The sequence below is a fragment of the Massilia sp. Mn16-1_5 genome (assembly GCF_004798585.1).
In the GTDB taxonomy this organism is placed as follows: domain Bacteria; phylum Pseudomonadota; class Gammaproteobacteria; order Burkholderiales; family Burkholderiaceae_D; genus Telluria.
In genome coordinates this window covers 1-230,686 of sequence record NZ_PPXQ01000005.1, presented here as the reverse complement: position 1 = coordinate 230,686, position 230,686 = coordinate 1, and the positions used below count along the sequence as shown (strand labels likewise).

Genomic DNA, 230,686 nt, shown 5'->3' with positions numbered 1-230,686 from the left:
CGCGCCACGAGAACTACGGCGAGACCGGCATGGCCCACCTGCTGGAACACCTGATGTTCAAGGGCGCGAAGAAGAACCCGGACATCACGCGCCAGTTCGCCGACCGCGGCATGGACTTCAATGGCACCACTTCGCTCGACCGCACGAATTACTACGAGGTGTTCCAGGCCTCGCAGGCGAACCTGGACTGGGCGCTGCAGATGGAAGCGGATCGCATGACCGGCTCCTTCATCGCGCAGAAGGACCTCGACTCCGAGATGACGGTCGTGCGCAACGAGTTCGAGAGCGGCGAGAACTCACCCTCCGGCGTGCTGGTCAAGCGCATGCAGAGCATCGCCTACGACTGGCACAGCTACGGACGCTCGACCATCGGCAACCGCAGCGACATCGAGAACGTCCGCATCGCCAACCTGCAGGCCTTCTACCGCACCTATTACCAGCCCGACAATGCGGTGCTGCTGGTGGCCGGCAAGTTCGATCCGGATGCGACGCTCGCGAAGATCAGCCGCCTGTTCGGCGTGATCCCGAAACCGAAGCGCACGCTGCCCGCCTTCTGGACCGTCGAACCGACCCAGGACGGCGAACGCAGCTTCGCCGTGCGGCGCCAGGGCGACGTGCAGATCGTCATGCTCGGCTACAAAGTGCCTTCCAGCCTGCACGACGACAGCGACGTGATGGCCTTTGCCTCCGCCATCCTCGGCGACGTGCCGACCGGGCGCCTCCACAAGGGCCTGGTGGAGACGGGCAAGGCGAGCCAGGTGTTCAGCTTCGGCGAGACCGGCTACGCGCCGGGCATGCAATACGTCGGCGCGGTGGTGAAGAAGGGCGAAGCGATCGAGCCGGTACGCGCCGCACTCCTTGACGCGGTCGAGAACTTCGGCAACACGCCGCCGACGAAAGAGGAAATGGCGCGCATCCGCCGCATGTACGAGAACCAGATGGAGCGCAGCCTGAACGATCCGCAGCGGGTCGGCGTGGCGCTGTCGGAGACCATCGCGCTGGGCGACTGGCGCCTGTTCTTCACAGGCCGCGAGCGCATCAAGACCATCACGGCCGAGGAGGTGGCAGGCGTGGCGAAGCGCTACTTCAAGCGCGACAACCGCGTTACCGGCATTTTCATCCCCGAGGACGCACCGCAGCGCGCCGTGATTCCGCCGGCGCCCAGCGTCGAGAGCATCCTGAAGGACTTCAAGCCGCAGAATTCGACCCTCGTCTCGGAAGACTTCGAGCCGACCCAGGACAATATCCTGAAACGGACCCAATTGGTGACCAAGGGCGGCGTCAAGCTGGCGCTGCTGCCGAAGAAGAACCGCGGCGAAGCGGTCACCGTCGACCTGCGCCAGCACATGGGCGACGAGAAGAACCTGTTCGGCAAGGGCGCCGTGCCCGAGCTGACGGCCGCCATGCTGATGCGCGGTACCAGCCGCTATACGCGCGAACAGCTGGCCGACGAATTCGACCGCCTCAAGATTGCCGGCGGCCTGACCCATTTCCAGACCACGCGCGAACACTTACCCGAAGCCTTGCGCCTGGTCGCGCACGTGCTCAAGGAACCCGCCTTCCCGGCCGCCGAATTCGAGCAGCTGCGGCGCCAGTCGCTGGTCGCTCTCGAAGCCAGCCGCGCCGAGCCGCAGGCGGTGGCGGGACGTGCGCTGGCGCGCCATTTCGACCTGTATCCGCAGGGCGACGTGCGCCACGCGAACAGCATCGACGAAGACCTGGCCGAACTGAACGCGGCGCGCCTGGAAGACCTGCGCACCTACCACCGCGAATTCTACGGCAGCGTGCCGGCCGAGATGGCGATCGTGGGCGACTTCGATGCCCAGGCGGTCGCGCCGCTGGTGGACGAATTGTTCGGCGCCTGGAAGCCTCAGGCCAACGTGGCGCCGGTGCTGCGCCGCCATGCCGACATCGAACCATTGAGGACGACGCTCGACACCCCGGACAAGGAAAACGGCGTCTACACGGCGCGCCTGAACCTCGACCTGAACATCGACGACCCCGACTATCCGGCCCTGACGCTGGCCAACTACATCTTTGGCGAGGGCGGCCTGCGCTCGCGCCTGATGGACCGCATCCGCCAAAAGGACGGCCTGTCCTACGGCGGCGGCTCGCAGCTGGACGCCGGCGACCTCGACCGGGCTGGGGCCTTCGGCATCAGCGCCATCGCCGCGCCGCAGAACCTGCAGCGCCTGGACGCGGCGATCCGCGCCGAGCTGGCGCGTGCGGTCAAGGACGGCTTCACCGCCGCCGAGCTGGCCGGCGCCAAGTCCGGCCTGATGCAGCAGCGCCAGCAGACCCGCTCGGACGATGGCGCCGTCGCCGCCGGCTGGACGGCCTACCTCTACCGCGACCGCACCTACGAGTGGTCGCGCCAGTTCGAAGCCAAGCTGATGGCGGTCACGCTGCCCCAGCTGAATGCCGCTTTCCGCAAGGCGATCGATCCGTCGAAATTGTCGGTGGTGATGGCGGGGGACCAGTCCAAGATGAAGCCCGCGCCGTGAGGGTGCACCCTCTTGGTGAATCTGTGCGAAACCGGTAAAATGTTGCCTTTCAGCATCATTTAGCGGCAGGAGCAGTTTCATGAAGGGCAAGAAAGAGCAGGGACGGGAAGCGGCGCAGGCCGCCATTTCCTTTGCCGGCAAGGTCGTACTGGTAACGGGCGCGGCGGGCGGCATCGGCCGCGCGGTGGCGCTGGCCTTCGGGCGCGCGGGCGCCTGCGTGGTCGTCGCCGACCTTGCCATCGACGGCGGCCATTCGACGGCAGCCATGATCGTCGAGAACGGCGGCAAGGCGCTGTTCGTGGCGGCGAACGTCACGCGCGAGCAGGAAGTCGCGACGCTGGTCGACAAGACGGTACACCACTACGGCCGCCTCGACTGCGCCGTGAATTGCGCCGCCCTGCACGAGGAAAGCGCACGCCTGGCCGACCTCGACGAAGCCGTGTACGACCGCATCATGGACGTCAACGTCAAGGGCGTCTGGCTGTCGATGAAATACCAGCTGCGCCAGATGAGCAAGCAGGGCGGCGGTGCGATCGTCAACCTGTCGTCGAGCTTCGGCCAGGTCGGCGCGCCGGGGCAGGGCGCCTACGCCGCCAGCAAGCACGCGCTGAGCGGCCTCACCAAGAGTGCCGCGCTCGAGCATGCGAAAGAAGGCATCCGCGTGAATGCGCTGTGTCCGGGAGCGGTCCGTACGCCGATGCTGGCGCGCGCCCTGCAGCGCGAGCCGGCAATGGAAAAGAAGCTGCGCGCCGCGCATCCGATGGGCCGCTTCGCCGAGCCGTCCGAAATCGCCGACGCGGCGCTGTGGCTGTGTTCCGAGCAGGCCTCGTTCGTGACCGGCCACGAGCTGTCGGTGGACGGCGGCTTCACTGCGATCTGATCAGGCAATGGTGGGCACGGGGCGCCCACCCTACTTTAGACGCGGCGTCTCCGGTACGTAGGGTGGGCGCCCCGTGCCCACGCGGTACCGACCTACTTGGGCCGCGGCGCCTCCAGCTTCATCGCGGGCGGCACCACGCGCCCAGCCCGTAAATCCTGCACCGTCAGCGCCACCGCGCGCGCCACGTTGCGCACTTCTTCCTGCACATCCAGGTCGCGGTCGAGCGCCTGGTGGCTCTCGGCATACGATTCGTAATAGCCGATGAAGCGGTCGAGGGTGCCGAAGCTGCCCGAATCGACCAGCCCCATCCAGTTCAGCCAGTCCGTCAGCGAACGGCGCGTGCCTTCGATGCCGGCCACGTCGCCATGCACCACCAGGCCGAAGGCGCGCCCGGCCAGGTGCTTCGGATAGTCCCAGCCCGCCAGTTCCATTTCCTTGGCCTTGTGCGCGTCCTTGCCCTGGGTCGAACTCGGGTCGGGATTGCCGCCGTCGGCGCAGACCAGGCGGTCGATCATCAGTTTCAGCACGGAGGGAGTCTGGTACCAGTAGACCGGGGTCAGGATGATGACGCCGTGCGCGGCGACCCAGCGTTCGTAGATCTCGTTCATCCAGTCGCCGGTCTGGCGCTCGGCGTGGTTCGGGTAGCAGCTGCAGGGCCAGTGGCAGAGCGGCATGGCGGTGGCGACGCAGGCCTTGCAGGGGTGGATGTGGCGGTCGTAGTCCGAGGTCAGGCGCGACAGGTCGAGCAGGTCGGCCTCGATGCCGCATTCGGCCAGCGTGTCGCGTGCGATTTTCGTCAGGCGCCAGGTCTTCGACATCTCCCCCGGACAGCTGCCGTCGTTGCGCGCCGAACCGTTGATGAGCAGGATGCGGCTCGGTGTATCGGCTTTCTTCTGGTGGATCTCGGCGGCCAGCAGGCGGTCGCGCGTCGCCTTCCATTCGATCGAGAGGTCGTAGTCGGGATCGGCGAAGCCGACGCCGGCCTTTACCGTACGGGGCGCCTTGTGCTTGTCGGCGTAGGTGTGCCAGGCGACTTCCTCGACCTTCGCCAGTTCCGACGACACCGCGTCAAAGGCGGGATCGAAAAAACCATCGAAGAATTTGCGCCGGAACTCATCGCGCTCGAGCCGCGAAGGCGCCTGGCCTGTGCGAACGTCAGTCATTGCAGCCTCCTGTCAAGAAGGCTCGATTATCGGCAAACGCCGGCTGCGGCGATGTACGCTGACGAACGGTCGCGCCAATAAAAAAGCGGGCGGCGCCAGTGGCGTCCGCCCGCTTCGAACCCGTCAGGGCAGATTACTTCGTTGGTGCCGGTGCGACCGTGGTCTGCGACGCGGTGGCCGGAGCGGCCGATCCTGCCGGCTGCTTGAGCGTCATGACCCAGACACGGGCCACGTCCGACAGGCCGCCGCCGGCCTTCACGCTCTCGAAGGTCTTGATCGCTTCGTCCTTGCGGCCGGCCTTGGCCTGGGCCGCGCCCAGGCGCAGCTTGGCTTCGTCAGGCTGCTTCAGGCCGCCCTTGGCGATACCTTGCTGGATGAAACCGATGCCCTTGTCGTGCTGGCCCATGGTCGAGTAAGCCCAGCCCAGGTTGACCAGGCCGGCGCCGTTCTTCGACTTGGCAGCCGAGGCTTCGCCGCTGGCGATGTTCTTGGCGTCGTCGGCCGCGCCCTTGTCGGCCTTGGCGCGCAGCGCGTTGTGGGCCTTGGCGTTCGCGCCCTTGCCCAGCACGCCCGCGGCGTAGCCGGCGTCCAGCGCGTTCTTGGCTTCGGTCGGGAAGCCGTCGCGCAGGGCGCTTTCGGCCAGGTCGACGTAGTCTTCCTCGCGCAGGGTCTTCATCGCGGCGAATTCCAGGCGCAGCACCGGCAGGTAGTTGTTCTGGTCGAAGCCCGGCTTGCGGATCACCGCGGTGCGGATGACCTCGCCCCACATCTCGTCGCTCGGGTAATGGGCCACCATCTTCTGGACCGTGGCGTCATAGGTGGCGTTGTCCTTCGATTCGTAGGCCGAGCTCAGCATCAGCTTCAGGTCTTCCTGCGACGGTGCCTTGCCGGCCGCTTCGGCTTCGCTGATCAGCTGCTGCAGCTGGGTCTTGGCGCCGGCGTAGTCCTTGCTCAGGTACATCGAGCGGGCCATCAGCGGACGGGCCTGGGTCATGTTGCCGCCCAGCGATTCGTAGCGCTTGATCTGCTCGATGGCGGCAGGGTAGTTCTTGGCCTTGTACTGGACGTCGGCGATGGCCAGCACCAGCTGTGCCGACGATTCCTTCGGTTCGAAGCCCGACTTGACGACTTCATCGGCGTACTGGGCGATACCGGCGTCGTTGCCGCTGATCGAAGCGTGCACCATCTTGATGCGGTTCAGGACGTAGTTCTCGTACGGGGTCTTGTTCGGCATCGCATCGGCCTGGGCGATGCGGTTCTGCAGCTCGGCCGCGTTCTTGGACGTGACCAGCGGCTGGATCTGCGCCGGGTCGAGCAGCTTGTAGAGTTCAGGGCGCACGGTGTTCGCCGGCGCAGCCGCGGGCGCTTCGGCCTTCTTCTGGGCGTGGGCGCTCGTCATCAGGGCAGGCGCGGTGTTCAGGCCGACGGCGGCCAGCAGCAGGCACAGGCGAGCGAGGCGGAAATGGGACATGAATGATCCTTCTAAAAAGATGAGCGGTACAAAATCCGCGGCAAGATGGCGTTTTGCCAAGCTTGAGCAAACGCGCATTGTCCCATAAACCCGGGGGACCCTGCGGCGCAATTGTGCCGCAGGCGGGAAGCGGATGGGGCCGCCGTTACATTGCGTTACCCTGTTTTGCCAGGGAAACGCGTCGTACCTCAAAAACCGGGTACGGGGCAGTGGCCCGCGGCCTCGATCTCGCCGGCCAGCCAGGCATTCACGGCCGCCAGCGCCGGCGCCGCGAAGCCATAGGTCATCAGGGCCGGGGCATCGATGTCGAGCGCCTGGTAGGGATTCCACAGCGCCAGGTGCAGGTCGGGACGCCAGGTCGCGCGCACCTGCGCACCGTAGCGGCGGCGCGAGGTCGAGGCCAGGATGGTGAAGCGGCCGTCCTGGGGCAGGGCGCTCCAGTCGAAGGTGTCGGCGTCGGCGAAGGTCACCAGCTCGACCTCATACAGTTGGGCCAGCGAGGCGGCGATGCCGGCCGCCGGTACGCCCGCTTCCGAGACGCCGTCGCTGACCACGTCCTGGCGCGCGACGAGGCGCACGCGCGCTCCCGGCGACGGACGCCGTACCGCGCCGCGGCTGCTCAGGCCGCGCTGCCAGGCGCGCGCCATCAGGGCGCGGTCCTCAAGATCGGTGCTGTAGATCGGCGCCTCATCGGCGCCCGGCGCGTCGCTGCCCAGCACCGCCGGTGCGCTGGACGCCGTGACGGCGGCGGCAGGCTTGCCCGTGGCGCCGGCCGGATGTGTGGCCGCCAGCCTGCTCAAACGCGCGAGGCGTGCCTCGACCTCGTGCATCGGCAGTTCGCCCGAGGCGATCGCAGCGGCGATGGCGTCGATGGTCTCGATTTGCGTCTCGCGCGAGCCGATCGCCATCACCATGTCGGCACCCGCGACCAGCGCGCGCACCGCGGCCTGGCCGGCGCCGTAGCGGTGGGCGATGGCGTGCATGTCCATGCCGTCGGTGATGATCACGCCCTGGTAGTTCCAGCTCTCGCGCAGGATGCCGGTCAGGATGGGACGCGACATCGTGGCCGGATACTCGGCGTCCAGCGCCGGGTAGACGATGTGGGCGGTCATCATCGCGGGAGCGAAGGGAGCCGCCATCCGGAACGGCGCGAATTCGAAGCGTTCCAGTTCCGCCAGCGGCTTGTCCACGGTCGGCAGCGCGCGGTGCGAGTCGACGTGGGTGTCGCCATGGCCGGGGAAGTGCTTGACGCAGCAGGCCACGCCCTCCGATTCGCTGCCTTCCATCCAGGCCAGGGCGATGCGCGTGGCCGTTTCCGGATCGGCGCCGAAGGAACGCTCGGCGATCACGGGGTTGTGCGGGTTGTTGTTCAGGTCCAGCACCGGCGCGAAATTCCAGTTGAAGCCGAGCGAACGCACGGCGCGCGCCACGGCCGCGCCGACTTCGCGCGCGAGATCCGGATCGTTGGCTGCGCCCAGCGCCATCGCCGACGGCGGCGCCGGTACCCAGGTCGAACGCACCACGGCGCCGCCTTCCTGGTCGAGCGCGATCAGTGCGTCAAGACCCATCACGGCGCGCAGGGCGCCGGTAAAGCGCGTCAGCTGGGCGGCGTCGACCATGTTCTGGCGGAACAGGCAGGCGCCGCGCACCTTGTTCGCCGCCAGGAAGGCAGCCGTCTCGTCATCGAGCTCGGTGCCGAACAGGCGCACCATGATCAGCTGTCCGGCGATTTTTTTCAGGTCGTCCATGGCTTCATTCGCTTAGTTGGTCTTGGTGACTTTGCTGAGGTGGCGCGGGCGGTCCGGATCAAGCCCGCGCGCCTTCGACAGCTGCGCGGCCATCACGTAGAAGGCCTGGATCGCGACGATCGGATCGAGGTCCGGCGTGGCGGCCACCGGCAGCGTCAGGTCGCGCTCAGGCACGTCTTCCGGCGCGGCCAGCAGCACGCGCGCACCGCGCCCGCGCATCTCGCTTGCCAGCGCTACCAGGCCGGCCTGCGCCGGTCCGCGCGTGGCGAAGATCAGGAGCGGGTAGCCGTCTTCGATCAGCGCCATCGGGCCGTGCTTGATCTCGGCGCCGGAGAAGGCCTCGGCTTGCAGGGCCGAGGTCTCCTTGAATTTCAGGGCCGCTTCCAGCGCGATGGGGAAGCTGATGCCGCGTCCGACCACCATGATGTTGCGGGCCGGCGCCAGCACCTCGATCGCAGCCGACCAGTCCACCTGGCTTGCTGCGCGCAGGTCGCCGGGCAGGGCGGCGAGACCCGCGCGCAGTTCGGCGTCGTCCTGCCATTCGGCGACCAGGCGCGCACCGGCGACCAGGCTCGTGATAAAACTCTTGGTCGCGGCCACGCTCTGCTCCTTGCCGGCGTGCAGGGGCATGGTCCAGGCGGCGCTTTGCGCCAGCGGCGAGGTGTCGTCGTTCACCAGCGCCACGGTGGTGGCGCCGCCGTCGCGGAAGTAGCGGATCGGCTCGACCACGTCCGGGCTCTGGCCCGATTGCGAGATCGAGATCGCCAGCGTGTCGCGCGTGACGAGCGGCGATTTATACAGGGTGATGAGCGACATCGGCAGCGAGGTGACCAGGCGGCCCAGGCGCGACATGATCAGGTAGGCGACGTAGCTCGAGGCGTGGTCCGAGCTGCCGCGCGCGACGGTGACGGCGCTGTGGAAGTTCGTGGCGCGCAGCGTGCGTCCGAGTTCGGCGTAGCGTTCGGCGTCCTGGGACAGTTGCAGGGCGACGCAATCGCCGGCCGACATGGCCTCCTGCAGCATCAGCGAGGTGGCAGATGCGGTCATACGGCTTCTCCTTCGATATAAACGGCTTTGATGTTCAGGTCGCGGTCGAGCACGACGAAGTCGGCGTGGCAGCCGGGGGCGAGGCGTCCGCGCTCGCTTTCGCCGAGGTAGTCGGCGGCGTTGGTCGAGACGCGGCGCGAGGCTTCCCGCAGCGACAGCCCGATCTTGACCAGGTTGCGCAGCGCGCCGTCCATCGTCAAGGTCGAACCGGCCAGCGTGCCGTCGGCCAGGCGCACGCCGCCCATGCATTTGTGGACCACCTGCCGTCCCAGCATGTATTCGCCATCGGGCATGCCGGCGGCGGCGGTCGAATCGGTCACGCAAAAGAGATGCGGGATCGAGCGCAGCGCGACCTTGATCGCGCCCGGATGCACGTGCAGCAGGTCGGGAATGATCTCGGCGTACTGCGCATGCGCCAGCGCCGCGCCGACCATGCCCGGTTCGCGGTGGTGCAGGCCCGGCATCGCATTGAACAGGTGCGTAAAGCCGGCGGCGCCGTGTTCGAGCGCGTTGACGCCGTCCTCGTAGGAGCCGCTGGTGTGGCCGATCTGGACGCGCACGCCCTGGTCGGCGAGCAGGCGCACCAATTCGATGTGGCCGTGGATCTCGGGCGCGACCGTGATCACGCGCATCGGCGCCAGCGCCTCGTAGGCTTCGATCTCGGCCAGCGTGGCCTCTTTCGCGAAGGGCGGCTGGGCGCCCAGCTTGGCCGCGTTGATATACGGGCCTTCAAGGTGCACGCCGAGGATGCGCGCTTCGCCCTTGCCGCGTTCCTTGCAGGCCGCGCCAATGGCGTTCAAGGCGCGTTCGATGTCTTCCGGCGGCGCGGTCATGGTCGTGGCCAGCAGGCTGGTGGTGCCGTGCCTGGCATGCAGGGCGGCGATCACGTGCGGCGCGTCGCCGCCTTCCATCATGTCGCGTCCGGCGCCGCCATGCACGTGCACGTCGATGAAGCCGGGCAGGATGTAATCGTCGCCATTGGCGTCCGGATTGGCGGCCGTGCCGTCGATGGCCTCGATGCGGCCCTTGAAGCGCAGTTCGCCGTGGACCCAGCCTTCGGGCGTGAGGATGTTGCCTTTCATCGGACTTCCTTCTTCTTCAAATGGCCTTCGATCATGTAAAGGGCGCCGCGCGCCGAATCGCCCTGGGGCGGCAGGCAGCGTGCGCGCGTTGCGGACGGCAGCCAGTCGAGCAGCACTTCGCCCAGGCCGCCACACAGGGCCAGCGGCAGCGTGTGGGAAGGATCGAGGGCGTCGGCGATGCTGGCCACTTCGCGGCCCGCGTGTTCGAGGATGGCGCGCGCTGTCCGGTCGCTGGCGCCGTGCTGCACGACGAAGCGCGCCAGGCTGGCGTAGGCCGTCTGGTTGGCGCGGCCGAGCCAGATCTGCACCGCGTCGCGGTTGCCGCCGCAGGCTTCGATCACTTCGCGCGCAAAGGCGCCGCCTTCGACGCGGCCGTCGAGCACCTGCTCGATATGGTTCAGCGCGCGCAGGCCCATCCAGGCGCCGCTCGCCTCGTCGCCGGCGGGGAAGCCCCAGCCGCCGACTTCGACCTTGGTGCCGTCACGCAGCATCGCTTCGCCGACGCTGCCGGTGCCGATCGCCACGATCGCACCCGGCGCGCCGCCGTGAGCGCCCATCAGGGTGCTGAAGCCGTCGGTATCGAGCACGAGGGCGGCAAAGCCCGGATCGGCGGCGACGAATTGCGCGGCCCAGTCCTTGTTGTGCACGCCGGCGAGGCCGAGGCCGATCGCCATCGAGGACAGGGGAGGGGAGCCGATGTCGGCCACGGCGCAGGCTTCGCCGATGGCGGCCAGGATGGTGGTCCAGGCATTGGCGATGCCGTGGGACAGGCCGGAAGGACCGGCGCTGGCTTGCGCCAGTTCTTCGCCATTGGGATGGGCCAGGCGCACGCGGGTGCCGGTGCCGCCGCCATCGACGCCGATGAGGTATTCGATCATGGGAATATAAATGCCGGGGAGGTCGGGGCACTATAGGGAGACGGGTTGAGCTTGTCAACAGGTATTTAAGTGGTATTAGATGCAGGCGTGCGCGGGGAGCCGCCTTGTGTCTGTTCTCCTATGAAAAGGCGGCCTCCGCGCTGGTATGCAAACTGGTATGCTTGAGCAGGTCTATAAACGCCGCACGAAGCCGCAGTAAGCCGCGATCGCGCCTTCGGTGCGCAGGGCGTCGTTGTGGCCCGCCTGCTCCAGCAGCAGGTACTGCTTGTCCTGGCGTGGGATGGCCTCGAATACCTTCCTGCCGAGGCGCGGCGGCGTCGTCTTGTCCCGTCCGGCCGCGATCACCAGTGCCGCCGAGGAGAAATGCGCTGCGGCCTTGCGGTTATCGACCTGGCGCAGGGAGTCCGCCATGTCGATGCGGATGAAGGGCGCCGCATACCAGGGCACGTTTGCATGGACAAAGTCTTCGACACTGGTGGCGGTCGATTCCAGCACCGTCCCCAGTACCGGCCGCGCCTGGGCGACGTGGGCGGCCATGAAGCTCCCCAGCGACTGGCCGTGCACGATCACGCGGCCCGGGAAGCGCGCGTTCAGCGCATCGAACAAGGCGAGGGCGTCGGCCTGCATGGTGTCGATGGATGGTTTACCGCTGCTGCGCCCGTAGCCACGGTAATCGAACATGGCGACGTTGCTGCCGCAGGCGGCCAGCAGCGGCAGGGCATGTTGCGCGTGCTGGTCGAGGTGGAAACTGTTGCCGCCGAAGTAGAGCACGGTGCTGCGCGCACCCGGCTGTTCGAGCAGGATGCCGTTCAGCTGCGCGCCATCCTTGCCGGCGACGCTGAGTTCGCTTGCGGCCGCATTGGTGTAACGCTGTTTGACGACGGTGCCCGGCGCGTCGGGCCGGATGAAATGCCGCTCGCTCACGCTGATCTGCGTGCAACCTGCCAGTCCCACACTCACTGCCATGCATGCCGCCAGCAACCGGATTCGCATCTTGCCTCCTGTTATATAATGATTGTCATTGAATAAAAACTTATCGTAAAACGATAATAAAACAATGAATAACGATCAGTCAATGACGCGTCACGTCCGCGTCGTGCGGGCCATCGCGGGTGTGCTGGCGCTGCTGCAGCTGCTATATTTCATCCTGTCCTGGATCCTGCCCGAGGCCACGCAGCTCGGGCCAGTCGCCGTCACCTTTAGCCCACGCGGTATGGGCGAGGGCGCCGTCACAAGCCTCGCGCCCGGCCTGCGCTGGAGCGGCGCCTTGTGCGCGTTGCCTGCCTTGCTGCTGCTCGGCTATGCTTTTCTCCGCCTGGACCGCATGCTGCGGGCCTGCGCCGGCGGGCGGATGTTCGCGCTGGAGACAGTCAGCCACATGAAGGCCTTCGCCGCCTCGCTGCTGGGCGCCTTGACGCTGACCGTGCTCGAGCCAGCCTTGCGTGTTGTCGTCTGGCGCCTGGTCGCCGGCGGCCCGCCCCGGGCGGTGAACGTCGGCGTCTCCTCGGAAGAACTGATGCTGGTGCTGATCTGCGCCCTGTTCTTCGTGGTCGCCTCGATGATGCACGAGGCGCGCCGGCTTGCCGAAGACAACGAGGGCTTCGTGTAATGGCGATCGTGATCGAGCTCGATGTCCTGCTGGCCCAGCGCAAGCTGAAATCGAAGGAGCTGGCGCAGTACGTGGGCATCACCGAACAGAACCTCAGCCTGCTCAAGTCGGGGAAGGTGAAGGGGGTGCGTTTTTCGACGTTGGAGAAGATCTGCGAGCGGCTGGAATGCCAGCCCGGCGACATCATCCGTTATGTTCCCGGCAGTCCGCACGACGACGGTCCGGATATGGACTAGCCCTTTTGTTTCCAAATTGGAAAAAATAAGTGATACTCCGTCCATGACCCAGACACAGATCATCATGCTCGCCGCCACGCCCCTGATCGCCTGGCGCGTCTACAAGCGGGTGCAGCGCCTGACGGTGCGCCAGAAATCGCGAATGTGGCGCCACTGGTTCGGCGTGAGCTTCCTTCCCACGCTGCTGCTGGCGCTGATCGTCATGTTGGTCAAGCAGCCGATGTCGCTGGCGACGCTGCTCGGCGGGACGGCGGCCGGCGCCGCGCTCGGCTTCGCGGCCCTGCGCCGCGTGCGCTTCGAACGCGTGGGTGCCGATTACTTCTACACGCCGTATGCGCCGATCGGCATGCTCGTCGCCACGATCTTCATCGTGCGCGTGCTGTACCGCCTGTTCGAGATGGCGACCCTGGGCCCGCAGCAGTTGCCTGCGTTCGGCAGCAGCCCGCTGACGATGGGAATCCTGGGCGTGGTTGCGGGTTACTACCTGATGGGCGCGTCGGGGCTGTTGCGCTGGCGGCTGGCGGCGAAGCGCGAGGACATGCAAGGGCGGATTCAATGAAGATCCGCAAGAACAATCGCTACCATCGGTGATGCTGCGTCGTGCCGTAAGGAGCAGATCGAGCATCCAACAGGCACGCGGTTTTCCAGGCCACGTGCCGTGCTGATAACAAAGCTCAATCCGCCTGGCGCCGCCCGCCACGCGCGACCTGCACCAGCTCATCGCGTCCACCGCCGTCGCGCACCTGATTGACCGTCGCGCTACCCGGTCCACGCACGTTGATGTCGCTCTGGCGCACGGTCAGGCGGCGCGCCTGCAGCGTGCCCGATCCGGTCAGTTCGGCGCTGATGCGCTCGGCGCGGCCGTCGAGTTCGACGCTGCCAGGGCCGCGCATCTTGAGTTGCACGCGCTTGCCGTCGACCGAGGCGCGCAGGCCGCCCGAGCTGCGCAAGGAGGCGTCGAGGGTGTCGGTGACGCGGGCCAGCGCGACGTCGCCGGGGCCGTTGCTGTCAATCGTGGCGTTGCGCACGTTCAAGCCGTCGGCTTCGAGGTCGCCGGAACCGTTGAGGTCGGCGCGCAACTCGTCGACCGTGCCGCTCAGGCTCACGTTGCCGGGGCCGTTCATGCGCAGCACGGCGCGGCCAGCCTGCAGGCCCCGCGCCTCGAGGTCGCCCGAGCCATGTACTTCGGCCTCGAACTGGCGGATGGTGCCGGCCACGCAGGCATTGCCCGGTCCGCGCTGCACGCTGCTGAGTTTTTCGACCTGCATGTCGCAGGCGTCGAGGTCGCCCGAACCGCTGGCTTCCAGGCGCAGTTCGCGCGCACTGCCGCGCAGGGTCGCATTCCCGGGGCCGCTGATCTCGGCCAGGGCGCGCGTCAGCCGCAATTCTGTCGCTTCCAGGTCGCCCGAGCCGCTCAGGCGCGCCGCCAGTTCGTTGTCGACGGCACCCAGGCGCACGTCGCCGGGGCCGGACATGGTGAGCGCGGCATTGCCCGCTTTTACTTCGCGCAGGTCGAGGTCGCCGCTGCCGCTGCTCTTGACCTCGAAGGCGCGCGCCGCTCCGCGTGCGCGGATGTCGCCCGGACCGCTGGAGTTCAGGACGAAACGCTCGCCGCTTACCCCGTCGAGCTCGACGTCGCCGCTGCCGCTGTTGGCCAGCGACTTCAGGGCGGTGGCATTGATGCGCACCACGACCGGCGCCTCGTCGCGCTTGCCCCAATGGAAGCCGAAGTCGGAACGCGAGCGCTTGCGCACGACCAGCGTGCTGCCGCGCACCTCAGTTTCGATGTCGGCCAGCTGCTTCGGCTGGCCCGAGATTTCCAGGCGCGGCGCGCCTTCGGTCACGATGACGCGGAACGGGCCGCTCAGCTCGATGGCGTTGAAGGCGGTGACGGCGCGTTTCTCGACCGTCACGGGGGCACGGCGCTCGTCGGCGGAGACCGTGTGCATGCTGGTGAAGCCGGCACAGAGGAAGAGGGCGGCGAGGGCCGTGTGCTTGATGTTCATGATGTCCCTGTTGTTTTTGTGATCATAGGCGCCTACAGTAAGCGAAAGCGAAGCCGTGCGTGCAGTCCAGCCGATGGACGTGCAAAATAACGGTATCAATGCGCAAAAACGGGCGCTGAACGGCGCGAAAGGAAACGCATGTCCACCCTGACTGTCCGGAAACTCGACGTCGACCTTGCACAAGGCTTCGGGCGCCACTGGAATGGCGGCGATGCCTACCGCACCCAGCTGTTCAACGCGCTGTCGATGAGTTTTCCGCTCGGCGAGCAGATGTTCATCGACGCCGTGCGCGCCGTGCCGCAGGAATGCCTGCAGGACCCGGTCCTGCGCGAGGAGGTCAAGGATTTCGTCGGCCAGGAAGCGACACACCGCTACATCCACGTGCAGTACAACAAGGAACTGGAACGCCAGGGCCTGCCTTACACGCGCGAGGCCGCGACCAGGAAGCGGATTGCGCGGATCGACCGCATGGGGGTACTCAACCAGCTGGCGATCACCTGCGCGCTCGAACACTACACGGCGATGCTGGCCGACGGCGTGCTGCGCCATCCGCACTGGCTGGAAGGCGCCGAGCCGCACATGCATCGCGTCTGGACCTGGCATGCGGTCGAGGAAACCGAGCACAAGGGCGTAGCCTTCGACGCCTACCGCGCGGCCGGCGGCGGCTACTGGCGCCGCGTGCTCTGGTATGTGCACGTCAGCCTCATGTTCGCCTTCGAGACCTGGCTGCAGACCTGCTTCAACCTGCGGCGCGACGGGCTGCTGTTCAAGCCGCGCACCTGGGGCAGCGCCTTGACACTCTGGTTTGGCCGCAAGGGCCTGGCCGGACACCTGCTCAAGCCGGGACTGGACTACTTCTCGCCGCGCTTTCACCCCTGGCAGCACGACAACCGCCATCTCATCCAGGCGTGGCTCGAAGACAACAGTACGGCCTGGCGGCCGGTGCGTCCCACGGCGGCCTGAAGCGTCCGCGAGGACTGCGGCGGGCCGTACCTGTCATAATGGGCGGTCAAACAGGAGGATAGAGTGATTCGTTACATGGGCACGCGCAAGAACAGCGAAGGCGCCACCGTCTATGTGTTTATCGTGAACGGCCTCGAGAAAGAGGTCCGCGAACATGCGCTGAAGCAGCATCCCGGCTGCTACGAAGCCTTGCCGGCCTCGGCCAAGGCAAAGATCGCCGCGAACCGCGACTGGCTGTCGAAGCTGTGACGCGCCCCGTTCGCGCTGTCGGCATGGCCTTGCTGGCACTGGCCGGCAACGTGGCGCAAGCAGCGCCTTCGACCTTCGGCCCCGTGATCGGCAGCGCGCTGCTGTGCCGCAGCCAGCTCGACAACGCCTATTTCCATTCGTATCTGAGCACCGCCTTCGGTCCTTCCACCAAACACGAGGGCGGCGCCTTCTGGTTCAAGGGCGAGGCCACGCTGTGGGGCAAGCAGGTCAAGGAACTGATGGTCAGCGACGACACCAATGCCATGGTCTTCATCGCCGCGGTCGTCGATGCCAAGCCGGAAGAGCTCGAAGAAGCGATCCACGGCGCCGTCGGGATACGCCACAAGCCGGCTGACGCATCGCAAACTCCCTTGCGCGTATCGAGCGCCAGCAGCGTCATCGCTTATCACCAGGGCAAATCCAAAATATACTGCGCGAGGTATAAACCTCTTCCGCCAGGCCGCTAGCAGTATGTACACGAATTTCTTCAACCTGAAGCAGGCGCCGTTCTCGATCGCCCCCGACCCGCGCTACCTCTTCATGAGCGAGCGCCACCGCGAGGCGCTGGCGCACCTGCTGTACGGCATCGGCAGCGGCGGCGGCTTCGTCCTGCTCACCGGCGAGATCGGCGCCGGCAAGACCACGGTCTGCCGCTGTTTCATCGAACAGATTCCTGAGAATTGCCGGCTCGCCTATATCTTCAATCCGAAGCTGAGCGTGGCCGAACTGCTGCAATCGGTCTGCGAAGAGTTCCGCATCGCCACGCCAGGCGGCGCGGGCGTGAAGGGCTACGTCGATGCGATCAACGCCTATCTGCTGGCCTCGCATGCCGAGGGCCTGAACAACGTGCTCGTCATCGACGAGGCCCAGAACCTGGCGCCCGACGTGCTCGAACAATTGCGCCTGCTGACCAACCTGGAGACGAGCGAGCGCAAGCTGCTGCAGATCATCCTGATCGGCCAGCCGGAACTGCGCAGCATGCTGGCGCGTCCCGAGCTGGAGCAGCTGGCCCAGCGCGTGATCGCGCGCTACCACCTGGGGCCGCTGTCCGAGGCGGAGACGGGCGCCTACATCGCGCACCGGATGGCGGTGGCCGGCGCGCAGGGCGCACCCGTGTTCCCCCAAGCGATCGTGCCGGCCGTGCACCGCCTCACAGGCGGCGTGCCGCGCCGTATCAACCTGCTCTGTGATCGCGCGCTGCTGGGCGCCTATGTCGAAAACAGCGGGCAGGTGACGCGCACCATCCTGCGCAAGGCGGGCGAGGAAGTGTTCGCCGGCGAAACGCCGGCACCGGCGCGGACGGCGCGCTGGCCGCTGGTGGCAGGTGGCCTGTTGGCGGGCGCCGCGCTGAGCGCTGCTGCCGCTTGGCAGGTGCTGCCGCACAAGGAAATGAAGGCCCCGGCACCGCAGGCCGAGGCGAAAGGGGCGATCGTGCCGGCGGCTGCCGTCAGGTCCACGGCCGCCGGCTTGCCGCGCGCTCATGCCGACGAGGCCGCGGCGCTGCGTTCGCTGGCTTCGCTGTGGAACGCGAGCCTGCCGGCGGGCGAACCCTGCCAGGTCGCCTTCCGCCTGGACCTGCGCTGCCATGCGGGCCGCGGTGGCATCTACGAATTGCGCCAGCTCGACCGGCCGGCCGTGATCACCCTGCGCGACGGGCGCACGACGAGCTATGCCGTGCTGGCCGGCATGGACGAGCGCAGCGTGACCCTGCTGGCGAACGGCAAGCGCGAAACGGTCGAACTGGCCGCGCTGGTGCCGCGCTTTACCGGCGAATACACGACCTTCTGGAAGATGCCGCGCGCCTTCCGCGACAACCTGGCGCCGGGCGACCAGGGCCTCGATGTCGACTGGCTCGGCGCGCGCCTGGCGCAGTTGAACAAGTCCACCGCGCCCGCTGCCAACCAGCCTTTCGATGCGCGTACCCGCGACCTGCTGCGCGCGTTCCAGACCAAGAACAACCTGAAGGCGGACGGCGTTGCCGGACCGCGCACCTACATGCGCCTCAACCAGCTGAGCGGCGTCGCCGAGCCGCGCCTGCTCGCCGCCGCCGGGACGGGACACTGAATGTCGTACATCCTCGAAGCACTCAAGAAGGCGCAAGCCGAGCGCCAGCTGGGCAATGCGCCCGACATCCATACGCCGGCTCCCGTTCCCATTTCCGCCGCGCCGAACACGGTGAACCGCAAGCCGCTGCTGATCGGGCTGGGGGCGGGCGTACTCGTCGCCGGCATCGCAGCCGGGCTCGTGTGGCGGGCGAAGACGCCGGCAGGAGAGCCTGCCGTGCTGGCGCAAAATGGAACGACGCCGGTGCAGACGGCGCCGGCTGCGCCTGCGGTGAGCGTCGCGCCGCCTGCCGCCGTGGCACCAGCGGCCCCAGCACCGAGCGCGCCTGCGCCGGTTCCGGCAACGCCGGCCGCGCAGGCGGCGCCGGTCCAGGTACCGACCACGCAGGCGGCGCCGGTTCCGCCGCCCGTGGCCACGCCGGCACCTGCGCCCCGGCCGGCCCTGGCTCCGACGCCACGCAAGGCTGCGCCGGCACCCGCTGCTGATCCCGGGTCGGCTCCGGAAGCGGTCTACCTGCCCGCACCGGTGCGCGCACCCGAGCCAGCGCCTGCTCCGGTCCGTGCACCCGATCCGGTGCTTGAGGAAAACCTGCGCACGCTGCAGCAGCTGCCGGAGTCCATCCAGCGCGAGGTGCCGAAGGTGACGGTGGGCGGCTACATCTATTCGCCGAATCCGGCCGATCGCCTGCTGCTGGTCGACAAGACGCTGCGCCGCGAAGGCGAAGAGCTGGCGCCCGGCCTGGTGCTGGAGCGGCTGATGCCGAAGTATGCCGTCATGAATTACCGGGGCACCCGCTACCGTGTCGGCTACTGATCCGGGCGCGGGCCCGAAGGTCCTGGCGGTGGTCGGCTGGTCGGGCAGCGGCAAGACCACGCTGCTCGCTTACCTGATCGCCGAACTGGCCGCGCGCGGGCTGCGCGTGAACGTGGTCAAGCACAGCCACCACGACATCGAACTCGAGCCGCCGCACAAGGACAGCGCGCGCCTGCGCATGGCCGGGGCGGCCGAGGTGATGATCGCCTCTCCCTACCGTTATGCCATCCTGCGCGAACTGCGCGGCGCGGCCGAGCCGCCGCTGGCCGAGCAGCTGGCACGCCTGGCGCCGGCCGACCTGACCCTGGTCGAAGGTTACAAATGGGAGCCGCTGCCCAAGCTCGAGGTCTGGCGGCCCGCGCTCGGACGGGCGCCGCTGCACCCTGAGGATCCGCTGGTGGTCGCCGTCGCGTCGGACGCGCCGGCGCCTGCCGGATGCGAGCGTGCCTGGCTGGACCTGAACGCACCGGAAGACGTGTTGCGCTGGCTCGTCGAATGGATGGCGTGCGACGCTAAAGTTTCCAAAAAACAAGCCGTTAATGGAGGATAACCCTTATCAGGAGATCCCCATGGACGTCCTCGCCATCGCCAAGCTGTCAACCACTATCGCCGAAACCGGCACCAAGCAGGAGGTCGGGATGACCATGCTGAAGAAGCAGCAGGACATGCAGAAGCAGCACATGAGCCAGCTCCTGGAAGGCATCCAGCCGCCGCAGAACCTGCCAGCTCACCTGGGCAACAAGATCAACACCACCGCCTGATTTTTTCAAGACTCACCCGCGCGCCTGAAGCCGGCTAGTGCGCGACGGGTCTGCTTATGTAGGGTGCGCTCTTGAGCGCACGCGGTTAAAAGCGTGCCGCCCGGAAGAGCTTGAAAAGGAAAGAAGCGCGGCGCCATTGCGGCGCCGCGTCGGACTCAATGGAAAGCGCGCAGGATGCGTTCTTCGCCGCTCAGGCCCGGACAGCTTTCGGTGGCCTGGCGCGTCGCTTCCATCATGCGGGTCAGCTGTGCGTCTTCGAAGCGCGCGAGCTCTTCGTTGGCGGCGTTCAGTGCCATCGCCAGCTTGGCGCGCGCGTTCTGGTATAGCACGCTCGTGTATTGATCGGTGTTTTTCAGCAGTTCTTCTGCATTCTCTATGACGAGGCGCAGATCGCCGATCAGCCTTTCCTGCGTTTGCGGGTTTTCATCCGGGGTTTCCATCGCCGTCACCTTAGTCAACCGGTTGGTCACATCTGAAATATAAACATGGACCACCGGTCGCGTTTGTCTGCGCGCAAACGTGCGCCGCAGAGCCCGGCAGTCCTACTGTACTGCGATGCGCACGTCGCCCACGGTCACGATCTGGCCGGTACGAATCTTGGCGGTCTTGCGCAGTTCCTGCTTGCCATCGACCGACACCGCGCCGCTGGCCACCATGTTCTTGCCGGCGCCGCCGCTGTCCACCAGGCCAACCAGTTTCAACAGCTGGTTGAGTTCGACGAACTCGGATGTCAGTTCGAAAGTTGTTTTTTGCATAATATACTCGGGATAAATTGAACGGCGCACGCCTGGGCTCGCCTCTGCAAGCCTGGCGTGGCAAGGAGCGCGCTTATTCCGGATCGGGTCGCGTCATGTCGATCGGCACGATCCACTGATCGAACTGTTCCTCGGTGACGTGACCCGATTGCCGGGCCGCTTCGCGCAGCGTGATGCCTTCGTGCTGCGCGTGCTTGGCGATCTGCGCGGCGCGATCATACCCGATGTGAGGTGCCAGTGCGGTCACCAGCATCAGCGAGCGCTCCATCAGCTCGCTGATCCGGGCGTGGTTCGGCGCGATGCCCTGGGCGCAATGCTCGTCGAAGGAGCGCATGCCGTCGGCCAGCAGGCGCGCGCTTTGCAGGAAATTATGGGCGATCATCGGCTTGAACACGTTGAGCTCGAAATTGCCCTGAGAAGCGCCTACCGTCAGCGCGACGTCGTTGCCGAAGACCTGGCAGCACAGCATGGTCAGCGCTTCGCACTGGGTCGGATTCACCTTGCCCGGCATGATCGAGCTGCCCGGCTCGTTTTCCGGAATCGTGATCTCGCCCAGGCCCGAGCGCGGACCCGAAGCCATCCAGCGCACGTCGTTGGCGATCTTCATGAGGGCCGTGGCCAGGGTCTTGAAGGCGCCGTGCGCCGCGACCAGCGCGTCATGCCCCGCCAGGGCCATGAATTTGTTCGGCGCGGTCTTGAAGGAGAGGCCGGTGCGCGAGCCGAGTTCGGCGGCGATGCGCGGCGCGAATTCCGGATGCGCGTTCAGGCCGGTGCCGACCGCCGTGCCGCCGGCCGCCAGCAGCAGCAAGCCGGGCAGGGCGGACTTGATCGCGCCTTCGGCAAATTCGAGCTGGGCGACGTAGCCGGAAAACTCCTGGCCCAGGGTCAGCGGCGTGGCGTCCTGCAGGTGGGTGCGGCCGATCTTGACGATATCCTCGAAGTCGCGCGACTTGACCTGCAGCGTGCCGCGCAGGCGCGCCAGCGCCGGCAGCACCTCCTTCGAGACCGCCTGGGCCGCTGCCACGTGCATGGCGGTCGGGAAGATGTCGTTCGAGGACTGGCCCATGTTGACGTGGTCGTTCGGGTGCAGCAGGCGTGCTTCTCCCCGTTCGCCGCCCATGATTTCGGAGGCGCGGTTGGCCAGTACCTCGTTCATGTTCATGTTGCTCTGGGTGCCGGAACCGGTCTGCCAGACGGCCAGCGGGAATTCGTCCGGATAGCGTCCCTCGAGCACTTCGTCGGCGGCGGCGATGATGGCGTCGGCCTTGTCGCGCGGCAGCTTGCCGAGCGAGCGGTTGACGGCGGCCGCGGCGCGCTTGACCTGGGCCAGCGCGGCCACCAGTTCCGGCGCCATGCGCTCGGTCGAAATGTGGAAGTGGTGCAGCGAGCGCTGGGTCTGGGCACCCCACAGATGATCGGCCGGGACCTCGATCGGGCCGAAACTGTCCTTTTCTATCCGGTTTTCCATTTGCTGTCCTGTTATTTGCGGGCTGGAGCTAAAGAGTGTATCCGAACACCCGTTAATTACGCTTAGGCTACAAATTTAACTCGTCATGGCGCTGCGCTCTTCCACTCTCCTGTCCACTTTGCTGCTTGCCGCTGCTGTCGCCACAGGCCATGCCGCCGAACTGGGCGAGGCCCAGGTGCGTTCGTACATCGGCCAGGCGCTGGTGGCCGACGTGGAGCTGAACCTGATCGAAGAGCCGGGCACGCCGGTCAAAGTACGCCTGGCCAACCCCGATGTGTACCGCGGCGCGAACATCGCCATGCCGCCGGTACTCTCCAGCCTCAACATGACTGTGACGCGGCGCGACGGCCGCCAGTTCCTGCATCTGACCTCGCTCAAGCCGGTCGAGAGCCGGCACTTGCACGTCTACCTGGAACTCGTCGACGGCGGCCAGCGCAGCGTGCGCCTGGTGACCCTGTGGCTGACGCCGGACCCGCATCCGGCACCGCCGCCCGTACCTGAAGCGCCGAAGGTGCAGGCCGAGCCGGCACCGCTTCCCGTCCCCGTGCGCAAGCCGGTGCCCGTGCCGGCGGCGCGTCCGGCCGCCGCCCTGCAGGCCGGCGAGGAATATGTGGAAGCACCGGCGGTCGTGCGCAAGCCGCTGCCGAAAGCCGTGCCGGCCGTCAAGAAGGCGCCGCCGAACAAGCCGGCGCCTGTGCACGCCGCGCCTGCCGAAGCGCCGAGCTGCGCGCCGCAGCCGGCCAGTGAACACCTGAACGCCTGCGTCGCGCTCGGCGAAAAGAACGCCGCGCTGCGCCAGGACCTGGGCAAGCTCGAAGAAAAAGTGAAGGCGCTGCAAGGTGCGGCCAAGCCGGTGCCTGTCGTACCAAGCGTGCAGCCTGTCGCCCCTGTCGTGCCTGCTGCCGCCCACGAGGCCGCGCCTGCCAAGCCGCACGAGGCAGCACCTGCCCCGGCTGTGAAGGAAGCCCCGAAGAACGAACCGAAAGGCGCACCACGCATCCACCGCAAGCCGAAGAAGGCGGAACCGCCCGAACCGGAACTGCCATGGCTGCCGATCGGCGCCGCCAGCGCCGCCGTGCTCGCCATCGCAGGATTGGTGCTGGCCCTGCTGCGCCGGCGCAAGCGTGCCGGCATCGGCAAGATCCAGGCCGCGCACAAGCCGGCCAAGCTGCCGAAAGCAGGCAAAGATGCGACCGTGGAGGAGGGCGAGCCGAAGCCGAAATTCATGGAAGCGGTCAAGGCGCGCCTGATGCCGGGCCGCGCCAAGGGGCCGGTGCCGGAAGCGGTCACGCCGGCCGAACCGGTGCTGACCGACGTGATTTCTCATCCGGAATAAGGCCGAGCACAATTGGTCTACACAAGCGGGAAATTTGCGCTATACTGAACTCGTTGGTTATCAAAACCACAAAACGGAACAGCGTCCGGCGCAGCCACCACCGATAGCGTGGCGCGGTAACCGGAGTTAAGTCGCAAGATCCTGTTTCCGGAAGCGGTCAGGCTGCCAACAGCGGCAGCGGACGCCGGATGCAACCGGCAAAGAGGCGACACCGGGCTAACTGGTGTTGCTCTCCGAATTCATACGGGCCCTGTGCCCGTAGCAGCGAGGCGCCCCAGGGCGCCTTTTTGTTTGCCCGTCACTTTTAAGCGAGCAATAAAAAAGCGCCCGCAGGCGCTTTTTTCGTAAGAGGGAAGGGTTCAGTGAGCGCGCATCGCGCGGTCCAGCTGGCCCATCCATGGTTCGGTCACGTCGCGCACGGCGCGGTCGTTGGCCATGATTTGCTTCAGCAGGTCGATCTTGCGCAGGCGCTTGGCGCCTTCCAGGGCCGGCACGCCGCTTGCCGTGGCGCTCGCCTGGGCCGCGCATTGCGTCTGCAGGCTGTCGAACCCCGCCCAGTCACCCGATTGCGCCGCCACGGCCATCTTGCCCGTCAGGCCTGCAATATTTTCGTACATCGAGAGAACTTCGTTCTGGGTCATGTGAACACCGTGACAATTTTTTTTGCGGCCGGATCACCGCTTGTCCTCCTTTTACGGCAGAGCTCGCAAGAACTTTAGGGCTGTTTGCAAAAATAATTGAAAATTTTTCTCGGCATTCCGGCAAGGGCGAGGGAGTCGACGCCGTATGGCCGTGTTTTTGCATTCCAGCGCGTCTTTTCGCCGTCTGTCGCATTCCCGGACGGTGCGCCCGGCGCTTCGCTTAGAGTGCGTACTGGGTTGCTGCGCCAGGCGCGGCGCCACCACAATAAAAAAGCAGAGAGGAAATCATGAGACACCCACGCGCATCGCGCGGGGCCGCCGCTACCGCCAGCGCTGTCCTGGCGCTGGCGCTTGCCGCCCCGGCCCGCGCCGAAGCCCCGTTTTCGTTTGCCGACACGCCCGGCAAGCTGCCGAAAGACGTCATCCCGCTGCTCTACGACGCCCACCTCGTACCGGATGTCGCGGCCGATACCTTCCGCGGCGAGCAGCGCGTCGAGATCGAGGTGCTGCGCCCGACCAGCCGTATCGTCCTGAACGCCGCCAACCTCGACATCGACAGCGCCACACTGGCCGGCCAGGGCCTGGCCGAACGCAAGCTGGCACCCATCCTCGACGAGAAACAGGAAACCCTCAGCTTCGAGCTCGGCGCACCGCTGGACCCGGGCCGCTACGTCCTCGGCCTGGCCTTCCGCGGCCAGATCAACCGCGAAGGCCGCGGACTGTTCCAGGTGCGCTACAAGGCGAATGGCGCCGAGAAAAAGCTCGTCGCCACCACGATGGAGCCGTCCGACGCCCGGCGCATGCTGCCGACCTGGGATGAGCCCGCCTTCCGCGCGCGCTTCAGGCTGACGGTCGATGTGCCGGGCAGTTTCAAGGCTTATTCGAATACGCCGGTGGAAAAACAGGAAAAATTGAGTAACGGCCTGCAGCGCATCTCATTCGCCCCGACGCCGAAGATGCCGAGCTACCTGGTGGTGCTGGTGGCGGGCGAGATGGAACGGGTCTCCGCGCGCCAGGACGGCGTCGAGATCGGCGTCGTCACCACGGCAGGCAAGCTCGGTTCCACCGCCTTCCCGCTGCAGGCGACCAAGGACCTGCTGCGCTACTACAACAATTACTTCGGCGTCCCGTATCCGCTCGCCAAGCTCGACCAGATCGCAATTCCCGGCGGCTTCAACGGCGCGATGGAAAACTGGGGCGGTATCGTCTACAACGAATCGACCTTGCTCTACGACCCGAAGAAGAGCCCGGAAGACGTCAAGAAGCTGACCTTCGAGGTCAACGCCCACGAAGTGGCGCACCAGTGGTTCGGCAACCTCGTCACCATGGCCTGGTGGGACAACCTGTGGCTGAACGAAGGTTTTGCTTCCTGGATGGCGGCGAAAGCCACCGAACACTTTCACCCGGAATGGCGCCCCTACCTGGACGGCATCGCCGAGCGCGAAGGCGTGCTGAACCTGGACGCGCGCAAGACCACGCACCCGATCCAGACGCGCATCGACAACGAGGAGCAAGCCGCCGGTGCCTTCGACTCCATCACCTATGTCAAAGGGCAGGGCTTCCTGCGCATGCTGGAAGCCTGGGTGGGCGAAGACCCTTTCCGCAAGGGCATCCGCGCGTACATGGCGAAGCACCAGTATTCGAACACGACCACGGCCGACTTGTGGGCGGCGCTGGAAAAGGCCTCCGGCAAGCCGGTAGGTAAACTCGCCTCCGACTGGACCACCCAGCCGGGCTATCCGCTGATCTCGGTGAGCCAGGCCTGCGTCGACGGCAGGCGGCAAGTTACCCTGTCGCAGGAACAGTTCCGCCTCGACGAGCCGGCGCTTGAAAATCGCCTGTGGAACGTGCCGCTGCAGGTCGGCACCGTGAATGGCAAGGCCTGGTACACGCTCCTGGCCAACCGCAGCAGCACGATCACGACCGGCGGCTGCGAGGGCACGCTGGTAGTCGATCCCTACAGCGTCGGCTTCTTCCGCGTCCAGTACGACCGCGCCAGCTTCGATGCGCTGGCCGGAAATGCCGCGCGCCTGCCCGATCCGACGCGTTTGAAACTGCTGCTCGACGCCTGGAGCCTGGTCTCCAGCGGGCGCATGCCGCTCGACAGCTACACCCGCCTGGTGAGCAGCTACGCCGACGAGCCGCGCCTGGCGGTGTGGGAATCGATCCTGTCCAACCTCGGCTCGCTCGATAACCTGGCCCGCGGCGAGCCCGAGCAGGCGCTGATCCGCGGTTTCGTCCGCAGCCTGGTCGGGCCGAAGTTCGCGAAACTCGGCTGGGAGCCGAAGGCGGGCGAGTCGAGCGAGGACCGGCGCCTGCGCGCGCTGCTGGCGACCAGCCTGGCGCGTGCCGGCGACGAGCGGGCGATCCAGGAGGCGCGCCGCCGCTTCGCGCGCTACCAGGAGGACCCTTCCTCGATCAGCCCGGAGATGCTCGATTTCGTCGTCCTCACCGTCGGCCGCTACGCCGACGCCGCGACCTATACCGCACTGGGAAAACTGGTCGCGAACGCGGGCACCGACGAGGAGCGCAACCGTTTCGGCAGCGCCATGACCATCGTGCAAGATCCGGCCCTGGCTGCCAGCGCGCTGCGCATGGCGGTCTCGCCGCAGCTGCCGGCCAACCTCGCGGGCGTCATCGTCGCCGGCGTCGGGCGCCAGCATCCGGACCTGGCCTGGGACTTCGCCGTCGCCAACCGCGACACCCTGCTCAAGAGCGCGGATGCGGTGGGGCGCAACCGCGCGCTCGCCTCGGTGGTGGCGGGATCGTCTGACGCCCGTCATGCGGATATGATGGAGAAATACATCGGCCAGAACTTCGGCCCGGAGGCGCTGGTCGAAGCACGACGGGTCGGTAACGGCATTCGCGTGCGCGCCGCGCAGAAGGCGCGCCTGCTGCCGCAAGTCCAGGGCGCCCTGCAGGCAGTGCAGATTAAGTGATTCAAAAACGTAACTAACCAAAGCGCAATTAATCAAAGGAATAGCATGAAGACTCGTTGGACCGCCACCAAGACCGCCATCGTCCTCGCCCTGTGCGGCAGCACGCTGGCCTCCGGATTCGCCGCTGCCCAGGAGGCGAAGGCGCCGGCTGCCCCCGCCAAGAGCGCAAACATGACCGTGCTGCCCGGGGACGATTTCTTCACCTGGGCTAACGGCGACTGGCTGGCCAAGACCGAGATCCCGGCCGACCGCGGTTCCTGGAGCGCGATGGGCGCGCTGGCGGAAGACACGAACACCCGCATCGCCAAGATGATCGAGGAGCTGGGCGCCGCCAAGGACACCAGCGGCGAAGCGCGCAAGGTGGCCGACTTCTACGCGTCCTACATGGACGAGGCCGGCATCGAGAAGCGCGGCCTGGAACCGATCAAGCCGATGCTGGCCAGCATTGCCGGCATCAAGGACAAGGCCGCCCTCGTACGCGCCCTGGGCGGCTCGATCCGCGCCGACGTCGATCCGCTGAACGCCACCAACTTCTACACCGAAAACTTGTTCGGCCTGTGGGTCGCGCAAGGCCTGACCGAGCCGTCGCGCAACCTGCCTTACATCCTGCAGGGCGGCCTGGGCCTGCCGGACCGCGCTTACTACCTGGAAAACAATGCGCGCATGGCCGAGCTGCGCACCAAGTACCAGCAACACATCGCCGCCATGCTGAAACTGGCCGGCATGGACAAGAGCGAGGAGCGCGCCGCGCGCGTGTTCGAGCTCGAGCTGGCACTGGCCCAGACCCACGCCACGCGCGAGGAGTCTGCCGACATCCAGAAATCGAACAATGTCTGGACCATGAAGGACTTCGCCGCCAAGGCGCCGGGCGTCGACTGGAAGGCTTTCTTCAAGGCGGCGGGGCTGTCCGGCCAGGACCGCTTCCAGGTCTACCATCCGAGCGCCGTCACCGGCGCGGCGCGCCTGCTGGCCAATGCCGACGTCGCCACCTGGCGCGACTATCTCGCCTTCCACAAGCTGAACCAGTACGCCAGCCTGCTGCCGAAGTCTTTTGCCGACCAGCGTTTCGAATTCAACGGCAAGACCCTGAGCGGCACGCCGCAGCAGTCGGCGCGCTGGAAACGCGCGCTGGGCGCCACCAATGCCGCCATGGATGAAGCGGTCGGCAAGGTCTACGTCGCCAAGTACTTCCCGGCCGAGAACAAGGCGCGCGTGCAGGCCATGGTGGCGAAGATCATCGACGCCTTCAGCCACCGTATCGAAAAGCTCGACTGGATGGCGCCGGCCACCCGTGCCCAGGCCCAGGCCAAGGTCAAGTCGATGTATGTCGGCATCGGTTATCCGGAAAAATGGAAGTCGTATGACGGCCTGCGCGTGGTCGCCGGCGATGCCTTCGGCAACACGATCCGCGCCGAGGAATACCACTACCAGCAGGAACTGGCCAAGCTCAAGCGCAAGCCGGAACGCACCGAATGGGCGATGCCGCCGCAGCTGGTGAATGCCGTCAACCTGCCGCTGCAGAACGCCATGAACTTCCCGGCCGCGATTTTGCAGCCGCCGTTCTTCGATCCGAAGGGTTCGGACGCCGCCAACTACGGCGCGATCGGCTCGATCATCGGCCACGAGATCAGCCACAGCTTCGACGACCAGGGCGCCCAGTTCGATGCCCAGGGCCGCCTGCGCGACTGGTGGACCAAGGAAGACCTGGAACACTTCAAGGCCGCCTCCAGCAAGCTGGTTGCCCAATATGGTACCTATAAGCCCTTCCCGGACCTCGCTGTCAACGGCCAGTTGACGCTGAGCGAAAACCTGGCCGACCTGGCCGGCCTGGAAGCGGCCTATGACGCCTTCAAGACGACGCCGTCCGGCAAGAGTGCGGATGCCGACCGCGACTTCTTCAAGGGCTTCGCCCAGGGCTGGCGCAGCAAGATGCGCGAAGCCTCGCTGCGCCGTGCCGTGCTGACCGACGGCCACGCACCGGCCCAGTACCGCACCTATATCGTGCGTAACATGGATGCCTGGTACAAGGCCTTCGACGTCAAGCCGGGGCAGGAGCTGTATCTGGCGCCGCAGGAACGCGTGAAGATCTGGTAAGGTCGCGCGAGAGGCGGGCGGCCGGTGCCGTCCGCATTCCTTGAGACTCTTTTCCATGACCGACAGCCTCGACGATATTTCCCGCCGCACCCTGGCGCATTACGAGCGTAACGCTCAGCAGTTTTTCGCTGGCACGATCGACCACGACGTCAGCCAGAACGTGGCGGCGCTGCTGGACGCGATCGAGGCGCCCGCGCCCTGGACCCTGCTCGACCTGGGCTGCGGTCCGGGACGCGACCTGAAGACCTTCGCCCAACTTGGCCACCGCGCCATCGGGCTCGACGGTTCGGCGGAATTCGTGGCCATGGCGCGCGCCTACAGCGGCTGTGAAGTCTGGCAGCAGGACTTCCTGCACCTCGACCTGCCGCCGGGGCTGTTCGACGGCATCTTCGCCAACGCCTCGCTGTTCCACGTGCCGAGCGCCGCGCTGGACGATGTGCTGGCGGCCCTGTTCGCCAGTCTGAAGCCGGGCGGCGTGCTGTTCAGCTCGAATCCGCGCGGATACAACGAAGAAGGCTGGAACGGGCCGCGCTACGGCAGTTATTACGATTACCCGACCTGGGAAGCGCACCTGGTCGCGGCCGGGTTCATTCCCTTGCACCACTATTACCGTCCGCCAGGCTTGCCGCGCGAACAGCAGCCTTGGCTGGCCAGCGTCTGGCGCAAGCCCGCGGCGTAAGCCCAATGTTAATCAGCGAACAGAAATGCCTGGCGTTCAGGCCTAAGGTTGGGCTTCGCTGTCAACCGGAGGAGCGCATCATGAACGACGACCAGATCAAGGGCAAGGCCAAGGACATCGGCGGGAAGATTCAGCAAAAGGTCGGCGAAGCCGTCGGCAGCCGCCAGCAGCAGTCCGAAGGCTTGTCGAACCAGGCCGAAGGCAAGGTGCAGGAAAAAGTGGGCGATGTGAAGGATATCGTCAAAGGCAACCGCTGATTTTCCTGGCTTCGAAGCAAGGAGCCGCGACATTGTCGCGGCTTTTTTCGTTTACGTCGATTCCTCGACCTTGTCACCAAGAACATCCTCCACATACAGCATCTGCACCAGCACCTTCAAGGCCGCTGCCAGCGGCGTCGCCAGCGCCACCCCGGCAAAGCCGAACAGGGTGCCGAACACCAGCTGCATGACGATGGTCAGCGCAGGCGGAAGGTCGACCGCGCGCGACTCGATCAGGGGCTGCAGCAGATAGCCCTCGACCAGTTGCACGCCCGTGAACAGCAGCACCGTGTACAGCGCCAGGTCAGGACTGATGGAAAACGCGATCAGGACGGCCGGCACGCCCGCCATGATCGGCCCCAGGTAGGGCACGAAATCGAGCAGGCCGGCGATGATGCCGAGGATCAGCGCCAGCGGCACACCCAGCAGGCTGAGGCCGATCGAGGTCGCGGTCCCGACGATCAGCATCGAGACCGATTTGCCAAGCAGCCAGCTGGCCAGCGTCTGGCCGATCTTGTTCAGCACCTGGCGCGCGCGATGGCGCTTCGCTTGCGGGATCAGCTTGATCACGCCGTTCGTGTACAGATGGGGCGAGGCGGCGAAATAAATGCCGACAAACAGGATGATGACGACATTGCCGATCGCACCCAGCACGCCGCCGAAGAACAGGCCCGCATTTGGCACCAGCGAGGACATCTGCTTGACGATCTGTTCCGGTTCCGGCAGGCCGTCCGTCAGTTTCTTGAGCAGGGGATACTCCTCGACCACGCTTTTCAGCTGCTGGATCGATTTCGGTACCGTTTCGGCCAGCTTGCCCGCCTGTTCGGAGATCTGCGGCGCCATCGCCCAGCCGCCCAGGCCGATCGCCGCGAACAGCAGCACGACGACCAGGGCCAGCGACCACTGGCGCTTGAGCTTGATGCGGCGCGCCAGCATGTCGCTCAGTTTGTAGAGCAGCACCGCGCACAGGATGCAGGCAAAGATCAGGAGCAGGGCGTCGGCCGCGTACCAGACGGCGGCCAGGCCGAGGATGAACAGGACGGCAATGCCGTTGATGAGGGCGGTGCGTTTGGCCAGCTGGCGCTGCTGTGGGGCCTCGCGTGGCGCGTCGTGCGCGTCGTCGGGAGGCGGAGATGGGGAGCGGGTGGATCCGCGCATGATCGTCGTCCATTAACAAAAGATTAATGCAACATTAGCACTTGGCGCAGGACACAGGCGCATGGATGAGCCTGCAAACGTGCCCTCCGAATATTGCCGAGCTATGTGAAGGGACGCACGGAACGCGGCCGTATCGAGGCGTAATCTGTACCCATCGCGCCGTCATATGACCGCGCCTTATTTGACAACTAGCCGAAGGAGATCATCATGAACAAGGACCAAGTCGAAGGCAAACTGCAAGATATCGGTGGCAAGATTCAGGAAGAAGCCGGCAAACTGGTCGGCAACCAGGAACAGCAGGTCAAGGGCCTGAAGAACCAGGTCGAAGGCAAGACCCAGGAGAAGTTTGGCGACGTCAAGGAAAACCTGAAGGACGCCACCAATTAAGTAAGGCAAAACGAAAAAAACCCCGGCATGCCGGGGTTTTTCGTTTTCAGCTATAGAGAGGCAGCTTACTGGACTTCGTAGGCGCCGATGTCGACCTTGGTGCCCAGGGTCGAGCGGGCGGTGCTGGAAGCGGTGTGCTTGTAGCTCGCGCTGGCGCTCAGCGACACATTGCCGCTTGCGGTACCGGCCGCCGAACCGGCGTTCACGATCAGCGCGCTTGCGAGCGGACGCAGGTCGTACGCGGCGCGGTTCACGAAACCGACCGACAGTGCCTGGTAGTTCGTCGTCTTGATGGCGTTCGTCTGGTTGGTAATGGTGCCGTAGCCGCTGAACAGGTTGTTGGTCAGTTTGGCCGCGGTCGCGGCATTACGCACCGTCACGAAGGTACCGCGCGAGCTGTCGTCGTTCACGAAGGTATTGTTGATCACGTACAGGTCGGTGTTGCGGCCGGTCGTGCCTTCCTCGCCGTACGACACCATGGCCGGGTTGTTCGACGCCGTCGGCTGCATGATCACGTTGCCGATGATGAAGGTCGTGCCACCGTTCGGCACATTGATCTCGTAGCTCGGCTTGCCGGCTGCGGTGCTGCCGGTTTCACCCGAGCGCAGGCTCGAGAAGCGGTTGTACGCGATGGTGTTGTACAGGGCGCGCGTCTTCAGGTTGTGGCCGACGTTGGCGTCGTGCGAGTAGTTGAAACGGAAGGTCAGCTTGGCGACCTTGCCGATATAGATGTTGTGGCTGTAGCCGTCGCCGTAGCCGTTATGGCCGAACTCGTTGTTCTCCAGAATAACGGTGCTGGAAGTATTGACGCCGCTCAGAATACCGTTCTCGTTGTCGTGCAGGAACGAGTTGCGCAGGGTGAAGTTCGTGCCTTCCAGGCGCAAGGCTGCGCCGTTCTTGTCGACCACTTTGGCGCCATACATCTCGACGTTATCGATCACGATGTTGCTACCCTGGACAACCCAGGTGCCTTTGCTGAGCGCAGCTTTGCCGTTAGCGTTGATCTTTGGACGGCCATTAACGCCGCGGATGGTCAGGTTGCTCTTGGTGATGGCGCAGACGTCACCGGAGTAGGTGGCGGCTTGAATTTCGATGGTGTCGCCAGCGGCAGCCGCAGCGAACGCCTTGCATGGAGTTGCATAGGTCTTGCCTGCGCCGACGCTGCGGATAGCGGCCGAAGCCGGTGCGGCGACAGCGGCGCCGATGATCAGGGAAGCGACTGCGAAGGTGATGCGAGTTGCGTTGGTACGGATGGCTTGCATGTTCTAAATATCCTCTAGTGCGGGCTCGTTTTGAGCGGTGTCTCAAGATCAGGAACACGCAGAATACCGCGAGGAAAAATTCCGTGGGGACATAATTTGTTACAAGCATCCTGTACTGTTGAGTTCAGAGTTCACAATTCTCCTAGGAAAAGTATGCATTTGAGGGCAAATGTATCCTCAAAAAAAAATTTAAAAATGTCTCAAATGCGCAACAACATACGTTGACTTTTTATTGAGTTGTCAGAAATTTTGTGTCTCTCAGGACAACAGTTGAGATAAACAGGCGAAAAAAAACCGGAACACCGCAAGGTGTTCCGGCTTCTTGCCGGGTTCAGGCTGGCTTCCCGCTTATTTCGCCGCGGTACCGCCCAGGTTCTTCTTAAAGAAGGCTTCGATCAGGCCGTACACGTGGCGCTGGCTGGTGCGGCCCGAGATACCGTGCTTGGCGCCCGGATAGGTCATCAGCTCGAACTGTACGTTGCGCTTGACCAGTTCGTCGATCAGGCGCGTGGTATTGCTGAACAGGACGTTGTCGTCGGCCATGCCATGCACCAGCAGCAGCGGCGACTTCAGGCCGTCCAGGTGCGCGAACACGCCGCTGCGCGCATAGGCGTCCGGGTCCGACTTCGGCGTGGCGCCGACGAACTGCTCGGTGTAGTGGGTGTCGTACAGGGCCCAGTCGGTGACCGGCGCGACCGACACGCCCATCGCGATCTTGTCCGAGGCTGCCGCCAGCAGGCGCAGCGTCATGAAGCCGCCGTAGCTCCAGCCGAACACGCCGACGCGCTTCGGATCGACAAAGCTCTGCTGTGCCAGCCAGTCGATGCCGGTGACCTGGTCTTCGACTTCGTTCTTGCCCAGGTTGTTATAGATGACGTCGGTGAAGGCGCGTTCGCGGCGGCTCGAGCCGCGGTTGTCCAGGGTGAACACGACGAAGCCCTGCTGCGCCATGTATTGGTTGAAGTAATTGCCCCAGGTGCGGGTCACGCGCTGCGAGTGCGGGCCGCCGTAGGTGAACAGGAAGACCGGGTACTTCTTCGTCGCATCGAAACCGGCCGGCTTGATCATCGAGTAGTACAGGGTCTGGCCGTCCTTGGCCTGGATGGTGCCGTATTCGGTCGGCAGCAGGTCGGACACGTATTTCGCGAACGGGTGGCTGGCGTTCAGCTCGTTACGCTCGAGCCATTGCACCATCGCGCCGTCGGCCTTGCGGATCGACACTTGCGGTGGCGTCGTCGGGCTGGAATAAGTGTCCACGAAGATCTTGCCGTTGTTGGCAAAGCGGGTGTCGTGCCAGCCGTCGCCGGCCGTGATACGGGCTGGTTTGCCGGCGGTGCTGCCGTTCAGGTTCAGGGCGTAGGTCTGCTTGTCGATGACGGCATCCTTGTTCGAGGACACGTACACCTTGCCGGCCGCTTCGTCCACGGCCAGCACGTTGTCGATGCCCCATTCGCCGCTCGAGATCGGGTTCAGCAGCTTGCCGTTCAGGTCGTACAAATACAGGTGGTTGCGGCCGCTGCGCTCGGAGGCCCAGATGAAGGCCGAACGCTTTTTCAGGAAATGCAGGTCGTTGTGGATGCTGACCCAGGTCTTCGATGTTTCGCTCAGCAGCGGGCGCTGGGCCAGCGTAGCGGCGTCGACCGCGACCAGGTCGAGGCGCTTCTGGTCGCGCGTCTGGCGCTGGTAGACCAGGGTCTTGCTGTCTGCGCTCCAGTCGGCGCGCACCAGGTAGATGTCTTTCTCGGCGCCGAGGTCGACTTGGCGCGATACGCCAGTTTCCGGCGAGACGATAAACAGGTCCACCAGCACGTTCGGATCGCCGGCGGCAGGGTAATGCTGGTCGATCACTTCGGTGCGATCGGCGAAGATCTCGAAGCGGCGCGCGACCGGCACCGGTGCCTCGTCGTAGCGTTTATAGGCAATGGCGGAATCGTCCGGCGCCCAGTAGTAACCGGTCGTCTGGTCCATTTCTTCCTGGGCCACGAACTCGGCTTCGCCGTTGTGCACGGTGCCTTTGCCGTCAGTGGTCAGCTGGCGCTCGGCGCCGGTTTTAAGGTCCATCACGACCAGGTTCTGGTTGCGCACGAACGAGACGTAGCGGCCTTTCGGCGAAATCTTCGGATCGAGCACGTTGCCCGACGCGACCTTGCGCGCGGTGTCGGGATGCGCGACGTCGACCAGGTACAGGTCGCCGGCGATCGGCACCAGCAGTTGCTTGCCGCTTGGTGCCCAGCTGTAGTTGATGATGCCCGACAGGCCGGCGGTACGCGCGCGCTCGCGGCGCGCCTTTTCCTCGAGCGACAGGTTCTCCGTCGGCACCAGCTTCTTGGAGTCGACCAGCAGGCGCGTGGTCTTGTCCTTCATATTGTATTCCCACAGATCCTGCTGGAACTGGTTGTCGGCACGGCCGCGCAGGAAGGTCACGCGCTCGCCATCGGGCGACACCTTCAGGTTCTTGACGCCGGGGCCGGCGAGGGAGGTTTCGCCGTGGATGCGGTCGAGCGTGAGGCGTTCCGCGGATGCGGGCGCGGCCGCGAGCGCGGCCAGGAGGCAGAGGAGAAGGCGCATTGATTGTCTCGTTGAAAGTTAGCTTTGTGCAACGGACGAGACGATACCAGAGTTGACCGGCAAAAGCTGTACATACTCGGTCGAACAGATGGGTGCTACAACGCTCAGGCTGCCCGCAGCGCCTCGCGCAGCGCAGCCTGTGCCAACAGGCGGGTGGAATCGAGCACGGGCAGGGGCGAATTCTCCTTGTTCATGATGAGCGGAATCTCGGTGCACCCCAGGATGACGGCATCGCACTGCAGGGTGCACATGCGCTCGATCACCTGCTGGAAACTGCGCACCGCCTCGGGCTTGAACACGCCGCACACCAGTTCTTCCATGATGATGCGGCTGATTTCAATCCGCTCCCCGACCTCGGGACGCACGACAGCGATCCCATGCTGCGCCAGTTTGTCCGGATAAACCTCGCTCTCGACCAGCCACCTGGTGCCGGTGAGGCCGAGGCGCCGGTAGGCCTGCGCTTGCGCCTCCTGTGCCACGGCATCGGCAATGTGCAGCCAGGGCAGGGGCGACAAGGCCTCGATCGCGGGCAGCGCCTGATGAATGGTGTTGTCGGGGCAAATGATGAAATCGGCGCCGCTGCGTGCCAGCGCCTGGGCCGAAGACAGCATCAGCTGCCCGATCCCATCCAGATCGCCCCGCTCGAGGCAGGCGACATAGTCGGCGAGGGAATGCGTGTGCATCGACACTTGCGGATGCGCATGCGGGCCCATCAGGCGGGCGCCTTCGCTGCAGATCGTGCGATAGCAGAGCGCCGCGCCTTCCGCGGAGCAGCCGACGATACCTACGTGTTTGGGCATGCTTTCTCCTGAGGCTAGCCAGCCTGAGCTGCCGCGCGCACCTTCTGGCGCGACAGCTTTTCCATCGACCAGGTCAGCAGCACGGCGGCAATCGTCAGGCCCAGCACGAGGCCGATCCAGAAGCCCGTCGTTTCCATCGGCGCGGCGGGCGACCAGGCGAACCAGCCCGGCGCGATGCCGAGCACGTAGCCCAGCGGCAGACTAAAACCCCAGAAGGCGACCAGCTGGATGATCATCGGCGGGCGCGTCACCTGGTAGCCGCGGATGGCGGAGGCGGTAGCGACCTGGGTCGCATCCGACAGCTGGAACAGGGCCGCGAACAGCAGCAGGTGGACGCAGGCTTCCTGCACCGCCGGATCGGAGGTGTAGGCGCGCGCGATCTGCCAGCGGAAGAGCGCGATGCAGGCCGCCGACAGCACCCCGAAGGCGACCGACATGCCGACCCCGACGCGCGCCACGAACTGGGCCCGTACTGGATTACCTTCGCCCATTGCCTGGCCGACGCGGGTCAGCAGGCCGATGCCGAAGCTGAGCGGTACCATGAACACGAGCGAGGCGAAGTTCAGCGCGATCTGGTGTGCCGACACCTGGATCACGCCGAAGCGCGCCACCAGCAGGCTGATCAGGCCAAAGGCGCTGACCTCGGCAAAATAGGTCACCCCGATCGGCAGGCCCAGGCGCAACATCTCGCGAATCTCTTTCCAGTCCGGGCCTTCCCAGCCGGTGAACGGATAGGTCAGGCGGTACACCGGCGAAATCTTGACCCACACCAGCATCGCGCCCAGCATCAGCCACATGCCAAGTGCGGTCGACACCGCGCAGCCGACCGCGCCCAGTTGAGGAAACCCCCAGTTGCCGAACACCAGCAGCCAGTTGCTGGCGACGTTGAACAGCAGGCCCAGGATCGCGATCACCATGATCGGCTTCGTTTCGTTGATGCTGGTCGTGTAGCCGTACAGGGCGCGGTAGCAGGCAAACGCCGGCATGCCCAGGCTCGTCACGTGCAGGAACATCGCGGCGCGGTCGGCGACCGCTTTCTCCATGCCGATATGGTCGAACAGCAGCGTGCACAGGTTGGCAGCCAGGCAGGCGATCAGGCCGACGCCCGCGCCTTTCCACAGCGCCTGGCGCACCGAATGGGGAATCTTGTCGTAACGTCCGCCGCCGATCTCGTGCGCCACCACGGTGTTAATCGACATCATGATGCCCATGACGGTGACCAGCACGATCGACCAGACCGAGGCGCCCAGCGAGACGGCCGCCAGTTCCTCTGCGCTGACGTGGCCCGTCATCGCGACGTCGGCCACGCCCATGCCGACGGTTGCCAGTTGGCCCACCAGCATTGGCCAAGAGAGCTTCCAGAGAGTGGCGATTTCCTGGCGGACGGGCGAGGGCGAGGTGGTGGTGGCGGCGGTGGAAGTCATGGGCAAACCGGGTACGGAAACCCATGATTTTACTGTCTAATTGCTAAGCCTGCGATAGCGCTGCGCTGCTCAGTGCTGGCCTGCCGGACGCGGCGGCAGCGTTTGCAGATAGGCATGCAGGGCACGCGCATCGACGTCGTTCATCTGGCCGAACGAAGCGAAAGGCATGACCGGGCTGATGGTGCTGCCGTCGGGCCGCTTGCCGCTGCGCAGCATGGCAAGGAAGCTCTCGGCAGTCGGGTAACGCAGCATGGCGCTGCCGGGGCCGGGCGTCAGGTTGGCGGCCTGCGGCCAGGCCGGCGGTGCGCCCGGGATGGCGCCGCCGCTCAGTTGTGCGCCGTGGCAGCCAATGCAGGCTTGCGCGACGTAGGCCCCATGCGCGGCCGTCACGGCGGCGGGCTGGGCGCGCGGCGGCGGCAGGGAATGGTCGATCTTCTCGGCGGCGTCCTTGATCCCGCCCACTGCGTAGAGCAGCTTGACGGGCAATGGCAGGTCGATCCGGCGGCGTTCGCCGGGCAGTGGCGGCAGTTGCTGGAGGTAGGCGACCAGCGCGCCGGTGTCCTCGTCGGTAAGGCGGGCATAGTCCTCGCTCGGCATCACGATGACCGGCTGGCCGTTGGGCTTGACGCCATGGCGGATGGTGCGCACCCAGTCGACTACCTGGTAGGCAGTGGTGGCGCTGTTGGCGCCGCGGGTGATGTTCGGGGCGACCACCAGCATGCCGTCGGAGTCGATCACGGTCTTGCCGGTCCCGGTGGCGCCATGGCACTCGGTGCAGCCGCGTGTGCTGTACAGGTAGCGGCCATGGGCGATGCGGGCAGGGTCGTTTGGAACCGCAATGGCGGAGACATCGACGGGGACCGTCCGCTGCATCTTGCGCGTACTCAGCAGATGCGCGGTAACGCCAACCAGCAGGCCCAGCAACACCAGCGCACCTAGGATGCGAAGTGTCCACCTCATCCCTTTTCCCATGCATGCCTCCGTAGTGACAAGTGGTCGATCTGTTTAATTTATCATTTCTCGCCCCGGTGTAAATACTGCAAGCCAAGAACTTTTAATTGTGTTGGGAATCCCCATCTGAAGGGGTGTCGCAGCCTGTGCCGCGAGCGGCCTGGGCTGTCAAATCAAACATCCGGGAGCACACTGTGGAATACAAGGATTACTACGCGACCCTTGGCATCGACAGGGGCGCAACCGCGGACGACATCAAGAAGGCGTACCGGAAAATGGTGCGCAAGTACCACCCCGATGTCAGCAAGCACAAGGACGCGGACGCGAAGACCAAAGAGATCAACGAAGCCTACGACGTGCTGGGCGACGCCGAGAAGCGTGCCGCCTATGACGCGCTCGGACGCGGCCATCATGCCGGTGAGCAGTTCCATCCGCCGCCGGACTGGAGCGAGCACTTCGATTTCGGCGGCGCCGGTGCCGACGATTTCTTCGCCGACCTGTTCGCCCAGGCAGGACGTTCGCGCCGCGGTGGTTTCCAGATGCGCGGCGACGACATCCATGCCGCCATCACGATCGACCTGGCGGATGCGTATCGTGGCGCCACGCGCACGGTCAGCCTGCGCGTGCCGAAGGCCGAGGGACCGGGGCGCGCCACCATGCAGGAAAAGACGCTCAGCGTGAACATCCCGCGCGGCGTGACGCCGGGCCAGCAATTGCGCCTGGCGGGGCAGGGCCACGAGGGACATGGGGGCGCGGGGCCGGGCGACCTGTATCTCGAAATCCAGTTCGCGCCCGACCCGCGTTACCGGCTCGAGGGTGCGCACGTGTACGAGAACGTGCCGGTCACGCCCTGGGAAGCGGCGCTGGGCGGCAGCGTGGCCGTGCCCACGCCGTCGGGCACGGTCGAGGTGACGATCCCGGCCGGCTCGCAGAGCGGGCGCAAGCTGCGCCTGAAGGGCAAGGGCATCCCCAGCGCCACGCCGGGCGACCTGTACCTGATCCTGGACGTCGTCCTGCCGCCGGCCAACAGCGACAAGGCGCGCGCGATCTACCAGGCGATGGCGCGCGACCTGGCCTTCAATCCACGCACTGCCTGAGGAGGAGCGATCGATGTTTGCGAACCAGATTGTGACCGGGGTGCTGATCGACGACGTCGCCCTGGACATGGAAGAGCTGGCCCGTGCCTGCCAGGTCGAGCCCGACTGGGTGGTGCGCCACGTGCAGGCGGGCGTCCTTGGCGAGCTGACCTTGCAAACCGCTGCGCTGCGCTTTCGCAGCACCGACCTGGCGCGGGCGCGCCGGCTGCTCGAACTGGAGCGGCATTTCGATGCCAACGAAGAGCTGGCGGCCCTCGTGATCGACCTCGCCGACGAGGTGCGGCGCCTGCGCGCCCGCCTGCACGCGCTCGGCATCCGGGATACCTGAGAGGACACCTGAAGCGCGCGCCGTGCACTGAGGCCTGCTCCTAGAATTGGTGTCAGATGAATCACTGACAAACATCGAGGAGGTCACATGGATCAGGTAGAAGTACAGGCATCCGGGAACGACAAGGCGAATCGCCCGCCACTGGACGGCAAGCGCGTTGCCGTCCTGATGACGGACGGCGTCGAACAGGTCGAATACACGGGGCCGCGCAGCTTTCTCGAGCAGCAGGGCGCGCAAGTGGTCCTGATTTCGCCGAAGGGCGTGGGCGACGCCGTGCAGGGCATGAACCACGATGCCAAGGGCGACAGCTTCCGGGTCGAAATGAACGTGCGCGACGCAAAGCCGGCCGACTTCGACGCCCTCGTGCTGCCGGGCGGCGAACAGAATCCCCTGGAATTACGCAAGAGCCCGGAGTCGATCGCCTTCATCCGCGATTTCTACGAGACTGACAAGCCCCTCGCCGCCATCTGCCACGCGCCCTGGGTGCTGATCGACGCCGGGATCGCGGAATCGAAGAACCTGACGAGCTGGCCGGAGATCCAGGACGACATGAAAAAGGCGGGCGCCGAATGGGTCGACCAGGAAGTCGTGATCGACGAGAAGCTGATCACGAGCCGCAAGCCGGACGATATTCCGGCGTTTAACGATGCGCTGTTGAAGGCGATGATGATTTCGTCGGATATGGCGGATATGGGGGCGTCGTCTTAACTTGTCGAGAGACGCGCGACTGTTCGGTTGCGCGTCCGTAGGGCGGGTATGCCCGCGCGGATCATGCCCACCGATAACATCATACGCAACAGCGCCGCGAACGTCTGCCTTACGCCCCGCTGATTTCCCGCTGTAACTTCTTCGTCAACTTCCCAAACACCAGCTCGTACGACCTGCGCAGCAACTGCGCCGCCTCCTCGTCGCCGAGCGCATTCGCATGCTCCACATACACCCACTTCGCCCGCGCCAGATATGGAGCGGGAATGATGCCTGGCCGGTCCGTCAGCTCGAGGAAGCGCTCGTCGTCGACCTTGAAGCTCATGCCGGTGGCCTCGCCCAGGTTGGTGACGGCGAACATCTTGTCTCCGACGGAGAAGACCAGGTCGTTGTCCCATTTGGTGGATTCGGTGGTGCCGGGGAAAGTGCGGCAGAGGGATTTGGCGGATTCGAAGTTCATGGCAGTCGTAGGGGAGTGTTGGTTGTCGACAATTTTATAACGCAGCCAAGTCTTGAAGGTGTTTTCGTAAAGTACCAACAGTTATTGCGTTTTGGTAGGAGAGCGGCAGAGCTGCGGAAAGCAGAAAATCGCTGCGCGATTTTCTATAGTCGGGCGAATCGGAGAGCCGTTGCGCCCGGAGGCGCAACGTCGCTCGCGGGCTCGCTGCTGCGCAGCTCGAAACCCCCGCTCGCCCCGCGTCCGTTCCGTCCGCGGATTCGATTCCCGACGCGAACACCACGCACAAAAAAACACACCCCTGAGGGCTTTGGCCCTCAGGGGTGTGTTTTTTTGTGCGTTGGTGGAGGCGGCGGGAATCGAACCCGCGTCCGCAAGCACTCTACAGACAGTTCTACATACTTAGCACTATCATTTAATTTGACCGGCACGACGGGGATGTGCACCCTGCGTACCAGCGAGTTACCTTAAGTTTCGGAAGCAACCAAGTAACCCGGTTGAGTCCTAGCCTCTGTAAATGACTCTACTTGCCTTGCGGCCCACCCCAGAGGCGAGGTAGTGTAGAGCTAGCAGCAATTAAGCTGCGAGTGCGTACGAGTTATCGTTTGCAGTTATTGATTTCTGGATGTATTTACGAGGTAACCAGTCCTCGGTATGCCCTGCGCTGCTTTGCAACCCACGTCGAAACCAGGTCGCCCCCAACGAAATTACATTGTACTCCAATCGCGGGGCGTTTGCAGTGGCTTAGGATGCTGCGCCCCGTGGCGTTACGATCTGTTTCAAACTAGTGCGCGATTGGTGCGACAACCCCCAGCGTTCGGGTGTTCGGCGGCACGTAACGCGCGGGCATGCCCGCCCTACGTTACGCGACCGCCAACTCTGCGATTTACTGCCCGTTACGCTTGGCGACTTCGTTGCCGATGTAGCCGCCGCCGATGATGCCGGCCAGCGTGGCGAGCTTCTTGCCGTTGCCGCCGCCGACCTGGTTGCCGATCAGGCCGCCGATGACGGCGCCGGTGCCGATGCCGACGTAGTTCGGCTGGGCCGGGGCCGGGGCAGGGGCCTGGCGGTAGGTCGGCTCTTCGTAACGGACCGGCTGCGGGGCGGGGCGGTGCTCGACGACGCGGCGTTCGACCACGCGCTCCACGACCTTCGGCTTCTGGACCACGGTCTTCACCGGGGCGGCTTCCTGCTTGACGATCACGGTCGGGGCGTTCGGCGTCTGCACGTAGGTCGTGGTGCCGGGCGCGGCGCTGACGACCATCGGAGCGGCGGCGGCGGCAACCGGTGCGGCACCGTACTGGGCCTGGACTTGCGTCGCGGCTTGCAGCTGGTTCGCGGCGCTTGGCGCGGCCAGCGGCAGGGCGGCGGTCGGTGCCAGGGCGGCTTGCTGCGGCTCCGGAGCGCTGCGCGAGGAAGGCAGCAGGCCGGTGATGGCGGCGGCGCCGGTCAGGCTGACGATGACCACCGATACGGCTGCGGCGGCCATCAGGGGATGAATGCGGGAGGCGGTTGCGGTGGTGTTCATGTTCTGCTCCATCGTTGTTGCGTTGTCGATGGATGCAGATTACGGAAGTCGACAGTTACACGGTAGACAGAAACCCGTATCAGTCGTAATCAAATGTAAGATCAAACGCTTGCCGCAACGGGCGTGCGCGCCACGCTGCGCAACAACGCCAGCAGGTCGAGCGGCGTGTCGCACAGGTAGTCGGCGCCCCAGGTCTGCGGTTCGATCATGCCGCAATAGCCCCAGGCGCAGGCCACGGTCGGCATGCCCGCCGCGCGGCCGGCTTCGATGTCGCGCAGGTCGTCGCCGACGTACCAGCATTCCTCCGGCGCCAGGCCGAGGCGGCGCGCGCCTTCCAGCAGCGGTGCCGGATGGGGTTTCGCGTGCGGCATGGTGTCGCCCGAGACGATGCAGCCGGCGTGCGCCAGGCCGATCTGCGGGATCAGCGGATCGGTAAAGCGTGCCGGCTTGTTGGTGACGACGCCCCAGCTCATGCCGGCCTCCTCGATGCCCTGCAAGAGTGCGGCGATGCCCTCGAATAGCCCGCTCTCGACCGCCATGTTGTCCTGGTAGCGGTCGAACCAGGCGAGGCGCAATTCCTCGTAGCCGTCGTCGCCGGGCGCCAGGCCGAAGGCGGCGCCGATCATGCCGCGTGCGCCGGCCGAGGCGGTCGGGCGCAGCACGCTGTAGGGAGTGGGCGCCAGGCCGCGCTCGGTGCGCAGCCAGTTGACGGCGGCGGCGAGGTCGGGCGCGGTGTCGGCCAGCGTGCCGTCGAGGTCGAACAGGACGGCACGCGGTGCCTGGATCAGGGCAGGGGAGTTCATGGAATCGAAAACGCTTAGAGAGGCTTTGTGCACGCCACCATGTAGTTCACATCGGTGTCGTTGTTCAGCGAGTAGATCTTGGTCAGCGGGTTGTAGCTCAGGCCCTTCATGCCGTCGACCTGCAGGCCGGCCTGGCGCATGAATTGCGAGAGTTCGGCCGGCGTGAGGAACTTGCCGTAGTCGTGGGTGCCGCGCGGCAGCATGCGCAGCACGTATTCGGCGCCGATCACGGCCAGCAGGTAGGCCTTCGGGTTGCGGTTGATGGTCGAGAAGAACAGCTTGCCGCCCGGCTTCACCAGGGCGGCGGCCGCGCGCACGATCGAGGCCGGGTCCGGCACGTGCTCCAGCATTTCCATGCAGGTCACGACGTCGTACTGGCCGGCTTCCTCGGCCGCCATGTCTTCGGCCGCGATCAGTTTATAACGGACCTCGACGCCCGATTCCAGGCTGTGCAGGTCGGCGACCTTCAGGGCCTTCTTCGACAGGTCGATGCCGGTCACTTTCGCGCCCTTTTTCGCCATCGATTCGGACAGCACGCCGCCGCCGCAACCGATGTCGATGACCTTCTTGCCGGCCAGGGGCGCGCGGGCGTTGATCCATTCCAGGCGCAACGGATTGATTTCGTGCAGCGGGCGGAACTCGGAGGTGGGGTCCCACCAGCGGTGGGCCAGCTCGCTGAACTTGCTAATTTCTAAAGGATCGGCGTTCGTAGTCATAGGTCGGAATAATAGCGGGAAATATCAGGTAGCGACGGACAAAAAGAAGGGACGAAAAAAAACCCCGCCGCAGCGGGGTTCTTCCTTGCCGCTGGCAGATTACTGCTGGCGGGTACGGGTACCGACGACTTCGATCTCGACGCGGCGGTTCTTCGCGCGGCCAGCCGAGCTCTTGTTGTCAGCGACAGGCTGCTTCTCGCCCTTGCCTTCGGTGTAGACGCGGTTGGCGTCGATGCCCTTGCCCTGCAGGTAGGCCTTGACGGCTTCGGCGCGGCGGATCGACAGCTTGTCGTTGTAGGCATCGGTGCCGATCGAGTCGGTGTGGCCGACGGCGATGATGACTTCCAGGTTCATGTCGCCCAGCTTCGAGGTCAGCTCGTCGAGCGAAGCCTTGCCTTCAGGCTTGAGGACGGCCTTGTCGAAGTCGAAGAAGGCATCAGCCGAGTAGCTGACTTTCTCCGAGGTTGGGACTGGAGCCGGTGCAGGTGCCGGGGCTGGGGCAGGTGCCGGAGCGGCTTCGACCGGCGGCGGCGGCGGAGCGACGCACTTGCCATTTTCCAGTTTCTCAGGCGGAACGCACAGCGGCGCGTCGCAGCCTGGGACCGCGTCGGCCGGGGTCCAGTAGCCGGTACGCCAGCACAGACCGAAAGGATCGCGCGCGATCACGCCGCGGCTGTCCTGGACGTACGCGCTGTACGGCTTGTTCGCCTGGATGTCGGTCGTCAGCGGCGCGTACGGCGGCGCGCTCTGGGCGAACGCGCTGCCAGCCATCGCTGCGGAAGCTGCGAGCATGAGGGTTGCAATCTTCTTCATCTTATTTGTTCCTTTCGGTTTTATATCTTTTCGTTGCGAAACTTTTTCTATTCACGACAACGTAGGCAGAATATTAACACCATGTGCCGCCGTGTTCGTTTCACATTGCGAAACATGCAATTAACTTCTCGGCCATTTTGCCACATTCGCTACACATCCGCACGACAGCGTTCTGCGCAATGATGGTGCACGCTTTTTGTTGCGTTGTTTCTGCGCCACAACTCTTAGCCGAGGCCGCCAGCTTGACGAAGCTTTATGACAAGCATGTGTCAAATCTGCAATTCGACGAAAAGAGCGGGGAGATTGCTTCTTCGGCAAATGTCGCCCACTGTATAGGTGCATGGTAGAATCATCCGTTGGAACTCATAACCATTAGCCTGAAAGCAGTCGACCCGCCCAATGGATCAATTCGCAAAAGAAACAGTCCCTATTTCCCTCGAAGAAGAGATGCGCAAGAGCTACCTCGATTACGCGATGAGCGTGATCGTGGGCCGTGCGCTGCCGGATGTGCGCGATGGCCTGAAGCCGGTGCACCGCCGCGTGCTCTACTCGATGCATGAGAGTAATTACGCGCACAACCGCCCGTACGTGAAGTGCGCGCGCGTGGTTGGCGACACCATGGGTAAGTACCACCCGCACGGCGACTCGTCGATCTACGACACCCTGGTCCGCATGGCCCAGGATTTCTCGCTGCGCTATACCCTGGTCGACGGCCAGGGCAACTTCGGCTCGATCGACGGCGACAGCGCCGCGGCAATGCGTTACACCGAGTGCCGTCTGGACAAGATCGCCAGCGAACTGCTCGCCGACATCGACAAGGACACGGTCGATTACCAGCCGAACTATGATGGCAAGGAAAAAGAACCGACCGTCCTGCCGACCAAGATCCCGAACCTGCTGATCAACGGCTCGTCCGGCATCGCGGTCGGCATGGCGACCAACATCCCGCCGCACAACCTGGCCGAAGTCATCAACGGCGCCCAATACCTGCTGCGCAACCCGGAATGCAGCATCGACGAGCTGATCGAGCTGATCCCGGCGCCGGACTTCCCGACCGCCGGCATCATCTACGGCGTCTCGGGCGTGCGCGACGGTTATCGCACCGGCCGCGGCCGCGTCGTGATGCGCGCCAAGACCCACTTCGAAGAGTATGGCAAGGATGGCGGCCGCATCGCGATCATCATCGACGAGCTGCCGTACCAGGTGAACAAGAAGTCGCTGCTCGAGCGCATCGCCGAGAACGTGCGCGACAAGAAGCTCGAAGGCATCAGCGACATCCGCGACGAGTCCGATAAATCGGGCATGCGCGTCGTCATCGAACTGAAGCGCGGCGAAGTGCCGGAAGTGGTGCTGAACAACCTGTACAAGCAGACCCAGCTGCAAGACACCTTCGGCATGAACATGGTGGCGCTGGTCAACGGCCAGCCGAAGCTGCTGAACCTGAAGCAGATGCTGGAGTGCTTCCTGTCGCACCGCCGCGAAGTCGTCACCCGCCGTACCGTGTTCGAACTGCGCAAGGCGCGCGAACGCGGTCACATGCTGGAAGGCCTGGCCGTCGCACTGGCCAACATCGACGACTTCATCGCCATCATCAAGGCCGCGCCGACCCCGCCGGTCGCGAAGACCGAACTGATGCAGCGCGCCTGGGATTCGTCCCTGGTGCGCGAGATGCTGAACCGTACCGAAACGGCCGGCGCCGGCGGCATCGAGGCCTTCCGTCCGGAGCACCTGCCGAAGCACTACGGCATGCAGCTTGACGGCCTGTACAAGCTGTCGGACGAGCAGGCCCAGGAAATCCTGCAGATGCGCCTGCAGCGCCTGACCGGCCTGGAGCAGGACAAGATCGTCAACGAGTACAAGGAAGTGATGGCCCACATCGCCGACCTGCTCGACATCCTGGCCCGCCCGGAACGCGTCACGACCATCATCAGCGACGAGATGGTCCAGATCAAGAACGACTACACGGAAAACGGCAAGGACGCGCGCCGCTCGGCCATCGAGCACAACGCCAACGAGCTGGAAACCGAAGACCTGATCACGCCGCAGGACATGGTAGTCACGCTCTCGCACACCGGCTACATGAAGTCGCAGCCGATCGCCGAATACCGCGCCCAGAAGCGCGGCGGCCGCGGCAAGCAGGCGATGGCGACCAAGGACGAGGACTGGATCGACCAGCTGTTCATCGCCAACACCCACGACTACATGCTGTGCTTCTCGAACCGCGGCCGCATGTACTGGCTGAAGGTGTGGGAAGTGCCGCAGGGTTCGCGCAACTCGCGCGGCAAGCCGATCGTCAACATGTTCCCGCTGCAGGACAACGAGAAGATCACCGTCATCCTGCCGCTGTCGGGCGACAACCGCACCTTCCCGGAAGACCACTACGTCTTCATGTCGACTTCGCTCGGCACCGTGAAGAAGACGCCGCTGAAGGACTTCAGCAATCCACGCAAGGCCGGCATCATCGCGGTCGACCTGGACGAAGGCGACTTCCTGATCGGCGCCGCACTGACCGACGGCCAGCACGACGTGATGCTGTTCTCGGACGGCGGCAAGGCCGTGCGCTTCGACGAGAACGACGTGCGTCCGATGGGCCGTACCGCGCGCGGCGTGCGCGGCATGAACCTGGAAGAGGGCCAGAACGTGATCGCGCTGCTGGTGGCCGAGAACGAGCAGCAGTCGGTGCTCACGGCAACCGAGAACGGCTTCGGCAAGCGTACCCCGATCACGGAGTACACCCGTCATGGCCGCGGCACCAAGGGCATGATCGCGATCCAGCAGTCCGAACGCAACGGTAAAGTCGTGGCCGCGACCCTGGTCGACGCCAACGACGAGATCATGCTGATCACGACCGGCGGCGTGCTGATCCGCACCCGCGTGGCCGAGATCCGCGAGATGGGCCGCGCCACGCAAGGCGTCACGCTCATTGCGGTCGAAGACGGCACCAAGCTCTCGGGCCTGCAGCGTGTGGTCGAGACGGACCTCGAAGAGGTCGAACTCGAAGCGGCGCCGGAATAAGCCGAAAAAACGCCACTCCTGCGGGGGTGGCGTTTTTTTTCGTACAATGGAACACTTCCGCCTACTCTTCCTCGCATGACCCAGGTATTCAATTTTTCAGCAGGACCCGCCGTCCTCCCCAAGGAAGTGCTGCAGCAGGCCGCCAGCGAGATGCTGGACTGGCAGGGCAGCGGCATGTCGGTGATGGAGATGAGCCATCGCGGACCGGAATTCATCTCGATCTATAAACAGGCCGAAGCCGACCTGCGCGAGCTGCTGGCGGTCCCGCCGAACTACAAGATCCTGTTCATGCAGGGCGGCGGACTGGGCCAGAACGCCGTCATCCCGATGAATCTCGTCGGCCGTGTACGCGAGCCGGCCGTGATCGATTTCGTGCACACCGGTTCGTGGTCCGGTAAATCCATCAAGGAAGCGGCGCGCTATGCGCAGGTGAACGTCGCCGCCTCGAGCCAGCTTGATGGCTTTACCCGCGTGCCCGATCCGGAAAGCTGGAAGCTGACCGAAGGCGCGGCCTACCTGCACGTCTGCACCAACGAAACCATCGACGGCGTGGAGTACAACTTCGTTCCGCGCGCTTTGGGCGATGTCCCGGTGGTGGCGGACATGTCCTCGCACATTCTGTCCCGTGAAATCGACGTCTCGCAATACGGCGTGATCTTTGCCGGCGCCCAGAAGAACATCGGACCGGCCGGCCTGACCCTGGTGATCGTGCGCGACGACCTGCTGGACCACGCGCTGGCGATCTGCCCCTCGGCCTTCCACTGGAAGAACGTGGCCGAGCACGAATCGATGTTCAATACGCCGCCGACCTATGCGATCTACATCGCCGGGCTCGTGTTCGCCCACCTGAAACGGCAGGGTGGCGTGGCGGCGATGGAAGCGCGTAATATCGAAAAAGCGCGCCTGCTGTACGAGGCGCTCGACCGTGACGACTTCTACAGTAACCGTGTAGACGTGTCATGCCGTTCGCGCATGAACATTCCGTTTTACCTGCGCGACGAAAAGTTGAACGAATCTTTCCTGGCCGGCGCGAAGGCGCGCGGGCTGCTGCAGCTGAAGGGCCACAAGTCCGTCGGGGGCATGCGGGCATCGATCTACAATGCGATGCCGATCGAAGGGGTGCAGGCCCTGGTCGATTATTTGAACGAGTTTGCGGGGCGGTAAAGCTCTACCGTAGGGTGGGCATGCCCACGCGTACGAGCGTGGGCTTACCGTAACGTATCCGGCGCTACGACGGTGTGATCACCGTGGTCGGGCGTTGCCGGATGCGCCGCAACCGATCGAACGGTGAACGCGTGGGCATGCCCAGCTACGTTACGCCGCAGCCAACGAATAATATTTTGCAACCATGACAGACAAACTCCTCCCCCTGCGCCAGCAGATCGACGCCATCGACGCGCAAATCCTCGACTTGCTCAGCCAGCGCGGCCGCATCGCCCAGGAAGTGGGCCACGTGAAGGCCGAGACCGACGCCCCCGTGTTCCGCCCCGAGCGCGAAGCGCAGGTGCTGCGCGGCGTTGCCGACCGCAATCCCGGTCCGTTGAAGAATCAGGACGTGCAGACCATCTTCCGCGAAGTGATGTCCGCCTGCCGCGCGCTGGAAAAGCGCGTCACCGTCGCCTACCTGGGCCCGGCCGGCACCTTCAGCGAACAGGCCGTCTACCAGCACTTCGGCCACGCCGTCGAAGGCCTGCCCTGCGCCTCGATCGACGAAGTGTTCCGCGCCACCGAAGCCGGCACCGCCGACTTCGGCGTGGTCCCGGTCGAGAACTCGTCGGAAGGCGCGATCAACCGCACCCTCGATCTGATGCTGGCGACCACCACCGCGATCAGCGGCGAAGTCTCGATCCCCGTGCACCACAGCCTGATGAGCAAGACCGGCAGCATGGAGGGCGTGACCGTCGTCTGCGCCCATTCCCAGGCCCTGGCCCAGTGCCAGGTCTGGCTCAACCTGCACCATCCGAACGTCGAGCGCCGCGCCGTGGCCTCGAACGCGGAAGCGGCCGTCATGGCCAGCAAGGACCCGTCGGTGGCCGCGATTGCCAGCGAGATGGCGGGGCAGCAGTACGGGCTCGGCGTGGTCCAGGCCCACATCCAGGACGACCCGCACAACCGCACGCGCTTTGCCGTCATCGGCTCGCTGCAGACGAATCCCTCGGGCCGCGACCGCACCTCGCTGGTGCTGGCCGTGCCGAACCGCGCCGGCGCCGTGTATAAGCTGCTGGCGCCGCTGGCCACCCACGGCGTGTCGATGACGCGCTTCGAGTCGCGCCCGGCGCGCATCGGCACCTGGGAGTACTACTTCTATGTCGACGTTGAAGGCCATCGCCAGGATGCCGCCGTCGCCCGCGCCCTCGCCGAGCTGCAGGACAACGCCGCCTTTTTCAAGCTGCTGGGTTCCTACCCGGTCGGCCTTTAATCTTTTCCAATTTGTAGAGTCCAGTCATGTCGAAATTCGGTCCAGAATACGTCCGCGCCATCGCTCCTTACCAGGCCGGCAAACCCATCGCTGAAGTCGCCCGCGAGTTTGGTCTCGATGAGGCCAGCATCGTCAAGCTCGCCTCCAACGAAAACCCGTTCGGCGTACCCGAGTCGAGCAAGGCCGCGATGGCGCAAGCCGCCGCCGATCTTGGCCGCTACCCGGACGCCAACGGTTTTGAACTGAAGGCGGCGCTGGCCAAGCGCTACGACGTCCCGGCCGACTGGATCACGCTCGGCAACGGCAGCAACGACATCCTGGAAATCGCGGCCCACGCCTTCGTGCAGAAGGGCGAGTCGGTCGTCTTCGCGCAGTACTCGTTCGCGGTCTACGCGCTGGCCACGCAAGGCGTGGGCGGGCGCGCGATCGTGGTCCCGGCCGTGAACTACGGACACGACCTGCCTGCCATGGCGGCAGCGATCGAGCCGGATACCAAGCTGGTCTACGTCGCCAACCCGAACAACCCGACCGGCACCTTCATCGGCGCGGCCGAGATCGAAGCCTTCCTGCAGAAGGTGCCTTCGAACGTCGTCGTCGTGCTGGACGAGGCCTATAACGAATACCTGGCGCCTGAATTCCAGTTCGAGTCGGCGAACTGGGTGCGCAAGTACCCGAACCTGATCGTCTCGCGTACCTTCTCCAAGGCCTACGGCCTGGCCGGCCTGCGCGTCGGTTTCGCCATCGCGCAGCCGGAAGTGACGGACCTGATGAACCGCATCCGCCAGCCTTTCAATGTCAATTCGCTGGCCCAGGCGGCCGCGATCGCGGCGCTGAACGACAAGGAATTCCTGGAGAAGGGCGCACGCAACAATGCCGAGGGCTACAAGCAGATGACCGCGGCCTTCGAAGAACTGGGCCTGGAGTACGTTCCCTCGTTCGGCAACTTCGTGCTGGTGCGCGTGGGCGACGATGAAGGCGCGGGTGCCCGCGTCAACCTGGCGCTGCTCAAACTCGGCGTGATCGTGCGTCCGGTCGGCGCCTACGGCCTGCCGCAATGGCTGCGCGTCTCGATCGGCCTGCCGCAGGAGAATGCCGCCTTCATCGACGCGCTGAAGAAGGTACTCGCCTAATGCTGGGCAAGGTCGTCGTCATCGGCGTCGGGCTGATCGGCGGCTCGTTCGCGCTGGCCCTGAAAAAGGCCGGCGCGGCGCGCCAGGTCGTCGGCATGGGACGCTCGCAGGAAGTGATGGCGCGCGCGCTGGAACTCGGCATCGTCGATAGCGTCACGGAGTCGCCTGAAGAGGCGATGGCGGGCGCCGACCTGGTGCTGCTGGCCGCGCCGGTGGCGCAGACGGGGCCGATCCTGGCCGCGCTCGCCCCTTACCTGGACATCGGCACCGTGGTCACCGACGCCGGCAGCACCAAGTCGGACGTGGTCGCCTCGGCCCGCGCGGCCTTGGGTAGCAAGGTCAAACAGTTCGTGCCCGCGCACCCGATTGCCGGACGCGAGTCGAACGGGCCGGACGCCGCGCTGGCCGAGCTCTACCAGGGCAAGAAGACCGTCATCACGCCGCTGCCGGAAAACGACGCCGGCGACGTCGGCCTGGTGGCTGCCGCCTGGCGCCTGTGCGGTGCGATCATCCACACGCTCACGCCGGAAGAGCACGACCGCGTGTTCGCGGCGGTCAGCCACCTGCCGCACCTGCTGGCCTTCGGCCTGGTCGACGACATCGCCCGCAAGCCGCACGCCGACCTGCTGTTCCAGTACGCCGCCAGCGGCTTTCGCGACTTCACCCGGATTGCCGGCTCCTCGCCCGAAATGTGGCGCGACATCAGCCTGGCGAATCGCGATGCGCTGCTCACCGAGCTCGATGCGTATCTGGCACAATTGACCATATTGCGCGAGCACCTTGCCGCAGGCGATGGCGCCCAGCTGGAAGCCATCTATACGAATGCGCAGCGTGCCCGCCGGGCCTGGAGCGAAGCCATCGAAACGGCCGAGCCTCCACCGCCAAAAACTCAGGAACCCGAATGACGCAGTCCAAACACTACCCGCAGCACATCGACCTCGAGCCTGTCATGCACGCCGAGGGCACGGTGCGCCTGCCGGGTTCGAAAAGCATCTCCAATCGCACGCTGCTGCTTGCCGCGCTGAGCGAAGGCACGACCACGATCCACGACCTGCTCGCCTCCGACGACACCATGGTCATGCTGGGCGCGCTGCGCTCGCTGGGCATCGTCTGGGAAGAAATCGACGAACGCACCATTGTGGTGCATGGCCAGGCCGGCGTGCTGCCGAACCATGAGGCGGACCTCTTCATGGGCAACGCCGGCACGGCGATCCGCCCGCTGACGGCGGCCCTGGCCGTGATCGGCGGCGACTACACCCTGCACGGCGTCTCGCGCATGCACGAGCGTCCGATCGGCGACCTGGTCGATGCCCTCAACGAGATCGGCACCCAGATCGAGTACACCGGGGAGCAGGGCTTCCCGCCACTGCGCATTCGCCGTGGCCACATCCATGCGAATCGCATGTCGGTGCGCGGCAACGTGTCGAGCCAGTTCCTGACCGCGCTCCTGATGAGCGCACCGCTGATGGCGCGCGGCCATGCGGTGACGATCGACGTCGTCGGCGAGCTGATCTCGAAACCCTACATCGAGATCACGCTGAACCTGATGCGCCGTTTCGGCGTGACGGTCGAGCAGAACGGCTGGGCCTCCTTTACCGTGCAGCCGGGCCAGAAATACGTCTCGCCGGGCAGCATCCACGTCGAAGGCGACGCCTCTTCGGCCTCCTACTTCCTGGCGGCCGGCGCGATCGGCGGCGGGCCGGTGCGGGTCGAGGGCGTGGGCCAGGACAGCATCCAGGGCGACGTGCGTTTCGCCGACGCTTTGGCGCGCATGGGTGCGACCATCACCCGCGGCGAGAACTGGATCGAGGCGCGCGGCAATGGCGTGTTAAAGGCGATCGACGCCGACTTCAACCACATTCCCGATGCCGCGATGACGATTGCGGTCGCCGCGCTGTACGCGGACGGCACCAGCACGCTGCGCAACATCGCCAGCTGGCGCGTGAAGGAAACCGACCGCCTGGCGGCGATGGCGACGGAGCTGCGCAAGGTCGGCGCCACGGTGGAGGAGGGCGCCGACTACATCAGCATCACCCCGCCCGAAGAACTGCTGCCGGCCACGATCGACACCTACGACGACCACCGGATGGCGATGTGCTTCTCGCTGGCCGCCCTGGACGGCAAGGCGCGCCGCGGCAACGCGATGCGCATCAACGATCCGAAATGCGTCGCCAAGACCTTCCCCGACTACTTCGAAGCGTTCGCGAGCATCGCGCGCAACGAACTGTTCTAACTGCGTGTTTTAATACCCGTTTTCACCGTTTTCAAAGAAAAACAATGCCCAATTCCCACATTCCCGTGATCACGATCGACGGTCCGACTGCCTCCGGCAAGGGCACCGTCGCGGCACGCGTCGCCGACCGGCTCGGCTACCACCTGCTCGACTCGGGCGCCCTGTACCGCCTGACGGCCTTATCCGCCATGCGCGCCGGCGTGGCGCTGGACGACGAGCAGGCGGTGGCGCGGCTGGCGCAGGAACTGCCGGCCTCCTTTTCGAATGGTGACATTTTCCTCGCCGGCGAAGAGGTCGGGGCGCAGATCCGGGCCGAGGAAGTGGGCAACAATGCTTCCAGGATTGCGGCCTTTCCCGGCGTGCGCCAGGCCCTCTACGCCCTGCAACTGGGCTTTCGCAAGGCGCCCGGACTGGTGGCCGACGGCCGTGACATGGGCACCGTCATTTTCCCGAATGCACGCCTAAAAGTGTTTCTTACCGCCAGCGTCGAAGCCCGTGCCGAACGCCGATATAAGCAATTGATTGGCAAAGGAATTTCTGCTAATATGGAAGGTCTGCTGGCGGATTTGCAGGCGCGCGACGACCGCGATACCCATCGCACCGTCGCCCCGCTGGTCCCGGCAGAGGGCGCGTACATCCTCGATACGTCGGACATGACGGTCGATGAGGCGGTGGAGCAAGTGCTCCATTGGCATACGCTGCTCTAAGTAGTTCGTTTGGTGCCTGTGATGGCGTTTTGCCTCATAGGTGTTGTTTTAACCTGACCCAGTTCAGAACCGCACTATCGCCGGTCCTGCTGGCTAACTTGTAAATAACTCATGTCTACTGCAACCAATCAAGATTCCGGTATGGAAAGCTTCGCAGCCCTCTTCGAGGAATCGCTGTCGCGTCAAGATATGCGCTCGGGCGAAGTCATTTCCGCTGAAGTCGTGCGCCTGGATCACAACTTCGTGATCGTCAACGCCGGCCTGAAGTCGGAAGCCTTCATTCCGGTCGAAGAATTCAAGAATGACCAGGGCGAACTGGAAGTCCAGATCGGCGACTTCGTTTCCGTGGCCATCGAATCGCTCGAAAACGGTTTCGGCGATACCATCCTGTCGCGCGACAAGGCCAAGCGCCTGGCATCGTGGCTGGCTCTGGAAAAAGCAATGGAGTCGGGCGAGATCGTCACCGGCACCGTCAACGGCAAAGTCAAGGGCGGCCTGACCGTCCTGACCAACGGCATCCGCGCATTCCTGCCGGGTTCGCTGGTCGACACCCGTCCGGTCAAGGACACCACCCCGTTCGAAGGCAAGACCCTCGAATTCAAGGTCATCAAGCTGGACCGCAAGCGTAACAACGTCGTGCTGTCGCGCCGCGCCGTCATCGAAGCATCGATGGGCGAAGAGCGCCAGAAGCTGATGGAAACCCTGAAAGAAGGCACCGTGGTCACCGGCGTCGTCAAGAACATCACCGACTACGGCGCGTTCGTGGATCTGGGTGGCATCGACGGCCTGCTGCACATCACCGACCTGGCATGGCGTCGCGTGCGTCACCCGTCGGAAGTGCTGTCGGTTGGCCAGGAAATCACCGCCAAGGTCCTCAAGTACGATCAGGAAAAGAACCGCGTCTCGCTGGGCGTCAAGCAGCTGGGCGACGATCCATGGACCGGCCTGTCGCGTCGTTACCCGCAAGGCACCCGCCTGTTCGGTAAAGTCACGAACCTCACCGACTACGGCGCGTTCGTCGAAGTCGAGCAGGGCATCGAAGGCCTGGTGCACGTGTCGGAGATGGACTGGACCAACAAGAACGTGGCCCCGAACAAAGTCGTGCAGCTGGGCGACGAAGTCGAAGTCATGGTCCTGGAAATCGACGAAGAGCGTCGCCGTATCTCGCTGGGCATGAAGCAGTGCAAGGCGAACCCATGGGACGACTTCGGCATGACCCACAAGAAGGGCGACAAGGTCAAGGGTTCGATCAAGTCGATCACCGACTTCGGCGTCTTCATCGGCCTGCCAGGCAACATCGATGGCCTGGTCCACCTGTCGGACCTGTCGTGGACCGAAGCCGGCGAAGAGGCAGTGCGCCGCTTCAAGAAGGGCGACGAGCTGGAAGCCGTCGTGCTGGCGATCGACGTCGAGCGCGAGCGTGTCTCGCTGGGCGTCAAGCAGCTGGAAGGCGACCCGTTCAACAACTTCGCCGCACTGAACGACAAGGGTTCCCTGGTCACCGGTACGGTCAAGTCAGTTGAGCCGAAAGGCGCCGTCATCGCCCTGAACGAAGAAGTCGAAGGCTACCTGCGCGCTTCGGAAATCTCGCGTGACCGCGTGGAAGACGCCGGCACCCACCTGAAAGTGGGCGACAAGGTCGAAGCCCTGGTCATCAACATCGATCGCAAGGCTCGCAGCATCCAGCTGTCGATCAAGGCGAAAGACAGCGCTGACACCCAGGAAGCGATGAGCAAGCTGGCTTCGGACAGCAACGCCGCTTCGGGCACGACCAGCCTGGGCGCTCTGCTCAAGGCCAAGTTCGATAACAAAGGCTAATTCGTTAGCCACGCTTGAGGCGACCAGATGACCAAGTCCGAGCTGATTGCACGACTGGCTGAGCGTTATTCTCAGCTGGTCGCCAAGGATGCGGAGTACGCAGTCAAGACCATCCTCGATGCGATGACCAACGCCCTGGCGACCGGGCAGCGCATCGAGATCCGTGGTTTCGGCAGCTTTGCTCTGAACAGCCGTCCACCCCGTATCGGCCGCAATCCGAAGTCGGGCGACAAGGTGATGGTTCCCGAAAAACGGGTGCCGCACTTCAAGCCCGGCAAGCAGTTGCGCGAGCGGGTCGACGCGATGGTCGGGCAACCGATCATCGAAGACTGAAGTCGTCTGCCACGTGCAGGCACAGAGAACGGCGTCCTCGGACGCCGTTTTTTTATGTCGGTGTGCGTGGAATTGGTGGGCACGGGGCGCCCACCCTACGTAGGGTGGGCGCCCCGTGCCCACCATTCCCGACGCCCGCAAACGGACCTCAACTTTGAAATAAACGGGCAGATATGCGACACTGCGCCTTTGCGTTACCCACCGTCAGGCCCACCCGATGAAATTCGTCTCCACCCTCGCAGGATTCATCCTGTTCGTCCTGTTTTTCGGCTTCGCGCTGAAGAACACGCAGGAAGTCGATCTGAACTTTTTCCTCGGTTACGAACTGCGCGGTCCGCTGGTGCTGATGCTGCTGGCTTTCTTCATCGCCGGCGCCGCACTCGGGATCCTGGCCATGTCGCCGACCGTGTTCCGCCACCGCCGCGAAGCCTCGCAGCACAAGCACACCGTGCAGGCGCTGCAGAGCGCCGCCGGCACCGGCAGCGCCCAGCCGGCCGCGGATGCCGTGGTACCCCGGTAACTACCCGATCATCAATAAGCAACCAAGAATAACAATCCATGGAATTTGAAACCTGGTGGCTGCTCGCCGTCCCCGTCTTCTTTGGCCTCGGCTGGATCGCCGCCCGGGTCGACATCAAACAGATCCTGTCCGAATCGCGCACCCTGCCGCGGGCCTATTTCAAGGGCCTGAACCTGCTGCTGAACGACCAGCCCGATAAAGCCATCGACGCCTTCATCGAGATCGTCACGCTCGATCCGGAAACGGCCGACATGCACTTCGCACTCGGTAACCTGTTCCGCCGCCGCGGCGAGATCGAACGCGCCATCCGCGTCCACCAGAACCTGCTGGCGCGGCCCGACCTGCCCGCGGCGCAGCGTACCCAGGCCCAGTACGAACTCGGCATGGACTACCTGAAGGCCGGCCTGCTGGACCGCGCCGAAGAGACCTTCAACGGCCTGGTCGAAGGCAGCTACAGCGTGCAGGCCAGTAAAGCCCTGCTCGAGATCTACCAGCGCGAAAAGGAGTGGGGCCGCGCCATCGACGCCGCCACCGGCCTGCAGGCGTCCGGCGCCGGCGCGCGCCAGAAGGAAATCGCCCAGTTCTATTGCGAGCTGGCCCAGGACGCCCTGGTGCGCACCGACCTGCTCGATGCGACCGCGCTGCTGGACAAGGCCCTGCACGCCGACCGCAACAGCGTGCGCGCGACCATGCTGCTGGGCGACGTGCTGCTGGCCCAGGGCGACGTCGAAGGCGCGATCGCCACCTGGAAGCGCGTCGAACAGCAGAGCGTGCCGCACGTGGCGCTGGTCGCCGGCCGCCTGATGGACGGCTACCGCCGCGTCGGCCGCCCGCAGGAAGGCGTCAACCTGCTGCGTTCCTACCTGGCCGAAGCCTCGTCGATCGACCTGATCGACGTCGTCTTCAAGGCCGTCATTGAACTCGACGGCGTCGAGGCGGCCAAACAGCTGGTGGTCGACGAGTTGCGCCGCAACCCGACTCTGCTCGGCCTTGACAAACTGCTGGAAGCGCGCCTGATGGACGCCCCGGCCCATATCTGGGAAGAGCTGTCGATGGTGAAGAACCTGATTCACGGCTACACCACCAAACTGGCGCGCTACCAGTGCAGCCATTGCGGCTTCAAGGCGCGCCAGTATTATTGGCAGTGTCCGGGGTGCAGCCGCTGGGAGACTTATCCGCCGCGCCGTACCGAAGAATTGAACGTGATGAACTGATTCCGATGACGAACTCCATCCCCAGCCGCCTGCTCGACGGCGCAGATTACCTGCACACCGCCGCCCCGAAACTCGATACCGTGCGCATGCTCGTCGTCGGCGACGTCATGCTCGACCGCTATTGGTTCGGCGACGTCTCGCGCATTTCGCCGGAAGCGCCGGTGCCGGTGGTGCGCATCGAGCGCCGCGAAGAGCGCCTTGGCGGCGCCGCCAACGTGGCGCGCAACGCCGCCGCCCTCGGCGCCCACAGCGGCCTGCTGGGCGTGGTCGGCGCCGACGAGGCGGGCACGCAAGTGGACAGCCTGCTGCGCGACTCCGGCATCCACAGCTACCTGAAGCGCGACGAAGCCATCTCCACCATCATCAAGCTGCGCGTCATCGGCCGCCAGCAGCAGATGGTGCGCATCGACTTCGAGGACGCGCCCACCGAGACCGTGCTGCGCGACAAGCTCACCCAGTTCAAGGCGCTGCTGCCGGACTACGACGTGCTGATCTTCTCCGATTACAACAAGGGCAGCCTGGTGAACGTCGCCGAGATGATCCGCGCCGCCCGTGCGGCCGGCAAGATCGTGATGGTCGATCCGAAGGGCGACGATTTCTCGCCGTATGGGGGGGCCAGCATGCTCACGCCGAACAAGTCGGAACTGAAGCGCATCGTCGGCAGCTGGAAGGACGAGGAGCAGCTCACCGCCAAGGCCCAGGCCCTGCGTGCCGAGCTCGGGCTCGAAGCCCTGCTGCTGACGCGCTCGGAAGAGGGCATGAGCCTCTACACGGACAAGGAAGTGCTGCACGTGCATGCCGATGCGCGCGAGGTGTTCGATGTGTCGGGCGCCGGCGATACCGTGATTGCCACGATGGCCGCCATGCTCGGTGCAGGCGCGCCTTTGGATGTGGCTTTGGCCACGGCAAATCGCGCTGGTGGAATCGTTGTCGGCAAGCTCGGAACTGCAACCGTCACCCGCGAAGAACTCTTCCCAGGTTGATTTTGTAGGGGTGGGTCAGGCCAATGGCCTGGCTCACGGTTTCACCGGGCATTCATGCCCACGCGGTACGGCGCATCCATGTCGAAATGGCGTTTCGAACCGCAACGGTGCGATACCGCGTGGGCATGAATGCCCACCCTACTGACCTACATCAACCGTACCCGGTCAACGCTCTCCATCCCGCCACGTTAATGGCCACGGGCGGCACCCGCCGTCCGCTACCTGAACGGAGAGACACTGATGATCAAGAAACTGATGCTTGCCATTGCCGCGCTGGCCGCTTCGACCAGCTTCGCGTTTGCCCAGGTCGACGTCAACAAGGCCGATGCCGCCGCCCTCGACGGCGTGAAGGGCGTGGGTCCGAGCATGTCGAAGGCGATCCTGGAAGAGCGCAGCAAGGGCGAGTTCAAGGACTGGGCCGACTTCCAGAAGCGCGTAAAGGGCGTGGGCGACAAGAAGGCGGCCAAGCTGTCCGAGGCCGGCCTGCAGGTCAACGGCAAGGGCAAGGAAGGCGTGGCCGCCAAGCCGGCCGCGGCCAAGGAAGCGAAGGCCAAGCCGGCCGACACCAAGGCCAGCACCTGAACGCGCAAGCTGCGCGTGTAAATACTGCAACAAACAAGGAGGCATGAGAAGATAGGGAATCGACTGCAACGTTTCCAAGGAACCTCATGCCTCGCCTCAGCATTACCGCCGGCCTCGTCGCCGGCCTGTTCGCCGCCAGTTCCCACGCCGCACCGACCGCTCCCGACGTCACCCGCCACCAGGCCCAGATCGACAAGATCGTCGTCGAGATCTCGCCCAAGCGCATCGACGCCTACATCCGCAAGCTGGTCAGCTTCGAGACCCGTCACACGATGTCGGACACGACCTCGGACACCACGGGCATCGGCGCCGCGCGGCGCTGGATCCGCTCGGAACTGGAGCGCTGCGGCGCCGGGACAAGCCTGCAGGTGAGCTTCGACAGCCACATCGCTCCAGTCTCGGCGCGCATTTCGCGTCCCACCGAAATCGTCAACGTCGTCGCCACGCTGCCCGGCACCCAGGATGCCTCGAAGGACCGCCTCTACGTGGTCACCGGTCACTATGACTCGCGCAATACCGACGTGATGGATGCGAGCGGAAAAGCGCCGGGCGCCAACGACGACGCTTCGGGCACGGCCGCCGTGATGGAACTGGCCTGCGTGATGGCCAAGTACAAGTTCGACGCGACCCTGGTCTTCATGGCCGTTGCGGCCGAGGAGCAGGGCCTGCTCGGCGCCGGCCACTGGGCGAAGACGGCGCGCGAGAAGAACCTGAACGTGGCCGGCATGTTCACCAACGACATCATCGGCAGCTCGCGCGCCGACGACGGCCGCGTCGACAACAAGCAGGTACGCCTGTTCGCCCAGGGCGTGCCGGCGACGAAGGAAATGAGCGAGACCGTGCGCCAGCTGGTGGCAACCGGTGGCGAGAACGACTCGATCTCGCGCCAGCTCGCGCGCCACGTGAAGGAGCAGGGCGAGCGTTACGTGAAGGGCTTCAAGGTCAACGTCATTCAGCGCCACGACCGCTACCTGCGCGGCGGCGACCACATGCCTTTCCTCGAGCAGGGCTACGCCGCGCTGCGCTTTACCGAACCGAACGAGGACTTCTCGCACCAGCACCAGAACCTGCGCACCGAGAACGGCAAGGTGTATGGCGACCTGATCGAGTTCGTCGACGTCGACTACACGGCCAAGGTGGCCAAGGTGAACGCGGCGGCGCTGGCCTCGCTGGCCCTGGCGCCGAGCGCGCCGCAGGGCGTCAAGGTGCGCACCGACAAGCTGGTGAACGATTCGACGCTGGTGTGGCAGGCCAATCCGGAGCCGGACGTCGCCGGCTACCGCATCGTCTGGCGCGACACCACGGCAGCCGGCTGGCAGGGTGCGAAGTTCGTCGGCAATGTGACGGAAGCCACGATCAACATGTCGAAGGATAATTACTTCTTCGGCGTGCAGGCGGTCGACAAGGACGGCAACGTCAGCGTCGCTTCGTATCCCGCGCCGTTGCGCTGATGTTGTAGGGTGGGCACTCCGTGCCCACGCCGTATGGCACGGATGCGGGTCGAAACGTTTTTTCGACCCGGATGCGCTGCGCCGCGTGGGCACGGAGTGCCCACCCTACGCCCCTCAATTGGAGTACACGACAGCGATCCCGACCCCTCTCCATACGCGCTCTTGCGTCCCGGTTTAGAATGGCGTTTTGAAGACAAGCAAGAGAGCAAGCATGGCCTATAAAACCATCGAAGATACGATCGGCAATACCCCGCTGGTGCAGCTGGTGCGCATCGGCGGCGCGGATGCGGCGGCGCGCAATAACGTCATCCTGGGCAAGCTCGAAGGCAACAATCCAGCCGGTTCGGTGAAGGACCGCGCGGCGATGTCGATGCTGAAGAACGCCGAGGAACGCGGCCAGATCAAGCCGGGCGACACCATCATCGAGGCGACCTCCGGCAACACCGGCATCGCGCTGGCCATGGCGGCGGCGATCCGCGGCTACAAGATGATCCTGCTGATGCCGGACAACCTGTCGATCGAGCGGCGCCAGAGCATGGCCGCCTACGGCGCCCAGATCGTACTGACGCCGAAGACGGGTGGTATGGAATACGCGCGCGACATGGCGGACCAGATGCAGAAGGACGGCAAGGGCATCATCCTCGACCAGTTCGCCAACCAGGACAATCCGCGTGCGCACTACGAAACCACGGGGCCGGAAATCTGGCGCGATACCGAAGGCCGCATCACCCATTTCGTCAGCGCCATGGGCACGACCGGCACCATCATGGGCGTGTCGCGCTACCTGAAGGAGCAGAACGAGGCGGTGCGCATCATCGGCGCCCAGCCGGAAGAGGGTTCCTCGATCCCGGGCATCCGCAAGTGGCCGCAAGCTTACCTGCCGAAGATCTTCGACAAGTCGCGCGTGGACCAGGTGGAAAACGTCAGCCAGGCCGCTGCCGAGCAGATGGCGCGCCGGCTGGCGGCGGAAGAGGGGATTTTCTGCGGCATCTCGGCCGCCGGCGCCTGCGAGGTGGCGCTGCGCATTTCGCAGACCGTGGAGAACGCGACCATCGTGTTCATCGTCTGCGACCGCGGTGACCGCTATCTGTCCACCGGCGTGTTCCCGGCTTGATCAAACGGGCAGGCATGACAAAAGGGGCGATCGCATCGCCCCTTTTTTTCGCCCACTGTTTTCTTTCAAGGCCGCATGCAGCAGCGGCCCGGAAAGAATCTGTGGGAATTACTCGCCGCTCGACGCGCTTGGCGCTGCGCCTTCTTTTGGCTTGAACTGCTTGTCGCTGATGCGGAACTTGTTGCGGCGGTCGCCCATCAGGTAGCGCAGGTCACGGATCGACAGGTCGCTCACTTCGTGCATGCGGATCAGGAGCGATGCGCCGACCGGCAGGCGGTGGTGGCGGATCTTCGAGATGACCGGCGGCGCCACTTCCAGGGCGCGCGACAGGGCTGCGTCGTTTTTCAGGCGCAGATTCTCGATCAGGGTGTCCAGCAGACGGTTCGGGTTGTACTGCAACAGCTCATCCGACTCCGCGTCGCTGCTCATATCAATGCCGACTTGGTTTGTCATGATTTCAAATATTCCTATGTGGGTTACGGAAAGTCTTGCGGTTTCGTTTCCGGAAGTTCTTTCTCAAAAATCTACTCAATTGTACAACTAAATCAGGCTCTAGTACTTATGAGCAATAGAATTCGGTGCGAAGCCTCGGCTCTGTTGTCTAATCGCAACAATAGCCGCAATGCAATTCTCTCACAAACTCACGGAAAAAATAATTGTTTTTTGATTAAACTTAAGTGTAGAGGAAACAGAAGTTGCGCCGCGCACGTTTCAAAATGATATGCACGAATAACAACATCGGAGGGGGTATGCCGCGCCTGCGAATGTTTCCATAGAGTACAGAAACGGGCGGGAGGGGATACACCGGGGGAGTACCCGGTATATGGAAGAGCTGCGCCGGGGAAAGAAAGGGCGCAGCTTCCTTACAACTTGTTACAACTTTCCAACACTACAAGGCCTGTGCCATCCGTGCCTCGCGCACGGCCCGGCCCAGGTCGATCACCGACATGGCGTAGAAATAACTACGGTTGTACTTGGTGATGGCAAAGAAGTTATCGTTCGCTACCCAGTACTCGGTCGCCTCGGCGCCGTTCTGCAGGTCGACCAGTCCATACAGCCGGTGCGCCGGCAGCGAGGCCGGGGTGATGACGCCGGCCGCTTCCAGCTCGTCCGGACGCAGGGTGGCTTCCAGGCCGCGGCCGAGCAGCGGTTCCCAGGCGCGGTTGGCGGAGACGTCGACCGGCATCACGTTCGGGCCGGTGTCGCTCGGCTTCCAGCCATGCTCGATCAGGAAGTTGGCTACGCTGCCGATCGCATCCGAAGTCGAATTGCGCAGGTCGATGTGGCCGTCGCCGTCGAAGTCGACGCCGTATTTCAGGATATTCCCGGGCATGAATTGCGGCATGCCGACGGCGCCCGCGAAGGAGCCGAGCAGCGAGAACGGATCGATCTTTTCGTGGCGCGCCAGCAGCAGGGCGTTTTCGAGTTCGCTGCGGAAGAATTCGGCGCGCGCCTGCTTGTTCGGCGCGTCCGGGTAGGCGAAGGCGAGCGTGGTCAGCGTGTCCAGCACGCGGAAGCGTCCGGTGTCGCGGCCATAGATGGTTTCGACGCCGATGATGCCGACGATGATCTCGGCCGGCACGCCGTAGGTCGCTTCGGCACGCGCCAATGCCGCTTCGTTCTCGTTCCAGAAGCGCAGGCCGGCATTGATGCGGATCGGCTCGATGAAGCGCGCGCTATAGGCTTGCCAGTTTTTCGGCTTGCCCGGCGGCGCCGGCTTCACCAGCTGGACCGCCGAATCGACGAAGCGCACCTGGCGCATCTGCGCTTTCAGTTCGGTGCGGTCGAAGCCGTGCTTGGCGACCATCTCGTCGACGAAGGCGCTGACGGCCTGCCATTCGCCGAAGTTGATCGGCTCGCCGGTGTAGTCGATGGCGGACACGGCCGCAACGGCTGCCGCCACGGCCAGCGCTTTACGTGCTTTAGGCGCGGTCTTGGCGGCCTTGGCCTTGTTTTTCTCTACCTTGGCCTTGGTCTTCACGACCTTGGCCTTGGACGGAGGATGCTTCGCCGCGGCGTCGGCATCGATGTGGGGAGCTGCTGCAAAAACGAGTGCTGCCAGGGCTGATACGAAAGATTTCATCGAACTTGCGAAAGTAAGCGCTTCAGGGTCGCGGCCAGATGGGTGTCCTTGGCCGCAACGGGGCGCGGCGCATAGCGCCAGGCGCTGTACCGGCCGAGGAACTCGGCGGCCGCCGCTTCCGCGGGCGGTGCGAGCCGGGCTTCGGCGCGAATGCGCGCACTGTAGGCACTCGGGCTCTCATCTGCCGCTCGCGCCAGACCCAGGCGGGCCAGGCGCGAACACAAGGCCGAGTATAGCGCATCGACCGGGTCGATTTCCCGGCGGCGCAGGAAGATTCTCCATAGGAGCAACACAGTTATCAGGGTGGCTAGCAAGACTGGCATGCGCCAGTCGAACAGCGAAGCGCGCACGCTGTCGACCACGTTTTGCTGGCGCTGCGGCGTGTAGTTCAGCACCCACTGGTTCCAGCCGTTGTTGACGGCACCAAAGGCATAGCGCATCTGCGCCAGCCACGAGTTGCCGCCGCCCTGCGCCATGAAGCGGCCCAGGCCCTCGATGCCGAAGGGCGGACGCGGTGGGATCGCGCCCTCCAGGCCGCGCCGCACCCGTTCCGGCGCCACCGCGGCGGTCGGATCGACGCGCACCCAGCCTTGCCCGGCCAGCCAGACCTCGGCCCAGGCGTGGGCGTCGGACTGGCGTACGGTGACGTAGCCATCCAGGGGATTCAGCTCGCCGCCCTGGTAACCGGTGACCACCCGTGCCGGCACCCCGGCGGCGCGCATCAGGAAGACAAAGGCACCGGAATAATGTTCGCAGAAGCCGGCGCGGCTGCCGTAAAGGAAATCGTCGACGGCGTCGCGTCCCAGCAGGGGCGGGTTCAGCGTGTACACGTAGTTCTCGCGCCGGAAGCCGGCAAGCACGGCCTCCACGCGGCGGCGCGGATCGCGCTCGGCGCGCAGGCCCAGGCCGGCCAGCAGCGCGCGCGGATTGCTGTCGGCCGGCAGTTGCAGCCAGTGATCCGCATCCGGCGGCAGCGCCTCCTTCTGCAGCCGGTAGTCGAGGAAGGACAGCATCCGGTAGCGCAGGCGCGACTCGAGCGGCGAGGCGGCCATGAGTTCGAATTCGCCCGAGACGTCCACGCGCTTGCCGTCCAGCTCGGGCAGGCTTTGCGGCATCTCGAGCGCGAACAGCCAACGGGTCGAGGAGGGCTCGAGCGTGATTTCATACGTTACCGGCTTGCCGGCCACGGTCAGCGCCAGCGGCTCTTGCGCCGTGCGCTGGCGCGTGCGGGCGTCGAGGCGGGTCCAGGTGCGTCCGTCGTAGGCGCCCAGCACGGGGCCGCGCCAGTACAGCTGTTCCTGGCGCGGTACCGGGCCCTCGAAGCGCACGCGGAAGGCGGTCTCGCCCGACTGCGCCAGGTTCGCCATCGTCCCGGGCGCCATCGTTTCCGACAGCCCCGAGCGCGCGCCGATGGCGTCGCCCGGCACGCCCCACAGCGGCCCTTCGATACGCGGGAACAGGAAGAACAGCGCGAGCGCCAGCGGCGCCGCGAGGCCGAGCAGTTTCGCGCTCATCAGGAAGCGCTGGCGCAGCGGCGGCACCGCGCCCGTGAACTGGAAGCTCAACTGCGCCGTGAGCAGGGCCAGCACCGACAGGGCCATCAGCAGCGCCGTGCCGATGCCCTGCTCGTAGAAGAAGTTGGTCAGCACCAGGAACAGGCACAGGAACACGACCACGAACAGGTCGCGCCGCGCATGCATCTCGAGCATCTTGAAGGCGACCAGCAGCACCAGCATCGCGACTCCGGCATCGCGCCCGAGCAGGGTCTGGTAGCTGTGGGCGACGCCGAGCATGGCGCCGGCCGCCAGCGGCAGGAGCAGCAGGCTGGGCGGCATGCGCTTGCCCTGCAGCGTGATGACGCCGCGCCACAGCAGGGTGACCGCGCACAGCGCCGACACCCAGAGCGGCAGGTGGGCGACGTGGGGTGCCAGCACCAGCAGGGCGCTGAAGAGCAATAGCAGGGTGTCGGCCTTGTCGCGCGAGAGGCCCTGGAAGGATGTCAGCAAGGCCTTCACCGCGGCGCTCCCAGGCCGTGCAGCGCCAGCGCGCGCAGGCAGGCCGCCGCGTGAGCGGGACCGCTGGCCGCCTCGAAGGACGTGGCACCCAGGCGGAAGGCGTAGGGCAGGGCGCGGCTTTCCGCCTCCAGCACCCAGCGCGTCATGCGCGACAGGCGCAGTTCAAGGTCGAGCCGCGGCGGCAGCGCGGCCAGGTCGAGCACCAGTTGGTCGCGCGCGCCGCCCTCGAAATGCTTGGTGACGAGCTGGCCGCCGTCGAGCGGGTCGAGGCGGGCAATCTGGCGCCAGGCCAGGCGGCGCAGCGGGTCGCCCGGCTGGTAGGGACGCACGCCGGCGAAGTCGTCCTCGCCACCGGCGCCGCCGCTGATGCCCGCTGCGCGCGTGCCGCTGCCGCGCGGCAGGGCCGGCGCATCCTCCTCGGGGAAGGGATAGACCAGGGCGTGCAGGTCCGGCTGCCAGTAGCTCCAGGCGCGAAACAGCCCCAGCGGAAAGCGCGTGCTCAGCACCAGGCGCGGGGCCGCCAGCCAGCCGCGCTTGTCGGTCGGGACGGACAGGCGCAGCGTGGTGTCGGCGTTGGCGGCGACGTCGGCCGCGTGGCGCGGCGCGCCCGTTCCCGCGCTGTCGACCCAGATGGCGTAGCGCGGGCGCGTGCTGGCGTTAATCAGCTGCAGCTCGAAGCTCGCTTCCTGTCCGGCGAAGACGGCCGGCGTGCGGCCGGCCTTCAGGCGCAGGTGAGCCAGGTTGCGCCAGGTGAGCACCATGTCGACCAGGGCGCAGGACAGGGCCAGGAAGGTCAGGGCATAGCCCAGGCCCAGGTTGTAGTTGATCGACCCGATCAGCAGCACCAGCAGCAGGGCGCCGAAGCCCAGGCCGGGACCGGTGGGCAGGATGTAGATGCGGCGCTGGCCGAGGAAGAGTTCGCTCGTGGCGCGGGCTTCGCGGCCCAGGCGCCATGGCGCAGCTTCCGCGTGGAGCGGGCCGGTACGGTCCATGGGCTTACACCGGCACCGATTTCTGCAGCTGCAGCACCAGGTCGCGGCTGGCTTGCGCCATGCCCTGGGCCGATTTCAAAGGCCGCAGGCGGTGCGCGCAGACCGGCACCAGCACCGCCTGGATGTCCTCCGGCAGCACGTGGTCGCGTCCCTCGAGGGCGGCCCAGGCGCGTCCCGCCTGCAGCAGGGCCAAGGCCGCGCGCGGCGACAAACCTTCGGCGAACAGGTCGCCGCTGCGCGAAGACTGGGCCAGGGCCTGCACGTAGTCGATCAGGGCGCTGGAGGCATGGATCGAACGTAGTGCCTGCTGCGCATCGATCAGCTCCAGCGGGTTCATCGCCGCCTCGATCGAACGCAGCATCACGCGCCGGTCCTCGCCCATCAGCAGGGCGCGCTCGGCGGCGGCGTCCGGATAGCCCAGAGAAAGGCACATCAGGAAGCGGTCGAGCTGCGACTCGGGTAGCGGGAAGGTACCGACCTGGTGCGCCGGATTCTGGGTAGCGATGACGAAGAAGGGCTCCGGCAGCGGACGGGTCATGCCGTCGATGCTGACCTGGCGTTCTTCCATCGCCTCGAGCAGGCCGGACTGGGTCTTCGGGGTGGCGCGGTTGATCTCGTCGGCCAGCAGCACTTGCGTGAAGATCGGGCCCGGGTGGAAGGCGAAGCCGTTCTTCTCGCGCTCGTAGACCGAGATGCCGGCCACGTCGGCCGGCAGCAGGTCGCTGGTGAACTGCACGCGGTTGAACTTCAGGCCCAGCGACAGCGCCAGCGCATGGGCCAGGGTGGTCTTGCCGACGCCCGGCACGTCCTCGATCAGCAGGTGGCCGCCGGCCAGCAGGCAGGTGAAGGCGAGGCGCACCTGCTGGTCCTTGCCGACCACGATCTGGCCGACCTGGCGGGCGGCGGCGTGCAATTTGTTGAACATGCTTGAGGTTCCCATGGTCGAATGTGCGGTGCCCGGACGGGCATGGTAGATTAGCGACATCGGCAACTATTCTTTCCACGCAGCGGCACCATCCGGATGATTCTATGCGAGAACGGAACATCCCGGTGGTTGGCTGAGCAGCAGGACGATCATGAGCACAGCAATCTTCAGCCATCCCGACTGTCTAAAGCACGACATGGGCGCCTGGCACCCCGAGTGTCCGGGCCGCTTGCAAGCCATCGAAGACCAATTGATCCTGGCCCGGCTCGACGGCCTGCTCGAACGCCGCCTGGCGCCGCTGGCCGAGATTCCCGCCATCCTGCGCAACCATACCGAAGGGGCCCTGGCGCTGGTGCGCGACCACGTGCCGGCCAATCCGGGCGACACTTATCCGCTGGACGCCGACACCCTGTTGTGCCACGCCAGCTATGACGCGGCCCTGCGCGCGGCCGGCGCCGCCCTGGCCGCGACCGACGCCGTGCTCGCGGGCGACATCGCCAATGCCTTCTGCGCGATCCGCCCGCCCGGCCACCATGCGACGCCGAAAGAGCCGATGGGCTTCTGCCTCTTCAACAACGTCGCGATCGCGGCGCGCCACGCGCTCGACGGGCACGGCCTGGAGCGGGTCGCCATCGTCGACTTCGACGTCCATCACGGTAACGGTACCGCCGACGCCTTCCGCGACGATCCGCGGGTGCTGATGGCGAGCTTCTTCCAGCATCCCTTCTATCCGTATTCCGAACCCGAGCCGATCACGGCCACGAAGGTCAACGTGCCGGTACCGGCGCGCAGCGGTGGCGACGTGGTGCGCCAGGTGGTGCAGGAATACTGGCTGCCGGCTTTGCACGCCTTCAAGCCGCAGATGATTTTTGTGTCGGCCGGCTTCGACGCCCACCGCGACGACGATATGGGCGGCATGGCGCTGGTCGAATCGGACTACGCCTGGATCACGCAACAGATCATGCAGGTCGCACGCGAGCACGCGGGCGGGCGCATCGTCAGCTGCCTGGAAGGCGGTTACGATTTGTCGGCCCTCGGCCGTAGCGTCGTTGCACACCTGAAAGTTCTAGCGGAACTTGATTAAAGGCAAATATTCTTTGCATTTGCAGTAAAACAACGAAATATTCTTCTCTCCCGAGTTCAATTGACTCACCTCTAGCTCAGGCATACAGTCGGCAGAGCCGCAGGACGCGGCAACGCCTGGCTCAGCCGGCAGTGATGGCCCGATACAGGCGTCCACATAAAAAATGGAGAACGGAGATCATCGTGAAGAAAGCATTACGATTGGTAATGGCGGTCTGTCTCATGGCCGTATCAAGCTTCGCTGCTGCAACGAACTACACGCTCTGGATCAACGGCCGCACCGGCGGCGGCGTCATCGGCAACTACGACAGCTGGACCTACTGGGGCCCCGGCACCACGGCCGCCGGCATCAACAAGAAATCCGTCAACTGGGACGGCCGCAACAGCATCGCTTCCCAAAGCGGCTATATCCGCAACGCCCTCGACTGCTTCTGCACCGGCAATAACTGGTGCTATGTCGTGACCCATAGCGCCGGCGACCTGATGATGGGCTACGTCATGGCCAACTACGGCGGCTCGGCGCGCGTCAAGAAGAACGCCGTCGCCAATTCCTCCGGCGTGTGCGGCAACAGCGACGGCAGCTCGCAGACCGGCTGGAACATCAAGTGGGTGCGCGCCGCGTCGGGCGCGGGCGGCGGCTCGGAACTGTCCGATGCCGGCTCCTGGACTACCTCGGAACCGCTGGTGCAGGACCTCAAAACCACCACCGCCCGCGCGATGTACAACCACAACACCACGCGCAACGTCTGGTTCTACATGTACGCCGGCGCCAAGGGCACGGCCTATTCCGGCATCCTGCCGGGCCAGGACGACGAGGCCGTGGCCTACCACAGCACCGGCGGCGTGGCGGGCAGTTCGGGCGGGTCCTACTGCAATCCGAGCGACTGGTTCTGCAACGACCTCACGCTCGGCACGGCGGCCAACGAAGGCGGCTCCCTGAAATGGAGCTACCACTCGGTCAGCTTCCGCGACGATAACGAGGCCTATAACCACTACGCCAATGGCAACTGGGGCGGCATCGTCGGGGTCGTCCGTAGCGCCGTGGTGAACAGTGCCCTCTGAGCGTTTCATGAAACGCTGGCTGCCCATCGTCTTGATCGTAGCGCTGCTGGGGGCGATCGCCTGGCTGGCGCTGCGCGGCGACGAGCAGCCGGCCGCCGCCGTGGCCGCCACCCCCGGCGGCGCGCCGCAGGGGCCGCAGTTCTTCGGCCAGGTCGCCGGCCAGCCGCAAGCCGCACTGCCCGGCGATCGCGCGCAACAGCGCCGGCAACTGGTCGAATACGTCGAGCTGACCGACCACACCTATTGCAGCTACCGCGAGGGCAGCACCTATCCGCCGGGCTCGCAGCCGATGTCGCGCAATCCCGACCAGGCCTACCCGAACCGGCCGGTGCTCGAATCGAATCCGATGCGCGGCGAAGACCGCCGCAGCAATCCGGACATCCTGCTCCAGACCTCGCAGTCGCGCGTGTATCTCGCAGCCGGCGAATCCGTCGCCTTCTCGTTGCGCGCGGTCGACCCCGCCGGTGCCGCGGTGCCGCTGGTCGTCACGCGGGCGCTTGCCGCCGGCATCGTGAACACGGGCGGACGCAGCACGCCCCAGGTGCCGCTCACGTTTGCCGAGGACGGCACTGGCGCCTTTGCCGGCGTGCTGACCCCAAGCCAGACCGGACTGGCCGGTTTCGACGGCACCATCCGCACCGAGGTGCGCTACACGGCGGGCGGCAAGAACGGCGTGCTGATCTTCGACGTCATCCATTCGCCGCAGGTGCCGGCCGTCTGGGCCGGGCCGCCGCGCGAGGCGATGGAAGACGGCGCCCTGGTCTTCGTGCTGCGCGCCGACGTGAGGAAGCCGGGCCGCTACATCGTCACCGGCCGCGTCGACGATGCCCAGGGCCGGCCCTTCGCGCTGGCGACCTTCAACGAGGTGCTGGGCCCGGGACCGAACGACATCAAATTGACCGTGTTCGGCAAGCTCATGCACGACGGCAAAGCGGCGCTGCCCCTGCGCCTGCGCGACGTCGACGGCTACCTACTGAAGGAAAACACCGATCCGGACCGCGAACTGATGCCTCGCCTGGAAGGCAATGTGCTGACCAGCCGCAAGCGTTCGCTCGAAGGCGTGTCGGAGGCCGAATGGGAGAGCGAGGAGCGCCAGCGCCACCTGAACGAATTCGCCAAAGACCGCAAGGGCGCATTCGAGGCACTGGCGAAGTTCGATCCTGGCCAGCCGCTGCCGCCGAGCGCCTGCGGGCCGGTGCAATAGCCTTTGCGCCCGTTTCGGCGCCGCTCTCGCAGGCGGCGCCGGTTTCAATCCACCGTCCGGTATGCTTTTCCCAACACCGCTGCGTGCACGATTGACGCCTGGGTGCGCTCCTTACAAGAATGCTTGTTAGCGGTCGGCCGTCGCCACGTCCCACTGCAACCAGAACGATGGAGGATGACATGGGACGATCCGCACGCCTTGCCCTTTCATTTTGCCTGCCCGGCCTGCTTTTTGCGGGCACTGCCGGGGTGGCCGGCGCCACCAACTACACGCTATGGATCCACGGCCGCACCGCCGGCGGCGCGATCGGCAACTACAACGATTTCGCCTACTTCGGCCCGAATACCGTGGCGGCCGGCGTGAACAAGAAAGCGGTCAACTGGGACGGCCGCAGCGGCGTCGCCTCGCAAAGCGGCTATGTCCGCAACGCGCTCGACTGCTTCTGCACGGGCAACAACTGGTGCTATATCGGCGTTCACAGCGCCGGCGACATGCTGCTCGGCTACACGCTGGCCAATTACGGCGGCACGCCGCGGCCGGTGACCAACGCCCAGGCCAACGCGGCCGGCGTGTGCACGGCCGGCACGGGCGCCATGCAGACCGGCTGGAACATCCGCTGGGTGCTCGTCGCGGCCGGTTCGGCCGGCGGCAGCGAACTGGCCGACATCGGCGCCTGGACCACCAGCGAGCCGATGGTCCAGCAGCACAAGGTCGCCACCGCGCGCGCCCTCTACAACCACAACGATACACGCGGCGTCTGGTTCTACAACTACGCCGGCGCGCGGGGCACCCTGTATTCGTTCACCCTGCCGGGCCAGGACGACGAGGTGGTGGCCTACCACAGCTCCGGCGGCGTCTCGGGGACGGGCGGCAGCTCCTTCTGCAATCCGGGTGACTGGTTCTGCAACGACCTGACGCTCGGCTCCGGCACCAACCAGGGCGGGCGCGCCAAATGGGGCTACCACTCGGTGATGTTCCGCGACGACGGTGAAGACTACGGACACTACACAGGGCGCAACTGGGGCGGGATCACGTCGCTGGTGCGGCGCGATATGGAAGCGTGGGCACGCTGAAGGCGGGGGAGGGATGGGCAATGCTCGCCCATCCCGGGAATACGGCGTAGGCCCGGGTCATCCGGCGCCCGCCCGTGTTGCGCGTTTTTCCGCGCCGCTCGGCCGCTTGCCGACCACATAGACCACGTACATCGGCTGCGCCACCGTGCCCTGCGGGTGCGCCAGCTCGGTTTCGCGCACCACGCTGACCGGGCTGGCTGGCCGGGCCGGGGCCGTTCGCTCGGCCGGCTGGTCGAGGCAGGCCGCCAGGATCAGCCCTCCGAAAGCCCCAAAGATCCATACCTCGACGTTGCGTGCAAACTGCGTGAACTGCGCCATGAGTCTCTCCTTCACATTGGATGCGGGCGGCCGGGAACGGCCGTCTCCTCATCCTGCCCGTCCAGCCTGACTCGATATTGCAACGAATCAAGCCGAAATCATTCCTATTGGAAACAGAACCACAGCCGAAGGGGACGCCTGGGTCAGGCCAGCGTAAAATACCGCCTCGTTCGCAGAAATTTGAAAGCACAGCATGTCGATACAATGGTTCCCAGGCCACATGAACTCCGCCAAGAAGCAGGCGGAGGAGCAGATGGAGTTCGTCGATCTCGTGATCGAGGTCCTCGACGCACGCCTGCCCGAGGCGAGCTGCAACCCGCTGGTCGACCGCATGCGCAAATTCCGCCAGCGTCCGGTACTCAAAATCCTGAACAAGATCGACCTGGCCGACCCGGCCGCCACGGCCGCCTGGAAGGCGTATTACGATGCCCAGCCCGGCGTCACGGCCTATCCGATGACGACCAAGAAGCCGGCCGACGTCGCCCGCATTCCCGCGCTGGCCTTGTCGCTGGCACCGCACCGCGGCGTGCCGACCAAGCCCCTGCGCATCATGATCATGGGCATCCCGAACGTCGGCAAATCGACGCTGATGAACGCACTCCTGAAAAAGCGCGTGGCGAAGGTCGGCGACGAACCGGCCGTCACCAAGACCCAGCAAAAGCTGTATCTCGACAAGCACACCGTGCTGGTCGATACACCGGGCCTGATGTGGCCGAAGATCGAGATGGCCAGCGACGGCCTGATGCTGGCCGCCAGCCACGCGATCGGCACCAACGCGCTGATCGAGGAGGAGGTCGCCTTCTTCCTGGGCGACGTCCTGCTCGAGCGCTACCCTCAGCTGCTCACGGCCCGCTACGGCTTCAAGACCGAGGGCCTGGACGGCATCGGCGTGGTCGAGAACGTGGCCGCGCGCCGCGGTTTCCGCGTACGCGGCGGCGAGTTCGACGTCGAGAAGGCGGCCCACGTACTGCTGCACGATTACCGGAGCGGGGCGCTGGGACGCATCAGTCTCGAAACCCCCGAGACGCGCGCCGCCCGTCTGGAAGCGCATCGCGTCGAGATGGAAGAGAAGGCGCGTATCGCGGCCGAGAAAGCGGCGTTGAAGGCCGAAGAGGCGATGCGCGGCAAGCGCGGGACGTAACAGCGTTTCGATAGTTCATCGGGTTCGTACCGCGTGGGCATGCCCACCCTACGTTACGCAACGGTTCCGTGAATTTGCTACGGAAGGTGGTGCACCGTAGGGTGGGCATGCCCACGCGGTCATGCTATGAATACCCGCGCCGCCAACCCCAATCGCTTGTCAGGTATATAATCTGCCCCGTTCTGGTGCCCGCGCACGCAATCCGCATGCGCAGTTAAACGGGAAACACGACGCCACGGCGCCTCCGGCGCCCGGCCAACGTGTGCTGCCCCCGCAACGGTCAACAAGCGTCGCCCCCGGCGACAGGCCTTCTCGAACACCACTGTGCACGGCGCAGGAAGGTGAGACGGTCTTGCTTGCTAGCCCGGATACCGGCCAGAACAGGTGGATGCCGCCAGGCGGCATCCGTGGAATCCGCCTGCGGGGACGCAGGGCGGATGCACTTTATCGAAGAATCACAACATGACTTTTGCTGCTGTTTCGAACGGCGCGCCGGCCCTCAAGCCGCTCGCGCTGGCCTGCGCCGTTTCCCTTTCCCTGTTCGCGAACGTCGCCCACGCCGACGAGCAAGCCCTCACCACCGTCCACGTGACCGGCGCCCGCTTCCCGAGCGACGCCGCCTTGCCGCCGGTCGGCGCGACCGTCATCACGGCCGAGGAAATCCGCAATGCCGGCGTCAACGACGTCAACGCGGCGATCCGCAAGATCGGCGGCGTCTACGGCCGCCAGAGCCTGACCGGCTCGCCCGACTTCGGCCTCGACCTGCGCGGCTTCGGCACCAACAGCGCCCAGAACCTGGTGATCCTGGTCGACGGCGTGCGCATGAACGAAAACGAACTGACCGATGCCGTGCTGTCGACGATTCCCGTCGATACCGTCGAACGCATCGAGATCACGCGCGGCGGCAGCAGCGTGCTGTATGGCGAAGGCGCGACCGGCGGCGTGATCAACGTCATCACCAAGCGCGGCGCGGAGCAGGGCTACCATGGCACCGTCGTCGCCGAAGCCGGCCAGCGCCACCAGTTCGACGCGCGCGCCTCGCTGCGCCATGGCGCGGGCCCGCTGTCCTTCGACCTCGCGGCCGACCGCCAGGGCACCCACAACGACCGCGAGAACGCGGCGTTCCGCCAGAAGAGCATCAGCGGCGGCGTCCAGTGGGCGCAGGATGCGACCCGCGTCGGCCTGCGCGTCGAGAGCGCGCGCCAGGACCAGCGCTTCCCGGGTTCGCTGACGATCGAACAGTTCGAGCAGAACCCGCACCAGACCAACACCCCGACCGACTTCGGCACGCTGTCCACCGACCGCGTCACCGCCTTTGCCGAACAGCGCATCGGCAGCGTCGAACTGGCCGCCGAGCTGTCGCACCGCGAACGCGAAGTCAGCTCGAACTACGATTTCGGCGGCTTCGTTTCCGAGTCGAGCTACCGCAGCCGCCAGACCCAGTTCTCGCCGCGCCTGCGCCAGATCACTCGCTCCGGCGGCCTGCTGAACGAGGCCGTGGCCGGCGTCGACCTGGTCCGCTGGGAGCGCGGCGACAATCTGGGCTTCGGCACCTGGGTCCGCCAGCGTTCGAATGCACTCTACCTGCGCGACGAGATGCGCTGGGACAGTGCCTTGAATGCGCGCCTCGCCGTGGGCGGGCGTCACGAAAAGTTCAAGAAGGACAGCAGCGCCCCCTTCGAGCCCGGCAATCCCTTCTCCGGCCCGCCGAACGGCAGCCGCTCGCTGAACGCCTGGACGGTCGAAGCCAGCATCGATCCGCTGGCCGGCGTCACCGTGCACGCGAAGGCAGGGCAGAGCTACCGCATCGCCAACGCCGACGAGAACGCATTCCGCTCCAGCACCGGCCTGCTCGAACCGCAAACCTCGCGCGACCTGGAACTGGGCGTGACGGTGGGCGACAAGACGCGCCAGGTGTCGGCGCGCGTGTTCCGCCACCGCCTGCGCAACGAGATCTTCTTCGATCCGACCGTGACTCCGCTCACGCCCTTCGGCGCCAACACCAACCTCGATCCGACCCGCCGCCAGGGCGTCGAGCTCGATGCCGCCGCCGACCTGGGCGCCAACCTGCGCCTGACCGGCCACGTGCAGCACGTGCAGGCCGAGTTCACCGATGGCCCGAATGCGGGCCGCGACATGGTACTGGTGCCGAAGAACGTGCTGACCGCGCGCCTGGCCTGGCTGCCGGGGAATGGGCACAGTGCCGACATCGGCGCGCAATATGTGTCGAAGCAGCGCTATGGCAGCGACTTCGCCAACGATTGCGGCGCGCGCATGCCTTCGTACACGACAGTCGACGCGCGCTATGCGTACAGGACCGGTCCATGGGAATTCGCCGTGAATGGCCTGAACCTGGCCGATCGCCAGTACTACAGCCAGGCCTTCGGCTGCCGCAGCGGCATCTATCCGAGCGACGGACGCCAGCTCAAGCTGTCGGCGCGTTACGACTTCTGATGTCGTGAACACCTTCGCCGCCACCTCGCTCGCACGCAGGCGCGCCACGCTGGCGCTGCTGGGCGCGTGCGCGCTGGCGGCGCTGGTCGGCGCGGGCCTGGCCGGTTCGGTGGCGGTACCCGTCGCCGAGCTGCCGCACGCGCTGGCGGGCCTGCTCACGGGCAGTCCCGACGGCATGGCGGCGACCCTGCTCGACTTGCGCCTGGGCCGCGCCAGCAGCGCCTTCGTCACCGGCGCGGCGCTGGCCCTGGCCGGCGTCATGATGCAGGCGCTGGTGCGCAATCCCCTGGCCGACCCGTATGTGCTGGGCGTCTCGGCCGGCGCCGCCGTCGGCGCGCTGGCGGCGCTGCTGTTCGGCGCGGCCCTGTGGCTGGTCGACGTCGGCGCCCTGATTGGCGCGGTGGCGATCTCGCTGCTGCTCTACCTGCTGGCGCGCCGTGATCTGGGCGGCGGCAGGGGAGGCGTGCGCACGGGTGAGTCCGGCGTGCTGCTGCTGACCGGTGTCGTACTCGCCTCGGCCTGCATGGCCCTGGTCACCCTGATGCTGTCGGTGGCGCCCGAGTCGCGCCTGCGCGGCATGGTGTTCTGGATGATCGGCGACCTCGCCGGCACCAGTTGGCGCCTGCTGCCGTGGGTCGTGCTGGCGGGCGCGCTGCTGCTGGCCCTGCGCCAGGCGCGCGCACTGAACGTGATGGCCCTGCATGCCGATGCCGCCGTCACCCTCGGCGTCAATGTGGCGCGGCTGCGCCGCTTTTTATTCATGTGTTCCGGCCTGCTGACGGCCTGCGCGGTCACGACCGGCGGCAGCATCGGCTTCGTCGGCCTGGTGGTGCCGCACGCCTGCCGCCACGCCTTCGGTCCGGACCATCGACTTCTGCTGCCGGCCGCGGCGCTGGCCGGCGGCGGCTTCCTGGTGCTGGCGGACACGCTGGCGCGCACCGTGCTGGCGCCGCAGCAGCTGCCGGTGGGCGTGCTGACCTCGCTGATCGGCGTGCCCGTGTTCCTGTTCCAGCTTCACCAATTACATGTACGCCATCCCCGATGATCGTCACCCATGACCTGACCCTGCGCGTCGATGCGCGCCTCCTGGTGGAACGCCTGGACTGGCGCGTCGACGCCGGCCAAAGCTGGTGCGTGATCGGTCCCAACGGCGCCGGCAAGAGCACGCTGCTGCGCACGATCGCCGGCCTGCGTCCTCTTGATGCCGGCAGCGTCACGTTGAAAGACAAGCCGCTGCCTGAATGGCCGCTGCCGGCGCTGGCGCGCGAGCGTGCCTACCTCGCCCAGTCGCGCGGCGACGCCTTCGCCTACCGCGTGATCGAGACCGTGCTGATGGCGCGCCACCCGTATCATGCCGACCGCTACTGGGAAGGCAGCGACGACCATGCCGCCGCCGAGCTGGCGCTTCGTACTCTGGATGTGCTGCACCTGGCCCAGCGCGACGTGCGCACGCTTTCCGGCGGCGAACGCCAGCGCGTGGCGATCGCCGCGCTGCTGGCCCAGGACACGCCGCTGCTCCTGCTCGACGAGCCGGCGAATGCCCTCGACCTGGCGCACCAGGTGGCGATGACCGGGCTGCTGGCCGGCCTGTGCCGCGAGAAGGGCCGCGCGATCGTCAGCATCGGCCACGATTTGAACCTGGCCTGGAGCGGCGCCACCCACGCGCTGCTGCTGCATGGCGACGGCCAGTGGCGCGCCGGACCGGTGGAGGAGGTGATGCGTGCCGACCTGCTCGGCGCCTGCCTCGGTCACCCGATCGCCGTGATCGAGCATGGCGGACGCACCATCTTCCTGCCCGCCGCGGATGCGGGCAGTGCCGTGCCGCTGCGGAGAGTCCAATGAAAGCCCTGCTGTGCGCGGCGCTGGCGCTGTGTGCCACGTTGGCCCAGGCGGCCGTGAGCGTGACCGACGACAGCGGCAAGCAGGTCGTGCTGGCGCGTCCGGCCCAGCGCGTGATCTCGATGGCGCCGCACGTGACGGAATTGCTGTTCGCGGCCGGCGGCGGCGCGCGCATCGTCGGCGCCATGAACTACAGCGACTATCCCGAAGCCGCGCGCACCATCCCCCTGATCGGCTCGAACAGCCAGATCGACCTCGAGCGCGTGATCGCCTTGAAACCCGACCTGCTGATCGTCTGGCAAAGCGGGAATACTGCGCGCCAGATCGAGCAGCTTGCCAGCCTCGGCATTCCCGTCTTTCACAGCGAGCCGCACAGCTTCGCGCAAGTGGAGTCCAGCCTGCTGCGCTTCGGCCGCCTGCTCGGCACCGACAAGGCGGCCGGCGCCGCGGCGGCGCAGTTCCGCGCCAAGGTCGAGGGCCTGCGCACGCGCTACGCCGCCCGTCCGCCCGTCAGCGTGTTCTACCAGGCCTGGGACAACCCGCTGTTCACGCTCAACGGCGAGCAGATCGCCAGCGACGCGATCCGCGTCTGCGGCGGCCGCAACATCTTCGCCGGCCTGAAGACGATCGCGCCCCAGGTGAGCGTCGAGGCGGTGATACAGGCCGATCCGGACGCCATCGTCGGCGGCAAGCTCTACACGCCGCAAGACCGGGGCCTGTCGATCTGGCAGCCCTACCGCGGCATGCGGGCGGTACGCCACAACAACCTGTTCACGCTCGACGAGGAACTGCTGACCCGGCCGGGCCCGCGCATCGTCGATGGCGCGGCCGTCCTGTGCCTGCGCCTGGACGAGGCGCGCCGACGAAGGTAAGCAGGCGTTTCACCGGTAAGCAAATGCAAAAAACGGCGCGCCCCTCCTTGGGCAGGGCAAAAAAGTGGTAATCTCGCGTCGTTTTCTTCAATTTCACACAGAAGGACCTCGACCCTATGCGCCGTTCCCTGCGTTTTGCTCTCGTCGCCGCCAGCCTGGTAGCCGGTACCGCTTTCGCTTCGCCCACCAATCCGCAGAACGGCGTCGAATACGTGACGCTGGCTGCGCCCCAGCCGGTGCAAACCGTCGGCAAGAAAGTGGAAGTCATCGAATTCTTCGCTTACCACTGCCCGGCCTGCTATGCGCTGGAAGCGCCGCTGATCGAGTGGGCGAAAAAGAACGCCGACAAGGTCAACTTCCGCCGCATCCACCTGCCGTTCCAGGGCGCGAACGATCCGGAAGCGCACCTGTTCCTGACGCTGGAAGCCATGGGCAAGGAAGCGGAACTGCATCCGAAGATCCTGAATGCCGTGCACGTGCAGCGCGTGCGCCTGATGAAGGACGACCAGATCATCGACTGGGTCACCAAGAATGGCGGCGTCGACAAGGCGAAGTTCATGGAAACCTGGAATTCCTTCGGCGTCGTGACCAAGCTGCGCCGCTTGCCGCAGACCGGGGCGACCTACCAGGTGAGCGGCACGCCGACCCTGATCGTCGACGGCAAGTACCAGACCTCGCCGGGCCAGGTCGCCGAAAAGCTGAAGATCAATGACCGCAACCAGATCGTCCAGGCGCATCTGCAGGTCCTCGATGCGCTGGTCGCAAAGGCAGCCGCCACGAAATGAGTGAAGGTGAACGCAAAGTCCTGGAAATGTACGAGGGCGCCCGCCCTCGTGAAGAGGACTTGTTTGAAACCAGCCATGTGAACCACTACGCGTGGTCGCTGGCCGTGATCCTGCTCGGCCTCGTCGTCTGGCTCTGCATTGCGCTCGTCAATGCGGAGAACCAGCGTTATGCCCTGATGACGAACAAGTGTCCCGATCCGGTCTTCAAGACCGGCATCGACAAGGCCTGCCTCTACACCGTGCGCTCGCGCGAGCATTGGTGGGAGCACCTGTGGTACGCGTTCATACACGTTAAGCCCGAGCACAAATAAACGCGTTTCGACATGCCTGCGCCGTACCGCGTGGGCATGAATGCCCACCCTACCGATTATTGTAGGGTGGGCACTTGTGCCCACGCGGTACGGCGCCCGCATATCGAACCGCTACAGCATCACCACAAACCTCGCCCCACCCAATTCCGACGCTTCTACCTTGAGCGTCCCCCCATGCGCCAGCACCGCCTTGCGCGCAATCGACAGGCCCAGTCCGAAGCCCCCAGTCGCCCGATCCCGGCTCCGGTCCAGCCTGTAAAACGGCTCGAACACCCGCTCGCGCTCTTCCGGCGGAATCCCCGGCCCGTCATCCTCGACCGCAATCAGCAGGCGTCCGCCTTCGCGCCGCGCCGTCAGCCTGATCCGCGCAGCCGCATACTTCTGTGCATTGCGCAGCAGATTCGACAGCGCCCGCCCCAGCAGCCGTGCATCGCCCTCAATCGCGCCGGCATCCGGACTGCAAACGAGCTCCAGCACCGGCTCGCCCGGCGGCAGGGCCGCCTCGGCGCTGCGCAGCAGCCCGGCCACCTCCAGCGTTTCCTTCTGCAGCGGCTGGCCGCTGTCGAGCCGCGCCATGCCGAGCAGCTCGTTGACCAGGGCGTTCAGTTCCAGCACGTCGCCTTCCATCGCCGCGATACGTTTTTTTAGGGCCGGATCGAGCGCCTTGGCGTCCAGCAGCTCGAGCGCGAATTCGAGGCGCGCGATCGGCGTGCGCAGTTCGTGCGAGACGGAGTGGAGCAGGGTCTTTTGCGCCACCAGCAGTTCCTCGATGCGGTCGGCCATGTGGTCGATCCGTTCGGCCAGCGGATAGATGCTGGCGGATGGCTGCATGCGGGCGCGCGCCGACAGCTTGCCGGCGCCGAACTCGTCGGCCACCCGCGACAGCGACTGCAGGCCCTGCCAGTGCGAACGCGACCACAGGGCGATCGGCACCAGCAGGGCCAGCGCGACGATCACATAGCGCACGGCCTCCATCTGCAGCGCCAGGCTGACGTCGATCGGCAAGTCCTGCACGTGGATCACGTCTTCCTCGCTGCCGATGTAGCGCTCGCCCTTCAGGTCGACGCGGCGATAAAAGGACTTGCCTTCGACATCGAGCACGACCTCGCCGCGGTCGAGGGCGCCGAGGCTGGCGGCGGGGAGGAAGGAGCGCGCCTTGGGCAGCGGGATCAGGTCGAAGCGGGTGCCGGACACCTCGCGCACCCGGTTCAGGCGCGCCAGCCACTGGTCGGTGGGCGCGGCGTCGACATATTGTTCGATCAGGAAGATCTGGGCCGAGGCCTGGCGCCGCGCGATGTCTTCCAATGGGTCGCCGAACAGCCGGCTCATGGCGAAATAGATGACGAAGGTGGCGGCCGTGATCGACAGCATCACCAGCATGAAGAAACGGAAGAAGATCCGGTTCACCCGGGCGCTCCTCTTTGCCGCGCTTCACTTTTCCGTCTTGCTTGGCCGTGCAGAAACATGATTATTCTCCTGGCGGCATTGTATCGGAGCAAAGATAGCCTTGCCAGCTTACAAATTCGCGACAATTCGGCGACAACTGATAAGAGTTTGGAAAGTTTTTAGGCGTTAAGATGTTCCGCATCAGGTTTTCCGTTTGCCCACTCGACATGCGAGTGTCGGTGGGCTTTTTTATTCAGGCTGCCGCCGTCCAGGGCGCGTGGCCGGACGGATGAGGCAGGCAGATGCGACAGCGCAGGCCGCCTCGCGTCGCTTTCGCCCCATCCGGGCGGAAGCTGCTTGTAGCCGTTTGCCCACAGGCAAACACGACATTTGGGAGCTAGGCTTGCCTCAACGTAAAATATCGGCACCCGAGCTCTCGCATTCCCGAACATGACCAAGCTTTTCGCCCTGACGCTTGCCGCTGTGTCGAGCGCTGCCTGCGCGCAGACGCCGGCGACCAATCCGATGCCCGACGGCAGCCGCGACATGTATGTCGGGCTGGGCGTCGCGTCTGGCGCGCGCTACCAGGGTGCGGCGGACACCGAGCGCTCGGCGCTGCCGGTGCTGCAGGTCCAGCTGAGCAACGGCCTGTTCGTGTCGGGCATGCGCGCCGGCATCCATCTCGGGCGCTCGCCCCAGGTCGAATTCGGTCCGCTGCTGGAATGGCAGCCGCGCCGTGACGCGGCGGGCGAGGGCGACGAGCTGGGCGGCGTCGGCGACATGCGCTTCAGCCTGGTCGCCATGCCGCTGGCTGCCTTCAGCGACAACCGCCTGGCCGGCATGCCCGTCATCCACGGCCGGCTGCAGGGCGGCGCCTTCCTCAACTATTACCTGACACCCGACTGGCGCCTGACCAGCAGCCTGCTGTACGGCGCCGGCAATGCGCGCAATGGCATGAAGCTCGAACTCGGCGTGCAGCGCCTGGCGGTGGCGCTGGGTGCGCATCACCGGCTCGCGTTTGACGCCGGCGTCAGCTTCGCCAACCGGCGCTACAACAGCGCCTTTTTCGGCGTCGGCGAAAGCGATTCGCTGCTCAGCGGCCTGCCCGTGTACGATGCCGGCGGCGGTCTCAAGGATGCGCGCATCGGTGCGCGCTGGAACTGGGCCTGGTCGCCGTCCTGGATGCTGACTTCGAGCGTGCAAGCCACGCGCCTGCTGGGCGATGCCCGCCTGAGCCCGCTCGTCGAGCGGCCGACCAACCTGACGGTTTCGACCGCCATCGCCTACCGCTTCTGACGATGCCACTGGCCAGCCATCTCACTGCCTGCTGCACCTTGTCGCTGGTGGCCTTGTCCATCGGGGCGGCCGGGCCCGCCTGTGCCAGCGACTGGGTCAGTTACCGCGACGCCTACCGCGCGATGGTCGTGTTCGAGAAATATGGTGGACCTAAGAACTTCCTGCAAAGCCAGTTGCAGGTCGCACCCCAGGACCGCGGCGCCTCGGTCGATGGCCTGCAGCTGACGCTGGCCGGCAAGACCAACCAGGTCAACCTGCCGCTCGATCCGCTGGGCCGCACGCCTTTCCCGCTGCTCAAAGGCGCCTACGACGAGAACGTCGCGCTGCTGCTGAGCCGCAAGATCGGCAGCTTCGCCGTGCGTCCGCGCGTCTCGATCGCGCTCCAGCCGGACGGCGTATATGAAGATGGAGAATTGCGCGCCGCCTGCGAGCAGGCGCTCGGCTTCGCCCGCTATGGCGACGGTTCGCTGCGCTCGCGCCAGTGCGGCGGCGTGCGCTTCGTGTTCGCCAAGCGCACGCTTGACGTCGGCGTGCGCGTGCACCGTGCCGACGGTTCCGATGCCTCCCTGCCCGTTACCTCCGCCAGCCCCTTCCCGGGCGACGCCGACGATGGCTTCCCGACCGTGCTGTACCGCTTCGGCGGTAACGAACGCGTCCAGCTGGTCACCGCGTATCCGCCGCTGGCGATCGTGCCGCTGTTCGAGTAAGGGGGCGTAGGGTGGGCATGCCCACGCGTGACGCCTGCACCGTGTTAGCGGGGTCTTTTCTCGAACGAAGCCAACTTGACGCGACGTTTACGCGTGGGCATGCCCACCCTACGGATCAGCCCCAGGCCGAGGGGGAGAACAGGTAGCCTTCGCCCCACACCGTCTTGATCTTCTCCGACTTGGCGTCGTCGAACTTGCGGCGCAGCTTCGAGATGCAGTTGTCGATGCTGCGGTCGAGGCCGTCGAATTCGATGCCGCGCATCTTCTTCAGCAGTTCGTCGCGCGAGAGCACGCGCCCGGCCGCTTCGGCCAACACCAGCAGCAGCTTGTATTCGGTATTGCTCAGCACGCAGAGTTCGTCGCGCCAGTACACGGTGCGGTCGGCGCCGACGATGCGCAGGGCGCCGAAGACGAGTTCGCCGCTGTCGGGTACATTTTTTGGCTGGGTCCGGCGCAGCAGGGCGCGCAGACGCGCCAGCAGGACGCGCGGCTGGACCGGCTTGTTGACGAAATCGTCCGCGCCTTGCTCCAGGCCCGAGACTTCGTCATAGGAATCCTCGCGCGCAGTCAGGATCAGGATCGGCACCTCGGACAGCTCGCGGATCTGGCGGCACACGACCATGCCGTCCAGCCCCGGCAGCATCAGGTCGAGCACGACCACGTCCGGCGCAAAGGCCTGGAAGCGCGCCAGCGCCTCGTCGCCGCGCGTGACCAGTTCGACCGCGAACTCGTAGCCGGACAGGTACTCCGTGACGAGCTCGGCCAGGCGCGCGTCGTCTTCCACCAATAACACTCGGTACATGCTGTTCTCCTCCAGCCCGATATTGTATAGATGCAATCGGTTCGAAGCACAGGACCACGACATTCTGACTACAGTCGAATACATTTTCGGGACAAATGGATGCGCCTGTAAACGAAAAAAGAGCCGCACGCGGCGGCTCTTGCGGACGGGCGGGAAGGCTCAGCCCATCTTGCGGCGCAGGTCGTCCATGGCCGCGACCAGCTTGTCGATGTCGTCCACGCTGCTCCACAGGTGGGTCGAGATCCGGATCACGTAGTGGTCGCTCGGCGCGCCGATCACCGGCACGTTGACGTTGCGAATCACGAAGCCCGGGCTGTAGTCGCTCAGCATGCGCGCCACGAATTCGCCCGACTTGGCGCTGTTCATGACATCGTTGGCGTTGTTGAAGGGATTGAAGGAGGTCACGGCCGACACCAGCTTCGGATCGTCCTTCGGCGAGTACAGGCGGTCGACGCCCCAGATTTCGGCGATGCGTTCCTTCAGATAGGCCGACAGGGTCAGGTCGTAGGTCTCGATCTTCTTGCGGCCGATCTGGTCCCACATGCCGCAGCTTGAGACCAGTCCATGGAACATCGGCGTATGCAGGCTGCCGCAGGACGTGATGGTGGCGGCGACGTCCCAGGTCGCGGTGCCGTTGGTCGTGCGTGCACGCGGCGTCCAGCTGCTGGTGTGGATCGGGTACCAGGCCGGCAGCGGCAGGGGATTGCTGGCGCGGATCTTGTTGCGCACGATAAGGATGCCGGTCGAACCGGGACCGCACTGCCACTTGTGGCCGGCGCCGGACATGAAGTCCATGCCGAGCTCGGCATAGTTGTAGGCCATCATGCCGGGCAGGTGGGCGCCGTCGACGATGCTGATCAGCTCGTGGCGCTTGGCCACTTCCATCAGTTCCGCGATCGGCAGCATGGTGCCGGTCTTGTAGGTCGGCGCCGAGAACATCATCGCGCGCACCCGCTTGCCTTGCGTGCGCAGTTCGCGGATGCGCTGGTCGAACAGCGAGACGTAGAGCTGCGCGCTCTGGGCGTTGCCTACGGGAAGAGGGATGCGCGAGACTTCGATGCCGTAGCGCGCCACCGCGATCGCCAGCGGCGTTTCGCCGCCGCCGTGCTCGTGGTTGGTAGTGACGACGACGTCACCCGGATTCCACTGCAGGCCGAGGATCGCATGGCACATGCCGGACGAGGTGTTGGCCGAAAAGGCCAGTTCGTCCGGATCGACGCCGAAGCCGGGCGCGACCTGCGTGCGTTCGGCCAGCAGGTTGGTGTAGCCGTTGCCGGACTCGATGGCCTTGGCGCGGTTTTCCGTGTCGAACAAGTCGAGCGCCACTTTCGGCATCGAGCCGGCCGTGCCGATGTTCATGAAACGCTTGGCCGGGTTCAGCGTGAACATCGCATTCACGTCGCGCCAGAAGCCTTCGTCGGCCAGCAGCAGGTTGCGCAGCTCCTCGGTGCGGCTGGCGGCGTGGCCGTCGCTGCAGCCCGCCAGCGGCCCCAGCGTGGCGGCCAGCGCGCCGGAGCCGAGGATGCGCAGGAAGTCGCGCCTGTTCTGGCCCCAGTGGGCCGGAGCCTTGCCTGCGGTGTTCGTGTCGATCAGTGCTGTCGTGTCCTGGTGCATGCGGGTCTCCTGTCGATAATGGGGTATCAGCGGGTATCAGCGGGCATCAGCGGCGCGCCGCGATGATGGCGATCTCGATCTTCGCGTCGCGCGGCAGGCGTGCGACCTGGAGCGTGGCGCGCGATGGCGGATCCTTCTTGAAGTACTGGCCGTAGACGGCGTTCATGGCGGCGAACTCGTTCAGGTCCTGCATGTAGACCGTGCTCGTCAACACGTCCTCGAAGCCCAGGCCCTGCGAGGCCAGCTCGGCGCCGATGTAGCCGAGCACTTTATTGGTCTGCTCCTCGATGGTCGCGCCCTCGATCGCCGTGCCGGCCTTGTTCAGCGCGATCACGCCCGAGAAATAGATCAGCTTGCCGTGGCCGATCATTTGCGAGTAAGGCCCGATGGCGGGGTAGACCTGGTCGGTCGACAGCACCACCTTGCCGCCGCCGGCGCCGGGCATGGCGCAACCGCTTGCCGCCAGCGCCGCGGCGACGAAACATGAAGCTGTGATCAGTTTTTGGATGTTCACGCGTTCTCCCTGGTCAAATGGAATCGGGACATTGCTGTCCGTCAGGAAATGTACCGGGACCATTAAACGCGTGAATGCGCACCGAGGTGGTGCGGAGGCATTACGACTTGGTGTGGATCAAGTATGGCGGGAGGGAAGCGTTGCGGGCACGCCGCGTTCCATGCCGACGGCATGAAGGGGACAAAAAGAAAGGCCCGCTCGAAGCGGGCCACGATCTTCGTTCCGGCCTTGGACCGGAAGACGAGGAAATTACGCCAGGTTCTTGTTGACGAATTCCCAGTTGACCAGGTTCCAGAACGCTTCCACGAACTTGGCGCGGGCGTTGCGGTAGTCGATGTAGTAAGCGTGTTCCCAGACGTCGCAGGTCAGCAGGGCCTTGTCGTCCGACGCCAGCGGGGTGTGGGCGTTCGAGGTGTTGACGATGTCGACGCCGCCGTCGGCCTTTTGCACCAGCCAGGTCCAGCCCGAACCGAAGTTGCCGATGGCCGACTTCGAGAACTCTTCCTTGAACTTGTCGAACGAACCCCACTTGGCGTTGATCGCGTCGGCGACCTTGCCGGTTGGCGCGCCGCCGCCGTTTGGCGACATGCAGTTCCAGAAGAAGGTGTGGTTCCAGACCTGGGCCGAATTGTTGAAGATGCCGCCCGAGGACTTCTTGACGATTTCTTCCAGCGACATGTTTTCGAACTCGGTGCCCTTGATCAGGTTGTTCAGGTTCGTCACATAGGTGGCGTGGTGCTTGCCGTAGTGGTATTCCAGGGTCTCGGCCGAGATGTGCGGCTGGAGAGCGTCTTTGGCGTACGGCAGCGGTGGCAGAGTGTGTTCCATGTCTTATTCCTCTATTTGGTTGGAAACGAAGTAATTCTTCCGAAACGGCGCATATTTTAAACCGGATGGGGTGACCTTGCTTGTTTGCTGCGTATCAGGATGCCAAGCTCATTCGATGCGCGCCTGTACGCTCGATACCTTGACCTCCGCGCTGCCCTCGGCCAGGCGCACCATCAGCACCTGGCGCGCCTTGATCTGGCCCGGCGCGCGCAGTGCATGGCCGTCGGCATTGCTGACGATCGCATAGCCGCGCTCGAGCGTGCGCTGCGGGTTCAGCAGTTCCAGCTGGGCCGCCAGGGCTTCCAGGGCGTCGCGCCGCTGTTTGACCGCGCCGCACAGGCTTGCGTTCAGGTGGCGGCCTTCGGAGATGAGCTGGGCGCGCAGCGAGCGCACCTCGGGCCGGTGGCGGGCCCAGCGCTGCTGCAGCTGGGCCAGCAGCACGCCGCCGCGGTTCAGGGGCGTGCGCACCGCGTGGGTCAGGCTCGATGCCGCCGCGCGCAACTTGAGGCGCTGGTGCGCGATCTGCGCCGTCGGGCTGAGCAGGCGGCGGCTGAGGTTATCCAGGCCCTGGTTCGCTTCCGACAGCTGGCGCCGCATGGCGCGGCGCAGGTCGGTGGCGTCGGCGGCCAGCGAAGCCATCCAGTCATCGCGCGGCGTGGCCGCCAGTTCGGCCGCGGCCGTCGGCGTGGCGGCGCGCATGTCGGCGGCGAAGTCGGCGATGGTGACGTCGGTCTCGTGGCCGACCCCGGAAATGACGGGCACGCTGCAGGCGGCGATGGCGCGCGCCACGACTTCCTCGTTAAAGCTCCATAAATCCTCGATCGAGCCGCCGCCACGGCAGACCAGCAGCACGTCGACTTCAAGCCGGTGCGACGCCGTCATGATGGCTTCGGCGATTTTCTGGGCCGCGAACTGGCCCTGCACTGGCGCCGGATACAGCACGATGTTCACATGCGGCGCGCGCCGCTTCAGGGCCGTGAGGATGTCGCGCAGCGCGGCCGCCTGCGGGCTGGTGACGATGCCGATACTGCGTGTAAACAAGGGCAGGGCGCGCTTGCGCTCCTGGTCGAACAGGCCCGCGCTTGTCAGCTTGTCCTTCAGGCGCAGGAAGGCCTCGTATAGCTGTCCGACGCCGGCACGGCGGATCGCTTCGACATTGATCTGGTAATCGCCGCGCGCGCCATACAGCGTGACCAGGGCGCGCACCTCGACCTTGTCGCCTTCGCGCGGCACGAAGCCGGCGTACTGGGCGCGGCCGCGGAACATGACCGCGCGCACCTGGGCCGCGTCGTCCTTCAGGGTGAAATACCAGTGTCCGGAACTGGCGCGGGTGAAATTCGAGATTTCCCCGCCGATCCAGGTCAGGGGAAAGGAACGTTCGAGGAGGCGCGCGACCTGGGCATTCAGGGCGGAGACGGTGAGGACGGGCGGCGCGGCGTAGGTGGCGTCGGAGTCGGGTTGGTTCAGCATGGCGTGATCGCGGACAGATGAAGCGGAAAGCTTATGGCATATGCCGGGCCGGACGACAAGGGATTTTTGTACCGAATCGCACAGGTATGCATATCGCCTTTTTTGCTGGCAACCCAGGTCGATTTGTTTTAAATCAAGGACTTAGAGGGTGGGAAATGCACTTGGACACAATGTTATCCACAAAAAATGTGGGGAACTCTTCCATAAGACTTGTGCACTGCCCAAGAAGCGGGCAGGTAGGGGTTTTCTGTTTCGAATCAATCGCTTAAGGTGTAGACCCTGAGCTTGCGCACACTCTTTTCCACAGTTTGTGTGCAAAGACGCTTCTTCGACGCAGGTTCATGAAAGCTGGGCTGGTTGGAAAACGATTGGGTCGCGTCCCGATGAGAGCACTTATGCTGCGCCCGGGCCACTGCGAAGATTTTGTGCAGGCATATTTTGTCCTTTAAAAACAAAGAGCTTGCGCTAGCTCAAGGTGCTTTCTCACAATTTTGTCCACAGAAAATGTGTAGAACGCTGGGCTCGGCTGGCTGCCGGACGCCACCTGGACGTACTGTCGGGACTGCCGTAAAAACAAGCACGCGTTTTAATCTGTGTCGAATCAAGCACTTAAGCGAACGCAAGGGGGCTTGCGCACATTCTTTTCCACAGAAAGTGTGCAGAGACGGTGCCGCTCGGGCAAGGCAGGGCATACGCTCCACTACTTCGCTTGGGCCGAGACGGTGGATGTGGACAAGGCCCCATGCCTAATTTTGCACCAGCAACTCTTTTTCTAATGAAATCAATTACTTGGATTGGGCTCGGTCCCCTTGCTCACAATTTTGTCCACAAAAAATGTGGGAAACCTCTGACAAAACGCATGGCTTCGAGGGGCAGCATGGAAGTGCTTCATTTTTGAACTTGAAGAAAATATTGATGAATATCAATAACTTATTGCTTGGTAGAGGCCATTGCGCACAATTTTATCCACAGAAAATGTTTACAAGTCGGCGCCGAGAAACCCCCGTACAGCACCGCGTCTACGGTCTGAAAACGCATGTTTCTGCAGGTGCTACATAATTGCGCAGAGGAAAAATTCCCTTAAGAATCAAGCTTCTTTGATCTGGAGCAGGGCCTTGCGCACAATTTTATCCACAGAACTTGTGCAGAACTGTACTTGCCGCATTGCTGCCAACTTGCTACATTGCCGCATTCGCGTCTCATCCGTTTCTACAGCGAAGCTTTATCCCATTCTTCATCTTCAGGAGTTCTCTTGTTCGCCATTCTTCAAGCCGCCGGCTGGCCTATCTGGCCCTTACTGATCGCCTCCATCGTCGCCCTGGCCTTGATCATTGAACGCCTGATTTACCTGCGCCGTGAAAAAATCTTGCCGAAGCAATTGCTCGCCGAAGTCATCCAGGTCTACCGCAACAAGAAGGCCACTCCCGAGATCATCGGCACGCTGGAACAGAATTCCCCGCTCGGTACCGTGCTGGCCGCCGCGCTGCGCAACGTCGACGCCCCGCGCGACGTGATGAAGGAATCGATCGAGGAGGCCGGCCGCGGCGTCGCCCACGTGCTGGAACGCTTCCTGACCACCCTGGGTACGATTGCCTCGCTCGCGCCGCTGATGGGCCTGTTCGGCACGGTGGTCGGCATGATCGAGATTTTCGGTTCGCAAAACGCCAGCGGCGCCAACCCGGCCCAGCTGGCCCACGGTATTTCGGTGGCCCTGTATAACACCGGCTTCGGCCTCGCGATTGCCATGCCGGCCCTGGTGTTCTACCGCCACTTCCGCGCCCTGGTCGACAGCTTCATCATCGACATGGAACTGCAGGCCGTGAAATTCGTCGACGTCGTCCACGGGGCACGCAAATGATGGATTTCCGCCGCGGCCGCAAGCGCGAGGATCCGGAGATCAACCTGATCCCCTTCATCGACGTGCTGCTGGTCGTGCTCATCTTCCTGATGGTCTCGACCACCTACAGTAAATTTACCGAGCTGCAGATCACGCTGCCGACGGCCGACGCTGACAAGGTGGCCGAGAAGCCCTTCGAGATCAACGTCACGATTGACGCCAAGGGCAACTACACGGTGAACAACACGCCGGTGTCCTTCAACGGCGTCGCCGGCCTCGCCGACGACCTCAAAACGGCCGCGCGCCAGGGCCCGAACGGCCAGCCGGTGGCGGACCCCGTCATCATCGTCAACGCCGACCAGTTCGCGATGCACCAGATGGTGATCAACGTACTCGAGGCGGCACGCCTGGCCGGCTACGACAAGCTGACCTTCGCTGCCCAGACCGGCGGCAAGAAGTAAACGCCCGGCACCAGATAGGCGCAGTGCCTGCCTGGTGCTGCGCCTTTTTTTATGTCCAAAAATAATTCCCTTGAATCGACACTGACACGCGCCTGGCTGCGCCGGGGCCCGCTCGCCTGTGCGCTGTGGCCGGTCTCGCTGCTGTTCCGTGTTTTGAGCGGCCTGCGTGCCGGCCTCTACCGCGCCGGCATCCTGAAGGCAGGACGGCTGCCGGTGCCGGTCGTCGTGGTCGGTAATATCTTTATTGGCGGTACCGGCAAGACCCCGCTGACGATCTGGCTGGCGCAAGCCTTGACCGACGCGGGCTTGCGTCCGGGCGTGATCTCGCGCGGCCATGGCGCCGAAGGCGAGGCGCCACGCGAAGTGACGCTGGATTCCGATACGGTGGATGTCGGCGACGAGCCGCTGCTGATCGCGCGCCGCGCCGGCGTACCGGTGTTCGTCGGCAGGAAGCGCGTGGAGGCGGGCCGGGCGCTGCTGGCCGCGCATCCCGACGTGAACGTCGTTCTCACCGACGACGGCTTGCAGCATTACGCGCTGGCGCGCGACGTCGAGGTGCTGCTGTTCGACGGCCGCGGCGCCGGCAATGGCTGGCTGCTGCCGGCCGGCCCCTTGCGCGAGCCGCGCTCGCGCCGGCGCGACGTCACGGTCGTCAACGCGCCGCAGATCACGCCGGAACTGGCAGCAGCGGTCGGCGGTGCGCCGTTCCAGATGCAGCTGGTGGGCGACAGCGCCGAGCGCCTGGCGACCGCGAGCGAGCGCCGGCCGCTGGCTTCCTTTGCCGGGCAGCGCGTGCTGGCCGCTGCCGGCATCGGCAATCCGGGCCGCTTCTTCACCCTGCTGCGCGGCGCCGGTCTCGCCTTCGACGAGCTGCCTTTGCCCGACCATTACGATTTCCGCGACAACCCTTTTGCCGCGGTCGATGCCGATGTCATCCTGATCACCGAGAAGGATGCAGTAAAATGTGGGCAACTTGAAAACCTGAAGGACGATCCACGCTTGTGGGTGGTCCCGGTCACGGCGCGCATCGACGCCGCCGTGGCCGACCTCATTGTGGAGAAATGTCGTGGACGCTCGCTTGCTTGATATCCTGGTCTGCCCCTTGTGCAAGGGGCCGCTCGAATACGATAAGAAGGCCCAGGAACTGACCTGCCGTCCGGACCGCCTTGCCTATCCGATCCGCGACGGCATCCCGATCATGTGGGCCGACCAGGCGCGCAAGATCGAGCCGGTATGAGCTTTACGGTCATCATCCCGGCACGGCTCGCCTCGACCCGCCTGCCGAACAAGCCGCTCGCCGACCTGGGCGGTAAACCGATGGTCGTACGCGTCGCCGAGCGTGCGCGCGAGTCCGGCGCCGCCCGCATCGTGGTCGCCACCGACCACGCTGACATCCTGGCCGCCTGCGCGGCGCATGGGGTCGACGCGCGCATGACCCGTGCCGACCATCCGTCCGGCACCGACCGCATCGCCGAAGTGGCGCGCGAACTGGGCCTGGCCGAGGACGAGGTCGTGGTCAACCTGCAGGGCGACGAGCCGCTGATCGACCCGGCGCTGCTGGCCGCCTGCGCCGGCCGCATCGGCGTCGACGTGCCGATGGCCACCTGCGCGCATCCGCTGAGCGAAGTGCTTGAGGTTTTCAATCCGAACGTCGTCAAGGTCGTGCTCGACAAGGCGGGCAGGGCGCTGTATTTCTCGCGCGCCACCATCCCCTGGGCACGCGACGCCTTTGCCGCCAGCCGCGACATGCTTCCTCCCGGCTATGCGCCGCTGCGCCACATCGGCCTGTACGCCTACCGCAACGCCTTCCTGCAAGCGTATCCGGGGCTGGAACCGGCACCGCTGGAACAGGTCGAAGCACTCGAACAACTGCGCGTGCTCTGGCATGGCTATCCGATCGCGGTCCACGTCACCGACAGCGCGCCCGAGGCCGGTGTCGATACGCCGGAAGACCTGGCGCGGGTCCGCCTGCAGTATGCGTCCTGATTAGTCCGTTTTGATCTGTGTGGCAATTGATTCACGGACCGTCTGTTCTGCCTCAATAAACCCTTGTTGCAAGCGCCGGGATTGGCGTTAGGGCTTGGTTTTGTGGTAAGTTTCGTACCAAGGTAGTCAGATATGCATCAATTGACGTTCATTGCCAACACAATAACAATTTTCAACATCTGTCTTAGGAATTCTTCATGCGTCTCATTCTGTTAGGAGCGCCTGGCGCCGGCAAAGGCACCCAGGCTAACTTCATCAAGGAAAAATACAATATCCCGCAGATCTCCACCGGCGACATGCTGCGTGCGGCGATCAAGGCCGGCACCGAGCTGGGCCTGGCGGCGAAAAAGGTAATGGACGCTGGCGGCCTGGTGTCGGACGACATCATGATCGGCCTGGTAAAGAATCGCCTGCAGGAAGCCGATTGCGCCAACGGCTACCTGTTCGACGGCTTCCCGCGCACCGTCGCGCAAGCCGACGCCATGAAGGACAACGGCATCAACGTCGACTACGTGCTCGAGTTCGACGTGCCGGACGAACTGATCGTCGAACGCATGAGCGGCCGCCGCTCGCACCCGGGTTCGGGCCGCGTGTACCACACGAAGTTCAACCCGCCGAAGGTCGCCGACATCGACGACGTGACCGGCGAGCCGCTGGTCCAGCGCGACGACGACAAGGAAGAAACCGTCAAGAAGCGCCTCGAGGTCTACCACAACCAGACCGAAGTGCTGCTCGGCTACTACAACAACTGGGCCCAGTCCGGCCTGCCGGGCGCACCGAAGTATCGCAAGATCTCGGGCGTGGGACCGGTCGAACAGGTCCGCGACGCGGCATTCGCCGCGCTCTCGGAGTAAGACAATAAGCGGACGGCAAGGTCCGCTTTTTTTTGCCCCGGATGACCGCTCCAGCCATCCGTCGCACCATAAGTTTTAATCAAAGGTTTGCAGTACGCAGTGAGTCAGACTGCTTCGCCGGTGAGGGAAGCATTCTTCGTTGTGTTGTTGTGACTTGATCGAAAAACTAAGGGGACGATATGGCTGCAAACTATCTCGCGTTTGCCGTGGCATGCGGCGTCATCGCGGTTGTCTACGGGCTCTGGGCCCGCACCTGGATCCTCCGGCAGGATGCCGGCAACGCCACCATGGGCGCCATCGCCCAGGCCATCCAGGAAGGCGCTTCGGCCTATCTCGGGCGCCAGTACCGCACCATCGGCATCGTCGGGCTGGTCTTGCTGATTGCCATCTACGCGCTGCTCGGTCCCTGGACCGCGCTCGGCTTCTTCGCCGGCGCCGTACTCTCGGGCGCCTGCGGCTTCATCGGCATGAACGTCTCGGTGCGCGCCAACGTGCGTACCGCACAGGCCGCCGCCACGGGGATGAAGGAAGCCCTGGCGGTGGCCTTCAAGGGCGGGGCGATTACCGGCATGCTGGTGGTCGGCCTCGGCCTCCTGGGCGTGACCCTGTTCTACTGGTTCCTCACCAGCATGGGCGAGGGCAGCGGCCGCACCCGCCACGACATCATCGCGCCGCTGATCGGCCTGGCCTTCGGCGCCTCGCTGATCTCGATCTTCGCGCGCCTGGGCGGCGGCATCTTCACCAAGGGCGCCGACGTCGGCGCCGACCTGGTCGGCAAGGTCGAGGCCGGGATTCCGGAAGACGATCCGCGCAATCCGGCGGTGATCGCCGACAACGTGGGCGACAATGTCGGCGACTGCGCCGGCATGGCGGCCGACCTGTTCGAAACCTATGTCGTCACCCTGATCGCCACCATGCTGCTGGGCGCACTGCTGGTGGGCGGCGAAAACGGCGCGGCCGTGATCTATCCGCTGCTGCTGGGCGCGGTCTCCATCCTCGGTTCGATCGTCGGCTGCTCGATGGTGCGCGCGCGGCCGAGCGGGAAGATCATGTCGGCCCTCTACACAGGCCTGTGGTGGGCCGCCGGGCTGTCGCTGCTCGGCTTCATCGTCGTCACTTGGCTGGTGTGGGAAGACAGCGCCATGCGCGCCAGCATGCTGGGCTGCGCGATCGTCGGCATCGTGCTGACCGGGCTGATGGTCTATATCACCGAGTACTACACGGGCACCGAATTCAAGCCGGTGCGCCACATCGCCGAAGCCTCGACCACCGGGCACGGCACCAACATCATCGCCGGTCTCGGCGTGTCGATGAAGTCGACCGCGTATCCGGTGCTGGTGGTCTGCATCGCGATCCTGGTCGCCTACCAGCTGGGCCAGCTGTACGGCATCGCGATTGCCGCCACCTCGATGCTGTCGATGGCCGGCATCATCGTCGCCCTCGACGCCTACGGTCCGATCACCGACAACGCAGGCGGCATCGCCGAAATGAGCGGCATGCCCGATTCGGTGCGCGCCATTACCGACCCGCTGGACGCGGTGGGCAACACCACCAAGGCCGTGACCAAAGGTTATGCGATCGGTTCGGCCGGCCTGGCGGCGCTGGTGCTGTTCGCCGACTACAGCCATGCGCTGGACACGGCCGGCATGTCGATGGCCTTCGAGCTGTCCAATCCCATGGTCATCGTCGGCCTGTTCATCGGCGGCCTGATTCCCTACCTGTTCGGGGCGATGGCGATGGAGGCCGTGGGACGCGCCGCCGGTGCGGTCGTGGTTGAAGTGCGGCGCCAGTTCCGCGAGATCAGCGGCATCATGGCCGGCACCGCGAAGCCCGAGTACCACAAGGCGGTCGACATGCTGACCGCCTCGGCGATCAAGGAAATGATCCTGCCGTCGCTCTTGCCCGTGGTGGTACCGATCGCGGTCGGCATGCTGCTGGGGCCGGCGGCGCTGGGCGGACTGCTGATGGGCACGATCATCACCGGCCTGTTCGTGGCGATTTCGATGACGACCGGCGGCGGCGCCTGGGACAATGCCAAGAAATACATCGAGGACGGCAACTACGGCGGCAAGGGGTCCGATACGCACAAGGCGGCGGTGACCGGCGACACCGTCGGCGACCCCTACAAGGACACGGCCGGCCCGGCGGTGAACCCGCTCATCAAGATCATCAACATCGTCGCGCTGCTGCTGGTGCCGCTGCTGCCGGCGGCGGGCTGGGTGGCCGTGAGCGAGCCGGATGTCGCGCAACTGAAGTGGTCGGCCAAGCCGGTGGAGCGGGGCGGCGCGCTGCCTGCGGGCGGATCGGCGGCCACGACCGTGGCCCAGGAGCCGCGCGCGCAGCGCTAGGCGGCTGGGCTCCAGCCAGGCGCTGATCAGGTGCGGCCGAGCGCTTCCTGCAAGGCCGCGGCCAGCGATGCCTGGTCCGAGTCGCCGTGGTAGCGCTTGCCGTTGATGAAGAAGCTCGGCGTGCCGCTGGCGCCGAGCGCATGCGCCTCTTCGGCCTGGGCCTGGATCCGGGCGCGGTGCTTGCCCTCGTCCAGTTCACGCGCAAAGCGCCGGGTATCGAGTCCCAGGCTGGCGGCGATGCCCGGCAGCGCATCCTCGCCCATCATGGCCTGGTTCTCGAACAGGGCGTCGTGCATTTCCCAGAATTTGCCCTGGGCGCCGGCGGCCTCGGCCGCTTCCGCAGCACGGGCGGCAAACGGGTGCAAGTCGCTCAGGGGCAGGTGGCGGTACACGAGGGCCACGCGCCCCTCATGCTGGCGCATCAATTGATTGAGCGCCGCATGCGCGCGGGCGCAATAGGGACACTGGAAGTCGCCGTATTCGACCAGCGTCACCTGGGCGTCGCGCGGGCCGCGCAGGTGGTCGTTCTCTTCGATCCTGATGCTGTCACTCATCTTTCCTCCGATAGTCGCTTACTTGAACTGGCGCCGGCGCTTCCTATACTGAAGGCGAGGACACCGGCTGAGGAGGTCATCATGGCACGCAAGTTCATCGATTGCCGCGAGTTTCCGAGCGAAAAGAACTGTTCGGTCACCATCGCCGCCGACAGCGAGCAGGAATTGATGGAGGTCGCCGTCCAGCACGCCGTCAGCGTGCACGGTCACCAGGACACGCCGGCCTTCCGCGAGCAGCTGCGCGCAAGCATGCACGAAGGGCGCCCGCCGGAATAAACGGCGGCGCGGCTGTCAGAACACACACATCTTGTTCGCCTCTTCGCGCAGCCAGCCGCGAAAGTCCGGGTGCGCGATCGCGATCAGTTCCTGCGCGCGCTGCTTGGCCGATTTCCCGCGCAGCTGAGCCACGCCGTATTCGGTCACGACGTAGTTGACGTCGTTCTTGCTGGTGGTGGCGTGGGTGCCCGGCGTCAGTGTCGGCACGATGCGCGAGACGGTGCCGTCCTTCGCCGTCGAGGGCAGCACGATGAAGGATTTGCCGCCGCGCGAGCGGTTGGCCGCGCGCACGAAGTCGACCTGGCCGCCGGTGCCGGAATAGGGCAGGTGGGCGATGCTTTCGCTGCCGCACTGGCCGAGCAGGTCGACCTGCAGGCTGGCGTTGATCGACACGAGTTTATCGTTCTGGCCGGCGATGTAGGGATCGTTGGTGAAGTTCGACGGATGCATCTCCAGCATCGGGTTGTGGTGCATGAAGTCGTACAGGCGGCGCGAACCGAGGGCGAAGGTGGCGACCATCTTGCCGGGCAGCAGGGTCTTCTTGCGGTTGGTGACGGCGCCGCACGCGACCAGTTGCAGGATGCCGTCGCCGATCATCTCGGTGTGCACGCCGAGATCGTGCTTGTGCGTCAGCTGCTGCACGACCGCATCCGGAATGCCGCCATAGCCGATCTGCAGGGTGGAACCATCCTCGATCATCTCGGCCACGTACTTGCCGATCGCTTCCTGCACCGGGCCGATCGCCGGCAAGCCGACTTCCAGGATCGGGTCCTCGCTTTCGACCAGGCTTGTCACCTGCGAAATGTGGACGTGGCAGTGTCCGTGGGCGAAGGGCACGTTCGGATTGACTTCCAGGACCACGACGCGCGCCTTGGCCACGGCCGCCATCGTGTAGTCGGTGCCCAGGCTGAGCGCGAACCAGCCCTGCGCGTTCATGCTTGAGGCCATGGCGAACACGACGTCGGCCGGCATCAGGCCGCGTTCGATCAGGGTGGGGATTTCGGAAAAATAGTTCGGGATGAAGTCGCACCAGCCGCCCTGGCCGCTGGCGCGCGAGGCGCCGCCGAAGAACAGGGCGGCGTGGCGCACATGGCCGGCCGTCTCCTGCTCGAAGTAGCCGAACTTGCGCATCGCCAGGATTTGCGCCACGCGCACGCCATTCCACCGGCTGCGCTGTTCGGACAGGGCCGTCAGCAGGGTCGGCGGTTCGCCGACACCGGTCGGCACGATGATCATGTCGTCGTCGCGCAAGTGCGCCAGGGCATCCAGGGCGCTGCCGCGCTTGGCCTGGTAGAGCTCGTGTACGGTCTGCATGCATGTCTCCATTGTCGATTGCCGCCTCGCCGGGCGCCTTCCTCCAGCCTAAGGTCTGAAGCTGACGTGGAGATGACAGCGTCGCACATGCCGGCTTGCGCGCGCCACCCAGCCGCATGGCGGCAGATAATTGCCCCATCGGCCATGCGGATTGGCCAGATGGAGGCGACCATGAAACACGCGAAACATTCGAAGCCGCTGCGCGCCGCGCAAATCGCAATCGTCCTGCTGGCGGCGCTGGCGGCCGCATCGGTGGCCGGGCCGGCGGCGGCCCAGGCAGGCTCGCAAGCAAGCGGGCAATCGCGCCCGGTACCGGTGAGCCCGGCTCCGGCCGGTCCCAGCTACGGCCCGGTGCTGCACCCCCAGCCCCTGAAATCCGAACCCGGCGCCCAGCCCGAACAGACGCCGCAGGCCCAGGAAGAAAAGTCCGGCGCCGTGCCGCCCGGAACCGCGCCCGAGGTGGATCCGTCGGCGCGGCCGGCACCGCAGCCGAAAGATCCGGCCAAAACCGACAAGGGCAAGGATACGAAGAAAAATGCAAAGCGCAGCGCGCGCCGCTCCAGCCCGCAGCGCATCGATGTCGTGCCGCCGGCCCCGTCAGGCGCGCCGTCGCTGGCACCGCCGCCGCCCCCGCAACCCGTGGCGCTGAGACCCGGTCCGGCCCAGATCAACGTTTGCAACGGCGGCACTTGCACCGATACGAACGGCGCGACCTACAACACGGGCGTCGGCAATGCCGCCGTCAACAGCCAGGGACGTCTGTGTACCCGCACCGGCAACACCATGCAGTGCTTCTGACCGCAAGGCCAAGCTTTTAAGACAAACGTGGTTTTTCCCGGCAAAAGTTCGCTACAATCCTGCTGGTTGACGTTAACGTAAACGTCACCACGAACGCAAAAAGGGAAAACCATGCAAATTCAGAACAATGTGTTCATCATCACCGGCGGCGCGTCGGGCCTGGGAGCGGCCACCGCGCGCATGATCACGGAGGCGGGCGGCAAGGTCGTCATCGCCGATGTGCAGGCGGAAGCCGGTGCCGCACTGGCAGCCGAGCTGAACGGTCAATTCGTCAAGTGCGACGTGACCTCGGAGGAAGACGGCAAGGCGGTCGTCGCCGCCGCCACGGTCCTGGGCACGCTGCGCGGCCTGGTCAACTGCGCCGGCGTGGCGCCGGCCGTGAAAACCGTCGGCAAGGATGGCCCGCACCCGCTGGACGTGTTCCAGCGCGCCGTGAACATCAACCTGGTCGGCACCTTCAACATGTCGCGCCTGGCCGCCGAAGCGATGGGCAATGCCGAAGCCGCCGAATACGGCGAGCGCGGCATCATCATCAACACCGCCTCGGTCGCGGCCTTCGACGGCCAGATCGGCCAGGCGGCCTACGGTTCCTCGAAAGCGGCCGTGGCCGGCATGACCCTGCCGATGGCGCGCGACCTGGCGCGCAGCGGCATCCGCGTGATGACGATCGCTCCGGGCATCTTCGAAACCCCGATGCTGATGGGCATGCCGCAGGAAGTGCGCGACTCGCTGGGCAAGATGGTCCCGTTCCCGCCGCGCCTCGGCATGCCGAAGGAATATGCGCACCTGGCGAAGGCGATCATCGAAAACGTGATGCTGAACGGCGAGACGATCCGCTTGGACGGTGCGATTCGCATGCAGCCAAAGTAAGCAGCAAAATGTTGCATCTGACAATTTGATGTAGGATGCCAACGATGTTGGGCGTGCACGGCCGCTGGCCGGTCACGCCCTTGCTTCATTTGGAGACCCGATGATCAAGTTGAACACCGTCGCAGGCGCGGCCTTACTGCTGGCGCTTGCTGCGCCATTCGCTGCACTGGCCCAGGACACTGCCCAGCGCGCCCCCGAAATCGCCACCGGCTACCAGGACAAGGCCGGCTGGGCCGCCCGCAAGTACATGGTGGCCGCCGCCAATCCGCTCGCGGTCGAGGCCGGCTATGAAATCCTGAAAAAGGGCGGCACCGCGATCGATGCCGCGATCGCCACCCAGCTGGTGCTGACCCTGGTTGAGCCGCAAAGCTCGGGCATCGGCGGCGGCGCCTTCCTGATGCATTACGACGGCAAGAAGGTGCAAGCCTTCGACGGCCGCGAAACGGCGCCGAAAGCGGCCGACGAGCACCTGTTCCAGAATCCCGACGGCACGCCGCTGTCGCGCACGGCCGGCGTCGTCGGCGGTCGCTCGGTAGGTGCGCCCGGCGTGCTGCGCATGCTCGAGCTGGCCCACAAGCAGCACGGCAAGCTGCCCTGGAAAACCCTGTTCGCGCCGGCGATCCGTCTGTCCGAAAAAGGTTTCGCCGTCAGCCCGCGCCTGAACGGCCTCTTGATGTGGGACGCCCACATCCGCAAGGACCCGGTCGCGGCCGCCTATTTCTACGATCCGTCCGGCAAGCCCTGGCCGGTCGGCCACATCCTCAAGAATCCGGCGCTGGCCAAGACCCTGAAAGAAATCGCCCAGGGCGGGGCCGACGTCTTCTACAAGGGCCACATCGCGCGCGACATCGCGGCCAAGGTCAAGGGGCATCCGACCAATCCGGGCCTGCTCACCGCGAAGGACATCGCCGACTACCGCCCGAAAGTGCGCGAGCCGGTCTGCAGCGACTACCGCGTTTACACCGTGTGCGGCATGCCGCCGCCGTCCTCGGGCGGCATCGCCGTGGCCCAGATGCTGGGCATGTTCGAGACCCGCGATATAGCCAAGCTGGCCCCAAGCGATGGCGTACCGGGACCGGACGCCGTGCACCTGTTCTCGGAAGTGGGGCGCCTGGCTTATGCCGACCGCAACCGCTACGCGGCCGACACCGATTTCGTGCCGCTGCCGGGCCGCGGCCTGCCGGCCCTGATCGACAAGGCGTATCTGAGCAAGCGCGCGGCCCTGATCGGCGAGCGCTCGATGGGCGAAGCGCCGGCCGGCAATCCGCTCGGCAATGACGTGGCCTGGGGCACGGACAATGCCATCGAAACGCCCTCGACCTCGCACCTGGTGGTGGTCGACAGCCACGGCGCCGGACTGTCGATGACGACGACCGTCGAGGATGCCTTCGGTTCGCGCCAGATGGTCGACGGCTTCATCCTGAACAACCAGCTGACCGATTTTTCCTTCGATTCGCGTGACGCCAACGGCCCGATCGCGAACCGGGTCGAGGCCGGCAAGCGTCCGCGCAGCGCCATGTCGCCGACCGTCGTGTTCGACAAGAAGACCGGCAAGCTGGTGCTGGCGGTGGGATCGCCGGGCGGGCCGGCGATCATCAATTACGTGGCCAAGGTGCTGGTCGGCACTCTCGACTGGGGCCTGAACGTGCAGCAGGCGATTGCACTGCCGAACTTCGGCAGCCGCAACGGGCCGACCGAGCTCGAAGCAGGGCGCTTCCCACAGTCGACGGTCGACGCCTTGAAGGCGCGCGGCCATGCGCTGCGCCAGATGGAACAGAATTCCGGCCTGCACGGCATCATGCGCATGCAGATCCATGGCGAGCCCTGGTGGTTCGGTGGTGCGGATCCGCGACGTGAAGGTGTGGCAAAAGGGGACTAAAACCTCACACAGCAGTAGCTTTAGGGCAATAATTTCCCTCATGTTCGGGATAGTTTGCTAACCTTGCGGTGTGGACAGAAAACCAGACAAATCACCTGCATTCCCCTCTCCCCCTGCTTCCTGCCGCCGCCCCCGGGGCGCCGGCGGGGCAGCGCATGTCGCCCTGGCTGCAGCATGAAGGCCTTGTTGTTCGCCCTGTTGCTGGCCCTGGCCGGCAGTTTCGCCGCGCCGGCCGCGGCCGCACCCGCGCCGACGCTGCGCTTCGAGCACCTGAGCGTCGAGGATGGCCTGGCCCAGGAAACCGTGCTGGCCATGGCCCAGGACCGCGACGGCTTCATGTGGTTCGGCACCCAGAACGGCCTGTCCCGTTTCGACGGCTACCGCTTCCTGAATTTCCGTAACATCGCCGGCGATCCGACCAGCCTGGGCAGCAACTGGGTCCGGGTGCTGCACATCGACCCGCACGGGCGTCTCTGGATCGGCACCGACGGCGGCCTGGCGCTCTACGATCCGGCCACCCAGGCGTTTCGCCAGTACCTGCCCGACGAGCCCAGCCGGCGCGGCAACGGCAACCTGCACGTGCGCGCGATCGTCGGCGACGGCGGGAACGGTCTCTGGCTCGGGACCGGCGACGGCCTGCAGCATTTCGACATCGCCAGCGGCACCTTCACGACCTGGCACCATCGCCCTGGCGACACCAACAGCCTTTCCAACGACGACGTCGCCGCGCTGGCGCTCGACAAGCGCGGCCGCCTGTGGATCGCCACCGGCGCCGGCCTCGACAGCCTCGACCGCGCGCGCACGCAGTTCGCGCATCATCCACTGGCCTCGAAGCGGGCTGAGGCGGTGCATTCGCTGCTGCTCGACAACCAGGAGCAGCTTTGGATCGGCCTGATGAACGGACTCGAGCGCATGGCCCTGGGGCCGGCTGGCGGCGGCGCGCGCAGCTTCGGTCCGGATCAGGGCATCCCGCACGCCCAGATCACGGCCATCTACGACGACGGCAAAGGACAGGTCTGGATCGGCACCCAGGAGCAGGGCGTGTACCGCTGGGACGCGCGCCGGGGCCGCTTCGAAGCCTACCGCAGGATCGTGGCCGACAAGCACAGCCTGGGCGACGACCGGATCGCCTCCCTGTTCCGCGACCGCGTCGGCACCTTCTGGGTCGGCACCTGGTATGCCGGCGCCTCGCGCGTGGACCTGAGCAGTGGTGGTTTTGCCCGCATCGTGCGCGAGCACGACGGTCCGGGCCAGCCGGCCGACAACCGCGTGCGGGGCATGGACAACGACGGCAGCGGCCGCCTGTGGCTGGCCTCGGCCTCGTCGTTGCAGCTGTACGACCCGACCCCGGGCCTTACCGAGGCCTACCGCATCTGGCGCCACGAACCCGGCAATCCGAACAGCCTGATCGACTCCTCGGTGAACGCCGTCGTGCGCGACCGCGACGGCATGCTCTGGATCGGCGGGCGCACCGGCATCACCCGCTTCGACCCGCGCAGCGGACGCTTCACGCGCCGTGTGCTCGTGCCGGGCAATGTCAACGCCAATATCGTGCGCGCGATCACGCTGGGGCGCGACGGCGCGCTCTGGATCGCCACCCGCGGCGGCCTGCACCGGCTCGATCCGCGCAGCGGCGATCTCGAATCCTGGCGCCACGACCCGAACCGCCAGGCCAGCCTGGCCGACGACAACGTGCGCCCGGTGCTGGAGGACAGCCGCGGCCGGGTCTGGATCGGCACCTTCAACGGCCTCGACCTGCTCGACCGCGCCAACAAGCGCTTCCGTCATTTCCGGCACGAACAATACGACTTGAGCAGCATCAGCCACGACGAAGTCCACGCCCTGCTCGAAGATCGCCACGGCAACGTCTGGGTCGGCACGGCGGGCGGCCTGAACAAGATGGTCACGGCCGCCGACGGCTCGGTCAGCTTCGTGCGTTACACGACGCGCGACGGCCTGGTCGACGATTCCGTGGCGACCATGCTGGAAGACCAGGACGGCGTGATCTGGGTCAGCACCACCAACGGCCTGTCGCGCTTCGATCCCGCCAAGAACGCCTGGCGCAGCTACACGGCGGCCGACGGCACCATCGATGGCGCCTATTTCGACGGCTCCGCGCTGCGCACGCCCGACGGCAGCCTGTATTTCGGCGGCTTCAACGGCATCACCGCTTTTCACCCGCGCGCGCTGCGCTACAACGGCTTCGCGCCGACCGCCGTGATCACCGGCATCCAGATCTTCAATCGCCCGGTGCAGCAGGCCTATCCGTGGCTCTTGAGGGGCCCGGTCGAAAACACGCGTGCGATCACGCTCTCGGCCCAGCACTCGGTATTTTCTCTGGAATTCTCGGCCCTGCACTACGCGGCGCCCAAGCGCAACCGCTTCGCTTATAAACTCGAAGGCTTCGACCAGGGCTGGGTGTATGCGGACGCCGAAAAGCGCTTCGCCACCTATACCAACCTCGATCCGGGACACTACGTGTTCCAGGTACGCGCCGCCAACAAGGACGGCTTCTGGAGCGAGACCCCGGCTACCCTCAGCATCACGGTCGAGCCGCCGGTGTGGGGTACCTGGTGGTTCCGCAGCGCCGTCGCCTTCCTGCTGCTGGGCGTCTGCTACGCCGGCTACTTCCTGCGCGTACGCGGCCTGAGCCGCCAGAAGGAACGCCTGGAGGGCCTGGTCAGCTCGCGCACGCGCGAAATCGCGCTGCAGAACAGCCGCCTGGAACGCCAGACCGAGGAATTGCGCGAACGCGAGCGCGAGGTGCGGCGCAATACGGGTGAACTGGCCGAGGCCAACCGCGCGCTGTACGAGAACGAGCAGCGCCTGCAGTTGGCCAAGCAGCGCGCCGAGGACGCGGCGCGCCAGAAGTCGGAATTCCTGGCCAACATGAGCCACGAGATGCGCACCCCGCTGGCCGGCGTGATCGGCATGCTCGGCTTCGCGCTGCGCGACCATGGCCTGCGCGAGAGCACCCGCGAGCAGATCGAGCGCGGCCAGGCGAACGCCGAGTCGCTGCTGGCGATCATCAATGACCTGCTCGATTTCTCGAAGATCGAAGCGGGCAAGCTGACCATCGAGAACATCGACTTCGCGCTCGACGCGGCGATCCACAACGTGGTGGGTCTGTTCGCCGAGCAGGCCGCCGCGCACAGCGTCGGCTTCGCGATCGAGCTGGCCGAGGACCTGCCGCGCTTCGTGGTGGGCGACCCGACGCGCCTGCGCCAGGTGCTGGTCAACCTGGTCGGCAACGCCTTCAAGTTCACGCCCAGCGGCCAGGTCACGCTGCGGGTCGAGCGCCGGCCTGAAGACCAGCCGGACGGCCCCGAGCACGCCGACGGGCACATGATACGTTTTTCGGTGCAAGACACCGGAATCGGTATCGCTTCGCACGCCTTGCCGCGCCTGTTCCAGAAATTCGAGCAGGCCGACACCACCACCACACGGCGCTACGGCGGCACCGGCCTGGGCCTGGCGATCTGCCGCCAGCTGGTCGAACTGATGGGCGGCACGATCGGCGTGACCAGTACCCAGGGCAGGGGCAGCACCTTCAGTTTCGTGCTCCCGCTGGCGGTGGGCGTCGAGCCGCCGACGGTCGAACACGCGCCGCGCATGCCGCACACGCACCGCCTGCGCGTACTGTGCGCTGAGGATTTCGCCACCAACCAGATCATCGCCCGCATGATGGTCGAGGACATGGGGCACCAGATCGAGGTCGTCGAGAACGGCGCGCTGGCGGTGGCGGCCTGCGCGCGCACGCGCTTCGACATCGTCCTGATGGACGGGCGCATGCCGGAAATCGACGGCGCCACCGCCACGCGCCTGATCCGCGCCGGCGGCACGCTCGACGCGCCCGTGCTGGACCAGCACCTGATGATCGTCGCCCTCACCGCCAACGCCAGCGACGAGGACCGCGACCGCTACCTTGCCTGCGGCATGGATGGTTTCTTGGCGAAACCAATCGACGAAGCGGCGCTGCACTACCAGCTGAGCCGGGCGATCGAGCGCCAGCTGCAGCGTGGTATCGCGCTGCCGACGATGGGAGAGGCCAAGCCGAGCGTGGCGGAGCTCGATGCAATGTTCGGCATTGCGGAACCGGATGCAAGTGCGCCGCCGCAAGACCGGGCTGCCGAGCTGCAAGCGCGCATGCGCGCCGCCTTCGCCGCCGACCTGCCGCGCCGCCGCGCCGAGCTGCGCGCCGCCCTGGACGCCGGCGACGCCGAAGCCTGCGCGCGCGTCCTGCATGGTTTACGCGGCAGCGCGGCCCACTTCGGGGCAAGTGAACTGGAGCGCCTGTGCGCGGCCCTGGAAGAGGCCGCCGACGTGGGCCGCTACGCGGACATCGCTGCCGCGCTGCCGGCGCTCGACGCCTTGCTCGACCCGTTCGAGCGCCTTCCCGCCTTAGTCGCAGGCGTCTTGTAATTATTCTTGTTTGTTATCGGGAGCGGTGATGAAGGTGCTGGTGGTGGACGACGACGTGGTGTCGCGCATGATGCTGATGCATCTGGTCGATAGCTGCGGCAGGTACGAGATCCTCGAAGCGGAAGATGGCGCCGACGCCTGGCGCCAGCTGGAAGGCGGCTTGCGGCCGGCAATCGTCTTCTGTGACCTGCGCATGCCCCACCTGTCCGGCACCGAGCTGCTGGCGCGCGTGCGGGCCCACCCCGCGCTGGCGCAGTTGCCCTTCGTGCTGGTGTCGGCGGCCAACGATGCCGCGACGATGGGCGAAGCCGAGGCGCTGGGCGCGACCGGCTACGTCGTCAAGCCGTTCCGGGTCGAGGGACTGCGGCCGCACCTGATGGCGCTCGAATCCGACGAGGCGCCGGCCGCCAGTGCCCAGCGCCTGGGCATCGATGCGGCGCGCCTCGCGCTCTACCTGGGCGGCCTGGAGCGGCAACTGCTGGAAGCGGCCGGCGCCATTGACGCCGCGCTGGCCGCGGGCGATACGGCAGCGGTCAGCGAACGCCTGCGCCGCCTGCGCGAAGGCTGCGCCACGCTCGGCCTGCGCAGCGCGGCGACGGCATTGGCGCGGGCGGAAGCGGCGCCCCAGGCATCCATTATTTCGCGCGCCCTCGACGCGGCGCGCGAGGCGGTCGCCGCGCAGGCGGCATTGCTGGGCCCTCGGCCGGCTTAGCCGGCTTCGTGTTCCTTCTTGCGGCTGTCGGCCTTCTCCGGCTTGCGCCAGGTGATCACGCGGTACAGATACCAGGCCAGCATCGCGCCCAGCACCGTCTTCGAAACCGGATCGACATACTTCGCCACTTCCTGGTATTTGTCTTCGAGCAGGAAACCGGCCGCCAACAGCAGTCCTGTCCAGACCAGCGAGCCGATGCTCGAGTACAGCAGGAACTGGCCGAGCGACATGTTACCCAGGCCGGCAGGCACCGAGATCAGGGTGCGTACGGCCGGAATCAGGCGCCCGAACAGGACCGCCTTCTTGCCGTGCTTGCGGAAGGTTTCCAAAGCGGTATCGATATCGTCGGGCGTGACCGTCAGCCAGCGCGCATGCTTGCCCGCCAGGCGCTTCAGGCGCTCGCAGCCATAGTAGCGGGCCGCGTAATACCAGGGCAGGGCGCCCGCCACCGAACCGGCCGTGCCGGCCAGCAGCACGCCCACCAGGTTCAGGTCGCCCCGCGCGACGACGAAGCCGGCGAAGGGCATGATCATTTCGGAGGGAATCGGCGGGAAAATGTTCTCGAGCGCCATCAGCGCGAACACGCCCAGGTAACCGCTCTTTTCCAGGAAATTAGTAATGAACTCGAACATCGCGCACTCCGGCAGGCTCGGGAGTGGGGATGATAGCGTGGATGGCGGGAAGGCCGAATTCGCTAGAGAGCGCCTGTTGCAGCAGGGCAGGATGGTCCCCCAGATTGGGTTCGATTACCTTTCAAAGGTGTTATTTGACTCAGCGATGACACCTGGGTTTCCCACGATAATTGCCATCCCTGTATAATTTCGAGTTAGTGTGTCGCCATAGTACAATGGATAGTACAAGGTCCTCCTAAGACTTAGATGTGGGTTCGATTCCCGCTGGCGATACCACCGTTCCGTCCTGTCTCAATTCCCTGTATCTCTTCCTTTCGCCATCCGCTCGCCTGGCAACCCAGCTACTGAATTCGCCACACGGTCATGTGCAGCGATTGCAGTCATAGCCGACGAATGCCGCTTATTTGCAAGACTATTGGAAGTGTCGCCGCCGCAATCGGTACAATGGCGGCTTCTTTCACCTTTTTCTGCCGCGCTACAGGTCTCCGAACACATTCGTCGAGGCCAGCGCGTGGCCTCTTCACAAGATTATGGCTGTCATTTCTCTCACGTCCGCGCAACTCGCGTTCGGTCACGTTGCGCTGCTCGACCATGCGGACTTCTCCCTCGAAACCGGCGAGCGCGTCGGCCTGATCGGGCGTAACGGCACCGGCAAATCCTCGCTGTTGAAAACGATCGCCGGCCGCTTCAAGCTCGACGACGGCCTGCTCGTCATGCAGCAGGGCATCAAGATCGCCTATGTCGAGCAGGAGCCGACCTTCGACCCCGAGTCGACCGTGTTCGACGCGGTGGCCGCCGGCATGGGCGAACTGCAGGGCATGCTGGCCGAATACGAAGCCCTGACCGGGCAGTTCGGGCAGGGCGATGACGAGGCGCTGATGGAGCGCATGCACGTAATCCAGGTCAAGCTCGACGCGACCGACGGCTGGAACCTCGGCAACAAGGTCGACACCACGCTCGACCGCCTCGGCCTGGCGCGCGACGCGAAAATGGGCACGCTGTCGGGCGGCATGCAGAAGCGCGTCGCCCTGGCCGTGGCCCTGGTCTCGGCGCCCGACGTGCTGCTGCTCGACGAACCGACCAACCACCTCGACTTCAAGTCGATCATGTGGCTGGAAGGCCTGCTGCGCGAATTCCGCGGCTCGATCCTGTTCATCACCCACGATCGCAGCTTCCTCGACAACGTCGCCACCCGCATTATCGAACTCGACCGCGGCCGCCTGCTGTCCTTCCCCGGCAATTTCTCCACCTACCAGGAACGCAAGCGCGAGCTGCTGGCCAACGAGGAAGTCGAGAACGCCAAGTTCGACAAGTTCCTGGCGCAGGAAGAAGTCTGGATCCGCAAGGGCGTGCAGGCCCGCCGCACCCGCGACGAAGGCCGCGTGCGCCGCCTCGAGGCGCTGCGCCTGCAACGCGCCGCGCGCCGCGAAACCCAGGGCCAGATCAAGCTCGACGTCGGCATGGGCGAGCGCTCCGGCAAGATCGTCGCCGAACTCGAGAACATCTCCAAGCGCTTCGGCGAGAAGGTGATCGTCTCGAACTTCACCGGCACCATCCTGCGTGGCGATAAGGTCGGCCTGATCGGGCCGAACGGCGCCGGCAAGACCACGCTGCTGAAGATCATCCTCGGCGAGGAAACCGCCGACAGCGGCACCACGCGCCTCGGTACCAAGCTGAACGTTGCCTACTTCGACCAGATGCGCACCCAGCTCAACGAAGAAGCGAGCCTGGCAGACACCATCGCGCCGGGCAGCGACTGGGTCGAAGTCAACGGCCAGCGCAAGCACGTGATGACTTACCTGAGCGACTTCCTGTTCGCGCCGGAACGCGCCCGTTCGCCGGTCAAGTCGCTCTCGGGCGGCGAGCGTAACCGCCTGCTGCTGGCGCGCCTGTTCGCCAAGCCGGCCAATTGCCTGGTGCTCGACGAACCGACCAACGACCTCGATATCGACACCCTGGAGCTGCTCGAAGAGCTGCTCGAGGACTATCCGGGTACCGTCTTCCTCGTCAGCCACGACCGCACCTTCCTCGACAACGTCGTGACCCAGGTCATCGTCGCCGAAGGCAACGGCCTGTGGCGCGAATACGTGGGCGGCTACAGCGACTGGGAACGCGTCAAGGCCGCGGCACCCCAGCCTGCGGCTTCGGCTGCCAAGCCGGCCAAGGGCGCCGAAGCGCCCGCGCCCGTAGCCGCGCCTGCCGCTGAAGCAGCGCCGAAGAAGGTCAAGCTCAGCTACAAGGAGCAACGCGAACTGGAAGAGCTGCCGAAACTTATCGCCTCGCTCGAGGACGAGCAATCGGCCATCACCCTCCAGCTCAACGCGCCGGACTTCTACAAGACGAACCCGGCCGACGCGCGCCGCATCAACGCCCGCTATGCCGAGATCGACGAGCTGCTGATGAACGCGCTCGAGCGCTGGGAACAGATCGAAGCGCGCTCGCGCGGCGAAGCTTAAAACAGCAGCACCGCTGCGGCGCCTGCCGCAGCCGTAGTCCAGGGCCGCCGGCTTCCTGCCGGCGCGGCCCTCGACGGTGGACGCGTTCTGCGTCCCATCGTCATGTGCCCGTCCTCGGCATTCCTCATCGGTCGTCCCGCCGAACATTAGCATCGGCGGCGCTGCGTTTGTCCGCTTGCGTCAAACGCGCCGCTGGAACTCATGCACGTCGGCGCGGGTCAGAATTGTGCTGACCCGGCTTGCGCTCTGGGGTCGGCGCTTGCTTCCAGCGACGTCTTTTGAAAGACCATGGCCATGCCGAGAATCCGCTTGCACCCGTCCGCGCAATTGCTCATCCTTGCATTCGGCGCGACCCTGGCAGGGCCGGCCCGGGCCATCCCCGGCAGCGCGCTCGACCTGGCCGCGCGGATCGGCTGGGCCCACGACGACAACCTGCTGCGCATCCCCGACGGCTTTCCCGCCTTCGACAACCAGCGCAGCGATTCCTGGACCACGCTGGAATTCGGGGCCGTCTACGACAAGGACATCGCACGCCAGCGCCTGCTCGCCGTCGCCAAGCTGTCGAAGGTCAAGTTCGACCACTTCCGCCAGCTCGACTACGACGGCCGCGACCTGCAGGCCATCTGGTACTGGCAGCTCGGCAACCGCTTTTCCGGGCAGCTCGGCGGCAGCTACACCCAGACGCTGGCCCCTTATACGGATTTTCCCAGCGACGAACGCAACCTGCGCAAGCAGCGCCACGGCTTCTTCGAGGGCGCCTGGAAGCTGCACCCGCGCTGGGAAGCGCGCACCGCGCTCGTACGCGACCGCTTCGACTACGACCTGGCCGCCCAGTCCTTCAACGACCGTACCGAAGACGTCGTCGAGCTCGAAGGGCGCTACCTGGCCCCGAGCGGCAGCGCCGTCGGCCTCGTCCTGCGGCGCATCGAGGGCAGCTACCCGAACCGGCGTCCCTTCGCCCCGGGCGGCCTGAGCGACGATTTCACGCAGAACGAACTCAAGGCGCGCATCGACTGGAAGGCGGGCGGGTCGACCACGATCCAGGGCCTGCTCGGCTATGCGCGGCGCAGCCAGCCTTCGTTCGGCGGACGCACGAGCGGCGCCAACGGACGCATCACGGCGCTGAACGACCCGGGCGGCAAGCTTGCCTGGCGCGCCTCGCTGTGGCGCGATTTCGCCCCGATCGAGAGCCGCATCGTCAGCTATACGCTGAACAAGGGCGTCAGCCTTGGGGCCACCTGGCGCGCCAGCAGCAAGATCCAGGTCGACGCCGACGGGGTCTACGAGCGGCGCGACTACAACGCGCGCGCGAACCTCAATGCGGCGGGCGGGCTCGACGACACGCTGCGCTCGGCCAGTCTCAAGGCAAGCTGGGCCGTCAGGCGCAAGCTGACGCTCTCGGCCGCCTGGATCCACCAATCCCGCAGCGGCTCGCCCGCACTCGGAATCGGCAACTTCAAGGCCAACACGGTCGCCCTCAACGCCAGCGCACAATTCTGAGCATCGAGCGATGACGGTCAACGACATCCCGATCATCTCCTTCTTCCAGCGCGTACTCGATCCCCTGATCATCATGGGGTCGCTGTACGTGTCCTCGCTCGCCTTCCAGCAAACGTTTTCGGGCTATTCGCTGGTGCTGATGATCCTCGCCTTTTTCATCTCCTCGGCCGTCTATCAGCAGATCGATCCCTACCGCACCTGGCGCAGCGGGCGCATGCTGGCCTATGCGCGCGATGTCGTGTTCGGCTGGTGCGTGACGATCGGCGTGCTGTACTTCCTCGGCTCGGCGAGCGGCCTGAAGTATTTCTACGACGAGCGCGTGCTGCTGGCCTGGGCGATCGCCGCGCCCGCCACCCTGGTGGCCAGCCATGTCCTGGTGCGCCGCGCCGCGGGACGGCCCGACCGCGGACGTGAAGTGCGCTCGGTCGTGGTCGTCGGGGCGAACGAGGTCGGGGCGAAATTCGCCGGCATCTGCGAGCTGCATCCGAACCTGTTCATGCGCATGCACGGCTTCTTCGACGACCGCGCCACGGTGCGCCATGCGCCGGGCCTGCGCCATCCGATACTCGGCAAGATGAGCGAATTGAGCCAGTATGTGCGCACCCACCATATCAAGCTGATCTTCATCAGCCAGCCGATCTCGGCCCAGCCGCGCATCCGCGGCCTGATCGAGGAACTGCAGGACACCACGGCGTCCGTTTATTTCCTGCCCGACGTGTACGTGTTCGACCTGATGCAGGCGCGTTTCGACAACGTCGGCGGCATGCCCGTGATCGCCATCCGCGAGACGCCCTTCATGGGGCTCAACAGCATGATCAAGCGCGCCAGCGACATCGTCTTCGGCAGCATCATCCTGGTCCTGCTGGCGCCGCTGATGCTGACGATCGCGGTCGCGGTGAAATGCAGCTCGCCGGGCCCCGTCATCTTTCGCCAGCGCCGCTACGGACTGTATGGCGAGGAGATCATGGTCTATAAGTTCCGCTCGATGTGGACGCTCGACGACGGCGCCCGGATCGTCCAGGCGAGCAGGAACGACGGGCGGGTGACGCCGGTCGGACGCTTCCTGCGCCGCACCTCGCTCGACGAATTGCCGCAGTTCGTCAACGTCCTGCAAGGCAGCATGAGCATCGTCGGCCCGCGCCCGCATGCCGTCGCGCACAACGAGCAATACCGAAAACTAATCAAGGGCTACATGCTGCGGCACAAGGTCAAACCGGGCATCACCGGCTGGGCCCAGGTGAACGGCCTGCGCGGGGAGACCGCCACCCTCGACAAGATGGAAGCGCGCATCCAGTACGACCTCGACTACTTGCGCAACTGGTCGGTGTGGCTGGATCTGTGGATCATCTTGAAGACAGTACGTGTGATTTTGACGCGCGAGAACGCGTTTTGAAGCAAAGCGCTTAACTGCGGCTCGAGGGGCTCGTACGAAAGGGAAGGCCGCTTTCCGGTCCTTCACTGGATGCCTGGGATGGGCGATGAGCCTTGCGGATCGACAGGTTTTTCAGGCGATTTGCGATCACATCGCGCGGTTTTGGTTCCCCAAAAACCGCCCGTACACATCGATACCTGTCAATCGAAGCGCGCTACACGACAGGTACGCTGGCAAGGACATTATGCTCGATGGGAGGACGCCTTGGATTATCCAGAACCCCGCATCTATGTCGCCGGACACCGTGGTCTCGTCGGATCGGCCATCGTGCGCGCACTGCGTGCCCGCGGCCATGCGCAGATCGTGACACGCACGCATGAGGAACTCGAACTGACCGACCAGGACGCGGTGCGTGCCTTCTTCCGGGGCGAGCGCATCGACCAGGTGTATCTCGCCGCCGCCAGGGTAGGCGGCATCCACGCGAACAACAGCTACCCTGCACAATTTATCTACGACAACCTGATGGTCCAGACCAATGTCGTGCACGAAGCCTGGCGTGCGGGTGTGGGGCGTCTGCTGTTCCTCGGCTCCTCCTGCATCTACCCGCGCCTGGCGCGGCAGCCGATCCGCGAAGACTACCTGATGGAAGGCGGACTGGAACCGACCAACGAACCGTACGCGGTGGCCAAGATTGCCGGCATCAAACTGTGCGAGAGCTACAACCGCCAGTACGGCACCGACTTTCGCAGCGTCATGCCGACCAACCTGTATGGCCCCGGCGACAACTATCACCCCCAGAACAGCCATGTCATTCCAGCCCTGGTGCGGCGTTTCCATGAAGCGAAGGCGGGCGGGGCCAGTGAGGTCGTGATCTGGGGCAGCGGCAAGCCCATGCGCGAATTCATGTACGTCGACGACATGGCGGCGGCCTGTGTCCACGTGATGAGCCTGGCGCCAGAAGACTACGCGGCGCATACCGAGCCGATGCATTCGCACATCAACGTCGGGACCGGGACCGACGTCAGCATCCATGACCTGGCGCACCTGGTGGGCGAGGTCGTCGGTTTCGAGGGGCGCATCGTCTTCGATGCGAGCAAGCCCGACGGTACGCCGCGCAAGCTGCTTGATGTCTCCAAGCTGCGCGCGCTCGGCTGGAGCGCCAGCACGCCGCTGCGCGAGGGATTGCGGCGTGCCTACGACGCCTATCTGGCAGCGCAGGTTGCCGATGTGGCCGCCTGAGTCGCAGCGCGTCGTGCGGCAAGCGCAGCCTCGGCATATCCCTGCAGCGTATCGCCGCAGCGCATTTTTTTATTGTTGAGGACGTATGTTGACCATCGTTTGCAAGACAGAAGCAGGAAGCGGAAGCCGCGGGCGGGCCGCCTGCGGCGCGGCGCTGCTCGTGCTGGCCGCGCTGGCCGGTTGCGGCGACAAGGCGCCGCCAGCCAGGCAGGGGCAGGCGCTGGCGAACGTGAACGGCGAAGAGATCACGGTTCTGCAACTGAACGAGGAGATGCAGCGCGCAGGCGTGCCCGCCGCCAGCCAGCAGCAGGCCAGCAAGCAGCTGCTGCAGGCCCTGATCGACCGCGAGCTGCTCGAACAGTCGGCCATCGGCGAAAAGCTCGACCGCGATCCCAAGGTCATGCAGGCGATCGAGCGCACGCGTTCGCTGATCGTGGCCCAGGCCTATCTGCAAAAGCGTCTGGCCAAGGTGGCGCCGCCGACTCCTGCCGAAGTCGAGGCCTACTACAAGGAGCATCCCGAGTTCTTCGACAAGCGCAAGCAGTTCAGCATGGAGCAGCTGATGCTGGCCGCGGGCGACCTGACGCCCGAGGTGCGGGCCGCTGCCGACGGCGCCAGGTCGCTCGAAGAGGTGGCGGTCTGGCTCGATGCCCACGGCATCAAGTATGGGCGCGCCCAGGTCACGCGCAGCACGGCCGGGCTTAGCCCGGCCCTGTCGAAGAAGCTGCTCGGCTTGCCGAAGGGACAGCTGTTCAGCGTGCGCGAAGGCGAGCGCGCGATGCTGCTCTCGGTGGCCGAGGTGCGCGACGCGCCGGTGCCGCTGACGGTGGCGGCGCCCCAGATCGCGCAATTTCTCACGACCCGCAAGAACAAGGAGCTGGCCGCCGCCGAGGTCGAGCGCCTGCGCAAGAACGCGAAGATCGAATACCTGAACAAGGACCTGGCGCAGGGCGCGGCACCGGCCGCCGCAGTCAGGCCCGGCGCCAAGCCCGGCACTGCGCCGGCGCAGACAGGCGCGCCGCCGCCGTCCGCCGCGCCCAAGGCCCAGGCGGGGCCGGACGATGCGGCCCTCGACCGCGGCGTCGCCGGCCTGAAGTGAATCCGCCCCCGACTCTGCTGACCCTACTCACTGGAGGAACTGACATGAAATCACTAGCACACTGGATTGTTGCCGCCGCGTTGGCCCTCCTGACGGCTGCGGGCGCAGGTGTCGCGGGCGCCGCGGAAGTGCTGCTCGGACCGGGCGACGTCGTGCGCCTGTCCGTCTACGGCAGCCCGGACCTGTCGGTCGAGACGCGGGTGAGCGAGAGCGGTGCGATCACCTTCCCGCTGCTGGGCCAGGTCGCCGTCGGCGGCATGTCGGTCGCGGCCGCCGAGAAGAAGATCGGCAACCTGCTGGAAAAGGGCGGCTATCTCAAGAAGGCCGAGGTCAACATGCTGGTCACGACCCTGGCCAGCCAGCAGGTGTCGGTGCTGGGCCAGGTCAACCGGCCGGGCCGCTATCCGGTTGAGGGGCGGCGCAAGGTGCTCGACCTGCTGGCCATGGCGGGCGGCGTCAGTGCCGAAGGAAGCGACCTGATCAGCCTGGTGCGCACCCGCGACGGCAAGACCACACGCGAAACCATCGACATCGTCGACATGGTGCGCAAGGGCGAGCTGGACAAGGACGTCGAGGTGGCCGGCGGCGACATCATCTTCGTCGAGCGCGCGCCCCGGGCCTACGTGACGGGCGAAGTGCAGCGTCCGGGCGCCTTCCGCATCGAGCGCGGGATGACGGTCCAGCAAGCGATCTCGGCCGGCGGCGGCCTGACGCCGCGCGGCAGCGACAGCGGCATGCGCATCACCCGGCGCGACGCCGACGGCCGCGCCGTGACGATGGAGGCGCGCGCCAGCGATCCGGTGCAGGTCGACGACGTGATCACCGTGCGCGAGAGCTGGTTCTGACGCGCTTGTTCCGATGCCACAGGGGATCGCCATGAACCTGCGCCAATTCCTGATGCTGCTGCGCGCGCGGCGCCGGCTGATCCTCTCGACCCTGTTCGCCACCGTCCTGCTCGCGCTCGGCTGGAGCCTGATACAGAGCAAGACCTATACGGCCACCGCGTCGGTGCTGCTGAACTACAAGGGTGTCGATCCGCTGACCGGCCTGACGATGCCGGGGCAGCTGCTGCCGGGCTACATGGCGACCCAGATTGACATCATCAGCAGCAAGAACGTGGCCCTGCGCGTGGTGGACCGGCTGCGGCTGGCGAGCAGCCCGGCCGTCATCGCCCAGTTCCAGGAAGCGACCGAAGGCAAGGGCACGGTGCGCGACTGGCTGGCCGACCTGCTGCTGCGGCGGCTCGACATCAAGCCGGCGCGCGAGTCGAGCGTGGTCGAGATCAGCTTCAAGGGCGCCGATCCGGCCTTCTCGGCGGCCGTGGCGAATGCGTTCGCCGAGGAATACCAGAACGCCACCGTCCAGCTGAAGACCGAGCCGATGAAGAAGGCGGCTTCCTATTTCAACGAGCAGACGAAGCAATTGCGTGACAACGTGGAGGCCGCCCAGGCGCGCCTGTCGAAGTACCAGCAGGAAAAGGGCATCGTCAGCCTCGACAACAACCGGGTCGACGTCGAGCTGCTGCGGCTGAACGATTTGTCGACCCAGCTGGTGGCGGCCCAGGCCGCGGCACTCGAGGCCACCTCGCGCGAGCGGATGGCCGGCGGCGGCGCGGCCAGCTCGCCGGACGTGACGAACAATCCGCTGGTCCAGAACCTGCGCGTGGCCCTGGCTGCGGCCGAGGCGAAACTGGCGGAGAGCGCAGCCAGGTACGGCAGCAACCATCCCCAATACCAGGCGGCGCGCGCCGAAGTCGAGAAGATGCGTAGCGACCTGAATGCGGCGCTGGGCACGGTGTCGCGCAGCGTGGGCGGCAATGCCCAGGTGCTGCGCCAGCGCGAAGAGCAGTTGCGCGAGGCGGTGGCCGCGCAAAAGACCCGCGTGCTCGAACTGAACCGCACACGCGACGAGCTCGGCGTCCTGCTGAAGGACCTTGATAGCGCCCAGCGCGCTTTCGACGCTGCCAGCGGACGCTTTTCCCAGACCCGGATCGAGGCCCAGGCTGAGCAGTCCGACATCGCCGTGCTGAACCCGGCAGTAGCGCCCGCGGAACCCTCGGGGCCGCGGGTGCTGCTCAATACCCTCGTCGCGATCCTGCTCGGCACCGTGCTCGGGCTGGGGCTGGCCCTGCTGCTCGAACTGCTGCAGCGTCCGGTGCGCTCGGGCGGCGACATGCAGGAGCTGCTCGGCATCCCGGTGCTCGGCACCATCGAATGGCAGGCGCCGCCGCGGCGTGGCGGCCTGCGCGCGCTGATCGGGCCCCGGCGGCCCCTGCGCCTGAATTGAAAGGAGCCGCGATGAATTCACCGATCCTGACCGCGCTGCCGCTCGATGCGGCCGACTCGCGCATGGGGACGCTGCTGCTCGAGGCCGGCCGGCTGACGGCGGAGGACGCCGAACGCGTCCTGCGCATGCACCGCGAGCTCGGCATCCGCTACGGCGAAGCGGCCATGCGCCTGGGGCTGGTCAGCGAGGACGATATCCGCCAGGCGCTGGCGCGCCAGTTCGCCTATCCCTACGTGCTGCCGGGGCAGGCCGGATTCTCTGCGCGCCTAGTGGCCGCCTACGAGCCGTTCTCTCCCCAGGTCGAGGCGCTGCGTGCGATCCGCAGCCAGCTGATGCTGCGCTGGTTCGCCCGTGGACGGCGCGCGCTGGCCGTCGTCGGCACCGATCCGGACGACGGCGCGGCCCTGTGCGCCGCCAACCTCGCGGTCGTGCTGTCCCAGCTCGGCGAGCAGACCCTGCTGGTGGACGCCAACCTGCGCGCGCCGCGCCAGCAGGACATCTTCGGCCTCACGCCGCGCCAGGGCCTGTCGGACCTGCTGGCCGGACGCTGCGACCTCGACGTCATCGTGCGCGTGCCCGGCTTCGTCGACCTGTCGGTGCTGCCGGCCGGGACCCTGCCGCCGAATCCGCAGGAGCTGCTCAGCCGCGAAACCTTCCGCAGCCTGCACACGCTGCTCGAGAGCCGCTACGACGTCCTGCTGTACGACCTGGCTCCCTTCGGCAGCGGCGCCGATGCCCTGGCCGCGGCGCGCCAGGCCGGCGGCGTGCTGCTGGCGGCACGCAAGGACCATACGCGGGTGGCGAACGTCGCGCGCATGGCCGAACACCTGGTCGAGGCGGGGGCCGAGGTCGTCGGCGCCGTCGTGATGGAGTTCTGAATGGCCGGGCAGGGACGATCCGGCGTGGCGGTGCCGGCGCCGCCAGGGGGCCGCGGCCGCGCACACGACAGCGCGGGCAAGCCGGCGCGCGGCGGCATGGCGCACGGCAGTGCGGAACAGGCGGATCCGCGTTCCCTGCGCCCCGGCGCACGGACGGCCAGCCTGCTCGCCGGCTGGCGCGCGGCGCTGCGCCACGCCTGGCCCGAATGGTGGCCCGTCTGGATCGGCCTGGCCGTGCTGTTCCTGCCGACTTTCTTCAGCCTGTTCATGGGCGCCTGGATCGGCGAGGAGCAGGGGCACGGCCCGATGATCTTCGGCCTCGCCCTCTGGCTCATCTACCGCAAGTGGCCGCAGGTACGCGCCCTGGAGCCGGCCTCGTCGGTTGCAGGCTGGCCGGTGCTGGTGCTCGGACTGATGCTGCACCTGCTCGGGCGCAGCCAGCACATCCTGATGTTCGAGATCGGCGCCATCCTGGTCGTGCTGGCGGCGGTCGTGCTGGTCAAGTGCGGCGCGCGTGCGCTGCGCGTACTCTGGTTTCCCTTCTTCTTCATGTTGTTCATGGTGCCCCTGCCGAGCGAGTTCGTCGCCGCCGTCACCATGCCGATGAAGATGGCGGTCTCCTGGGCCACCGAACAGATCCTGTTCGCGGCCGGCTATCCGATCGGGCGCTCCGGCGTGGTCCTGCAGATCGGCCAGTACCAGCTGCTCGTGGCCGACGCCTGCGCCGGCCTGCAGACCCTGCTGACGCTCGAGGCGCTGGGCCTGTTCTACCTGAACCTGATGCGCCACCCTTCGGCCTTCCGCAACGTCGGGCTGGCACTCCTGATCATTCCGATCTCGTTCTCGGCCAACGTCATCCGCGTGATCGTCCTGACGCTGATTACTTACCATTATGGCGATGCCGCCGGCCAGGGCTTCCTGCATGGTTTCGCGGGCATGGTGCTGTTCCTGACGGCGCTGGTCCTGATCCTGGCCGTCGATTCCGGCCTGCAGTGGACTGCGCGCCGGCGCCAGGTGCGGCGCGGGGAGGGGACGTGAAGGCACGCTTCCTGGCCAGCCTGGCGCTCGGTGTGGGGATGATGGCCGCCTCGGCCCTGACCGGCGCCCTGACGCCGTCGCCGAAAGCCGTGCAGGCCCAGGCCGCATTCAGCCTGGAAGCGATGATCCCGGCCAGCTTCGGACCCTGGCGCATCGACCCGCACATCGTGCCGCTGACGCCGAACCCGGAGCAGCAGGGCGTGATCAACCGGATCTACGACCAGACCCTGTCGCGCACCTATGTCAACGGGGCAGGGCGGCGCGTGATGCTGTCGATCGCCTATGGTGGCGACCAGAGCAAGGCCCTGCAACTGCACCTGCCCGAAGTCTGCTACGTGGCCCAGGGTTTCCAGCTGGTGCGGGACGGCAGCGACCGCCTGGGCACGGCGTATGGCGTGCTGCCGGTGCAGCGCCTGGTCGCGCGCCAGCAGGAGCGCAACGAACCGATCACCTACTGGATCACGATCGGTGAACACACCACCCGTTCCGGCATCGAACAAAAGCTGCGGCGCCTGGCCTATGGCTTGTCCGGTGAGATTCCCGACGGCATGTTGGTCAGGGTATCGAGCATCGCCAACGACGAACCGGCCGCCTGGCGCCTGCAGGACCGCTTCATCGCCGACCTGCTCGCCGCGCTGGACGGGGCCGGGCGGGTGCGCCTGATCGGCACCAGCAGCAGCCGGGGCGACTGAGACCGCCATGCCTGACATCGTTCTCCAGGGCCTGTTCGCTTCGCTGCCTTTCGTGGTCGTGGTGCTGCTGGCGGTCGTCGCCGTGCTGGCTGCCGGACTCGGCCTGGTATGGCCGCGCCTGCTCGTCTACCCCTACCTGTGCGCCTTTTTCTGGATCACCTCCACCAACTACGGCAGCCTGGCCGTGTTCGTGACGCCCGGCTTCTACAGCCGCGGCTCCGGTCTGCTGCTGTTCCCGCTCGTGCTCTGGATGATGCTCGGCGCCTGGTGCTGCGCACGCGTGGCGGCGGCTTTTCGGCATGGCCCGGCGCCCGCCTGCAGCGTCGTCCCCTGGTTCTGGGGCTGGGCGGCCCTGCTGGCGGCCCATCTTGGCGCCGCCGTGCTGGCCGGCGTGCCGCTCAAGGACGCGCTGGCGCCCTCGGGCTTCTCGAACATCGTCTGGATGGGGCCGCTCATCGGGCTGATGCTGCTGGCCTTCCGCACCCGCGAAGAAGCCGTCGAGCTTGCCGGTTTCATCATGCTCGCCGGGCTGGCGCGCGCGCTGTTCGGCCTGGGGCGCTGGGCGGCCTTTGGCGGGGATCCGAACAACGTGTATGCGAACATGAACGCGATCCGGATCCGTCTCACCTTTTTCGACATCAACGACAGCCTGCTGTGCATGATGGCCTGCGCGATCGCCGCCGTCGTGCTGTTCGGGCCCGGCCAGGAGAGGCCCGGTCTGGCGCGACCCGGTCTAGCGCGACCCGGTCTGGCGCGACCCGGTCTGGAGGGACCGCGGCTGGTAGCTTCCGCACCGGCTGCCACGCAGCATCCCCTCTGGCGCGCCATTGCCTGGCTGACCCTGCTGACGACGGCTGCCTGCATCGTGCTGTCCTACCGGCGCAGCGCCTGGATCGGGTTCATGCTCGGCTGTGCCGTCGTGCTGCTGCGCTTTCCGCCACGCCGGCGGGTGCAGCTGGCCCTGGCCGCGCTGCCCCTGGCCGGGGGCGCGCTCGCCTATGCGGCGCTGCGCCGGCTCGGACAGGCGCGCGGCGGCGGTGGGCTGGCCAGCCTGCTGTACGACATGCAGTCGCGCCGCTTCGGGCCCGAGAGCGAGCGGGTGCTCGAGCTGAAACTGGTGTTGGCCGACATTCTTGCCAGGCCCTTCACGGGGATTGGCGCCTGGGGCCGCTACACGGGGTACCAGCAGATTTCCTGGCAAGCCAATCCGGACGGCGGGCTGTTCCTCCACAGCGGCATCCTGCACGTGGCCCTGAAAAGCGGCTTGCCCGGCGTAATCCTGCTGGCCGGGACGGTCTGGGCCTTCGTGCTGGCCGCCCGCCGCGCCTTACGCACGCTGCCGCCGGAATTGCTGGGCCTGGGCACGGCCGGCGTCGCCGGCGCCGCCTTCATGATTCCGGACATCCTGATCGGTACGCCGTTTCCCCAGGTGCGCACGACGCAAATGCTGGCCGTCGCGCTGGCCTTGCCCTACGTGGCGCTGGCCGCAAACAGCGTTCCCGCCTTGCCCAAGCGCAGCGCCCACCTGCGCCTGCGTCCCGACGTGGCGCCCGCATGAACCTGCGCCTGCTCCGTAACGCCTGGTCGAACCTGCTCGGGGCCGCTGTGCCCGCGCTGGTGGCCCTGGCCACCGTTCCCCTCGTCGTTGCCGGGCTGGGCGAGGCCGGCTACGGCCTGTATGCACTGGTTACCGCCATCGTCGGCTACTTCGCCGTCATCGACATCAACGTCACGGCCGGTTCGGTCAAGACCATCGCGGGCCAGCATGCGCGCGGCGAGCACGAGGGCGTCGCCGCGACCCTGTGCTTCGGCCTCGTCGTGTATGCCCTGATCGGGCTTGTCGGGGCCATTGGTCTGTTCGCCGGCGCACAGCTGCTCGTCACCCGCGTCTTTGCCGTGCCGGACGCGCTGACGCTGGAAGCGCTCGCCTGTCTGCGGCTGGCCGCGCTCGGTTTCCTGTTCGGGCAGTTGCAGGGCTATCTGCAAAGCGTACCCCAGGGCCTGATGCGTTTCGACGTCTCGGGACGCATCGAAATGGTGTTCGGCACCCTGGTTCCCTTGCTGACGGTGGCCGTCCTGCTGCTGGGGCAGGGCCTGTTCGAAGTGATTGCCCTGCGGGTCGTCGCCAGCGCCGTACACTGCCTGGTGCTCTGGCGCAGCGTCCGCCACCTGCTGCCGGGGCTGCGCTGGCGCTGGCCCGAACCCGCGCTGCGTGCGGGCATCCTCGGCTTCTCGGCCTGGTCTTTCCTGTCGCGCTTTGCCGCGCTCTCGTATGCCCACGCGGACAAGCTGGTCATCGGCGCCCTGGTCGGCGTCACCGGGCTGGCATATTTCACGGTGGCGGCCACGCTCGCCAATCGGGTGCTCGGTCTCACCTTCCGCTTGTCCGGTGTGTTCTTTCCGGCCGCCAGCGCCCTGGCCGCGGGCGGAGAACTGGCTCGCCTCGACCGCGCCTACCTGAAGGCCACGCGCTATGTCGTCTACCTGAACGCGGCGATGCTGGTGTTGCTGGCCGTGTTCGCCTATCCCTTGCTGCGACTCTGGATGGGCGCCGATTTCGCGCGCAGCGGGGCGGCCGTGCTGGCCCTGATGGCGCTGGCGCAATTCGTCGATTCGCTGACCAGCCTGCCGTCGCTGGTGAACGATGGCATGGGCCACCCGCGCGTGTCCGGGCTGTTCGCGCTGGCACGTGCGTTCGCCGGACTCGGCATCGTCTATGCCGGGGTGGCCGGCTGGGGCATTGTCGGGGCGGCCTGGGGCCACCTGATCGCGGCGATCGTGTTCACGCTGGCCTTCCTGGTCGCCGTGCATGGCCGCACGGTGCCGACCACGCTGGCGCGCCTGTGGCGGCAAGCGTATCTGCCGGGGATGGGCGCTGCGGCCTGCGTGGCGCTGGCCGCAGCGCTGGCCGAACGCTGGTTCGATCGCAGTGTGGCCGACTTTGTCGTGATCGCCGGCATGACGGCCGCCGTGCTGGCCTTGCTCGGCATGCTGGTCGTGGCCGAGCCGCCGGACCGGCAATGGGCCTGGGCGCGCGTCAAGGCGCTGGCGGGAAATTAAATGCGCATCCTGCTTGTTTCCGAAGACTTGCCCGGTTCGCAAGTCGGCGGCCTCGGCAAGCACGTGGTCACGCTCGGCAATGCGCTGCTGGCAAGCGGGCACACGGTGCGCATCCTTGGGCGCAGCGATTGCCCACCGGAGGCGCCCGCACGGCTCGGCTTCCACGGCGCTTTCGAGCCCGGCTTCGACTATGCCCATCCGGGCTGGAAGGAAAAGCAACTGGGCGTGTTCAATCCCCTGAAGCGTCCCTGGTTTGCGCGCAAGATCGCGGCCGCCATCGGGCGCCATGCCGGCGGCTTCGACGCCGTGCATTACCACGGGCACTTGCCGCTGGTCGGCGTCTATGTCGATCCGTCGATCAATTTCGTGCAAACCCGGCACGACCAGGGCAGCGAATGCCTGGTCCACCTGCGCTTTCGCGACGGCGCCGTCTGCACGACGCGTGCCGCGCGCGACTGCGCCAGCTGCATCCGGAAGGACGCGGGCGCGCTGCGCCAGTCGGTCACGGCCTTGACAGTGAACCGCTATCGCCGGGCCAGCGCCCAGGCCTTTGCCACCCACAAGACCATCTTCGTATCGGACTTCCTGAGGCGCCGTTTTCTCCTCACCGTACCGGATGCCGACCTGGCGCGCTGCCGCGTGATCCCGAACGTGGTCGACTATGCGGCGCTGCGCAAGGCGGCGCTGCACGCGCCCACGCCGCGGGCGGGGGAGGCTGTCCTGATCGGCCGCATCGATGCCGGCAAGGGGTTCCAGGAATTCCTGACCGCGGCCCAGGGCCGCCTGCCGCCGCAGGCCTTGTTGACGATTGCCGGCGACGGGCCCGAACGCCACCTGCTGGAGGCGCGCTACGGGGGAGGGCAGGTGCGTTTCCTCGGCTGGCAGGATTACCCGGCGGCGCTGGCCCTGGCCGCGCGCGGCCACCTGTGCGTCGTGCCCTCGGTGTGCGAAGAGGCCTGCAGCACGACGGTGCTCGAAGCGCTGGCGCTGGGCAAGCCCTGCCTGGCCCTGGCGCGCGGCGGCACGCCGGAACTGGCCAGTTACCAGCATTATCCCGGCCAGCTGCAATTGTTCGACACGATGGCGCAGCTGGTCGCGCGCATGGCGGTCCTGCTGGGGCAGCCGCCCGCGCCGCGGTGCCCATTGCCCCCACGTTTCGGCGCCGATGCCGCCGTCATCCTTCCGCGCCTGGTGGACCTGTATGCCGAATGAACCGCGCTTCTCGATCGTCACCTGCACCTGGAACAGCGCCGCCACCCTGAGCGACACGCTGGCTTCGCTGGACAGCCAATCCTTTCGCGATTTCGAGCACATTTTCGTCGACGGCGGCTCGCGCGACGGGACCCTCGACATGCTTGCCGCGTATGCGCATACTGCGCCCGGCAACAAGCGCATCCTGCACGACATCGGCGGCGGCATCAGCCGCGCCATGAACCAGGGCATCGAGGCAGCGCGCGGCGAGATCGTCGCCCACCTGCATGCGGACGATTATTACGCCGGCCCGGACGTGCTGGCCCGGGTCGCGCGCCATTTCGACGACACGGGCGCGGCCTGGGTGGTTGGCAACATCCAGGTCTTGCGCGACGGCGTGCTGGCGCCGCCATACCCGATGCGGCCCTTCAGTTACCGGGCCTACGCGGCGGGACAAACGACCATCCCCCATCCGGCGGTCTTCGTGCGGCGCGCCTGTTTCGACCAGGTCGGCGGCTTCGATCCGCGCCTGCGCTATGCGATGGACATCGACCTCTGGCTGCGCCTGGCGCGCCACGCGCCGCCTGCCCAGCTCGACGCGACGCTGGCGGTATTCCGCGAACATGCGGGCAGCATCTCGTCGGCCAACAAGCTGCGCGCGCGCGACGAAGAATTCCGCGTGCGGCGCCGGCACGCGCGCAGCGCGCCGCTGGCCTTTCTCGTGTATTGCCTGCGTTACGCGAGGCGTATGCGGATGCTGCGCGCGCAACAGCACGTGGCGGCCGAGAACACGTATTAGCGCTTTGACTTTGCGAACAAAACACAGCTGTTATTTGCCTGGAATTCAGGTCTGGCAAGTGTGTTGCTCCAGCGTTGGATTTCTGCTGGGCAATTCAAAAAAAGGATGAGTTTAGGAAAAAAGTTGCCGCTGTTCAATTTCTTGCTGCGGTAACATCATTTCTGTTTCGAACGGTGTGCGCTGCAGCACATGCCGCTCCCAGCAGAATGCGGTGGCCGCCGCTCCAGGATGGCCGCTGCGCCAGATAGTCATCCATGTTCTCGGAGCATCATTCATGAAATCCCAACTTCGGGGCCTGGTCCAGGCCCTTGCCCTGGCATCGCTGTGCGTGCTGTCCTTGAATGCGCACGCGGACTGGGCACAGGCGACCGATCCGCTGATCGTCCAGCCAGGACCGGCCGGCGGCGCGATCCAGGCCCAGAATCCGCCCGGCTTTACCTGGGCGCGTCACCCGACCGGCCCGGCTTCCTACGACATCGAAATCACTCCCGCCGGCGGCACGCCTACCGTGGCCGTGGTCGAGCGCAACTGGTACCTGCCGACCAAGGCGCTGCCGCTTGGTAACTACACCTGGCGCGTGCGTCCGAGCGGCAGCAACGACTGGACGACGGCGCGCAGCTTCTCGCTGACCACGCGCTCGACCGTGTTCGAAGTGCCGGACAACGCCACCCTGCGTTCGCGCATCGCGGCCAAGGCCCGTCCGCGCGCGCTGCCGCCTTCGTTCACCCTGTACTCGACCTGGAGCGCCTCCAAGAAGGCCGAGCTCGATCCTTACGTCAGCCGCATGACGAACGAGATCAAGCTGCAGATCAACGCGCTGCCGGTGCTGAACGACGCGCGCTGGCCGATCACGATCGCCACGCCGCTGACTGCCGCCATGGCCTCGCAGCAGACCGACATCCGCCAGCGCATCAACGAAGCCAGCCGCCAGCTGGAAGCGGCCGCCGTGATGTGGCGCATGAAGCGCGATCCGCTGTTCCTGACCGAAGCGCTGCGCAAGGGCGACCAGCTGGCCGCCCTCGATCCGAAAGGGCCGACCAGCTACGTCAACCAGGACCAGGCCACGCGCCAGATCTCGGTCTCGCTGATCAAGGCGATCGATTCCCTGGCCGGGGACCTCGATGCCACGCGCAAGGCCAAGTGGCTGGAAACGGTGCGCGTGCGGACCGAGGAAATCTACCGCAACCTGGCCGGCGACAACGGCCGCCTCGACCAGTATCCGTTCGACTCGCACGGCAACACCAGCCTGGTGTTCCTGGTGCTGATCTCCTCGCTGTCGCTGGGCGACATCCCGGAAGCGCAGAAGTGGTTCGATTTCTCGTTCCGAGCCTATGCCAACGCACCGTCGCCCTGGGCCGGTCCGGAAGGCGGCTTCGCCAACGGCACCGCCTACGCCGAATACGCGGCCGGCTACCTGGTGCAGCTGTGGGACCCGCTCACCCAGGCGACCGGCGTGAATTTCTATGCCAAGCCGTGGGCGCTGGGCTTCCTCGACTTCGCGACCCAGTTCACGCCGCCGGGCTCGAAGATCCATGCCTTCGGCGACGGTTCGGAAACCAAGCCGGATACCCGCGTCTTCCACGCCTTCGGTTCGCGCATGGTCTCGCCGCGTGCCGCCTGGTACGTGTCGAAGCTGGGCGGCACCGAAGACACGCTCTCCCTGCTGCAGGCGCCGTACCCGATGCCGGTGGCCGACACCAAGACCCTGTCGCCGCCGTCCTCGAGCGCCTACTACCCGAGCATCGGCTGGGTGTCGATGCACAGCGACATCGGCCTGTCCTCGCGCAGCTCGCTGTACTTCAAGTCCAGCCCGTATGGTTCCTTCAACCACAGCCACGGCGACCAGAACGGCCTACTGCTGTCGGTGGCGGGACAGCCGCTGCTGGTCAAGGCCGGCTGGTACGACTGGTACGGTTCGCCCTACTGGACCGACTGGTACCACCAGACCCGCTCGCAGAACGCCATCACTTTTGATGGCGGCAAGGGCCAGCTGGTGACCGGCTACCGCGAACAGCTGCAGCGCAACGGCAAGATCATCGGTTTCGCCGCACAGCCGAGCTATGACTTCGCCGAGGGCGACGCGACCGCCGCGTATGGCGGCCAGCTGACCATGGCCAAGCGCCAGGTCTGGCATCTGCGCAACGCGAGCAATGCGATCCTGGTGCGCGACCGCCTGTCGGCCACGGTGCCGCACACCTACGAGTTCAACCTGCATGCGCCGGTGGCGATGACGATCGAAAACCCGAATGCGGTGAAGATCGCGGTCAACGGCCAGTCGGTCTGCGTGCGCTCGCTGAACGCCAACGCTCCCTTCTCGCAATGGATCGGGCCGGGCGCCAAGCCCAATGTGGTCGAGGACCATGGCGCCTTCTACCTGGCGAACGACGGCAAGTCGGTCGCCGAGTTCCTGGTGCTGCTCGACGTCGGCTGCAAGCGTCCGGAAGTCCAGGTGGCGACCTCCGGCACGGTGCGCACCGTCACTGTTGCAGGGCAAAGTGTCACACTGAACTGAACGCGGGTCGCAGCAGACCACGCGCTATAGTCGGTGCGCCTTGCCGGTGCACCGCGAACGTCCCCGCGGCCTGGGTGCCCCGGGGACGTTTTTTTTGCGGCGCTGCACCGGCCGCTGGAGGCGGCGATGAAGCAGGTCTTCCTGATCCATGCGCACAAGGACCTCGTCCAGCTCAACGCGCTGCTGGCGCGCCTGTCCGATCCGGACTTCGTCCTCTACGTCCACCTCGACCGCAAATGGCGGCTCGATCCCGCGCAGGTCGACCCGCGCGCGCGCCAGATCCAGCCGCGCCGCGACGTGCGCTGGGGCGGCTTCACCCAGGTGAGCGCCACGCTGGCGTCGCTGCGCCAGGTGCTTGCCGCCGAGCCGGCTTTCGACAAGCTGCTGTTCCTGTCCGCCCAGGACTATCCGGTGCTGCCGAACGCCGTGCTGAAGCATACGCTGGCGGCGCTTCGCGAGCGCGAGCTGATCGACACCGTGGCGATCGGCCCGCAGGGCTGGCCGGCGGACTACCGCTACCAGTATTTTTATCGCGAGGGCAGTGCGTTTGCGCTGCGCGCCGCCTGCGCGCTGGCCAATCGCTGCCTGCGCGCCGCCGGCCGCACACGCCGCTTCCCCGCGGGCCTGCAGCCCTACGGCGGCTCGACTTGGTGGGCCTTGTCGCGGCCCTGTCTCGTCCACCTGCTGGAGCGGGTGGACGCGCAGCCCGGGCTGGCGCGTTTCTTTCGCACCGTACTCTGTCCCGACGAGCTGTTTTTCCAGACCCTGGTGATGGCCTCGCCCTTTGCCGCGCGCGTCACGGCGCACAATTACCGTTATGTGCAATGGCCGGCCGGCAATTCGCGCAATCCGCAGGTGCTGGTCGAGGACGACCTCGCGCGCATTCGCGCCTCCGGCGCCCACTTTTGCCGCAAGCTCGAAGGGGTGAAGAGTGCCGGTTTGCGGGCGCGGCTCGATGCCTGCGCCGGCCTTGCCCGCGGTGCGGGATAGCGCCGCCATGCGTGGCCGTTGGTCTTTGATCGCCCTCAATCGGGCGCCCCGCGCGCTTGGGGTGGCAACCGTCTTGCGCGCAGGTGCCTGCGCTAGTATGGCCCTGACACCTCGACCGGGGCTTCCATGTCTTCCTTCGATACGCGGCCATTTTCGATTACCTATATCGTGCGCGATCCGCTGCCCCCGCTGCGCGCCGACGTCGCGGCCCTGTTCGGTGCGGAGATGCCGCGCTATGGGGTGCTGACCGAGCTGGTGGGGCAGGGAGGCGCGGTGGAGGATGGTCACGAGGACGGATGGGGCGGCGGCGGCATGCACATCGTCGGCCACCTGCGCCACCGCTTCGCCAGCCTGCTCGCGCCGCTGTGGGACGCGTTCGGCCTGCTGCGCGCCTGGTTGCGGGCGCGGCCGGACTGCATCCAGGTGCGCGACAAGGTCGCCAGCGCGCTGCTGGCCCTGCTGGTCGCGCGCCTGCTGCGCATTCCTTTCATTTACTGGATGTCCTTTCCCATCGTCGAAGGCTATGAAGCGCGGCGCGACGCGCTGGCGGGGCGGCGGCCTCCCCGGGGCTGGTTCGTTCCGCGCTGGCTCGATCTGCGCTGGCTGAGCCCGCGCCTGCTGGGGCACTCCCTGCGCGCCTTCGTGTCGCGCCGCGTCGTGTACCGGCTGGTGCTGCCCGCCGCCGATCACGTGTTCGTGCAGAGCGAAGCGATGCGCGACTGGCTGCGCACGCTCGGCATCGCGCGCGAGCGCATGACGCCGGTGCCGATGGGCGTCGATGCCGCCGTGTTCGACCGCGGCGCCATCGTGCCCAGCGGCGACCGGCGCCTGGCCGGGCGCCGTGTCGTGCTCTACCTGGGGCACGTGGCCCAGTCGCGCCAGTCCGATTTCCTGCTCGACGTTGTCCTGCACCTGCGCCGGCAGGAGCCCGAGGTCCTGCTGGTGATCGTCGGCGACGCGCCCTCGCTCGACGAAATGATGTGGATGCGTACCGCGATCGCGGCGCGCGGCCTCGGACACCATGTGCTGCTGACCGGCTGGCTGCCCCAGGCGGCCGCGCTCGGCTATGCGGTACGGGCCGAAGTCGGCCTGTCGCCGATCCCGCGCGGGAAGCTATTCGACGTTTCGTCGCCGACCAAGCTGGTCGAATACCTGGCGCTGGGTATTCCCGGTGTCGCCAACGACATCCCGGACCAGGCGCGCGTGATCGAGGAAAGCGGCGCCGGCCTGTGCGTGCCGATGCAGGCCGAGGCCTTCGCCGAGGCCACGCTGCGCCTGCTGCGCGAACCCGATCTTGCCGCGCGCTGCGCCGCATGCGGGCCGCCCTGGGTCAGGGCGCACCGCACCTACGACATCCTGGCGCGCGAGGTGGCGCACGCCTATCACTGCATCCTGGCGCCATGTGGACCTGGTCGCTGAAGGCGACGCTGCGCTCGCTCGTGCGCATCCTCCTGCGCAGCCTGCCGGCGCGCCTGCTGGTCACCCCGCGCCTGGTGGCGCAGGAACGTTCGGCGGCGCTCCTGGCCGCGGCCATCGCCGAGCGGGCGCGTCGCCTGGACGTGCAGGTAGCGTTTGATGGCACCCGGCTGCCGCAAGCCGATCCGGACGCGCGCTTCCTGACCAAGGACATGCTGCGCCAATACCCGGAACGCTTCGTGCGTCCCCGCGCGCCTGGATCCCTGTTGCGCAGCACGATCCGCACCAGCGGCACCTCGGGCACACCTCTCACCCTGGTGCAGACGCTCGGTGCCATCATCCGCGAGGAGGGCTTCGTTCAGCGCCAGCTGCGCTGGATCGGCTGGCGGCCGGGCGAGCGCCGCGCCTGGATCCGTGGCGACATCGTCTGCGCCGACCATCCGCGCGGGCAGCGCTACTGGTGCCATGACTACGCGGGCAGGATGCTGCTGATGTCCTCCTACCACCTGTCGGAGACGACGATCGGTGCCTATATCGACGCCCTGGAACGCTACGAGCCGGTCGTGCTGCATGCCTATCCGTCCTCGGTGGCGGCGCTCGCGTCCTGGCTCGAGGCGCACGGCCGGGGCTACCGCGGGCGGGCCCTGCGCGGTGTGCTGACCTCGTCCGAAACGCTGGAGCCGGCCGTGCGGGCGCTGGTCGAACACCGCTTCGGCGTGCGCGTCTTCGACTGGTACGGGCAGGCCGAGCGCGTCGTGGCAATCGGAACCTGCGAGGAGGGCAGCTACCACGTGCTGACCGACTATGGCGGCGTCGAACTGCTCGCGGGCGAAGACGGGCTGGCCGAACTGGTCGGCACCACGCTGAACAACCCGGCCATGCCCTTGCTGCGCTACCGCACCGGCGACCGGGTCCTGCCCGGGGACGGCCGGCCCTGCCCCTGCGGCCGCGTGTTTCCGACCGTACAGGCCGTAATCGGGCGCCAGGAACGCATCCTGACCTTGCCGGACGGACGCATCGTCGCCCGCCTGGACCGCGTGTTCCAGGGCCACGACCGGCACCTGATCGAAGGCCAGGTGTTGTATGCGAACGACGGCCGCTTCCGCCTGCGCGTTGTTGCCACGCCGGAATTTTCGGCGCAGGACGAGGCGCGGCTGGTGCAGGCCTTCCTGCTGCGCGTGCCGGGCGTCGAGGTTGCCGTGGAGCGGGTCGGGGCCATTCCGCGGGGAGCGAACGGCAAGTTCGAATTCATCGCCGTCGAAGGCGCCGCCATGTCTGGACAAATGCAACATGATCGTGGTGGACTTTTTACATAATCGAGCGCTGAACTGTGCGCGGAAATGGAAACAGTTGATGTATGATCGAAATATTGTGCCTTTATTAAGAATAGTGAAACCGTCTTCCCACCTCCGATTGGCAGCACCCATGAATGCCGGAGTTCGCGCATGAAAGCGCGCGCGCCGCGCATCCTCATGGTTGGCACCGCTCCGGAGGGGCGGGGTGGGGTGGCGGCGCTGGTGGCGGTACTGCGTGCCGGGGGCTTGTTCGAGCAGGCATCGGTGCGCTATGTCAGCACCCATCGCGAAGGCAATTTTCTCACCAAGCTGGGCGCGGCCGCCGGCGGCTTCGTGCAGACCCTCGCCTCGCTTGTGTGTTCATGGCACCGTCCGGCGATCGTGCACGCGCATGCGGCCTCGCATGCCAGTTTCGCCCGCAAATCCCTGTTGTTGTGGCTGGCACGCTGTGCCGGCTGCCAGACCATCTTCCACCTGCACGGAGGCGGTTTTCGCCAGTTCGCCACCCTGCGTTCAGGCGTCCTGATGCGGCGCTGGATCCGTCATACCCTCGAGCGCAGCTCGCTCGTCATCGCGCTCACCGAAGGCTGGGCCGCGTTCGTGCGCAGCTTCGCACCGCAGGCGCGCGTGGCCGTGGTGCCGAATGCGGTGGCGCTGTCGCGCAGGCTCGATGAAGGCGACGGGCGCGCCGAGACGGGCCGCATTCTCTTCCTCGGACGCGTCGAGGCCGCCAAGGGCGTCGCCGAACTGCTCAATGCGGCCGCCGCCCTGGCGCCGCGCTTCCCGGCACTCAGGCTGGTGCTGGCCGGCAGCGGCGACCTGGCCGCCTGGCGCCGCGCGGCGGACCAGCGCGGCATCGGCGACCGGGTCGAACTGACGGGCTGGCTCGACGCCGCCGGGTGCGCCGAACAACTGGCGCGCGCCAGCGTGTTCTGCCTGCCCTCGCACGCCGAGGGTCTGCCGATGGCCCTGCTGGAAGCGATGGCCGCCGGCAAGGCGGTCGTGGCCAGCGCCGTCGGCGGGATCCCCGAGGCGCTACGCGAGGGCGAGAACGGCTTGCTGGTACCGCCGCAGGATGGGACGGCGCTGGCCGGCGCGCTGGCACGGGTGCTGGACGATGGGGGCTTGCGCGCGCAATTGGGCGAACAGGCGCGCAGGACGGTAGCGCAACACTATTCAACCGAAGCGGTCTGCGGCCGGCTGGCCGCGATCTACAACGATTTGGCGGGGGCTCGATGAACGCAACAGTACGCATGGTGTGGTGGGTGAATCGTCTGCGCTGCATGTCGGTGGCCGAAATCGGCTTCCGCCTGCGCCGGGCGGCACGCACGAAGATCGCGCGTGGGGCCGCCTTGCGCGCGGTATCCGCGCCGGTATCCGCGCCTTTGCCGCGGGCACGCACCTTTAACGTACACGGCGCCCCCACCATGCAAGCGGGCGAAGTCGAGGCGCTGCTGGCCGAGGCCGACCGCATCTGCGCCGGCCACGTCGTGCTGTTCGCCGACCGCAGCTTCGACGTCGGCGTGCCCACCATCTGGAACCGCGATCCCTATAGCGGCGTGACCGGCCCCTCGATTTTCTCGAGCGACATCGCCATCGACAATCCCGAGCTGGTCGGCGACATCAAGCACGTCTGGGAGCTGAACCGCCACCTGCACCTCGTGCGCCTGGCCCAGGCCTGGAGCGTGAGCGGCGACGTGCGCTGGCTGCATGCGCTGGAACAGCAGCTGCGCAGCTGGCTCGACCAGTGCCCACCGCTGCAGGGACCGAACTGGACCAGCCCGATGGAACTGGGCATCCGCCTGATCAACTGGGCGCTGCTGTGGCAGCTCGTGGGCGGCGAGGCGAGCGTGCTGTTTGCCGGCGAATCCGGCCAGCGCCTGCGCGCCGACTGGCTCGACAGCATCCACGCCCACTGCCGCACGATCTCGCGCAACCTGTCGCGCCATTCCTCGGCCAACAACCACCTGATCGGCGAACTGGCCGGCCTGTTCGTGGCCAGCTCCGTCTGGCCCTGCTGGAAGGCATCAGGCGCCTGGATGGAACAGGCGCGGCGCGAGCTCGAACAGCAGGCGCGCCTGCAGTATTCGCTCGACGGCGTGAACCGCGAACAAGCCTTCGGCTACCACGTGTTCTCGGCCGAGTTCTTGTTTGTCGCAGGACTGGTCGGCCAGGCCTGCGACGTGGCCTTCTCGCGCACCTACTGGAGCGTGCTGCAGCGCGCCCTGCGTTTCCTGCGTTCGGTGCGCGATATTCAGGGACACGTGCCGAACGTCGGCGACAGCGACGACGGCAGCGTGTTCCGCCTGGATGCCGCCGGCAGCGACCGCGCGGCCCAGCTGCTGGCCCTCGGCGACACGGTCTTCGGCGCACAGCCCGCCAGCCATCCGGGCGTGCGCTGGCTGCTGCACGCGCTGCCGGGCAAGCGGCCGGACGCCGACACTCACGAGTCTGATACCGGCTGGGCCTTCCCGGATGGCGGCTACCTGCTGTTCGGTTCCCACTTCGGTGAGGAAAACGAGATCAAGGGCATGCTCGACTGCGGCCCGCTGGGTTATCTGGGCATCGCGGCCCACGGCCACGCCGACGCCTTGTCCCTGACCCTGTCGGTGGCGGGCGAGCAGGTGCTGGTCGATCCTGGCACCTATTCCTACTGGCAGGGGCAGAAGTGGCGCGACTACTTCCGCGGCACCTCGGCCCACAACACGGTGCGCGTCGACGGGCGCGACCAGTCGGTCTCGGGCGGGCGCTTCATGTGGCTGCGCAAGGCGCAAGCGAGCATCGAGCGCATGCCGGCCTCGCCGCACGAATTCGATTTCCGCGGTTCGCACGACGGCTATACCCGCCTGTCCGACCCGGTACGGCACCTGCGCAGCGTGCGTTTCGACGCCGCCACCAGCACCCTGGTCGTGCGCGACGAGGTGGCCGCCAGGAAGGCGCATCCGGTCGAACTGTTCTGGCATTTCGCGCCCGAACTGAACGTCCGGCTCACCAGCACCGGCCTGCACGTGCGCGGCAAGCGCTTCGCGCTGCAGATGCACACCACCGGTTCCGACCTCAAGCTGGAACTGGTGCGCGGCGCCGAAAACCCGCCCCTGGGCTGGTACTCGCGCTGCTACCAGTCGAAGGAGCCGAGCGACGTGCTCCGTATCTCGACCGTATCGTCCGCCGTTCCGGTCGAATGTAAGTTTACAATAACGTTTTTTTAACATCGCAAGCCGTTCTCATAATTACTATAGCTGTTAGGGAAGTCTGAAAAATGCTCATTTACCTGGTCGCGGGCGCAAGGCCCAATTTCATGAAGATCGCCCCCATCGTGCGTGCGCTGCAGGCACAGCAGGTGCTGTCGTTCAAGATCATCCATACCGGTCAGCACTACGACCGCGAGATGAACGACGTGTTCTTCGAGGAACTCGGCATTCCGCAACCTGACGTCTTCATGGCCGCCGGCGGCGGCAGCCATGCCCAGCAGACCGCCAAGATCATGGTCGGCTTCGAGGAACTGTGCATGGCCGAGCGTCCGGCCGCCGTGCTGGTCGTCGGCGACGTGAACTCCACGCTGGCCTGCTCGATCGTCGCCAAGAAACTCGACATCCCGGTCGCCCACGTCGAGGCCGGCCTGCGCAGCGGCGACATGTCGATGCCTGAAGAAATCAACCGCCTCGTCACCGACAGCATCTCGGACTGGTTCTTCGCCACCGAACCGGCGGCCGTCGAGCACCTGAAGCGCGAAGGTAAACCGGACTCGGCCGTGCACTACGTCGGCCACGTGATGGTCGACAACGTGCTGTTCCAGGCCGACAAGCTGACCCGTGCCGACACTTCCGGCTTCGAAACCGCCGCCTTCAAGGCCGCGGCGCAGAAGGAGGGCGGTCAATATGGCGTGGTGACCATGCACCGCCCGAGCAACGTCGACGATCCCGTCATGTTCGCTCGCATCGCCGGCGCGCTGAAGGAAATCGCGACTGAATTGCCGCTGATCTTCCCGGTGCATCCGCGCACCCGCGCCAACATCGAGAAGTTCGGCATCGACCTCGGCCCGAACGTGACCCTGGCCGGTCCCCAGGCCTACATGGCCTTCCTGAACCTGTGGAAGGACGCGGCAGTGGTGCTGACCGACAGCGGCGGCCTGCAGGAAGAAACGACGGCCCTGGGCGTGCCTTGCGTGACCATTCGCGAAAACACCGAGCGTCCGGTGACGGTGGACGAGGGTTCCAACGTGCTGGCCGGCACCGACCCTGAAAAAATCATGTTCGAAGCGCGCAAGGTCCTGCGCGGCGAGGGCAAGCAGGGCCGCCGTCCGCAGCTGTGGGATGGCAAGGCTGCCGAACGGATCGTGGAAGTGCTGGCACGCGAGTTGGCCAAGGGTTGAAAATGAACCCCTCCATCACGATGATGGGCTGCAGGATCGACAATCTGTCGATGGAGGAAACCCTCGTTCGCATCGAGGAATTCATCCGCTCCGGCAAGCCCCATCAGCACGTGGTGGTCAACGTCGACAAGCTGGTCAAGGCCAGCCGCGACGAAGAACTGAGGCGCATCATCAACGCCTGCGCACTGGTGAACGTGGACGGCATGCCGGTCGTGTGGGCCTCGCGCCTGCTGGGTAAACCGCTCAAGGAAAGGGTGGCCGGCGTCGACCTGTTCGAAGCGCTGATGCGCCGGGCAGGTGAGCGCGGCTGGCGGGTATTCCTGCTGGGCGCCCGTCCCGAGGTGGTATCAGGCGTAGCCGAGACCTACAGTCGGCGCTATCCCAGCCTGGTGATCGCCGGCTGGCGCGACGGCTACTGGCAGGGCGAGATGCAGGAGGCGCAGGTAGCCGAGCAGATCCGCGCCAGCCGGGCCGACCTGCTGTTCGTGGCGATCGGTTCGCCGAAGAAGGAACAATTCCTCGGACGCTGGCAGGAAACCATGCGTATCCCGTTTGCGATGGGGGTGGGCGGCACCTTCGACGTGGCGATCGGCCGCGTCAGGCGCGCCCCGCGCTGGATGCAGCGTGCCGGCCTGGAATGGTTTTACCGCTTCTTGCAGGAGCCGCGGCGCATGTTCCGCCGCTACTTCATCGAGGACATGGCTTTCGTCTGGCTGCTGCTGAAGGAAGCGGCGCACATGCGACGTCATTGACATACCGGATTAGGGAAGACGCGGCCGTAGAGCCGCTGCCGAAAGACAAGAGGGGGACGGCACAGCGCCGTTCTGGAGCGCCGAAACAGGCGCGCATCAACAGTGAATGAGAGTGACGACAATGAAGATTCTGGTTACGGGCGGCGTGGGCTACATCGGTTCCCACACCGTCGTCGAGTTGCAACATGCCGGGTACGACGTGGTCGTGGTCGACAATCTCTCCAACGCCCAGCGCTCGGTGCAAGAGCAAGTGCAAAAGATTACGGGCAAATCCTTCGATTTCATCGAAGCCGACATCCGCGACCGCGCGGCCATGGAAGCGGCCTTTGCCGCCCACAAGGTCGACGCCGTCATCCACTTCGCCGGCCTCAAAGCGGTCGGCGAATCGGTGGCGCAGCCGCTGCGCTACTACGACAACAACGTCTCCGGCAGCGTCGTGCTGTTCGAGACCATGGCCAAGTTCGGTGTCAAGACCCTGGTGTTCAGCTCCTCGGCCACGGTGTATGGCGATCCGGCCTCGGTGCCGATCCTGGAAGACTTCCCGCTGTCGGCCACCAATCCCTATGGCCGCAGCAAGCTGATGATCGAAGACATCCTGCGCGACCTGATCAAGGCCGAGCCGGACTGGCGCATCGCGCTGCTGCGCTATTTCAATCCGGTCGGCGCCCATGAAAGCGGCCTGATCGGCGAGTCGCCCTCCGGCATCCCGAACAACCTCGTGCCTTATATCGCCCAGGTCGCCACCGGCCAGCGCGAAAAGCTGTCGGTCTTCGGCGGCGACTATCCGACGCCGGACGGTACCGGCATGCGCGACTACATCCACGTCGTCGACCTGTCGATCGGCCACGTCAAGACCCTGGACAAGCTGGCGCAAGGACCGGGCCTGGTCACCTACAACCTCGGTACCGGCCACGGCAACAGCGTGCTGGAAATGGTGCGCGCCTTCGAGCAGGCGAGCGGCCGTCCGGTCCCGTACCAGATCGTCGACCGCCGTCCGGGCGACATTGCCAAGTGCTATGCCGATCCGGCGCGTGCGCGCGAGGAACTGGGCTGGGTCGCCACGCGCGACGTCGCGCAGATGTGCGCCGACACCTGGCGCTACCAGACGATGTCGGCCAAGGCCTGAAGCAAGGGAAAAACGACACCAGACCAATCCGGGCGACAAAACGCCGACGTAAAACCGACAAAGTTTTACAGCGCGGCCGCCCGACAGCACACAGAATGAGGACGGTTAAATGAAAGCAATGATTCTCGCGGCAGGCAAGGGCACGCGCGTTCGCCCGCTCACGTACGACCTTCCGAAACCGATGATTCCCCTGCTGGGGAAACCGGTGATGGCTTACCTGGTCGAACATTTGAAAAAACACGGCGTGACCGAAATCATGGTCAACGTCAGCTGGCTGCACGAAAAGATCGAGGAGTATTTCGGCGAGGGCGAGCAGTTCGGCGTCCAGATCGGCTATTCCTTCGAAGGCTACATGACCGATGACGGCACCATCGTGCCCGAGCCGATCGGTTCGGCCGGCGGCATGAAAAAGATCCAGGAATTCGGCCAGTTCTTCGACGACACCACCATCGTGCTGTGCGGCGATGCATTGATCGACCTCGACCTGAAGGCGGCCCTGCTCGAGCACCGCCGCAAGGGGGCGATGGCCTCGGTCATCACCAAGGAAGTGCCATGGGACAAAGTGTCCTCGTATGGCGTGGTCGTCACCGACGAAGCGGGGCGCATTACCGAGTTCCAGGAAAAGCCGAGCCAGGAAGACGCCAAGTCGAACTTCATCAGCACCGGCATTTACATCTTCGAGCCGGAAGTGATCGACCTGATTCCGTCGGGCGTGAGTTTCGACATCGGTTCGGAGCTGTTCCCGCTGCTGGCCGAGCGCGGCCTGCCGTTCTACGCCCAGCGCCGTCCGTTCAACTGGCTCGACATCGGCACCATGTCGGATTACTGGGAAGTGCTGCAGACCGTGCTGACGGGCGAAGTCAACCACATGGACGTGCCGGGCACCCAGATCGAGCCGGGGCTGTGGGTCGGCCTGAACACGAGCATCGACTGGAACGGCACCACGATCGAGGGTCCGGTCTACATTGGTTCGGGCGTGCGCATCGAAGCGGGCGTGCACATCGTCGGACCGACCTGGATCGGCCATGGCAGCCACATCTGCGAAGGCGCCGAGGTTGTCCGGAGCGTGTTGTTTGAATATACTCGTGTGTTACACGACGTTACGCTAAATGAAATGATTGTATTTAAGGAATATAGTGTCGACCGTGCAGGCGAGATGAAGCACGCGTCCGAATATAGTTCCGAAGAGTGGTTGAACGCACGCGACCGCCGCCGCAGCAGCCGAAAAGAAAACGCAATCCAGAAAAGTAATACCCGATAGAAGAAAGCGAACGCATGAAAATTTATCCCGTGATCCTCTCCGGCGGTGCCGGCACCCGTCTGTGGCCGCTGTCGCGCGCTGTGCTCCCGAAGCAGCTGCTGCCGATCGTGGCCGACAAGACCATGCTGCAGGACACCGCCCTGCGCGTGGCCGGGCTGCCGGGCCTGCAGGCACCGCTCGTCGTCTGCGGCAACGACCACCGCTTCATGGTGGCCGAACAGCTGCGCGCGGCCGGCATCACGCCGCTGGGGATCCTGCTCGAGCCGGTCGGCCGGAATACCGCGCCGGCCGTGGCCGCGGCTGCCCATTACCTGAAGGCGATCGATCCGGAAGCGGTCATGCTGGTGCTGCCGGCCGACCACGTGATCGAAAACACGGAAGCCTTCAAGGAAGCCGTCGCGCGCGCAGCGAGCCTGGTCAAGGAGGGCGGCCTGGCGACCTTCGGCATCGTGCCGCAGTCGCCGGAAACCGGCTACGGCTACATCCGCCGTGGCGCCGCCCTGGCCGGCAACGAAGGCGGCTACCAGGTCGAACGCTTCGTCGAGAAGCCGGACCTGGCCACGGCCCAGGCCTTCGTCGCCGACGGCGGCTATTACTGGAACAGCGGCATGTTCATGTTCGCGGCCGAGCGCTACCTGGCCGAACTGGCGAAGTTCGCGCCCGCCATCGCCGAGGCTGCCGAGAAAGCGGTCGGCACCGGCTACCGCGACCTCGATTTCTGCCGTCTCGACGAAGCCGCGTTCACCGCTTGCCCATCGGACTCGATCGACTACGCGGTCATGGAACACACCGGTAACGCGGTGGTCGTGCCGGCCGATATCGGCTGGAACGACGTCGGCTCGTGGTCGGCGCTGTGGGAAGTGCAGGCGAAGGACGAGAACGGCAATGCCCAGCGCGGCGACGTCTACCTGGACGGCGTGACGAACTCGCTGGTGCGTGCCGAAAGCCGCATCGTGGCCGTGGTCGGCCTGGACGACGTGGTCGTGGTCGAGACCAACGACGCCGTGCTGGTCGCGCACAAGAATGCGGTCCAGCGCGTCAAGCAGGTGGTCGATCACCTGAAGTCGAAGGAACGTACCGAGCACCTGCACCACACCAAGGTCTACCGTCCCTGGGGCCACTACGAGGGCATCGATGCGGGCGACCGTTTCCAGGTCAAGCGCATCACGGTCAAGCCGGGCGAGAAGCTGTCGCTGCAGATGCACCACCACCGCGCCGAGCACTGGGTCGTGGTGTCGGGCACGGCACGCGTGACCTGCGGCGAGAAGGTCAGCCTGCTGTCGGAAAACGAGTCGACCTACATCCCGATCGGCATGAACCACCGCCTCGAGAACCCGGGCAAACTGCCGCTGCACATCATCGAAGTGCAGTCCGGCAGCTACCTCGGCGAGGATGACATCGTGCGTTTCGAAGACATCTACAAGCGCTCGTAATCGATTGCGCGGCTGGACGAAAACGGACGGTAACGTCCGTTTTTTTTTGCCTGGCTCAATCAAGGTTTCCGAGTCAACAGTGTGAAGCCCTGCGCAGGTGGGGCATACAATAAGCCTTCAGTGTAAGCCCTCAGTGAACCCCGTCAGGAGGTGATCATGAAGACGCTTGTTGCTGCCGCTTTGCTGGCGCTGGCTGCCGTCGCGCCGGTCTCGGCCCAGACCGGCGCGCCGCCGCTGGACCCCGTGCTCGAGGGCCAGCTCGAACGCTGGCTGGGTGCCGGCGACCAGATTTTCGAGAACGTCTACACGCGCCAGGGTGCGCTTGACACGTCCCTCGACTTTCATGCCGCCGCCGACAACCGCGGCCCGACCTTCACGCTGCTGCGCGTGAGCGATCCGGCGGGCAAGGCCTGGCTGGTGGGCGGCTACAATCCGCAAAGCTGGGACCAGGACGACGGCTGGCACTTCACGCCGCGCGATTTCCAGCGCACCGCGTTCATCTTCAACTACACGACGCCGGCCGTCTACCGCCAGGTGCCGAGCGGCTTCGAGCTGCCGAGCCAGGGCAGCTTCCAGACCTTCAATGCGCCCGACCAGGGGCCGACCTTCGGCGCCGGCCCCGACCTGTTCGTCAACGACACGCTCGACACCGCCCTGTCCTGGCGCCTGAGCTATGGCGACCCGGCCGGGGAGGGGCGCAGCATCATCGACGGTTCCGTCGGCGGCCAGTTCTTCGCCATCGATGCGCTGGAAGTGTATGCGGTCTCGCCGATTCCCGAGCCGGCCGGGGCGGCGATGCTGGCCGGAGGGCTCGGACTGCTGGCGCTGGCCGCGCGCCGGCGCCTGGCGGGGCCCGCTACCCTGACTCACGCCGCGCCCGCCTGACGGGCGGACGATGGCGCGCCTCCATCCGGGAAGGCTCGCGGCCGTGCTGGCGCTGTGCCTGGCGCCGGCCGCAGTCGCCGTGCCAGCATCGAACCCGCAGCGCGGGCTCGATGCGGAGCAGCTCGCCATCGTCATCAACGACGACGATCCCGACAGCGTCGCCATTGGCGAGGTCTACCGCAAGCGGCGCGGCATTCAAGCCGCCAACGTCGTCCATGTGCGTATCCCGGGCCGTCCCCAGGCCCTCGAGCCGGGGCGCTTCGAAGCGCTCAGGCAGGAAATCGACAGCCGCCTCGGGTCCGGGATCGAGGCCGTGCTGATGATCTGGACCGCGCCTTACAAGGTCGGCTGCCAGGGCATCACCGCGGCCTACACCCTGGGCTTCGACGCGGCCCTGTGTGCGCACCCTTGCGGCCCGGGACGGCTCAGCCGCTATTTCAATGCGCGGGGAGGGCGGCCCTACGGCGACTACGGCATGCGCCTGTCGATGCTGCTGCCGCTCGTGTCGCAGGCGCAGGCGAAAGCGCTGATCGAACGCGGCATCGACAGTCAGCCTGCGCGCGGCCGGCGCCGGGAACCGTCCCACGCCTGGTACCTGACCACCACGGAAACGGCGCGCAATGCGCGCGCGATGTTCTTTCCCATGGCCGGCTACCTGCCGGCTCACAAGCTGACGGTGCACCGCCTGCACGCCGACGCGCTTGACGGCGCCAGCGGGGTGCTCGTCTACCAGACCGGCAAGGCGCACGTCGACAAGCTCGACACGGTGCGCTTCCTGCCCGGCGCGCTGGCCGACCACCTCACCTCGCACGGCGGCGAGCTGCTGGACAGCAGTCAGATGAGCAGCCTGCGCTGGCTGGAAGCGGGCGCCACCGCCAGCTACGGCACGGTCGGCGAACCCTGCAATCACTGGCAGAAATTTCCGAACCCATCTGTCCTGCTGCGCCACTACCTGAATGGCGACAGCGCCGTCGAGGCCTACTGGAAAAGCGTGGCCTCGCCGGGGCAGGGTGTATTTGTTGGTGAACCCCTTGCAGCACCCTTTCGGTAACAGTGACTGACATAAATTTCCCTGCGGAATCAATATGTTGTCGCCTTACCTCATCTATTGCCTAAGGCGCAATCTGGCTCGTCATAATCCTGTCAAATTCTCACAATAAACTTATTTCTAATAATAAAATGCCTATTCGCAAAGACAACAGGCAGTGCCCCTCCCACTCATTAGGAAGCCCATGAACATGCACGTTGCAACGATCACACCGGCAGGCCGCCTCACGGTCCTGGCCGCCGCATTGACCACGTTATTGGCAGGACTCTCGGGAGGCGCGTTGGCCGCGTCGCCCGATCTCGTCATCAGCCATATCTATGGCGGCGGCGCCAGCGGCGGAGCGACCTACAACCGCGACTTCATCGAGCTGTTCAACCGCGGCAGCGAGCCGGTCAGCCTGAAAGGCAAGAGCCTGCAGTACGCGTCGGCGACGGGTGCAAACTGGTCGTCCTTCGGCGTCTTGCCGGACGTGACCCTGAAGCCAGGCCAGTACTATCTGGTGGCGGGCAACGTGCAATCAGCGGGCGCCGACATCGGCACCATCGACCATAACTGGGCCATGTCGCTGGCGGCAACGGCAGGTGCCGTGGCGCTTGCCAACTCCACCGCACAGCTGACGAGCGCAACCGAAAACACGATCATCGACCTGGTCGGCTACGGAAGCGCCAGCCGCAAGGAGACCGCGAACGCGCCGGCGCCCTCGACAACGAACTCGATCCAGCGCCTGAAAGCCGGTTGCCAGGACACCGACGACAATTCGGCCGACTTCGCCGCCGGCGCCGTACCCCTGCCGCGCCGTTCCAGCACGCCGCTCAACGCCTGCGTACCGACTGGTCCGGTCATCCAGGAAATCGTCACCAACTGCCCGGCCAACCTGCAGGCGGAGCAGGGCGTGGGCGGCAGCGCGCTGTTGTCGGCGCAAGACGGCGACAGCCTGGTCAACAGCATCGTGATCGAATCCGGTGCGATCGCGGGCATCAGCCTCGAAAACATCGCGCTCGCCGCTAGCGCCGGCGCCAGCGCCAGCGCCACCCTGCGCGTGGACGCCGGCGTCGCCGCCGGCAACTACCCGATCAGGATCGGCTTCGGCAACAGCGACGGCCAGAGCGCCAGCTGCACGGTCGCCGTGCGCGTGGCCGGCCTGCTGACGATCCCGCAGATCCAGGGCGCGGACGCGAAGAGCCCCTACAACAACAGCGTGCAGACCACCCAGGGCGTGGTTACCGCCATCGTCGGCAGCGGCTTCTTCCTGCAAGACCAGAACGGCGACGGCAACCCGGCCACCTCGGACGGCATCTTCGTGTTCGGTTCGAGCGCCGGCGTGAACGTGGGCGACCTGGTGCGCGTCACCGGCACCGTCACCGAATACACCCCGACCGGCGCGACCCGTTCCTATACCGAATTCAAGGACCTCAGCTCGGTCGCCAAGATCGGTACCGGAAGCGTCACGCCGACCAATGTCGAGATGCCGACCGACCTGGCCCGCTACGAGGGCATGCTGGTGCGCTTCACCACGCCGCTGACCGTCAACGGCAATGCCTACCTGGGCGAGCGCGGCGAACTCACGCTGTCCGTCGGCCGCCGCGAGATCCCGACCAACCGCTACGTGCCGGGTTCGCCCGAGGCGCGCGCGCTGGCGGCCGCCAATGCCGCCAACATCGTCGTCCTCGACGACGGCATCTTCGTCACGCCGACGACCATCCCTTACCTGTTCGCGGACGGCACGGTGCGCAGCGGCGACACCGTCGACGACCTGACCGGCGTGCTCGACTTCGGCGCGATGGGCGGCGGCGGCGCGGCCTTCAAGCTGCAGCCGACCGAGACGCCGCGCTTCTCGCGCACCAACGAGCGCATCCCGGCGCCAGTCGTGGCCGCCGGCAACGTGCGCGTGGCCAGCGCCAACGTGCTGAACTTCTTCACCACCTTCACCAACGGCAACGACGCCTGGGGCCGCACCGGCCAGGGCTGCAAGATCGGCAGCACGACCAGCAAGTCGAATTGCCGCGGCGCCGACAACATGGCCGAATTCGTGCGCCAGCGCGACAAGATCGTGCAGTCGCTGACGGCTGTGAATGCCGATGTCGTCGGCCTGATGGAAATCCAGAACAACGACGACATCGCCGTCGGCTATCTGGTCGAGCAACTGAACGCCGCAATGGGCGCCGGCACCTACGCCGTCGTGCCGAAGCCGGGCGCGACCGGCACCGACGCGATCCGCGTGGCCATGATCTACAAGCCGAAGTCGGTGAGCCTGGTGGGCGGCGCGCTGTCGGACGGCGATTCGGTCAACAACCGTCCGCCGATGGCGCAGACCTTCAAGGCGGCCAACGGCGGCAAGTTCTCGCTGGTCGTGAACCACCTCAAATCGAAGGGCGGCTGCGGTGGCGCGAGCGGCGCCAACGCCGACAGCGGCGACGGCCAGGGCTGCTGGAACGGGGAGCGCGTCGACCAGGCGACGCGCCTGCGCGACTACTTCCTGCCGCAGGTAAAGGCGGCGGCGAACGATGGCGACGTCCTGATCGTGGGCGACATGAACGCCTACGGCATGGAAGACCCGATCCGCCTGCTGAACGCGGCCGGCTACGAAAACCAGATCGAGCGCTTCGTGCGCGCGAGCGGCACGCCGTATTCTTATGTGTTCGGCGGCGAAAGCGGCTACCTCGACCATGCCCTGGCCAGCACCAGCCTCGCAAGCCAGGTGGCCGGCGTGACCGAGTGGCACAACAACGCGGACGAACCGGAAGCGATCGACTACAACATCGAGACGGGCGGCCAGGATCCCTACCAGGCCAATCCGTACCGCGCGTCGGACCACGACCCGGTCGTGGTCAGCCTGAACCTGGCGCCGAGCTACGTCGACGTGACCGCGTCGGCCACGATCGCCCGTTCGGCCCTGATGCTCAACCGCCTCACCGGCAAGTACAGCGCCACCGTGAAGATCACCAATTCGAGCACCGCCGCGCTGAACGGTCCGCTCCAGCTGTTGCTGCAAGGGCTGCCGAGCGGTGTCTCGCTCGACGGGAAGAGCGGCGACCAGAACGGTGCACCCTACCTGACGCTGCCGGGCATGACGCTGGCGCCTGGGGCCTCGGTCACCGTCACGACGACCTTCACCAACCCGTCGAAGACGGCCATCACCTACACCCCGAAGCTGTTCAGCGGCACTTTCTAAGGACCTGACCCATGTTGAATCTGAAAAACCTGTTCACCCGCGCGCTGCTGGCGCTGATGCTCGTGACCGGCGCGGGCGCCGCGCTGGCGGGCCCGACCTACCACGTCACGGTCGATACGACGACGTACACGGGCACCGGCTCGCTCGATTTCTTCCTGTCGGCTTACGAGCTGTCGGAGGACAACAAGGCCTACCTGGGCAACTTCAGCGGCGATTTCACCGGCTTCACCCTGACCGAAGGCGACGCCAGTGGTGACATCGGCAGCGGCCTGGCGCTCACCACGCGCGACGGTTTTGCATTCTTCGCCCAGGGTGTCAACTTTGGCGGACGCTTCGGTTTCGATGTGCGTTTCGACCTCACGTCCGTCGACCCGATCGGCTTCAGCGTTGGCCTGTTTAGCGACGAACTCAACGACTACCTGGGCGCGACCGGTACCGTGGTCGCCATCGAACTGGCGCCGGGCCAGCCGGACCTGGTGTCGGTGAATGCCGAGTTCGCCAGTGCCAGCGAAGTGCCGGAGCCGGCGACCCTGGCGTCGATCATGCTGGGCCTGACCCTGATGGGTTCGACTCTGCGCGCACGCCGTAAGAAATAAATCGCGCCAAATGCGTGAGCAAGGCACACCCGGCTGCGGCCCGGTGTGCCTTTTTTATTGGTGGATCAGCCCTGGCCGGCGCGGCGCATGGCGTCGATGCGGAAGGCTTCGGCGTTGCCGTCGATGATGCGCAGGCCCGCGCAGTTCTCGGCGGCGCAATCGGGGGCCGGCGTCTGGCCGACCGCGGCAGGATCGACCGAGAGGTCGACGACGCGGGTCACGGCTGCGGACTGTACAGGTGCGGACTGCACGGCTGCCGACTGGGCCGTCGGCAGGGCGCCTTCCGGCGCGGTGCCGCCGCAGGCGGTGAGGGCGGCAATCAGGGTCATGCTGAAAAGGGCGGTAAGGCGGGAGGTCTTCATGATGGTTGAGGCAGGCTCGTCAGTGATGAAATCCATTGTAGCGAATATTCTTTCCAGGTATCAATTGATTTGTGGAGAGATCGGTGTAGATAGAAGATCTTGAACACAAGATAGATGCAAAATGGAAGAAGTTGAATGGTGATAGTAGGAAATATCCTAAGGGAAATTAAAAGTGCCTAGATGCACTTATTTTCGTGGGCGTCGCGTCTTTGCCACAGCCGCGGACGCCGGCATGGCTCCATCATTTCGTGCTGCGTTGTTTGAGGGACCGTGCGCACGCTTGACCCGCAGGGCCGCATGCGTATGATGAGCTGATGCGACAACTTGCCATCCTCTTATTGCTGGCCTGCACGGCCTGCGCGACCCGGGCCGATGGCCCGTCCTCCACGCCTGCACCGGCCCAGGCCCGCGCCGCCGCGCCGTCCGCCTCAAGCACCCTGGGGCAGATCCAGGCCCTGATCGGCAAGGCCGAGTGCAGTAGCGACAGCCAATGCCAGGTGCTGCCGATCGGCGCCAAGGCCTGCGGCGGGCCGGCCAGCCATCTTGCCTATTCCACCGCGAAGACGGACGCTGCCGAACTCCAGGCCCTGGCAGAACGCTACAAGGCCGAGCAGCAGTCGAACAACCAGCGTTCCGGCATGATCTCGAACTGCATGGTGGTACCGACGCCCGTTGCCGCCTGCCGGGCGAACACCTGCCAGCTGGGCGACACGGCGGCAGTGCGTTAGACCTTCGGAGAGGGCAGAAGCAGGGCTGTCGGGAGGGCCTATTTGGTTGCCTGAAGTATATTGCCGTGATACGCTTCACGGGTTTGATCGAATGGTCAACTCAGGAGTGTCCGGATGGATGTCGTAACCCGCAAGGCCCTGTCGTCGCGCACGCGCGCGGGTGGATTCACGCTGCTCGAACTGCTGGTCGTGATCGTCATCATCGGCCTGCTTGCCGCCTATGTCGGTCCCAAGTATTTCTCCCAGCTCGGCAAGTCCGAGGTGACCATCGCCAAGGCCCAGATCGAGGCTTTTGAAAAGTCGCTCGACACCTACCGCCTCGACGTCGGCCGCTATCCGACTGGCGAAGAAGGCCTGGCCGCCCTGATGACGGCGCCCGCCAGCGCCGGCACCAAGTGGAACGGTCCCTACCTGAAGAAGGGCGTGCCGCCGGACCCGTGGGGCCACCCGTATCAATACCGTTCGCCTGCTGCCGCGGGAGAATACGAAATCCTGTCCCTCGGCCGCGACGGCCAGCCAGGCGGCAGCGGCGACAACGCCGACATTTCCTCGCTCTGATTTTCAAAATCACCTCACACCCGGGCACGTCTTCATGCAGTTCGCAGTTCGCACCCTCGCGCCCGACCTCTCGATCGCCAGCATCGTGGTCGATGCGCTCGACGAAGCCGACGCCCGCCGCCAGGTCGAGGCGCGCGGCCTGTTCGTCAGCGCGGTCGAGCCGAGCGGCGGGGTGCGCATGGCGCGCGCGCGCGGACCGAAGCTCTCGCTGGTCCTGTTCAGCCAGGAGCTGCTGGCGCTACTGAACGCGGGCCTGGGCATCGTCGAAGGCCTGGAAGCGCTGCTCGAAAAGGAAGCCAATCCGGCCGCGCGCGGCGTGCTCGAACGCCTGCTTGCGGGCCTGCGCGAGGGCAAGCGCTTTTCCAGCGTGCTGGCCGCCCAGCCGGCCCTGTTCCCGCCGCTCTACGTCGGCATCGTGCGCGCCGCCGAAGGCACCAGCGACCTGCCGCGCGCGCTGGCGCGCTACATCGACTACCAGCAGCGCATCGACACGGTGCGTTCGAAAATCGTCAGCGCCTCGATCTATCCGGTGATCCTGCTGTGCGTGGGCGGCGGCGTCTCCAGCTTCCTGATCGGCTACGTGGTGCCGCGCTTCGCCGAGGTCTACCAGGGGGCAGGGCGCAACCTGCCCTGGATGAGCCAATTGCTGCTCGAATGGGGCCAGTTCGCGGCTCGGCACGGCGGCGCGCTCTTCCTGTGCGCGCTCGCGCTGCTGGCGCTGGCGGTAACAAGCGTGCGCCGCCTCATTCAAAGCGGTGGCATCACGCGCCTGCTGGCGCGCCTGCCCGGCATTGGCGAGCGCGCGCGCATCTACGAACTGTCGCGCCTCTACCTCACGCTCGGCATGCTGACCGAGGGCGGCATCACCATCGTGAGCGCCATCGAGACGGTGCAGCCGATGGTCTCGAACACGCTGCGCGCGGCGCTGGCCAGCGCGCGCGCCGCGATCGAATCGGGGCGGCCGCTGTCGGATGCCTTCGAGGCCAATGGTCTCACCACGCCGATCTCGCTGCGCATGCTGCGCGTGGGCGAGCGCACCGGCGACATGGGCCCGATGCTGACCCAGTCGGCCGCCTTCTACGACGGCGAGATCAGCCGCTGGATCGACCGCTTCACGCGTACCTTCGAGCCGCTGCTGATGGCGGCGATCGGCCTCGTGGTCGGCGCCATCGTGGTGCTGCTGTACATGCCGATCTTCGATTTGGCAGGAGATATGTCGTGACTGTGCTCGATTCCGCCCTGCTGGCGCGCGCCCGCGTCCAGAGCCGCCAGTCGCAACGCGCGCTGGTGGCCGAACTCGAGGCGCTCACTGGGCTCGAGCCGCGCCAGGTGGTGGCTGCGCTGGCCCAGCCCTTTGGCTTGAGCGTGATGGAGACCGCCGAGATGCTGAGCCAGGAGCCGGCCTTCGACCTGCTGCCGCTGGCCCAGGCCATGTCGCGCCACTGCGTGCTGCTGCGCGGCCCCAATGGCCAGCTTACCGGCGTGATCGCCGATCCCTTCGACCTCGACCAGCAGACCTGGCTGGCGGCGCAGGCGGGCAGTTCGCCGCGCGCGCCGCTGCACCTGCGCCTGGCGCTGGCGGCCGACATCCAGGCCTATCTGTCGCGCCAGGAAGCCTCGGCGCGCGCGGTCGACACGCTCGCGCCCAGCAACGACAACGCACGACGCGACGGCAAGACCGCCGCCGTGCTCTCCTTCGCCTCGGTGTCGGAAGCGGGCAGCCCGGCCGTCAAGCTGGTCAATTCGACCCTGTATGACGCGCTCAAGGCAGGCGCCTCCGACATCCACCTCGAGAGCACGGCGACTGGCCTGGCGGTGAAATACCGCGTCGACGGGGTGCTCGATCACGCCACCAGCGTGGGCGGCATCGAGCTGGCCGAACACATCATCTCGCGTTTAAAGGTGCTGGCGGAGCTCGACATCGCCGAGCGCCGCATTCCGCAGGACGGCAGCTTCCGCGTCGAATCGGGCGGGCGCGAGATCGACCTGCGCGTGTCGATCATGCCGAGCATCCACGGCGAGGATGCCGTCATCCGTATCCTCGACAAGCGCGCCATGGTCGAAGCCTACGGCGCGCTGACGCTGGAGGCGCTGGGCTTCGATGCGCCTTCGCTGGCGACCCTGCGCCAGCTGGCCCAGGAAGCCTACGGCATGCTGCTGGTGACCGGGCCGACCGGTTCGGGCAAGACCACGACCCTGTACGCGGCGCTCACCGAAATCCACAACGGGCGCGAGAAGATCATCACGATCGAGGACCCGGTCGAATACCAGCTGCCCGGCATCCTGCAGATCCCCGTCAACGAAAAGAAGGGCCTCACCTTCGCGAAAGGCCTGCGCTCGATCCTGCGCCATGATCCGGACAAGATCATGGTCGGCGAGATCCGCGACCGCGAGACCGCGGAAATTGCGGTGCAGTCGGCGCTGACCGGACACCTGGTGCTGACCACGGTCCACGCCAACAACGTGTTCGACGTGTTCGGGCGCTTCACCCACATGGGCATCGATCCGTATGCCTTCGTCTCGGCCCTGAACGGCATCTGGGCCCAGCGCCTCGTGCGCATGAACTGCCCGCACTGCGCGGTGCGGTACGACCCCGACGATGCCGAACTGGCGGCGGCGCGGCTCGAGCGGCTGGAGGTGGCCGACTATCTCTTCATGCATGGCAAGGGCTGTGGCGACTGCCGCGGCACCGGCTACAAGGGCCGCCGCTCGATCGCCGAGATCCTGACCCTGAACGACGAGATCCGCGAACTGATCGTCGACAAGCAGCCGATCCGCCGCATCAAGGCCGCAGCCCAGGCCAACGGCACGCGCAGCCTGCGCCTGGCCGCGCTCGACCTGGTCAAGCGCGGCGCCACCACCCTCGACGAGATCCGGAGGGTGACCCAGCATGCCTAAAATGCCGCTACGCTTGCCAGGGCAGGCCTTGCGCCTGGGCGTGAGCCACGACAGCCTGGCCCTGGTGCGCACCAGCCGCCTGTTCGGCGCGCGCCGCAGGCCTCTTGGCGAGGTGCGCATCGATGGCCCCGAGCCGGAGAGCGTGGCGCGCGGCCTGCGCACGCTGTTCGAAGGCGTCGATGCCGCCGGCTGGCCCTTGAGCGTGGTGCTGGCCGACGAGCTGGCGCGCATCTGGCAGGTAGCTCCGCCGCCGCAGGCTGCCAGTCCCGCCGACCTCGAAGCCGCCGCCGCGATGCGTTTTACGAGCCTGTTCGGCAGCGCCACGGCCGGCTGGACCCTGGCCGCCGACTGGCGCGCCGACCAGCCCTTCCTGGCCGCCGCGCTGCCCGCGCCCCTGCTTGCCGCGGTGGTCGACGCCGCGCATGCGGCGCGCTGCCCGCTGATCGAGGTCGTGCCGCAGTTCGTGGCTGCGATGAACGGCTGGCGCAGGCTGCGCCGGCCCGGCGCCTGGTTCGGCCTGGTGCACGGCCAGGTGCTGACGCTGGCCGCCTACGAGGGCCGCATGCTGGCCGCGCTGCGCACGGCGGTGCTGCCGCCCGGCGCCGACCGCGCCTGGCTGGACAATCACATTGCACGCGAGGCGCTGCGCCTGGGATTGACGGTGCCCAGCCTGTTGCAATTGTGCGGGACCGCACCGCGCAGCTGGGCGGGCGAGGCGGACGGCCTGGCCTGCACCCTGTTCGAGGATGGCGCGGCAGGGGAGGCCGGTGCGCTGCGCCTGGCCTGCACGGGGAGTGCAGCATGACGAATTTACGTAGACCTGTGCGCCTCGATTTTGCCCCTTCCAGCCTGCGCCGCACGCTGCTGCGCGCGCCCGTCACCGCGCGCGTAGCGGCAATCGCCGCGCTGGCCCTGTGCGCCGTGGCCCTTGTACAGGTGCTGGATTACCGCGAAGCGCGCGAAGAGGTCGATGCCCAACTGGCGGCCTTGCAGGCCCGCGCCGCCGCACCAAGCGTGGCACCGAGCACGCCGCGCACGCCGGTCGGCGAACAGGAAGCGCTGGCCGTGAACGCCGCGGTCGCGCAACTGAACCTGCCCTGGCGCGCGCTGCACGACGCGGTGCGCGCGGCGACGCCCCAAAACGTCGCGCTGCTGGCGCTGGAGCCGGACGCGAAGCGCCACGTGCTGCGCATCACGGCCGAGGCGAAGAGCAGCGACGACATGCTGGCCTATGTGAGCCTGCTCGAACGCGAGGAATGGTTCGCGTCCATCACCCTGGTGCGCCACGAGGTAGTGGAGCACGACCCGAACCGGCCGCTGCGCTTCCAGCTCGACGCCGGATGGGAGGCGCCATGAGGCTTGCCACGAGCGCACTGCGCCTGCGCCTGGCGCTGCGCGCCCTGAATCCGGTGACGATCGCCGCGCTGCTGCTGGCGCTGGCCGGCCTGCTGGCATTGGCCTGGGTGCTGCCGGCGCGCGAGGCGCTGGAGGCGGAGCGGCTGCGGGCACGGCGTGCGGCCGCGCTGCCGCCGCCCGTGGCGTCCGTGACACCGGTGGTGCTGGAAAGCGGCGCCTCCGAGAACCTGGCCGTGTTCCGCGCGGCGCTTGGTCGCCAGCGCGACGTCGAGCCGGCCTTGAAAACCCTGTTCGGGATTGCGGCGAAAAGCGGCCTGGTGCTGCGCCAGGGCGAGTACAAGCGCGGTGTCGACCGCAATGCGAAGCTGCATACGTACCAGATCAACCTGCCGGTGAAGGGCAGCTATGCCCAGGTCTGGCAGTTCGCCTTGCAGGCCCTGCGTGCGCTGCCCTATGCCTCGCTCGACGACGTCAGCTTCAAGCGCGACAACATCGCCGAGACGGGCCTGGAAGCGCGCCTGCGCCTGACCCTGTACCTGTCCGACGCACCGGGAGCGCAGCGATGAAGCCGCGTCACATCGCCATGGGCGCGGCCCTGCTGTTCGCCGCCGGGCTGCTGATGTTCGGCGACCGCAGTCCGGAAACCGAGGTCGCCGAGGCAGTCGAGCGTCCGGCCTTTGCCTCCACGCGTCCCGCGCCGGCACGCCAGGCGGAAGCGAAGACTGCTCCTCCAATTGCGCGCCTGGTGCCGCGCGAAACACTGATTGGCGACGGCAAGGACAACTTCAACGCCGGGGACAAGCCCCTGTTCGGGCGCCAGGACTGGACTCCACCGCCGCCTCCGCCGCCGAAACCGGCGCCGCCTCCACCGCCGGCCGCGCCGCCGCTGCCGTTCACCGTCATCGGCAAGTCGCTCGAGGAAGGCAAGTGGGAAGTCTACCTCGCGAGTGGCCAGAGCACGCACATCGCCCACGAAGGCGCCGTGCTGGAGGGGTCCTGGCGCATCGACCGCATCGCGCCGCCCCTGATGACCCTGACTTACCTGCCGCTGAACCAGATCCAGCAGCTCAACATTGGAGTATTCGAGTAATGGTTCGTTTCCGCATTCGTGCCATTCCTGCCTTCGCCGCCGTGCTGTGCAGCGCGGCGCTGCTGCAGGGCTGTACGGCGCAGCGCGCCTACCAGGAAGGCAATGCCCTCGTGGCCCAGCAACAGGTCGGCGCCGGCCTTGCGAAGTACCGCGAAGCGGTGGCGGCCGACCCGGGCAATGCGCTGTATCGCGCGGCACTGCTGCGTGCGCGCGACGCCACGGCGACGCGCCTGGTCGAGCAGGCCGAGCGCGAGCTGGCCGCCGGCCGCATCGACGCCGCGCGCACTGCCTACCAGCAGGTGCTCGAAGTCGATCCGGCCAACGAGCGTGGCCGCGCCGGCATGCGCCAGATCGAGGCGGACCGCCGCCACAGCGCGCTGTTCGAGGCCGCGCGGCTTGATCTCGAGAAGAAGGATGTCGAGGCGGCGCGCCAGAAGCTGGGCGCGATCCTGAGCGAGCGCCCCGGCCACGAAGGCGCGCGCCAGCTGCTGGTCGAACTCGACGAAAAGGCGGCCGTGCCGGCAGCGTCATCGAGCGAGGCGACGCTGGCGGCGAGCTTCCGTAAACCGATCAGCCTCGAGTTCCGCGACGCGCCGCTGCGCCAGGTCTTCGAGATCATCGCGCGCCACTCGGGCCTGAACTTCGTCTTCGACAAGGACGTGCGCTCGGACGGCCGCACCTCGATCTTCCTGAAGAACAGCACGGTGGAAGCGGCCGTGCACTTCCTGCTGGTGACCAACCAGCTCGAGCGCCAGGTCATGGACGGCAACACCATCCTGATCTACCCGAACAGCGCCGCCAAGCTGAAGGAATACCAGGAGCTGACGGTCAAGACCTTCTATCTCGCCAACGCCGACGCGAAAAGCATCGCCAACACCTTCAAGACCATCCTGAAATCGCGCGACGTGGTGGTCGACGAGAAGCTGAACCTGGTGATCCTGCGCGACAGCCCGGAAGCGGTCAAACTGGCGACCCAGCTGGTGGCCTTGCAGGACGTGGCCGAGCCGGAAGTCATGCTCGACGTCGAGGTCCTGGAGATCAAGCGCAGCCGCATCATGGACCTGGGCGTGGCCTGGCCGCAGAGCCTGGGCTTCGCGCCGCTGATCGGCAGCAGCGGTGCGCCGATCTCGATCGACGAGCTGCGCGGCCTGAACAGCAGCGTGATCGGCGTGACCGGCGTGCGCGCCACCGTCAACGCCAACAAGACCGACTCGGATTCGAACACCCTGGCCAATCCGCGCATCCGTGTGCGCAACAAGGAAAAGGCCAAGGTCGTCATCGGCGACAAGGTCCCGAACATCACGACCAACGTCTCGCCCGCAACCACCGGCAGCTTCCTGTCGCAGTCGATCAATTATGTCGATGTGGGTCTTACGCTGAACGTCGAGCCGACCATCTACCTGAACAACGAAGTCGGGATCCGCATCTCGCTCGAGGTGAGCAACCTGGTCGACACGATCCAGACCGAGAACGCGGTGGCCTACCGCATCGGTACCCGTTCGGCGACCACCATGCTGCAATTGAAGGATGGCGAGAACCAGGTGCTGGCGGGCCTGATCAACAGCGAAGACCGCAGCAGCGGCAGCAAGGTGCCGGGCGTGGGCAACCTGCCGATCCTGGGCCGCCTCTTCGGCAGCACGCGCGATACCGACGACAAGACCGAGATCGTGCTCTCGATCACGCCGCACCTGGTGCGCACCGTGCAGCGTCCGCCGGCCGGGGCCGCGGAATTCAGCGCCGGCACCGAATCGAGCTTCCGCCGCCGCCCGGATACGGCGGTGCGCCTGCCGACGGCGCAGCCGACAGCGCAGCCGGCCACGCGGCCCGCCGTGCCGGTGGCGCCGCCGCTGGGCCAGCCGGCGACACCCGCCGTGCCTTCGGTGACGGGCGCGCCGCTGTCGCAGCCGATCGGCACAGCGCCGGCGCCGTACACGGTGCCGCCCTCGGCGCAACCGGGCGTGCAGGTCACGCCGATCCCGGCGCCGCCGGCCACGCCACCGGCCACGCAGCCGGTGCCGCCACCAGGCCCGTCGCCGCTGTTGGCGTCGCCAGCGGCGCGGCCGCCCGGACAATGAAGCTGCGCGGCTTCACCCTGATCGAGCTGCTCGTCACGCTCGCCATCCTGGCGCTGCTGGCGACGCTCGTGATCCCGGTCGGCCAGACCGTGGTCCAGCGCCGCGACGAAGCCGCCTTGCGCCAATCGCTGCGCGAGATCCGCGCCGCGCTCGACGCCTATAAACGCGCCGCCGACGAAGGCCGCATCGCGAAGGCGGCGGGCGCCAGCGGTTACCCGGCCAGGCTGGAGCTGCTGGTGGAAGGCGCGCGTGATCTGCGCAGCCCGAAGGGCGCGAAGATCTACTTCCTGCGCCGCCTGCCGCGCGACCCCTTCAATCCCGATCCGGCGCTGAGCGAGGCCGAGACCTGGGGCAAGCGCAGCTATGCCAGCGAGGCCGAGGAGCCGAAGGAGGGCGACGACGTCTACGACGTGTATTCGACTTCGCCGCGCGTCTCCCTGAACGGCATTCCCTATCGGCGGTGGTGAGCATGCAAACCATCAAACGTGGCTTTACGTTGATCGAACTGCTGGTGGTGCTGGCCATCGTCGCGCTGCTGCTCACGCTGGCCGTGCCGCGCTTCTTCCCGAGCGTCGACAAGACCAAAGAGACCATCCTGATGGATAACCTGCGCAGCACGCGCGCGGTGATCGAGCAGTTCCATGCCGATACCGGCCGCTATCCGGACTCGCTGGAACAGCTGGTCGAGAAAAAATACCTGGCGCGCCTGCCGGTGGACCCGATCCTGGAGTCGGATAGCGGCTGGGTCATCGTGCCGCCCGAAGACGAGGGCGTGGCGGGCGCGGTCTACGACCTGCATAGCGGCGCGCCGGGGAATGGCCGCGACGGCCGGCCCTACGCCGAATGGTAGTTCCGCCTGTTCGCCGCGAGGCCGGCTTCACCTATGTCGGGCTGGTCGTGTTCGTAGCGATCCTCGGTATGGTGGGTGCGGCCACGGTCAAGGTGGACAGCCTGCTGCGCCGCGCGGCCGCCGAACAGGAGCTGCTGGAAATCGGCGCCGCCTTCAGCGCGGCCCTGCGCAGCTATGCCGCGGCCACGCCCAAGGGTTTTACGCCGGTGCCGCCGACGCTGCAGGACCTGCTGAAGGACCCGCGCTTTCCCGGCACCCGGCGCCACCTGCGCAAGATTTTCGTCGACCCGATCACGGGCGGCACGGAGTGGGGCATCGTCTACATGCGGGATCAGACCGGGGTGCTGGCCGTGTACAGCCTGTCGCAGGCGAAGCCGCTGAAGCTGGCGAACTTCGATGCGCGCTTCCCGCATTTCGAGAACAGGGAGCACCTGTCGGAGTGGAAGTTCACGGCGGGAGAAGGCATGCCGGCAAGCGCGGTCAATCAGGCTGCACAGCCTGTACCGATTCCGGCGCCGGTGCCGCCGGCTACGCCGCCCGCTCCGCCGCCGGAATCGCCGGCCGAGCCGGCGCAGGAGCCGGAACCGCAAGCAGAGCCGCAGCCGCAAGCGGAACCGGCCGCACCGGAAGAGCCGGAAGAACCGCCGCCACCGCCTGCGCCGCCCGACACGGCCTCGGGCACCTGATTACTTGGCGCGGCGCTTGAAGTCGCGCGGGCGGAAGCCCAGCACGCCGAGCACGCCGAAATAGCTGATCCCACTGGCCGTGATGATGGCCAGCAGGGCGCCGGCGCGCATGAGCGGATGCGCACGCATGGCGATCCAGTCGAACTGGGCCTGGCCGAACCAGGCCACCGCGCCCATCACCGCGACGGCAATCACCAGCTTCAGGAAGAAGCCGCCCCAGCCGGGTTCCGGCTGGTAGATCCGGCGCTTGCGCAGTCCGCTGTAGAGCAGGGCTGCGTTGAGGCAGGCGCCGACCCCGATCGACAGGGCCAGGCCGGCCACGCCCAGCAGCGGCACGAAGACCAGGTTCATCAGCTGAGTGGCGACCAGCACGCCCACGGCGATGCGCACCGGCGTGCGCACGTCCTGGCGCGCGAAGAAGGCGGGCGCCAGCGTCTTCACCAGAATGAAGCCGAGCAGGCCGGCACTGTAGGCCATCAGGGGCAGCGACGACGCGACCACGTCGGCGTTGTCGAAGGCGCCATAATGGAACAGGGTGGCGATCATCGGCTCGGCCAGGGTGGCCAGGCCCACCGCGGCCGGGATCGACAGCAGGAAGGTCAGGCGCAGGCCCCAGTCCAGCAGCGAGGAGTATTCGCGGGTATCGCCTTCGGTGTTGGCCTTGGCCAAGCCGGGCAGCAGGATGGTCCCCAGGGCGACGCCGAGCAGGGCGGTCGGCAGTTCCATCAGCCGGTCCGCGTACTGCAGGGCCGAGACGGCGCCTGCCGCCAGGCCGGCCGCGATCGTGGTGTTGATCAGGAGGCTGATCTGGGCCGCCGCGACGGAAAAGACGGCCGGGCCCATCTTAGCCAGCATGCGGTGCACGCCGGCGTCGCGCAAGGCCCTCAGCGGATTGATCGACAGGCGCGGGAGCATGCCGATCCTCAAGAGCGAGGGCAGCTGGAGCGCCACCTGCAGCACGCCGCCGATGCACACGCCGACGGCCATCGCATAGATCGGCTGCGCGAACCAGTCGGCCATGACCACAGCCGCGAAGATGAAGGACAGGTTCAGCAGCACCGGGGTAATCGCGGGAATCTTGAACTGGCGCCAGGTGTTGAGCACGCCGCTGGAGAGGGCAACGAAGGCCATGCAGGCGATGTAGGGGAACATCATGCGCGTCATGACGACCGCCGCATCGAAGGCGGCCGGCTCGCGCTGCAGGCCGCCGCCGATCCAATAGATCAGGACCGGCGCTGCGACGATGCCGGCGATGCTGGTCAGGACGGTCGCCCAGATCAGCACGGTCGCCACGTGGTCGACCAGGGTCTTGGTGGCCTCCTGGCCGTGTTTCGTCTTGTACTCGGTAATGATCGGTACGAAGGCCTGGGAGAAGGCGCCTTCCGCGAACAGGCGGCGCAGCAGGTTCGGCAGGCGGAAGGCGATATTGAAGGCGTCGGTGAAGTTCGAGGCGCCGAAGGCGGTCGCGAACAGGCTTTCGCGCAACAGGCCCGTCACGCGGGACACCATGGTCATGCTGGAAATGGCAGCGAGGGTCTTGAGCAGATTCATGGGGCGAGATTATAGCTGGGCAATACCCGGCGGGGCGTTCATGCAGCAGCAATAATCAATAATGAATTGCCAGAAGGGGGTTGTTTCGCTATAATCGTGGGCTGTACTGAATTCTGTTAGCAGACACATATGTTTGGCAGGCACTGGAATGGGCCAGTTTGACTCGCTAATGTTTGCAAACGCAACTTGACCCCGATTTAGGAAATTCCATGGCAAATACCGCACAAGCGCGCAAACGCGCTCGTCAAGCAGTTAAGCAAAACGCACACAACAGCGCTCAGCGTTCGACCCTGCGCACCGCCATCAAGGCCGTCCGCAAAGCCATCCAGGCAGGCGACAAAGCTGCTGCGACCACCATCTTCCAGCAGTCCGTGTCGACCATCGACAGCATCGCTGACAAGAAGATCATCCACAAGAACAAGGCCGCTCGCCACAAGAGCCGCCTGGCTGCTGCCCTGAAAGCCCTGTCGGCTTAATACCCGGTTGGCGCGCGGCTCAGGCCGCGCTGGCAGTACAGTGGAAGAGAAACCCGCCCGACTCCGGTCCCGGCGGGTTTTTCCGCTGTAGGGCGGGCATGCCCGCGCGTGACGCTCGCATCGCGTTGGCGGGGTCTTTCCTCAAACGAGGCCAACACAGTTTCGTAGGGTGGGCATTCCATGCCCACGCGGTCGTGCCGGTGCGCACCGCAGGTTCATAGATCGTTGACGTCGCAAGCCGGATTTAACGCCGCGTTAATTCAACCGGTAATACCGCGTGGGCATGAATGCCCACCCTACAAGGACGTCCACGCCAGGCACCCGATAGCCAGCGCCGAATTACTGACCATCCACGCGCCGTGCCTGTAGAGCAGGGTAGTTCGCTTCTTGTCCTTCACATCCAGCGCCCACACGTCCCCCGAGGCCGCCGACCACAGGATGCGCCCGTCCACCGCCTCGATCCCGGCAAACACCGTCGCCGGCTTCGTCCCCGGCTTATAAAACACCATCACTGTATCCACCCCCGGCGGCGGCAGGGCTGCCATCGGCCCGCCGACGAGCACCGCCAGCACCAGCGCCGCCGCCCCGCCGCGTCCTCCCAAGGCCCCGCCACTGCCGCGCCGCAGCCGCCGGCCCAACACGACGAAGGCCACGCCGAACACGACAAACCACAGCAGATCCCAGAACAGCACGGACTCCGAATCGAGCCGGATCCGGTGAATCCCGAGAATCCACTGCGACAGCACGCCGTCGAGCATGTGCCAGGCGCCGAAGCCGATGGCCGCGTTCGCCAGCAGCAAACGGTCGCCGCCGTCCTCGACGTGGTGCCGTCCCTTCCACAGTTTCCACAGCCCGGCGCCGGCCAGCACGTACATCAGCAGGTGAAAGAAGCCGTCGGCCATGATCTGCACGCGGATGTCCTGGAAGGGCGGGCGCGTGACCAGCGAGAGCAGGTGGTGCCATTGCAGGATCTGGTGCAGCAGGATGCCGTCGAAAAAGCCGCCAAGGCCGAAGCCCAGCAGATAGCCGGCCCAGCCGAGGGCGCGCTGCCCGGCAAGCATCGATGCATCGAACTGGCGTACGGTCATGGCAACTCCTCTCAAGCTGTGGTCCCATCCTAGCGCGTTCGCACCTGGTCCAGCGCCGGGGAGTGGCCCTCGGCTTGCTAAAGCGGTAGCGCACAGTAAAATACTGGTGCATAATGTGAAACGCTCGTCTTATGTCTTATAGAAGACTTGAGCGACAGCAGAGGTCTCCCGGCAGTCGGCCGGGGCGCGATGATTGATGCCGATCGTTGCCGATTCCCCTTCGTCCGAAGGAGGAGTAGCATGGTCGGCGGACCGCGCAGGGCGTCGCCGCAGGGGCGTTGACTCCGCCGCGAACGAAGACTGGCGTTATTGATTAGTTTTATAGATCGCGAACCGTTCGCGAGAACCGAGGAAAAAGCGCATGAGCAGTAATCCGACCATCATCTACACCCTGACCGACGAGGCGCCACTGCTGGCGACCCACGCCTTCCTGCCTGTCGTCAGCACCTTCACCAAGGCCGCCGGCATCGACGTCGTGTCGAGCGACATCTCGGTCGCAGCCCGTATCCTGGCTGCCTTCCCGGAAGCCCTGACCCCTGAGCAGCGCGTCCCGGACGCATTGAGCGAACTGGGCAAGAAGACGCTCGAGCCGGACGCGAACATCATCAAGCTGCCGAACATCTCGGCATCGGTCGGCCAGCTGACCGCCGCCATCAAGGAACTGCAGGAAAAGGGCTACAACTTGCCCGACTACCCGGCCGATCCGAAGACCGACGAAGAAAAAGCCATCAAGGCCCGCTACGGCAAGTGCATCGGCTCCGCCGTGAATCCGGTCCTGCGCGAAGGTAACTCGGACCGCCGCGCACCGCGCGCCGTCAAGGAATACGCACGCAAGAACCCGCACTCGATGGCCCCATGGTCGCCGGCATCGCGCACCCACGTCTCGCACATGACCCATGGCGACTTCTACCATGGCGAAAAGTCGATGACGGTGCAGGGCGCCCGCGACGTCAAGATGGAACTGATCACCAAGAGCGGCCAGACCATCGTCCTGAAGCCGAAGGTCGCGCTGCAGGACGGCGAGATCATCGATTCGATGTTCATGAGCCGCAAGGCCCTGCTGGCCTTCTACGAACAGCAGATCAACGATGCCAAGGAAGCCGGCGTCCTGTTCTCGCTGCACGTCAAGGCGACGATGATGAAGGTCTCGCACCCGATCGTCTTCGGCCACTGCGTGCGCATGTTCTACAAGGAAGCGTTTGAAAAGCACGGCGCCCTGTTCGACAGCCTCGGCATCAACGTCAACAACGGCATGGCCGACCTGTACAACAAGATCGCCAACCTGCCGGCCTCGCAGCGCGAAGAAATCGAACGCGACCTGCACGCCTGCCAGGAGCACCGTCCGGCGCTGGCCATGGTCGACTCGGCCAAGGGCATCACCAACTTCCACTCGCCGAACGACGTCATCGTCGACGCTTCGATGCCTGCGATGATCCGCGCCGGCGGCAAGATGTACGACGCCACCGGCTCGCTGAAGGAAGTCAAGGCCGTCATCCCCGAGTCGACCTTCGCCCGTATCTACCAGGAGATCATCAACTTCTGCAAATGGCATGGCGCCTTCGATCCGAAGACCATGGGCACCGTTCCGAACGTGGGCCTGATGGCGCAGCAAGCCGAAGAATACGGCTCGCACGACAAGACCTTCGAGATCCAGGAAGACGGCATCGCCAACATCACCGACCTCGCCACCGGCGAAGTCCTGATGAGCCAGAACGTGGAGAAGGGCGACATCTGGCGCATGTGCCAGGTCAAGGACGCGCCGATCCGCGACTGGGTCAAGCTGGCCGTGACGCGCGCACGCAACTCGGGCATGCCGGCCGTGTTCTGGCTGGACCCGTACCGTCCGCACGAAAATGAGCTGATCAAGAAGGTCAAGACCTACCTGAAGGACCACGACACGAGCGGCCTGGACATCCAGATCATGTCGCAGGTACGTGCGATGCGCTACACGCTGGAACGCGTCAAGCGCGGCCTGGACACCATCTCGGTGACCGGCAACATCCTGCGCGACTACCTGACCGACCTGTTCCCGATCATGGAACTGGGCACCTCGGCCAAGATGCTGTCGATCGTCCCGCTGATGGCCGGCGGCGGCATGTACGAAACCGGCGCCGGCGGTTCGGCTCCGAAGCACGTGCAGCAGCTGGTGGAAGAGAACCACCTGCGCTGGGATTCGCTGGGCGAGTTCCTGGCGCTGGCCGTCTCGCTGGAAGACCTCGGCATCAAAACCGGCAGCAACAAGGCCAAGGTCCTGGCCAAGACGCTCGACGCCGCGACCGGCAAGCTGCTGGACAACCGCAAGTCGCCTTCGCCGAAGACCGGTGAGCTCGACAACCGCGGCAGCCAGTTCTACCTGTCGCTGTACTGGGCCCAGGAACTGGCCGCGCAAACCGACGACGCCGAACTGGCCGCCTATTTTGCGCCGCTGGCCAAGAACCTGGCCGAGAACGAAGCGAAGATCGTGCAGGAACTGCTGGAAGTGCAGGGCAAGCCGGTCGACATCGGCGGCTACTACAAGGCGGACGACGCCAAGGTGAAGGCCGTGATGCGTCCGAGCGCGACCTTCAACGCTGCGCTGGCTTCGCTGGGCGCGTAAGCTGACTTAGCTCGCAAAGAAAAACCCGCCGCCCCGAAAGGGCCGGCGGGTTTTTTTGTAGGGGTGGTCGAGGCCAATGGCCTCGACCACGGTTTCACCGGGCGCCCCGTGCCCACCAAATGGATGCGCCAACGCGACGCCACGTTTGTGGTGGGCACGGGGCGCCCACCCTACGTCAACGTTTGCCTTTTAATGCCGCGACCGGCACCTCGACGAATTCTCCCGGCATCAAGGGATGCGTCGCCAGGCTGAACGGCCCGATACTGCTCCTCACCAGCCTCAGCGTCGGCAATCCCACCGCCGCCGTCATCCTGCGCACCTGCCGGTTCTTTCCCTCTTCCAGCGTGATCGCGATCCACCCCGTCGGCTTGTCCGCGCGCGTGCGGATCGGCGGGTTGCGCGGCCACAGCCATTCTGGTTCGGCGATGCGTACCGCGCGGCAGGGCTTCGTCACGAAGTCGCCCAGGTCGAGCGGCGCCTGCAGGCGGGCGAGGGCGGCCGCATCCGGGATGCCGTCCACCTGTACCAGGTAGGTCTTGGCTTCCTTGTGGTCCGGGTGCGCGATCTTGTGCTGCAGGGCGCCGTCGTCGGTCAGCAGCATCAGGCCTTCGCTGTCGGCGTCCAGGCGGCCGGCCGGATAGATGCCGGGGATGGAGAGGTAGTCGGCGAGGGATGCGCGGCCTTCCTGCGGCGAAAACTGGCACAGGACCTGGAAGGGTTTATTGAAGAGGATAAGCGGCATGGGTAAAGTGTGAAGCGACAGGTAGAACGCTGGGCAGTGGAGCGTGGCATCTGTCAAAATACTAGTGCATAATGCAAGACGCCATCTTGTGTCTTATAGAAGACTACAGATCCCGCCGCTATTGTAATCCAGCCACCTGGGAGAATACATGTACCAACACATCACCGTACCGGCCGACGGCCAGAAAATTACGGTCAACGCCGATTTCTCGCTCAACGTGCCGGACAATCCGATCATCCCCTATATCGAAGGCGACGGCACCGGCCTCGATATTACTCCCGTGATGCTGAAGGTGGTCGATGCGGCGGTGGCGAAGGCCTATGGCGGCCGGCGCAAGATCAGCTGGATGGAAATCTATGCCGGCGAGAAGTCGACCAATGTGTACGGCCCGGACGTCTGGCTCCCAGCCGAAACGCTGGAAGTCGTGAAGGATTATGTGGTCTCGATCAAGGGTCCGCTCACGACGCCGGTCGGCGGCGGCATCCGCTCGCTCAACGTGGCGCTGCGCCAGGAACTCGACCTCTACGTCTGCCTGCGCCCGGTGCGCTATTTCGCCGGCGTGCCCTCGCCGCTGAAGCAGCCGGAGAAGACCGACATGGTCATCTTCCGCGAGAACTCGGAAGACATCTATGCCGGCATCGAGTGGGCGGCGGAGTCGGAAGGGGCGCAGAAGATGATCGCCTTCCTGACCAAGGAAATGGGCGTCAGGAAGATCCGCTTCCCGGAAACCTCGGGCATCGGCATCAAACCGGTTTCGCGCGAGGGCACCGAGCGCCTGGTGCGCAAGGCGATCCAGTACGCGATCGACAACGACAAGCCTTCGGTCACGATCGTCCACAAGGGCAACATCATGAAGTACACCGAGGGTGGCTTCCGCGACTGGGCCTATGCGCTGGCGCAGAAGGAATTCGGCGCCGAGCTGATCGACGGTGGCCCATGGTGCAGGTTCAAGAGCCCGAAGACGGGCCGCGACATCACCATCAAGGATTCGATCGCCGACGCCTTCCTGCAGCAGATCCTGCTGCGTCCGGCCGAGTACAGCGTGATCGCGACCCTGAACCTGAACGGCGACTACATCTCGGACGCGCTCGCGGCCCAGGTCGGCGGCATCGGCATCGCGCCGGGCGCCAACATGTCGGACTCGGTGGCGATGTTCGAAGCCACCCACGGCACCGCGCCCAAATACGCGGGCAAGGATTACGTGAACCCGGGTTCGCTGATCCTGTCGGCGGAAATGATGCTGCGCCACATGGGCTGGCTTGAGGCTGCCGACCTCATCATCTCGTCGATGGAGAAGGCGATCACCTCGAAGCGCGTGACCTACGATTTCGCGCGCCTGATGGAGGGCGCGACCCAGGTCTCGTGCTCGGGCTTCGGCGAGGTCATGATCGAGCAGATGCAATAAGCGATTATTTTCGGATCAGCCCGCTTCGAAAGAGGCGGGCGCCGAATAAAATGCATGGACGAAAAAAAACCCCGCACTTGGCGGGGTTTCTCGCTTCCGCAGGGATGAATTACATGCCCTGGATGTTGGAAGCTTGCTTGCCTTTAGGGCCTTGCGTGACTTCGAATTGGACTTTCTGACCTTCTTTGAGGGTCTTAAAACCGTTCATGTTGATTGCGGAGAAATGCGCGAACAGATCCTCGCCGCCGTCATCTGGAGTGATGAAGCCAAAGCCTTTGGAATCATTGAACCACTTAACAGTACCAGTTGCCATAAAAGAACTTTCAAATATAAACAAATCACACGAGCCATAAAAGCAAGAAGCTTCTTGCCCCCTCCTCAGCCTGCTCACTTCTTATCAACAAGTACATAAGTACATGTCAATGTTTGCATTGTTGATGCACTAAACTTTGAAGTCAAGCCCTTTGATGCGACTGTTGTTAATTTTTTCATACGTCATGCATAGCCCATGCATATGCCTATGAAAACCCAGCTCTTGATTTCTGCAATCGGAACCGCATCTGCGCTTTCAACGGAAAACAAGTAAGATGAAGACGAATCGAAGTGAGCTGAACGCAGTGAGCTGATATTTCTGCTTTGCATCATCCTTGAACGCTTTAGAATACGCCCATGGCAACCAAGCACGATACCGAACAGCTGCTGGAGCGGCAGACAGTCAAACCACCGCCCCTGTATCAGGTGGCCTTGCTGAACGATGACTACACACCGATGGAATTTGTGGTGGCCATCATTCAGGAGTACTTCAACAAGGATCGCGAAACAGCGACGCAGATCATGCTTTCCGTACACCGTCATGGTAAAGGAGTGTGCGGCGTGTTTTCCAAAGATATAGCGTGTACCAAAGTGGAGTTTGTCTTAACGCATGCGCGCAAGGCGGGGCATCCCCTGCAGTGCGTGATGGAGGAAGTATGATTGCGCAGGAACTTGAAGTATCCCTACACATGGCCTTTGTCGAAGCTCGACAGGCACGGCACGAGTTCATTACCGTGGAGCACCTGCTGCTTGCGCTCCTCGATAATCCTTCGGCCGCTGAAGTCCTGCGTGCATGCGCGGTCAATATCGATGACCTGCGCAAGACCCTGACCAATTTCATCGGTGACAACACCCCGACCGTGCCGGGCACGGGCGAGGTCGACACCCAGCCGACGCTCGGCTTCCAGCGCGTGATCCAGCGTGCGATCATGCACGTGCAGTCGGCCTCGAACGGCAAGAAGGAAGTCACGGGCGCCAACGTGCTCGTCGCGATCTTCGGCGAGAAGGACTCGCATGCTGTTTACTACCTGCACCAGCAGGGCGTGACCCGTCTCGACGTGGTGAACTTCATCTCGCACGGCGTGCGCAAGGACCAACAGATCGACAGCCAGAAGGCGTCGGAAGGCGTGGAAGAAGCGCAGGTCGAAGGCGCGACGAAGGAAAGCCCGCTCGACCAGTTCACCCAGAACCTGAACAAGTCGGCCGCCGACGGCAAGATCGATCCGCTGATCGGCCGCGAAGAGGAAGTGGATCGCGTGATCCAGATCCTGTGCCGCCGCCGCAAGAACAATCCGCTGCTCGTGGGCGAAGCCGGTGTCGGCAAGACCGCGATCGCGGAGGGCCTGGCATGGCGCATCGTCCAGGAAGACGTGCCCGAGATCCTGCAGAACGCCGTCGTGTTCTCGCTCGACATGGGCGCGCTGCTGGCCGGCACCAAGTACCGCGGCGACTTCGAACAGCGCCTGAAGGCCGTCCTCAAGCAATTGAAGGACACGCCGAACGGCATCCTGTTCATCGACGAGATCCACACGATCATCGGCGCCGGTTCCGCATCGGGCGGCACGCTCGACGCATCGAACCTGCTGAAGCCGGCCCTGGCCAACGGCCAGCTGAAGTGCATCGGCGCGACCACGTTCACGGAATTCCGCGGCGTGTTCGAGAAGGACCATGCACTGAGCCGCCGCTTCCAGAAGGTCGACGTCAACGAGCCGTCGGTCGAGCAGACCGTGCAGATCCTGCGTGGCCTGAAGTCGCGCTTCGAAGAACACCACGGCGTGAAGTACTCGTCGTCGGCACTCTCGACCGCGGCGGAACTGGCGGCGCGCTTCATCAACGACCGTCACCTGCCTGACAAGGCGATCGACGTCATCGACGAAGCGGGCGCGGCCCAGCGCATCCTGCCGAAGTCGAAGCAGAAGAAGACGATCGGTAAAACCGAGATCGAGGAAATCATCGCCAAGATCGCGCGTATCCCACCGCAGACGGTCAACCAGGACGACCGCAGCAAGCTGCAGACGATCGACCGCGACCTGCGCAACGTCGTCTTCGGCCAGGATCCTGCGATCGACGCGCTGGCGTCCGCCATCAAGATGGCGCGCGCGGGCCTGGGCAAGCAGGACAAGCCGATCGGCTCCTTCCTGTTCTCCGGTCCGACCGGTGTCGGCAAGACCGAGGTGGCCAAGCAGCTGGCCTTCATCCTCGGCATCGAGCTGATCCGCTTCGACATGTCGGAGTACATGGAGCGTCACGCCGTGTCGCGCCTGATTGGTGCGCCGCCGGGCTACGTCGGCTTCGACCAGGGCGGCCTGCTGACCGAGGCCATCACCAAGAAGCCGCACGCGGTGCTGCTGCTGGACGAGATTGAAAAAGCCCATCCGGACATTTTCAACATCCTGCTGCAGGTGATGGACCATGGCACGCTGACCGACAACAACGGACGCAAGGCCGACTTCCGCAACGTGATCATCATCATGACCACGAACGCGGGCGCCGAGAGCCTGACCAAGCGCTCGGTGGGCTTCGTGGATTCGAAGGCGGCCGGCGACGAGATGGCCGACATCAAGCGCATGTTCACGCCGGAGTTCCGCAACCGCCTGGACGCGATCATCAGCTTCCGCGCGCTGGACGAGGAAATCATCCTGCGCGTCGTGGACAAGTTCCTGATGCAGCTGGAAGAGCAGCTGCACGAGAAGAAGGTGGAAGCCGTCTTCACCGAGAAGCTGCGCAAGTTCCTCGCCTCGAAGGGCTTCGACCCGCAGATGGGTGCGCGTCCGATGTCGCGCCTGATCCAGGACATGATCCGCAAGGCCTTGGCCGACGAGCTGCTGTTCGGCCGCCTGGTCAACGGTGGCCGGGTCACGGTCGACCTGAACGAGAAGGACGATGTCGTCCTCGAGTTCCCGGAAGGCGACGCACTGCCGCCGCCGGCACCGGCCGAGACGGTCGAGATCGAGTAAGCCTCGATGCTCCACAAAAACCGCGCCCCGTGCGCGGTTTTTTTTGCCTGTATGCACGCCAACTCATCCGTGGCCTGTGGCAGACTCATGCTCTTTAGCAAACTCTGCCGCAGTGACCATGAAACTGTCCCGACCCATTCTCGCGCTGTCCCTGGCCCTGTCGGGCGCCCAGGCCGGCGCCGCCGACCCTTACTTCCGCTTCCCGGCCGTGCGCGGCGACACGGTGGTCTTCACCGCCGAAGGCGACCTGTGGCGCACCACGCTCGCCGGCGGCAAGGCCACGCGCCTGACCACGCACCCCTCGGCCGAAACCCATGCCGCGATCTCGCACGACGGCAAGCTCGTCGCCTTTGCCGCCTCCTACGAAGGCGCGCAGGAAGCCTATGTAATGCCGCTGGAGGGCGGCCTGCCGAAGCGGATCACGTTCGAGAACGGCGGCGTCACGGTGCTCGGCTGGACCGCGCAAGGGGAGGTCCTGGTCAGCACCGAGAATTCGACGGGACCTGCCAAGCACCGCGTGGTGGTGGCGCTCGACCCGGCGAGCCTGAAGCGCCGCGTGCTGCCGCTGGCCGACGCCAACGACGCCGTGCTCGACGACGCCGGACGGTCCGTCTATTTCACGCGCATGGGCCTGTCCATGACCAACGATAACGTCAAGTCCTACCGCGGCGGCGCCCATGCCCAGCTGTGGCGCTTCGACTTAGGCGGTAAAGGCGAGGCCGAGCCCCTGTTCAAGGGCGACAGCGCCAACAACCGGCGCGCCATGTGGTGGCAGGGCCGCCTGTACTTCATCAGCGACGCCGGCGGCGCCGATAACCTGTGGACGGCGAACCCGGACGGCAGCGGACGGCGCCAGCTGACGAAGCACACCGACTGGGACGTGCGCACCGCCTCGCTGGGCGACGGCCGCATCGCCTACCAGCTGGGCGCCGACCTGCACGTCTTCGACATCGCCAGCGGCGCGGATTCGCTTCTCAAGGCCAGCCTGCTGTCCGACTTCGACCAGCAGCGCATGCGCCGCGTGAAGTCGCCGCTCGACGCGCTGACCGGCATCGAGGTCGCCAACAAGGCCGAGCGCATCGTGCTGACCGCGCGCGGCCGCGTGACGATTGCCGGCACCGGCAGCCAGCGGCGCGTCGAGATCGCGGTGCCGGAAGGGGCGCGGGCACGGGGCGCCGTGTTCAGCCACGACGACAAGTGGGTGTATGCGATCGCCGACACCAGCGGCGAGAACGAGATCTGGCGCTACGCCGCCGACGGTTCCGGCCATGGCGAACGCCTGACGACCGACGGCGCCAGCCACCGCCGCAACCTGTATCCTTCGCCGGACGGCAAATGGCTGGCGCATACCGACAAAAAGGGCCGCACCTGGCTGCTCGACCTGGCCACCAAGGCCAATGTCGTCATCGACGACGCCGGCCTCGAAGGCCTCGACCCGTCGGACCAGGTGGTCTGGTCGCCGGACAGCCGCAACCTGGCTTTTGTCCGTGTCGGCAGCAGTGAGCGGCGCGACCAGATCGGCATGTACAACCTGGCGACCAGGGCGCTCAGCTTCGTCACGACCGACCGCTACGAGGCCAGCTCGCCGGCCTTCTCGCCGGACGGGAAGTGGCTCTACTTCCTCTCGGCGCGCAACTTCAACGTCGGCAATGTCTCGGTCTGGAGCGACCGTAACATGGGCCCCGTGTTCGACAAGCGCGTCGGCGTGTACGCGCTGGCGCTGCAGCCCGATTCCCGCTTCCCCTTCAAGCCCGAGGACGAGCTGACCAAGCCGGAAGAAAAGTCGCCGGAAGCGGCGGCCAAGGCGGCGGTGAAGGCGCCGGGCAGCGAGGAGGGCGAGAAAACCGCCGCGATCGCCGCCGCCGCCGCGGCTGCCGCCGCCAGCAAGGCCGGCGCCGACAAGCCGAAGGCGCCGACGCCCGGCATCGTGTATGCCGGCCTGCGCGAGCGCCTGTACGAGGTGCCGGTCGAAGCGGGCAATTATCGCGCACTGGCGGTCGACGACAAGCGCCTCTACCTGTTGGAGGCGGGCGACGACGAAGCGGCCAAGGGCACGCTCAAGAGCCTGGCGATCACGCGCAGCAGCCCTCAGCCTGAAACCTTCGCCGCCAACGTGCGCGAGTTCGGCCTCTCCAGCGACCGCAAGCACCTGTTCTACCGCACCTATGCCAAAGGCGCGCCGGGCGACATGCTGGTGGTCGACGCCGGCGCCAAGGCGCCGGCCGACCTGTCCAAGTCGAAGGTCAAGATCGACGACTGGGCCGTGAGCTCGAACCCGCGCCTGGAATGGAAGCAGATGTTCAACGACGCCTGGCGCATGCACCGCGACTTCCTGTACGACGCCAAGATGCGCGGCGTCGACTGGAACGCGGTGCGCACGCGCTATGCGCCGCTGGTCGAGCGCGTGACCGACCGCGCGGAACTCGACGACGTGCTGGGCATGATGGTGGGCGAGGTCGGCGCGCTGCATTCGCAGATCCGTCCCGGCGACGTGCGCCGCGCCGTCAGCGAAGGCACGCCGGCCAGCCTGGGCGCCGTGTTGACGCGCGTGGCCGGCGGCTACCGCGTCGACCGCGTCTACCGCAGCGAACCGGAGCTGCCGCTTGAGGCGGGGCCGCTGGCGGCGCCCGACGTGAACGTGAAGGAGGGCGACGTCATCACGGCCGTCAACGGCAAGTCCCTGGTGGAGGCACGCGACATCGCCGACCTGCTGCTCGACACGGCCGGCAAGCAGGTGCTGCTGAACGTGAAGCGCCCCGGCGGACCGGCCCGCGCCGTGATCGTCACGCCGGTGCCGATGGCGCGCCATGCCAGCCTGCGCTACGCTGACTGGGAGCAGGGCAGGGCGCAGCAGGTCGATGCCGCCTCGAAGGGCAAGATCGGCTACCTGCACCTGCGCGCGATGGTGGCACGCGACATCAACGCCTTTGCGCGTGATTTCTACGCCAACATCAACAAGGAAGGCCTGATCATCGATGTGCGCCGCAATAACGGCGGCAACATCGACAGCTGGATCATCGAAAAGCTGCTGCGCCGTTCCTGGGCCTTCTGGGCCTCGAACGGCAGGCAGCCCTACTCGAACATGCAGAACACCTTCCGCGGCCACCTGGTGGTGCTGATGGACGAGCTGACCTATTCCGACGGCGAGACCTTCGCCGCCGGCGTCAAGGCCCTGAAGCTCGGCCCCCTGGTCGGCAAGCGCACCGCGGGGGCGGGCGTGTGGCTGAGCGACGGCAACGGGCTGGCGGACAACGGCATGGCGCGCGTGGCCGAGAACGGCCAGTTCGGCGCGGATGGCGAATGGCTGATCGAGGGCGTGGGCGTGACGCCGGATGTCGAGGTCGACAACCTGCCGCACGAAACCTTCGTGGGCCGCGACCGCCAGCTGGAAGTGGCGCTCGAGCTGCTCGAGAAGAAGATGAAGGAGCAGCCGGTCAAGCCGTGGAAGCCGGCGGCGATTCCGGCGATCAAGCGGTAAGTGGTGACAGCATGGCCGCGTGGTTTCATGCGGCCAGGACGCGTGGGCACTCTGTGCCCACGCGGTCTCACCGCCTGAATAACGGCGAATTCCTCATTCATGAAGAGGTAACATTCCATCCATACACTGCGGCCACCTCCACCCACCGTGACCCGCATGTTCCTCGCCAAATTCAGCACCGGCACCAAGATCCTCGGTTCCTTCCTCCTCGTCTCCCTCCTCATCGTCCTGATCACCATCGTCGCCCTGTGGCGCATGCAGGCCGCCGACGCCATCGCGCGCGACCTGGTGCAGGACAAGCTGGCCAAGCAGCAGCTGGCCTCCGACCTGCTCGGCACGGCACGCCTGAACGGCCTGCGCATCATGTCGGTCGCGCGCAGCGACAGTCTAGAGCTGGCCGACCTGTACAAGGCGCAGCTCCACGATGGCGAGAAGCAGGCCATCAAGATCGAAGCCGCGATCCGCGCGCTGCCGGCCTCGAACGCGGAAGCGGCGCTGCTGCGCGCCGTGAACGAACAGCGCGAGGCCTTTGCCGCCGCGACGCAGGCCGTGTTCGCGGCCAAGGACGTGGGCCGTACCCAGGAAGCGGAAGAATTGCTGGCGCGTTCGCTCGAACCCGCGTTCGCCCGCTACGGCGCCAGCCTGGAGGCGCTGCTCAAGCACCAGGCGCGCGAGGCGCACGGCCTGGCCGACGAGTCGGCCGGTGCTTCCGCGTTCAGCCGCATCCTGCTGCTCGCGCTCGGCACCGCCGCGCTGGCGGCGGGACTGGTGCTCGGCTGGATCCTGACCCGAAGCATCGTCGGTCCGCTCAGGCAGGCCGTGGGCCTGGCCGAACAGGTCGCGCGCGGCGACCTGCGTCCGCGCATCGGGCACCGTCGCGGGGACGAGATCGGCCGCCTGTTCGACGCCCTGAACGGCATGACCGGCGGCGTCTCCGCCACCGTGACCGAAGTGCTGCGCGGCGCCCACGGCATCGATGCGGCCTCCAGCGAGATCGCCGACGGCAACCAGGACCTGTCGCAGCGTACCGAGCGCCAGGCCGACGCCCTGCGCCAGACCGTACGCGCGATGGACGCCCTGGCCGGCGCCATCGCCAGCAACAACCACAGCGCGCGCGACGCCAATGCGCTGGCGCAGTCGGCGTCCACGGTGGCGGGCGAGGGCGCCGCCGCCGTCGCCCAGCTGGTCCAGCGCATGGAAGCGATCAAGGCCTCGGCGGACAAGATTGTCCAGATCACCGGCATGATCGACAGCATCGCCTTCCAGACGAATATCCTGGCGCTGAACGCGGCCGTCGAGGCGGCGCGCGCCGGCGCCGAGGGGCGCGGCTTCGCGGTGGTGGCGGCCGAAGTGCGCAGCCTGGCCCAGCATTCGGCTGCGGCGGCCAGGGAAATCAAGGGTTTGATCAATGCCTCGGCGGGCGAGATCGAAGCGGGCACCGGCATCGCGCACGGGGCCGGCGCCACCATGCGTGCCGTGCTGGACCAGGTGAACGAGGTCGCCACGCTCTTGAAAGCGATCCACGGCGCCAGCGAACAGCAGGCGCAGGGCGTGGCGACGGTGGGCAAGGCGATCGCCGAGATCGACATGTCGACCCAGCAGAATGCGGCGATGGTCGAGCAAGCGGCGGCGGCCGCCGCGGCGATGCGCGAGCAGGCGGCGGCCCTGTCGACGCTGGTGGGCACCTTCCAGCTGCGCCAGCAGACGGGCGAAGCGCGCCTGCTGGCGGCCGCCTAGGCCGGCCTTTGAGTCAGACGGCGCCGAGTGCGCGCGCCAGGTCCGCGCGCTGGTCTTCCAGGTGCTCGATCCCGACCGAAAGCCGGATCAGGGTGTCGCTGATCCCCAGTTCCGCGCGCTGCGCGGGCGGGATGGTGGCATGGGTCATCAGGGCCGGGTGCTCGATCAGGCTCTCCACGCCGCCCAGGCTCTCGGCCAGCGTAAACACGCGGCAGCTCTCCAGGAAGCGCCGTGCGCCCGCCAGGTCGCCCTCCAGTTCGATCGAGACGATGCCGCCGAAGCCCGCCATCTGGCGCCGCGCCAACGCATGCTGGGGATGCGTTTCCAGGCCCGGATAAAACACCTTACGGACCTTGGGTTCGCGCTCCAGCCACTGGGCCAGCGCCAGGGCGTTGTCGTTGCTGCGCTCGACGCGCAGGGCCAGGGTCTTGATCCCGCGTAGCACCAGGAAGCTGTCGAACGGTCCCTGGATCGCGCCCACCGCGTTCTGGATGAAGCCGAGGCGCTCGGCAAGGTCAGCGTGCTGCGGCGCGGTGCCGACCACGGCGACGCCGCCGATCACGTCCGAATGCCCGTTCATGTACTTGGTGGTCGAGTGCACGACGATGTCGATGCCCAGTTCCAGAGGACGCTGGTTGATCGGGCTGGCGAAGGTGTTGTCGCAAACGGTGACGATGCCGCGCTCGCGGCACAGCCGCGCGATCGCCGCCAGGTCGGCCAGTTTCAGCATCGGGTTGGTCGGCGTCTCGACCCAGACCAGGCGTGTCTCCGGGGTGAGCGCTACGGCCAGCGCTTCCGGGTCGGCCAGGTTCACATACGTAAAACGGTGACCTGCGCTGGCGCGGCGCACGCGCTCGAACAGGCGGTAGGTGCCGCCATACATGTCGTCGCCGGCGACGATGTGCGAGCCGGCGGGCAGCAGTTCCAGCACCGCCGAGATGGCGGCCAGGCCCGAGGCAAAGGCGAAGGCGGCGGCGCCGCTTTCGATGTCGGCCACGCAGCGCTCCAGCGCCCAGCGCGTCGGGTTGTGCGAGCGGCCGTAATCGAGCCCCTTGTGCACGCCCGGACTCTGCTGGGCGAAGGTCGAGGTGGCGAAGATCGGCGGCATCACGGCACCGGTCGCCGGCTCGGGCGACTGGCCGCCGTGGATGACGCGGGTGGCGAGATGATATTTGGTGTCGGAATCGGTCACGATAGCGTCCTGCGCAGGTGGTTGAGGAGGTCGAAGCGGGTGATCAGGCCATAGAAGCGCTCGCCGTCCTGGATCACCGCGGTCAGGCCGCGGTCGAGGATCTCGCGCAGCTGGGCCATGCTGGCCGATGGCGTCAGCGTCTGCAGGGTCGAGGTCATGGTGCTGGAGACCGGCGTCTGGAAGCGCGAGGCTTCCATGGTCACGTGCAGCAGCACGTCGGACTCGTCGACGATGCCGACCAGGCGCCCCTTGTCGATCACGGGCAGCTGGGCCAGGTCGCTCGAGCGCATGCGGTTGAAGGCGGTCAGCAGGGTGTCGCTCGGGCTGACGGTGACGACCTCGCCGGCGTCGAAACGGCGCCCGACCAGGTCGCGCAGGTCGCCCGTTTTCGGGCGCTGCAGCAGGCCCTGGTCGACCATCCAGCCGTCGCTGTAGACCTTCGTCAGGTAGCGCGTGCCGGTATCGCAGACGAAGGTGGCGACGCGCTTCGGGCTGGTCTGGGCGCGGCAGTATTTGAGGGCTGCGGCGAGCAGGGTGCCGGTCGAGGAGCCGGCCAGGATGCCTTCGTGCTGCAGCAAGGCGCGCGCGGTGCCGAAGCTTTCTTCGTCGGTGATCGTGTAGGCACTCTTCACGCGCGACAGGTCGGCGATGCCGGGAATGAAGTCTTCGCCGATGCCTTCCACGGCCCAGGAGCCGGCTTCCTTCGCCAGGTGCCCGGTATTGATGTAGTCGGCCAGGATCGAGCCTTTTGGGTCGGCCAGCACGAATTCGAGTTCGGGCTGGACGCGCGCGAAATAGTTCGACAGGCCGGTGAGGGTGCCCGACGAACCGACGCCGACCACGATCGCATCGAGTTCGTGGCTGGTCTGCTCCCACAGCTCGGGCCCGGTCGTGGTTTCGTGGGCGCGCGGGTTGGCCGGATTGTTGAACTGGTCGGCGAACCAGGTGCCGGGAATCTCGCGCGCCAGGCGCGCCGCCACGTCCTGGTAGTACTCGGGATGGCCCTTGCCGACGTCGGAGCGGGTGAGATGGATCTCGGCGCCGAGAGCCTTCAGGTGCAGGATCTTTTCGGCCGCCATCTTGTCGGGCACCACGAGGACGACGCGGTAGCCCTTGATGCGCGCCACCAGCGCCAGGCCCAGGCCCGTGTTGCCGGCGGTGGCCTCGACCACGGTGCCTCCGGGCTGCAGGCTACCGTCGCGTTCGGCCTGTTCGATCATGGCGCGGCCGATGCGGTCCTTGATCGAGCCGCCGGGGTTTTGCGATTCCAGCTTTAAGAACAACTGGCACGGACCGGTATCCATGCGGGTGACCTGCACCAGCGGGGTATTGCCGATCAGGGAGAAGATTGCCGCTTGAGACGCATCTTGCTGACTGGCGTCCATATTGCCTTGCATATCGCGTTGCATGTTGCCTCCAGAGAGGCGCCTTGTGGGCGCCGCGAGCGCGGATGAGCGGACGCAGATGGGCGTCCGGCCGTGGTGAAAAAGACATGGTACGGCGGTTTGAAGAAGGCGTGTTTGCATTTGCGCGAATCGCGATCGCGCCTTCTGCACGCCGCCGGGGCGCCACCTTAACACGGGAGATTGTTGAAAAAAAAGGTAGATAAACGTATATCGATATGCGCTTCCTCAGGCGTGCTGATCGCACCTGCGTCTAGGATGACTGCCGCCCTCCGCGCGCAAAACCTTGTCAATTTTTCCAGATACAAATGTTATATTGGAGCACTATTTTTTAAATGGCCAATACATGAACATTCGCCTACTCGCCCTTGCCGCTGCCTGTACCCTGACCCTGTTGGCCGCCTGCGGCGGCAGCCACGATGGTGTCCCGCTGGGCGAATTCCCGGCCATGACCAAGACCGAAGGCGATGCGCCTTTCGAGCTGAAGGCGCCGACCTCGAAAAGTCCGGCCGCCTTCTCGTTCGACAGCAGCGACAAGAAGGTGGCAACGATCAGCGGCAACGTGGTTACCGTCCTCGCGGCCGGCACCACGACCATCACGGCGCGGCAAGGGGAGCTGGGCAGCTACAACCCGACCTCGACCAGTGCCGTGCTGACGGTGAAGGCGCGCGAATGCACGGCGCCCCTGGAAAACCAGGGCGGCCAGTGTGTCGCACCGGTCGGCACGGCAGGCTACGTCTCGCATGAAGGCCTGAGCTGGACGCCCGCCACGGTCGCGCTCACCTGGGCGCAGGCCGATACCTACTGCAAGAGCACGAAGATCCAGGAACAGACCGGCTGGAGGCTGCCGAGCCAGTTCGAGCTGGCGGCCCTGGTCAATTCGGGCATGCTGAGCGATAAAAAGTGGGCGGCAGGCGATGCCTGGACCGCCACCGCCGGCAGCGCAACCGACAGCCATTTCGCCGTCAATCTGGCCAGCGGCGCGGCGAACGCCTATCCGAAAGAGAACAAGGCTTATGTGACCTGCGTGCGCCCTTAAGTTCCCGCCTTCAGCCGCCGCCACAGGGTCGTGCGGCTGATGCCGAGGTGGCGCGCAGCGGCATCGCGCTGGCCGCCGAAACGGGCCAGCACCTCGGCGATGTCGTCTTCCTGCGCCGGCACCGGCACGGGCGCATCGTCCACCGCCAGACCCGCCGCGCCCAGCTCGGGCGCAATCGCCAGTAAAAAATTCGGCGTCAGCGCCTGCAGCGGCTCGGCCGCCAGGAACAGGGCCAGGCGCTCCATCAGGTTGCGCAGCTCGCGCACGTTTCCCGGCCATGCGTAGGCCGTCAGCAGGGGCGCACAAGCCCCAATCTCGGCGTGCAGATTCGGATGCGGCTTCGCGCCCAGGGCCGCCAGCGACTGCTTGAGCGACCACTCGGCCAGCGGCACGATGTCTTCCACGCGCGCGCGCAGCGGCGGCAGGTTCAAGCGCAGTACCGCCAGGCGGTAGAACAGATCGGCCCGAAAGCGCCCCTCGCGCACCCGCGCTTCCAGGTCGCAGTGGGTGGCGCTGACCACGCGCACGTCGATCGGCACCGGCCGCGTGCCGCCGACCCGCATCACTTCGCGCTCTTCCAGCACCCGCAAGAGGCGCGTCTGCAGGCCGAGCGGCATTTCGCCGATCTCGTCCAGGAACAGGGTGCCGCGGTTGGCCGCCTCAAACAGGCCGGCATGGCCGCCGCGGCGCGCGCCCGTGAAGGCGCCTTCCTCGTGGCCGAAGAGTTCCGATTCCAGCAAGGACTCTGCGATCGCGCCGCAGTTTACGGCGACGAAGGGCCGGTTCGCACCCAGGTTGCGTGGTCCTTCGCGGTGGATGGCTTGCGCCACCAGTTCCTTGCCGCTGCCGGTCTCGCCCTGGATCAGGACCGTGGCCGGCGAGCGCGCGTACAGGACCACGGTCTGGCGCAGGCGCTCCATCGCTTCGGACTCGCCCCGCAGATCGTTCAGGCCGCGGCGCGCGCGGCGCGGTTCGTTGACGGGGCCGCGCCGGATGCGGTTCGCTTCCAGGTGGGTCAGGCGCGCCAGCTCGAGCGCATCGTCGAAGGCCTGGCGGATCGAGGCGGCCGAATACAGGAAAATGCCGGTGAGGCCCGCTTCCTCGGCCAGGTCGGTGATCATGCCGGCGCCGACGATGACCTCGACCCCGGCCGCCTTCATCTCGTCCATCGTTGCGCGCGCGTCCTCGCGCGTCACGTAGCTGCGCTGGAGTACCGGCAGGCCGAAGGTGGCGCTGAAATCGGCCAGTTCGGGCAGGAGCTGCTGGTAGCTGATGACGCCGATGCGCTTGGACACCTTGCGCGCCCGCGCCAGCGCACCCATCACGTCGTAGCCGCTGGCCTTGGCGACGATGACCGGCGCCGACACCCGTCCTTTCAGGTAGGCCCCGTTCGAGCCGGCCGCGATGACGACGTCGCAGCGCTCGGTCGCCATCCGTTCGCGGATGTGGCGCGCCGCCTCGTCGAAACCGAGGCCGATCGGCTCGATGGTGGCAAGGTGATCATATTCGACCGTGATGTCACGGAACAGCTCGGACAGGCGTGACACGGAAACGGTCCAGATGACCGGTTTATCGATGTCTTGTGGAACAGGTGAAAGAGGGCGCATGTTGCAATTTTACCGCAATCCTGTTTCATTTGTTTCAGCTGAAACGTCGATGAAACGCCAATCCGTTTCAAGTCCCCCGATTTTGATGCCTAAGTGCTTGAAACGATGCCGTTTTGGCGTGGTCCAAGCTGAAAGCACATGCTGGCACGGTCTTTGCAAACAAGAAGGCCATTCATCACCGATTCACCAGGAGACCCCATGATCCAATCCGCAGGCGCCAAGTTCCGTCAAGCCGTCCAAGAAGAATCGCCGCTGCAAGTCGTCGGCGCCATCAATGCCAACCACGCGCTGCTGGCCAAGCGTGCCGGCTTCAAGGCCATCTACCTGTCGGGTGGCGGCGTCGCCGCCGGCTCGCTCGGCCTGCCCGACCTCGGCATCTCGAACCTGGACGACGTGCTGACCGACGTGCGCCGCATCACCGACGTCTGCGACCTGCCGCTGCTGGTCGACGTCGACACCGGCTTCGGCTCGTCCGCCTTCAACGTCGCCCGCACCGTGAAATCGATGATCAAGTTCGGCGCCGCCGCGATGCACATCGAAGACCAGGTCGGCGCCAAGCGCTGCGGCCACCGTCCCGGCAAGGAGATCGTCTCCAAGCAGGAGATGGTCGACCGCATCAAGGCGGCGGTGGACGCCCGCACCGACGAGAACTTCGTGATCATGGCGCGCACCGATGCGCTGGCCGTGGAGGGCATCGATGCCGCGATCGAGCGCGCCGTGGCCTGCGTCGAAGCGGGCGCCGACATGGTGTTCCCGGAAGCGATGACCGACCTGGCCATGTACTCGCGCTTCGCGAAAGCCGTCGGCGTGCCGATCCTGGCCAACATCACCGAGTTCGGCGCCACCCCGCTGTTCACCGTCGAAGAACTCAAGACCGCGGACGTCGGCATCGTGCTGTACCCGCTGTCGGCCTTCCGCGCCATGAACAAGGCGGCCGAAAACGTCTACACTGCGATTCGCCGCGACGGCAGCCAGCAAGCCGTGGTCGACACCATGCAGACCCGCGCCGAGCTGTACGAGCGCATCGGCTACCACGACTTCGAGCAGAAGCTCGACGCGCTGTTCGCCGCCCAGAAAAAATAATCGCTACCTGACCTGGAGACCAACATGACTGAACAAGCACCTACCTTCAAGCCAAAGAAATCCGTCGCCCTGTCGGGTGTCGCCGCCGGCAACACGGCCCTCTGCTCGGTCGGTAAATCGGGCAACGACCTGCACTACCGCGGCTACGACATTCTCGATGTCGCCAACTCCTGCGAATTCGAAGAGATCGCGTACCTGCTGGTGCATGGCAAACTGCCGACCGCCGCCGAACTGAAGGGCTACAAGGCCAAGCTGAAGTCGCTGCGCGGCCTGCCGCAGGCGGTGAAGCTGGCGCTGGAAGCGCTGCCGGCCGGCAGCCATCCGATGGACGTGATGCGTACCGGTGTTTCGGCGCTGGGCTGCGCGCTGCCGGAAAAGGACGATCACAACATCGCCGGCGCGCGCGACATCGCGGACCGCCTGATGGCCTCCTTCGGCTCGATGCTGCTCTACTGGTACCACTACAGTCATAACGGCAAGCGCATCGAGACCGAGACCGACGACGATTCGATCGGCGGCCACTTCCTGCACCTGCTGCACGGCACGACGCCGCCGGAAGAGTGGGTGCGCGCGATGCACACCTCGCTCATCCTTTACGCGGAACACGAGTTCAACGCCTCGACCTTCACCGCGCGCGTCATCGCCGGCACCGGCTCGGACATGCACTCGGCGATTACCGGCGCGATCGGCGCGCTGCGCGGACCGAAACACGGCGGCGCCAACGAAGTCGCGCTCGACATCCAGAAACGCTACGAGAACGCCGACGAAGCCGAAGCCGACATCCGGAATCGCGTGGCCAACAAGGAAGTCGTGATCGGCTTCGGCCACCCGGTCTACACCATCAGCGACCCGCGCAACGTGGTCATCAAGGAAGTGGCGCGTTCGCTGTCGCAGAGCGCCGGCTCGATGAAGATGTTCGACATCGCCGAGCGCCTCGAATCCGTGATGTGGGAAGTGAAAAAGATGTTCCCGAACCTCGACTGGTTCTCGGCCGTGTCCTACCACATGATGGGCGTGCCGACCGCGATGTTCACACCGCTGTTCGTCATCTCGCGCACTTCCGGCTGGTCCGCCCACATCATCGAGCAGCGCATCGACAACAAGATCATCCGTCCGAGCGCGAACTACGTCGGTCCGGAAGACCTGCAGTTCGTGCCGATCGCCGACCGTAAATGATCCATTCCCCGTCAACCGCGGCGCATGCAGTACGCCGGCTCGGTCCCGCCGACGCCGCGCAGTACCGTGCGCTGCGGCTGGCGGGCCTGCGCGCCTTTCCGCACGCCTTCCGGCCTGCGGTCGAGGAGGCTTTGGAACAGCCCTTGTCCTGGGCTGAGAAGCGCCTGGCGACGAAAGGCGAATACTGGTTCGGCGCCTTCGACGGCATCGAATTGGTCGGCGCGATCTGCCTGCGTACGCAGGACGGCGTCAAGATCCGCCATTCGGCCAGCCTGAACGCGCTGGTCGTCGATCCGGAGCGCCAGCGCGAAGGCATCGGCGCCGCACTGGTCGCGCATCTCATCGACTTCGCGCGGTCGCTCGACTACATCAGACAAATCACGCTCACCGTCATCGACGGCAACGCGGCAGCCATTGGCCTGTACGAGCGCTTCGGCTTCCGCCAGTTCGGCCTGGAGCCGGACGCCGTCCTGCACGACGGCGCCTACTACGCCAAGCAGCACCGACAACTCTCATTGGTAACATCATGAACAACGCATACCGCAAACCCCTGCACGGCACCAATCTGCATTACTTCGACGCGCGCGACGCCGTCGACAGTATCGAAGCCGGTGCCTGGGACAAGCTCCCCTACACCTCGCGCGTGCTGGCCGAAAACCTGGTGCGCCGCTGCGAGCCGATGGCCCTGGTGCCGTCGCTGAAGCAGCTTATCGAACGCAAGCGCGATCTCGACTTCCCCTGGTTCCCCGCGCGCGTGGTCTGCCACGACATCCTCGGCCAGACGGCGCTGGTGGATCTCGCCGGCCTGCGCGACGCCATTGCGCAGGAGGGCGGCAACCCGGCCCTCGTGAACCCCGTGGTGCCGACCCAGTTGGTGGTCGACCATTCGCTGGCCGTGGAGTGCGGCGGCTTCGATCCGGACGCGTTCGCGAAGAACCGCGCCATCGAGGACCGCCGCAACGAAGACCGTTTCCACTTCATCGACTGGACCAAGAAGGCCTTCCAGAACGTGGATGTGATCCCGCCGGGGAACGGCATCCTGCACCAGATTAACCTCGAGCGCATGTCGCCCGTGGTGCAGGTAAAGGACGGCGTCGCCTTCCCCGATACCCTGGTCGGCACCGACTCGCACACCCCGATGGTCGACGCGCTGGGCGTGATCGCGATCGGCGTGGGCGGGCTGGAAGCCGAGAGCGTCATGTTGGGCCGCGCGTCCTACATGCGCCTGCCGGACATCGTCGGCGTCGAGCTCACCGGCAAGCCGCAGCCCGGCATCACCGCGACCGACGTGGTGCTGGCGCTGACCGAGTTCCTGCGCAACTCGAAGGTCGTCTCGACCTATCTCGAGTTCTTCGGCGAGGGCGCAGCCAACCTGACCCTGGGCGACCGCGCGACGATCTCGAACATGGCGCCGGAATTCGGCGCCACCGCCGCGATGTTCTACATCGACGAGCAGACCATCAAGTACCTGAAACTCACCGGCCGCGAAGACGAACAGGTCAAGCTGGTCGAGGACTATGCGAAGGAAACCGGTCTCTGGGCCGACAGCCTGGTCAACGCCGAGTACGAGCGCGTGCTGCGCTTCGACCTGTCTAGCGTCGTGCGCAACATCGCCGGCCCGTCGAACCCGCACAAGCGCGTGCCGACTTCGGAGCTGGCCGCGCGCGGCATCGCGGGCGTGGTGGAGAACGAGCCGGGCAAGATGCCGGACGGCGCCGTGATCATCGCGGCGATCACCAGCTGCACCAACACCAATAACCCGCGCAACATGATCGCCGCCGGCCTGCTGGCACGTAACGCCAACAAACTGGGCCTCTTGCGCAAGCCCTGGGTGAAATCCTCGCTGGCGCCGGGCTCGAAAGCCGTCTCGCTCTACCTGGAAGAAGCGGGCCTGATGCCGGAACTGGAAGCCCTCGGCTTCGGCGTGGTCGCCTTTGCCTGCACTACGTGTAACGGCATGAGCGGCGCGCTCGACCCCGTGATCCAGCAGGAGATCATCGAGCGCGACCTGTATGCAACCGCCGTCCTGTCGGGCAACCGCAACTTCGACGGCCGCATCCACCCGTACGCGAAACAGGCCTTCCTGGCCTCGCCGCCGCTGGTGATCGCCTATGCGATCGCCGGCACGATCCGCTTCGACATCGAAAAGGACGTGCTGGGCACGGACGCACAGGGCAAGCCGGTGAAGCTGGCCGACATCTGGCCGAGCGATGCCGAGATCGATGCCGTGATCGAGCAGAGCGTGAAGCCGGAGCAGTTCCGCAAGGTCTACACGCCGATGTTCGCGCGCGTGGCCGATGATGGCGAAGCCGTCTCGCCGCTGTACGACTGGCGCGAGATGAGCACCTACATCCGCCGTCCGCCGTACTGGGAAGGCGCGCTGGCCGGCGAGCGTACTTTGAGCGGCATGCGTCCGCTGGCGCTCCTGGGCGACAACATCACGACCGACCACCTGTCGCCGTCGAACGCGATCATGGGCGACAGCGCCGCCGGCGAATACCTGTTCAAGATGGGCCTGCCGGAAGAGGACTTCAACTCGTATGCGACCCACCGCGGCGACCATCTCACGGCGCAGCGCGCGACGTTTGCGAATCCGACGCTGAAGAACGAGATGGTGCGCAATGCCGACGGCAGCGTGCGTGCGGGTTCGCTGGCGCGCATCGAGCCGGAAGGGCAGGTCACCCGCATGTGGGAAGCGATCGAGACCTACATGGAGCGCAAGCAGCCGCTGATCGTGATCGCCGGCGCCGACTACGGCCAGGGTTCTTCGCGCGACTGGGCGGCCAAGGGCGTGCGCCTGGCGGGTGTGGAAGCGATCGTCGCCGAAGGCTTCGAGCGCATCCACCGCACGAACCTGGTCGGCATGGGCGTGCTGCCGCTGGAGTTCATGCCGGGCGTGAACCGCTTGAGCCTGGGCCTGGACGGCACCGAAACCTATGATGTGGTGGGCGAGCGTACGCCGCGCGCCGTGCTCACCCTGGTCATCAATCGCCGCAACGGCGAGCGCGTCGAAGTGCCGGTGACCTGCCGCCTCGATACGGCGGAAGAGGTGTCGATCTACGAGGCCGGCGGCGTGCTGCAGCGCTTCGCGCAGGACTTCCTGGCGTCGTCGAAGGTCGCGGCGTAATCGGCACGTGATCGGTGGGCACGGGGCGCCCACCCTACGTAGGGTGGGCGCCCCCGCGCCCACCATGACGCACGTGACATTCGGCCAGGTACGGCGACACGTCGCCCGCACAATTTAACGGAACTGAAAAATGGCACACACTCCTCAAATCAAGATTCCCGCTACCTATATGCGTGGCGGCACCTCGAAAGGCGTCTTCTTCCGCCTCGACGACCTGCCGGAAGCCGCCCGCGTCCCCGGAGCGGCCCGCGACAGGCTGCTGCTGCGCGTGATCGGCAGCCCTGACCCCTATGGCAAGCAGATCGACGGCATGGGCGGCGCCACCTCGAGCACCAGCAAGACCGTGATCGTCGCGAAGAGCACGCGCCCCGACCACGACGTCGACTACCTGTTCGGCCAGGTCTCGATCGACAAGCCCTTCGTCGACTGGAGCGGCAACTGCGGCAACCTGTCCTCGGCGGTCGGCTCCTTCGCCATCGCCAGCGGCCTGGTGGAAGCCGAGCGTGTGCCGCAGGACGGCATGGCGGTCGTGCGCATCTGGCAGGCCAACATCGGTAAAACCATCATCGCTCACGTGCCGATGACGAAGGGCGAAGTCCAGGAAACCGGCGACTTCGAACTCGACGGCGTGACCTTCCCGGCGGCCGAAGTGCAGCTCGAGTTCATGGACCCGGCCGCCGAGGAGGAGGGTGGAGGAGGCGCGATGTTCCCGACCGGGAAGCTGGTCGACGAGCTGGAGGTGCCGGGCATCGGCACCTTCCGGGCCACCATGATCAATGCCGGCATTCCGACCATCTTCCTCGACGCCGAGGAACTCGGCTACACCGGGGCGGAGCTCCAGGAAGCGATCAACGGCGACCCGGCCGCGCTGGCGAAGTTCGAGACCATCCGCGCCTATGGCGCCGTGCGCATGGGCCTGATCAAGGAAACGAGCGAAGCCGTTGGACGCCAGCACACGCCGAAGGTGGCCTTCGTCGCCTCGCCGATCGATCACACGACGTCAAGCGGCAAGCAGCTGGCGGCGGGCGACATCGACCTGCTGGTGCGCGCGCTCTCGATGGGTAAACTCCACCACGCGATGATGGGCACGGCGGCCGTCGCCATCGGCACCGCGGCCGCGATTCCCGGCACCCTGGTCAACCTCGCGGCCGGCGGCGGCGAGCGTGACGCGGTGCGCTTCGGCCATCCGTCCGGCACCCTGCGCGTCGGCGCCGAAGCCAGGCTGGTCGACGGCGAGTGGAGCGTGACCAAGGCGGTGATGAGCCGCAGCGCGCGCGTGCTGATGGAAGGATGGGTACGCGTGCCCGGCGACGCGTTCTAGGCTGTCCACGGTCTGCCCCGGCCCGGCCGCTGCGTTGCAGCCGCCGGGTTTTTTTGTCAATACCTGGTAGTGATTCTACCCACCCTGGTTTATCATCCTGCAACATAAAAGCGGTCCGTACAGAGGCCGCATGCAAGAGGATCGGCCTGAATGGACAGAATTACGAGCACACCCGCGGTGGCCAGCGCAGCGCTGGACCTGGTCGCGGCCCCCGCCTGCGCCTGCGACGCGTCGGGCATGGTCATCGCCGCGAATGCCGCGATGGCCGAACTGGCGGGTGCGTCGCCGCTCGGCCGGCCGCTGCTCGACCTGTTCACGGGACGGGCGGCGCGCCAGGCCGCGGTCGAGTTGCGCAAGGCGCTGCGCGGCGACCGGCGCTGGCGCGGCACGCTCACAAGCGATGGCCAGGCGCGGGTCGTCGAGGTGCGTTCGCGGCCGCTGCCGCAGTCCGGCGGCATGTTCGGCGCCAGCTTCGTCTTCACCGACGTCAGCGCCTATGAGCGCGGCCAGGAAGCGCTGCGCAAGACCATGCTCGAGCAGCAGGCCATCCTCGACCATGCGCCGGTCGGCATCGTCTTCACCAAGCCGGGCCTGCTCAAGGAATGCAATCCGCGCCTGGCCGAGATGGTCGGCTACACGGTGGACGAACTGGCCGACCGCGATGCCGGCGAGATGTTCGCCACGCCCGAAGCCTATCAGTCCTTCCGCGACGAAGCTTTCGCCGCGCTGGCCAAGGGCGGCAGCTACGAAAACCCCGAGTGTCCCTTCCGCCGCTGCGACGGTTCCATTTTCTGGGCGCGCGTGCGCGCCAGCGCCGTCGTGCCGGGCGAGCGTGAGGCGGGCACCATCTGGATCATCGAGGACGTGAGCGAGACGCGCCAGGCGCGGCGCGAGCTGCAGGCGCTGCTGAACAACGCCTCGCTGGCCATCATGTTCACGCGCGAGCAGCGCATCCGGCGCTGCAACGCCGGTTTCCTCGAGGTATTCGGCTATGGGCAGGGCGAATGCGAGGGCTTGCCGGTGCAGGTCCTGCACCCGAGTCCCGCCGCCTTCGAGCGCATCGCCGCCGCGGCCTATCCGCTGTTCGAGCGCGGCGCCACTTACGAAGCCGAGATCCAGCTGGCGAAGAAGGACGGCACCCCGATCTGGGGCAAGGTGATCGGCTACCCGGTCAATCCCGACGACCTCGCGCACGGCTATGTCTGGATTGTCGAGGACCGCACCCGCCAGCGCCGCGACGAGCAGGCGCTGCGCGAGGCGCTCCTGGAAAACCAGGCGATCTTCGACACCGCCGTGCTGGGCATCGCCGTGGTCGAGAACGGCCATACGCTGCACGGCAACCGCAAGATGGAAGAGCTGTTCGGCCATGCGCCGGGAGCGATGACCGGCGTCTCGATCCGTTCGCTGTATCCCGAGCTTGAGGGCTGGCAGGCCGCGCGCCTGGACACGGCGCGCGACTTCGCGGCCGGCCGCGTCAGCGTCAGCGAACGTCTGCTGTGCCGGCGCGACGGCGCCACCTTCTGGGGCCGCCTGTCGGGCCGTCCTTTCGACCAGGACGACCCGGGCGGACGCAGCCTGTGGCTGGTGGACGACGTCACGGCCCAGCACGAGGCGGCCGAAGCGGTGCGCCGCGCGCGCGACGAGCTCGAACTGCGGGTGAGCGCGCGCACCGCCGAACTGGCCGGCGCCAACGCGCTGCTGCAGGACGAGATCGTCGAACGGCGCCAGGCCGAGGCGCGCGTGCACCACATGGCCTACCACGACAGCCTGACCGGCCTGCCGAACCGCGCGCTGCTGTCCGACCGCCTGCAGCAGGCCATCCACGCGGCAGGACGCGCCGGCACGCGCCTGGCCGTGATGTTCCTCGACCTCGACCGCTTCAAGACCATCAACGATTCGCTCGGCCATGCCACCGGCGACTACCTGCTCAAGGAAGTTGCAAGCCGCCTGTGCCATGCGGTGCGCGCCAGCGACACGGTGGCGCGCCTGGGCGGCGACGAATTCGTGGTGCTGGTGCCGGGCGCCGGCTCGCTGGAAGAGTGCAGCCAGGTCGGCGACAAGATCATCGAGGTGCTCGGCGCGCCGGTGCGCTTCGAGGGCCACAGCCTGCACATCTCGCCTTCGATCGGGATTTGCGTGTATCCCGACGACGGCGGCGACGTCGACCTCCTGATGCGCCATGCCGACGCCGCCATGTACCAGGCCAAGGCGGCGGGGCGCAACAACTACCAGTTCTTCAACGAGCGGATGGACAGCGCGGCTGCGCGCGCATTCGCCATGCGCGAACTCGAGTCCAAGCTGCGCCAGGCCCTGGCCAACGGCGAGTTCGAACCCTTCTACCAGCCGATCATGGACATGGCGACGAACCGGGTCCATGCGCTGGAGGTGCTGCTGCGCTGGCGCCGTCCCGAGCATGGCCTGGTCATGCCGGACGACTTCATCCCCACGCTGGAAGAGAACGGCATGATCGTGCCGGTGGGCGAGTGGGTGATCCGGCGCGCCTGCGAGCAGAGCATGGCCTGGCAGCGCGCGGGCATGGCGCCGGTGCCGCTGGCGATCAACCTGTCGGCGCGCCAGTTCATGCACCGCGCGCTGGTGGCCTCGATCAAGCGCATCGTCGACGAGACCGGCATCGATCCGCATCTCGTCGAATTCGAGATCACGGAGACGGCGCTGATGCAGCACGGCGAGCAGACGCTGGAGATCCTCGACCAGATCAACCGCATGGGCATGCGGCTGTCGATCGACGACTTCGGCACCGGCTATTCGAGCCTGGCCTACCTGAAGCGCTTCCCGGTCCGCAAGATCAAGATCGACCGCGCCTTCATCCGCGAACTGGAAGCGAGCAGCGAAGACCGCGCGATCGTCGCGGCCGTGATGGCGCTGGCGAACAGCCTGCAGCTGCAGGTGGTGGCCGAAGGCGTCGAGACCGAGGAGCAGCTGGCGCTGCTGCGCGACTATGGCTGCCAGTACGTGCAGGGCTGGCTGTTCGCGCGTGCGCTGGATGCCGATGCGGCGCGGGCCTTACTGGTGGACGATCAATCGATGGTGGCGATCACCGGCGTGTGATCCGACGGCTGCTCCCATTTCCTCGGCTCGCGGTCGATGCTGCAGGCGGTGCAGCGCTTCGCCAGTTCGGGCGAGAGCAGGATGTGGTCGATCCGCAGGCCGCGGTTGCGCCTGAAACCCATCATGCGGTAATCCCACCAGCTGTACTGCTTTTCCGGCTGCTCGAACAGGCGGAAGGAATCGGCCAGGCCGAGATCGACCAGGGCCGCCATCGCCGCGCGCTCGCGATCCGAGCAGTGGATCTGGCCGGCCCATTCGACCGGATCGTGCACGTCGCGGTCTTCCGGGGCGATGTTGTAGTCGCCCAGGAGGGCCAGCTGCGGATGCGCGCGCAGTTCCTCGCCCAGCCATTCGTGCAGGGCTTTCAGCCAGGCGAGTTTATAGACGTATTTGTCGGAATCGACCGCCTGGCCGTTCGGGATATAGGCGTTCACGAAGCGCACGCCTTCGATGGTCGCGGCGATGATGCGCTGCTGCTCGTCCTCGAAACGCGGATTGTTCTTGACCACGTCCTGGATCGGAAAACGCGAGAGGATGGCGACGCCGTTATAGGTTTTCTGGCCGGTATAGGCGACCTGATAACCTGCCGCATTAATTTCCGAAACCGGGAACTTATCGTCGGTGAGCTTGGTCTCTTGAATGCAGAGCACGTCAATCGGGTTCGTTTCCAGCCAGCGCAGCAGGTGAGGCAGGCGTACTTTCAGCGAATTGACGTTCCAGGTTGCTATTTTCATGTCGGCGCACAGAGTAATGCGGCGGACCCTCCGCCGCGAAGCGCGCAGTATCGACCCTCAGGGCATTTCCTGCAACTTTCCCATCAGGCAGCCGGCCGAAACGGCCGCGTTGTATTTATTTGCTCAAATTGCAAGCGCAGTGCTCAAACGACAATTTTGTGGTTTAAAATATATTGTCGTTACGCACGGATGACATTTAGCTCTAGCAATATGTAACAATTACCGGATAAAATCTAACATTCCTATTGTTACTGATAGGTAATATCCGGTTGTTTTTGTATAACTCGCATTGTAGTATCTGGGCTGGACAAGATTCCTTGTCCGCAGCGCCGCCGCCGCACGATTGAATCAGGCCGTGCAAGCTTTATTAGGCGAAATGGTACTATGGTGAAATATTGCTGTTTCGATAGCGATTATCCGTACCCATATGAAAAGGACAGAGATGCGCAGTGCATTTGAAGCATGGGCCCAGCGTGATGGCCATATCGTTCGCCGCCGCGAAGACAAGCCCGAGGAATACCTCGTCTACGAAACGCAGCGCCGCTGGGTAATCTGGCAAGCCGCGCTGGCGCATGGCGCCAAGGCCGCCGAGGAAGCCCCGTCGAAGTTCGCCGCCGAGCCGGCCAAGGCGGTGCAGCCGGATGAGGCAGCGGTGCGCAATCGCGTGCTCAACGAAGTGCTCGACGCCTTCAGCGACCTGGACGAAGACACCGGCATCGAAGGCGTGCTGAAGGTCATCCAGAGCCTGAAGAAGAAGCAGAAGGCCACGGCCGAGCAGGCTTGAGCGAGCGGACTTGATCCAGTACCGCCACTACAAGGGTGGCCTCTATGAGCTGGTCTGCGAGGCCACGCTCGAGGCCGACCTGTCTCCGATGATCATCTACCGCGCCCACGACGGCTTGATCTGGGCGCGCCCGAAGTCGGTATTCTTCGAACACGTCGAGGTCGACGGCCAGAAGGTGCCGCGCTTTGCGCCGGTGAATTGATTGCCCTGAAATAAAATTTCAAAAAAGCGAAACAGCTGAAAGAATATTTCAGCTGCTTTTTTTCGTCGCGCAAAAAAACGGGCCGCTTGGTGCGGCCCGTTCTCATTTCATCTTACCGTTTCAAACGCGATTCATGAGGAAGGTCGTCAGCAGCGGCACCGGACGCCCGGTCGCGCCTTTCGCTGCGCCGCTCTTCCATGCCGTACCGGCGATGTCGAGGTGGGCCCAGGTGTAGTTGCGGGTGAAGTTCTCGAGGAAGCAGGCTGCCGTGATCGAGGCGCCGCCCGGCGTACCGATGTTGGCCAGGTCCGCGAAGTTCGACTTCAGCTGCTCGTTGTACTGCTCGCCGATCGGCAGGCGCCAGGCGCCGTCGCCGGTCTGCTTGCCGGCGTCCAGCAGTTCCTCGGCCAGCGCGTCGTGGGCGGCGTCGTGGCGGGTGAACAGGCCGCTGTTGTGGTGGCCCAGCGAGACGATGCAGGCGCCGGTGAGCGTGGCGATGTCGACCACGGCGGCCGGCTTGAAGCGCTCGGCGTAGGTGAGGGCGTCGCACAGGATCAGGCGGCCTTCGGCGTCGGTATTCAGGATCTCGATGGTCAGGCCGTTCATGGCGGTGACGATGTCGCCCGGCTTGCTGGCGCGGCCCGACGGCATGTTCTCGCAGGCGGCGACGATGCCGATCACGTTCAGCTTCAGGCCCATTTCGCCGATCGCGCGGAAGGTGCCGAGCACCGAGCCGGCGCCGCACATGTCGTACTTCATTTCGTCCATACCGGGACCCGGCTTGATCGAGATGCCGCCCGTGTCGAAGGTGATGCCCTTGCCGACCAGGACCACCGGTGCATCCTTCTTGCCGCCGCCCATGTGCTTGAGGACGATGAACTTCGGCGCTTCGTCGCTGCCCTTGGCCACCGACAGGAAGGAGCCCATTTTCAGGGCTTCGAGCTGCTTGCGTTCCAGGACTTCGATCTCGAAGCCGTGGTCGTCGGCGAGTTTACGGGCGACGGTGGCGAGGTAGGTCGGGGTGCAGACGTTCGGCGACAGGTTGCCCAGTTCCTTGGTCAGGCTCATGCCGTTGGCGATCGCGATCGCCTGCGCCAGCGCGGCTTTCGTTTCGCCGTTTGCCAGCGGCACGGCCAGGGTCACCTTGCGTACGCCGCTCAAGACCGGATCCTTCTTGCTCTTCTGCGCGTCGGTGCGGAATTCGGCGTCCGTTGCGGCCACGACGACGGCGCGCAGGGCCCATTCAGGCGTGCGCTCTTTCACTTCCGTCATCGGAAATGCGATAATGCCATCCGCCGCGCCCAGCGACGTGAAGGCTTTCAGCGTCGCGCCGACCGCGGTCATGAAATTCTTTTCGCCTACCGCCTCGTCGGCGCCCATCCCGACCAGCAGCACGCGCTGCGCGGCCACACCGGCCACGCCGCGCAGCAGCAGGGTCGTACCGGCCTTGCCGGAGATGTCGCCCGACTTCAGTGCCGCCGTGATTTCACCCGTCTGGTCGAGGGTTTTCGCAGCTTGCGACAGTTTCTTGTTTTCGAACACCGCCACTGCGAGCACGCCTGTTTTGGCCGCAGCCAGGGTGTTCTTGGTGTCGAATGCTTTTATGCTAAAGTCCATTTGATTCTCCGTTTCGTTTTGTGCGCAGTGTGCTCCGCGGTGTGCACCGCAGTGTGCTCGATTCTGCCTAACCTGCAATTATAACTATCGAATGATTTTTCAACGCGCCTTGCACCGTGAACTGGCCAGCGCAGCCGGGGCAACCTTCACGGTCCTGTTCACGGTGTGCGTCACCTGGACCCTCATTGCCATCCTCGGCCGGGCCGCGGGCGGACGGGTCGCATCCGGCGACGTCCTGGCATTGATTGCCTTTCAGTCACTGAATTATCTGCCAACTGTCCTGATCCTCACCAGCTTTATTTCTGTGCTGGTCGCCGTCACGCGCAGTTACCGCGATTCCGAGATGGTCGTCTGGTTCGCATCGGGCCAGTCGCTGCTGGCCTGGATCCGTCCCGTGCTGATGTTCGGCGTGCCGCTGGTACTGCTGGTGGGTGCGCTGTCCTTCGTCGTCGCGCCCTGGGCCAAGATGAAGAGCGCGGAATTCATCCAGCGCTTCGAGAAGCGCGAAGACCTCAAGCGCGTGGCGCCGGGCCAGTTCCGCGAGTCCTCGTCGAGCGACCGTGTGTTCTTCGTCGAGGGCAGCGCCAACGGTTCCACGGTGGTGAAGAACGTGTTCGTCAGCAGCACGGAGGGCGCGGGCAGCTCGGTCGTCGTTGCGCGCGAAGGCGTGGTCGAAGCCGACGGCAAGGGCGGCCAGTACCTGGTGCTGAAGAACGGCCGGCGCTACCAGGGCACGCCGGGCCAGGCTGATTTCCAGTCGATGGAGTTCGAGCGCTACAGCATGCGCGTGGCGACCAGCGTGCCCGTGCTGGGCGCCGACGTGCCGCTCGCCGCCATGTCGACGCCGGCGCTGCTGCTGGTCGAAAACCGCTTCACGCGTTCCGAGCTGCTCTCGCGCCTGTCGGCGCCGATCGTCTGCCTGGTGCTGCTGCTGCTCGCCATCCCGCTCGGCTTCGTCAATCCGCGCGCGGGGTCCTCGGCCAACCTGATCCTCGCGCTGCTGATCTTCTTCACCTATAACAACCTGGTGCGCATGGTCGAAGCCAGCGTCAAGCAGGGCAAGGTCGATTTCGCGATGGCCTGGTGGCCGCTGCACCTGCTCGTGGTGCTGATCGTCGTCGCCCTGTTCGCCTGGCGCCTGAACGTCAACCACCATTACCACCCGCTGGTCCTGATCAATGCCTGGAAGCGGCGGCGCCACGCGCAGCCCGTGCCTGCCGCCCAGGTGGAGTCCCGATGAAAGTACCGGTATGAGAGTGTTACAACGCTATTTTGCGATCAACATCACGCAGGCGGTCGTCTTCGTGCTGTTCGCCTTCCTCGGGCTGATCGCCTTCATGGACCTGACCTCCGAGCTGCCCTCGGTCGGCAAGGGCGACTACATGTTCCAGCACGCGCTGCTCTACGTGGCGCTGATGCTGCCGGGGCACGTCTATGAGGTGATGCCGGTGGCGGCCCTGATCGGCACCATTTACGCGATGGCGCAGTTCGCGCAAAGCTCGGAATTCACGATCATGCGTGCCGCCTCGATGTCGACCCGGATGGCCGGCTGGATGCTCTTCAAGATCGGCATCGTGTTCGTCGTCGTCACCTTCATCTTCGGCGAACTGATCACGCCGCGCACCGCGCCGCTGGCGGAAAAGGTGCGCCTGTCGGCCAAGGGCTCCACGCTCGCCTCGGAATTCCGCTCGGGGATGTGGACCAAGGATAACGTGCACGCCGCAGGCCAGAACGGCACCCGCGGCGCGATTGTCGGCTCGCGCTTCTTCAATGCGCGCCAGATCCGCCCGGACGGCCAGCTGATCGACGTGCGCCTCTACGAATTCGACAATGCGATGCGCATGCGCGCCCTGATCACGGCCAAGAGCGCGACCTTCCTCGGCAACGGCACCTGGCGCCTGCAGGACGTCAGCGAAACCCAGTTCTCGAACAGCCGCGTGCTGGCCGACCCGGGCGCGCCGGTACCACAGGGCCAGAGCATCCAGAGCACCTACGGCCAGGAGACCAGCGCGGTCGCCACCCGCAAGATCCCGAGCCTCGACCTGGTCTCGGAAATCACGCCCAAGATCCTGCAGGTCTCGCGCCGCGACCCGGAGCGCATGTCGGCCAACGAGCTGGCCGTGTACTCGCGCCACCTGGCCGAGAACCGCCAGGAAAGCGAACGCTTCCGCATCGCCTTCTGGAAGAAGATCGTCGACCCGCTGGCGATTTTTGTCCTGATGGCGCTGGCGCTGCCTTTCGCCTACCTGCACACCCGCAGCGGCGGTGTCAGCCTGAAGATCTTCATCGGCATCATGATCGGCGTCGGCTTCATCCTGATCAATTCGCTGTTCTCGCACCTCGGCCTGCTCTCGACCTGGCCGGCCTTCTTCACGGCGGTGGCCCCGAGCCTGCTGTTCCTGCTGCTGGCCATCGGGGCCTTGCGGTGGGTGGAGAGACATTGATGAAGCGCGCCCTGGTCCTGTTCGCCCACGGCGCGCGTGCCGCGTCCTGGGCCGCGCCTTTCGAACGGCTGCGCGACCTGACGGCGGCGCGGCTGCCGGATTGCGCGGTGCGGCTGGCGTTTCTGGAGTTGATGGAGCCGAGGTTGCCGGAGGCAGTGGCCGAACTGGTGGCCGAGGGCGTCGAGGAAGTAACGGTGGTGCCGGTGTTCCTGGGGCAGGGTGGGCACTTGCTGCGCGATTTGCCGCTGCTGGCCGACGGATTGCGGGCTGCGCATCCTGGCCTGCGCGTCAACGTTACCGGCGCGGTCGGCGAAGATCCCGGGGTGCTGGCGGCAATGACGGACTATTGTGTCAAGTCAGTCGCCTCCTCCGAATAGCTGCGATACGTAGGGTGGACTCCCGAGTCCACGGCTTTTCAACCGTTGCAAACGCGTGGACTCGGGAGTCCACCCTACGTCAGCGGCGTGCGCGCATCCTTGGAGCTACGCGCCGCTTCAACATCAAAATCAGTCCAGATCCGCCGCCGAGTGCCGCTCCGGCAGCTGCGTTTCCGGATCTCCAAACACCCGGTTCACCCGGCGCCCGCGCTTCACGGCCGGCCGCGCATAGACTTCTTCCGCCCAGCGCCGCACGTGCTCGTACTCGTGCACCGACAGGAACTCGCCCGCGCCATACAGCTCGCCGCGTACCAGGCCACCGTACCAGGGCCAGATCGCCATGTCGGCAATCGTGTACTCATTGCCTGCGACGAAGCGAGTGTTCGCCAGCTGGCGGTCCAGGACGTCGAGCTGGCGCTTGACTTCCATCGCGTAGCGGTCGATCGGGTACTGGTATTTCTCCGGCGCGTAGGCGAAGAAGTGGCCGAAGCCGCCGCCCAGGAAAGGCGCCGAACCCATCTGCCAGAACAGCCAGTTCAGGGTCTCGGTGCGGGCCGGTACGTCCTTCGGCAGGAAGGCGCCGAACTTCTCGGCCAGGTAGACCAGGATCGAGCCGGATTCGAACACGCGCACCGGCTCCGCTGCGCTGCGGTCCATTAGGGCCGGGATCTTCGAGTTCGGGTTCACCTCGACGAAGCCGCTCGAGAACTGCATGCCCTCGTTGATCTTGATCAGCCAGGCATCGTACTCGGCACCTTGGTGCCCGGCGGCCAGCAACTCTTCCAGCATGATCGTCACCTTCACGCCGTTCGGCGTGGCCAGCGAATACAGCTGCAGCGGGTGCTCGCCCACGGGCAGGGCCTGCTCGTGGGTCGGGCCGGCGACGGGGCGGTTGATGTTGGCAAAGGTGCCGCCGTTGGACGCGGGCGGGGTCCAGACCTTCGGCGGTACGTAGTTCGATGATTCGCTCATTCAATTCTCCTCGTAACAGGGTGGAGTGTCGAAACGACATGTTGGAGGAGCTTACCCGAAGCTTTCAGAATGCGCTGGAAGCGCTCCGGTTTTGGCGCTGGGCCTGGTTTCGATAAAGCCCTGCCAACAATCGGGTGCAAGCATGCGCCCCCTTGTTGTACATCAGATGCGCGCACCGCCTTCCGGTTTGACAGTCCCTCGGAACCCGCCCACACTGCGTGGGCTTCTCCTGTCGCGTTTCCATCCATTCACGCGCTTCCCATGCTCCCATCCTTTTTCAAACAGATCGTCGCCATGTTCCTGCGCCCGCGCCCAGGCCAGGCAGCGCTGTGGGAGGGCGTGCGCCTGCCGGGCGGCCTGTTCGCGCAGCTACGCTGCGCACGCCACATCGACGCCACCGCGCGCCGGGTGACGCAACTGCGCATCAAGATCACGACGCTGTCGAACCGCCTGCATGCGGGCAGCATCCCCGGCCTGGTGGACGCCGACCGCAGCCTGCGGCGCATGCTGGGCGAACTGAAGGACGATTTGAACGCGATGCGGCGCGACATGGCGCGCTGGCACAGCCAGGAATGCGCGGGGCGTGCCGGGGCAAGGCTGGAAGCGGCGATCGCGCGTTTGAACCGGGTGAATGCCGACACGCATGCAGCGGCCGACCTCTTACTCGGTCAGATCGAGGAATACGACGGACGTTGGCCGGGCTGAAGAGGATTCAAGCGCTTGCTGCCTGCAGCAGCGTACCAAGCGCCGGCTGATGTTCGCGCAGGCGTAGCGCCTCGCCAATCATCACCAGTACCGGACCGTGTGCGGCTTCGAGGCCGCCGGCAAGATCCGCCAGCGTCAGGCGCAGGATGCGCTCGTCGACCCGGCTGCAGTTTTCCACCACCACCACCGGCGTGTCGGCACGCCGTCCCTGCGCCAGCAGGCGCTCGGCGGTGGCCGCGGCTTCGCGTCCGCCCATGTACTGGACCATGGTGTCGGTGTGGGGCAGGGCGGGGTGTTCCGGCTGGTCGGGGCCGGTGCTCGAGGTGAAGAAGGCGACGCTGCGGGCCACGCCGCGCTTGGTGAGCGGTTGCTTGGTGGCGGCGGCGGCCGCCACCGCGGTGGTGATGCCGGGAACGACCTCGACCTCGATCCCCTCGGCTTCGAGCGCGCGCAACTCCTCGTCGGCGCGCCCGAACAGCATCGGGTCGCCGCCTTTCAAGCGGACGATGGTCTTGAACTTGAAGGCGCAGTCGACCAACAGGGCGTTGATCGCATCCTGGGCGGTGGAACGCTGGCCCGAGCGCTTGCCGACCGAAATCAGCTCGGCCTGGCTGCACAGTTCCAGCATCTCTGGCGTCACCAGTGCGTCGTAGAGCACGACGTCGGCTTGCGCCAGCAGGCGTGCGCCACGCACGGTGATCAGGTCGGCGGCGCCAGGGCCGGCGCCAATCAGATACACCTTGCCCTTCCTGACCATGCGCCGCTCCATTCGTTTATTCGCCTAAACGAATCATACCCGCAGCAACGGTCTGGTGCGTCACTTCGTCGATCAGGATGAAGGCGCCGGTGGCGCGGATGTCGCTGTAGGCGTCGGCCGCCAGCGGCTGCTGCACGTTGAGATTGATGCGTGCAATGTCGTTCAGCTTCAAACCCTCTGCATCGTGCCGTTGCTGGGTGTTGATGTCGAGGATGGAATCGACCTTGGTCACCTTGGCCGCCGTCTGGCGCGTGCCGTGCTTGATCCAGTACTTGCGGCGCACATCCAGCGGCTCGTCCGACATCCAGCACACATCCGCCACGACCTGCTTCAGCAAGCTGGCCGGTGCCTCGGCACCGGCCAGCGTGTCGCCGCGCGAGATGTCCAGGTATTCCTCCAGCAGCAGCGTGACCGACTGGCCGGCGCTGGCCGACGGCAAGCTACCGTCGAAGGTCAGGATGTCCTTGACCGTCGCGCTCTGGTTCGAGGGCTGCACCACCAGCTTGTCGCCGACCGCTACCCGTCCGGACTCGATGCGGCCCATGTAGCCGCGGAAGTCGTTCGCTTCGTGGCCGTTGTGGCGGGCCACCAGCTGCACCGGGAAGCGGAAAGGCGCATCGTGGGCTTCGTCGTAGACCGAAAGCGATTCCAGCAGCTCGATCAGGGTCGGGCCGGTGTACCAGTCCATGTTGGTCGAGGCGTCCACCACGTTGTCGCCGGCCAGCGCCGACAGCGGGATCGCGGTGACGTCCTTCAGGCCCAGCGAATTCGCGAATTCCTGGTAGGCGGCGACGATGCGCTCGTACACGGACTGGTCGTAGTTCACCAGGTCCATCTTGTTGACGGCCACGATCACGTGCTCGATCTGCAGCAGCTTGGCGATAGTCGAGTGGCGCTTGGTCTGGATCAGCAGGTCCACGCCGCCGTCTTCACGGAGTTTGACCTTCGAGACGTCGACCAGGATGATCACGGCGTCCGCGGTCGAGGCGCCGGTGACCATGTTGCGGGTGTATTGCTCGTGGCCCGGGGTGTCGGCGATGATGAACTTGCGCTTCGGCGTGGCGAAATAGCGGTAGGCCACGTCGATCGTGATGCCTTGCTCGCGCTCGGCTTCCAGGCCGTCGGTCAGCAGCGACAGGTCGATCGTGTCGCCCACGGTGCGCTTGTGCTTGGAGCGCGAGACGGCGGCCAGTTGGTCCGCGAAGATGCCCTTGCTGTCATACAGCAGGCGGCCGATCAGGGTGCTTTTGCCGTCGTCGACGGAGCCGGCGGTGATGAAGCGCAGCAGGCTGTGTTGGGTCAAATTTTCCATACCGGTTTCCATGCGGGCGTTCATCAGAAATATCCTTGCTTCTTGCGTTTTTCCATCGAGGCTTCCGAGGTCTGGTCGTCCATCCGGGTGGCGCCGCGTTCGGTCACCTGGGTCACGGCCGTCTCGGCGATGATGGCTTCGACCGAGGAGGCGTTGGAAGACACCGGGCAGGTGCACGAGATGTCGCCAACGGTACGGAAGCGCACGGTCTGGGTTTCGACGGTCTCGCCTTCCTTCGCCGGAGTCAGCGGGGTCAGCGGCACCAGCAGGCCGTTGCGCGGAATGACTTCACGCTGGTGCGCGAAGTAGATCGACGGCAGGGCCAGCTGTTCGCGGGCGATGTACTGCCAGACGTCGAGTTCCGTCCAGTTCGAGATCGGGAAGACGCGCATGTTTTCGCCCGGATGGACGCGGGTGTTATACAAGTCCCACAGTTCCGGGCGCTGGGCCTTTGGGTCCCACTGGCCGAATTCGTCGCGGAAGGAGAAGATGCGCTCTTTGGCACGCGCCTTTTCCTCGTCGCGGCGGGCGCCGCCGATGCAGGCGTCGAAGCCGTGTTCGGCGATCGTTTCCAGCAGCGTCACGGCCTGGGCCGCGTTGCGCGAGTCGGTCTGCGGATTGCGCAGGCGCACCGTGCCCTTCTTGATCGATTCCTCGACCGAGCCGACGATCAGGCGCTCGCCTAGTTCCGCCACGCGGGCGTCGCGGAAGGCGATCACTTCGTCGAAGTTATGGCCGGTATCGATGTGCACCAGTGGGAATGGGAATTTGCCTGGGCGGAAAGCCTTTTCGGCCAGGCGCAGCAGCACGACGGAATCCTTGCCGCCCGAGAACAGCAGGGCGGGATTCGTGCATTCGGCCGCCACTTCGCGCAGGATGTGGATCGCTTCCGATTCGAGCGCGTCCAGGTGGCGCGCATTGACGGTGGCAAGGATGCCGGCGTTGTCCAGGAGGGTCGTCATGAGTTGCCTTGTGTTCAGTATGTAGCTCAGGCGGCTACGGATTTAATGCGAATGAGTTTGCCGTCGACCACGTGCAGGCCGCATTCCTTCGATTCCGGGTTTTCCCACCACCAGCGCCCGGCGCGCACGTCCTCGCCCGGCTGGATAGCGCGGGTGCAGGGTTCGCAGCCGATCGAGGGGTAGCCACGGTCGTGCAGGGCGTTGTACGGAACGCTGTTGGCGCGGATGTATTCCCAGACGTTTTCCTCCGACCAGTCGGCCAGCGGATTGAACTTGGTCATCATGTGGGCCGGATCGTCTTCCTCGACGCGCAGGTCGGAACGCGTCGCCGACTGGGCGCGGCGCTGGCCGGTAATCCATGCCTTGTTGCCGAGCAGGGCGCGCCCCAAAGGTTCGACCTTGCGGATGCGGCAGCATTCGCGGCGCATCTCGATGCTGTCGTAGAAGGCGTTCAGGCCGTTCTGCGCGACATAGGCGTCGACCGCTTCGGTCTGCGGACGGAACAGGGCGATGTCGTAGCCGTAGTGTTCCTTGACCGCGTCCAGCACGGCCAGGGTTTCCTTGTGCAGGCGGCCGGTCTCCAGCGAGAAGATGCCGATCGGCAGCTTCGCCTTCAGGATCAGGTCGGTCAGCACCATGTCTTCGGCGGCTAGGCTGGACGCGAACACGGCCGGCGAAAACTCGGCTGCGATGCGCGCCAGGATGGCTTCGGTCTCACGGACGCGGATGGCGAGGTCGCTCATGCTTGATTCTTTCAAATACCTGCGCCGGCGTCGCTGTGCTCGAGCGGCACGTCGCGTTCCTTGCGGCGGAACAGCGGCAGCGGCTGGTCGACCGAGGCCTGGTAGGTTTCGGAAAACACGGTCAGGCCCTTCAGTGCGTCGTGGATCGAACGGTCCTGGCGCGTTGCATAAGCGTTGAAGCCCACGCGCGACATCGAGAACAATTGATCGCGCAGCACGTCGCCGATGGCGCGCAGCTCGCCGGTGTAGCCGAGGCGTTTGCGCACGTTGTAGGCGATCGAATAGCCGCGGCCGTCGCTGAACTTCGGGAAGTCCACGGCGATGACGGCGAAACGGTCCGATTCGCCCTTCAGGGTTTCGAAACGTTCGTCCGCGGCCAGCCATACGCCCAGCTCGGCGCGGTTGATGAGGCTCTCTTTCTGCGCCAGCCAGACCGTCAGCGGGACGATGACCTTGCCTTCAGGGACGACCACGCTCTCAGGCGCCTCGTTTTCTTCGAGGCGCAGCACGCGCCAGTCGTCGGCCACGACTTCGCGGCCGCGGATGATCTGTTCATGGACTACTTCAAGCATGGTCTTCCCCAACCAGTTCGCCCGCCGCGATCGGCGTGGCATACACGTGTTCCTTGAATGGCGCGATGCCGAGGCGCTGCGCCGTGTCGGCGAAGCGTTCGCCTTCGAAACGGTTCTGCACATAGACTTCGAGCAGGCGGCCGACCACTTCCGGCATCTGCCAGCCGGCGAACGACGGGCCGATGATCTTGCCGATTGCCGCATTGTTGCCCTGGGCGCCGCCGATCGAGACCTGGTACCACTCGCTGCCGTCCTTGTCGACGCCGAGCACGCCAATGGAGCCGACGTGGTGGTGGCCGCAGGCATTGATGCAGCCCGAGATGTTCAGTTCGATGTCGCCGATGTCGTGCTGGAAGTCGAGGTTGTCGAAACGCTCGGCAATGGCCGCTGCGATCGGGATCGACTTCGCATTCGCCAGCGAGCAGAAATCGCCGCCCGGGCAGGAAATGATGTCGGTCAGCAGGCCGATGTTCGGCGTCGCCAGGCCCTTCGATTTGGCCAGCTGCCAGACTTCGAACAGGCTTGATTGCTTCACGTCCGCCAGCACCAGGTTCTGCTCGTGGGTCACGCGCAGTTCGCCGAAGCTGAATTTGTCAGCGAGGTCGGCCACGAAGTCCATCTGCTCGGCGGTGGCATCGCCCGGCGGCACGCCGGTTTTCTTCAGCGACAGCACGACCGACGCATAACCCGGCACCTTGTGCGGCTTGACGTTGCGGTGGAGCCAGTTGGCGAATGCCTTGTTGTCCGGGTGCGCCAGCAGCGGGTCGCTGTCTTCGAGGGTGGCGTAGGCAGGCGCCTCGAAATAGGCGGCGACGCGGTCGTACTCTTCCTGGCTCAGGGTTTCCGGACCGTCCTTCAGGTCTTGCCATTCCTCTTCGACCATGCGCGAGAATTCCTCGACGCCCAGGGCCTTCAGCAGGATCTTGATGCGGGCCTTGTACTTGTTGTCGCGGCGGCCGTACGAGTTGTACACGCGCATCACGGCTTCGGTGTAAGTGAGCAGGTGCTGCCAAGGCAGGAATTCGCGGATCACGCTGCCGAGAATAGGCGTACGGCCCATGCCGCCGCCAGCCATGAACTTGAAGCCGACTTCGCCATTTTCGTTCTTGACCAGGGTCAGGCCGATGTCGTGGATCGCGATCGCGGCGCGGTCTTCCACGGCGCCATTGATCGCGACCTTGAACTTGCGGGGCAGGGCGATGAATTCGGGGTGGAAGGTGCTCCACTGGCGCAGGATCTCGGCGAAAGGACGCGGATCCATGATCTCGTCGGCCGCGACGCCGGCGAACTCGTCGGTCGTAATATTGCGGATGCAATTGCCCGAGGTCTGGATGGCGTGCATTTCCACCGAGGCCAGGTCGGTCAGGATGTCCGGGGTCTGCTCCAGCTCGATCCAGTTGTACTGGATGTTCTGGCGCGTCGTGAAGTGGCCGTAGCCGCGGTCGTACTTGCGCGCAATATGGGCGAACATGCGCATCTGGGCAGTCGACAACAAGCCGTAGGGCACAGCGACGCGCAGCATGTAGGCGTGGCGCTGCATGTACAGGCCGTTCTGCAGGCGCAGCGGCAGGAATTCTTCTTCGGTCAGCTCATCGTTCAGGCGGCGCGCAACCTGGTCGCGGTACTGCGCAATGCGCTCGCGGATGATGAGGTGGTCATATTGGTCGTAACGGTACATGAGTTTCCCTGATGGAAGCGGGCGTTATAAACCCTTTAGGCTGGATGGAATGGTAAGGGCAATGAGCTATATTCCAAACGACTGACAATTTATTTGCTTATATACGGTAGGGGCATAAGCATTCGCATAAAATAGCGGCTGGCGTTTTCACAAACTTAAAAACAACAGGAATGAACCTTCATCAATTGCGCTTCGTCCGCGAAGCCGTGCGCCAGAACTACAACCTGACCGATGCGGCCAAGGCCTTGTTCACCTCGCAACCCGGGGTGTCGAAAGCCATCATCGAGCTCGAGGAAGAGCTGGGCGTCGACATCTTCACCCGCCACGGCAAGCGCATCCGCGGGCTGACCGAGCCGGGCCGGCTGGTGCTGGAGTCGGTCGAGCTGATCATGCAGGAAATCGAAAGCCTGAAACGAATCGGCAAGGAATACGCGGCCCACGACAGCGGCAGTTTTACGATCGCCACCACGCACACCCAGGCGCGCTACATGCTGCCGAAAGTGGTGCAGGCCTTCATGCAGAAGTTCCCGAAAGTGCGCTTGTCTTTATTGCAAGGCAATCCGAAGCAGATCGCCGACATGGTCAAGACCGGCCAGGCCGACCTGGCGATTGCCACTGAAGCGATCGCGGCCATCGACGGCCTGGTGACTTTGCCCTGCTACCAGTGGGAACACGTGCTGGTAGTGCCGCCCGAGCACGAGCTGCTGCGCTCGAAGGCGGTCTCGCTGGAGGAAATTGCCGGCTATCCGCTGATCACCTACGATGCCGCCTTTGCCGGCCGCAGCAAGATCGACCACGCCTTCACCCTGCGCGAGCTGAAGCCGGACGTGCTGCTGGAGGCGATCGACGCCGACGTCATCAAGACCTATGTCGAGCTGGGCATGGGCGTGGGCATCATCGCCGGCATGGCCTTTGATCCCGAGCGCGACCGCAACCTGCGCGCGATTCCCGTTGGTCATTTGTTCGGAATGAACGTGTCGCGGGTGGCGGTGAAGCAGGGCGCCTACCTGCGCAGTTATATCTATACCTTCATCGAGTTGCTGGCGCCTAGCCTGAGCCGCAAGATGGTCGAAGCCGCGATGCGCGGCGGCGAAAACTATGAGTTGTAAGAGTACAAAATGAGCAATCAGCAAGTAGCAAAATATTACGCCCTGCTGGGTGAAGCGGTCGAGGACAAATACCTCGAGCCGGACATGGACGAAGACATCGACGACATGAGCATCCACCTCGGCAACCTGCTGGCCGGGCACACGGTGCTGGAACTGGGCTGCGGCAGCGGGTTCTGGACCGAAGTGGTGGCCGAGTCGGCCGCATCCGTGACGGCGCTCGACATCAACGCCAACCTGGTCGACCTGGCCCGCGAGCGCGGCATGCCGGAAGGGAAAGTGAACTTCCGCGTGGCCGATGCGCTGGACCTGCCGGAGGACATCGGTAAATTCACGGCCGTGCTGGTCAGCTTCCTGTGGTCGCACCTGAACAAGAAGGAACAGGAGCAGCTGCTGGCGACACTCAAGAAACGCCTGGGCAAGGACGTGCTGCTGGTGATCCTGGACGATTCCTTCGTCGAGGGCTTCAGCGAGACCATCGCGCGCACGGATGCGGACGGGACCACCTACGAAATCCTGACCACGGCCGAAGGCGAGCGCTTCGAGGTGCCGAAGAGTTACCAGTCCGATAGCGCGCTGCGCAAGCGGGTGGGGAATGTGGGCAAGGAGATCAAGATCGAGCGGGTCGAGTTTTTCTGGATCCTGACCTGTCGCTTGAAATAAGCGTCGGCCCCATGAAAAACGCGCGTGATTCACGCGCGTTTTTCGTTTCAGGCTACATCAATCAGAACGCGTGACGCACGCCGACCGTGAATGCCGTCGGATCCGCACCCAGCGCGGTCGCCACCGGCGTCACGTTGTTCGACGAGGAATTCAGGCCGAACACGCCGCGCTCGTTGTTGCGCATCGAGCCGTAGGCGGTGTACAGGTTGGTGCGCTTCGACAGCGCGTAGCTGTAGGCCAGGGACCAGGCGTTGCCGCGGGCGCCGTTTTCGATTTCGTTGCGCTGCAGGTTGACGAAGAACTTGTTCGAACCCATGGTGTAGACGCCGCCCAGGTTGATCTGCTCGAACTTGTTGTTCGCGCCCGCCTGGTCGGCAGACAGATAGTTCGCCTTCAGGTCGAAGGCGCCGAACTTGTAGCCGGCGCCGAATGCGACTTCCTTGTCGTCTTCAGCCGCCACGCGCTCGAGCTGGTGGTAGCCAGCGCCGACGTAGAACGGACCGTTCGCGTATTCCAGCGCCACGCCCAGCAGGTCGCCGTTCGGGCCTTCGGTGCTACGCTCGCCGGCCGAGTAAGCGGCCAGCACGCTGAAGCCCGACATCGGGTTGCTCTTGAAGTTGACCGAGTTCGACAGGCGGCGGGTCAGGCGGTTGGTGGTGAAGGCCGACAGGTTGCTGCCGTAGAAGCCCTGGCCGAGCGCGTCGGTGGCGGCGGCGATCGAGGCGATCGGGCTGTATTCGCGGCCCACGGTCAGCTGGCCGAAGTTGCCTTGCAGGCCGACCACCGCGCGGCGGCCGAACAGCGACGAGTCGGCGGCGCCGGTGTCGAGGGCGACGCCGGCTTCGATGTTGAAGATCGCCTTCAGGCCATTGCCCAGATCTTCGGTGCCGCGGAAGCCCAGGCGGCTGCTCGACTGGTTACCCGAGCTGACGACGGTGCGGCGCTTTTCGCCCGGTGCGTCGGTGTCCTCGATGGCGACGGCCGCGTCCATGATGCCGTAGACGGTGACGTTGGTCTGCGCATGCGCGAACAGCGGAAGGGTCGTGATCAGCGCAGCGGCCAGGGCTTTGTATTGCATGAAGATCTCCAATAAGGGTGAAGGATTGAGTTGGCCTTTTGGCAAACTCAAGGTCCAGCGCATCTTATCGGTGCAATATTTCTGCTTGATGACAGGTTGATATTTCGCAACAGCCTGTTCAGACGGTGTGACCCCTCAGCGGCACGACGATGTCGATCCGCGTGCCGGGCGGCTCGTCGGCGCTGATCGTGATCTCGCCTTTCAGGCCCCAGACCCGTTCGCGCATGCCCACCAGGCCCAGCGACTCCGCCTTTTCCATGTCTTCCTCGCGGATGCCGCGACCGTCGTCGCGGATCGTGATCAGGAGTTCGCCGTTAACACGGTACAAGGTCAGCGTCACCAGCTTGGCCTGCGCATGGCGCGCGATGTTGGTCAGCGCCTCCTGGACGATGCGGAAGATCGCCGTGCTGGCCTGGTCGTCCAGGCGCAGCTCGGCTTCCTCGGCCAGCAGTTCGCAGGCGATGCCGTGGCGCTGGACGAAATCCTCGCGCAAGCCCTGCAGGGCGAAGAACAGGCCGCCTTCGTCCAGCGCGCGCGGCCGCAGGTTGGTGGCGATGCGGCGCAGCGAGGTGATCGCCGTGAGCAGGTTGCCGTCCATGCCGTCGATCAGGCGCGCCGAGCTGGGCGCGGCGCCGCAGACCTCGCGCAGCAGGGTCAGGTCCATGCGCAGCGAAGCCAGCAGCTGGCCGAGGTCGTCGTGCAGCTCGCGCGCGATGTGGGTGCGCTCTTCCTCGCGGATGGTCTGCAGGGCGCTCGAAAGCTGGCGCAGCTGGTCGTGCGAGCGGGCCAGCTTGCGCTGCACGCGCTGGCGCTCGGAGACGTCGCGCAGGACGATGGTGTACACGGTGCGCCCGTCCTGCAGGCTGTCCACGATCGAGCCCTCGATCGCGAAGGTCTCGCCATTCGCGCGCAGGCCGGTGCCGGCATAGTCGGTGGCGCGCCGCCCGGCGCGGCCGTCTGCATGGAAATACTCGGTCGGGGCGGCGTCATCAAGCCCCGGCGCCTGGATGAAGTCCGCCAGTGATCGGCCCTGCATCTGCCTTGCCGTCACCCCGAACATGGCGGCGGCAGCCGGGTTGGCCAGCACGATGCAGCTGGTCTCGTCGGCCGCGATGATCGCTTCGTTGACGTTGTGGACGATGCGCCGGCTGTGGTAGGCCGGCGCGTCGCTGCCGCCATCGGCGTCGAACAGGCTCAGCAGGCGGCCGCCAAGCAAGCCGAGCGCGAACATCGCCAGGCCGCGCCCGCGCGGGCGCGCACTGCGCTGTTGTTTCATGTGGGTATGCCTGCGGTAATGTCCGCGTGCGCGGACCAAACCCTACGATACGGCGCGGACAGCCCGATACGGTTGAGCAGGCACAAGCAGGGCGTAGGGCGGGCATGCCCGCGCGTGATGCTTGCATCGTGTTGGCTGTGTCTTTCCCCAAACGAAGCCTACACAGAAGCGGCAACGTTACATCTGCTTGAACAGATGCAAGAAGCTCCGGCTCACTTCCAGCTTCTCCGGACGCCCCTTCACGAGCACCAGGTGGCGCCCGCGGATATCGCGCGTCACGCCTTCGATCGCGTTGACGTTCACCAGCGTCGCGCGGTGGATCTGCCAGAACAGGGCAGGGTCGAGCTCCTCGGCCAGGTCGCGCACGGGTTTGCGGATCAGGGCTTCGAAGCCCGCGGTCTGCACGCAGGTATATTTCTCGTCCGAACGGAAGAACAGGATGTCCTCGACCGGGATCATGCGCAGGTCCTGGCCGATGCTGGCCTGGATCCATTGCAGGTGTTTCGGTTTCGGTGCCGCGATCTTTTCGGCCAGTTGCGACAGCATCGCGGTGACGCTGTCGTTGACGACGCTGCCCGGCTTGTCCAGGCGCGCCTTCAGGCGCTCGACCGTTACCTTCAGGCGCTCCGGCTCCGAGGGCTTGAGCACGTAGTCGACGGCGCCGCGCTCGAAGGCTTCGACCGCGTACTGGTCGTAGGCGGTGACGAATACGATCTGGCTGCGGTCGCCGATCTCGCGCGCCGCTTCCATGCCGGTCTTGCCGGGCATGCGGATGTCGAGGAAGGTGAAATCCGGCTTGCACTGGCCGACCAGTTCGACCGCTTCTTCGCCGTTCTTCGCTTCGCCGACGATCTCCAGTTCCGGCCAGACCTGTTCCAGGCGCATGCGCAACTGGTCGCGCATCAGTCTTTCGTCATCGGCAATAATCGCGGTCGGCATGGCGGGGTCCTGGCGGAAAAAGAGTTTGACAATTATTCAAGAAAACAGCGTCGCAGGCAAGGCCGGCGGTGGCGCCTGCACGCATGAGCGCACTCAGCGGGAGACCTGATACGGCACTTCGACCATCGCGATCACGCCGCTCGGGCTGTTGGCGGCGATGTGCAGCTGGCCAGCCTCGCCGTGCAGCAGGCGCAGGCGCTCGCGGATGGTCGGCAGGCCCAGGCCGGTGCCGGTGCTCGGCACCACGCCGAAACCGACGCCGTCGTCGGTGACGGTGACGCGCAATTTACTGTCGGCCACATCGGCCACGATCTTCAGGGTGCCGCCCTCGGGCTTGCATTCGAGGCCGTGCTTGATCGCATTCTCGACCATGGACTGCAGCATCATCGGCGGGAAGGCGGCGCTGCGCAGGCCGTCGGGGATGTTCATGTCCACCGTCAGGCGTTCTTCCATGCGCATTTTCAGCAGGTCGAGGTAGGCCGTCACCATGTCGACTTCGCGGCCCAGGTTGGTGACCAGGTTGTTGTCACGCATTTGCGGCAGCACGGCGCGCAGGTAGAGGATCAGGCTGCGCTGCATGGCCGAGGCGCGCGGCGGATTGGTCTCGATCAGGTGTTCGACGGAAGCGAGCGTGTTGAACAGGAAGTGCGGTTCCACCTGCGCCTGCATCATCTGCATCTTCGTTTCCGACAGTTGGCGCTGCATCGATTCGCGTTCGGCGGCGGCATTCGCCGACTGGGTTTGCAGCTCCGCGCGCTTCTTGCCGCCCATCAGGGCCTTGATGCCGAACAGGGCCAGCACCAGCAGGAACACGAAGCTGTTGAACCAGGTCGAGGCCTGCTTGTGATAACGCGACACTTTCGCCTCGGCCGCATCGTCGACCGCTCCTTCGATCGCCACCGACAATTCTTCCGCAATCTGCGGCGGCAGCTCGATGTGGACCGCTTCGCTGCCGGGATTGGCTCCCTTGGGCAAGGCCAGGTCAGGCGCCGCCGGGGCGGCAGGGGCAGCCGGTGCGGCGGGGGCAGCCGGCGCAGCGGGTGCGGCGTCCTCCGGCGCGGCGGGCGCGGCGGGACTGCCGGGCTTCGGTTTGTTGCGTGGATTAAAACGGATGCCGCTGTCGTCGATGACGATGCTGACCTGGTCCTTGCGCGCGGCGCGCTCGGCGGCGGCGATCTCGGCTTCGCCACCGGAAAACAGTTCTTCCTGCAGGATGGCGCCGGCGATCAGGGTCAGGGCGGCAAACAGGAAAAATTTCCACCACGATAGCTGGGTCACCCAGGTCGCAACGGCATCGAAGGCGCGGTAGAGCGACGACAGGATGCCGGAAAAATAGTGGTGGGAGGAGCTGCGCGCTTGCATGTCTGTTCTTGTCGATCGATTCGTAGGCGGGAGCGAGTGTACCGCGTCCCCGCTATCCGGTGCCGGTTTGTCTTGTTCAAAGGACACAGGGCGGTTTCCGGATTGTTGGAATGTTGCAACTTTACACCGGCGCCCCGCGGCTGGCACGCGCTTTGCGACAGCCTGCACGATGCGGGGCGTGGAATGCAAAAGGGGGCGCCAGGGCCGGCGCCGCCCTTGGCACCATCCAGCAAAAAACCGGGCCTAAAAACTAACAACAGGAAACATTGCGCGGTATGATGAAAAACGAGCTCAGCTTCCACAGTCAACCATTCGACGAAAGGATTTGCCGATGTCCGCCGTTCCAGCACAATATCGCCTCGTTACCCGCAGCGACTTCGATGGACTGGTTTGCGCAGTCCTGCTCAAGCACCTGAACCTCATCGACGATATCCTGTTCGTCCACCCGAAAGACATGCAGGACGGGAAGATCGCGATCACCAAGCGCGACATCACGACCAACCTGCCGTACGTGGCCGGCGCCCACCTGGCTTTCGATCACCACCTGTCCGAAACCATCCGCAACCGCGGCGTGCGCGAGAACCACGTGATTCATCCCGATGCGCCCTCGGCCGCGCGCGTGGTCTGGGATTACTACGGCGGCGAAAAAACCTTCCCGGCCGCCTGGCTCGACATGATGGCCGCCGTTGACAAGGGCGACAGCGCCCGCTTCTCGCGCGAAGAGGTGCTCGAGCCGGCCGGCTGGAACCTGCTAAACTTCCTGATGGATGCGCGCACCGGTCTCGGCCGCTTCCGCGATTTCCGCATCTCGAATTACCAGCTCATGATGGAACTGATCGAGGCCTGCCGCCGGCATTCGATCGACAGCATCATGGCGCTGCCCGATGTGCAGGAGCGCACCAGGCTGTACTTGGAACATGCCAACCTCTGCAAGGAACAGATCCGCCGCTGCGCGCGCGTGCACGGCAACCTGGTCGTGCTCGACCTGCGCAATGAGGCGACCATCTACGCCGGCAACCGCTTCATCATCTATGCGCTGTTCCCGGAGACCAACATCTCGATCCACGTGCTATGGGGCCTGAAGAACCAGAACACCGTGTTCGCGACCGGCAAGTCGATCCTGAACCGGAGCTCGAAGACCAACATCGGCGCGCTGATGCTCGAATACGGCGGCGGCGGGCATGAGAACGCGGGGACCTGCCAGGTGGACAACGCGATGGCGGAGGATGTGCTGGGGGCCTTGATTCAGCGGATTACCAGCGAGGGGTAAGCGGGCGGAGTGGGGCTGTCGCCTGTCAGGCTATCGGTGAGCACGATCCGCGTGGGCATGCCCACCCTACGGGCACGCTACGTATCCAGGTTTCGTATGATCTCGCCGATATCGATGTCCGTAGGGTGGGCATGCCCACGCGGATTCAGCACACCGATAGCGGTGCAGGCAACAGTCCCACGCCCGGTCGCGTATCAGGCCCCCGCCATGGCACGCAACGCGGGCACGACTTCATTTAAATGCGCCACCTCGCAGGTCGGCCGCGCCTCCGACGCGTTCACGACCCTACCCGGATTGAACCAGCAGCTCTCGATCCCGAACCGGTTCGCCCCCAGGATATCCGCATCCAGCCGGTCACCCACGATCACTGTCTCCGCATGCGAAAACGCGCGCGCCATCCTGACCGTGTAGTCGAAGAAGCGATGATCCGGCTTCGCATGCCCGCAGGCCTCCGAGGTCGCGACGAACGACAGGTGTACATGCAGCTGCGCAGCCGCGATGCGCCGGTGCTGGATCTGCTCGACGCCGTTGGTGATGATCCCGACTTCGCCGATCCCGGCCAGGGTCTCGCACAGCTGCTGCGCACCGTCGACCAACACCACGGTGTCCGCCAGCGATTCCAGGTACAGGCGGCTGGCCGCTTGCGGATCGAGATCCAGCCCGCTTGCGGCGAAGGTCTGGCGAAAGCGCTCCACCTTCAGGAAATCCTTGGACACCGTTCCCTGTTCGAAGGCCTTCCACAAGGCCAGGTTGAAGCCCTGGTAGCGCCCGAACAGGTCGTCGGGAAGTGTCGCCAGCCCGAGCTCGCGCATGGTGCGCTCGAAGGACAGATGTTCGGAAGCCTTGAAGTCGAGCAGGGTGTCGTCCAGGTCGAAAAGAAAGAGTCGATGTTTCATCGGATCGAGGGGGCGCGGCATGGCGCGCCCGGCAGGGCGGGTGGTCTGGAACCACCCATGATACTGGAGTACCCGGCTCCCTGCCGGGCAGGCCTGGAACGGCCTCAGGCCGGCAGGCGGTCTCGGACGAGCTCGCGCGCGACGTCGGGCTCCACCGGTTCGCCGATCAGGAGCCCCTGCAGCACGGCGCAGCCGTGCGAGGTGAGGAAATCGCGCTGGGCGCGCGTCTCGACCGCTTCGCCGATGACGGGCATGCGCAGGTTGTGGCCGATGTCGATCAGGGTGCGCGCCATGGTGCCGCCTTCGTTGTCCGCTTCGTCGGCGATCGCGCGCACCGCTTCCCTGGACAGCTTGAGCTGGCCCACCGACAGCTCGCGCAGGAAACCGAGGTCGGTCATGCCCTGGCCGAACTCGTCGATCGAGAGCGTCAGTCCGAGTTCGCGCAGCTGGCCGGCCAGGTCGCGCACCTGGCCCGGGTTGCGGATCACGGTTTCCTCGCGCAGTTCGATCTGCAGGCTGTCCGGCGCCAGGCCGTAGGCGGCCAGGCGCGCGGCGATGCCGGACACGAAATCCTGCTGGCCGTATTCGCGCGCCGAGACGTTGACCGTTACCGGCACATCGGTCACGCCGAGCTGTTTCAGGTCGCGCAGAAAAGCGCAGGCCTGGTCCAGCACCCAGGCGCCGAACTCGACGATGCGGCCGTTTTCCTCGGCCTCGCTCAGGAAGGCGGCGGGCAGCAGCACGCCGTGCTCGGGATGGCGCCAGCGCAGCAGCGCCTCGAAGCTCGACACCCTGCCGCTGTGCGCATCGATGCAGGGCTGGTAGAGCATGAAGAGTTCGTCCCGCTCGATCGCGTGCGCCATGCCGGAATCGAGCCGCTGGCGCGCTTCGCTGCTGGACTTCATGTCGTTCGAGAAGAAATAGATCTCGTTGCGGCCGGTGGCCTTGGCGTGGTACATGGCGACGTCGGCCGAGCGCACCAGGTCGGCCGCGTTGGCGCCGTCGTGCGGATAGACGGCCACGCCGAGACTTGCGCCGACCGCGATTTCCTTGTGCATGAAGGAGACCGGCTGGGTCAGGCTCTGGCGCAGGCGCTCGATCATGCGCAGCATGAAGCGCAGCGAGGGCTGGTTGACCAGCACCAGCACGAATTCGTCGCCCGACATGCGCGCCACCGTGTCGATCTCGCGCACCGAGGCCTGCAGGCGGCGCGCCACGACCTTGAGCACCACGTCGCCGGCCTCGTGGCCATAGCTGTCGTTGATGTTCTTGAAGTTGTTCAGGTCGATCAGGACGACGCCGACCATCGATTTCTGCCGCTGCGACAGGTGCAGGGCCTGTTCCAGCCGGTCCCACATCAGGTTGCGGTTGGCCAGACCCGTGAGCGCGTCGTGGTTGACTTCGTGTTCGAGGTGGGCGGTGCGCTGCTTGCTGGCGGTCACGTCCATGATGACGCCGATGAAATGGGTGGTGGTGCCATGCTCGTCGAGGACCGGTGTGATGCTCAGGTCGTTCCAGAACAGCTCGCCGTTCTTGCGCATGTTGCGAAACACCACGTTGACGCTCTCGTGCGCGGCGATCGCCTCGCGCACGCGCTGGCGTTCGTTGTTGTCCATGCCCGGCGCCGCCATGAAGCGCGAATCGCGACCGACCACTTCCTGGGCGCTGTAGCCGGTGATGCGCTCGAAGGCCGGGTTCACGTATTCGATCGGGCAGTCGCGGCCGTCGATGCCGGTGATGACGATGCCGTTGTTCGCCGCATGCAGGGCACGCTCGCGCAGGCGCAGCGTGTGCTCCTGGTCGCGCCGGGCGCTGATGTCGACGCCCATGCCGAACAGGTACTGGCCGCCGTTGCAGTCGACGCGCGCGCCGCACAGCACCATCGGGGTTTCGCGCCCGCTGCGCGCCACGACCTCGGCTTCGATCGCGACTTCCTCGTTCTGCTCGAACACGCGCCGGATGCTCTCGGAGATCAGCGGCCGGGTCTGCAGGTCGAACAGTTCGAGCGCATTGGTCGCGCTCATTTCCTCGGCGGTGTAGCCGGTGATCCGTTCGTGGTTGCGGTTCCAGAGCACGAACCGGCCTTCACGGTTGATCGCATAGAAGGTGCCGGGCAGGACGTCGATGACGGCGGCCAGCGGCGTGCGCCCGACCAGCACCGCATCGGGCGTGGCGTCGGTGTGGACGTTGTCGATGGCGGCGACCCAGAACTGCGTGCTGCCGTCGGCCAGGGTTTGCGGCGACAGCGTCAGCTCGGCCTTGACGGTGCTGCCGTCGGCATGGCGCAGCAGCACGCGGTTGGTGTGGCCATGGTTTTCCGCCAGGCCGCGCCAGCGCTCGCCGCTGTCTTGCGCGGCGGTGCCGATGAGCAGGGCACCGAGTGGTTGCGCAATGGCATCCTGCGCCGTGAAACCAAGCAGCTTTTCGCAGGCATTGTTCCAGGTCGTGATGATGCCCGCTTCGTCGAGGAGGAAGGCGGCGTTGGCAGTCGGAACGTGCGTGGTCATGCTGGGCGCCTTTCGTCGCGGGCATCCTCAGTTGGACTCCTCAAGCGTACACCTGTTCCCCATGCCGTGTCGCGGTTGTTCCAAAACAAAAAAAAAGCCACGCATGCAGCGTGGCTCTCCGCAGTGAAACCGGGCGATCCGGCGAGGGCAGGGCTCAGGCCGCTGCGCTCTCCTGCTTTTCCGGCAGCGCGATCTGGTTGTCGACGCTGAACTGGTAATCCTTGAACACGTGCTCGGCGCTCAGGATCTGGTAGTCGCCATTGGCCAGCTTGTGCGTGGTGTCCTTCAGGCGGTAGGTGTAATGGCCGCAGGTCCAGCAATTGTAGTTGCGCATGTGCGTGCACAGGCAGGTCTTGTCCATCACCGGCGGATTCTTGACGTCCGGATTGGCCAGCACTTCGCGGTTGTACGAATTGATGTAGGCACAGTTACCGGTCGCATCCAGCAGGTAGCCATAGGATTCGCAGCCCGGACGGATGCCGGAACCGATCGCCGGCGTGCTCTTCAGCATACGCATCGGATAGCCGGTCGGCGAGATGCCGTTGACGATGATGTCCTCTTCGCTGGCGCGGAAGTATTCCTGCTTGACGCTGTCGGGCATGCCGCATTCGTGGGTGACGGTGAAGCGGGTCGCCACCTGCACGCCGCCCACGCCCTTTTCCAGGAAGGCGACTGCGTCGGAGCCGGTGAACACGCCGCCGGCCGCGATCAGCGGGATGTCGATGTTTTCCGCGCGCATGTAGGCGAGGATCTCGTCGATGATCGTGTGCAGGTCGTAGTTCTTCCAGTCGAAGCCGAAGCCGAGGTGGCCGCCGGCCAGGGGACCTTCGACGATGATGAAATCGGGCGGGCGGTTCAGCTTGGCGACCTTGCGCAGGAACAGCTGCAGGGCGCGTACCGAGGACACGATGATGCCCAGCTTGGCTTCGCGGAAGCGCGGGTGATCCTTGATCAGCTCGAAGGAACCGAGGTGCAGGCCGGCCGACATGGTGATGCCGTCGATGCCGGCATCCAGGGCCGAGGCCAGGCGCGTGCGCAGGGTTTCCTTGGGCGCGTTCATGGTCAGCTTTTCCATGCAGTTCACGAAAATCAGGCCGTCGCCCTTTTTCGCCGCCATGGTCGCGCCCACGTGCAGGCGCGTCGCTTCGGCCAGGCGCTCGAGGTCGAACTGCACCACCGCCTTGTCCATGTTGTTGATGTTGAACTTGTAGAGCTTGGTCTTGTCTTTCACGAAGGTGGTGTCGAACTTGCGGTCCGAGACGTCCTGCACCATCGCGTCCGAGATGTGGCCGATGCCGCCCAGGCGCGCCGCTTCCAGCGCCAGTTCGGAGGTCGAAATGTCCACGCCCATTCCGCCGATCATGATGGGCACATATTCCTTGTTGCCCAGACGCAGGCGGAAATCATCAACACGTTTCATTGCTATCCTTAGACTACGTTGCTCTTGCTCACCAGCCCGGGCCGGGCGAGCGAGTGTGTGCAGCCTCGATTCTACCCCAAGCAAAAATGGGGTAGCGCGAGGCGTGCGGCCTTATGCAGGGAGGGAGGCGCTTAATCGCGGAAGTTATTGAACGCGAGCGGCAAGTCCTGGATGTCCTTGCGCAGCAGGGCCATCGCCGCCTGCAGGTCGTCGCGCTTGGCGCCGGTAACGCGCACGGTTTCGCCCTGGATGCTGGCCTGCACCTTCATCTTGCTTTCCTTGATCGCCTTGGTGATCTTCTTGGCGTCTTCGGTCTCGATGCCGTTGCGCACCTTGATCAGCTGCTTGACCTTGTCGCCGCCGATCTTCTCGACCTTTTCTTCGTCGAGGAAGCGAACGTCGACCTTACGCTTGGTCATCTTGTTGACGAGCACGTCCTTGACTTGATTCAGCTGGAAGTCGGAATCGGCGAACAGTGTCAATTCCTTCTCCTTCTGCTCGACCTTGGCCGAGCTGCCCTTGAAGTCGAAGCGGGTCGTGATTTCCTTGTTCGACTGCTCGACGGCGTTCTTCACTTCAACCATGTCTGCTTCGCAGACCACGTCAAACGATGGCATGGCGTTATTCCTTTAGATTGCATTATTTATGAGTGGCAGTATTTTAACGGACTGGCCCGAATAGAACGACCGTTTCTTGCCGGATAGGCAGGGCTTGCTACTATAATCGACCGGTTTTCGCCCTCTACAATGCTACAGAACATGCCCGCCGAACTCCCGATCCAGCACGATGTCTCGCTGCAAGCCTTCAATACCTTCGGCCTGGCCGCCCGCGCCCGCCACTACCTGCGCGTCACCAGCGCCGACCAGCTCGGCCACCTGGCGGGCGACCCGCGTGTAGCCGGGCTACCGCGCTTCATCCTCGGCGGCGGCAGCAACGTGCTGCTCACACAAGACGTCGAGGCCCTGGTGCTGCACATGGCGATCGAGGGCCGCGACGTCCTTGGCGAGGAAGACGGCAGGATCCTGGTGCGCGCCGGCGCCGGCGAGAACTGGCATGCATTCGTCGACTATACGCTGGAGCAAGGCCTGGGCGGGCTGGAAAACCTGTCCCTGATCCCCGGCACCGTGGGCGCGGCGCCGATCCAGAATATCGGGGCGTATGGCCTGGAGATCAAGGATGTGTTCCACTCGCTGACGGTGTTCGACCTGGAAAGCGGCGAACGCCGCACCCTGACGGGCCCGGACTGCCGCTTCGGCTACCGCGACAGCCTTTTCAAGCATCCGGAAGGGGTGGGCCTCGTGGTACTGGACGTCACTTTCGCCCTGCCGCGCGCCTGGCAGCCGAACCTGCGCTACGCCGAGCTGGCCCAGGCGGTCGAGGCCGCCGGCATGGCCGCGCCGACGCCGCGCCAGGTCAGCGACACCGTAATCGCGATCCGCCGCCGCAAGCTGCCCGATCCGGCCGAGATCGGCAATGCCGGCAGTTTCTTCAAGAATCCGGTCGTGCCTGACGCGCAATGCCGCGCATTGCTCGAACGTTTCCCGACCCTCGTGCACCACGCGCAAGCGGACGGGAGCGAAAAGCTGGCCGCGGGCTGGCTCGTCGATCAGTGCGGCTGGAAAGGCAAGAACCTGGGCGCGGCCGGCGTCTATCCGAAACAGGCGCTGGTGCTCGTCAACAATGGCGGGGCCACCGGGCAGGAGGTCATGGCGCTGGCGCGTGCGATCCAGCAGGACGTGCGGGCGCGTTTCGGGGTCGAGCTGGAGCCGGAACCGGTCTTCGTTTAAGCGCGGAAGGCCGCCACCCGGTTGCGCCCGCGCGACTTCGCCGCATGCACGGCTTCGGCGGCGCGCGCGAGCACGTCGTCGAACTCGCCGTTTTCCGAAGGCAGGGTCGAGGCCACGCCGACCGACATCGTCACGATGCGCCGCTCGGGAAGCGGATGCGACAGGGCCAGGCGTTCGAGCGCCGCACGGCAGGATTCGGCCACCTGCACCGCGCCGTCCAGGCCTGTATCCGGCAGCAGGATCGCGAACTGCTTGCCGTCGTAGCGGGCGGCGAGGTCGGAGGGGCGCTTCAATTGGCCGGTCAGCACGCCCGCCATCTTGCGCAGGCAGAGGTCGCCCGCTTCGCGTCCCAGACGGTGATTGAAATACCCGAAGCTGTCGACGTCGCAGACCAGCAGCGAGAGCGGCTGGCCGTTGCGGCGCGCGCGCTGCCATTCGCCTTGCGCGACCTGGTCGAAGCGGCGCCGGTTCGGGATGCCGGTCAGGCCGTCGACGCCGTCGATGCGGTCGAGTTCGGACTGGGCGCGCGCCAGCAGGGCCTGGGTTTCCAGCAGGCGGCGCAAGGCGTCGTCGCGTTCGAGCAGGGCGCGGCCGGCGGCGGCGTGGTAACGCAGGCGCGCCAGCAGCTCGGTCTGCGTCGGCAGTTCGGACAGATAGTCGCTGGCGCCCGCAGCAAAGGCGGCATCGCGGCCCGCATTTCCTCCATTCGGCGCCAGCACCACCAGCGGCACCCCGGCCAGCGCGGCGTGCGCGCGGCAGGCACGGATGAATTCGCTGCTGTCCTCGCTCCCGCCCAGCGCACGGACCAATACCGCCGGACGCAGGCTGGCCGCCTGCGCGAGTGCCTGGACGGCATCGGTCAGCACCAGTTCGAGATCGTCGGCACCCGCCAGCATCTCGCGCAGCGCGCTGGCGAACGGAGGCGCGCCGACCAGCAGGACGCGGGATGGACTGTTCAGTGATGCAAGGGCAGGTACGTTGGACATCGTGGCTCGGTGGGCGAACGGGTAAAGGGGCGGTTCATTTTACCCTGAGGCACTTACAAATTGTTGCATTTAACCCACTTTGGGTATCCGGAAACAACGGTCTGTGGCGCCGCCGCGTCTTCGGCTATGCTTGGGTTCTCATCCTGGAGGACATTTGCATGAAAGCCATCGTTACCGGTCATACGAAAGGCCTCGGCGCCGCCATCGCCGCCGAGCTGGTCAAACGCGGTATTCCCGTGCTGGGCCTGGCGCGCAGCCGGTCCGGCGTCGCCTCGGAGCTGCTCACCGAAGTCGAAGTCGACCTGTCCGACGGCGCGGCGCTGGCCGCTTTCGTGCAGGGCGACACGCTGGCGCGCTGGCTGCGCGACGAAGGTGCCACGCTGCTGGTCAATAATGCCGGTGTCGTCTCGCCGGTGGGGCCGTTGGCCGAACAGGATCCGCTGGCCGCACTGCGCGCCGCGACCCTGAACGTGGCGGCGCCGCTGGCGCTGGCGGCAGGCGTGGTGCGCGCCAGCCGCGGCGAGCGTCGCATCCTGCACGTCTCCAGCGGCGCCGGCCGTAACGCCTATCCCGGCTGGAGCGTCTACTGCGCCACCAAGGCCGCGCTTGACCGCCACGCCGAGGCGGTGCTGCTCGACGGCGATGCCTCGGTGCGCTGCTGCAGCCTGGCGCCGGGCGTGATCGATACCGGCATGCAGGCCGAGATCCGCGCCACGCCGGAAGCGAATTTTCCGATGAAGGAGCGTTTCGTGCAGATGAAGCAGGAAGGGGGGCTGGCGTCGCCCCAGGACTGTGCCGGCAAGCTGGTCGATTTCCTGCTGGCGCCGGGCTTCGGCAAGCAGGCGGTCGCCGACCTGCGCGATGCCTGAGGCCTGTCCCGGCGCCGCCGTTTAAGGTTCCGTATCGGGAAACAGCACCGGCAGGACCGTCCCGCTGCGGCGCCGCGGCGTGGTCGAGCGCTGCGTCGCCAGGCCATCGAGCACACGCTGCGCCAGCGCGGGAGCAACCCCGGTTTCGCGCAGGAAGGCGGCGGCCACCCCGGCGCCCAGGTTGAGCCGGTAGGCGATGGCGACATCGATCAAGGCGCCCAGCACCGGATCGGCGCGCCGCTCCCCACGGCGTTCGGTGAACGCAGTATCCACATGACTCCCCATGATCTGTCCGCCCGCGGCCGGTGCGTCCGGCCGCGGCGCGCCGGCTGGCCTATTGCACGCTGATGAGCTCGACCTCGAAGAGGAGGGGAGCGTCAGGTGGAATCGAGGTGCCGCTGCCGCTGCGGCCGTAGGCCAGCGAGGCAGGAATGATCAGGGTGCGCTTGCCGCCGGCACGCATGCCGAGCAGGCCCTGGTCCCAGCCGGCGATCACCTGGCCGGCGCCGAGCCGGAAGCTGAAAGGAGTCTTGCCGACCGACGTGTCGAACTGCGTGCCCTTGAAGGCGGCTTTGGACGCATCGTACAGCCAGCCGGTGTAGTTCACCGTCAGCGTGCGGCCTGAGGTCGCGAGCGCGCCGTTGCCCTCGAGGGTATCGATACGCTGGAAGGCCGGCCCCTGGACCTGCACCGTGGTCGCGCGCTCCTTCGTGTAGCGGGCGTCGGCGACATAGCCACCGCCGGAGGGCGACAGCAGCAGCAGGTCGCCCTTGTCCAGGTAGAGTGCGCCCGGCCCGGTGGCCGCCGGCTGGGTGCCGGCGTCGGCGGTACATACCGCGCCGTCGGGATAGCCGATGCACCAGGACAGCACGCCGTTGGCGCCGGTCGTCGTCGTCACTGCCGAACCGCTGCGGCTGCGTGTATAGGCCGGGATCGAAATCGTCACCAGGTCGAGCGGCACTTGCGTTACCGCGGTGCCCTGCGCCAGCAGTGCGGCCGCCGTCTTGCTGCTGTCGTAGGCGAAGGTGAAATCCGCGCTCAGGGTCTCGGAGGCGATCGCCGTACCGGCGCAGCCATCGGCTGCATAGAAATTGCGTACCAGGTTCAACTGGAGGGCATGCGCGCCGCCGCTGGTCATCGTCAGGGTCGCCGTGTCCTGGCTGCGGCCCGGGCAGGGGCCGTACCAGGTGCCTGCGTAGGCGGCCAGCGCCAGGGTCGCCGGTGCCGGAGTGGTCGGTGCCGGCGTCGCGCTGACAGGAGGCGCGCCGGTCGCCATGGCGACCGGCGCCGTTCCTCCGCCACCACCGCCACCGCCGCCGCAACCGCCCAAAGAAAGGCAGGCAACAGCCAGCAAGCCTGCACCCGAACTTGTCCGGCTCCAGCGCGGCCGGGAATGCGCATTATTTGTTTGCCCGTTCATGCAGTAAGAGGCATCCCGATTATCACGAAAAAGTGCGCGCATTATTGTCTCCCCAGTTATTCTAATTTCCGAAACTCAACAAGTTTTGGACAAAACTTTTACTTTCTGTTTTTTCTTAAACGCAATACCGAAAACGTATGCATATGACTTCCGATTCAAAAATGACGAAAACGCGCATTTCCGCATATTCTGCACACGCAAATTCGGAAAGCACAATTGGGTAAATATAACCAACGGGTCAATAAGAGCGGCATGCGGCCTGCATCACGCACCTACACCCGATCTTGCCTAAAATCATCTTGTCTGCGGGGCGTAGACGTCTCATTCGCAAAGTCTGCCTTTTTAATACGTCTTACGCGCTTGTAGGCGGTCTCTTACGCGCTATGCATAAATTCTGAGTGATAGTTATATTTTATGGAACAAAAATCTGCTGATGTGTTGTTTTTGTAACATGTAAAAATTTATGCGTTTTGCGTAAATTTTTTATGCTAGTTTAGTAAATACACCCATCTTCACTTCCGGTTACTTTTGCAAACTCCGGCATTATTGCCGTGACGAATCAAAAGTAAGGGCAGCGCTTTGCCTGTCGATTTTGGAGAGGATGTTCAAACATGCGTATCGGTGCCTTGCGCGTAGCGAGCGAATAAAGAAAACGTGGTCCAAACTATCTTAGGGGAAATTAAATGGCTACGAACTCGCAATACAACTTCAACGTCAACCTCGACGACCTGGCGTTTATTCTCAAGCAGATCAAGATCGCGGAAGACACGACCAATCCCGACGGTTCCATCGACGGCGCAGCGCTGCGCGAGATGATCGGCAGCCCGCTGCTGCCCTATGGGCTGCGTACGGTGGACGGGACCTGGAACAGCCTGCTTCCCGGCATGGAACGGATGGGCGCGGCGGACAACATCATGCCGCGCCTCGTGCCCGGGGTCTTCCGCGATGCGGAAGGCGTCCCGGCCAATTTCTTCGGTCCCGGCGTACCCGGCGTCGCCAGCAGCAGCTATGCCACCAGCACGCCGGGCAATATGGTGTTCGACTCGCAGCCGCGCATCATTTCCAACCTGATCGTCGACCAGACCGGGCGCAATCCGGCCGCGGTGGCCGCAGCCCAGGACCGCGCCGACATCGCGACCTTCCCGGGCTTCGACGAAGTCCACGTCTCGCCCGACGGCACCCTGCAGATCCCGAACCAGTCGCCCGACATCGGCCTGTCGCCGCCGTTCAACGGCATGATGGCGCTGTTCGGCCAGTTCTTCGACCATGGCCTCGACCTGATCAGCAAGGGCGGGGGCACCGTCTTCGTCCCGCTGCAGCCGGACGATCCGCTCTACGTGCCGGGCAGCCCCACCAACTTCATGGTGCTCAGCCGCGCCGTGAATTCACGCGGTCCCGGCCCCGACGGCGTCCTCGGCAATGCCGACGACGACCTGCGCGGGCACACCAACACCACGACACCTTTCGTCGACCAGAACCAGACCTATACCTCGCACCCTTCGCACCAGGTGTTCCTGCGCGAATACAAGATGATCGATGGCAAACCGCTCGCCACCGGGCGCCTGCTCGACGGCGAGCACGGTGCCGGCAACTGGGCCGAAGTGAAGGCGCAGGCGGCGCAACTGCTCGGCATCCAGCTGACCGATACCGACATCTTCAACGTGCCGCTGCTGGCGACCGACCGCTACGGCGAATTCCTGCGCGGGGCGAACGGCTTCGTGCAGATCGTCACCGCGCGCGGCCTGATCGAGGGCGACCCGACCGCCAACGGCGGCCTGGGCGTGGCGCTGCCGACCGACACCCTGCGTACCGGCCATGCCTTCCTCGACGATATCGCGCATACCGCGGTCCCGGGCACCTATGACCACGACCACGATCCGCGCACGCCGCAAGTGCAGCTGGTGCCGGACAGCGACGACGCCACCGGCCTCGCGGCCGGCCAGCAGCAGCCGGCCGGCACCTACGACGACGAGCTGCTCGACCGCCACTTCATCACCGGCGACGGCCGCGGCAACGAGAACATTGGCCTGACCGCCATCCACGAGATCTTCCATAACGAGCACAACCGCCTGGTCGAGGCCTACAAGCAGACCATCCTCGGCAGCGGCGACCTGGCCTTCGTCAACGAATGGCTGGCCAAGGACGTCACCGCCATCCCGACCAGCCAGGCCGACATCGCCGCCCTCCAGTGGGACGGCGAACGCCTGTTCCAGGCCGGCCGCTTCGCCACCGAGATGCAATACCAGCACCTGGTGTTCGAGGAATTCGCGCGCGCCGTGCAGCCCAGCATCGACCCCTTCGTGTTCTCCAACTCGGCCGACATCGATCCGGCCATCATGGAGGAGTTCGCCAACGTCGTGTACCGCTTCGGCCACTCGATGCTCGACGATACCGTGGCGCGCACCGACGCCAACGGCAATTCCGACGACATCGGCCTGATCGAAGCCTTCCTCAATCCGGTCGCCTTCGACAAGGACGGCGCCCTCGATTCGCACAAGGCGGTGGGCGAGATCGTGCGCGGCATGTCGCGCCAGGTCGGCCAGGAGATCGACGAGTTCGTCACCGACGCGCTGCGCAACAACCTGGTCGGCCTGCCGCTCGACCTGGCCACGCTGAACATCGCGCGTGCCCGTGAAACCGGCGCCCCCAGCTTCAACGAGGCGCGCGCCGCCTTCTACAAGATGACCGGCGACAGCCAGCTCAAGCCGTACACGAGCTGGGCCGACTTCGCGCCGCACATGAAGAACCCGGCCTCGATCATCAACTTCATCGCCGCCTACGGCCTGCACCCGAGCGTCGTCGCGGCGACCACGGTCGAAGCCAAGCGCGCCGCCGCCACGCTGCTGGTGATGGGCGACTTCGACCTGAACAAGGACGGCGAGATCAATGCCGATCCGGAACTGGTCGGCCCGACCTACCGGCTGGAGACCGCCCCAGGCGACCGCCTCGACTTCCTGAACGGCACCGGCACCTGGAAGGATGTCGAAACCGGTCTGAACAAGGTGGACTTCTGGATCGGCGGCCTGGCCGAGGCGAAGCTCGAATTCGGCGGCATGCTGGCGCCGACCTTCAACTACGTCTTCGAGTCGCAGCTGGAAAACCTGCAGAACGGCGATCGCTTCTACTACCTGAGCCGGACCCAGGGCCTGAACATGCTCAACGAGCTGGAAGGCAATTTGTTCTCGGCGATGGCGATGCGGAACACCGACATCGGCGACAAGGGCAGCACGACCCACCTGCCGGGCCTGATGTTCGCCACGCCCAGCTATACCCTCGAGATGGACCAGAGCAAGCAGCAGACCGGCATCGGCGTGGGCGGCCACGGCGACCCGGGCCGCCTGAACCCCGTACTGAACGCCTTTACCTCGCTCGTCACCCGCGTCGCGCCCGGCGCCGACGTCAACGGCGACGGCTACAAGGACGGCGGCCAGCTGATCTACGCCTACGACGGCCCCGACCACGTGGTGTTGGGCGGCACGCCCGGCAACGACATCATCAAGGGCGGGCGCGGCATGGACACCCTGTGGGGCGACGAGGGCGACGACATCCTCGACGGCGGCGACGAGGCCGACCAGGTCCATGGCGGCGACGGCGACGACATCATCACCGACCACGGCACCCCGGCCGGCGCAGCCGACTTCCTGCGCGGCGACAACGGCAACGACGTGATCAGCAATGGCGCCGGCAACGACATCGTGTTCGGCGGCGCCGGCCAGGACTTCTTCATCGTCGGCCCCGACTTCACCGAGGTGTTCGCCGGCGAGGGCAACGACTTCATCCTCGGCGGCAACGGTCCCGACGGCCTGATGGGCAACGAGGGCGACGACTGGATCGAGGGCGGCGAAGGCTTCGACAGCCTGTCCGGCGAGAACTCGCAGCTGTTCTTCAACAGCACCATCATCGGCCACGACGTCCTCAATGGGCAGGGCAACGACACCGACTACGACGGCGAGTCGGGCGACGACATCATGGTGCAGGGCACCGGCATCCAGCGCAACAACGGCATGCTCGGCTTCGACTGGGCCACCCACAAGGGCGATCCGGTGGCGGCCAATTCCGACCTCGGCATCCCGATCTTCGGCCAGCAGCAGCAATTCATCCTGCGCGACCGCTTCGACTCGGTCGAGGGCCTGTCGGGCTGGAAGTTCGACGACGTGCTGGTCGGGACCAACCTGCCGACCGGCGCCGCCGGCGGCGAGGGCGCGGGCGGCATCATCGGCGGCCCGACTACCGACAGCATGCTGCTGCAGAAGAACGTGGCGCTGATCAACGGCCTGCAGGAGCTGCTCGGCGTACCGGCCGTCGCCAATCCGGAGGCCGTGGTGTTCAACCCGCAGACGGGCGCCGACATCCTGATCGGCGGCGGCGGCAGCGACCGCATCACGGGCAAGGCCGGCAACGACCTGATCGACGGCGACGCCTGGCTCAACGTGCGCGTCAGCGTGCGTTCGAAAACCGATCCGAACGTCGAGATCCGCTCGGTCGAGAGCATCGCCGAACTGAAGGACGACATGCTCGCCGGCCGCATCAATCCGGGCCAGCTGCGCATCGTGCGCGAGATCCTGCAGTCGACCACCAAGAACACCGACATCGACCAGGCCATCTATTCGGACGTGCGCGCCAGCTACGACGTCACGCGCAACGCCGACGGCACCTGGACGGTGGCGCACGTGCGCGGCACCGCCACCGACGGCATCGACACCGTTCGCAACATCGAGGAACTGGTGTTCACGGACGACATCTTCAACCTGACGGGCGAGCCGCACATCGACGACATGTCGCCGACCGAGCGCCACCTGCTGACCGCGACGCCAGGCTCGGTGGCCGCCTTCAGCAACGTGCCCGAATCGGCCATCAGCTACCAGTGGCAGGCCCTGGTGAACGGCGTGTTCGTGAATATCGCCGGCGCCACCGGCGCGACCTTCATGCCGCAACAGGCGCAGGTCGGCCAGCAACTGCGCGTGGTCGCCAGCTTTGTCGACGCCACCGGCGTCAGCCGCGCGGTTCCCTCGGCCGCGACCAAGGGCGTGGGCGACCAGGTGATCGGCACCGCCAACAGCGAAACCCTGAACGGCACGGCCTTCGACGACGAGCTGATCGGCCTGGGCGGCAACGACATCCTGAACGGCGGCGCGGGTGCCGACGTCATGGATGGCGGCGCCGGTAACGACACCTACATGGTGGACGACCTGGGCGACATCGTCATCGAGGCCGCCAACGGCGGCACCGACACCACCCAGACCACGCTGGCGGCGCGCACCCTGGCCGCCAACCTGGAAAACCTTACCTTCGCCGGTACCGGCGACTTCGCCGGCACGGGTAACGCGCTGGCCAACACCATCACCGGCGGCAACGGCAACGACACCCTGGACGGCGCCGGCGGCAACGACCGCCTGGTGGGCGGCCTGGGCAACGACACCTACATCGTCAGCGAAACAGGCGACGTGGTGGTCGAGGTGATCTCGCAAGGCATCGACACGGTGCGCACCACGCTGGCCGCGCATACCCTGGCCAGCAACGTCGAGAACCTGGTGTACACCGGCACCGGCAACTTCACCGGCACCGGCAACGTCGACGCCAACAGCATCAGCGGCGGCGCCGGCAACGACATCCTCGACGGCGGCAGCGGCGGCAACGACAGCCTGTTCGGCAACGACGGCAACGACACGCTGCGCGGGCAGGGCGGCGACGACGTGCTGGATGGGGGCCTGGGCGACGATACCCTTGACGGCGGTTCCGGCAACGACACCATGCGCGGCGGCAGCGGCGACGACACCTATGTCGTCGGCGCGAGCGGCGACGTCGTCACGGAACTGGGCAACGAAGGGATCGACACCGTGCGCACCTCGCTCTCGTCCTACGTCCTGGGCGACGAGGTCGAAAACCTGACCTACACCGGGACGGTGTCCTTCACCGGTACCGGTAACGCCCTGAGCAACGTCATCACCGGGGGCAGCGCCGGCGATACGCTGAACGGCGGCGCCGGCGTCGACCGCATGGTCGGCGGTCGCGGCAGCGACACCTACGTCGTCGACGAGGCGCTCGACGCCGTGGTCGAGCTGGCCGGCGAGGGCACCGACACCGTGCGCACCACGCTCTCCAGCTATACGCTGGGCGCGAACCTGGAAAACCTGACCTTCATCGGTGCCGGACCCTTCATCGGCGAGGGCAATGCCCTGGTCAACACGATCATCGGCGGCACCGGCGACGATACGCTCGATGGCGGGCTCGGGGCCGACCGCCTGACCGGCGGCGCCGGCAACGACACCTACATCATCGACAACGCCGGCGATGTCATCACCGAGCTCACCGGCGGCAGCTCCGGCATCGACGTCGCACGGGTGAGTGCGGCCAGCTATACCCTCGGCTCGAACGTGGAAGAAATGGTGTACACCGGCACCGGCAATTTCACCGGCGTCGGCAACTCCAGCAACAACACGATCACCGGCGGCGACGGCAACGACAGCCTGAACGGCGGCACCGGCAGCGACCGCCTGATCGGGGGACTCGGCAACGATACCTATTTCGTCAACGTCAGCACCGACACCATCGTCGAGCTGGCAGGTGGCGGCATCGACACCGTCATGTCGACCTCGACCAGCTACGTGCTGAGCGCCGAAGTCGAAAACGCCACGCAGACCAGCGGCACCGCCAACCTGACCGGTAACGCGCTGGACAACTACCTGAAAGGAGGCATCGGCAACGACACGCTGCGTGGCATGGACGGCAACGACCGGCTCGAAGGCGGGGCCGGCAACGACTCGCTGCAGGGCGGCGCCGGCAACGACATCTTCGTGTTCGCGGCACCGGGCTTCGGCGCCGACACGATCGCCGGCGGCTTCGACTTCGACCCGGCGGGCGGCCAGGACCTGCTCGACATCTCGGGCCTGGGCATCACGGCGGCCACCTTCAGCAGCAGCGTCACCATCGCCGATCTCGGGGCCGACCTGCGGGTGACGATCGGCACCTCCGGTTCCTTCGTGATCCAGGGCGTGGGCGATCCGGCGTCGATCACCATCGACGACTTCCTGCTGCAGGGCCAGCTGGCACCGGCCAGCCTGGCGGCGCCGGGAGAGTTGCTGGCTTCCTGACACTGCATAAGGAGAGTACGACCAGTAGCAAGGCAGTACCGGCCGGGTGCCGACAGCATGGCGGCGCCCGGCTCATACAACACAACAACGAAGTCAAGAAATGAAATTAGGGAGAAAATCATGCACAGCACAAAGAAGTTCCTCACGGGTGCGCAACGGCTGCATGCCGCGCTCGTTGAAACCGATCCAGCCAGTCCCGACCTGATCCTCATCCGCGCGCCCGGCACCGGTTTGTTCCGCCTGCCGCGGCGACGCCTTTCCGCCGTGTCCGCGCCGCGCCCGGCACACGCCGGCGAGCCCCCTGCGCGTACCTGCACGCCATGCTGGCGCCGCCGCGGCGCCGCGTCGAACAAGCCAGCCTTGCCCGCCTGAACCCACTGCTCCAGGAGAATCACATGAAAACGATCTGGCGCGAGCTGCGGCCCCTGCTCGGGTATCTGGCCCTGTTTTCCTTCTGCGTCAACCTGCTCTACCTGGTGCCGGCATTGTTCATGCTCCAGGTATTCGACCGCGTGTTGACGACCAATAGCCGCGAGACCTTGCTGGTACTGATGGTTGGCACCGCGGTCGCGATGATCGTGCTGCTGCTGCTCGACTACGTGCGCCATAGCCTGCAGGGCGTGCTGGCGACCATCGTCGACGAGCGCCTGGCGCGCCCGCTGGTCGAAACCCTGGTCGAGCGCGCCGCGCGTACCCCGCATGCCGGCATCGGCGAAGGCATGCGCGACCTTGCGCAATTGAAGACCGTGCTGTCCTCGAACGCGCTGGCCGCGCTGCTCGATGCACCCTGGGCGCCGCTGTTCCTGGCGCTGATCTGGGGCTTTCATCCGGCGCTGGGCCTGGGGGCGCTGTTCTCGGTCGGACTGATGCTGGTGCTGGCCTGGCTGAACCACCGGATCAGCCGTGCCGCCATCGAAGGCCTGCAGACCGACGGACGGCGCGCCTCCAAATACGTCGAAAGCTCGCTGCGCAATGCCGAGGTGCTGCAGGCGCTGGGCATGACCGGCAAGCTGCTGAGCCGCTGGCGCGCGCTGCAGGACGAGGTGGCGGGCGCCCAGGCCAGCGCCGGACGCACTGGCGTCGTCTTCACCGCGCTGACCCGTTTCCTGCGCCAGGCGATCCAGATCGCGATGCTGGCGCTGGGCGCCTGGCTGGTGATCAGCCAGGAGGCATCGGCCGGCATCATGATCGCCACCACCGTGTTGCTCGGACGGGCCTTGCAGCCGGTCGAGCAGCTGGTCGGCAGCTGGCGCGCGCTGGCCGACGGCCGCGCCGCCCATGCCCGCCTGCGCACCCTGCTGGACGACGCCGGCGCAAGCGGCGAGCAGGTCGAGCTGCCTTGCCCGGAAGGGCGGCTGCAGGTCGAAGGCCTGTCCTACCGCGCGCCGGGCTCCGGCAAGCCGGTGCTCTACAACGTCGCGCTGCACCTGGAGCCGGGCGAGTCGCTGGCCGTGATCGGCGCCAGCGCCGCCGGCAAATCGACCCTGGCGCGGCTCCTGATCGGGGTCTGGGCGCCGGCCAGCGGCAGCGTGCGCCTGGACGGCAGCGACGTCGCCGTCTGGAAGCGGGAAGGGCTGGGGCAGTGGATCGGCTACGTGCCGCAGGACGTCGAGCTGTTCGACGGCACGGTCGCCGAGAACATCGCGCGTCTCGACACGGTCGATTCCGAACGCGTGATCCGCGCCGCCAAGCGCGCCAACGCCCACGAGATGATCGTCGAATTCGCCAACGGCTACGATACCCCGGTCGGCGAGAGCGGCCTGCGCCTGTCGCCCGGCCAGCGCCAGCGCATCGCCCTGGCGCGCGCGCTGTACGGCAATCCGCGCCTGGTGGTGCTGGACGAGCCGAACTCGAACCTCGACGGCGCCGGCGAAGTCGCGCTGGCCCAGGCCGTCAGCGGCCTGCGCGCCGACGGCGTCACGACCGTGATCATCACCCACCGTCCTTCGCTGGTGGCCCACGTCACCAAGATCCTGGTGCTGGAAGCGGGCCGCGTGAAGCGCTACGGCGCCGCCGGCGAAGTCATGAAAGAAATGCAGCGCCAGGCGCAGGCGGCCGTCGATACCGCCAGCGTGGCTTGAGGAGGAAACGAGATGGATACGACAATCGAATTCGTGCAGGCGGAACGCGCCATTACCCCGAGCGAAGAGCAGGGCCGGCGCCTGGGGCGCCTCGGCATGCGCATCTTCCTGCTGGCGCTGCTGCCGCTGGGCGCCTGGGTCTGCAGCGCGCCGCTGTCGATGGCGGTGGTGGCGCCGGCTTATGTGAAAGTGGACCTGAACCGGCGCCCGATCCAGCACCTGGAAGGCGGCATCGTGCGCCAGGTGCTGGTGCGCGACGGCCAGCGCGTGCGCGCCGGCGAACCGGTGCTGATGCTGGGCGACGTCGGCGTCGATGCCGACCGTAACCGCCTGGCCTACCGCGCCGTGGTCGAGCGGGCCGGCCTGGCGCGCCTGGAGGCCGAACAGCTGCGTGCCGGCGTCCTGCAGTTCCCGCAGGACCTGCGCGACGCGGCCGCGCGCGACCCGCGCGTGGCGCAGGCGCTGGCCAAGGAGGCCGGGCTGTTCGCCAGCCGCCGCACCTCGCTCGACAGCGAAGTGGCGCTGATGCGCGCCCAGCGCCAGCAGATCGGCAGCGAGGCCGAAGCCTTGCGCGCCCAGATCGCCAACATCGAGCGCTCGCTGACGCTGCAGCGCCAGGACCTGGAACTCAACCGCGGGCTGCAGCGCGACCAGTTCATCTCGGCCGCCAAGCTGTCCCAGCTCGAAGCCGCGGTGTCCGACTACGCGGCCAAGGTCGACGAGCGGCGCTCGGAACTGGCGCGCGCCGCCCAGCGCATCGCCGACACCGACCTGCGCATCCGCACGCTGCAGAACGCCTACGTGCAGACCGCGAGCGACGAAGTGAAGGCGACGCTGGCGCGCCTGACCGACATCGACCAGGAAATGCGCAAGACCGACGATGCCGCCAGCCGCCAGGTGGTGGTGGCGCCGGCGGGCGGCGAGATCATCGACCTGAAATTCACCTCGCCCGGCGCCGTCGTGCGTCCGGGCGACTCGATCGCCGAGATCGTGCCCTCGGATGCGCGCCTGATGCTCGAAGCCCACATCCGGCCCGAGGAGATCAACCACGTCCATCTGCGCCAGAAGGCGCGCATCAAGTTCACCGCATTGAAATTCCGCGGTGCGCCGATGGTCGACGGCGAGGTGACCTATATCTCGGCCGACCGCCTGGTCGACAAGGCCACCGGCCAGTCCTACTTCAACGTGCTGATCGCGGCCGACGACAAGTCGCTGCAGGCGCGCCACGAGCTCACGCTGCAGGCGGGCATGTCGGCCGAGGTCTACATCGACGGCAGCACCCAGACGCCGCTGCAGTACCTGGTCGAGCCGGTGATGTCGACCTTCCGCAAGGCGGGACGCCAGCTGTAAGACGGGCAGGGCGATGAACCAGCGGCGGCCAGGGATCGAGATGCGGCGCTACGCCATCGTCAACGCGGTGCTGGCGGCCGCGGCGGCGCTGGTGCTGGCGCTGCACGACGATCCGGCGGCGCCCGCCGAGCATATTGCCACACCGCCTGCCTCGGCGGCGCGCACGGACGCGCCGCCGCCACGCAGATCCATCCTATTTATGTTGAAGCACTGGAGTACATCATGAAACCCGACGAAGGAAACCAAGACGACACACGCATCCGCACCCGGCGCAGGCTGGCCGGCGCTTCGATCGTGGCGGCCGGCGCTGCCGCGTTTGCCGCTGAAACCAGGCTGGGCCTGTTCGACGCGGCGCCCGCCGCTTCGGCCGGCGGCAGCCCGGCCTTGCCCGCCGCCGCCTCCGGCGGCGCTGCCACGGCC

General features: G+C 65.8%; 201 protein-coding genes, 1 tRNA gene, 1 other RNA gene and 1 riboswitch (1 of these 204 cut by a window edge). Of the genes, 135 read left to right on the top strand and 68 right to left on the bottom strand.

Translation table 11 applies throughout. The features are described from left to right. Positions 1–2,504, top strand: the 3' portion of a protein-coding gene (locus tag C2862_RS07885; protein ID WP_136219567.1) for a pitrilysin family protein. The gene continues 238 nt to the left of window position 1, outside the view; only the last 2,504 of its 2,742 coding nucleotides appear in the window; its start codon lies beyond the left edge, outside the window; its stop codon occupies positions 2,502–2,504. Between the two features lie 79 nt (positions 2,505–2,583). Then, the gene (locus C2862_RS07880; protein ID WP_136219566.1) at positions 2,584–3,384 is read left to right on the top strand and encodes an SDR family oxidoreductase; all 801 of its coding nucleotides are present in this window, start codon (positions 2,584–2,586) and stop codon (positions 3,382–3,384) included. A 92-nt stretch (positions 3,385–3,476) separates the two neighbouring features. Here the strand turns inward: C2862_RS07880 and C2862_RS07875 are convergent, their stop codons facing one another. The 7 genes from C2862_RS07875 to C2862_RS07845 form a co-directional block, all read right to left on the bottom strand. Beyond that, positions 3,477–4,547 (bottom strand): flavodoxin family protein, encoded by a 1,071-nt coding sequence (locus tag C2862_RS07875; RefSeq protein WP_136219565.1) that lies wholly within the window; start codon positions 4,545–4,547, stop codon positions 3,477–3,479. A 133-nt stretch (positions 4,548–4,680) separates the two neighbouring features. Further along, on the bottom strand, positions 4,681–6,018 hold the full coding sequence (locus C2862_RS07870) for a tetratricopeptide repeat protein (protein ID WP_136219564.1): 1,338 nt from the start codon (positions 6,016–6,018) through the stop codon (positions 4,681–4,683). Positions 6,019–6,206: 188 nt separating this feature from the next. Then, positions 6,207–7,766: a glycoside hydrolase family 3 protein gene (locus tag C2862_RS07865; protein WP_136219563.1), complete on the bottom strand. Its 1,560-nt coding sequence runs from the start codon at positions 7,764–7,766 to the stop codon at positions 6,207–6,209. Positions 7,767–7,778: 12 nt separating this feature from the next. After that, the gene (locus tag C2862_RS07860; RefSeq protein WP_229467341.1) at positions 7,779–8,813 is read right to left on the bottom strand and encodes an SIS domain-containing protein; all 1,035 of its coding nucleotides are present in this window, start codon (positions 8,811–8,813) and stop codon (positions 7,779–7,781) included. Further along, positions 8,810–9,895, bottom strand: coding sequence for an N-acetylglucosamine-6-phosphate deacetylase (gene nagA, locus C2862_RS07855; RefSeq protein ID WP_136219562.1), 1,086 nt, complete (start codon positions 9,893–9,895; stop codon positions 8,810–8,812). The genes C2862_RS07860 and nagA overlap by 4 nt, the downstream gene beginning before the upstream one ends. Next, the gene (locus tag C2862_RS07850; RefSeq protein WP_136219561.1) at positions 9,892–10,773 is read right to left on the bottom strand and encodes a BadF/BadG/BcrA/BcrD ATPase family protein; all 882 of its coding nucleotides are present in this window, start codon (positions 10,771–10,773) and stop codon (positions 9,892–9,894) included. The genes nagA and C2862_RS07850 overlap by 4 nt, the downstream gene beginning before the upstream one ends. 171 nt (positions 10,774–10,944) lie before the next feature. Further along, a complete protein-coding gene (locus C2862_RS07845) occupies positions 10,945–11,697 on the bottom strand; it encodes an alpha/beta hydrolase (protein ID WP_168710024.1) in 753 nt (250 codons plus the stop codon). 151 nt (positions 11,698–11,848) lie between these two features. On the opposite strand from C2862_RS07845, the gene C2862_RS07840 reads away from it, so the two are divergent. The 3 genes from C2862_RS07840 to C2862_RS07830 are packed head-to-tail and all read left to right on the top strand — an operon-like array spanning position 11,849 to position 13,177. Then, positions 11,849–12,382 (top strand): DUF2975 domain-containing protein, encoded by a 534-nt coding sequence (locus C2862_RS07840; RefSeq protein WP_168710023.1) that lies wholly within the window; start codon positions 11,849–11,851, stop codon positions 12,380–12,382. Beyond that, the gene (locus C2862_RS07835) at positions 12,382–12,618 is read left to right on the top strand and encodes a helix-turn-helix transcriptional regulator (protein ID WP_136219558.1); all 237 of its coding nucleotides are present in this window, start codon (positions 12,382–12,384) and stop codon (positions 12,616–12,618) included. The genes C2862_RS07840 and C2862_RS07835 overlap by 1 nt, the downstream gene beginning before the upstream one ends. Before the next feature lie 43 nt (positions 12,619–12,661). Continuing rightward, on the top strand, positions 12,662–13,177 hold the full coding sequence (locus C2862_RS07830; protein WP_136219557.1) for a hypothetical protein: 516 nt from the start codon (positions 12,662–12,664) through the stop codon (positions 13,175–13,177). A gap of 115 nt (positions 13,178–13,292) precedes the next feature. On the opposite strand, the gene C2862_RS07825 is transcribed toward C2862_RS07830, so the two are convergent. Further along, a complete protein-coding gene (locus C2862_RS07825; protein WP_136219556.1) occupies positions 13,293–14,624 on the bottom strand; it encodes a GIN domain-containing protein in 1,332 nt (443 codons plus the stop codon). Between the two features lie 138 nt (positions 14,625–14,762). Here C2862_RS07825 and C2862_RS07820 point away from each other — a divergent pair, with 138 nt between their 5' ends. From C2862_RS07820 to C2862_RS07790, 7 genes are all read left to right on the top strand, one after another. Beyond that, on the top strand, positions 14,763–15,587 hold the full coding sequence (locus C2862_RS07820) for a metal-dependent hydrolase (RefSeq protein WP_136219555.1): 825 nt from the start codon (positions 14,763–14,765) through the stop codon (positions 15,585–15,587). 63 nt (positions 15,588–15,650) lie between these two features. Then, complete coding sequence (locus C2862_RS07815) at positions 15,651–15,836, top strand: hypothetical protein (protein WP_136219554.1); 186 nt, start codon at positions 15,651–15,653, stop codon at positions 15,834–15,836. 23 nt (positions 15,837–15,859) lie between these two features. Further along, entirely contained in the window at positions 15,860–16,303 is a 444-nt protein-coding gene (locus C2862_RS07810; protein WP_136219553.1) for a hypothetical protein, read from the top strand. 4 nt (positions 16,304–16,307) lie between these two features. Then, complete coding sequence (locus C2862_RS07805) at positions 16,308–17,900, top strand: ExeA family protein (RefSeq protein WP_136219552.1); 1,593 nt, start codon at positions 16,308–16,310, stop codon at positions 17,898–17,900. Continuing rightward, positions 17,901–18,713 (top strand): general secretion pathway protein GspB, encoded by an 813-nt coding sequence (locus tag C2862_RS07800; RefSeq protein ID WP_136219551.1) that lies wholly within the window; start codon positions 17,901–17,903, stop codon positions 18,711–18,713. Further along, positions 18,700–19,263 carry a molybdopterin-guanine dinucleotide biosynthesis protein B gene (mobB, locus tag C2862_RS07795; RefSeq protein WP_136219550.1) on the top strand — a complete coding sequence of 188 codons (564 nt, stop codon included), beginning with the start codon at positions 18,700–18,702 and terminating at the stop codon, positions 19,261–19,263. The genes C2862_RS07800 and mobB overlap by 14 nt, the downstream gene beginning before the upstream one ends. A 19-nt stretch (positions 19,264–19,282) precedes the next feature. After that, the gene (locus C2862_RS07790; RefSeq protein WP_136219549.1) at positions 19,283–19,474 is read left to right on the top strand and encodes a YjfB family protein; all 192 of its coding nucleotides are present in this window, start codon (positions 19,283–19,285) and stop codon (positions 19,472–19,474) included. Positions 19,475–19,629: 155 nt separating this feature from the next. Here the strand turns inward: C2862_RS07790 and C2862_RS07785 are convergent, their stop codons facing one another. The 3 genes from C2862_RS07785 to fumC form a co-directional block, all read right to left on the bottom strand. After that, positions 19,630–19,968: a DUF883 family protein gene (locus C2862_RS07785; protein WP_373888248.1), complete on the bottom strand. Its 339-nt coding sequence runs from the start codon at positions 19,966–19,968 to the stop codon at positions 19,630–19,632. Between the two features lie 48 nt (positions 19,969–20,016). Continuing rightward, the gene (locus tag C2862_RS07780; protein WP_136219548.1) at positions 20,017–20,229 is read right to left on the bottom strand and encodes an RNA-binding S4 domain-containing protein; all 213 of its coding nucleotides are present in this window, start codon (positions 20,227–20,229) and stop codon (positions 20,017–20,019) included. Positions 20,230–20,302: 73 nt separating this feature from the next. Continuing rightward, positions 20,303–21,697 carry a class II fumarate hydratase gene (fumC, locus tag C2862_RS07775; RefSeq protein WP_136219547.1) on the bottom strand — a complete coding sequence of 465 codons (1,395 nt, stop codon included), beginning with the start codon at positions 21,695–21,697 and terminating at the stop codon, positions 20,303–20,305. Positions 21,698–21,782: 85 nt separating this feature from the next. Between fumC and C2862_RS07770 the strand changes: the two genes are divergently transcribed. Next, positions 21,783–23,033 (top strand): hypothetical protein, encoded by a 1,251-nt coding sequence (locus C2862_RS07770; RefSeq protein WP_136219546.1) that lies wholly within the window; start codon positions 21,783–21,785, stop codon positions 23,031–23,033. A 359-nt stretch (positions 23,034–23,392) separates the two neighbouring features. Here C2862_RS07770 and C2862_RS07765 read toward each other — a convergent pair whose 3' ends face one another. Further along, positions 23,393–23,674, bottom strand: coding sequence for a flagellar protein FliT (locus C2862_RS07765; RefSeq protein WP_136219545.1), 282 nt, complete (start codon positions 23,672–23,674; stop codon positions 23,393–23,395). Positions 23,675–23,961: 287 nt separating this feature from the next. On the opposite strand from C2862_RS07765, the gene C2862_RS07760 reads away from it, so the two are divergent. From C2862_RS07760 to C2862_RS07745, 4 genes are all read left to right on the top strand, one after another. Further along, positions 23,962–26,613, top strand: coding sequence for a M1 family metallopeptidase (locus C2862_RS07760; protein WP_136219544.1), 2,652 nt, complete (start codon positions 23,962–23,964; stop codon positions 26,611–26,613). A 45-nt stretch (positions 26,614–26,658) separates the two neighbouring features. Continuing rightward, positions 26,659–28,707 carry a M13 family metallopeptidase gene (locus C2862_RS07755; protein WP_136219543.1) on the top strand — a complete coding sequence of 683 codons (2,049 nt, stop codon included), beginning with the start codon at positions 26,659–26,661 and terminating at the stop codon, positions 28,705–28,707. 55 nt (positions 28,708–28,762) lie between these two features. Beyond that, positions 28,763–29,386, top strand: coding sequence for a bifunctional 2-polyprenyl-6-hydroxyphenol methylase/3-demethylubiquinol 3-O-methyltransferase UbiG (locus tag C2862_RS07750; RefSeq protein ID WP_136219542.1), 624 nt, complete (start codon positions 28,763–28,765; stop codon positions 29,384–29,386). Positions 29,387–29,466: 80 nt separating this feature from the next. Then, the gene (locus tag C2862_RS07745; RefSeq protein WP_136219541.1) at positions 29,467–29,643 is read left to right on the top strand and encodes a CsbD family protein; all 177 of its coding nucleotides are present in this window, start codon (positions 29,467–29,469) and stop codon (positions 29,641–29,643) included. A gap of 51 nt (positions 29,644–29,694) precedes the next feature. Here C2862_RS07745 and C2862_RS07740 read toward each other — a convergent pair whose 3' ends face one another. Further along, complete coding sequence (locus C2862_RS07740; RefSeq protein WP_136219540.1) at positions 29,695–30,801, bottom strand: AI-2E family transporter; 1,107 nt, start codon at positions 30,799–30,801, stop codon at positions 29,695–29,697. Between the two features lie 207 nt (positions 30,802–31,008). Between C2862_RS07740 and C2862_RS07735 the strand changes: the two genes are divergently transcribed. Further along, positions 31,009–31,188, top strand: a complete 180-nt coding sequence (locus C2862_RS07735; RefSeq protein ID WP_136219539.1) for a CsbD family protein — start codon at positions 31,009–31,011, stop codon at positions 31,186–31,188. Positions 31,189–31,253: 65 nt separating this feature from the next. On the opposite strand, the gene C2862_RS07730 is transcribed toward C2862_RS07735, so the two are convergent. The 5 genes from C2862_RS07730 to C2862_RS07710 all read right to left on the bottom strand — a co-directional run bounded on the left by C2862_RS07730 (position 31,254) and on the right by C2862_RS07710 (position 38,202). Beyond that, the gene (locus C2862_RS07730; RefSeq protein WP_229467340.1) at positions 31,254–32,450 is read right to left on the bottom strand and encodes a hypothetical protein; all 1,197 of its coding nucleotides are present in this window, start codon (positions 32,448–32,450) and stop codon (positions 31,254–31,256) included. 348 nt (positions 32,451–32,798) lie between these two features. Next, positions 32,799–35,018, bottom strand: a complete 2,220-nt coding sequence (locus tag C2862_RS07725) for a S9 family peptidase (protein WP_136219538.1) — start codon at positions 35,016–35,018, stop codon at positions 32,799–32,801. 104 nt (positions 35,019–35,122) lie between these two features. Next, positions 35,123–35,818, bottom strand: coding sequence for an aspartate/glutamate racemase family protein (locus tag C2862_RS07720; protein WP_136219537.1), 696 nt, complete (start codon positions 35,816–35,818; stop codon positions 35,123–35,125). 14 nt (positions 35,819–35,832) lie between these two features. Next, positions 35,833–37,242 (bottom strand): MATE family efflux transporter, encoded by a 1,410-nt coding sequence (locus C2862_RS07715; protein WP_136219536.1) that lies wholly within the window; start codon positions 37,240–37,242, stop codon positions 35,833–35,835. Between the two features lie 69 nt (positions 37,243–37,311). Continuing rightward, the gene (locus tag C2862_RS07710; RefSeq protein WP_229467339.1) at positions 37,312–38,202 is read right to left on the bottom strand and encodes a c-type cytochrome; all 891 of its coding nucleotides are present in this window, start codon (positions 38,200–38,202) and stop codon (positions 37,312–37,314) included. A gap of 185 nt (positions 38,203–38,387) precedes the next feature. Here C2862_RS07710 and C2862_RS07705 point away from each other — a divergent pair, with 185 nt between their 5' ends. From C2862_RS07705 to C2862_RS07695, 3 genes are all read left to right on the top strand, one after another. Continuing rightward, positions 38,388–39,290: a DnaJ C-terminal domain-containing protein gene (locus tag C2862_RS07705; RefSeq protein WP_136219534.1), complete on the top strand. Its 903-nt coding sequence runs from the start codon at positions 38,388–38,390 to the stop codon at positions 39,288–39,290. 13 nt (positions 39,291–39,303) lie between these two features. Continuing rightward, the gene (locus C2862_RS07700) at positions 39,304–39,618 is read left to right on the top strand and encodes a MerR family transcriptional regulator (protein ID WP_136219533.1); all 315 of its coding nucleotides are present in this window, start codon (positions 39,304–39,306) and stop codon (positions 39,616–39,618) included. An 87-nt stretch (positions 39,619–39,705) separates the two neighbouring features. Then, positions 39,706–40,326: a type 1 glutamine amidotransferase domain-containing protein gene (locus C2862_RS07695; RefSeq protein WP_136219532.1), complete on the top strand. Its 621-nt coding sequence runs from the start codon at positions 39,706–39,708 to the stop codon at positions 40,324–40,326. Positions 40,327–40,435: 109 nt separating this feature from the next. On the opposite strand, the gene C2862_RS07690 is transcribed toward C2862_RS07695, so the two are convergent. The 6 genes from C2862_RS07690 to ompA form a co-directional block, all read right to left on the bottom strand. Continuing rightward, entirely contained in the window at positions 40,436–40,783 is a 348-nt protein-coding gene (locus tag C2862_RS07690) for an MmcQ/YjbR family DNA-binding protein (RefSeq protein WP_136219531.1), read from the bottom strand. A gap of 338 nt (positions 40,784–41,121) precedes the next feature. Further along, positions 41,122–41,480: a transfer-messenger RNA gene (gene ssrA, locus C2862_RS07685) on the bottom strand. A 186-nt stretch (positions 41,481–41,666) separates the two neighbouring features. Next, a complete protein-coding gene (locus tag C2862_RS07680) occupies positions 41,667–42,308 on the bottom strand; it encodes a hypothetical protein (protein ID WP_136219530.1) in 642 nt (213 codons plus the stop codon). Positions 42,309–42,409: 101 nt separating this feature from the next. Then, entirely contained in the window at positions 42,410–43,111 is a 702-nt protein-coding gene (locus tag C2862_RS07675) for an HAD family hydrolase (protein ID WP_136219529.1), read from the bottom strand. A 14-nt stretch (positions 43,112–43,125) separates the two neighbouring features. Continuing rightward, complete coding sequence (gene ubiG / locus C2862_RS07670) at positions 43,126–43,827, bottom strand: bifunctional 2-polyprenyl-6-hydroxyphenol methylase/3-demethylubiquinol 3-O-methyltransferase UbiG (RefSeq protein ID WP_136219528.1); 702 nt, start codon at positions 43,825–43,827, stop codon at positions 43,126–43,128. A 99-nt stretch (positions 43,828–43,926) separates the two neighbouring features. Further along, positions 43,927–44,640, bottom strand: coding sequence for an outer membrane protein OmpA (gene ompA / locus C2862_RS07665; RefSeq protein WP_136219527.1), 714 nt, complete (start codon positions 44,638–44,640; stop codon positions 43,927–43,929). 399 nt (positions 44,641–45,039) lie between these two features. On the opposite strand from ompA, the gene gyrA reads away from it, so the two are divergent. The 15 genes from gyrA (at position 45,040) to cysM (ending at position 62,159) form a co-directional block, all read left to right on the top strand. Continuing rightward, positions 45,040–47,655, top strand: coding sequence for a DNA gyrase subunit A (gene gyrA / locus C2862_RS07660; RefSeq protein WP_136219526.1), 2,616 nt, complete (start codon positions 45,040–45,042; stop codon positions 47,653–47,655). Positions 47,656–47,730: 75 nt separating this feature from the next. Beyond that, complete coding sequence (serC, locus tag C2862_RS07655) at positions 47,731–48,819, top strand: 3-phosphoserine/phosphohydroxythreonine transaminase (protein ID WP_136219525.1); 1,089 nt, start codon at positions 47,731–47,733, stop codon at positions 48,817–48,819. A 184-nt stretch (positions 48,820–49,003) separates the two neighbouring features. Beyond that, positions 49,004–50,074, top strand: a complete 1,071-nt coding sequence (gene pheA / locus C2862_RS07650) for a prephenate dehydratase (protein ID WP_136219524.1) — start codon at positions 49,004–49,006, stop codon at positions 50,072–50,074. 26 nt (positions 50,075–50,100) lie between these two features. Next, entirely contained in the window at positions 50,101–51,204 is a 1,104-nt protein-coding gene (gene hisC, locus C2862_RS07645; RefSeq protein WP_136219523.1) for a histidinol-phosphate transaminase, read from the top strand. Beyond that, complete coding sequence (locus C2862_RS07640; RefSeq protein ID WP_136219522.1) at positions 51,204–52,109, top strand: prephenate dehydrogenase/arogenate dehydrogenase family protein; 906 nt, start codon at positions 51,204–51,206, stop codon at positions 52,107–52,109. The genes hisC and C2862_RS07640 overlap by 1 nt, the downstream gene beginning before the upstream one ends. Next, positions 52,106–53,437 carry a 3-phosphoshikimate 1-carboxyvinyltransferase gene (gene aroA / locus C2862_RS07635; RefSeq protein WP_136219521.1) on the top strand — a complete coding sequence of 444 codons (1,332 nt, stop codon included), beginning with the start codon at positions 52,106–52,108 and terminating at the stop codon, positions 53,435–53,437. Before C2862_RS07640 ends, aroA begins: the two co-directional genes overlap by 4 nt. 44 nt (positions 53,438–53,481) lie before the next feature. Then, on the top strand, positions 53,482–54,144 hold the full coding sequence (cmk, locus tag C2862_RS07630; RefSeq protein WP_136219520.1) for a (d)CMP kinase: 663 nt from the start codon (positions 53,482–53,484) through the stop codon (positions 54,142–54,144). Positions 54,145–54,255: 111 nt separating this feature from the next. Further along, complete coding sequence (rpsA, locus tag C2862_RS07625; RefSeq protein ID WP_136219519.1) at positions 54,256–55,962, top strand: 30S ribosomal protein S1; 1,707 nt, start codon at positions 54,256–54,258, stop codon at positions 55,960–55,962. A 27-nt stretch (positions 55,963–55,989) separates the two neighbouring features. Continuing rightward, positions 55,990–56,295: an integration host factor subunit beta gene (locus C2862_RS07620; protein ID WP_056344442.1), complete on the top strand. Its 306-nt coding sequence runs from the start codon at positions 55,990–55,992 to the stop codon at positions 56,293–56,295. A 217-nt stretch (positions 56,296–56,512) separates the two neighbouring features. Beyond that, positions 56,513–56,815: a lipopolysaccharide assembly LapA domain-containing protein gene (locus tag C2862_RS07615; protein ID WP_136219518.1), complete on the top strand. Its 303-nt coding sequence runs from the start codon at positions 56,513–56,515 to the stop codon at positions 56,813–56,815. A gap of 38 nt (positions 56,816–56,853) precedes the next feature. Next, complete coding sequence (lapB, locus tag C2862_RS07610) at positions 56,854–58,029, top strand: lipopolysaccharide assembly protein LapB (protein ID WP_136219517.1); 1,176 nt, start codon at positions 56,854–56,856, stop codon at positions 58,027–58,029. A gap of 5 nt (positions 58,030–58,034) precedes the next feature. Then, positions 58,035–59,012: a D-glycero-beta-D-manno-heptose-7-phosphate kinase gene (rfaE1, locus tag C2862_RS07605; RefSeq protein ID WP_136219516.1), complete on the top strand. Its 978-nt coding sequence runs from the start codon at positions 58,035–58,037 to the stop codon at positions 59,010–59,012. Positions 59,013–59,252: 240 nt separating this feature from the next. Then, entirely contained in the window at positions 59,253–59,594 is a 342-nt protein-coding gene (locus C2862_RS07600; protein WP_136219515.1) for a DUF655 domain-containing protein, read from the top strand. An 86-nt stretch (positions 59,595–59,680) separates the two neighbouring features. After that, complete coding sequence (locus C2862_RS07595; protein ID WP_136219514.1) at positions 59,681–61,045, top strand: M20/M25/M40 family metallo-hydrolase; 1,365 nt, start codon at positions 59,681–59,683, stop codon at positions 61,043–61,045. Between the two features lie 211 nt (positions 61,046–61,256). Next, positions 61,257–62,159 carry a cysteine synthase CysM gene (gene cysM / locus C2862_RS07590; protein WP_136219513.1) on the top strand — a complete coding sequence of 301 codons (903 nt, stop codon included), beginning with the start codon at positions 61,257–61,259 and terminating at the stop codon, positions 62,157–62,159. Positions 62,160–62,267: 108 nt separating this feature from the next. On the opposite strand, the gene C2862_RS07585 is transcribed toward cysM, so the two are convergent. The 5 genes from C2862_RS07585 to C2862_RS07565 form a co-directional block, all read right to left on the bottom strand. After that, positions 62,268–62,612, bottom strand: a complete 345-nt coding sequence (locus C2862_RS07585; protein WP_136219512.1) for a hypothetical protein — start codon at positions 62,610–62,612, stop codon at positions 62,268–62,270. A 436-nt stretch (positions 62,613–63,048) separates the two neighbouring features. Further along, positions 63,049–64,242 carry a lytic murein transglycosylase B gene (gene mltB, locus C2862_RS07580; protein ID WP_136219511.1) on the bottom strand — a complete coding sequence of 398 codons (1,194 nt, stop codon included), beginning with the start codon at positions 64,240–64,242 and terminating at the stop codon, positions 63,049–63,051. Then, a complete protein-coding gene (locus C2862_RS07575; protein WP_136219510.1) occupies positions 64,239–66,257 on the bottom strand; it encodes a DUF3488 and transglutaminase-like domain-containing protein in 2,019 nt (672 codons plus the stop codon). The genes mltB and C2862_RS07575 overlap by 4 nt, the downstream gene beginning before the upstream one ends. After that, a complete protein-coding gene (locus C2862_RS07570; protein ID WP_136219509.1) occupies positions 66,254–67,249 on the bottom strand; it encodes a DUF58 domain-containing protein in 996 nt (331 codons plus the stop codon). Before C2862_RS07570 ends, C2862_RS07575 begins: the two co-directional genes overlap by 4 nt. A 4-nt stretch (positions 67,250–67,253) precedes the next feature. Beyond that, positions 67,254–68,174, bottom strand: coding sequence for a MoxR family ATPase (locus C2862_RS07565; RefSeq protein WP_136219508.1), 921 nt, complete (start codon positions 68,172–68,174; stop codon positions 67,254–67,256). 151 nt (positions 68,175–68,325) lie between these two features. On the opposite strand from C2862_RS07565, the gene C2862_RS07560 reads away from it, so the two are divergent. The 4 genes from C2862_RS07560 to C2862_RS07545 all read left to right on the top strand — a co-directional run bounded on the left by C2862_RS07560 (position 68,326) and on the right by C2862_RS07545 (position 72,596). Further along, complete coding sequence (locus C2862_RS07560; RefSeq protein WP_136219507.1) at positions 68,326–69,258, top strand: histone deacetylase family protein; 933 nt, start codon at positions 68,326–68,328, stop codon at positions 69,256–69,258. Positions 69,259–69,440: 182 nt separating this feature from the next. Beyond that, complete coding sequence (locus tag C2862_RS07555) at positions 69,441–70,319, top strand: hypothetical protein (RefSeq protein WP_229467337.1); 879 nt, start codon at positions 69,441–69,443, stop codon at positions 70,317–70,319. 7 nt (positions 70,320–70,326) lie between these two features. After that, positions 70,327–71,523 (top strand): hypothetical protein, encoded by a 1,197-nt coding sequence (locus tag C2862_RS07550; RefSeq protein WP_136219506.1) that lies wholly within the window; start codon positions 70,327–70,329, stop codon positions 71,521–71,523. 179 nt (positions 71,524–71,702) lie between these two features. Then, on the top strand, positions 71,703–72,596 hold the full coding sequence (locus C2862_RS07545; RefSeq protein WP_168710022.1) for a hypothetical protein: 894 nt from the start codon (positions 71,703–71,705) through the stop codon (positions 72,594–72,596). A gap of 57 nt (positions 72,597–72,653) precedes the next feature. On the opposite strand, the gene C2862_RS07540 is transcribed toward C2862_RS07545, so the two are convergent. After that, positions 72,654–72,914, bottom strand: coding sequence for a hypothetical protein (locus C2862_RS07540; protein WP_136219504.1), 261 nt, complete (start codon positions 72,912–72,914; stop codon positions 72,654–72,656). Between the two features lie 193 nt (positions 72,915–73,107). Here C2862_RS07540 and ylqF point away from each other — a divergent pair, with 193 nt between their 5' ends. From ylqF to C2862_RS07505, 7 genes are all read left to right on the top strand, one after another. After that, a complete protein-coding gene (gene ylqF, locus C2862_RS07535) occupies positions 73,108–74,055 on the top strand; it encodes a ribosome biogenesis GTPase YlqF (RefSeq protein ID WP_136219503.1) in 948 nt (315 codons plus the stop codon). Positions 74,056–74,221: 166 nt separating this feature from the next. Next, positions 74,222–74,450: riboswitch (cobalamin riboswitch) on the top strand. 67 nt (positions 74,451–74,517) lie between these two features. Beyond that, on the top strand, positions 74,518–76,509 hold the full coding sequence (locus tag C2862_RS07530; RefSeq protein WP_136219502.1) for a TonB-dependent receptor: 1,992 nt from the start codon (positions 74,518–74,520) through the stop codon (positions 76,507–76,509). Positions 76,510–76,513: 4 nt separating this feature from the next. Continuing rightward, complete coding sequence (locus tag C2862_RS07525) at positions 76,514–77,554, top strand: iron ABC transporter permease (RefSeq protein WP_136219501.1); 1,041 nt, start codon at positions 76,514–76,516, stop codon at positions 77,552–77,554. Continuing rightward, the gene (locus C2862_RS07520) at positions 77,551–78,351 is read left to right on the top strand and encodes an ABC transporter ATP-binding protein (RefSeq protein ID WP_136219500.1); all 801 of its coding nucleotides are present in this window, start codon (positions 77,551–77,553) and stop codon (positions 78,349–78,351) included. The genes C2862_RS07525 and C2862_RS07520 overlap by 4 nt, the downstream gene beginning before the upstream one ends. Then, entirely contained in the window at positions 78,348–79,220 is an 873-nt protein-coding gene (locus C2862_RS07515) for a cobalamin-binding protein (protein ID WP_136219499.1), read from the top strand. Before C2862_RS07520 ends, C2862_RS07515 begins: the two co-directional genes overlap by 4 nt. Positions 79,221–79,336: 116 nt before the next feature. Next, positions 79,337–80,005 carry a thiol:disulfide interchange protein DsbA/DsbL gene (locus tag C2862_RS07510; RefSeq protein WP_136219498.1) on the top strand — a complete coding sequence of 223 codons (669 nt, stop codon included), beginning with the start codon at positions 79,337–79,339 and terminating at the stop codon, positions 80,003–80,005. Continuing rightward, entirely contained in the window at positions 80,002–80,316 is a 315-nt protein-coding gene (locus C2862_RS07505; protein WP_136219497.1) for a hypothetical protein, read from the top strand. The genes C2862_RS07510 and C2862_RS07505 overlap by 4 nt, the downstream gene beginning before the upstream one ends. Positions 80,317–80,427: 111 nt before the next feature. Here the strand turns inward: C2862_RS07505 and C2862_RS07500 are convergent, their stop codons facing one another. Beyond that, complete coding sequence (locus C2862_RS07500) at positions 80,428–81,723, bottom strand: ATP-binding protein (protein WP_136219496.1); 1,296 nt, start codon at positions 81,721–81,723, stop codon at positions 80,428–80,430. 429 nt (positions 81,724–82,152) lie between these two features. Between C2862_RS07500 and C2862_RS07495 the strand changes: the two genes are divergently transcribed. Continuing rightward, positions 82,153–82,998, top strand: a complete 846-nt coding sequence (locus C2862_RS07495; protein ID WP_136219495.1) for a MipA/OmpV family protein — start codon at positions 82,153–82,155, stop codon at positions 82,996–82,998. A 2-nt stretch (positions 82,999–83,000) separates the two neighbouring features. Continuing rightward, entirely contained in the window at positions 83,001–83,705 is a 705-nt protein-coding gene (locus C2862_RS07490) for a hypothetical protein (RefSeq protein WP_136219494.1), read from the top strand. Between the two features lie 115 nt (positions 83,706–83,820). On the opposite strand, the gene C2862_RS07485 is transcribed toward C2862_RS07490, so the two are convergent. From C2862_RS07485 to xseA, 5 genes are all read right to left on the bottom strand, one after another. Then, the gene (locus C2862_RS07485) at positions 83,821–84,507 is read right to left on the bottom strand and encodes a response regulator transcription factor (protein WP_136219493.1); all 687 of its coding nucleotides are present in this window, start codon (positions 84,505–84,507) and stop codon (positions 83,821–83,823) included. A 159-nt stretch (positions 84,508–84,666) separates the two neighbouring features. Further along, positions 84,667–86,121 carry an aminotransferase class V-fold PLP-dependent enzyme gene (locus C2862_RS07480; protein WP_136219492.1) on the bottom strand — a complete coding sequence of 485 codons (1,455 nt, stop codon included), beginning with the start codon at positions 86,119–86,121 and terminating at the stop codon, positions 84,667–84,669. Between the two features lie 46 nt (positions 86,122–86,167). Next, positions 86,168–86,635, bottom strand: coding sequence for a Rid family detoxifying hydrolase (locus C2862_RS07475; protein WP_229467335.1), 468 nt, complete (start codon positions 86,633–86,635; stop codon positions 86,168–86,170). Positions 86,636–86,884: 249 nt separating this feature from the next. Continuing rightward, positions 86,885–87,463 carry a superoxide dismutase gene (locus tag C2862_RS07470; protein ID WP_136219490.1) on the bottom strand — a complete coding sequence of 193 codons (579 nt, stop codon included), beginning with the start codon at positions 87,461–87,463 and terminating at the stop codon, positions 86,885–86,887. Positions 87,464–87,571: 108 nt separating this feature from the next. Further along, positions 87,572–88,933, bottom strand: a complete 1,362-nt coding sequence (gene xseA, locus C2862_RS07465; RefSeq protein ID WP_136219489.1) for an exodeoxyribonuclease VII large subunit — start codon at positions 88,931–88,933, stop codon at positions 87,572–87,574. 1,252 nt (positions 88,934–90,185) lie between these two features. Between xseA and C2862_RS07460 the strand changes: the two genes are divergently transcribed. The 7 genes from C2862_RS07460 (at position 90,186) to C2862_RS07430 (ending at position 96,419) form a co-directional block, all read left to right on the top strand. After that, entirely contained in the window at positions 90,186–90,791 is a 606-nt protein-coding gene (locus tag C2862_RS07460; RefSeq protein ID WP_136219488.1) for a MotA/TolQ/ExbB proton channel family protein, read from the top strand. Continuing rightward, on the top strand, positions 90,791–91,231 hold the full coding sequence (locus tag C2862_RS07455) for a biopolymer transporter ExbD (protein ID WP_136219646.1): 441 nt from the start codon (positions 90,791–90,793) through the stop codon (positions 91,229–91,231). The genes C2862_RS07460 and C2862_RS07455 overlap by 1 nt, the downstream gene beginning before the upstream one ends. A gap of 51 nt (positions 91,232–91,282) precedes the next feature. Next, positions 91,283–92,317 (top strand): tetraacyldisaccharide 4'-kinase, encoded by a 1,035-nt coding sequence (gene lpxK, locus C2862_RS07450; protein WP_136219487.1) that lies wholly within the window; start codon positions 91,283–91,285, stop codon positions 92,315–92,317. Next, positions 92,298–92,468 (top strand): Trm112 family protein, encoded by a 171-nt coding sequence (locus tag C2862_RS07445; RefSeq protein WP_081926130.1) that lies wholly within the window; start codon positions 92,298–92,300, stop codon positions 92,466–92,468. The genes lpxK and C2862_RS07445 overlap by 20 nt, the downstream gene beginning before the upstream one ends. Then, on the top strand, positions 92,465–93,217 hold the full coding sequence (kdsB, locus tag C2862_RS07440; protein WP_136219486.1) for a 3-deoxy-manno-octulosonate cytidylyltransferase: 753 nt from the start codon (positions 92,465–92,467) through the stop codon (positions 93,215–93,217). The genes C2862_RS07445 and kdsB overlap by 4 nt, the downstream gene beginning before the upstream one ends. Positions 93,218–93,414: 197 nt before the next feature. Next, positions 93,415–94,071: an adenylate kinase gene (gene adk, locus C2862_RS07435; RefSeq protein ID WP_136219485.1), complete on the top strand. Its 657-nt coding sequence runs from the start codon at positions 93,415–93,417 to the stop codon at positions 94,069–94,071. A gap of 179 nt (positions 94,072–94,250) precedes the next feature. Next, on the top strand, positions 94,251–96,419 hold the full coding sequence (locus tag C2862_RS07430) for a sodium-translocating pyrophosphatase (protein ID WP_136219484.1): 2,169 nt from the start codon (positions 94,251–94,253) through the stop codon (positions 96,417–96,419). A 26-nt stretch (positions 96,420–96,445) separates the two neighbouring features. Here the strand turns inward: C2862_RS07430 and C2862_RS07425 are convergent, their stop codons facing one another. Next, positions 96,446–96,973 (bottom strand): DsbA family protein, encoded by a 528-nt coding sequence (locus C2862_RS07425; RefSeq protein WP_136219483.1) that lies wholly within the window; start codon positions 96,971–96,973, stop codon positions 96,446–96,448. Between the two features lie 81 nt (positions 96,974–97,054). Here C2862_RS07425 and C2862_RS07420 point away from each other — a divergent pair, with 81 nt between their 5' ends. Continuing rightward, positions 97,055–97,249 carry a DUF1059 domain-containing protein gene (locus C2862_RS07420; protein ID WP_136219482.1) on the top strand — a complete coding sequence of 65 codons (195 nt, stop codon included), beginning with the start codon at positions 97,055–97,057 and terminating at the stop codon, positions 97,247–97,249. Positions 97,250–97,264: 15 nt separating this feature from the next. On the opposite strand, the gene C2862_RS07415 is transcribed toward C2862_RS07420, so the two are convergent. Continuing rightward, the gene (locus C2862_RS07415; protein ID WP_136219481.1) at positions 97,265–98,563 is read right to left on the bottom strand and encodes an acetyl-CoA hydrolase/transferase family protein; all 1,299 of its coding nucleotides are present in this window, start codon (positions 98,561–98,563) and stop codon (positions 97,265–97,267) included. A gap of 171 nt (positions 98,564–98,734) precedes the next feature. On the opposite strand from C2862_RS07415, the gene C2862_RS07410 reads away from it, so the two are divergent. From C2862_RS07410 to C2862_RS07390, 5 genes are all read left to right on the top strand, one after another. Beyond that, entirely contained in the window at positions 98,735–99,361 is a 627-nt protein-coding gene (locus C2862_RS07410; RefSeq protein ID WP_136219480.1) for a hypothetical protein, read from the top strand. Between the two features lie 111 nt (positions 99,362–99,472). Further along, a complete protein-coding gene (locus tag C2862_RS07405) occupies positions 99,473–100,231 on the top strand; it encodes a 3-hydroxyacyl-CoA dehydrogenase (protein WP_136219479.1) in 759 nt (252 codons plus the stop codon). Between the two features lie 100 nt (positions 100,232–100,331). After that, on the top strand, positions 100,332–102,110 hold the full coding sequence (gene ggt / locus C2862_RS07400; protein WP_136219478.1) for a gamma-glutamyltransferase: 1,779 nt from the start codon (positions 100,332–100,334) through the stop codon (positions 102,108–102,110). Between the two features lie 174 nt (positions 102,111–102,284). After that, on the top strand, positions 102,285–106,532 hold the full coding sequence (locus C2862_RS07395; protein WP_136219477.1) for a hybrid sensor histidine kinase/response regulator: 4,248 nt from the start codon (positions 102,285–102,287) through the stop codon (positions 106,530–106,532). Positions 106,533–106,560: 28 nt separating this feature from the next. Then, positions 106,561–107,244: a response regulator gene (locus tag C2862_RS07390; RefSeq protein WP_136219476.1), complete on the top strand. Its 684-nt coding sequence runs from the start codon at positions 106,561–106,563 to the stop codon at positions 107,242–107,244. Here the strand turns inward: C2862_RS07390 and C2862_RS07385 are convergent. Further along, entirely contained in the window at positions 107,241–107,876 is a 636-nt protein-coding gene (locus C2862_RS07385) for a DedA family protein (protein ID WP_136219475.1), read from the bottom strand. The genes C2862_RS07390 and C2862_RS07385 overlap by 4 nt on opposite strands. Before the next feature lie 201 nt (positions 107,877–108,077). Here C2862_RS07385 and C2862_RS07380 point away from each other — a divergent pair. The 15 genes from C2862_RS07380 (at position 108,078) to C2862_RS07310 (ending at position 125,486) form a co-directional block, all read left to right on the top strand. Next, positions 108,078–108,152: transfer RNA gene (locus C2862_RS07380), tRNA-Arg, on the top strand. A gap of 254 nt (positions 108,153–108,406) precedes the next feature. Beyond that, on the top strand, positions 108,407–110,332 hold the full coding sequence (locus tag C2862_RS07375) for an ATP-binding cassette domain-containing protein (protein ID WP_136219474.1): 1,926 nt from the start codon (positions 108,407–108,409) through the stop codon (positions 110,330–110,332). Between the two features lie 288 nt (positions 110,333–110,620). Next, positions 110,621–111,832, top strand: coding sequence for an XrtB/PEP-CTERM-associated polysaccharide biosynthesis outer membrane protein EpsL (epsL, locus tag C2862_RS07370; protein WP_136219473.1), 1,212 nt, complete (start codon positions 110,621–110,623; stop codon positions 111,830–111,832). Positions 111,833–111,842: 10 nt separating this feature from the next. Beyond that, positions 111,843–113,225 (top strand): undecaprenyl-phosphate glucose phosphotransferase, encoded by a 1,383-nt coding sequence (locus C2862_RS07365; RefSeq protein ID WP_136219472.1) that lies wholly within the window; start codon positions 111,843–111,845, stop codon positions 113,223–113,225. Positions 113,226–113,468: 243 nt separating this feature from the next. After that, positions 113,469–114,443, top strand: coding sequence for a GDP-L-fucose synthase (locus tag C2862_RS07360; RefSeq protein WP_229467334.1), 975 nt, complete (start codon positions 113,469–113,471; stop codon positions 114,441–114,443). An 85-nt stretch (positions 114,444–114,528) separates the two neighbouring features. Continuing rightward, positions 114,529–115,542: an EpsD family peptidyl-prolyl cis-trans isomerase gene (locus C2862_RS07355; protein ID WP_136219470.1), complete on the top strand. Its 1,014-nt coding sequence runs from the start codon at positions 114,529–114,531 to the stop codon at positions 115,540–115,542. A gap of 44 nt (positions 115,543–115,586) precedes the next feature. Continuing rightward, complete coding sequence (epsE, locus tag C2862_RS07350) at positions 115,587–116,387, top strand: polysaccharide export protein EpsE (protein ID WP_136219469.1); 801 nt, start codon at positions 115,587–115,589, stop codon at positions 116,385–116,387. A gap of 31 nt (positions 116,388–116,418) precedes the next feature. Next, positions 116,419–117,828 (top strand): chain length determinant protein EpsF, encoded by a 1,410-nt coding sequence (gene epsF, locus C2862_RS07345; RefSeq protein WP_136219468.1) that lies wholly within the window; start codon positions 116,419–116,421, stop codon positions 117,826–117,828. An 11-nt stretch (positions 117,829–117,839) separates the two neighbouring features. Then, the gene (epsG, locus tag C2862_RS07340) at positions 117,840–118,706 is read left to right on the top strand and encodes a chain length determinant protein tyrosine kinase EpsG (protein ID WP_136219467.1); all 867 of its coding nucleotides are present in this window, start codon (positions 117,840–117,842) and stop codon (positions 118,704–118,706) included. Next, positions 118,707–119,744, top strand: coding sequence for an exosortase B (gene xrtB, locus C2862_RS07335; protein WP_229467333.1), 1,038 nt, complete (start codon positions 118,707–118,709; stop codon positions 119,742–119,744). Continuing rightward, a complete protein-coding gene (gene epsI / locus C2862_RS07330) occupies positions 119,741–120,436 on the top strand; it encodes an exosortase-associated protein EpsI, B-type (protein WP_229467332.1) in 696 nt (231 codons plus the stop codon). Before xrtB ends, epsI begins: the two co-directional genes overlap by 4 nt. Before the next feature lie 7 nt (positions 120,437–120,443). Then, complete coding sequence (locus C2862_RS07325) at positions 120,444–121,994, top strand: O-antigen ligase (RefSeq protein ID WP_136219466.1); 1,551 nt, start codon at positions 120,444–120,446, stop codon at positions 121,992–121,994. Further along, the gene (locus C2862_RS07320) at positions 121,991–123,496 is read left to right on the top strand and encodes a lipopolysaccharide biosynthesis protein (protein ID WP_136219465.1); all 1,506 of its coding nucleotides are present in this window, start codon (positions 121,991–121,993) and stop codon (positions 123,494–123,496) included. Before C2862_RS07325 ends, C2862_RS07320 begins: the two co-directional genes overlap by 4 nt. Then, positions 123,497–124,708 carry a glycosyltransferase family 4 protein gene (locus C2862_RS07315; RefSeq protein WP_136219464.1) on the top strand — a complete coding sequence of 404 codons (1,212 nt, stop codon included), beginning with the start codon at positions 123,497–123,499 and terminating at the stop codon, positions 124,706–124,708. It abuts the gene before it with no gap. Beyond that, positions 124,698–125,486 (top strand): glycosyltransferase family 2 protein, encoded by a 789-nt coding sequence (locus tag C2862_RS07310; protein ID WP_136219463.1) that lies wholly within the window; start codon positions 124,698–124,700, stop codon positions 125,484–125,486. Before C2862_RS07315 ends, C2862_RS07310 begins: the two co-directional genes overlap by 11 nt. Positions 125,487–125,597: 111 nt before the next feature. On the opposite strand, the gene C2862_RS25210 is transcribed toward C2862_RS07310, so the two are convergent. Continuing rightward, positions 125,598–125,738, bottom strand: coding sequence for a hypothetical protein (locus C2862_RS25210; RefSeq protein WP_168710021.1), 141 nt, complete (start codon positions 125,736–125,738; stop codon positions 125,598–125,600). A 22-nt stretch (positions 125,739–125,760) separates the two neighbouring features. Between C2862_RS25210 and C2862_RS07305 the strand changes: the two genes are divergently transcribed. The 15 genes from C2862_RS07305 (at position 125,761) to C2862_RS07235 (ending at position 146,344) form a co-directional block, all read left to right on the top strand. Beyond that, the gene (locus C2862_RS07305; protein ID WP_229467331.1) at positions 125,761–127,998 is read left to right on the top strand and encodes a DUF4962 domain-containing protein; all 2,238 of its coding nucleotides are present in this window, start codon (positions 125,761–125,763) and stop codon (positions 127,996–127,998) included. A gap of 126 nt (positions 127,999–128,124) precedes the next feature. Further along, positions 128,125–128,988 (top strand): beta-1,6-N-acetylglucosaminyltransferase, encoded by an 864-nt coding sequence (locus C2862_RS07300; RefSeq protein ID WP_136219462.1) that lies wholly within the window; start codon positions 128,125–128,127, stop codon positions 128,986–128,988. 126 nt (positions 128,989–129,114) lie between these two features. Further along, positions 129,115–130,407, top strand: coding sequence for a glycosyltransferase (locus C2862_RS07295; protein ID WP_136219461.1), 1,293 nt, complete (start codon positions 129,115–129,117; stop codon positions 130,405–130,407). Beyond that, positions 130,389–131,720: a phenylacetate--CoA ligase family protein gene (locus C2862_RS07290; RefSeq protein ID WP_136219460.1), complete on the top strand. Its 1,332-nt coding sequence runs from the start codon at positions 130,389–130,391 to the stop codon at positions 131,718–131,720. The genes C2862_RS07295 and C2862_RS07290 overlap by 19 nt, the downstream gene beginning before the upstream one ends. A gap of 129 nt (positions 131,721–131,849) precedes the next feature. Then, positions 131,850–132,938 (top strand): glycosyltransferase family 4 protein, encoded by a 1,089-nt coding sequence (locus C2862_RS07285; RefSeq protein ID WP_229467330.1) that lies wholly within the window; start codon positions 131,850–131,852, stop codon positions 132,936–132,938. Beyond that, complete coding sequence (locus C2862_RS07280) at positions 132,935–134,908, top strand: alginate lyase family protein (RefSeq protein WP_229467329.1); 1,974 nt, start codon at positions 132,935–132,937, stop codon at positions 134,906–134,908. Before C2862_RS07285 ends, C2862_RS07280 begins: the two co-directional genes overlap by 4 nt. A 50-nt stretch (positions 134,909–134,958) precedes the next feature. Then, positions 134,959–136,071 (top strand): non-hydrolyzing UDP-N-acetylglucosamine 2-epimerase, encoded by a 1,113-nt coding sequence (gene wecB / locus C2862_RS07275; RefSeq protein ID WP_136219459.1) that lies wholly within the window; start codon positions 134,959–134,961, stop codon positions 136,069–136,071. A gap of 2 nt (positions 136,072–136,073) precedes the next feature. After that, positions 136,074–136,823, top strand: coding sequence for a WecB/TagA/CpsF family glycosyltransferase (locus C2862_RS07270; protein ID WP_136219458.1), 750 nt, complete (start codon positions 136,074–136,076; stop codon positions 136,821–136,823). Between the two features lie 121 nt (positions 136,824–136,944). Further along, positions 136,945–137,949 carry a UDP-glucose 4-epimerase GalE gene (galE, locus tag C2862_RS07265; RefSeq protein ID WP_136219457.1) on the top strand — a complete coding sequence of 335 codons (1,005 nt, stop codon included), beginning with the start codon at positions 136,945–136,947 and terminating at the stop codon, positions 137,947–137,949. A gap of 109 nt (positions 137,950–138,058) precedes the next feature. Next, complete coding sequence (locus tag C2862_RS07260; protein ID WP_136219456.1) at positions 138,059–139,210, top strand: sugar phosphate nucleotidyltransferase; 1,152 nt, start codon at positions 138,059–138,061, stop codon at positions 139,208–139,210. Between the two features lie 14 nt (positions 139,211–139,224). Continuing rightward, positions 139,225–140,643, top strand: a complete 1,419-nt coding sequence (locus C2862_RS07255) for a mannose-1-phosphate guanylyltransferase/mannose-6-phosphate isomerase (protein ID WP_136219455.1) — start codon at positions 139,225–139,227, stop codon at positions 140,641–140,643. 156 nt (positions 140,644–140,799) lie between these two features. Further along, positions 140,800–141,528, top strand: a complete 729-nt coding sequence (locus C2862_RS07250; protein WP_136219454.1) for a PEP_CTERM-anchored TLD domain-containing protein — start codon at positions 140,800–140,802, stop codon at positions 141,526–141,528. A 10-nt stretch (positions 141,529–141,538) separates the two neighbouring features. Next, on the top strand, positions 141,539–142,579 hold the full coding sequence (locus C2862_RS07245; protein WP_136219453.1) for a TIGR03790 family protein: 1,041 nt from the start codon (positions 141,539–141,541) through the stop codon (positions 142,577–142,579). Positions 142,580–142,760: 181 nt separating this feature from the next. Continuing rightward, on the top strand, positions 142,761–145,748 hold the full coding sequence (locus C2862_RS07240) for an ExeM/NucH family extracellular endonuclease (protein WP_136219452.1): 2,988 nt from the start codon (positions 142,761–142,763) through the stop codon (positions 145,746–145,748). An 11-nt stretch (positions 145,749–145,759) separates the two neighbouring features. Further along, the gene (locus C2862_RS07235; RefSeq protein WP_136219451.1) at positions 145,760–146,344 is read left to right on the top strand and encodes an NF038129 family PEP-CTERM protein; all 585 of its coding nucleotides are present in this window, start codon (positions 145,760–145,762) and stop codon (positions 146,342–146,344) included. A gap of 65 nt (positions 146,345–146,409) precedes the next feature. On the opposite strand, the gene C2862_RS07230 is transcribed toward C2862_RS07235, so the two are convergent. Next, complete coding sequence (locus tag C2862_RS07230; protein ID WP_136219450.1) at positions 146,410–146,706, bottom strand: hypothetical protein; 297 nt, start codon at positions 146,704–146,706, stop codon at positions 146,410–146,412. A 314-nt stretch (positions 146,707–147,020) separates the two neighbouring features. Between C2862_RS07230 and C2862_RS07225 the strand changes: the two genes are divergently transcribed. The 12 genes from C2862_RS07225 to C2862_RS07170 all read left to right on the top strand — a co-directional run bounded on the left by C2862_RS07225 (position 147,021) and on the right by C2862_RS07170 (position 156,947). Next, positions 147,021–147,434, top strand: coding sequence for a hypothetical protein (locus tag C2862_RS07225; protein ID WP_136219449.1), 414 nt, complete (start codon positions 147,021–147,023; stop codon positions 147,432–147,434). Positions 147,435–147,548: 114 nt separating this feature from the next. Further along, on the top strand, positions 147,549–147,992 hold the full coding sequence (gene gspG, locus C2862_RS07220) for a type II secretion system major pseudopilin GspG (RefSeq protein WP_136219448.1): 444 nt from the start codon (positions 147,549–147,551) through the stop codon (positions 147,990–147,992). Positions 147,993–148,026: 34 nt separating this feature from the next. Further along, complete coding sequence (locus C2862_RS07215; protein ID WP_136219447.1) at positions 148,027–149,214, top strand: type II secretion system F family protein; 1,188 nt, start codon at positions 148,027–148,029, stop codon at positions 149,212–149,214. Beyond that, positions 149,211–150,890: a GspE/PulE family protein gene (locus C2862_RS07210; RefSeq protein WP_136219446.1), complete on the top strand. Its 1,680-nt coding sequence runs from the start codon at positions 149,211–149,213 to the stop codon at positions 150,888–150,890. The genes C2862_RS07215 and C2862_RS07210 overlap by 4 nt, the downstream gene beginning before the upstream one ends. 1 nt (position 150,891) lies before the next feature. Next, the gene (locus C2862_RS07205) at positions 150,892–151,695 is read left to right on the top strand and encodes a hypothetical protein (protein ID WP_136219445.1); all 804 of its coding nucleotides are present in this window, start codon (positions 150,892–150,894) and stop codon (positions 151,693–151,695) included. Beyond that, a complete protein-coding gene (locus C2862_RS07200; RefSeq protein WP_136219444.1) occupies positions 151,692–152,246 on the top strand; it encodes a PilN domain-containing protein in 555 nt (184 codons plus the stop codon). The genes C2862_RS07205 and C2862_RS07200 overlap by 4 nt, the downstream gene beginning before the upstream one ends. Then, the gene (locus C2862_RS07195) at positions 152,243–152,812 is read left to right on the top strand and encodes a hypothetical protein (RefSeq protein ID WP_136219443.1); all 570 of its coding nucleotides are present in this window, start codon (positions 152,243–152,245) and stop codon (positions 152,810–152,812) included. Before C2862_RS07200 ends, C2862_RS07195 begins: the two co-directional genes overlap by 4 nt. Continuing rightward, complete coding sequence (locus tag C2862_RS07190) at positions 152,809–153,336, top strand: hypothetical protein (protein ID WP_136219442.1); 528 nt, start codon at positions 152,809–152,811, stop codon at positions 153,334–153,336. The genes C2862_RS07195 and C2862_RS07190 overlap by 4 nt, the downstream gene beginning before the upstream one ends. Beyond that, the gene (locus C2862_RS07185; RefSeq protein ID WP_136219441.1) at positions 153,336–155,411 is read left to right on the top strand and encodes a secretin N-terminal domain-containing protein; all 2,076 of its coding nucleotides are present in this window, start codon (positions 153,336–153,338) and stop codon (positions 155,409–155,411) included. The genes C2862_RS07190 and C2862_RS07185 overlap by 1 nt, the downstream gene beginning before the upstream one ends. Further along, a complete protein-coding gene (locus tag C2862_RS07180; protein WP_136219440.1) occupies positions 155,408–155,878 on the top strand; it encodes a prepilin-type N-terminal cleavage/methylation domain-containing protein in 471 nt (156 codons plus the stop codon). The genes C2862_RS07185 and C2862_RS07180 overlap by 4 nt, the downstream gene beginning before the upstream one ends. 2 nt (positions 155,879–155,880) lie before the next feature. Beyond that, positions 155,881–156,261, top strand: a complete 381-nt coding sequence (locus tag C2862_RS07175; protein WP_136219439.1) for a type II secretion system protein — start codon at positions 155,881–155,883, stop codon at positions 156,259–156,261. Beyond that, the gene (locus tag C2862_RS07170) at positions 156,255–156,947 is read left to right on the top strand and encodes a type II secretion system protein (protein ID WP_136219438.1); all 693 of its coding nucleotides are present in this window, start codon (positions 156,255–156,257) and stop codon (positions 156,945–156,947) included. Before C2862_RS07175 ends, C2862_RS07170 begins: the two co-directional genes overlap by 7 nt. On the opposite strand, the gene murJ is transcribed toward C2862_RS07170, so the two are convergent. Then, positions 156,948–158,498 carry a murein biosynthesis integral membrane protein MurJ gene (murJ, locus tag C2862_RS07165; RefSeq protein ID WP_136219437.1) on the bottom strand — a complete coding sequence of 517 codons (1,551 nt, stop codon included), beginning with the start codon at positions 158,496–158,498 and terminating at the stop codon, positions 156,948–156,950. A gap of 209 nt (positions 158,499–158,707) precedes the next feature. On the opposite strand from murJ, the gene rpsT reads away from it, so the two are divergent. After that, on the top strand, positions 158,708–158,974 hold the full coding sequence (gene rpsT / locus C2862_RS07160; RefSeq protein ID WP_036216299.1) for a 30S ribosomal protein S20: 267 nt from the start codon (positions 158,708–158,710) through the stop codon (positions 158,972–158,974). A 296-nt stretch (positions 158,975–159,270) separates the two neighbouring features. Here the strand turns inward: rpsT and C2862_RS07155 are convergent, their stop codons facing one another. Then, positions 159,271–160,062, bottom strand: a complete 792-nt coding sequence (locus C2862_RS07155; protein WP_136219436.1) for a DUF2243 domain-containing protein — start codon at positions 160,060–160,062, stop codon at positions 159,271–159,273. 361 nt (positions 160,063–160,423) lie between these two features. Between C2862_RS07155 and C2862_RS07150 the strand changes: the two genes are divergently transcribed. Continuing rightward, positions 160,424–162,658 carry an NADP-dependent isocitrate dehydrogenase gene (locus C2862_RS07150; RefSeq protein ID WP_136219435.1) on the top strand — a complete coding sequence of 745 codons (2,235 nt, stop codon included), beginning with the start codon at positions 160,424–160,426 and terminating at the stop codon, positions 162,656–162,658. Positions 162,659–162,833: 175 nt separating this feature from the next. On the opposite strand, the gene C2862_RS07145 is transcribed toward C2862_RS07150, so the two are convergent. Continuing rightward, complete coding sequence (locus C2862_RS07145; RefSeq protein ID WP_136219434.1) at positions 162,834–163,400, bottom strand: pseudouridine synthase; 567 nt, start codon at positions 163,398–163,400, stop codon at positions 162,834–162,836. A gap of 148 nt (positions 163,401–163,548) precedes the next feature. Here C2862_RS07145 and icd point away from each other — a divergent pair, with 148 nt between their 5' ends. Further along, on the top strand, positions 163,549–164,805 hold the full coding sequence (icd, locus tag C2862_RS07140) for an NADP-dependent isocitrate dehydrogenase (protein WP_136219433.1): 1,257 nt from the start codon (positions 163,549–163,551) through the stop codon (positions 164,803–164,805). A 109-nt stretch (positions 164,806–164,914) separates the two neighbouring features. On the opposite strand, the gene C2862_RS07135 is transcribed toward icd, so the two are convergent. After that, a complete protein-coding gene (locus tag C2862_RS07135) occupies positions 164,915–165,118 on the bottom strand; it encodes a cold-shock protein (protein WP_020653506.1) in 204 nt (67 codons plus the stop codon). 356 nt (positions 165,119–165,474) lie between these two features. Between C2862_RS07135 and clpS the strand changes: the two genes are divergently transcribed. The 4 genes from clpS (at position 165,475) to C2862_RS07115 (ending at position 173,289) form a co-directional block, all read left to right on the top strand. After that, positions 165,475–165,777 carry an ATP-dependent Clp protease adapter ClpS gene (gene clpS, locus C2862_RS07130; protein ID WP_027864722.1) on the top strand — a complete coding sequence of 101 codons (303 nt, stop codon included), beginning with the start codon at positions 165,475–165,477 and terminating at the stop codon, positions 165,775–165,777. Further along, positions 165,774–168,074 (top strand): ATP-dependent Clp protease ATP-binding subunit ClpA, encoded by a 2,301-nt coding sequence (gene clpA, locus C2862_RS07125; RefSeq protein ID WP_136219432.1) that lies wholly within the window; start codon positions 165,774–165,776, stop codon positions 168,072–168,074. The genes clpS and clpA overlap by 4 nt, the downstream gene beginning before the upstream one ends. 118 nt (positions 168,075–168,192) lie before the next feature. After that, complete coding sequence (locus C2862_RS07120; protein WP_136219431.1) at positions 168,193–171,552, top strand: S41 family peptidase; 3,360 nt, start codon at positions 168,193–168,195, stop codon at positions 171,550–171,552. A 156-nt stretch (positions 171,553–171,708) separates the two neighbouring features. Further along, complete coding sequence (locus tag C2862_RS07115) at positions 171,709–173,289, top strand: methyl-accepting chemotaxis protein (protein ID WP_136219430.1); 1,581 nt, start codon at positions 171,709–171,711, stop codon at positions 173,287–173,289. 13 nt (positions 173,290–173,302) lie between these two features. Here C2862_RS07115 and C2862_RS07110 read toward each other — a convergent pair whose 3' ends face one another. Together C2862_RS07110 and C2862_RS07105 are read right to left on the bottom strand one after the other, a co-directional pair. Further along, positions 173,303–174,481 (bottom strand): PLP-dependent aspartate aminotransferase family protein, encoded by a 1,179-nt coding sequence (locus tag C2862_RS07110; RefSeq protein WP_136219429.1) that lies wholly within the window; start codon positions 174,479–174,481, stop codon positions 173,303–173,305. Further along, positions 174,478–175,890: a cystathionine beta-synthase gene (locus C2862_RS07105; protein ID WP_229467327.1), complete on the bottom strand. Its 1,413-nt coding sequence runs from the start codon at positions 175,888–175,890 to the stop codon at positions 174,478–174,480. The genes C2862_RS07110 and C2862_RS07105 overlap by 4 nt, the downstream gene beginning before the upstream one ends. A 340-nt stretch (positions 175,891–176,230) precedes the next feature. Here C2862_RS07105 and C2862_RS07100 point away from each other — a divergent pair, with 340 nt between their 5' ends. After that, on the top strand, positions 176,231–176,923 hold the full coding sequence (locus C2862_RS07100; RefSeq protein WP_136219428.1) for a DUF1566 domain-containing protein: 693 nt from the start codon (positions 176,231–176,233) through the stop codon (positions 176,921–176,923). Here the strand turns inward: C2862_RS07100 and prpR are convergent. Continuing rightward, positions 176,920–178,530 carry a propionate catabolism operon regulatory protein PrpR gene (gene prpR / locus C2862_RS07095; protein ID WP_136219427.1) on the bottom strand — a complete coding sequence of 537 codons (1,611 nt, stop codon included), beginning with the start codon at positions 178,528–178,530 and terminating at the stop codon, positions 176,920–176,922. The two genes, C2862_RS07100 and prpR, sit on opposite strands and share 4 nt — an antisense overlap. A gap of 198 nt (positions 178,531–178,728) precedes the next feature. On the opposite strand from prpR, the gene prpB reads away from it, so the two are divergent. From prpB to C2862_RS07065, 6 genes are all read left to right on the top strand, one after another. Then, the gene (gene prpB, locus C2862_RS07090; protein WP_136219426.1) at positions 178,729–179,613 is read left to right on the top strand and encodes a methylisocitrate lyase; all 885 of its coding nucleotides are present in this window, start codon (positions 178,729–178,731) and stop codon (positions 179,611–179,613) included. Between the two features lie 24 nt (positions 179,614–179,637). Then, positions 179,638–180,789 carry a 2-methylcitrate synthase gene (prpC, locus tag C2862_RS07085; protein WP_136219425.1) on the top strand — a complete coding sequence of 384 codons (1,152 nt, stop codon included), beginning with the start codon at positions 179,638–179,640 and terminating at the stop codon, positions 180,787–180,789. Next, complete coding sequence (locus C2862_RS07080; RefSeq protein WP_136219424.1) at positions 180,786–181,319, top strand: GNAT family N-acetyltransferase; 534 nt, start codon at positions 180,786–180,788, stop codon at positions 181,317–181,319. The genes prpC and C2862_RS07080 overlap by 4 nt, the downstream gene beginning before the upstream one ends. Beyond that, positions 181,316–183,916 (top strand): Fe/S-dependent 2-methylisocitrate dehydratase AcnD, encoded by a 2,601-nt coding sequence (gene acnD / locus C2862_RS07075; protein WP_136219423.1) that lies wholly within the window; start codon positions 181,316–181,318, stop codon positions 183,914–183,916. The genes C2862_RS07080 and acnD overlap by 4 nt, the downstream gene beginning before the upstream one ends. Positions 183,917–184,046: 130 nt before the next feature. Then, on the top strand, positions 184,047–185,237 hold the full coding sequence (gene prpF / locus C2862_RS07070) for a 2-methylaconitate cis-trans isomerase PrpF (RefSeq protein WP_136219422.1): 1,191 nt from the start codon (positions 184,047–184,049) through the stop codon (positions 185,235–185,237). A gap of 150 nt (positions 185,238–185,387) precedes the next feature. Beyond that, on the top strand, positions 185,388–188,306 hold the full coding sequence (locus C2862_RS07065; protein ID WP_136219421.1) for an EAL domain-containing protein: 2,919 nt from the start codon (positions 185,388–185,390) through the stop codon (positions 188,304–188,306). On the opposite strand, the gene xth is transcribed toward C2862_RS07065, so the two are convergent. After that, positions 188,276–189,040, bottom strand: coding sequence for an exodeoxyribonuclease III (gene xth, locus C2862_RS07060; RefSeq protein WP_136219420.1), 765 nt, complete (start codon positions 189,038–189,040; stop codon positions 188,276–188,278). The genes C2862_RS07065 and xth overlap by 31 nt on opposite strands. A 442-nt stretch (positions 189,041–189,482) precedes the next feature. Between xth and C2862_RS07055 the strand changes: the two genes are divergently transcribed. Together C2862_RS07055 and C2862_RS07050 are read left to right on the top strand one after the other, a co-directional pair. Continuing rightward, positions 189,483–189,824, top strand: a complete 342-nt coding sequence (locus tag C2862_RS07055; RefSeq protein ID WP_136219419.1) for a hypothetical protein — start codon at positions 189,483–189,485, stop codon at positions 189,822–189,824. 13 nt (positions 189,825–189,837) lie between these two features. Continuing rightward, a complete protein-coding gene (locus C2862_RS07050; protein ID WP_136219639.1) occupies positions 189,838–190,026 on the top strand; it encodes a DUF1653 domain-containing protein in 189 nt (62 codons plus the stop codon). Between the two features lie 120 nt (positions 190,027–190,146). Here the strand turns inward: C2862_RS07050 and C2862_RS07045 are convergent, their stop codons facing one another. After that, complete coding sequence (locus tag C2862_RS07045) at positions 190,147–191,643, bottom strand: leucyl aminopeptidase (RefSeq protein WP_136219418.1); 1,497 nt, start codon at positions 191,641–191,643, stop codon at positions 190,147–190,149. Between the two features lie 91 nt (positions 191,644–191,734). On the opposite strand from C2862_RS07045, the gene lptF reads away from it, so the two are divergent. From lptF to C2862_RS07030, 3 genes are read left to right on the top strand one after another with little or no spacing between them, the layout of a single operon-like run. Then, positions 191,735–192,883: an LPS export ABC transporter permease LptF gene (gene lptF / locus C2862_RS07040; protein ID WP_136219417.1), complete on the top strand. Its 1,149-nt coding sequence runs from the start codon at positions 191,735–191,737 to the stop codon at positions 192,881–192,883. 10 nt (positions 192,884–192,893) lie between these two features. Further along, entirely contained in the window at positions 192,894–194,087 is a 1,194-nt protein-coding gene (gene lptG / locus C2862_RS07035; RefSeq protein WP_136219416.1) for an LPS export ABC transporter permease LptG, read from the top strand. Beyond that, complete coding sequence (locus C2862_RS07030; RefSeq protein ID WP_136219415.1) at positions 194,087–194,464, top strand: sirohydrochlorin chelatase; 378 nt, start codon at positions 194,087–194,089, stop codon at positions 194,462–194,464. The genes lptG and C2862_RS07030 overlap by 1 nt, the downstream gene beginning before the upstream one ends. A gap of 129 nt (positions 194,465–194,593) precedes the next feature. Here C2862_RS07030 and yghU read toward each other — a convergent pair whose 3' ends face one another. Continuing rightward, complete coding sequence (gene yghU / locus C2862_RS07025; RefSeq protein ID WP_136219414.1) at positions 194,594–195,436, bottom strand: glutathione-dependent disulfide-bond oxidoreductase; 843 nt, start codon at positions 195,434–195,436, stop codon at positions 194,594–194,596. 261 nt (positions 195,437–195,697) lie between these two features. On the opposite strand from yghU, the gene C2862_RS07020 reads away from it, so the two are divergent. After that, positions 195,698–196,141, top strand: a complete 444-nt coding sequence (locus C2862_RS07020) for a hypothetical protein (protein WP_136219413.1) — start codon at positions 195,698–195,700, stop codon at positions 196,139–196,141. A gap of 7 nt (positions 196,142–196,148) precedes the next feature. On the opposite strand, the gene cobA is transcribed toward C2862_RS07020, so the two are convergent. From cobA to C2862_RS06990, 6 genes are read right to left on the bottom strand one after another with little or no spacing between them, the layout of a single operon-like run. After that, positions 196,149–196,898, bottom strand: coding sequence for a uroporphyrinogen-III C-methyltransferase (gene cobA / locus C2862_RS07015; RefSeq protein WP_136219412.1), 750 nt, complete (start codon positions 196,896–196,898; stop codon positions 196,149–196,151). Between the two features lie 16 nt (positions 196,899–196,914). Next, the gene (locus tag C2862_RS07010; protein WP_229467326.1) at positions 196,915–198,210 is read right to left on the bottom strand and encodes a sulfate adenylyltransferase subunit 1; all 1,296 of its coding nucleotides are present in this window, start codon (positions 198,208–198,210) and stop codon (positions 196,915–196,917) included. A 23-nt stretch (positions 198,211–198,233) separates the two neighbouring features. Then, positions 198,234–199,172: a sulfate adenylyltransferase subunit CysD gene (gene cysD, locus C2862_RS07005; protein WP_136219410.1), complete on the bottom strand. Its 939-nt coding sequence runs from the start codon at positions 199,170–199,172 to the stop codon at positions 198,234–198,236. A gap of 26 nt (positions 199,173–199,198) precedes the next feature. Further along, positions 199,199–199,915: a phosphoadenylyl-sulfate reductase gene (locus C2862_RS07000; RefSeq protein WP_136219409.1), complete on the bottom strand. Its 717-nt coding sequence runs from the start codon at positions 199,913–199,915 to the stop codon at positions 199,199–199,201. Between the two features lie 11 nt (positions 199,916–199,926). Next, complete coding sequence (locus C2862_RS06995) at positions 199,927–200,487, bottom strand: DUF934 domain-containing protein (protein WP_136219408.1); 561 nt, start codon at positions 200,485–200,487, stop codon at positions 199,927–199,929. After that, positions 200,480–202,165 (bottom strand): nitrite/sulfite reductase, encoded by a 1,686-nt coding sequence (locus tag C2862_RS06990; protein ID WP_136219407.1) that lies wholly within the window; start codon positions 202,163–202,165, stop codon positions 200,480–200,482. The genes C2862_RS06995 and C2862_RS06990 overlap by 8 nt, the downstream gene beginning before the upstream one ends. A gap of 170 nt (positions 202,166–202,335) precedes the next feature. Between C2862_RS06990 and C2862_RS06985 the strand changes: the two genes are divergently transcribed. Together C2862_RS06985 and C2862_RS06980 are read left to right on the top strand one after the other, a co-directional pair. Next, positions 202,336–203,274, top strand: coding sequence for a CysB family HTH-type transcriptional regulator (locus tag C2862_RS06985; RefSeq protein WP_136219406.1), 939 nt, complete (start codon positions 202,336–202,338; stop codon positions 203,272–203,274). 9 nt (positions 203,275–203,283) lie between these two features. Beyond that, positions 203,284–203,934 (top strand): class I SAM-dependent methyltransferase, encoded by a 651-nt coding sequence (locus C2862_RS06980; protein ID WP_136219405.1) that lies wholly within the window; start codon positions 203,284–203,286, stop codon positions 203,932–203,934. 61 nt (positions 203,935–203,995) lie between these two features. Here the strand turns inward: C2862_RS06980 and C2862_RS06975 are convergent, their stop codons facing one another. The 4 genes from C2862_RS06975 to C2862_RS06960 all read right to left on the bottom strand — a co-directional run bounded on the left by C2862_RS06975 (position 203,996) and on the right by C2862_RS06960 (position 208,589). Continuing rightward, the gene (locus C2862_RS06975; RefSeq protein ID WP_136219404.1) at positions 203,996–205,012 is read right to left on the bottom strand and encodes a porin; all 1,017 of its coding nucleotides are present in this window, start codon (positions 205,010–205,012) and stop codon (positions 203,996–203,998) included. 118 nt (positions 205,013–205,130) lie between these two features. Next, the gene (locus tag C2862_RS06970) at positions 205,131–206,288 is read right to left on the bottom strand and encodes a PAS domain-containing sensor histidine kinase (RefSeq protein WP_136219403.1); all 1,158 of its coding nucleotides are present in this window, start codon (positions 206,286–206,288) and stop codon (positions 205,131–205,133) included. 177 nt (positions 206,289–206,465) lie between these two features. Next, on the bottom strand, positions 206,466–207,227 hold the full coding sequence (locus tag C2862_RS06965; RefSeq protein WP_136219402.1) for a LytTR family DNA-binding domain-containing protein: 762 nt from the start codon (positions 207,225–207,227) through the stop codon (positions 206,466–206,468). 93 nt (positions 207,228–207,320) lie between these two features. Further along, positions 207,321–208,589, bottom strand: coding sequence for a sensor histidine kinase (locus C2862_RS06960; protein ID WP_136219401.1), 1,269 nt, complete (start codon positions 208,587–208,589; stop codon positions 207,321–207,323). A gap of 331 nt (positions 208,590–208,920) precedes the next feature. Between C2862_RS06960 and C2862_RS06955 the strand changes: the two genes are divergently transcribed. Next, entirely contained in the window at positions 208,921–209,859 is a 939-nt protein-coding gene (locus C2862_RS06955) for an exopolyphosphatase (RefSeq protein WP_136219400.1), read from the top strand. A gap of 194 nt (positions 209,860–210,053) precedes the next feature. Here the strand turns inward: C2862_RS06955 and C2862_RS06950 are convergent, their stop codons facing one another. The 4 genes from C2862_RS06950 to C2862_RS06935 form a co-directional block, all read right to left on the bottom strand. After that, a complete protein-coding gene (locus C2862_RS06950) occupies positions 210,054–210,755 on the bottom strand; it encodes a YjjG family noncanonical pyrimidine nucleotidase (RefSeq protein WP_136219399.1) in 702 nt (233 codons plus the stop codon). 104 nt (positions 210,756–210,859) lie between these two features. Beyond that, the gene (locus C2862_RS06945) at positions 210,860–213,262 is read right to left on the bottom strand and encodes a bifunctional diguanylate cyclase/phosphodiesterase (protein WP_136219398.1); all 2,403 of its coding nucleotides are present in this window, start codon (positions 213,260–213,262) and stop codon (positions 210,860–210,862) included. Positions 213,263–213,416: 154 nt separating this feature from the next. Then, positions 213,417–214,682 carry a nitronate monooxygenase gene (locus C2862_RS06940; RefSeq protein WP_136219397.1) on the bottom strand — a complete coding sequence of 422 codons (1,266 nt, stop codon included), beginning with the start codon at positions 214,680–214,682 and terminating at the stop codon, positions 213,417–213,419. Positions 214,683–214,813: 131 nt separating this feature from the next. Next, positions 214,814–215,299 carry a YajQ family cyclic di-GMP-binding protein gene (locus tag C2862_RS06935; protein ID WP_136219396.1) on the bottom strand — a complete coding sequence of 162 codons (486 nt, stop codon included), beginning with the start codon at positions 215,297–215,299 and terminating at the stop codon, positions 214,814–214,816. A 141-nt stretch (positions 215,300–215,440) separates the two neighbouring features. Here C2862_RS06935 and murB point away from each other — a divergent pair, with 141 nt between their 5' ends. Continuing rightward, positions 215,441–216,469: a UDP-N-acetylmuramate dehydrogenase gene (murB, locus tag C2862_RS06930; protein ID WP_136219395.1), complete on the top strand. Its 1,029-nt coding sequence runs from the start codon at positions 215,441–215,443 to the stop codon at positions 216,467–216,469. Here the strand turns inward: murB and C2862_RS06925 are convergent. Beyond that, on the bottom strand, positions 216,466–217,455 hold the full coding sequence (locus tag C2862_RS06925; protein WP_136219394.1) for a diguanylate cyclase domain-containing protein: 990 nt from the start codon (positions 217,453–217,455) through the stop codon (positions 216,466–216,468). The two genes, murB and C2862_RS06925, sit on opposite strands and share 4 nt — an antisense overlap. A 158-nt stretch (positions 217,456–217,613) precedes the next feature. On the opposite strand from C2862_RS06925, the gene C2862_RS06920 reads away from it, so the two are divergent. Continuing rightward, positions 217,614–218,324, top strand: coding sequence for an SDR family oxidoreductase (locus tag C2862_RS06920; protein WP_136219393.1), 711 nt, complete (start codon positions 217,614–217,616; stop codon positions 218,322–218,324). Between the two features lie 21 nt (positions 218,325–218,345). Here the strand turns inward: C2862_RS06920 and C2862_RS06915 are convergent, their stop codons facing one another. Further along, positions 218,346–218,597, bottom strand: coding sequence for a hypothetical protein (locus C2862_RS06915; protein WP_136219392.1), 252 nt, complete (start codon positions 218,595–218,597; stop codon positions 218,346–218,348). 61 nt (positions 218,598–218,658) lie between these two features. After that, positions 218,659–219,678 (bottom strand): FKBP-type peptidyl-prolyl cis-trans isomerase, encoded by a 1,020-nt coding sequence (locus tag C2862_RS06910; protein ID WP_229467325.1) that lies wholly within the window; start codon positions 219,676–219,678, stop codon positions 218,659–218,661. A gap of 749 nt (positions 219,679–220,427) precedes the next feature. Here C2862_RS06910 and C2862_RS06905 point away from each other — a divergent pair. The 6 genes from C2862_RS06905 to C2862_RS06880 all read left to right on the top strand — a co-directional run. Then, entirely contained in the window at positions 220,428–226,835 is a 6,408-nt protein-coding gene (locus C2862_RS06905; protein WP_136219391.1) for a peroxidase family protein, read from the top strand. Positions 226,836–226,955: 120 nt separating this feature from the next. Further along, positions 226,956–227,207, top strand: coding sequence for a hypothetical protein (locus C2862_RS06900; RefSeq protein ID WP_136219390.1), 252 nt, complete (start codon positions 226,956–226,958; stop codon positions 227,205–227,207). A 23-nt stretch (positions 227,208–227,230) separates the two neighbouring features. Continuing rightward, positions 227,231–228,916, top strand: a complete 1,686-nt coding sequence (locus C2862_RS06895) for a type I secretion system permease/ATPase (RefSeq protein WP_168710020.1) — start codon at positions 227,231–227,233, stop codon at positions 228,914–228,916. Positions 228,917–228,928: 12 nt separating this feature from the next. Further along, complete coding sequence (locus tag C2862_RS06890; protein WP_136219388.1) at positions 228,929–230,266, top strand: HlyD family type I secretion periplasmic adaptor subunit; 1,338 nt, start codon at positions 228,929–228,931, stop codon at positions 230,264–230,266. Between the two features lie 13 nt (positions 230,267–230,279). Then, on the top strand, positions 230,280–230,492 hold the full coding sequence (locus C2862_RS06885; RefSeq protein WP_136219387.1) for a hypothetical protein: 213 nt from the start codon (positions 230,280–230,282) through the stop codon (positions 230,490–230,492). After that, the coding region (locus C2862_RS06880; RefSeq protein ID WP_210735918.1) for a hypothetical protein at positions 230,489–230,686 on the top strand (198 nt) is incomplete at its 3' end. The genes C2862_RS06885 and C2862_RS06880, both read left to right, overlap by 4 nt.

Excerpts from the sequence above, each read along its gene's own strand:
- C2862_RS07260 (WP_136219456.1), top strand. The coding sequence starts at position 138,059 with ATGAAAGCAATGATTCTCGCGGCAGGCAAGGGCACGCGCGTTCGCCCG.
- galE (WP_136219457.1), top strand. The coding sequence starts at position 136,945 with ATGAAGATTCTGGTTACGGGCGGCGTGGGCTACATCGGTTCCCACACC.
- C2862_RS07840 (WP_168710023.1), top strand. The coding sequence starts at position 11,849 with ATGACGCGTCACGTCCGCGTCGTGCGGGCCATCGCGGGTGTGCTGGCG.
- C2862_RS06920 (WP_136219393.1), top strand. The coding sequence starts at position 217,614 with ATGAAAGCCATCGTTACCGGTCATACGAAAGGCCTCGGCGCCGCCATC.
- xseA (WP_136219489.1), bottom strand. The coding sequence starts at position 88,933 with ATGCTGAACCAACCCGACTCCGACGCCACCTACGCCGCGCCGCCCGTC.
- C2862_RS07100 (WP_136219428.1), top strand. The coding sequence starts at position 176,231 with ATGAACATTCGCCTACTCGCCCTTGCCGCTGCCTGTACCCTGACCCTG.
- C2862_RS07195 (WP_136219443.1), top strand. The coding sequence starts at position 152,243 with ATGAGGCTTGCCACGAGCGCACTGCGCCTGCGCCTGGCGCTGCGCGCC.
- rfaE1 (WP_136219516.1), top strand. The coding sequence starts at position 58,035 with ATGACGAACTCCATCCCCAGCCGCCTGCTCGACGGCGCAGATTACCTG.
- C2862_RS07700 (WP_136219533.1), top strand. The coding sequence starts at position 39,304 with ATGTTTGCGAACCAGATTGTGACCGGGGTGCTGATCGACGACGTCGCC.
- C2862_RS07805 (WP_136219552.1), top strand. The coding sequence starts at position 16,308 with ATGTACACGAATTTCTTCAACCTGAAGCAGGCGCCGTTCTCGATCGCC.
- mltB (WP_136219511.1), bottom strand. The coding sequence starts at position 64,242 with ATGAAATCTTTCGTATCAGCCCTGGCAGCACTCGTTTTTGCAGCAGCT.
- C2862_RS07810 (WP_136219553.1), top strand. The coding sequence starts at position 15,860 with ATGGCCTTGCTGGCACTGGCCGGCAACGTGGCGCAAGCAGCGCCTTCG.
- C2862_RS07755 (WP_136219543.1), top strand. The coding sequence starts at position 26,659 with ATGAAGACTCGTTGGACCGCCACCAAGACCGCCATCGTCCTCGCCCTG.
- prpB (WP_136219426.1), top strand. The coding sequence starts at position 178,729 with ATGATCCAATCCGCAGGCGCCAAGTTCCGTCAAGCCGTCCAAGAAGAA.
- C2862_RS07800 (WP_136219551.1), top strand. The coding sequence starts at position 17,901 with ATGTCGTACATCCTCGAAGCACTCAAGAAGGCGCAAGCCGAGCGCCAG.
- epsF (WP_136219468.1), top strand. The coding sequence starts at position 116,419 with ATGAACCTGCGCCAATTCCTGATGCTGCTGCGCGCGCGGCGCCGGCTG.
- lptF (WP_136219417.1), top strand. The coding sequence starts at position 191,735 with ATGATTTTTCAACGCGCCTTGCACCGTGAACTGGCCAGCGCAGCCGGG.
- C2862_RS07790 (WP_136219549.1), top strand. The coding sequence starts at position 19,283 with ATGGACGTCCTCGCCATCGCCAAGCTGTCAACCACTATCGCCGAAACC.
- C2862_RS06890 (WP_136219388.1), top strand. The coding sequence starts at position 228,929 with ATGGATACGACAATCGAATTCGTGCAGGCGGAACGCGCCATTACCCCG.
- C2862_RS07240 (WP_136219452.1), top strand. The coding sequence starts at position 142,761 with ATGAACATGCACGTTGCAACGATCACACCGGCAGGCCGCCTCACGGTC.
- C2862_RS07270 (WP_136219458.1), top strand. The coding sequence starts at position 136,074 with ATGAACCCCTCCATCACGATGATGGGCTGCAGGATCGACAATCTGTCG.
- C2862_RS07710 (WP_229467339.1), bottom strand. The coding sequence starts at position 38,202 with ATGAGGTGGACACTTCGCATCCTAGGTGCGCTGGTGTTGCTGGGCCTG.
- C2862_RS07865 (WP_136219563.1), bottom strand. The coding sequence starts at position 7,766 with ATGGACGACCTGAAAAAAATCGCCGGACAGCTGATCATGGTGCGCCTG.
- C2862_RS07215 (WP_136219447.1), top strand. The coding sequence starts at position 148,027 with ATGCAGTTCGCAGTTCGCACCCTCGCGCCCGACCTCTCGATCGCCAGC.
- C2862_RS07135 (WP_020653506.1), bottom strand. The coding sequence starts at position 165,118 with ATGGCAACTGGTACTGTTAAGTGGTTCAATGATTCCAAAGGCTTTGGC.
- murJ (WP_136219437.1), bottom strand. The coding sequence starts at position 158,498 with ATGAATCTGCTCAAGACCCTCGCTGCCATTTCCAGCATGACCATGGTG.
- C2862_RS07280 (WP_229467329.1), top strand. The coding sequence starts at position 132,935 with ATGAACGCAACAGTACGCATGGTGTGGTGGGTGAATCGTCTGCGCTGC.
- C2862_RS07770 (WP_136219546.1), top strand. The coding sequence starts at position 21,783 with ATGGCGCTGCGCTCTTCCACTCTCCTGTCCACTTTGCTGCTTGCCGCT.
- gyrA (WP_136219526.1), top strand. The coding sequence starts at position 45,040 with ATGGATCAATTCGCAAAAGAAACAGTCCCTATTTCCCTCGAAGAAGAG.
- C2862_RS07620 (WP_056344442.1), top strand. The coding sequence starts at position 55,990 with ATGACCAAGTCCGAGCTGATTGCACGACTGGCTGAGCGTTATTCTCAG.
- aroA (WP_136219521.1), top strand. The coding sequence starts at position 52,106 with ATGACGCAGTCCAAACACTACCCGCAGCACATCGACCTCGAGCCTGTC.
- C2862_RS07825 (WP_136219556.1), bottom strand. The coding sequence starts at position 14,624 with ATGAACATCAAGCACACGGCCCTCGCCGCCCTCTTCCTCTGTGCCGGC.
- C2862_RS07765 (WP_136219545.1), bottom strand. The coding sequence starts at position 23,674 with ATGACCCAGAACGAAGTTCTCTCGATGTACGAAAATATTGCAGGCCTG.
- C2862_RS07315 (WP_136219464.1), top strand. The coding sequence starts at position 123,497 with ATGCGCATCCTGCTTGTTTCCGAAGACTTGCCCGGTTCGCAAGTCGGC.
- C2862_RS06965 (WP_136219402.1), bottom strand. The coding sequence starts at position 207,227 with ATGCCGACCGCGATTATTGCCGATGACGAAAGACTGATGCGCGACCAG.
- C2862_RS07485 (WP_136219493.1), bottom strand. The coding sequence starts at position 84,507 with ATGTACCGAGTGTTATTGGTGGAAGACGACGCGCGCCTGGCCGAGCTC.
- C2862_RS06895 (WP_168710020.1), top strand. The coding sequence starts at position 227,231 with ATGAAAACGATCTGGCGCGAGCTGCGGCCCCTGCTCGGGTATCTGGCC.
- C2862_RS07680 (WP_136219530.1), bottom strand. The coding sequence starts at position 42,308 with ATGAACACCACCGCAACCGCCTCCCGCATTCATCCCCTGATGGCCGCC.
- C2862_RS07850 (WP_136219561.1), bottom strand. The coding sequence starts at position 10,773 with ATGATCGAATACCTCATCGGCGTCGATGGCGGCGGCACCGGCACCCGC.
- epsG (WP_136219467.1), top strand. The coding sequence starts at position 117,840 with ATGAATTCACCGATCCTGACCGCGCTGCCGCTCGATGCGGCCGACTCG.
- C2862_RS07835 (WP_136219558.1), top strand. The coding sequence starts at position 12,382 with ATGGCGATCGTGATCGAGCTCGATGTCCTGCTGGCCCAGCGCAAGCTG.
- murB (WP_136219395.1), top strand. The coding sequence starts at position 215,441 with ATGCCCGCCGAACTCCCGATCCAGCACGATGTCTCGCTGCAAGCCTTC.
- C2862_RS07490 (WP_136219494.1), top strand. The coding sequence starts at position 83,001 with ATGCCACTGGCCAGCCATCTCACTGCCTGCTGCACCTTGTCGCTGGTG.
- C2862_RS07355 (WP_136219470.1), top strand. The coding sequence starts at position 114,529 with ATGTTGACCATCGTTTGCAAGACAGAAGCAGGAAGCGGAAGCCGCGGG.
- C2862_RS07405 (WP_136219479.1), top strand. The coding sequence starts at position 99,473 with ATGCAAATTCAGAACAATGTGTTCATCATCACCGGCGGCGCGTCGGGC.
- C2862_RS07080 (WP_136219424.1), top strand. The coding sequence starts at position 180,786 with ATGATCCATTCCCCGTCAACCGCGGCGCATGCAGTACGCCGGCTCGGT.
- C2862_RS07145 (WP_136219434.1), bottom strand. The coding sequence starts at position 163,400 with ATGCCGCTTATCCTCTTCAATAAACCCTTCCAGGTCCTGTGCCAGTTT.
- clpA (WP_136219432.1), top strand. The coding sequence starts at position 165,774 with ATGATTGCGCAGGAACTTGAAGTATCCCTACACATGGCCTTTGTCGAA.
- nagA (WP_136219562.1), bottom strand. The coding sequence starts at position 9,895 with ATGAAAGGCAACATCCTCACGCCCGAAGGCTGGGTCCACGGCGAACTG.
- C2862_RS07205 (WP_136219445.1), top strand. The coding sequence starts at position 150,892 with ATGCCGCTACGCTTGCCAGGGCAGGCCTTGCGCCTGGGCGTGAGCCAC.
- C2862_RS07320 (WP_136219465.1), top strand. The coding sequence starts at position 121,991 with ATGAACCTGCGCCTGCTCCGTAACGCCTGGTCGAACCTGCTCGGGGCC.
- C2862_RS07640 (WP_136219522.1), top strand. The coding sequence starts at position 51,204 with ATGCTGGGCAAGGTCGTCGTCATCGGCGTCGGGCTGATCGGCGGCTCG.
- fumC (WP_136219547.1), bottom strand. The coding sequence starts at position 21,697 with ATGGAAAACCGGATAGAAAAGGACAGTTTCGGCCCGATCGAGGTCCCG.
- C2862_RS07585 (WP_136219512.1), bottom strand. The coding sequence starts at position 62,612 with ATGACAAACCAAGTCGGCATTGATATGAGCAGCGACGCGGAGTCGGAT.
- C2862_RS07515 (WP_136219499.1), top strand. The coding sequence starts at position 78,348 with ATGAAAGCCCTGCTGTGCGCGGCGCTGGCGCTGTGTGCCACGTTGGCC.
- C2862_RS07065 (WP_136219421.1), top strand. The coding sequence starts at position 185,388 with ATGGACAGAATTACGAGCACACCCGCGGTGGCCAGCGCAGCGCTGGAC.
- hisC (WP_136219523.1), top strand. The coding sequence starts at position 50,101 with ATGTCGAAATTCGGTCCAGAATACGTCCGCGCCATCGCTCCTTACCAG.
- C2862_RS07455 (WP_136219646.1), top strand. The coding sequence starts at position 90,791 with ATGGATTTCCGCCGCGGCCGCAAGCGCGAGGATCCGGAGATCAACCTG.
- C2862_RS07560 (WP_136219507.1), top strand. The coding sequence starts at position 68,326 with ATGAGCACAGCAATCTTCAGCCATCCCGACTGTCTAAAGCACGACATG.
- C2862_RS07010 (WP_229467326.1), bottom strand. The coding sequence starts at position 198,210 with ATGGAAAATTTGACCCAACACAGCCTGCTGCGCTTCATCACCGCCGGC.
- C2862_RS07545 (WP_168710022.1), top strand. The coding sequence starts at position 71,703 with ATGGGACGATCCGCACGCCTTGCCCTTTCATTTTGCCTGCCCGGCCTG.
- C2862_RS06995 (WP_136219408.1), bottom strand. The coding sequence starts at position 200,487 with ATGCTTGAAGTAGTCCATGAACAGATCATCCGCGGCCGCGAAGTCGTG.
- C2862_RS06925 (WP_136219394.1), bottom strand. The coding sequence starts at position 217,455 with ATGTCCAACGTACCTGCCCTTGCATCACTGAACAGTCCATCCCGCGTC.
- xth (WP_136219420.1), bottom strand. The coding sequence starts at position 189,040 with ATGAAAATAGCAACCTGGAACGTCAATTCGCTGAAAGTACGCCTGCCT.
- epsL (WP_136219473.1), top strand. The coding sequence starts at position 110,621 with ATGGCCATGCCGAGAATCCGCTTGCACCCGTCCGCGCAATTGCTCATC.
- C2862_RS07750 (WP_136219542.1), top strand. The coding sequence starts at position 28,763 with ATGACCGACAGCCTCGACGATATTTCCCGCCGCACCCTGGCGCATTAC.
- C2862_RS06980 (WP_136219405.1), top strand. The coding sequence starts at position 203,284 with ATGAGCAATCAGCAAGTAGCAAAATATTACGCCCTGCTGGGTGAAGCG.
- C2862_RS07030 (WP_136219415.1), top strand. The coding sequence starts at position 194,087 with ATGAAGCGCGCCCTGGTCCTGTTCGCCCACGGCGCGCGTGCCGCGTCC.
- ggt (WP_136219478.1), top strand. The coding sequence starts at position 100,332 with ATGATCAAGTTGAACACCGTCGCAGGCGCGGCCTTACTGCTGGCGCTT.
- rpsA (WP_136219519.1), top strand. The coding sequence starts at position 54,256 with ATGTCTACTGCAACCAATCAAGATTCCGGTATGGAAAGCTTCGCAGCC.
- C2862_RS07245 (WP_136219453.1), top strand. The coding sequence starts at position 141,539 with ATGGCGCGCCTCCATCCGGGAAGGCTCGCGGCCGTGCTGGCGCTGTGC.
- ylqF (WP_136219503.1), top strand. The coding sequence starts at position 73,108 with ATGTCGATACAATGGTTCCCAGGCCACATGAACTCCGCCAAGAAGCAG.
- C2862_RS07190 (WP_136219442.1), top strand. The coding sequence starts at position 152,809 with ATGAAGCCGCGTCACATCGCCATGGGCGCGGCCCTGCTGTTCGCCGCC.
- C2862_RS07430 (WP_136219484.1), top strand. The coding sequence starts at position 94,251 with ATGGCTGCAAACTATCTCGCGTTTGCCGTGGCATGCGGCGTCATCGCG.
- kdsB (WP_136219486.1), top strand. The coding sequence starts at position 92,465 with ATGAGCTTTACGGTCATCATCCCGGCACGGCTCGCCTCGACCCGCCTG.
- C2862_RS07150 (WP_136219435.1), top strand. The coding sequence starts at position 160,424 with ATGAGCAGTAATCCGACCATCATCTACACCCTGACCGACGAGGCGCCA.
- C2862_RS07305 (WP_229467331.1), top strand. The coding sequence starts at position 125,761 with ATGAAATCCCAACTTCGGGGCCTGGTCCAGGCCCTTGCCCTGGCATCG.
- clpS (WP_027864722.1), top strand. The coding sequence starts at position 165,475 with ATGGCAACCAAGCACGATACCGAACAGCTGCTGGAGCGGCAGACAGTC.
- C2862_RS07715 (WP_136219536.1), bottom strand. The coding sequence starts at position 37,242 with ATGACTTCCACCGCCGCCACCACCACCTCGCCCTCGCCCGTCCGCCAG.
- cmk (WP_136219520.1), top strand. The coding sequence starts at position 53,482 with ATGCCCAATTCCCACATTCCCGTGATCACGATCGACGGTCCGACTGCC.
- prpF (WP_136219422.1), top strand. The coding sequence starts at position 184,047 with ATGGCACACACTCCTCAAATCAAGATTCCCGCTACCTATATGCGTGGC.
- C2862_RS07170 (WP_136219438.1), top strand. The coding sequence starts at position 156,255 with ATGGTAGTTCCGCCTGTTCGCCGCGAGGCCGGCTTCACCTATGTCGGG.
- C2862_RS07740 (WP_136219540.1), bottom strand. The coding sequence starts at position 30,801 with ATGCGCGGATCCACCCGCTCCCCATCTCCGCCTCCCGACGACGCGCAC.
- C2862_RS07250 (WP_136219454.1), top strand. The coding sequence starts at position 140,800 with ATGAAGACGCTTGTTGCTGCCGCTTTGCTGGCGCTGGCTGCCGTCGCG.
- C2862_RS07425 (WP_136219483.1), bottom strand. The coding sequence starts at position 96,973 with ATGAGTGACAGCATCAGGATCGAAGAGAACGACCACCTGCGCGGCCCG.
- C2862_RS06985 (WP_136219406.1), top strand. The coding sequence starts at position 202,336 with ATGAACCTTCATCAATTGCGCTTCGTCCGCGAAGCCGTGCGCCAGAAC.
- C2862_RS07395 (WP_136219477.1), top strand. The coding sequence starts at position 102,285 with ATGAAGGCCTTGTTGTTCGCCCTGTTGCTGGCCCTGGCCGGCAGTTTC.
- C2862_RS07725 (WP_136219538.1), bottom strand. The coding sequence starts at position 35,018 with ATGCGCCTTCTCCTCTGCCTCCTGGCCGCGCTCGCGGCCGCGCCCGCA.
- cobA (WP_136219412.1), bottom strand. The coding sequence starts at position 196,898 with ATGGTCAGGAAGGGCAAGGTGTATCTGATTGGCGCCGGCCCTGGCGCC.
- C2862_RS07870 (WP_136219564.1), bottom strand. The coding sequence starts at position 6,018 with ATGTCCCATTTCCGCCTCGCTCGCCTGTGCCTGCTGCTGGCCGCCGTC.
- C2862_RS07875 (WP_136219565.1), bottom strand. The coding sequence starts at position 4,547 with ATGACTGACGTTCGCACAGGCCAGGCGCCTTCGCGGCTCGAGCGCGAT.
- C2862_RS07520 (WP_136219500.1), top strand. The coding sequence starts at position 77,551 with ATGATCGTCACCCATGACCTGACCCTGCGCGTCGATGCGCGCCTCCTG.
- gspG (WP_136219448.1), top strand. The coding sequence starts at position 147,549 with ATGGATGTCGTAACCCGCAAGGCCCTGTCGTCGCGCACGCGCGCGGGT.
- C2862_RS06990 (WP_136219407.1), bottom strand. The coding sequence starts at position 202,165 with ATGTACCGTTACGACCAATATGACCACCTCATCATCCGCGAGCGCATT.
- lapB (WP_136219517.1), top strand. The coding sequence starts at position 56,854 with ATGGAATTTGAAACCTGGTGGCTGCTCGCCGTCCCCGTCTTCTTTGGC.
- C2862_RS07055 (WP_136219419.1), top strand. The coding sequence starts at position 189,483 with ATGCGCAGTGCATTTGAAGCATGGGCCCAGCGTGATGGCCATATCGTT.
- C2862_RS07390 (WP_136219476.1), top strand. The coding sequence starts at position 106,561 with ATGAAGGTGCTGGTGGTGGACGACGACGTGGTGTCGCGCATGATGCTG.
- C2862_RS07375 (WP_136219474.1), top strand. The coding sequence starts at position 108,407 with ATGGCTGTCATTTCTCTCACGTCCGCGCAACTCGCGTTCGGTCACGTT.
- C2862_RS06970 (WP_136219403.1), bottom strand. The coding sequence starts at position 206,288 with ATGAAACAACAGCGCAGTGCGCGCCCGCGCGGGCGCGGCCTGGCGATG.
- C2862_RS07255 (WP_136219455.1), top strand. The coding sequence starts at position 139,225 with ATGAAAATTTATCCCGTGATCCTCTCCGGCGGTGCCGGCACCCGTCTG.
- C2862_RS07235 (WP_136219451.1), top strand. The coding sequence starts at position 145,760 with ATGTTGAATCTGAAAAACCTGTTCACCCGCGCGCTGCTGGCGCTGATG.
- C2862_RS07230 (WP_136219450.1), bottom strand. The coding sequence starts at position 146,706 with ATGAAGACCTCCCGCCTTACCGCCCTTTTCAGCATGACCCTGATTGCC.
- C2862_RS06960 (WP_136219401.1), bottom strand. The coding sequence starts at position 208,589 with ATGCAAGCGCGCAGCTCCTCCCACCACTATTTTTCCGGCATCCTGTCG.
- C2862_RS07615 (WP_136219518.1), top strand. The coding sequence starts at position 56,513 with ATGAAATTCGTCTCCACCCTCGCAGGATTCATCCTGTTCGTCCTGTTT.
- C2862_RS07695 (WP_136219532.1), top strand. The coding sequence starts at position 39,706 with ATGGATCAGGTAGAAGTACAGGCATCCGGGAACGACAAGGCGAATCGC.
- C2862_RS06945 (WP_136219398.1), bottom strand. The coding sequence starts at position 213,262 with ATGACCACGCACGTTCCGACTGCCAACGCCGCCTTCCTCCTCGACGAA.
- C2862_RS07410 (WP_136219480.1), top strand. The coding sequence starts at position 98,735 with ATGAAACACGCGAAACATTCGAAGCCGCTGCGCGCCGCGCAAATCGCA.
- C2862_RS07675 (WP_136219529.1), bottom strand. The coding sequence starts at position 43,111 with ATGAACTCCCCTGCCCTGATCCAGGCACCGCGTGCCGTCCTGTTCGAC.
- C2862_RS07495 (WP_136219495.1), top strand. The coding sequence starts at position 82,153 with ATGACCAAGCTTTTCGCCCTGACGCTTGCCGCTGTGTCGAGCGCTGCC.
- C2862_RS06975 (WP_136219404.1), bottom strand. The coding sequence starts at position 205,012 with ATGCAATACAAAGCCCTGGCCGCTGCGCTGATCACGACCCTTCCGCTG.
- C2862_RS07480 (WP_136219492.1), bottom strand. The coding sequence starts at position 86,121 with ATGCACCAGGACACGACAGCACTGATCGACACGAACACCGCAGGCAAG.
- ompA (WP_136219527.1), bottom strand. The coding sequence starts at position 44,640 with ATGAAGAAGATTGCAACCCTCATGCTCGCAGCTTCCGCAGCGATGGCT.
- C2862_RS07120 (WP_136219431.1), top strand. The coding sequence starts at position 168,193 with ATGAAACTGTCCCGACCCATTCTCGCGCTGTCCCTGGCCCTGTCGGGC.
- C2862_RS07540 (WP_136219504.1), bottom strand. The coding sequence starts at position 72,914 with ATGGCGCAGTTCACGCAGTTTGCACGCAACGTCGAGGTATGGATCTTT.
- C2862_RS07530 (WP_136219502.1), top strand. The coding sequence starts at position 74,518 with ATGACTTTTGCTGCTGTTTCGAACGGCGCGCCGGCCCTCAAGCCGCTC.
- icd (WP_136219433.1), top strand. The coding sequence starts at position 163,549 with ATGTACCAACACATCACCGTACCGGCCGACGGCCAGAAAATTACGGTC.
- yghU (WP_136219414.1), bottom strand. The coding sequence starts at position 195,436 with ATGAGCGAATCATCGAACTACGTACCGCCGAAGGTCTGGACCCCGCCC.
- wecB (WP_136219459.1), top strand. The coding sequence starts at position 134,959 with ATGCTCATTTACCTGGTCGCGGGCGCAAGGCCCAATTTCATGAAGATC.
- ubiG (WP_136219528.1), bottom strand. The coding sequence starts at position 43,827 with ATGACTACGAACGCCGATCCTTTAGAAATTAGCAAGTTCAGCGAGCTG.
- C2862_RS07735 (WP_136219539.1), top strand. The coding sequence starts at position 31,009 with ATGAACAAGGACCAAGTCGAAGGCAAACTGCAAGATATCGGTGGCAAG.
- C2862_RS07745 (WP_136219541.1), top strand. The coding sequence starts at position 29,467 with ATGAACGACGACCAGATCAAGGGCAAGGCCAAGGACATCGGCGGGAAG.
- C2862_RS07720 (WP_136219537.1), bottom strand. The coding sequence starts at position 35,818 with ATGCCCAAACACGTAGGTATCGTCGGCTGCTCCGCGGAAGGCGCGGCG.
- C2862_RS06955 (WP_136219400.1), top strand. The coding sequence starts at position 208,921 with ATGTCCGCCGTTCCAGCACAATATCGCCTCGTTACCCGCAGCGACTTC.
- C2862_RS07200 (WP_136219444.1), top strand. The coding sequence starts at position 151,692 with ATGACGAATTTACGTAGACCTGTGCGCCTCGATTTTGCCCCTTCCAGC.
- C2862_RS07115 (WP_136219430.1), top strand. The coding sequence starts at position 171,709 with ATGTTCCTCGCCAAATTCAGCACCGGCACCAAGATCCTCGGTTCCTTC.
- C2862_RS07180 (WP_136219440.1), top strand. The coding sequence starts at position 155,408 with ATGAAGCTGCGCGGCTTCACCCTGATCGAGCTGCTCGTCACGCTCGCC.
- C2862_RS07385 (WP_136219475.1), bottom strand. The coding sequence starts at position 107,876 with ATGTTCGAGTTCATTACTAATTTCCTGGAAAAGAGCGGTTACCTGGGC.
- C2862_RS07600 (WP_136219515.1), top strand. The coding sequence starts at position 59,253 with ATGATCAAGAAACTGATGCTTGCCATTGCCGCGCTGGCCGCTTCGACC.
- C2862_RS07760 (WP_136219544.1), top strand. The coding sequence starts at position 23,962 with ATGAGACACCCACGCGCATCGCGCGGGGCCGCCGCTACCGCCAGCGCT.
- C2862_RS07730 (WP_229467340.1), bottom strand. The coding sequence starts at position 32,450 with ATGCAAGCCATCCGTACCAACGCAACTCGCATCACCTTCGCAGTCGCT.
- C2862_RS07595 (WP_136219514.1), top strand. The coding sequence starts at position 59,681 with ATGCCTCGCCTCAGCATTACCGCCGGCCTCGTCGCCGGCCTGTTCGCC.
- prpR (WP_136219427.1), bottom strand. The coding sequence starts at position 178,530 with ATGCGCCCTCTTTCACCTGTTCCACAAGACATCGATAAACCGGTCATC.
- serC (WP_136219525.1), top strand. The coding sequence starts at position 47,731 with ATGACCCAGGTATTCAATTTTTCAGCAGGACCCGCCGTCCTCCCCAAG.
- C2862_RS07185 (WP_136219441.1), top strand. The coding sequence starts at position 153,336 with ATGGTTCGTTTCCGCATTCGTGCCATTCCTGCCTTCGCCGCCGTGCTG.
- C2862_RS07510 (WP_136219498.1), top strand. The coding sequence starts at position 79,337 with ATGCGCCGTTCCCTGCGTTTTGCTCTCGTCGCCGCCAGCCTGGTAGCC.
- C2862_RS07780 (WP_136219548.1), bottom strand. The coding sequence starts at position 20,229 with ATGCAAAAAACAACTTTCGAACTGACATCCGAGTTCGTCGAACTCAAC.
- cysM (WP_136219513.1), top strand. The coding sequence starts at position 61,257 with ATGGCCTATAAAACCATCGAAGATACGATCGGCAATACCCCGCTGGTG.
- C2862_RS07550 (WP_136219506.1), top strand. The coding sequence starts at position 70,327 with ATGAAACGCTGGCTGCCCATCGTCTTGATCGTAGCGCTGCTGGGGGCG.
- C2862_RS06900 (WP_136219390.1), top strand. The coding sequence starts at position 226,956 with ATGCACAGCACAAAGAAGTTCCTCACGGGTGCGCAACGGCTGCATGCC.
- C2862_RS07155 (WP_136219436.1), bottom strand. The coding sequence starts at position 160,062 with ATGACCGTACGCCAGTTCGATGCATCGATGCTTGCCGGGCAGCGCGCC.
- C2862_RS07325 (WP_136219466.1), top strand. The coding sequence starts at position 120,444 with ATGCCTGACATCGTTCTCCAGGGCCTGTTCGCTTCGCTGCCTTTCGTG.
- xrtB (WP_229467333.1), top strand. The coding sequence starts at position 118,707 with ATGGCCGGGCAGGGACGATCCGGCGTGGCGGTGCCGGCGCCGCCAGGG.
- C2862_RS25210 (WP_168710021.1), bottom strand. The coding sequence starts at position 125,738 with ATGACTATCTGGCGCAGCGGCCATCCTGGAGCGGCGGCCACCGCATTC.
- C2862_RS07565 (WP_136219508.1), bottom strand. The coding sequence starts at position 68,174 with ATGTTCAACAAATTGCACGCCGCCGCCCGCCAGGTCGGCCAGATCGTG.
- acnD (WP_136219423.1), top strand. The coding sequence starts at position 181,316 with ATGAACAACGCATACCGCAAACCCCTGCACGGCACCAATCTGCATTAC.
- C2862_RS07300 (WP_136219462.1), top strand. The coding sequence starts at position 128,125 with ATGAAGCAGGTCTTCCTGATCCATGCGCACAAGGACCTCGTCCAGCTC.
- C2862_RS07105 (WP_229467327.1), bottom strand. The coding sequence starts at position 175,890 with ATGCAACGCGATATGCAAGGCAATATGGACGCCAGTCAGCAAGATGCG.
- C2862_RS07415 (WP_136219481.1), bottom strand. The coding sequence starts at position 98,563 with ATGCAGACCGTACACGAGCTCTACCAGGCCAAGCGCGGCAGCGCCCTG.
- C2862_RS07365 (WP_136219472.1), top strand. The coding sequence starts at position 111,843 with ATGACGGTCAACGACATCCCGATCATCTCCTTCTTCCAGCGCGTACTC.
- C2862_RS07175 (WP_136219439.1), top strand. The coding sequence starts at position 155,881 with ATGCAAACCATCAAACGTGGCTTTACGTTGATCGAACTGCTGGTGGTG.
- C2862_RS07570 (WP_136219509.1), bottom strand. The coding sequence starts at position 67,249 with ATGGACCGTACCGGCCCGCTCCACGCGGAAGCTGCGCCATGGCGCCTG.
- C2862_RS07285 (WP_229467330.1), top strand. The coding sequence starts at position 131,850 with ATGAAAGCGCGCGCGCCGCGCATCCTCATGGTTGGCACCGCTCCGGAG.
- C2862_RS06905 (WP_136219391.1), top strand. The coding sequence starts at position 220,428 with ATGGCTACGAACTCGCAATACAACTTCAACGTCAACCTCGACGACCTG.
- C2862_RS06935 (WP_136219396.1), bottom strand. The coding sequence starts at position 215,299 with ATGCCATCGTTTGACGTGGTCTGCGAAGCAGACATGGTTGAAGTGAAG.
- C2862_RS07470 (WP_136219490.1), bottom strand. The coding sequence starts at position 87,463 with ATGGAACACACTCTGCCACCGCTGCCGTACGCCAAAGACGCTCTCCAG.
- C2862_RS07045 (WP_136219418.1), bottom strand. The coding sequence starts at position 191,643 with ATGGACTTTAGCATAAAAGCATTCGACACCAAGAACACCCTGGCTGCG.
- C2862_RS07000 (WP_136219409.1), bottom strand. The coding sequence starts at position 199,915 with ATGAGCGACCTCGCCATCCGCGTCCGTGAGACCGAAGCCATCCTGGCG.
- C2862_RS06885 (WP_136219387.1), top strand. The coding sequence starts at position 230,280 with ATGAACCAGCGGCGGCCAGGGATCGAGATGCGGCGCTACGCCATCGTC.
- C2862_RS07690 (WP_136219531.1), bottom strand. The coding sequence starts at position 40,783 with ATGAACTTCGAATCCGCCAAATCCCTCTGCCGCACTTTCCCCGGCACC.
- C2862_RS06950 (WP_136219399.1), bottom strand. The coding sequence starts at position 210,755 with ATGAAACATCGACTCTTTCTTTTCGACCTGGACGACACCCTGCTCGAC.
- C2862_RS07820 (WP_136219555.1), top strand. The coding sequence starts at position 14,763 with ATGTCCACCCTGACTGTCCGGAAACTCGACGTCGACCTTGCACAAGGC.
- rpsT (WP_036216299.1), top strand. The coding sequence starts at position 158,708 with ATGGCAAATACCGCACAAGCGCGCAAACGCGCTCGTCAAGCAGTTAAG.
- epsE (WP_136219469.1), top strand. The coding sequence starts at position 115,587 with ATGAAATCACTAGCACACTGGATTGTTGCCGCCGCGTTGGCCCTCCTG.
- C2862_RS07505 (WP_136219497.1), top strand. The coding sequence starts at position 80,002 with ATGAGTGAAGGTGAACGCAAAGTCCTGGAAATGTACGAGGGCGCCCGC.
- adk (WP_136219485.1), top strand. The coding sequence starts at position 93,415 with ATGCGTCTCATTCTGTTAGGAGCGCCTGGCGCCGGCAAAGGCACCCAG.
- C2862_RS07290 (WP_136219460.1), top strand. The coding sequence starts at position 130,389 with ATGTGGACCTGGTCGCTGAAGGCGACGCTGCGCTCGCTCGTGCGCATC.
- C2862_RS07020 (WP_136219413.1), top strand. The coding sequence starts at position 195,698 with ATGCTCCCATCCTTTTTCAAACAGATCGTCGCCATGTTCCTGCGCCCG.
- pheA (WP_136219524.1), top strand. The coding sequence starts at position 49,004 with ATGACAGACAAACTCCTCCCCCTGCGCCAGCAGATCGACGCCATCGAC.
- C2862_RS06940 (WP_136219397.1), bottom strand. The coding sequence starts at position 214,682 with ATGAAACGTGTTGATGATTTCCGCCTGCGTCTGGGCAACAAGGAATAT.
- cysD (WP_136219410.1), bottom strand. The coding sequence starts at position 199,172 with ATGACGACCCTCCTGGACAACGCCGGCATCCTTGCCACCGTCAATGCG.
- C2862_RS07225 (WP_136219449.1), top strand. The coding sequence starts at position 147,021 with ATGCGACAACTTGCCATCCTCTTATTGCTGGCCTGCACGGCCTGCGCG.
- C2862_RS07880 (WP_136219566.1), top strand. The coding sequence starts at position 2,584 with ATGAAGGGCAAGAAAGAGCAGGGACGGGAAGCGGCGCAGGCCGCCATT.
- prpC (WP_136219425.1), top strand. The coding sequence starts at position 179,638 with ATGACTGAACAAGCACCTACCTTCAAGCCAAAGAAATCCGTCGCCCTG.
- lpxK (WP_136219487.1), top strand. The coding sequence starts at position 91,283 with ATGTCCAAAAATAATTCCCTTGAATCGACACTGACACGCGCCTGGCTG.
- C2862_RS07310 (WP_136219463.1), top strand. The coding sequence starts at position 124,698 with ATGCCGAATGAACCGCGCTTCTCGATCGTCACCTGCACCTGGAACAGC.
- C2862_RS07420 (WP_136219482.1), top strand. The coding sequence starts at position 97,055 with ATGGCACGCAAGTTCATCGATTGCCGCGAGTTTCCGAGCGAAAAGAAC.
- C2862_RS07830 (WP_136219557.1), top strand. The coding sequence starts at position 12,662 with ATGACCCAGACACAGATCATCATGCTCGCCGCCACGCCCCTGATCGCC.
- lptG (WP_136219416.1), top strand. The coding sequence starts at position 192,894 with ATGAGAGTGTTACAACGCTATTTTGCGATCAACATCACGCAGGCGGTC.
- C2862_RS07295 (WP_136219461.1), top strand. The coding sequence starts at position 129,115 with ATGTCTTCCTTCGATACGCGGCCATTTTCGATTACCTATATCGTGCGC.
- C2862_RS07860 (WP_229467341.1), bottom strand. The coding sequence starts at position 8,813 with ATGACCGCATCTGCCACCTCGCTGATGCTGCAGGAGGCCATGTCGGCC.